Origin of the sequence: Bradyrhizobium genosp. SA-4 str. CB756 (genome assembly GCF_000473125.1) — a bacterium.
Lineage (GTDB): Bacteria > Pseudomonadota > Alphaproteobacteria > Rhizobiales > Xanthobacteraceae > Bradyrhizobium > Bradyrhizobium arachidis.
The window spans coordinates 8,656,014-8,882,957 of record NZ_KI421499.1 but is presented as its reverse complement, the minus strand read 5'-3'; the positions used below and the strand labels follow the sequence as shown (position 1 = coordinate 8,882,957).

Here is a 226,944-nt window from a genome sequence, read left to right as displayed (position 1 = left end):
CTGGCGCCGCGGCTCGCACATCCGGATTCGGCCACGGCAACCTTGTTGCCGTCAAACCATCCTCATGCACGCCTGCTCGCCAGCCATTACGCGGCGCTTGCACTCCCGCCCGATCCCGAGGCCGGCAGCGCCGAGGCCACGATCGAGGCGATCGCCGACATCGTTGCCGCGGCCGCCGGCGGTGCGGCCGACATCGCGGCAGGCGTCGAACGGGCCGAGCGGCATCTTTATCTTTCGGTGATCAAGCGCCGCATCGCGGACAATCTCGAGACCGACGTGCTGACCGCGGGCGAGCTTTGCCGCCACTTCCAGATCTCACGCGCGACCCTCTACCGGCTGTTCGAGGCCGATGGCGGGCTTGCGCATTACGTGAGGGAGCAGCGGCTCAATCTCGCTTTCCGCCAGCTGATATCGCCGTCCGCGGAGGACACCCGGCTGATCGACCTAGCCGTCGGCATGCGCTTCAGCAGCGACTCCACCTTCATCCGCGCATTCCGCCGCAAATTCGGCCTGACGCCGGGTGAACTGAGGGAGCAGGCCGATACATGGCTGCGCGAGACCGGAGCGATCCCGGCCATCGACACGGTGCTGCACCAACTGGCCCGGCGCAGCAGCTCGGAGCCGTAGAGACGGCCCGGATTTGTCCCCTGTGCGTAGTCGGGATATGACAGCGATCACGGCCGGATGCTCGGCCAACCCGAGAGTGTTGCCGTGGCTGACGTTATCAAGCTTGTCCTGTTCGACATGGACAATGTCCTCTGCGACTACGACAGGACAAAGCGCGTCGCATGTCTTGCGGCGCTTGCGGGGACCAGCAGCGAATCGGTTCACGAGGCGATCTGGGACAGCGGCTTCGAGGCGCTCGGCGACTCCGGCGCGCTCGATGCGACGGATTATCTGCGAGGCTTCGGCGAACGCATGGGCTATCCGCTGTCGCTCGAGGAGTGGGTGGAGGCGCGGCGCCGTTCGATGCAGGCCGACCACGCGATGCTGGAGATTGTCCGCCGTCTGCGCGACACCGCCGACATTGCCGTCCTGACCAACAACACCACGCTGGTCGCCGACCATATCGACACGCTGCTGCCGGAATTGCGCCCGCTGTTCGGCTCCCGGATCTACACCTCGGCCCAATTCGGCGCAGCGAAGCCGGACCCGCGCTGCTATCGCCTCTGCCTGTCGGAGCTCAAACTGGAGCCGGAGGCAGTCTTGTTCGTCGACGATCTCCCGGCCAATGTCGCCGGCGCGCGCGAGGCAGGCCTGTTCGCGCATCATCACACGTCGGTGGAGGCGTTCAGGCAGCTCCTTTCGGAATATGGCCTGCTTCATGGATGAATCTGCGTAGGGTGAGCAAGGGCGCGTACGCGTTGGCGCCACCCTACGGGTTCATCGCACTACGCAAGATGACACGCCACGAAATGCCCGCCCGCCCCTTCCTTCAGCTCGGGCGCGCTTTCGGCGCAGCGCGGCTGGGCGATCGGGCAGCGGGTGTGGAAGTGACAGCCTGACGGCGGCTTCATCGGGCTCGGCACGTCGCCCTTGAGGCGGATGCGCTCGCGCTTGAGCTTTGGATCGGGCACCGGCACCGCCGACAACAGCGCCCTGGTGTAGGGATGCTGCGGATGGCGGTAGAGGTCGCTGGCTTTCGCCAGCTCGACGATGCGGCCGAGATACATCACCGCGACCCGGTCGGAGATGTGCTCGACCACTGACAAGTCGTGCGCGACGAAGAGATAGGTCAGGTTCAGCTCGGCCTGGAGGTCCTCCAAGAGGTTGATGACCTGGGCCTGGATCGAGACGTCGAGCGCGGAGACCGGCTCGTCGCAGACGATCAGCTTCGGCTCGACCGCGAGCGCGCGCGCAATCACGATGCGCTGGCGCTGGCCGCCGGAGAATTCGTGCGGATAGCGGCGCATGTGCTCGGCCTTGAGGCCGACCTTCACGAGCAGGGCCGCGACGCGCTCCTCGCGCTCCTTGGCGGAGGATGCGAGATTGTGGATGGTGAAGGCCTCGCCGAGGATGGCGCCGACCGTCATGCGCGGATTGAGCGAGGCGAACGGGTCCTGGAACACCAGCTGCATATTCCGCCGCATCGCGCGCAGATCGCTGCCGCCGAGCTGGCGCACGTCCTGGCCGTCGAAAGTGACCTCGCCGTCGGTCGGCTCGATCAGGCGCAGCACGCAGCGTCCCGTCGTCGACTTGCCGCAGCCGGATTCGCCGACGAGCCCCAGCGTCTCGCCGCGATTGACCGAGAACGACACGCCGTCGACCGCGTAGACGGTGCCGACCTGGCGCGACAGCAGGCCGCCGAGCACGGGGAAGTGTTTCTTCAGGCCGCTGACGCGCAGCAAGGGCTCGCTCATGCCGCGCCTCCCAACTGTGTATCCCCAAGATGACAGGCCATGCGGTGGCCGGGCGCGACCTCGCGGAGCAGCGGCTCTCTCTCGATGCAGACGTTCATGGCAAACTTGCAGCGCGGCGCAAAGCGGCAGCCGACCGGCGGATTGATCAGGATCGGCACCGAGCCGCCGATCGCCTCGAGCCGCGTCTTGTGCTCGCTGTCGAGATCGATGCGCGGGATCGAGCGGATCAGGCCTTGCGTATAGGGATGGCGGGGATCGGCGAAGAGATCATCGACGGGAGCCTCCTCCACCACCTTGCCGGCATACATCACGACAACGCGCTGCGCGGTCTCGGCGACGACGCCCATGGCATGGGTGATCAGCATCACCGCCATGCCGAAACGCTCCTTCATGTCCTGAAGCAGATCGAGGATCTGCGCCTGGATGGTGACGTCGAGCGCGGTGGTGGGCTCGTCGGCGATGATCAGCTTCGGCTTGCAGGCGAGCGCCATCGCGATCATCACGCGCTGACGCATGCCGCCGGAGAACTGGTGCGGATAGTTGTGCACGCGGCCTTCGGCGTTCGGGATCTGCACCAGCTTCAGCATCTCGATGGTGCGCTCGAGCGCCTGCTTCTTGGTCACCGCCTCATGGCGGCGCAGGCTCTCGGCGATCTGCTCGCCGATGGTGAGCACCGGGTTGAGCGAGGTCATCGGCTCCTGGAAGATGAAGCCGATCTCCTTGGCGCGGATCTCGTCGAGCTGGCTGCTCGTCAGCGGCACCAGGTCGCGGCCCTCGAAGATGATCTGGCCCGCCGCGATACGGCCCGGCGGCATCGCGATCAGCTTCAGGATCGACATCGCGGTCACGGTCTTGCCGCAGCCGGACTCGCCGACGACGCAGAGGGTCTCGCCGCGGTTGATCGAGATGTCGACGCCGTCGACGGCCTGGAGGATGCCGTCGTCGGTGGAGAAATGAGTTTTGAGCCCTTTGATTTCGAGCAGCGGCGCCATCAGATCACCCGTCGCGCATCGAGCGCGTCACGCAGACCGTCGCCGATGAAGTTGATGGCGACCACGGCGATGAAGATCGCGCCGCCCGGAAACAGCGCCCAGTGCGGGCCGATGTCGAGAAAATCCTTGGCGTCGAACAATAGCCGGCCCCAGGTCGGGGTGTCCGGCGGGAAGCCGAGGCCAAGGAAGGACAGCGTCGATTCGGCGATGATGGCGGCCGCAACGTCGATCGTGCCGGCGATGATCACGGGCCCGACCGCATTGGGCAGGATGTGTCGCACCACCTGCCGCACCGGGCTCGCGCCGAGCGCGCGCGCCGCCTCCACGAACTCCTTCTCGCGGATCGACAGGAACTGCGCGCGCACGAGGCGGGCGACCGGCATCCAGCGCAGGCCGCCGATGACGAGCACGATCAGGATGAAGATACCGCCCTCGGGACCGAACATCGACTTCAGCCCGTCGCGGAAGAGATAGATGAGCAGCAGCAGCAAGGGCAGCTGCGGCAGCGACAGGAACAGGTCGGTGAGCCACATCAACCCGTGCCCGAGCGCACCGCGGGACATGCCGGCGAGCGCGCCGATCAGCGTGCCGATGACCACCGAGACCAGCATCGCGGCGAGCCCGACCGCGAGCGAGATCCGCCCGCCATAGATCATGCGGGCGAGGATGTCCTGGCCGAGATCGTCGGTGCCGAAGGGATGCGCGAGCGAGGGCCCCTGCAAACCCGCCACGATGTCGATCTCGTTGATCTTGATACGCCAGATGAAGGGGCCGACGACGACAGCCAGGATCAGGATGAGGAGCAGGAAGGCGCTGACCACGGCGAGCTTGTGGCGGCTGTAGCGCCGCCACGTCTCGCGCCAGGGCGAGTAGACGCCCCGCTCAGCGGAGGGAGATGCGAGGGTCAAGCCAGCCATACAGGACGTCCGCGATGAGGTTGAACAGCACCACGAGGCACGCGAAGACGAAGGTGACGGCCATCACCACCGGCGTGTCGTTGGAAAGGATGGAGGAGATCAGCAGCGAGCCAATGCCGGGAATCCGGAAGATCTGCTCGGTGACGATGGCGCCGCCGAACACCGCCGGCATCTGCAACGCGATCAGCGTCACGACCGGGATCATGGCGTTGCGCATCACGTGCTTGACGATGACCTTGGTCTGGCCGAGGCCCTTGGCGCGCGCCGTGGTGACGTAGTCGAGGCGGATGACGTCGAGCATCGCCGAGCGCACGAAGCGCGTCATCGATGCCGCCTGGAACAGGCCGAGCACCGCCACCGGCATGATCGCCTGGCGGATCATCTCCAGCACCCAGTGGATGCCGGTCGCCTTGATGTCGGTGGTGTAGACGAAAGGCAGCCAGTCCAGCGTGACCGAGAAGATCAGGATGAACAGGATGCCGGTGAAGAAGGTCGGCAGCGAGAAGCCGACGAAGGCGAGCGTGTTGGCGATCTGGTCGAACAGCGAATAGGGCTTGGTCGCGGCGTAGACGCCGACGGGGATCGCGATCAGCAGCGCCAAGATCTGCGCCGAGCCGATCACGTAGAGCGTCGCCGGCAGGCGCTGGAGGATGAGCTGATCGACGTTCATCCGGCTGACGAAGGAGAAACCCCAGTCGCCATGCAGCATGGCGGAGAGCCAGCTCAGGTAACGAAGGTAGATCGGATCGTCGAGGCCGAACTTGGCCCGAAGCGCGGCCTGCACTTCGGGCGGCACGTTCGGGTTCGTCGCCAGCTCCGAGAAGGGATCTCCCGGCGCCAGCGCCAGCACCACGAACAGGACGACCGAGATTCCGAGCAGGCTCGGAATCGCGATCAGGAGGCGACGCAGGACATACTGACTCATGAAAGAAGGACCCCGCCTAGCTGCGCGTGATCATTCCTCGCGGTACCAGTCGTGCAGATTGTCGGTTTCGTTGGCCCATCCGCTGATGATCGGACGCAGATTGTTCGCCGCCGCCTCCACCTTCAGCCGATGCTGCACCGGGATGAACACGGTGTCCTGGTACATGAGATCGTTGGCCTTGATGTAGAGCGCCGCGCGCTTGACCGGATCCATCTCGCTTTCGGCGGCATCGATGGTCGCGTCGTAGTCCTTGTTGACCCACCGCGGGAAGTTCGTGCCCTGCCACTTGTTTTCCTTGGTAGCGACAAGGGTCGACAGATAGCGGCGCATGTGCTGCGCCGGATCCGGCTGGCTCAGCGGGATCTGGAACATCTCGAGGTCGGCGTAGAAATGCGCATAGGTATCGGGATTGGCGACGTCGGAGGAGAAGAACACGGACGCGACAACCGATTTCAGCTCGACGTCGATGCCGGCCTTCTGGCAGGCCTGCTTGACGATCGCCTGGGTCTTCTGGCGCGGGCCGTTGATCGAGGTCTGGTACAAAAGCTTCAGCTTCTTGCCGTCCTTCTCGCGGATGCCATCCGCGCCGGGCTTCCAGCCGGCATCGTCGAGCAGCTTCGAGGCCTTCTCGATGCTGAACTCCCAGGTGGTGTTCTTGGAAACGAACTTCTCGGGACCGTTGAGGAAGTTGGCGGTGGTGCGGCCGGCGCGGCCGTAGATCGCCTTTTTGACGGACTCGCGATCGACCAGCAGCGACAGCGCCTTGCGCACCGCAGGGTCGGACAGCAGCGGATGCTTGGTCTTCATCGACGAGCGCTCGCCGTCGACCTCGGTGTTCGGATCGGTGAAGTTGAGCGCGATGAACTCGGTATCGCCGCCCACGGCGTAGATGGTCTTGCCCTTGCCGCCCTTCTCCAACCGCAGCAGCACGTCGTCCTCGACCTGGATGTTCCATCCGAAGTCATATTCGCCGGTCTGGATCACCGCGCGCGCCGCCGAGACGGCGTCGCCGCCGCCCTTCATCTCGACCGTGTCGAAATAAGGCCGGGTCGGCATGTGGTAATCGGGATTGAGCTGGCCGCGGACGAGATCGCCCGGCTTGAACTCGACGAACTTGTAGGGGCCGGTGCCGACCGGCGAGAGGTTGGTCGGCGCCTCGCGCGACTTGGCTCCCTTGTAGTCGGCGAAAAGATGCTTCGGGATGATGGTGTTGGGAGCACCGACGAAGGCGTCGGCCCAGAACGGCGTCGGCTTGTTGAAGAGGATCCGGACCGTGAGATCGTCCACCTTCTCGACGGTGATGTCGCGATAGGTTCCGATCGTCAGCGCGGAGGTCGCCGGGTCCTTGGCATATTCCCAGTTGAACACGACGTCGTCGGCGGTGAACGGCTTTCCGTCGTGCCACTTGACGCCGGGCTTGAGCTTCCAGGTTACCGATTTGCCGTCAGCGGCCAGCCCGCCGTTCTGGATCGACGGGATCTCGGCTGCGAGAACCAGCTTCATGTTGCCGTCCGGATCCCAGCAGGCGAGCGGCTCATAGAACAGGCGCGAGCCATCCTGGTCCTTGGTGCCGGTGGCAAAATGCGGATTGAGCAAGGTCGGGCCCTGCCACCACAGCAGCTTCAGCGCTCCGCCGCCGCCGCGCTTGGTCGGCTTGTAGACCTGCGGGCCTTCCGCCATGGCGACACCGCCGAGCGCGAGGATCTGGTTGGCGAGGGGCGCGGTGAGGCCGACCGCAGCCATGCGCTTGATGAAGGCGCGGCGATCCATCCGCCCGTCCTTCACATCGCCGATCATCGAACGCAGTTCTTTATCCAGCATGGTTGTCCCCCGTCTGGTTCCCGGTATGGATGCAGGCGACCGCGAGCGGCCGCCGGGTTTGGCTGGCGGTAGATGGCACACCGAATAGGCTGCGCGTCAACTCCGACTGTGTGTATGCGAACGGTGTTCTGGCTGTCTGTTGGGCAAAACTGCGTTCCACAGCCCAGGCGTTCGGCAAACCGGCGTCAAAATACGCCGGATTCCACGTTGCACTGCGAAAAATTTGTTCGCCGGATCAGACGAAGTATCGAGACGAAATTTTCTACACCACGGACATATCGAGCGGCGGCGCGACGTGGTCCGGCAGCGGGCAGACATAGGGCGTCTTGGTGGTCCGCTTGGTGAGGTCCGCTTTCGCGGCCTTGATCAGCTCCGGCTCCGTCAACGCCTTGATGCCGAGGCCCGCCATCGCCTTGGCCGCCTGCACCATGGCCTTGTGCGCGTGCGGGCTCTTGCCCTGCGCCACGACTTGCCAGGTGTGGAACGGGGTGCCGATTGCAACCGTCGGTGCGTGAACCTGCACGGTCGGCACCACCCAGCTCACATCGCCGACGTCAGTCGAGCCGACAAGCGGGTTGCGCTTGGCATCGAGCGGCACCAGGAAATCGGCCAGCGGCCGATCTGTCGGGTCCATGCCGATCGCGTAATAGACCGAAGCGATGTCCTTGTCGCTCAGCGTCGCGCGGATCTGGCTGGCAAAGCCCTTGTCCGTATCGTCGAAATGCGGAGGCCCGAGCTCCTCCATCACCCGATGCAGCGCCTGCTCCAGCGGTGCGTTCGGCAGGATGTTGGAGACCGCCGAGATGATCTTCATCTCGACCTTGGTCTCGGTCATCAGCGCTGCGCCCTGGGCAATCTTGTTCACGCGCCCGACCAGCTCGTTCATGCCGGGCAGATCGCGGGCGCGAATCGAATAGCGCACGCGTGCGTGGGCCTGCACCACGTTGGGCGCGATGCCGCCGGTGTCGAGCAGCGCGTAATGCACGCGCGCATCGCTCGGCATGTGTTCGCGCATGTAGTTCACACCGACATTCATCAATTCCACCGCATCGAGCGCGGAGCGGCCGAGATGGGGCGAAGCCGCAGCATGCGAGGTGCGGCCGGTGAAGATGAAGTCGGCGCGGGTGTTTGCGAGCGACGGCGTCACCGCGACTTCCCAGAAGCTGTGCGGATGCCAGGTGATGGCGATGTCGGCATCCTCGAACGCGCCGGAGCGCACCATGAAGGCCTTGGCCGCGCCGCCCTCTTCCGCCGGGCAGCCGTAATAGCGCACGCGGCCCGGCACCTTGTTCTCGGCGAGCCAGTCCTTGACCGCGGTCGCGGCGAGCAGCGCGGCGGAGCCGAGCAGATTATGTCCGCAACCGTGACCATGGCCGCCGGTTTCGATCGGACGGTGTTCCGCAACGCCCGCCTCCTGGCTGAGGCCGGGCAGCGCGTCATATTCGCCCATGAAGGCGATGACGGGACCGCCCTCGCCCCATTCGCCCATCAGCGCGGTCGGAATGCCCGCAACGTTCTCGGTGATGCGGAAACCCTGGTGACGCAGCTCGGCGAGATGCTCGGCGGCGGACCGCGCCTCGGTGTAGCAGACTTCGGGCATGCCCCAGACCTTGTCGCTGAGGTCGATGAAACGCCCCTTGATCGTGTCGATGCCACGCCAGATGTCGCTGCGGTTGTCCATTGCTTCGGTCCGTGATCCCTTGGTCAAACGAAGCGGCAATGGTTATCAGCTTCATTGCAGGCCGCCTAGCACCTCGTCGGACAGCAGCCATGCGGCCGGTGCCGGAGCGCACCACCGGTCGCGTGCAAGCCGTGTTTCCGTGCCTTTCGAAGAATTCACGCCGCGTTTTCCGGAATAGTTGAGGTCAAGTCTTTTAAGATGACCATCGTCGGCCTAGATTACCGGTACTTCGCGCGCCCTCGCTTGGCGGCGACGGGACCGCGCTCGCAGATCAGGAGACCTCCATGGCCGTTCTAACCGAATGGAGAGTGCCGCCGGCCAACCAGCCGCGTGCGAGCGATTACGGTTTCGATCTCGACCGCACGCTCGGCTCCGTCGTCGGCCTGCACGCCATCATCCCGCCGGACGCTTTCAGCGCCGAAACATTGGGCACCGAACGCGCCGGCAACGGCGTCGTGATCGACGACGGGTTGGTGCTGACCATCGGCTATCTCATCACCGAGGCGGAATCGGTGTGGCTGCATCTTGCCGACGGGCGCGTCGTCGAAGGGCATGTACTCGGCTTCGATACCGTCACCGGCTTCGGCCTCGTGCAGGCGCTCGGCAAGCTCGATATCGAGCCCCTGCCGCTCGGCAGCTCGGCCGACACCCGCATCGGCGACCGCGTCGTGGTCGGCGGCGCCGGCGGGCGCACGCGCTCGGTCGCCAGTCAGATCGTCGCCAAGCAGGAATTCGCCGGCTATTGGGAATATCTGCTGGACGAGGCCGTCTTCACCTATCCCGCGCACCCGAACTGGGGCGGCACGGCGCTGCTCAACGAGCGCGGCGAATTGATCGGCATCGGCTCGCTCCAGCTCGAACGCGAGCGCGAGGGCAAGGCCGAGCACGTCAATATGATCGTTCCGATCGATCTCTTGAAACCGATCCTCGAGGACTTACGCAAGTTCGGCCGTGTCAACAAACCGGCACGGCCGTGGCTCGGGCTCTACTCGACCGAGATCGACAACCGCGTGGTGGTGATCGGGATCTCCGCCAACGGCCCGGCCGCGCGCGCCGAGCTCAAGACCGGTGACGTCATCCTCGCCGTCGACGGCGAGAAGGTCAGGAGCCAGACCGGCTTCTACAAGAAGATGTGGGCGCTCGGCGCCGCCGGCGTCGATGTACCGCTCACCGTGCATCATGAAGGCGTCACCTTCGACGTCACCGTGACCTCGACCGACCGCTTCAAGCTCCTGAAGGCGCCGAAGCTGCATTGATCCCACGCTTGAGGGCGCTTTGATGAGCGAGGCCGTGATCGACGACATCGTGGCCGCGCTGCCGCCGCTGCTCAATGCGCTTGAAGCACTCGGCTTCTTCCAGCGGCATTTGCATCCGCCGGCCTTCGCGTCGGTGATGAATGCGATCGGCACGCCGGACGAGGCGCTGCAAACGGCACACGGTGCGATCGGAGAATGGCCCGAGCAGTTCGCCGGGCTGCGCGAGCGGCTCGATCGCGCCTGCAACGAGACGCTCGCCGCCTTTGCCGGAATCCGCGATGTCGAGCGTGGCAATGGCGATCTCGTCGCGGTCTTCCGCGCGCTGCGCCACGTCCCGCGCGCGCTGGAGGCGCTGTATCCGCTGGCGGCGCAGTTTCCGCCGGTGAGCAGCTTCTTCCTCAACACCGCCAATCGCGAGAATGGCGATCTGCTGTCGCGGCTCGAAGGCGGCGCGGGCGACGACATCGGCATCTTCCACGATCATAACGAGCCCGGCAGCCGCGGCGGCTTCTCGGTCTATGTGCCCGAATACTGCACGCCTGATCGGGCCATACCGCTGGTGATGGCGCTGCATGGCGGCAGCGGCAACGGCCGCGGTTTTCTCTGGAGCTGGCTGCGCGACGCGCGCAGCCTCGGCGCGATCCTGGTGGCACCGACCGCGACCGGCCCGACCTGGGCGCTGATGGGCGACGATTCCGACACGCCGAACCTGATGCGCATCCTCGAGACCGTACGCAGCCGCTGGAGCATCGATGCCTCGCGCCTGCTGCTGACCGGCATGAGCGACGGCGGCACCTTCTGCTACGTCACCGGCCTCGATGGCGCTTCGCCCTTCACGCATCTCGCGCCGGTGTCAGCGACGTTCCATCCGCTGATGGCGGAGATGGCGGATGCCGCGCGCCTGCAAGGCTTGCCATCTTCATCACCCACGGCAAGCTCGACTGGATGTTTCCGGTGCAGACGGCCCGCCAGACGCAAGCTGCGCTCTCGGCGGCGGGCGCCCATGTCAGCTATCGCGAGATCGATGATCTCAGCCACACCTATCCGCGCGAGATCAATGCGGAGCTGGTGGAGTGGCTGAATGGAGGATGAACGATCTCTCCTTACATGCGCCGCATCGCCGCGGAACCATCACTCCGGGCCGACGTTATCGCCCGTCACCGGAGGTTCGCAAAATGCAGACTTTTTTTGGAATGATCCTGGGCGCGCTGCTGCTCGCGTGCGGCGTCTATGCCTATGACTCCATGCAGACGTCCTCGGTCGCCAACGGCGAGGTCGCGGCCACCAACCGCACCATCGTGAACTGGGACGTCGCGAAGGCCGATTGGGACGCGCTGCGTGATCGCGCGCACAAGGACTGGGTCCGAATCTCGTCGAAGTAGTTTCGGCGAAGTCATCTCGACCTTCCAAATATGAACAAGGCGCCGTCGCGGGTCCGCGGCGGCGCCTTTGCGTTGGCTGCGATCGATACGCCGGCTCAGTTCATCTTGGCCTTGCGGGCGTCGGCAATGACCTGCTCGAACTCGTTCATGCTAAGCACGCCGGGCACGCGGTACTTGCCGACGATGAACGACGGCGTGCCGCGGAAACCGAAAGCTTCCGCCTGCTCGTTGTTGCGCTTGAGGATGGCGTCGATGTCCTTGGCGTGGTCGGTGAGATCGCGCTTGAGGCGGTCCATGTCGACGCCGGCGGCGGCCAGCAGCTCGTTGATGCGCGGCTCGGTCAGGCGGGAGCTGACGCCCATCATGGCGTCATGCGCCTTGTGATACTTGTCCTGGAATTTCGCCGCGAGCGCGATACGCGCCGCGGTGACCGAGACCGGCCCGAGGATCGGCCAGTCCTTCATCACCAGTCGCACCTTGCCGTCGTCCTGGACCACCTGGCGCAGCTCGGGCTCGAGCTTGCGGCAATAGGGACAATTGTAGTCGGACCATTCGACGATGGTGATGTTGCCGTCGGGATTGCCGGCGACCGGCGTCTCGGGATCGCGCAGCACCTTGGTTTCGGTCAGGACCTCGTCATCGTCGGCAGCCGCCAGCGCCGAGGTGATCCCGCCCGCTGCAAGGGCGCCCGCCCCGATCAGCGTCAACGCGGTGCGCCGCGTCGCCACGAGGCCCTTCTTGCCAAATCCAGTCATATCTCGTCCCGTTTCGGTCCCATCCCGCAACAATACGCCCCGGGACCGGGAATTGTTACGGGTCATATAGAACGCCGCGGGCGCGATGTCATCGCCGCGCCATGCGCAAATCGTGTCCGGCACTAGAGCATGATCCGGAAAAGTGCGCAGCGGTTTTACGTAAAGATCATGCTCAAACAATTACCTAAAGCGCGATGACGATTCATCCTGATCTCATCGCTCTTTAGGCCGCCACGCGCGGCAGCATCGCCATCAAGGTCCCGGTCATGGTGGCGATCAGCGTGGTCTTGCCCTCGTGCTCGGCAAAGGCTTTGGCCTCGCAGAAGGTCAGCGTGCGGCCGGGCTTGACCACCTCGGCCTTGAAGACGAAGCGCGCACCGCGGGCGGGCGCGAGCAGCGTGGTCTTGAACTCGACGGTCAGGATATCCGCCTCGGACGGCATCAGGGTGAAGGCGGCAACGCCGCAGGCATTGTCGAGGCCCGCGGTGAGGATGCCGGCATGGATAAAACCGTTCTGCTGCGTCAAAGCCGGCGCGTGCAGCATTGCCAGCTCGACCTCGCCCGGCGCGAGACGTACGATCGCGATGCCGAGCGTGTGCATCGCCGGCTGGCCCTCGAACATGGCAATGGTCGCTGCGCGATAGCCCGGATTTCTCGGCTCGAATGCGGTCATGGCTCAGACCTCGGCCGGCTCGGCGAGATGCCGCAATGCGACCTCGCGGATCACATCCTCGAACGGCGCTGATTTGCGCTGGCGGCGGTCCATGTGCACACCCGTGATCTCGCAAGTTGCGGCGATCTCGCCGGTCTCGGCATTCGTCATGTCATGCCGGAAGCGGATCGACTTGTCGCGGACCTCGAGCAAGTGGCTGCGGATCTCGACGATGTCGCCGGCGAGCAGCTCGCGCTTGTAGGTGATGTTCTGCTGCACGGCGGCCATGCCGCGGCCGGAGGAGCGCAGGTAGCTCGGCGTCAGCCCGAGACGGGCGAACAGATTCCAGTTGGCCTCGTCGAACTTGCCGACATACCACATGATGTTCATGTGGCCGACGTGGTCGCATTGCCACGGATACACCGTGCCGCGATAGGTCGCCTCCTGCTCCATCGCAATGTCTCCCTGCCCGTTTTCTTTCCGCCTTTTTGGCTGATTGATACGGTAGCGTATCAGGGCTCCGTCGCGTTAGCAATACGGCACCGTATCAAGAACCGGTGAGGCTGATTTCATGAGCGATGGCAAGGGCGACGTCTGGGCCGAGGCAGGGTTTGCCGAGCTCGCCCGCTCGGGGGTCGAGGGTGTCAGGGTCGAGGTGCTCGCCAAGAATCTCGGCGTCACCAAGGGCGGCTTCTACCGCCGCTTCGCCGATCGCGCCGCGCTGCTCGATCTCATGCTGGAACGCTGGCGCGAGGGACGCGCAGCCTCGATCGCGCAGCAGACCAGCCTCGACGGCGAGGCGCCGCGCGAGCGGCTGAAGGCGGTGATCCAGCTCTATTCGGAGCGGGTCAATCCGGAGGGCATGGCGATCGAGCTCGCGATCCGGCAATGGGCCCGCTCGGACGAGAATGCGGCGGCGGCGGTGGCGAGCGTCGATGCGGTGCGGCTGAAGCACGTCGCCGAGCTCTATCGCGCGACCGGCCTTGCGACTGAAGAGGCCGAGGCGCAGGCCTTCCTGTTCTACTGCTTCATCTTCGGCCAGAGCCTCTTGTTCGTCGAGCGCGGCCCGCGCAAGCGGTCGCAGCTGGTGGCGAAATCGGCGGAGAAGCTGCTCGATTAGGCGCGGCAGAAGGCCCAAGCAAAATGGCCGGAGCGTTGCTCCGGCCATCGCATCAATTCGAAGCTCAGGCGGCGCCCTTCAGCTTCTTGTTGCATTCGCTGTAATAGCCGCCGCCCTTCTCGATCCACTTCATGCCGCCATTGCCGTTGGTGGCCTTGTTGGCATTGTACTGGTCGACGCAGGTGTGCAGGCGCGCCTTGCCGGCGGTCTCCTTGGAGTATTTCGGATCGACCGCATTCGGATAGATCGCAGGTCCCGCCGGCAGGGTCGGCGCGGCGGGAGCGGCTTCCTTCTTCGCCTGCTTCGGCTCGGCGGGAGCGGCGGGCGCTGCCGGAGCGGCTGCGGTCGGCGCGGCGGCGGGGGTCGCGTCCGCGCCGCACTGGGCCTTGCGGAAGTCATTCCACTTCATGGTGCCGAGCGAGCCGTCCTTCTTGGCGGCCTGATATTTCGCGCTGCACTCCTGCGAGGTCAGCGCCTGCGCCGGCGCGCCCGCCGCCAGAACGGCAAAGCCCGACACCGCAATCGCACACAGAAATTTCGATTGATTGGTCATCCCTGGATCTCCTCCTTGGTCTTCCCTTGGTCGTTCCCTGGGGAAGCGAAACGAACATTGCTATCCTAGCGTGCCGCCCGCTTGCGACAAGGAAGCGATGGCGCCGGCCGCCAAAATATAGTGATGACGCCGTTCAAATTATTCATGTCGCGTTCAGCAACACGAGCCGACGTTCGCAGCCCTTCGCCATTCTCGCAAGAAGAGTGCAACACCATGACCTTCACGACCCGCCTCGCCGTCGTCGCTCTCGCCTCCCTGCTCGCTTCCGGCACCGCGTTCGCACAGACCGCCGCGCCGGCCGCCAAAGCCGAAGCCACCACCACCGACAAGAAGGCGCCGAAGGAGCACTCGGCCGAGTCGCTGGAATGCTCCAAGCAGGCCGACGCCAAGGGCCTGCACGGCAAGGAGCGCAAGAAATTCCGCTCCGAATGCATCAAGACCGCGAAGGCCGGCACCGCCGCCCCCGCCGCCGACAAGAAGTAAATCCGTCACAATACGGCTCGCGAACACCGGTGGGAGACGCGCGCATTGCGGCATGACGAGCCTGCAATTGTGCGCCTCCCGCTGATTTGCGATAAGGTGGCGTGAAGCAAATCACCACCTCCCTGCCGTTCGAATGGCCGAGCCGTGCCAAGCTCTTGAGCACGGTGGAGACGCTCGTCATCGGCACCGCCGGCGGCCTCGTGTTTCTGCTCGCCGGCCTTCCCGGCGGGCTGATCTCGGGCTCGATGATCGCGGTCGGCATCGCGGCGATCGCCGGCCGCCAGCTGTCCCTGCCGCCGATCCTGACCCAAACGGTCCTCGTGCTGCTCGGCATCTCGCTCGGCTCCGTGGTCTCGCGCCATCTGATCCAGCAGGTCAGTGCCTATCCCTTCACCATCGGTCTGCTCGCGCTCGCCACCTTCTGCTCGACCTTCGGCTCGAGTTATTACCTCCAGCGCATCCATGGCTGGGACCGCACCTCGGCCTTCCTCGCCGGCAGCCCCGGCGCGCTGTCGCAGATCACGATTTTGGCGGTCGAGCGCGGCGCCGACCTGCCGGGCATCGCCGTGGTGCAGACCATGCGCGTCATCATCCTCACCGCGGCACTGCCGATGGTGCTGGCGATCGCGGGCGTCGCGCCCTCCGCCGCACCGACACTGACGACGACGATCGCCTCGCCGCTCGACCTCGTTGAGCTGGTCGCAGCCTCGCTGGCCGCCGCGCTTTTGTTGCGGCTGATCAAGTTTCCGGCGAGCTGGATGTTCGGCGCGATGATCGCCTCCAGCGTGCTGCATGGCGCGGGCTGGGTCGAGGGCGGCCTGCCGAACTGGGTGCGCGGGGTGGCGCTGATCGGCATCGGCGCGCTGATCGGCAGCCGCTTCGCGCGGATGCGGATCAAGACGCTGGCCGGCCACATCAACGCGGCGCTCGGCTCGTTTGCCGTCGCGATCGCCGTCTCCGCGATCTTCGTCGGCATCGTCGCGCTCACCACGCAGGTGAAGTTCTCGGACGTCGTCGTCGCCTTCGCGCCGGGCGCGATGGACGCGATGCTGGCGCTGGCGCTCACCCTGCACATCGACCCGATCTTCGTCGGCGCCCATCACCTCTCGCGCTTCGTGTTCGTCACGATCGCGACCCCGGGCATCGTGCACCTGTTCGGCCGCACGCAGGACGATGTGGATGATTGACGGGGCACAGCTCACGTAGCGGAGCACAGCTCTCGTAGGGTGGGCAAAGGCGCGTTAGCGCCGTGCCCACCATTTTACTCCGTATCGCTGGGAGATCGTGGGCACGCTTCGCTTTGCCCACCCTACGGCAGCTATGACTACGGCGGCTACGCGCGCGTCGCCGTCCGCACAAATCCCCATGCGGCGATCGCAGCCATCAAGAGCGAGATCAGCACGTTGTAGCCGGCGAGCGAAAGGCCGAGGAAACGCCACTGCACTTCGTCGCAGCGCACCACCTTCACGGTGTCGAGCTTCGACAGCAGATCGGCGGCGCTGCCGAGATTGACCACCGGACCGGAGCAGTCGGTCGGTCCCTGCCAAAATCCCCATTCGACGCCGGAGTGGTAGGTGGCGAGCCCGGCATTGGCGAGCGTCGCCAGCGCGAGAATGGCGAGCCCCGCGAGCAGCAGCGGCCGCGGCGCACCGCTCCGCGCCGCAAGCGCCGTCAGCGCGCCGAGCGGGATCGCGAGGTAGTAGGCGTAGCGCTGCTCCAGGCACAGCGGACAGGGCAGGATTTCCAGCACGAGCTGGAAGAACCAGGCGCCTGCGATGGTCGCCGTCGCGATCAAGGTGACCAGCACCGAGGCGGTCAGCGCGGGACCGGCGCTGTTCTGCCTGAACGCAGCTATTGCGGCACTCTGGGTCGTCACGGCAGCCTCTTCTCGATGGGTCGCGTTTGAAGGCTGTAACCCCGGCCCATGCGGCTGTCGAGAACGGCCGGGATCACTTTGGCGCGGGTTGACCTCGCTTTGTCCATGGCTATAGTCCGCCGGCTTCGCGACGCCCTCCCTGGAGGGGCCGACCGAGGGCCCCTGTGGCGGAACTGGTAGACGCGCTCGACTCAAAATCGAGTTCCGCAAGGAGTGCTGGTTCGATTCCGGCCAGGGGCACCACGGAAAGAAATATTAATGATAACAATAACTTAAGCCGCTGGTTCGATTCCGCACTTCCTCGAAAAACGGTCGCGATGAGTTGAAAATCCAAGCAAAAGCCAACTGCAGCGGTCCACTCTGCTGGTATTTTTGCTGGTATCGCCAAGCCAACGCGCCGCGGCGAATTTTGATATCCGAACAACGGAATCGAGCAGGTGACCCACGAATGATGGCGCCGTCGGTGCCAACCCACAGCAGATCTTACTAATCTCGACTGCAGCCGCGCGACGTTCGACATGAGCGACAGACCGCCCGCATCGATGAAGAGGCGAACCTTCGGCGATAGATGCCGGATTGGCGGATAGACCGCGGATCGGCGGACCGTCGACATCAAAGCGCTTGAGCTGACCTGCCGCCATTTGAAAGATGTCGCCTGCAGTCGACGTTCACCATCAATGTTGTCTAATGATTTCTCATGGTATGTCAGCGGCAATCTACATCCGTTCGAAAATCGCGGCGATGTCTTGCCCACCGCCAATGCACAGTGGGCCGTGTCCCCCTGGTCAGAAGTCCCTCAGCTGCGTTCCTGCGCCACTAGTCGCCGGCGCCAATCTTGCGAATGGCCCAATCGAAGGTGCGAATTTTCCGACACGCGATATTCATTCGGTCCTCCGCATTTCCAATTCGGGACATTACTCGTCCAACATTAGGCCTGGGCGCCGCCAGCATGGCCATGCCGGCGCGCGGCAGCGCTATGAACCTCAAACCGTTCCGCGAAGGCAGCAGCCGCTGCTATAATGGAACGTCGGCTTGAGAATGGCTGTCCGTCAGCAGGGCGATCAGCGGCGGTCACCTTCCGCCCCGCCCGCCCTGCAGCCGAGGGCCGGGGGCTAAGCTCAAGGGGCTCCGCGCGCGAGATACCAAACCGGCTAGGAGATCCGATGTTGACACCGAGCGCGGCGAAGCACGGCGGATCACTCGCAGGAAAGGATTCCAGAAGCGCTGGCTCGATCACATCGTGGGGCGCTGCTTGGGCCATGGTCACTCTCACTTCAGGTAAGGTTCGAGGGACCGGCCGAGGCGCAGCAGGACGATAGGAACCCCTTCCAGATTCGTCTCAGCCGGACCCAACAAAGACATGGGTGCGACACCGCAATTTTCGCAAGTGCCTGGAAGGCCTTGAAACGATACGACACCCTTCTAATTTCATGGGTAGCCGCGCAGCAATTGCACGGCACGATCGGGCGCCTGGTACAGGGCCCGGTCAGCGGGCACCCGGCAGGTGTCCGAGGTGCTCTTATCCATGTTGCTCAAAGGAGGATATGGCTATGACCACGCTTGATCTTGCCCCCCTGTGGCGATCGACGATCGGGTTCGATCGTCTGTTTGACCTTCTCGAGGACGACTCCGGCCGATGGACCGGCGGGGACAATTACCCGCCCTACGACATCGAACGTGTCTGTGAGGACCACTACCAAATCTCGCTGGCTCTTGCCGGCTTCACGCCTGACGAGGTCTCCATCACCGCCGAGCAGAACACGCTGACCGTCGAGGGTCGCAAGGCCGAAAAGGGCAGCCATCAATATCTCTATCAAGGCATCTCTTCGCGCCCGTTCCGACGGACCTTCAATCTGGCCGAGTACGTGCAAGTGAAGGGCGCCTCGTTCGAGAATGGCATGCTTAAGATCGATCTGGTTCAGGAGGTTCCCGAGGCGATGAAGCCGCGCCAGATTGCGATCGGCACACGTGATGATCACCACCAAGGTGAGAACAAGCAAGCGGCATGACACCGCCTGCGTGGAATCGATTTTTGCGGCGTGGCTTCGCGGCGTCGCGAAGCTTTGGACCAAAAGAAAAGGAGAAGCTCTATGGCTATCACTGATCTGATCCCCTGGGGCCGCGGTGGTGATCTGACCACCCGTCGCTCCGACAACTACAATCCGGTTCTAACCCTGCACCGGGAGATGAACCGGCTATTCGACGATGTCTTCCGCGGCTTCGATGTCGCGCCATTTGGCAGCCGCTTTCTCGAGCAGTCGATGAATTGGCCGAGCATCGAGGTCGACGAGAGTGACAAGGACGTGAAAGTCACGGCGGAGTTGCCAGGTCTCGACGAGAAAGACGTCCAGATCGAACTCGCCAACGGGGTTCTCTCGATCAAGGGAGAGAAGAAGACTGAGACGGAAGACAAGGATCGCCGGTTCAGCGAGCGGTACTACGGCAGATTTGAGCGGCGCATCCCGATCGAGGACGTGGACCAGGACAAGATCTCTGCTGCGTTCAAGAACGGCGTGCTGACTGTCACTATGCCAAAGCTGCCGCAAGCAGAATCCAAGGTAAAGCGCATCGCGATCAACTCGAAATGACAAAATCGACGGGAGCGGCCTCCGCTCCCGTCGTGCTTCTACTAGAGCAACCGTCCCGGGGGATGTGCCCGACCATGGACACAAAGCGGAAATCCAGTTTTGCAGGCGCTTCGGATGTCGTTGCACATGCGGAGATCGCGGCTCAGCACATCAAGGAATTGAAAGTGGCCTGTGCGAATGGGGATAAGGACGGAGCCCGTCGATCGCTGCGCCAAGCGATCAGCGAACTTGAGTTGGCTCGCGCGATGGTGCGGACCGGTCTCGACTGAGAGCGAGCGGAGCTAAGTTGCGTTCGCATGCGCCCGGCTTGAGCAGACTATTGGCTGGCTTTTGTGTGTAGCATCGCTTCGATCTTAGCTGAGAGTTCCCGCGAGGAAAAGGGCTTGCTGAGGAGCATACTGCCGTTCATACGTTTGCCGGTTTCTTCGATGAGATCTGGATAGCCGCTGCAGTACACGACCGGCAGGCCGGGCTGCTGCCGTTGAAGTTCAAGCCCGACGTCCAGCCCTGAGACGCCAGGCATCGCGAGGTCGATAATCGCCAAATCGATGGCTTGATGCGAAAGGGTTGCCAGCGCAGCATCCAGATTGTCAGCCGCGATCGCCTGGTACCCGAGATCGTCAAGCATGCTCCGGGTCGTTTCGAGCACGCTGGCGTCATCGTCCACAACAAGGATGTGCTCCCTTGCGCCTACAGGTGGAGTACTCAATTGCCGATCTTCGCGTCCCACAAGTACATCGGTCGATCGAGGCAAGAGGATCCGCACAACCGTTCCCCGCCCAACCTGACTGTCAATTTTCGCGGTCCCGCCGGACTGGCGGGCAAATCCGTAGACCTGCGACAATCCGAGTCCCGTTCCTTTACCGGGCTCCTTGGTCGTGAAGAATGGATCGAAGGCTCGGGCCAGGACTTCCGGAGGCATTCCGGTGCCGGTGTGTTTCACTGCGATCGAGACATACTCACCTGGCTTGAGCTCAGTCTGCAGATCCTCCGGGACGCCGTGGAGAACGTCTGTCTCTATCGTAAGAAGGCCACCCTCGGGCATCGCGTCCCGCGCGTTGATCGCGAGGTTGAGCAACATCAGCTCCAGTTGCGTCGCGTCGACCAATGCAGGCCAAAGGTCCTTGTGCGTGAGTACGTCAACCCGAATAGAGGCGCCCAAGGTTCTGGACAACATTTCTGCAACGGTGCCCACGAGCTGATTGACGTCCACCGGCTCCGGCGCGAGACGCTGCTTACGGGAGAATGTCAGCAGCTGTCCGACGAGCTTGGCCCCGCGCTGCGCTCCATGCATCGCGTTCCGGACATACCGCTGAATGCGTTCGTCCTCCACTCGGCGGGCAATCAGCTCAAGATTGCCGATGATCGCCATCAAGAGATTGTTGAAGTCGTGTGCAATCCCGCCTGTCAATTGCCCGACTGCCTCCATTTTCTGTGCCTGACGCAGCGCGACTTCAGTGCGCTCTCGTTCCACCATTTCGTCTCTCAGCCGCCTGTTCGCTTCCGAGAGCTGCTGTGTCCGCTCTTCAACACGCCGCTCGAGCGTGTCGGCCAGCTGCTTCAATTGCCTCAGATACTGTTCAGCCTGTCGCTGCCGCCTGCGACCGCGCACTGCTGCGAGCACCGCACTCGTGAGAGAGGTGGCGGCCAATGGTCGCTCGAGGACCGTGACGTGTCCAAGCAGATCGATGAGTTCGGTAAGAGCCGGGCCATTGTTGCCGGTTCTCAGCGTTAGCAGCACGAAAGGAAAATCCGACCCTGGCGGCTGATTGGCGCTCCAATCGGCCAAGGCGCCACGATGCTCGTGAACGAGCGCTTCCTCTGCAATGACGGCGGCGGCAGCATCACTCAAGCTGCACACCAGTTCGGAAAGACTCGACTGCTCTAACGCCTGAATGCCGACGTCGCGCAGAGCCGAACAAACCACCCTGGCGTCACGGCCAAACGGCGCCAGGACGAGTACCGGGCCGCTTTGGCCCTTCTCACGACCGTCCATTGGTAGCTGCCGTAAGTAGCGCGCCGTGCTGGCCGGTGTAGATCGGGGACCCCGACAAGACGCCCTGGAATTCCGCCAGCGGCGGCCCGACGCGAATACCACGGTTATCTAGCCGGTACTCTCTAATCTCGTCTTCGTGGCGTCCGGTGCGTTTCTTCAGGACCGAGATCGCGCGGCGGATTTTTCCAGCAGCTTCGAAGAAGCGCAACAGCAAGACCGCGTCGCTCAGATAGGTGAGGTCGACGCTTGATTGCATCGACCCGACAAGGCCGTGCTGCGCAAGGGTCAGGATGGTCACGACACCGCGGTGGTTCAGATAGGTCAGCATTTCGTGCATGAGGAGCAGCATGAACTGCTCGGCAGGCATGGCGTTCTGATATCCGCTTAAGCTGTCCAGCACCACGACCCGGACATTGTCCGTCTCGACCCGCCGGCGAACCATCCCAGTGAGTTCTCCGGGGGAAAGCTCTGCGGGATCGACTTGCTCGAGCACCAACTGCCCCGATGCGATCGGCTGATCCAAGTACCAGCCCATGCCGGCTGCACGTTTCATCAGGATTGCTTTGGTCTCATCAAAGGTCACAAAGAGAGCGCGCTCACCACGAGCGAGCGCCGCCATGACGAACTGCATGGCGATGGATGATTTGCCGGAGCCGGACGGCCCCATGAGCAGGGTACTCGTGCCGCGGTCCAGACCACTACCCAGCAGTTGATCCAGCTCGCTGATCCCGCTCAGAAGCGGTTCTGCGGGTGGCATGCCGTCGACGTGCTCGGACGCAATCAGACGCGGGAACAGAACTATTCCGCCCTTACGGATGACGAAATCATGGAAGCCACCACGGAAGCTGCGCCCCCTCATCTTGAAGATACGCAGCCTGCGGCGCTCCGCACCATATTGCAGCGCATTGTGCTCAAGCCTGACGACGGCATGGACGAGACTGTGCAGATTGAGATCGTCGGCCTGATCGGTAAGGTCGTCCAGAAACAACCCGGTGCAGCCCTCCTGGGCCAGGAAATGCTTCAGAGCAATGACCTGCCGGCGGTATCGCAGCGGATTTTGCGCGAGGAGCCTAATTTCGGAGAGGCTATCGAAAACGACCCGCTTAGGTGCAACCCGCCTCACCTCGTCGAAGGTCATTTTCGTCGTTTCGCCAAGCTCAAGGTCAGAGGCATAGACGACGGTCTGTTGCTGCTTGGGGTCGAGGCTGAGTTCTGCCGGGACGAGCTCAAAGATCTCAATCCCATCGAGATCCCAGCCGTGGGTTTCGGCTACTTGCCGCAGCTCGTCCTTACTTTCGGAGAGCGTGATGTACAGACAGCGCTCCCCCTTGGACGCGCCGTCGAGAAGAAACTGCAGGGCCAGGGTGGTCTTGCCGGTTCCCGGCTGGCCCTCGATCAAGTGCACGCGGTGCGATGCCTATCCGCCATTGAGAATGCCATCGAAGCCGGCGATGCCCGTAGAGATTGCCTGCGTTTTGGTGCTGCCTTCAGAAATGTTCATTTGTCTTCCGGATGTCCAAGCGCGCGCCGACCAGCAGGCGACGCTCCGCCCGGCTGGCATGGCTGGATGTGATTGGCGTGGTTTTCGCGAAGACAGGGCCAAGCCCTTGAGCAGGCACCATGGCTGCAAACATCTTCCTGAAGCGTATTTTCGTACGAATTTCCGGCGCTCTGTCAAGCCGCTGAAACTGGCGCGGCCGGAACCCGAAGTAGAGGTTGGAGTTACCCGGTTCCCACGGAAAATCTCTGAGCACGACAGCTGCTCGGCGGGCCAAAGGGACTCGGAAGACTGTGGCTTGGAATCAATTTGTCGGCACCATCATGCTTCTTTATGCCCTGACGAACCCGGTCGGAGCCATCCCGGTTTTCCTGGCAATGACCGGGCGCGCCGGCGCGGTGAAGACCCACCGGATCATCGTTTTGGCCTGCGGGGCGGTAGCCGTTTTCTTTGTTGGGTCTGCGATGTTCGGGAAGGAGATCTTGGCCTTCTTCAATGTGGGGCTCGATGACTTCCGGATCGCGGGTGGGCTGCTCGTTCTGGTGATCGCGTTCGAGATGTTTCAGGCACAATATGGAAAGTTCATTCCTCGCGCCGACGAGGCGAACTATAGCGAGGTCGACATACATGGTCTGGCCATCACGCCATTTGCGTTTCCCTTGCTGGTGGGGCCGGCCGAGTTGAGCATCATGATCACCCTCTCGAACGATAACCCGGGATGGCTTGGCAAGGCCTTCTTGGCGGCTGCAGCCGTTCTCGCGACCTCCTTAATCGGTTTGACATTGTGGATGGCTGCTGCGATCGAACGCTTCTTGGGCCGAACCGGCATCAACATTATGACCCGTGTGATGGCTCTCATCATCGCGGCAATCGCCGTGAATTTCATCATGACGGGGATCAAGGGCCAACTGCCTGGCTTGGTGAGCCGGTAGAACCATCCTAATTTTATTGTTATTAGGGCAAGTCTTGGCCAAGAACGCTGGCGATCGAAATCAATCCCTCATCTCGAGAAGACGCGCTCGGGACTACGCCACCGAGTTGAAGTCGCTCCTCTTGGCCCGCTCAGCCGCTGCACGGCTCGCCGCAATCGCCATCCAATCTCGCAACAAACCTCTGTCCTCCCTGGAAAAGGAGGCTCGCCGTTTGAGATCGTCAAGAGTCTCGCCGGGATGGCATTGCTCGAAATCCTGGCGAATCAGCGATTCGGCACCGCCCAAGTCGGAATCCGGCTCGATCGGCATAGATCGCCCCTCCCTTCCGCGGTTCTCAAAGCTTATCGGGGCTATCAACCGCGTCCAGTTCGGCATCTATTTTTTCGAGAAGACGTTCGATCTCCTCGCGCTCTCTTGGACCTGGCTCTTCTTCCAGGCGGCTGATCAGGTGCTGCTTTCGCGTCAGGAGCATTGCCACGCTCGTCATCAAAGGTGTGAGTTCGGGATGCTGGTACATTGATCGACACCTTATCTTCATTGTCGCAATGCAGCGAACACTCCGAGGCGCTCGGCCGGGAGCGTGCCAGAGTCCGCTCTGGACACGCGCAAAACTCACGACCGGAAGGTCAGTTCCTCCGACGCTAAGAGGGATCGCTATGGAGCAATCCTTCCAGCGCAGGGACGATCGCCGTGGCACAGGCGCTCCTTGGAACAGGCGATGTTCAGCATAGTTGCCAACCGAATAGCACCGAGTTCGCGTCGGCCGGCGGATAACAGCGCGGCCGTTCTCAGCTCTCGGCAGCGCTCTTAGGAAACCCGGTAGCGAATGCGATGCCAACTCTCCCTATGACCGCGGCCGGTTATGCGGCTCTTCAGAACGAATTAGCCAACCGCACACGAATTACGCGGCCCCATCTTGCCGAGCGTATTCAGCACGCGATCGCGGACGAACCTAATCTTGTTGAGAATTCGGAGTATCAGGCCGCGTTGACCGAGCAAGGCCTCAACGAGGCTCGCATAGCCGAGTTGGAAACCAAACTTGCACGCGCAGAGGTCATCGATGTCTCGAAGCTCTCCGGCGAAATCGTCAAATTCGGCGCGACGGTCACGCTGACGGATCAGGATACGGGCGAGGAGCGAATTTGCCGTATCGTCGGCGAGCCGGAGGCTGATGCGGCCAGAGGCAAAATTTCAGTCAGCTCACCTCTCGCACGGGCGTTGATAAGCAGGTCCCAAGGCGCAGTCGTAGCCGTCGAGACTCCAGGAGGCGAGAAGAGTTACAAGATTGAGCAAGTTAGATGGCTTCCCTAAGGGCAGAAGAATAGTCTTAATAGCAAATGGTCTTGCATGACCGGCAGATACCCGTCGGTGCGAAGCCGTTGTCTTGAACCCGTTTGCATCAACGCAACAGACGAGTGGATGTGCTGCTTGCCTGGACGGGCGGAGCTACTTTCACGACTGCGGAACTGGTTTGGCCGCCCCGCACGATGGTAAGCTTCACATCCTGACCGATGCGTGCAAGGCCAATTTTGTTCCGAAGTTGTGACGCGGTGCGGATCGGACGGTCATCTGCCATGACCACGATATCGTCCTTGCGCAAGCCCGCCTTTTCAGCCGGAGAGTCTGGCGCGACCTCCGCGATCACTGCCCCTTCGTTGCGGCGAGGATTCGTCGACGGTTGGATCTCGCGCAGTGAAACGCCAATGCGGCCACGCTCAACGTATCCTCTATCTACGATCTGCTCCATAACGAGCCGGGCCATATTCGCGGGAATTGCAAAGCCGATCCCGACATTCCCTGCGCCGGGCGAAATGATCGCAGAGTTAATGCCGACCAACTCGCCACGAAGATTCACCAATGCGCCGCCGGAATTTCCCGGATTGATCGCAGCGTCGGTCTGGATGAAGTCCTCGTAGCCTTCCTTGCTCAAGCCAGTCCGACCCAGCGCACTGACGAGCCCGGACGTAACGGTCTGGCCGAGTCCGAAGGGATTTCCGATCGCAAGCACGAAATCCCCGACTTCAAGCGCATCACTGTCGGCGAAAGGAAGCCCCTGAAGGCCGGCAGGGTTTGGGATCTGCAGCACTGCGACGTCAGTCGGCGCGTCGCGCCCGATTACCTTCGCAGATAGCTGCCGGCCATCCTTGGTCGTTATCTGAACGACTGAAGCGCCTTCGACAACGTGATTATTGGTCAACACATAGCCGCGCTTGGCATCGACGATGACTCCCGAACCGGTCGAATTAATTTCCTTTTCGACCTGCTTGGGAATGTCGAAAAACTCACGAAAGAACGGGTCCCGATAGAGCGGATTGTCCTCACGGACACGGCCTTGCACGGAAATATTCACAACAGCGGGCGTCACCTGTCGAACCACCGGCGCCAATGTTGGCACAGAACCACCCGTCTTCAGGTCCGGCACTTGAGCTACTGCCGGATGAGACGCGGAGAGCACAACAAACAGAAGCCACGCCAATATTGTTCGTTGTCCTGACATTTCAATCACCCTTGCATGGGATCACCAGGCAGCGGCAAAATCGCCCATTGCAATGCTACGCAATGCTACGATCGGAATTGCCCAGAACGCCGCGGCATGGCCGAGCAGCACGATGCCCAGGACAGCGTCTGTGATCATCGCAGGGACCTCCGCTGTGCGGCGGCCCAGGGCCGCCGCAGCCGCATGGGGACGCCACCGCCACGGGGCGGATCATCATCGCCGTCTCCGTCGAGCTGCCGCAACGCTGCCAGTATGTCGGCCAACTTCACAGTGTGGTCCGTTCCGGGGACCTCCCGCAGGACGGGACAGGATTCCACGGCGTACATGTCCGACGCCCACGAGGACAGGATGATCCGCTTCTCAGGCGTCGAGAGCTCCTTGTCGTTCAGGACTTCCGCCGGAGAAACGTAGTGAGCGGCGGGGTGGAAGAATGGGTGAAGCCCACCGCCGTCGATGTTTACGTTAGTCATGGCTCGCCTCCCTATTCACTCCTTTCCAAGGGATGGTGCTCGCGATTTGGGTGGCGGCGCAGTCGGTGTCGCCACCCATGTTGAGATGAGATAGGACAGAGAGACCTCCGTTGAGAATCGCCCGTCCATGGATCGAGGCTACTAAGCGGCCTTTTTGTGATCAATCTGCGATGAAGTAGCAGCTCCACTTCCGATCTGGATCTTGCGCGGCTTCATCGCTTCTGGAATCTCTCGAACGAGATCAATGACCAAGAGGCCGTCCTGGAAGGATGCCTGCTTCACCTGAACGTAGTCGGCCAGACTGAAGACTCTCCGGAACGGTCGCGCCGAAATACCTTGATACAGATACTCGCGCGCAGCACCATCGGACTTCCTGCCCTCGATCGTGAGAGCATTCTGTTCGGCCGTCACGGAGATATCGTTGGCGCCGAAGCCTGCCACCGCCAGCGTGATTCGATAGTGGTCCTCGCCGGACCGCTCGATATTGTACGGCGGGTAGTTGTCCTCCGTCGGCTGGCGCGACATGCCGTCGACGAGGTCAGCCAGATGATCGAAGCCGACCGTGGTGCGCCAAAGTGGTGCGAAATCAAGTGTCCTCATAGCCAAGTCCTCCAAAGAGCAATATGGATACGAAGCAAGGCAGGATCGGAGTTTCGATTATCGTCGAACACCCCGGTCCAGCGCCTCGTGCCGAGCCCGGCCTGGCGCTCGACACACCGCAGTTGCGGTCGAGAAACGAACTAGAATTGACGCTCGTGAATTCAAGAGGGTCATGCGCATTTTTCTGCACGAGGCTCGCCTGGTGGCTCAGCGACTACGCGGCCAAGCGATCCGGGTGAGCGGCCTGGCGTAGGACATCCATCACTCGCTCCTCTCGCTCAATCCGGGCTTGATAGAGCTGGTGCTCTTGCTCGCTCCTTGCAGTTGAGAGCAGGCGCTCGTAGTGACCGATCACCTTCTGACAGCCTCGGATGAGGAAGTCGCGGACGCCAAGCTCGACTGCTGTGCTTGAGGCTGCATCGGAGCTCCCGCGCACGGAATACCTACGCCGAATTCGCGTCAAGCATGATTGTCGCTCGCTCTCGATGACCTTGCATAAGGTAGTGAGCGGCCTTCGCGGGCCGCTCACTGACATTCAGCTTGCTGCCGCCAGTCCGGCGGGATAGGGCGTCGGCTGCGGCCAAATACCCGTCGGCGCGGAGGTCGGCGGCAGCAAGATGTCGATCTTCATCGTTGCCGCCGCAGGCTGCCACTTCAGCCACGGCATCGTGTCGAGATACGGGATTGGCGGCAGTGGCAGTCCAGCGAACGCACCCTGTGTGGCCTCGGCTCCCCGCGGGCTTTCCACGCCGTAAGCACCGTAGGCGGTCAGGGACATTGCGCTGCCCAATACTAGAGCGAGCAGCCGTCGCCGCAGATTGCGGTTGGTCTCCGTCCGGGCGGAGAACGTATGGTGATGGCTCAGCATCTATACTCCTCCCATCGTTCGAAAACAGATCCAGGCAATGGTGACAAAGCTCAGGTAGAACATGAACCAGTGGATCGCGTCCTGCCTCATCCTGAGCCGACGACGATTAGACTTGTTCATGGGACACTCCATCTTTGGAAGCGGTCTTCTCTCCTCTCATCGGTGGAGCCCGGCCTTGATCGGCCGGGCTCTCTCGTTCAGAAGTCCATGGCGGGAGCGGCCGGAGTTGGTTCAGCCTTCTTCGGCTTCTCGGCCACGAGTGCCTCAGTCGTGATCAGCAGCGATGCGACCGACGCGGCGTCCTGCAAGGCGGTGCGGACGACCTTGGCGGGATCGATCACACCGGCTTTCACCAAGTCCTCGTACTCGCCAGTCGCCGCGTTGAAGCCCCAATTGTAGCTCTGGTGCTCCAGGAGCTTGCCGACGACCAATGAACCATCCTCGCCGGCGTTCTGCACGATCTGCCGAGCCGGCACCTGGATGGCGCGGCGAACAATGTCAATGCCTGCCTTCTGGTCCGCGTCGGCGGTCTTGATGCCGTCAAGCGCTTTGAGGGCACGCAAAAGGGCTACCCCGCCTCCGGGGAGAATGCCTTCCTCCACCGCCGCGCGCGTAGCATGCATCGCATCGTCAACACGGTCTTTGCGTTCCTTGACTTCGACCTCCGTCGCACCTCCGACACGGATCACCGCGACGCCTCCGGCAAGCTTGGCGAGGCGCTCTTGCAGCTTTTCGCGATCGTAGTCGGATGTCGTTTCCTCGATTTGGAGCCTGATTTGCTGGGCGCGCGCCTCGATATCCTTCTTGGCGCCCGCGCCTCCGACGATGGTGGTATTGTCCTTATCGATGACCACCTTCTTGGCGCGCCCGAGCATCTTCACTGTGACCTTTTCCAGCTTGATGCCGAGGTCCTCGCTGATGACATTGCCGCCGGTCAGGATCGCGATGTCCTCCAGCATGGCCTTGCGACGGTCGCCGAAGCCCGGCGCCTTGACGGCCGCGACCTTCAGTCCGCCGCGCAGTCTGTTGACGACCAATGTCGCAAGCGCTTCACCTTCGATGTCCTCCGCGATGATCAGGAGCGGCTTACCGGACTGGACGACCTGCTCCAACAGCGGCAGCATGGTCTGCAAGCCGGACAGCTTCTTCTCGTGAATCAGAACGTAGGGATCCTCGAGTTCGACGCGCATCTTCTCGGGGTTCGTGACGAAGTAGGGCGAGATGTAGCCGCGGTCGAACTGCATGCCCTCGACCACTTCGAGCTCGGTGTGCAGGCTCTTGGCCTCCTCGACGGTGATCACGCCTTCATTACCGACCTTGTTCATGGCGTCGGCCAGGAAGCGGCCGATCTCGGTATCACCATTGGCGGAGATTGTGCCGACCTGGGCGATCTCGTCATTGGCGGTGATTTTCTTGGCGTGGGATTTCAGATCGGTGACGATGGCCTCGACAGCCAGATCAATGCCCCGCTTCAGGTCCATCGGGTTCATGCCGGCGGCGACGGACTTGCTGCCTTCCTTGAAGATGGCCTGGGCAAGCACGGTCGCCGTTGTGGTGCCGTCACCGGCGGCATCGCTCGTCTTCGAGGCGACCTCGCGCACCATCTGCGCACCCATGTTCTCGAACTTGTCCTCCAGTTCGATCTCTTTGGCGACGGTCACGCCATCTTTGGTGATGCGCGGCGCACCGAACGATTTCTCGATCACGACGTTGCGCCCCTTCGGACCGAGTGTGACCTTCACCGCGTTTGCCAGTGTGTCGACGCCCCGCAGCATGCGCTCTCGGGCCTCGGTTGCGAACTTCACGTCCTTAGCAGCCATTTTGATCTCTCCTTTCCTCTATGACTGTAAGCGCGCTATGCTGCCTTCTTGACGGTGCCTGCCTTGTCGATGACACCCAGAAGGTCGCTTTCCTTCATGATCAGGAATTCCTCGCCGTCGATCTTGACCTCTGTACCGGACCACTTGCCGAACAGGACACGGTCACCGGGCTTGACGTCGAGTTGAACGAGCTGGCCCTGTTCATTGCGTGTGCCTGGGCCAGTGGCGACAATCTCGCCCTGCTGCGGCTTCTCCTTTGCTGTGTCTGGAATGATGATACCGCCGGCGGTCTTCTCTTCGGCGTCGAGACGTCGCACGAGCACGCGATCGTGCAAGGGGGCGGAAATGCATGCACATCCTCCTTGGGTAGGTTCAGCGATGTCCAAAATCCGGGTCCGTAACGGCCCCCGGGCGAAAAAGCACGTAGGAGCGAGGGATCTACTTTCAAGGGGAAGGAGGGAAATTTTTGCGACGCAGGCGGGCTCGTCACTATCGCTCGCGGCATGCACCCGGAGAGCCTTTCCAAGCGTCCAGAATCGCTCGCCGCAGTTGAAAACTGAGATCATCAAACCGAGATGTCTTCTCGGCTGCGGAGCAAGCTCTGCGCAGCAAATTGGAGCATCTTCGAAAGGAGGATAACCAGAGATGCGGACTTTATTGGTACTTGCTGTTCTACTCGGGATGGTGGTTTCGCTGCAGGCGAAAGAAGCGGATTCGTCGCGAGCAGTGCGAAGCTCCGACGCCGCGGTTAAGCAGTTTGTCAGCAATCAAAGCGGCCAGCCGCGCGGCAAGCCCGCAAGAACAAGGTCCGAGGGCGGCAAGGGCCGTGAATTCTCGGCGGAAGCCATCGTGCCTGATATCTGCACCGGCTGCTGATCCATCGATCAGCAGCCGGCCAGCGGTCTTTAGTGTTCTGCTTCTAGTATGCGCTTGCTGAAGCAGCCTCAAGATCCGGAAGGCGTCCGCACATCATCGTCTTGATGCGCCTCAACGCACGCTGCTCGATCTGGCGGATACGCTCACGAGAAATCCCGAAGGTATTGGCAAGATCGTCAAGCGTACTTTGCTCTTCCGCCATGTAACGGGCTTCGACGATGGTGCGTTCTCGAGGAGAGAGCGCACTCAGCGCCTCCGAGAGTGCAGCCTTCTGCCGTTCACGGTCTCCGGTCTCCACAAGCTGGGTTTCAGGATCAGGAGCTGAATCGGCGAGCCTGTCTTGCCATTGCTCGCTTTCTTCGTCACTGAGCTGAACGTTCAGCGTCATATCGCCACGGATCCGCCCGTTCATCTCGACGACGTCGGTTTCCCTAACCTGAAGATGTTCAGAGATCTGCTTCACCTGCTCCGGCGAAAGCTCGCCATCGTCCGGCGCACCAAGGCGTCTCTTCAACTTTCGAAGGTTGAAGAACAGCTTTTTTTGCGCTGCAGTTGTGCCGAGCTTGACGAGCGACCACGATCTCAGGACGAACTCCTGCACGGACGCCTTGATCCACCAAGCGGCATAGGTCGCAAGGCGAAATCCCTTCTCAGGGTCGAACCGCTTGACGGCCAGCATCAATCCGACGTTGGCTTCCGAGATGAGGTCGGCGATGGGCAATCCATAGCGCCGATATTTCAGCGCGATCTTGGCGGCCAATCGCAGATGGCTCGTCACCAGACGGTAGGCAGCTTCGCGATCCCCAGAATCCCGAAGACGCCTTGCATACATCACTTCTTCGGATGCATCGAGCAGCGGGAAGCTACGGATCTCTTGCAGATACCGGGACAACCCGGCTTCCGAATGGATGGCAGGCAGCGCTGACTTGATTGACATGACTTGCCCTCCCTCAGAAGCCATCGCCGCTCTTGAGCTCTAACGGGCGGCCAGAGGGAAGACGCAGCCACGGGGACCCACCGAGGTGAGTGGGACTGATCGACTGCCAAGCGATGACACAGGTAGCTTTCATATCCATATCCTCCATGGAGCAAAATGGTACGAGCCGCCGTGTCGCCTGGCTTAGCTGGACCCTGAGGCGCCCAACGGCACTCAGGCCGGCGGCGCCAAAAGAACTGCGAACCCAATGGGTTGTTCCCGTATCAGCTAGCCAATTCGTCGGAAGCCAAGCTGCCGCGGCCCGAGGCGAGGGACGAGCCCGACGCTTGGGGCCTACTCTCCTGCTCGCTATGACCTCCGCGATCGAGGTGAAGTGCGAATCCGCTTGTGCCGGGAGCCTCTAGCCCGGCGCGGAGATGCATGCTCGGGATCAGGTAATCGCCACCATTCTGTCGCCGGTACGGAATGGGCGTGGTGGTCGCGAGCGCGCGCATCCGCTCACGCAATTCTTCGGCAATAGGCGCAAAACCGGCGTCGTCCAGCCGGTCCACGCGATAGACCACGAAGGGCGGAAGGACTTCATAGCCGGGATAGTAGAGAATGCCGTGATTGATGGGGAACAGCAGGTCGTCGATCGCCCCGTTGACGCCGCGATCTGAATAGTGCTCCTCCCATCCACCGGCAGTCACGACCAGCATCGCGCGCTTGCCCTTCAAAGTCCCGTCGCCATAGCGATCGCCCCACCGCTTGTCGCTGTGTTCGCCGACCCCATACGCGAACCCGTAGGCGAACACCCGGTCGACCCAGCCCTTGAGGATCGCCGGCATCGAAAACCACCACAGCGGAAACTGCAGAATCAGGACATCCGCCCATAACAGCTTTTCGATCTCGGCTTTCACGTCGCTGGTCAACGTGCCCGCCTCGAAAGCCTGCTTGGAGGCCGCGGCCGGCTTGAGCCGTTCACCTTGCCCCAGCGACGGAAAGTCCCCTCTGCCGACCTCCGACTTCCAGCCCTGGGCACAGAGATTCGACACCTGCACGTCGTGCCCGAGCCGCTTGAGTTCCCTGACAGCGACGTCTAGCAGCGCGCCGTTCAGCGAGCGCGGCTCCGGATGGGCGAAGACAATCAATACTTTCATGACAGTACCTCCTGATAAGTGACGGCGATCAGGTGGCGCGCAAGGCGGCGATCTAGTAGATGTCAGTAATGCATATGATTATGCCGAAAAATGGATAAATCAGAAGTGACGCTTGAGCGCATGCGCAGCTTCGTCCGGGTCGCCGAGCGGGGCAATCTGTCCGCGGTCGCGCGCGAGCTGGAAGTCGGGCAGTCAACGGTGACGCGCCATTTGCGGGAGCTGGAGGACGCGGTCGGCGTGCCGCTGCTCAGCAGAACCACACGCCGGGTGACGATGACTGAAGAGGGGGCGCGCTATTATCGCCACTGCGTCCAGATCCTCCGCCAGGTTGATTTGGCCGGCGAGGAAGCGCGAAGCACACGCGGCGCGGCAGCGGGTACGGTACGCATCTCGTGCACCGCGGCCTTCGGAGTACTGCACGTCAGCCGTTTCATCTTCGCTTTTCAGGACCGCCATCCGGACATCCTGGTTGATCTCAGCCTCACGGATGAGCGCATCGACCTCGTGCAGGAAGGCGTCGATATTGCCCTCCGGCTTGGGCCACTTGGTGACAGCTCGATGAAGCTGAAGGCGCTGGGCCAATCCCGCCGAATGCTCGTCGCCGCACCGAGCTATCTAGCCGAACGCGGCAAGCCGGCGCGGCCGCAAGACTTGGCAGATCACGAAGGCGTCAGGATGTCTAATATCGCAGGCAGCGATCTACTCGTACTGCATGGTCAGCGCGGCGGGCGCCATGTGGTGCCATTCGGGGGTCGCTTGCGCGTTGATCATGGACTTGCAGCAAGAGAGGCCCTCGTAGCCGGACGTGGGATAGCGCCTGCACATCTCTGGCTGGTCGAGGATCTCCTCGCCGCTAACAAGCTCGAAGTGGTGCTTCCCGAATTTTCGCCACCCTCCGTTCCGCTGAACATGCTGATCGTACCGGAACGTTTGGGCATCGCCCGAGTGCGCTTGCTTACCGATTTTCTCTCGGCACAGATCGCGCAAACGCCTGGGATCAAAAAGCAGGCTCCTGGAGGCTAGAGAGCGGGCGGTGCAAAGGGCCAAATCGGAGGACTGCGCTGCCGCAGCTCTTCACGAGAGCCTCCGGACCAGACCACATCGGCCCCAGCCTGGAGGTTTTTCCGGATCGAAAAACGAGCTGGGACCGAGCGGTCTGCCGCTGTTTCGTCGGCAAACGCCGCCTTCATCCCAAAAAATCATCGCGTTGGGATTCAAATTTGTGAATCCCCGGTCGGCGGGTGGCGTATATCGCGCCTGCAATGTTGCGCGGGCACCTTATGCTGCCAGCTCCTTCGCGTAACCGACTGTCTGGGCAGGAACACCCTCCAAGGTCTCTTTGCGCTGGGCCTGGATCGTCGCGCGCCCCGGAAGAAGGCCCGGCGAGAACCGGGCCTTCTTTTCATCACCAGTACCAGTACGGATAAACCGGCGGATAGTAGCGGACTACCCGATACGGGCGGCCGTAGTAGTAGGGCGGGCCATAGACCGGTCCATAATAGACCGGTGGTGCGGTCGCGGCCGCTAGTGTTCCAGCGAACAGTCCGAGCGCAAGCCCGGGACCGATACCCGGGCCGCCCCAGCCATGATGACGCCAATGGGCCGAAGCCGGCGCAACCGATCCGATGAGGAGCGTTGCCGCCGCGACGACTGCAAGAGCAAGCTTTCTCATGTCGTTTCCCTCAAGTTACTACGCGCTCTGCGCACTTGTCTCCTTGTCATGGTCCACTTCGCCGAACCTCGGTTCGGCTATACAGTGAATTAGAACTGTCCGAGGCGAGTTCAAGTAACCCGTTGATGAGACCTGTCGATCTTGCCAGCGATTTGGCGGAGCCAAAAACCAGCATCAGGAGTTCTTCACCTGCTCCGGCATTCTCAACGCGGTGGTGGACCAGCTCCAGCTGGGGCGCGAAAATGAGCGCGCCGTTAGACCGCCCGGAGGCCTTCCTTCGGCATCTCCCGGATCAGCAGGTCAATATCGCTCTGCTCCAGCGTCTCCTTCTCAAGGAGCTTCTTTGCCGCGCGGTCCAGGATCGGACGCCGCGTGTTCAGTATGCCTTGGGTGCGCTGAAAGACCTGATCTACAGTATCCTTTACCTCGCGGTCGATGGCTGCGGCGGTCTCCTCCGCGTAGCCACGCTCGCGAACTGGATAGGGCTGGTCAGGGCTTGCGAGGAAATTGCCGGGCTCGCGGTCATAGGCAACGCTGCCGAGCTTCTCCGACATCCCATAGCGTGTCACCATGCTCCGTGCGATGTCGGTCACCCGGCGCAGATCGTCGGCTGCTCCCGTCGATAGATGACCGAACACGATGAGCTCAGCTGCACGGCCGCCGAGCAGAACGGCCATTTTGTTTTCCAGCTCCTCCCTGGTCATCAAAAATCGGTCCTCGATCGGCCGCTGAATGGTGTAGCCGAGTGCACCGACCCCCCGGGGTATAATCGAGACCTTGTGCACGGGATCGACACCAGGCAAGGAAAGCGCGACCAACGCGTGGCCCATCTCATGAAAAGCGACGATCTCACGTTCCTTGGGATTGAGCAGCCGGTTACGTTTCTCCAGGCCGGCGACCATGCGCTCCACCGCGTTATTGAAGTCGCTCATGCTTACCGCCTCGGCGCCGCGGCGGGTTGCCAGGAGTGCGGCCTCATTGACGAGGTTAGCCAGATCGGCGCCGGTAAATCCCGGCGTCAAAGCTGCAACCGACTCCGGCTCGACGTCGCCGGCGAGTTGCACCTTTTTCATATGGACCTGGAGTATCTCGATACGCCCCTTCTTGTCCGGACGATCGACCAAGACCTGACGATCGAAGCGGCCGGCGCGCAACAGCGCAGGGTCAAGGATTTCAGGCCGGTTGGTTGCCGCAAGGATGACCAGCCCCGATCGAGAGTCGAAGCCGTCGAGTTCGACCAATAGTTGGTTGAGCGTCTGCTCCTTCTCGTCGTGCCCTCCAGCAAACGGGCCGATGCCACGCGCTCGGCCAAGCGCATCGAGCTCGTCAATAAAGATAATTGCTGGTGCCTTTTCGTGTGCCTGCTGGAACAGATCGCGCACCCGTGCTGCGCCGACACCAACAAACATCTCTACGAATTCTGAACCCGATATCGAGAAGAACGGAACTCGGGCTTCGCCTGCAACCGCCTTCGCCAGCAAGGTTTTGCCCGTGCCGGGCGGACCAACCAGCAGCACACCTTTCGGCATGCGACCGCCAAGCCGACCGTAATCAGTGGGATTCTTCAGGAAATCGACGACCTCGCGAAGCTCATCCTTGGCTTCGTCGACACCGGCGACATCGGCAAAGGTGATGCCCGTGTTGGACTCGACATAGATTTTGGCCTTGCTCTTGCCGATCGCCATCAGTCCGCCGCCAAGGCCGCCACCTTCGGCCACGCGACGGCCGATGTACCACCACAGCCCGAAGAAAAGCAGCACGGGCATCACCCACGAGAGCAGGTCGCGCAGAAAGGTGCTCTCGATTTGTCCGGTGAAGCGGACGTTGTATTTCTCGAGTTCCTGCGCCACGTCCTGGTCGACACGCGTGGTCACAAATCTCTTCTGGCCGCCCTGCAGCGGCTCCTTGAGCGTGCCCTGCAGGGTGCGATCGGAAATGCCGACCGCATCGATCTTCCCCTGATGCAGTAATTGCAGATATTCGCTGTAGGGAATGACGGCGATTTGTGTAGCCGTTGCGATAAGATATTGGATGAAGAAGATCGCGAAAATCGCGGCGATGGTATATCCGACATTGAAGCGAGTTTTGTTGGTCATGCAGAAACTCGATGTAAAGGGCCCGGGAGCAGCTTCCTCGAACCGACCGGATAATCGGCGGTTGGCGCGGCACTGCACCAAACACTCTGGCATGGCATTGGTTTCAACGAGGTCCTGACGGAGCCGGACGTAGCCCCGTCGGGCGATCTCGACTGCGGCAGTCCGCCTGGGCAGAGGCTGCGCCCCTGGTAAGCCGTCGACCGCCAATTTGACTTCTGCGCGTTCGGCCCGCTCGTAGATCTCAACGTCCAAGGGCGAGTATGCGGGAGGGAATGGCTGCCGCACTCGCACGGGCGTGGACGTATCTCCCCTGCGGCCGCCAAAAGCGAAATTGAGCAGGCTTTGCACCAGCGGCGGCGGACCTCTTGAAACCTGACCAGTGGGTTCTAATTCGAAGAGTACGGTGCGGGTCGCGCTGCACCGGACGCGCCCGATGCGGTGTCCGGCGCTCATAAACCATGTTGCTCAAGTGGAGGATGTGGCTATGACCACCTTTGATTTTGCCCCCCTGTGGCGTTCGACCGTTGGTTTCGACCGCGTGTTTGATCTGCTCGAGGATTCTGTCCAATGGACGGGCCACAATTACCCACCTTACAACATTGAGCGGGCCGACCAGGATCACTATCAGATCTCCCTCGCGCTAGCCGGCTTTGCGCCGCATGAAATAACCATTACTGCGGAGCAAAACGTACTCACGGTTGAAGGCCGAAAGGCCGATAAGGGAGACTACCAATACTTGTACCAGGGTATCTCCGTGCGTCCATTCCGGCATCAGTTTAATCTCGCCGAGTACGTGCAAGTGAAGCGCGCTTCGTTTGAAGACGGAATGCTCAAGATCGAGCTGGTACGTGAACTCCCCGAAGCTATGAAGCCGCGGCAGATACCGATCCAAGCCGGCAACGACAACCAGAAGCTCGTGAACCAGCAAACGGCCTGAGTTCACTCGCCTGCGAGTCAGCAGAGCTCTCCTCGCTCAGCTACCAGCGTGCACCGAACTGCGGGTGGACGCCTGATGGTAGAGCGAGCTCGCGTGGCCAGATTCAGGGAGAAATACATGAAGAACGTAATCTTAAACGATCCGCAGCAGCTCGAGCGCAGGCTGCTCAAGCTCCTCGAACGTCACGGTGGCGACGGTCGCGCGATCACCCTTGAGAGCCTTGCTGCCAATATTGGAATGCAGCAGCAAGCGAAGGATCTTCTCCTTGCCCTGGCAAACCTCGTCACACGGGGGCTTGTTAAGCGTGCCGGCGACGATCCTATACCTGGCTCTCCTGTTGCATTCCGTCTGGTATGCGCGGCATCGCCGCATGATTTATCGGCTGCCACGAGCGCGGCAGCCGCGATAATGACCCGTCCGTTAAAGGCCACGACCAAGGCAGTTCGTCAAAGCAGTTCACGAAGAGCACACAGCTGCCCAACGGCATTGAGACCTGTATTCGACAGTTTGGCAAGGTTGGTAGATCAGCGATGGACGATTATCGCGACCTCATGACGGTTGCTCTGGTGCTGTTCTTCGCGGGCCTCATGTTGGTGGTCGGCCAACTCTATCTCGAAGACAGCACCAGACAGGATCTCGGCACGGAGATCGAGCTACCGCATGTGCCGACCTCATAACCAATCCTGAACTCGCGTGTGCCCGCGAGCACCGGGCGACCGGGCTACGCGTGGACCCAAGAAAGGAGTGATCGAGCTAGCGTTGCTGGCTGCGTGACGATCTGATAGATGGAAGTTTCAGCCGCTTTGCCACCGCACTCCGTACCTGTCCGGGCGCTTGTCGTCGTCGGGCTTGGTGCCGGGAGAGCCCACAAGTCGCGCCGGGGGCGGTATCTTCAAGCGTGCCGCGCGCAACGCGCTACTGTCCTTCGTGGATCTCGTTCCCATCGTTAAACGACAGATTGAAGTGAACCTGTCGGGTCTCAGCCGGGCCAACCTGGCGCATCTTCCGGATTAGGAGCACGCCAAGCCGTTAAAAGGCAGCTCGTGGGCCGAGCACGTGACCTCAAGGCATCGTGCGAGTCAGCACGATCTCTGCTTAGCCCGCAGTCATTTCTCGCGTTTTGGGTCCTTTCCTGATCCCGGATCGCAGCACCCGCTGTGGTGTTGACGACTTCCGTCCCTTATCGGCGAGTGCGCCAAATGACTGGGAACGACGGATCGAAACGCCCCTTAGGGGACGCTTCGCTGAACTTGGCGGTGTTGGAATGGAAAGGATGCCATGGCGCCGCACGCGAAACCCAGGTTTCCAGAGTTGGCTCGAACTTTGCGGGATCATCGAGGCTACTGACAGTGATGATCAGCGATTGCGGTCTAGTAGGCCAGTGAGCCGAAATAGGACTGCCACACTTGTTGCAAAAGCCCCTTCGGATTACACGGCCGCTTTCAGCGACGGTCTCATAGAAGGCCGGCTCACCTTTCAGATAGCGAACCCTGCGTCGTGGAAGAGACGTTCATAGCTGCCCGACCGGGAAGGCCGCACCGGCATCACCTCCATTTCACCGTCCCAGTCCGACGCGGCGGCGACCGTGCCCGTGTGGGTGCCGAATCCAATTAAGGATGCTGCTTCGGCGAACTTCTCGCGGCAAAGCTGACCGATGTTGAGTTCGTCACGGACGGCGCCCATCTCGGTATAGCGGGCGTCTCCGATATGGGAGTTGTGGGCCCAGACCACGGCCTTGGATCGGGGGCCTTGCGCGTCCAGAATATGGCCCAAGGTCTCGAACATGTGCGTGTCGCGCAGATTCCAGGATTCGGCGCCGCCATAGTACATTATGCGATAGTAGCGCTCGGCCGCGGCGATCAGCCGGGCGTTCTGGGCGGCGTCCAGGAAGCTGTCGGGATCGTCCGCGGCGTAGTCCAGTTCCTTCTTCAGGATATCTTGGCACTGTCGCAGAATCTTCGCCTCGCATTTCCGATAGCCTTCGGTCAAGACGGCGCGGCCGTAGGTCGAAGGCTCTCGCTGCCAAGGAGTGAGGCATCCGTAGCGTTCGCGGGCTACCGCCGCAGCGTCGGGATCCACCTCATTGAGGTAGGCGAGAACGGCTGCGATCGAACTCCGCATGTTGTAGATGTCGAGGCCGTAGAATCCGGCCCGCTCGCTTGCCGGCTTCGCGTCATTGTGTTTGCGCATCCATTCGACGAAGGCGGCGACATCTTTATTGCGCCACATCCAGGTCGGGAAGCGCTCGAAGGGCCTCTCGCGCGTGCCGCGGGACGTTCGGTGATGAACATACCGGTCGACGGCCGCGGCGTCGGGCCAATCCGCTTCGACCGCAACGATCTTGAAGCCATGCTTCTCGATCAGGTGCCGGGTGATCGCTGCGCGAGCCTGGTAGAACTCCGAGGTGCCGTGACTGGCTTCGCCCAGCAGAACGACGCGGGACTGCTCGAAGCGATCCAGAAAGCCCCCGAAGGTGGGATCGTCGAAGTCCGGCAAGGCCTCGATGGCGGCGCCGATCATTTCCGGCAGCGAGCGGAAGCGCGTGCGCCCGGGGACGTGATTGCTGGCGGAGCGCGTGCCGTCCTCGGCCCATCCGTGCTCTCCGATCAGGGGCACGAAGCGGACGGCGCCGAAGGTTTCCTCGGCATATTCCGTCTCGCTCTGTCGCGTGACCCGCAGCAGCGACTGTTCGCCTTCGAGATCGCCGACCGGGATGACGAGGCGCCCGCCGACGGCCAGTTGTGCCTTGAGTACATCCGGTACGGTCGGGCCCCCGGCAGCGACCAGAATGGCGTCGAATGGGACTTCTTGCGGCAGGCCGCGGGTGCCGTCACCAGTATGAACGATGCAGTTATCGTATCCTAGCGCCGCGAGACGCTGTGCGGCGATCCTCGCCAGCCCCCCATGTCGCTCGACGGGTATGAACCGTTCCAGCGAGCTGCGAGGCGACCGCCGCGGCATAACCCGAACCGGTGCCGACCTCGAGCACCTTGTCTGCCGGCTTCAGCTCCGCCGCCTCGCTCATCAACGCGACGATATAAGGCTGCGAGATGGTCTGTGCGTTCGCGATCGGCAACGCACAATCTTCATACGCGAATTCCTCGAAGCCGGATTCGACGAATCGTTCCCGTGGGACCTCTGCCATGGCATTCAGAACGCGTCGATCGCGAATGCCGCCGCCGGCAAGTTGTACCTCGACCATGCGATTGCGAAGTTGGGCGGATCCGGCCATGGCAGCACCTCCTTCGAAGTTCTGGTCGAGAAGCCAATAAGGAGAGGCCAGCTCGGTTCCTCTCGATGCGCCGTCAGGCACCTCGCCGGAACGGGCGTCGCCGAGATCACAGAGGTGCTGGACGGGATCGGCGACACTTGTCCGGAGTGCCAGGAGAATTAGGCTGCGCAGTCGTCGCCTTCTTCTCCCGCGTTGCAAACGTCTGTGGCCCCATTTTTACAGCGGCAAAGCAACCTTTGTTAATGGTGCAGCCTACGCACCGGCTCTAAGGTTAGGTCGGTCGCCGGACGTCAGCCGCCGACCTGTGCAGAGATCGTCCATGAAAAAATTCGACAACCGAACAAAGGCCAATCTCGACGTCGTGCTGGAAGAGGTTTGCCGGGGGCTCCCCCACGGCGGCGATCATGAACTGAGAAGGCGGATCGCCGACAGAATGCTGGAGAGCGCGGTCGCGGGAAATACGACGCTCGCCGGTCTGGCCGAAGTGGCGAAAGCGGCGCTGGCGGAAGCGACGAAGAGATCGGCCTAGACGGCAGCACGCCGCCTGACGCGCATCCCTTCGGTCCCGCGGCTCTATTCCCAAGCAGCGATCTCTGCGACCGCCTCGGGATCGACCGTCTTTCCGGAAAGGTCCTTGATTGGGACCTCGCCACCGGAGTCGGCGAGTGCGCAGCCCTTGGCAAGAGCCTCCTTAGCGGAGCCCACAGACACCGACCGCCCCGCCGCCACCGCTCTTCGAACACAACTGGTACGCGTCGCCCATCAGCCCCTCGCCGGGCAACGTGCCGTCCGGGCTCGGGGTCGGCTAGTGCAATCGAGCCACAGAACGCAGGTGGCGCCGTTTGACGCGCCGGCTACGCGGCGAGACGCTCCTGACGGCCCGAGTTTGTCAAACAGCCGCTGCTCTCGGGCTCGACGTCGGAGTTAAGCTGCATCATGCACAGCTCTTGATTGCTCCACGACCAGAACACGAACAGCATCACTCACTTTCAAGTCTCCTCGGCGACGGAGCCGGGCCGTCTTGCGTGCGGTCCGTCGGAAGAGCGACCTCCGCCGTCAGCCAGGCAGGCACCGGACTGCGCCGTATCAGGCCACTGGCACACCGTAATAGGCGTTCACCGAGCGCGTCGTCGCTGGATCGTTCCAATTCCAACTGCCCTCGTCGGCGTATTTGGGGGCGCCGCGGAGCTGGTCCTGGGTGATACCGGTGACGTAGCCGCCGAGGTTGGTGTCATATTTCAACGCCTGCCAAGGCAGCGGATAGTGATCGTCGCCGATACCGAGCAGGCCGCCAAAACTGACCACCGCATAGGCCACCTTGCCACTGATCTTGTCGATCATGACGCGCTCGATGTCCCACCTTTTCCCCGCCGGCCCCGTACACGTTCGTACCCTCAACCTTGTCGCTTCCGATCAGGCTGAACGTCTCGCGATCTTCCATCGTCATGTTGACCTCCATGATATTGTCTTCTGGAATCAACGGTACGACGATGGCTCCGTTCCTGGCTGAGCCCTGAGGGCCTTGTTCTGGAAGAGCGGAGGACGAGATGGAGCTGACCGATCTGGAACGCGATTTTCTGAGGAGGCTCCTCGGCGAATCCTGGATCAGCCCACCGCTGTTCGACCATGAGACGGTAGCGCGGCTGGTCGAGCTGGGTCTCGTGGAAACCGACCGCGTCCATCCGGAGATATCGAATACCGCATCACCGACGCGGGGCGGGCGGCGGCTTCCGCGTGACACCGATGGGCGGTTAGCAGGGTCATGAAGCGCGCTGTGGGCGACGATCCTCGATGGGCCCTGACCGAGGCGGCCCGATGGGACCGATATGAGCGCCGAGAGCCCTTCGCGGTCTACCGGCGAGATAGAGCGCCAAGCCGGTTGAGCCGAAACTGCTTGGGCCAAGTCCGCCGAGGGGAAGGTGCGGCGAAGACCTTTGACTGCCTCTCGAAAACCGCAGGCGCGCCGGTGACGAACGAACAATCGCCGAGAGTGGGCGTTTATCCATATCATGTCAGCCGCATTCGATTATTTTCGAGCCTACGCGTTCCGAGCTCTTTGCAAGGCTCGGTCGATGCCGCGCGGCAGGATGAAGCATCTGCAGCTAGTGGCCGGCCGCATCTACAATCTCCTCAAGAAGGAGGCTCCGCCTTGCGGGGCGGCAATCCTTACCGGGCGAAAGCCTACTCTCGGGCTGCCGACAGCCTAGGGGCTCTTGCAGTTCCTCTGCACGTGCTCATCGCCGAAGATCGCCTTACTGAGATCCCGGGCGTCGGCGATGCTATCGCCGACATCATCACCAAGCTTCACAAGACGGGCAGTCATCCCAGCCTCGAAAAGCTGCGGAAGGAGATTCCCGAGGGCGTGCTCGAGATGCTCGCTGTGCCCGGCCTTCGTCCAGAGAAGGTGCTGCGCCTGTATAAGAATCTCGGCATCGCCTCCCTCGCCGAACTGGAGACCGCTGCCAAGGACGACCGCATCAAGAGGGCGAAAGGACTCGGCGCCGCGCTGCAGGCAAAGATCCTGCAGAACCTGGCGATCGCCAGAAGTGGAGAAGGCCGCCTTCACCTGCACCATGCTGCCGCTCTGCTCGCGCACGCGAAGGACTCAATCCGCAAGTCTCGCCCGGAACTCAAGCGCGTGGTGATCGCCGGTGACTTCCGCCGTGGCTGCGAACTCGTCGGCGATCTCGCGATCGTTGCGGAGGCTGCCAAGACCGACAAGACGCCGAAGTCATCAGCCGATGGCCTTCAAATCTCAGTCTCGGACCGCAAGCACTTCGGCGCCGCTCTTCTCTTCGCCACTGGCTCCGCCGCTCACATCGAGCAGCTCCAAGCCTTGGCCGCCGAGAAGGGCATGCGGTTGGACGCTGACGGCCTGCACAAGGGCCGCACACTGGTCGCCGGCGAGGAGGCCGTCATCTACCAGGTTCTCGGGCTACCCTTCATCGATCCGGAGCTGCGAGAGGGGCGCGGCGAGGTCGAGCTGGCCCTGAAGGGCAAGCTGCCGAAGCTCGTCACCGACAAGGACCTGCGCGGAATCCTTCACTGTCACACCGATGCTTCCGACGGCACGGAGACTCTGGAGACCATGGCGAAGGCGACGCGCCAGCGCGGATTCGAGTATTTCGGGGTTGCCGACCATTCCAAGTCTGCGCACTACGCCGGCGGTCTCACCGTGGAGGAGATCGTGCAGCAGCACCGGCATGCCGACCGGTTAAACAAGCGCTTCGGCAAGGATTTCCGGATCCTCAAAGGCATCGAGTCGGACATTTTAGCCGACGGCTCTCTGGACTACGCCGACGACGTGCTGGAGCGCTTCGACTTCGTCGTCGCCAGCATCCACGGCCGTTTCAAGCTGGACCGCAAGGCGCAGACGCAGCGCCTGCTGCGGGCCATTGCCGATCCTCACACGACCATCATCGGCCACATGACCGGGCGGCAGCTTCAGCGGCGGCCGGGCTACGAAATTGACGTCGAGAAGGTGCTGCGGGCCTGCGCCAAGCATGATGTTGTCGTGGAGATCAACGCCCACCCATGGCGGCTCGACCTGGACTGGCGTTGGCACCAGGCCGCCCTCGAATTTGGCTGCATGCTGAGCATCAATCCGGACGCGCATTCCATTCCCGAGCTCGACCACATGCACTGGGGCGTCGAGATGGCCCGCAAGGGCGGCGTCCCTGCCGACCGGATCCTAAACGCGATGACATTGCCGGAAATCACGCGCTACCTCCGCCAGAAGCGGCGCTCGCTCGCCCGCGCCGCCTGATGCTGCATCCGCCCAGCGGGTTCGGTTCCCGTCCTCCTCGTTCCGGGCTTTACCGGCTTTGTAGTAGCCGATGCACAACTCGGCTGGTGGATGACCGAATCAAAGGCGGTCGTTGGATCGGGCCGGCTTGGTGCAAGTAGACCCTGCGAAGCAAGAGCGGCTTCTCATCGGAACATCGAGCCTCGAGGGCACGTTGCTCCGGGATGGAAGCCTTTCTGCAACGCCTCTTGACGGCGAGGTCGGACTTTCCGATCTGGGTGCGCTACACCTTGACGCTCGGTCTGGTGGGCATCGCTTTCATCGCCCGGATGATGCTGGACGATCAGCTGCGCTCCTACCCTGTTCTGCTGTTCATACCGGCTATCTTCCTGTCCGCCGTCCTCTTCAATCGCGGCAGCGGTATCGTGGCCACCGCGGCAAGTGCCGCGCTCGCCGCCGCCTACTTGATCCCGGGGCCATCATCCTCCGCTGCGATCCCGCTTATCCTGTTCATTCTGACGGGCATCTGCATCGCCGCCGTCACCGAGCTCCTCAGGAGCACGCTGCACAAGCTCTCCGAGGCGAAACGCTATACTGAGGTACTCCTCCAGGAGCTCGCGCACAGAACGCGGAACGACCTCGCCACGATCGTCTCGGTCCTCCGGCTCCAGGCCCGCTCGGCAACCGACCCGGCCGTTCAAATGGCGATCGCATCCGCGGTGAGCCGGGTGGACGTGGTGGCCAAGGTCCACGATCGCTTGCGCGACACTGCCGACAGCAGTCGCATCGCGCTCGCGCCATACATCGAGGCCTTATGCGGGAGCCTGGCCGATTTCCATCGCGGCGTGCGCACGATCTCGATCGGCGTACGCTGCGAGAACATCGAGGTGCGGAGCTCGCAGGCGGCGTCGATCGGGCTGATCGTGAACGAACTGGTGACGAACTGCTTCAAGTATGCGTTTCCGGAGGGGCGCCGCGGCACCGTGGAGGTCGACGTGCGCGCCGAGGACGAGCGCGTCCTGGTGACGGTGCGGGACGACGGCGTCGGCTGTCCGATCGAAGTCAGCAGCGGACTCGGCACGCGGTTGATCAGTCTGCTGGCGTCGCAGATGAAGCGGACCGTGATGAGAAGGCCGCTTCCAGAGGGATGCGAGGTGCAGGTTTCGCTTGCGCTCGACGCCTGAGCGGCGATTGCGCTGAATTTCCTCGAAGCTGGCTGCAACCGACGAAGGGTTCTGGCGTAGACAGGTCGGAGCCTATCACCATGACCGCGCCATCGCCGAAGATCCTCGAAGAACTGCAGCGATACCGGAGGCTGCACGCGGAGGCGACCGACCCGCTTGCGGTGCGGCTGCTCCAGGACATCATCGCCGAGCTCGAGGCGAGCCTGCCCATCGAGGAACAGGACACAGGCAAGAAGCCTGACGGCGGCTAGGCCCTGGGCAGGGATCGGTCCCGCCATAGGCTACGAACGTCTTTCCGTTTAGCAATTATCCGAATTGAAAAGGCTTCGCGCCGGCGTGCTTGAGGCGGAGCGGAGCATCGGAGGGTCCTTTTCCGGTGGAAGGAACAACTCTCCTAGACCTTGGTCGCCCTCCAGACTCCGCTGCACCTGGCAGCACCGGAATAGCCACTCCAAGAGCCGTTCCACTTGTCGGTGCCAATCTGCCGGCGCCCGCGGCATGCTTGTCCTGAACCGTTACAGAAGCGCGCACTGCGCCGGTTCTCGATACGCGCCCCCGAAATCTGACAAGGTTTGGATGAGAAATGTTGCCATTCGAGATGTTCACGTCGAAATTGTAGCTTGGATCGCAAGATCGGGACCGCATCTCAAAGGTGCCACGCGCCATCGAAGGCGCGTACCGGGTAGGAGCGCGCCTCGGCGCAGCCGGCATAGGCGAGGGTTAGACAACCCGCCGTCAACTTGGCAACTAATCGCATCATCGTCATTCCCTCAAACCCTGGGTGAGTCTCGCTATTTGCCGCTCGTCAGAGCAGTTCCCTGTGGCTCCAGTGGCTTGGCAGCGGTTTCAATCTTCGCGAGCAGCGCCTGAATTCAGCTCAGGCCAGGATGGGCTTCGAGTCGCGCCAGCAATTGCTCCTTCTGTACTATCGGGTTCAAGAGCGGACATTGGTTCACCCCCGATTGCCGGCGAAAGGGCCGCTCTTCGAGAGGCCCTCTGTCGGTTCACCAGCTTCGGGTGCCGAAGCTGAAGCCGATGCTCGGCCCGCCGCCGTAGTAGCCGTAGCCGCGGTCGTAGTAGCCGGGGCCGCCGTAGTATCCGTAGCTGCGGCGAACCACGTACCCGTCGTCGCCGCCATAGTAGCGCTGAACGTAGCGCGGGCCGCGGGTCCGGAAACAACGGCCGTACTCGTTGCAGACAAGCCGGACCTGCTCCGTGTTGGAAGAGATCTCGGTCGAGCCGAGGGCGGTCGGGTTGAGCGGGGCGGCGATCGCCGCCGATCCCAGAAGGGAGGCGGCGAACAGTCCCAGTGCGATGGTCTTCATGGATTCTCCTTCCTTGGCGAGATCAGTCGATCTCTTCAATGATGCGACGCTCACGGGGCTCGACGATGTAGGTGCGGCTGTCGCGGTTGATGTAACGGTACTCGCGAAGGGTCGGAGCATCCCGATAGACCTCTTCCGGAAACGCCTCGATCTCCACGCCCTCGGGCACGCGCTCGCCGGTTCGGATTTCGGTCCGGACCGAATTGCCGGTGGTCACGCGCTTCTCGCGCCCGACTGGGCGCGCCGTGGCGTGCTTGCGGACGACTTCGCGGTCGCGGTCGGTGAACGTCGCTGAGCGCTGCTCCGTCCGCTCTGGCGCGGCGGCCGTCGAACGACCGGAGTACGGCAGGACCGTCACGATCTTGTAGGTCGACGGCTCGACGATCACGATCTCGTCCTTCACCAGCAAGAAGTTGTAGCCGCGGTACTGCGGCACGATCTCGACGACCTCGGCCGGCAGCGGCTGCAGGCGGACGTCGCGAGGGACGACCGTGCCCACCGACAACGAGAAGTTCACGTTGGTGAGTGGCTGCACATTCAGGTGCGAAATCGACGCGCTGATGCGGGTCCGCTGTTGGTCGTTGATGTTCACCGACGCGTTCACGTTGGTGTTCGACGAACGATCCGCGGTGTTCTGCTGATTGTTCGGCTGCTGGGCCGTGTTGGTCGAACCGCTACCCGACGGCGACTGCGCCTGGTTGGTGCTTGAGGCCGGCGGGTTGGCGCTCTGCGTCTGGTTGGTCGTGTTCGATGGAGTATTGGTCCGCGCTTGGTTGGAAGGCGTCGTCGTCTGGTTGGACGGCTGATTGGTCTGGGCCTGGTTGGTCGAATTGTTCGAGGTCGTGGTGGTGCCAGTACCGGAATTGGACGACTGGCCTGCAGCAGACTGTCCCGTCGAAGACAGAGGCTGTGTCTGCGCGGAGTTCGAAGGACTGGTCTGCGAGGATCCGGACGACGTGTTGCTCGTCGGGGTGGACGCGGACGGCGATGGCGTCGAGGTCGATGACGAATCCTGACGCTGGGTAGCCGTGGAATTGGAGCTCGACGAGCTCGGCGAAGATTGAGCGAAGGCCGAAGTCGCGATCGCAACAGCAGCGGTCGTAGCCAAGAATAAACGCTTGTTCATCTCTAAAACCTCCTAAAAGCGGACGTCGATTAACCCGAAGGGACTGTCTCGGTTCCGTTTCGGGAAAACTTGGCAATCGGGGTCAATTTCTTCCGGACGCCGGATGATTGCTGTTGTAGCGAAATGGCACGACGGTTTAGGGGGCGGGAATAACCGGAACTTCGTCGACGAATTACCGTTGGCAGTGACTACTTGCGAACACTGAGGAGGACATCATGAAGAAGTTGATCGTGTGCGGTGCGCTCGCCGCTTTCGCGCTCGGCGCCCAGGCCGCCAGCGCCGCCGAGTTCTACATCGTGCGCGATGCGACCACCAAAAAGTGCACCGTGGTCGACAGCAAGCCGACGACAACCACCACGACCGCGGTGGGCAACGGCGTCTACAAGACCAAGGTCGAGGCCGAATCCGCAGTCAAGACCACCAAGGTCTGCACCGAGCAGTAAGCGATCATTCGCGGGCCGACAGAGGCCCGCGACCTATTGACAGTGGAGGAGAAAATGCCGGTACTGATTCTTTGGGCCGTTCCTGCCGTCCTCGTTGTTGGCGGCGTCGGCTATTTCCTGGTTCATATGCACTGAGTTACTGGCTTTCGCACCAACGGCCCGTCCGCGCCCCGGAGGGGCCGTTTTTCTTCGGCCAAATTCATTGTAGCCCAAAGAAAAAGGGCCTCCGATGGAGGCCCTCGATCCGACGCTTGGTCCCGTCAGTTGTAGTCCGAATACTTGAACTGCGGGAGCGCTTTCAGCTGCTCCTTGTTGCCGCTCATGACGGCGTGGTCGGGTACCCAATCGTTCGTGTTGCGGTTCGTCGTGGTCGTCGAAGCCGCACCGGTAGTGGTCTCGCGCGTGGTGGTCGTGTTGCTCGTTGAGCTTGTCCGGACCGGCTCTTCGACGAACTTCAGCTTGTCCATCGAGACCGCGATGTCGTGCTCGCCCATCCCGAGGAAGCCTCCGATACCGATCACCACGGCGTTGATCTTGCCGCTCTTGTCGACCAGCAGTTCGTTGATGTCGCCGAGCTTTTCGTTGGCCTCGTTGTAGACGTTCAGGCCCATGAGCTTCGAAGCGCGCCAATTGCCTTTCAGCATCATCTTGTCGGCCGGCTGTGCGGTGGCCGCCGGCGCGGCGTGGTCCGCCGGCTGAGCGGATTGCGCGAACGCAGCGCCCCCGCCGACGGCAGTGCTCAGCAGAGCGATGGCAAGAATGCTTTTCATGGATTTTCTCCTCTAACGTGAGTGCAGCACCCGTTCGGATGCCCGCCCCAACGCTCGTGATTGCCGGTCGTTCCCGGATCGGAACGGGCCGTCGTCACGACGAGCTCGTTCGAATCCTTGGTGCGATCAACTCGCTACTCGCCCGTGGCGCGGTCGGCGCCCGATCAGTTCCCGATAGCTTTCTTCGTATTGCCTGGCCATCCGGCCGGCCGCGAAACGCTCCTCGAAGCGGGCGCGGATTCTGCTTCGGTCCAGCCGGGCGGCTTCCTTGACCGCTTGGATCGCCTGCCCCTCGCCATCGACGATGAAGCCGGTGACACCGTCTTCGAGAACTTCCGGTACCGATCCGGAGCGGTAGGCAATGACGGGCGTCCCGCACGCCATCGCTTCGATCATGACGAGTCCGAACGGCTCCGGCCAATCGATCGGAAACAGCAAGGCGGCGGCCCCGGCGAGGAAATGTTGCTTCCGGACGTCATCCACCTCGCCGACGAGCTGGATCGTCTCGCCGTCGATCTCGGGCTCGAGCTTCCTCTTGAAGTAGGCCGTCTCGGCTCGGGGTATCTTGGCCGCGATCCGGAGCGGCATCCGGACGGTGCGGGCGATGCGTATCGCGGCTTCCGGCCCCTTCTCCGCCGTCAGCCGCCCGAGAAAGGCCAGGTACGACCCGGCTTCGTAGGTGGGACGAAACAGGTCCTTGGGCAATCCGTGCTGAATCGTCGCGATCCAGTTGGCACCCGGAAGCGGACGGCGCTGGTTGTCGGAGATGGAGACGAAAGGGGCGTCGGCGAACCTCCCGATCACGTCGGACAAGCCAGGAAGGTCGAGCCGGCCGTGCGTCGTCGTCAGAAACGGCACGCCGGTCCGGCTCAGCACCGGCAAGGGCAGCCAGTCGACGTGGGAATGAATGACGTCGAATTCGTGCGCACGTTCGGCGACGGCCTCGATCAGCAGCGAGCAGGCGGCGTTCGGGTCGACCCCCCGTCGCCCCAGGCGCAACGCGCGCGGCCACACCGCGTGGAGCTTGGCCTTCGTGCGGGAGTCGCCGCTCGCGAACAGGGTGACGTCGTGCCCTAAGTCGACGAGCTCGTCCACCAGCCAGGCGATCACGCGCTCGGTGCCACCGTACAGCTTCGGAGGAACGCTCTCGGCCAACGGGGCAAGCTGGGCGATCCTCATCGAGCTAGGCCCCAAACGCGATGCGCAAGCCGACCACGAGAACCGCGGAGATGAGAAATGAAATTGCGAGCAGCGTCCAAGAGGGCCTTGTGCTTCCGCGGGCTACCCGCGCGACGAGCATTTTAATGGTCCTCAACATTCGTCCCGGAAGAATCGCTGCAGGTGGGCAATCCCGAAGCCGGCGAGTTCTTCGGTATCGCTCTCACGCTCTTCTCCTCTCCTTTGAGATGGCGCTCGAGCAGACAGCGCCTGCTGTCCCGCGGGTCGACCTCGGGGTGGTGCGCCCGGTAGACAGACCAGGCTGTTTCGGTGGCGTTCTTCAGAACGACTTCGTCGACCAACTTCACGCTCCCGCGGCCAATCCAGTCGCTGGCAACTCGAAGCCTTGGGCAAAGTTTCCGGATTTTCCCGGTCATCCGTAATCATCCGCGCGTTCAGCACGCTTTGGCACGGGCCCGCTCGCCTGCCGCGCGGCGGCGCTGCAGACGTTGGCTTCGGCCTGAGCGCCTGGCGGCCAGAGGCGGGGATGCCGACGCTGTATCGAAGGGCTCCACTGCGGCCGCAGCGCTCTCCGTTCGCATCTCGCCAGGCTTCGCTTCCATGAATTCGAGCACGGCACGGCCCTTCTCGGTGATGCGCCATCCGCCTTTCAGACGCTCGATCAAGCCTTGCGAGAAGATGTCGAGAACGGCCACGCGAGCGGCGAGGCGCTTCGTCCGCTCGGCCCAGTCGCGCCCGCTCGTCGCCAATATTGCCATGTCGCGTTTGAGGTCCGCCATGACGGCGAATCCGTCGGGATAGCTCACCAGGATCTTGAGCACCGTGACCTGGAAGTTCACCCCCGCCTTCCTCCGGCTATCGCCACATCGTCGACGCGTCGTGGAGAGCCTCGCGTCACACCTGCTTCAGCCTCTCGGGCGAGGTATCGCCGTTGGTAGCGACTTCCACTTCGCAGACCTCGTCGAATACGGCGCGCAGAAGCGCGGTCGTGGCCGGATCGAACATGGGAACCCCAACGCGAGAAGAGATGTAGCTTACTGCGGAAACGCTTTGCGGCGAATTCAACATTGTTAAGGCGAAGCATGCGGGTATGCACCGTCGAGCGCTTCGGCGGCGCACCAAGAACTGAACCCAACCTACCTCTTCGTGTTGTGGTCCAAGCTCGATGCATTCGAGCGAAGCTGCCCCGGCGCCGAGCATCCATTGCCCGCTCGCCGCTGGGGCCAGTCGAAACTATTGCCATTTTTGTCTGAGGGGCACTCGAACACGTGAAAGGATGCTCGATGAAGAAGATTGCAATGTCGGCGCTGATGGTCGGCGCCCTCGGCTTGGCCTCTGTGGCAACGACGGCTCCGGCCGAAGCTCACTGGCGAGGCGGATGGGGCCAGGCATCGCCGGTGGTTTGGTTGCGGGTGCCGTGATCGGCGGGCTCGCCTCTTCGGCGTACGGCTGGGGACCGGGTTACGGTTACTACGGTGGCCCGGGCTACTACAGTGCCGGCTATTATGGCGGCCCCTACGCCTACGACTACGATGAGCCGTATAGCTGGGGTGGGGGCTACACCACCACCTACTACACGGCGCCTGTCTCCTACGGGTATCGCTATCGCCGCGTCGTCCGCCCGGCCTACGCTTATTACCACGACTCCTATCCGATCGTTCGGCACCACTGGCACCGGCATTATCGGTACTGGTGAGAGCGGCCCATCGCAGCCAACGAAGGCCGCAACCCAAAAGGGGTGGCCTTCAGCTTTTTGCGCTCCCCGCACCGATCACCACCATCCGCCTGCAAATGGATCGGCCCGCTCGAAGGCGAGGCGCCTGTCGGGTATCCTTCTCTGTAGCTTTGCCGAGCGCTTCGGGTGCGGCCGGGCCGCTGCGGAGACGCGAGCCGGCGCTTCTTTCCTGACCTCCACGGAAGGTGCTGCGGGCATTGCGGCCATGGCTTCGCGCACTTGGTGCTGCGGTCCTTCAGAGATTGGACCGGCCTGCGCGATCATCGGCACATCGGCGCGAGGCCGCGTGTCGAAGACGATCTTCTCCGGAAGAGCCCTCGCCGAGGCGATCCGGATGATGGTCCTGTCCGGATCGGACGGCCCCGCGCGCTCTACAGGAGCCGGCAGGTAGCGGTCCGCCGCAAACAGCAGCGCCAGTAGCAGTGCGCCGACGAAGACGAAGTATCTGATGATCGGCATGAACGGCCGCTCGCGAGGAAGGAATGAGGATTTCGGCGGGGCCGGATTGGGTGGCGGGCCGCTGCGATCAACGGCCCGCCGGGACGACTCAGTCGATCTCCTGGACGACCGTGCGCGTCGAGGGATCGACTAGCATCACGCGTTCGCCCGAGTAGACATAGCGGTACTTGGTGAGCGAAGGACCCCAATCGGCGGGCACCGCCTCGAGCTCGACTTCGCGCGGCACCGGTTGGCCGACCACGATCTTCTCGCGGGTCTGCACCGGGCGCACCTTGTGCTCGGTCACGTAGGTGCGGATTTTCGTGCGGTATTCCGGCTCGATCCGCACGGCGGCAGCATGAGCCGTGCCGGTGGTGGTGACGACCGTAGACTGCGCCATTGCGCCGGTCGAAAGCAGAGCCGCCATCGCGGCCGTCAGCAGAAGCTTGTTCATCTTGTTCTCCTCGCCGTCATATGCGGCATGCGAGAACCCGCGAATGATGGCAAGGTTCCGGAACGCGGCAGGATAATTGCTTGATTTTCCCGAACCTCGGACGCGAGAGCGCCGACGTGGGTATCGCGGGAGAAGTTGTCTCGGGTCAACTCAGTGGCTCGAGTCTAAGCGCAGTCCGCCAAGCACTCGGTGCGCGTTCATGGCTTCTGCAACACGGTCGAGAGGGCCGAGCCGTCGTTCAAGATCGAAAAGACCTCCCGCGAAGACAAATGCGCGGCGGCCTCCTCGAAAGTCTCGCTCACATCCGCCCTGGCACGGCCGACTGCCAGATTGACATCGACCGTATTGGGCCGGGCGGCGCGAGGAGGCGGCAGCTGAACGACGTGAAAGGCCAGCAGCTCGGGGTCTTCGCGAAGCTCCACCAGAGCGGGTTTGATGCCGACCTCAGCCGCCGCGCTCAATTCGTTGGCCCGGAGCAGGACGGGAGGCGGCTCTCGATCTTCAGGGGTGGCAAACGATTTGCCGGGCGCGGGCCTGGCCGTCGGCGCCCCGATACGGACAGCGAACAGCAGGCCAACGATGACCGGCGACATCCAAAGCAGAAGGGGCAGCGAAACGGCGTAGGCGCTTGCGGCCATCGCGACGCCGCACAAGGTCGGGATGCCATACTTCCGATAGAGCTCGCGACGCTCGACCGTGCCGTCGTCGCGCCTTTGCGCCTGCCAGCCGGCATCGCGGCCGGCCAGAATTTCGACCACGGCGATTGATTGAAAGATCATCATCACCGGCGCCATCAGCGCGGATACGATGATCTCTGCGAGAAATCCGGCCGAGGCTTGCAATGCACCGCCGAATTGGCGTCGCTCCGAGCCCTGCATCCAAAGCAGGATCAAGCTCAGCAGCTTCGGCAACAGCAGTAGACCCATGGTGGCGACGAACACCCAGATGGCGAGCACGGGATCCTGGGCCGGCCAGGTCGGAAACAACGAGAAACCCTTCGGAAAATACTCTGGACGCACGAAGCGGGCTTGCAGCGAGATCAGCATCCCCAGCACCAGGAACAGCAGCCACAGCGGTGCCGTGAGATAGGCTCCGATCCCTACCAAAAATGCAGGCGTGAAACCCAATGGAGACCTCGTGCGGGCACGACCGCGAGAATTGCCCTGACACCAGCGTCGGTCGCGCGCCGCGAAGTCGAGCAGCGACGGCGGCACCTCCTCGTAGCTTCCCCCGAGCGTCGGAAGCATGTGGATGCCCCATCCGGCCCGCCGCATCAGTGCTGCCTCGACGATATCGTGGCTGAGGATGTGCCCGTCGAAGGGCTTCCGTCCGCGAAGCTGCGGCAGCGCGGCCGCTTCGGCGAACGCTTTGACCCGGATGATCGCATTGTGGCCCCAGTAGTTGCCTTCGGAGCCATGCCACCAGGCGACGCCGGCGGCGATCAGGGGACCGTACAGACGGCCAGCGAATTGCTGGACGCGGCTGAACAGACTTCTCGCGTTGACGACCATGGGAAGCGTCTGGACGAGGCCGGCTGTGGGATTGGTCTCGATGGCATGGACCAATCGGACGATGGTCTGTCCGCTCATGAGACTGTCGGCATCGAGCACGATCATGAAGTCGTAGACGGCGCCGAACCGCGTGATCCATTCCGAGATGTTCCCGCTTTGCGGGCCGTGTTATCGGCGCGGTGACGATAGTACAGCCTCGGCGTCCGGACTGCCTGACGCAATGCGAGCATCGCCCTTTCTTCGGCTACCCAGATGTCCGGATCGGTGCTGTCGCTCAGAACGTACCAGTCGAACAGCTCCCCGTCCGAGGTAGTCTCCAAGGACTCGATGATGGCACGAAGCCGCGCCGTCAATCGGTGCGGGTCTTCGTTGTAGGTGGGAATCCCAGCCCCCGGACCGCACGCTGCATAGCCTGGATGCCCGCCCAATAGATATTGATCGCGTCGATCTCCTCGACTTCGACGAACGCCACACACCAGCTTACTGCCTTTTCCTTGATCTCCTTGGCGAGTTCTTCGCGAGCCGCGGCATCGAGCTTTTTTGAGTCGTCGATGCCGACAATCCGCGTGCCAGGTTTCAGGATCACGGCACCAGCGGAGACTGGCCCGGCGAGAGGGCTCATTCCGGCCTCGTCCACGCCTGCGACGGCATGATGGCCGCTTTCCCAGAGAGAGGTCTCAAAGCGGAGCATCTTGCGGAGGCGCTGTCCTTCCGATCTATTTTCGAAGCGACGTTTATCGATAGAAGCCAGGATGGCGCGGGCTCCGGCGCGGGTGTCGGCCCGCAAGATCTGCTCGATGTTGGCATCGAGCGGTCTTTTCTCGATGACATAGCGCTGACGCAATGCATCGAGGGAATATTGGGACATAGCGACCTTCGCAAAGACTGGTTGGGGAGAGCGTGTCGGAGAACTTTGTGGCGATTGTCTGAAGTTGAGCCATCCCGTCTCCACCGACCGCGCAGCGCTTCGCCGGAGGAACCGGCCGCCTCTCATTTAAGGCCCGATATCCTGCGCTGCCAGCGAATCGTATCCACGGAGCTCAGAACGGAACCAACCGGTATCTTGATCCCTTGAAAAAGAGCGGAGCCTCGATCCCAGGGTGCTTCCGAGGGTCAGGCCAATGCTCCGACAAACCACCACCGAAGAACAGGTTCTGGACCGCACCGCGGAAGTGGCTGCCACCATCGCAGAGGAAGGGCTTCGGTACGTCAGCGACTCCGCACCCGGCTACTCGCGCAAGCGAACCGGAACCATCTTCAGCTACTACGACAAGGACGGAAAGCGCATCACCGACGCCGCCATCATCCGACGCATCAAGTCCATCGGCATCCCGCCGGCCTACGAATCGGTGTGGATCTGCCCCTCGGCCAACGGCCATATTCAGGCGACCGGTCTCGATGCGCGGGGCCGCAAGCAGTACCGTTACCACGCGAAATGGCGCGAGCTCCGCGACCAGAACAAGTATGAGCACATCATCCAGTTCGCAGCCGCGCTGCCAGCGCTCCGCGAGCGGGTCGCCGCCGATATGAAGCGGGAGGGATTGCCCCGCGAGAAGGTGCTGGCTACGATCGTCAGTCTTCTGGAGAAGACTTTGATCCGGGTCGGCAATGCCGAGTATGCCGAGAAAAACAAATCCTACGGGCTCACCACCATGCGCCGCAAGCACGTCGAGGTCGGCCGCGGCGTCCTTCGGTTCGACTTCACGGGCAAGTCGGGCAAGCAGTGGAAGCTTCGCGTCGAGGACAAGCGAATAGCCGCGATCGTGAAGCGCTGTGTGGAGATCCCCGGACACGAGCTCTTCAAGTACCTGGACGACGACGGACAACCCCGCACCGTCGATTCCGGCGACGTCAACGCCTACATCAAGGACATCACCGGTGAGGACTTCAGCGCGAAGGATTTCCGGACCTGGGCTGGGACGGTTTTGGCGGCGTTGGCCCTGGCCGAATTGAAAAAGTACGATAGCCAGGCCGAGGCGAAGCGCAACGTCGTCGCTGCGATTGAGAGCGTCTCGAAGCAACTCGGCAACACGCCGGCCATCTGCCGCAAGTGCTACGTGCACCCCGAAATCCTGAACGCCTACATGTCCGGTGATCTCGTGAGGATGATCGAAGCCAAGATCGCTCGGAAGTTCAAGCGCCAGTACGCCAAGCTCACGCCGGACGAGATCATGGTGCTGGCATTTCTCCGCAAGCGCCTCGATGCTCTGAAGGTCCCCGCTTGATCTCGAGTGCCTGTCTCCGGAAACTTCGTCCTCGTCGATGCGCCCGGTCATGCGCTCAAACAACGGTGCTCTCGTCGGTGGAAAGGGGCACTTCGTTCAAATCTGCCGTGTTGCCACGCACGGCGTCGGACTGATCAAGCCGGCGTGCTAGGCGCGGTCCACTCGGCTCCTAGCCTTTCGCGCATCACGTAGTCGTGCTTGTAGGTCATCGTCGGCGCCCAAAGTCCCTCAGTAGCAGCCGTTGGAAGCAACCCGCAGCTTGCCACCAAGCGAAATAGCCAGTGAAGGTAGGTCAAAAAAACGGCCCCAGCACAACCCGCCGGAGCCGCTGTTGGAGGCCTCGACAGTAATGGGGCGCCGCCGAGGCATGCCAAGGTCTAGGCTGATTCGGCAGTCTGGTCTGTATCCCTTTGGATATAAGCAGCGCTCTTGATCGCGCCTCTGCGTGACCGACACACTTTGCTTTCTACTTGTGAAACACGTCGATGATCGCTCCTACGCCGACCCGGAAACCGCCGCGCGCAAGCTGGTGGAGATCGCCGCCGCCACGCCGGCCGTCTAACACGGCCGGATCTACATTGAGCGGGTCAATGCGCTATTCGTGGCCCTCTTGAAAGGCAGCCGCGGCCATCCAGAGTTTGGCGCGGGCATCGACTTTGCCATCGAACGGGGCTGGCTTTGGATGCACGAAAGCGGCACCTATGTGAAGCTGATGCCGCCGGGCCAAGATTTATTGGGAGAGTAGGAACCGAGAGTTCCCGCCGCCGTTCGTTCGGCTGGCTTCCATCTGAGCTGGCGGAGCGGCCCCGGCCATACCCCCCAAAGCCTGGAGAACCGGGGCCGTCTCTCCTTTCACCTTGCATGCGGCTGATGAAGCGGGACCTATGTGCGGCTGAGGTTGAGCGCCGCCAATTCAGTGACTACGGACTCCCGGCGCGAGTGCGGTCGACCTCTCCTAAGCTAGCTTGCGCCTATGACCCATTCTCTGTCTTCAAATTCGATCCAAGATCTCGCGTACCTTCAACGCCAGCCTCGCCTGAGTGATCGGCTTTTCCAGAAGATCCACGCCCTCATCGAGCCGCCCTTGGTGGACCACTGCGTTGCGCGAATAACCCGTCATGTAAAGTATTCTCAGATGAGGCCTAATCTGCTGCGCGCGCCTTCCCAGCTCGCGACCATTGATTCCAGGCATGACGACATCGGTTAGAAGAAGATCGACATGCTGATCTTCCTGCAACAGGATGGTCAAGGCAGTCTGCGCGCTGCCAGCAGACAACACTCGATAATTGAGTTCTCGTAGCACGTCCGAAACATAGACTCTTAGATCGGGATCATCTTCAACGAGGAGAATGGTCTCTACAGAGGCGCCTTCCGAGATTAGCTCGTCCGCATCATCCGAAGCGGGCTGCTCATTGCCCGCGTAGCGGGGGAAATACATCTTGATGCTCGTACCTTCTCCCACCTCGCTGTAGATCTTCACATGACCGCCGGACTGTTTGACGAAGCCATAGACCTGGCTCAATCCGAGTCCGGTTCCATGCCCAGGCTCTTTGGTCGTGAAGAAGGGTTCGAAGGCACGATTTAGGACCTCTTCCGTCATGCCCGAGCCTGTATCACTCACGCAGATGACGACATATTGGCCGGCCGCGAGCTCCGGATTGGCACGCGAATAGTCTTCGTCAGCGGAGACATTGGCCGCCTCGATAGTCAGCTTTCCACCAATCGGCATCGCGTCGCGTGCATTGATCGACAAATTGACAATCGTCGATTCCAAATGGTTCACGTCTGCTTCGATCAGCCAAAGGCCGGCGCCGCCGACCGTCTGTACTTCGATGCGTTCGCCCAATGTGCGCTGGAGAAACTCCTGAAGGCCATTCAGGAAACTGTTGAGGTTGATCGGCTTGGGATCGAGCGCCTGGCGGCGCGAGAACGCAAGCAACCGACTTGTCAGCGCTGCGGCCCGTTGAGCGCCTCGCTTCGCGTTCGCAAGGGCGCGGTGGAGGTTCGGCCCTCCGATGTTGCGGCTGCTTCGCTCCGCATTCTCGAGATTGCCAAGCACGATCATGAGAAGATTATTGAAATCGTGAGCGATGCCCCCGCTCAGTTGTCCAATCGCTTCGAGCTTCTGCGAGGCAACCAACTGTTCTTGGACGCGTTGAAGTTCGTCTTGTGCCTGCTTGCGTTCGGTAAGATCACGCGTGACCTTCGCAAAGCCGATAATCGCCCCGCGCTCGTCGGTGATTCGGTCGATGACGACCGAGGCCCAGAATCGCGTGCCGTCCTTACGCAAGCGCCAGCCCTCGGCTTCGAACCGTCCCTTCTCGGCGGCCTCAGCCAGCGCCCGTTTCGGCACGCCTTTTTCAAGATCGTCAGGCGTGTAGAACGCGCTGAAATGTCGTCCGATGATCTCTTCCGACCGATAACCCTTGATGCGCTCGGCCCCGGGATTCCAGGTCGCGATGTTGCCAGAGGGATCGAGCTGAAAAATGGCGTAGTCAACGACGGCTTCGACGAGTCGGCGATAGCGTCTTTCGCTTTCCAGCAGGTCGTTATGGGCCTGTTGCCGCTCGGTGATGTCTCGCGTGACCTTCGCAAAACCGATGAGCCGGCCATTTTCGTCGCGAATTGCGTCGAGCACAACGAGTGCCCAGAAACGACTGCCATCCTTTCTGACACGCCAGCCCTCGGACGCGAAGCGCCCGGTCTCCGCGGCTGTAGTCAGCGCTCTATTTGGCAGACCTTTCTCTCGATCTTCGGGCGTGTAAAAGATTGAAAACGGCCTTCCTATAATCTCGTCAGAAGCATAGCCCTTGAGGCGTTCAGCGCCCTTGTTCCAGGTCCTCACCGCACCGTTGGTATCGAGCATGAAGATGGCGTAATCGACGATCGCGTTGATGAGTAGTTCGAGGTTATGGGCGTCCCCGAAGGTCGTTTTTTTCATTCTTGGAGCTCGAAGGGCGGAGTGGAGCTAACTCAAAAGTTTGTGGCAGGTTCCGACTAAGCGGCTGACTTTCATCTTAGGCCCCCTGAACGTCGACCTTCCGTTCGCAAGCGGGCTATAGCCTAGCCGGCTCGGTAGGTCTGCAAATGACCTACAGCGGACTACTTGACATGGCTATTGTCGGATAGAAGCTCTGGCATGCGGAGTGCGCGGAGCAACGTAAAAGCGCGCGAGACAGGCGACGCATGTCAGGTGCTCCGCGATGTCAATTCGCAATCCAGTAGACATCCCTCCCGAGCGGCAATCCGAGCATTCCCTCTTGTTTAGGGAAGTAAGAGAGTCGCCTCGTTCATTTCGAGCGCCTGAACGCGTTCTGGTCACACACCGAACGATTGCCTGATTTGTCTCGCCAGCACGAAGGCAGCTTCGGTATTGCGGCCACCCGACCAGTATCGATCACAGAGCGCCAGAAACAGCAGCGCTACAAGTGCAATAAGAACGCCCCTCAACATAGCAGACTTCTCCAAAGAAGAAACTGCCAACCGAGCAGCTATGAGCTGAGTGCACGCGTATCTTTTCGAGTCGCGGCTGCGACATCTGCAATGGTCCAAGGCTGGCAAGAAGGCGTAACTTTTCAGTTAAGCAAGCGTCTCCCTCCCTCATGACCCGCAAAAATTGGAGGTGTGCGCCAATCATTTCGTGCCGAATATCTCGACGCTGCGCCGCCGAGCGCTTTGGTTTTGGCGGGCTCCGCAATCTCGAGCTCTGACGCGATCCGAAGCTCGAGGACAGGCTGAAGTCTTTGCTCCGAGATTTGCGTGCCGCGCGACATATGTTAAACGACGACCTCAACACCGATGGAGTCGCCGAGTGGCAAAGAAAACCAAGAAAACTGTTCGCCGCGAGTGGACGAAGGAAGACATTAAAGAATTGAAGGCGCACTCGAAGGCTCGGACGCCGGTTGCGAAGATATCCAAGATGACAAAGCGAACCGAAGGCGCGCTCCGTCAGAAAGCCATCGTGTTGGGTATCGGCTTGGGCCATCAGCGGTGATCACCCCTTCCGCCAAAATTTGATATCGTTCCGACACGAAACTGACGCGATGACGCAGACTGCCGTGGTACGAGGTAGGCTCGCGCGTGTGGAGGTTGAGGGCTCGCTGTACCCAGCCCCGGCGGGCTCTCCCTCTTCTCCATCCGTCAATAGCCCTGACGTATAGCAACATTTTCCAAGGTGTGACATCGACAACATTGCGCCTCGGCATCGTCGGGATAGGCTACTTATGCCGGGGCTGGATCCCATATTTCACTTACACATTTTAACCCGGCAGGCCGCAGCGGTTCGCCGCTGCGGCCTCTTTCATTGATGTTGCTAACAGTCGATCCCACAGCCGGACTGCAACATCGGCCGGCTCTGTCGCAGCCGATCAGGGAACGCGGATTGCTATCACGTGGGCCTGCGGCGAACTCGGCGACCTAACGCTGAGGCCAACTCGATTCTCAGGCCGCGCAACTCGACCCTCGAGCATGGCGCTGCAGCTCGGATGGAAAGCACGATCGGAGTTCGCCTTCACCTACAGCCGCGACGGGATCTGACGCGACGGTATGCCGATGGCCCCGCACCAAGTCCCGTCACTACCGTCGCCCATCCGGGTAGATTCATCGCCAGAGCGAACTCAGGACTGGATAGAACTCGGGGGATCGCCTCCACAATGTATCCCACGTCAACGATGATAAACGGGGATCGGCAGATTATGGCCCTGTAGAAACTCCCGCTCCGCGCTCAGCCAGAATTCTAGGTCCCTACCCCCGGGCCGCCCAGCGCTCAGCCACAGCTCGTAGGCGCGCTTTCTGATCGCTTCTTCGCGGGCGGCCGCTTGCAGTGTGCGCAACCTGTCCCCGATATCCTGTGCAAACGCCTCAAGACGCTCCACTGTCTCTTTATCGGCAATGAGCCGAACAGCCCGCTGCGCCAAGTCAAGCTGATGCTCAAGGCGATGAAGTTCGGGCAGATATTCCATCATGCACTCTGTACGCAGGACGCGGTTCTTAGGCCCTTCGCGGTCAGAACGACTTCGAGCGGGGTCGTTTCTATTGCGAACAAACACGAATGACCCCGGGCGGTTCCAGGCCCGACAAACACGCAGACGAGACGCAATGGACTGGAGCTTTTAAGCATTGAGCGGCTCGGACCCACCAATGAACCACAGAGGTAGCGCAACTCCCCCGTTTGTAGCTATTCGCCATAGCTTTTTTCGCAGTGTCTCCTTGAGCCGCCAAGAAATGACGCCTTTACAGCAGCTTGCATCTCAAGGTGCGGAGTAGTGGATATCCTCGAGCTTGCGAGAATTGCGATCACCGGAGTCCCACGTGAACCCCTGACCCATACTCATCGTGCCCAGATCCGAGAGGACTCCACCTCTAAGCATCGAAGCCAGCTCGCCCGCTTGTGGCCTAGTTCTGGCTCGACCTGGTGGCAGCGCTGATCAAGCTAGCGAGGCAAGTTGGCGTATGCATCGACCACAGCAAACGGAGAAGGTTTGGATCATCGGAGCCATACGCCGAGTCATGTTCGGCGGCGCCGAAAGGCTCGGCGGACGATTGAACTGGAGATCACTTCCCGCTACCTTAGTATTTTCGAGCTTACTCACGGCCCGTGATTGTAGTGACATCGCTTGGCCTCGGCAACCGGGCAGCGGGATTGCGCCATCCCGACCCGTCGAAGTGACCGTCCTGTTCGGCACGGGCAAGCACCGCGCCAAGGAGGGTCAGGGATTTGTTGATGGTCGTTGCAGAACGTGGCTCATAGGCGCTCAGATTGCGTTGCAGCAGGTCGGCCAGGGTAAGCTGCTTCATGTCTGCCGAAAGACCTTTGGTTATCCGCCTGATTGCGTCCCGATACTCGCGGCCATGCCCCTTGTTAATGCGGTCTACGGGCAAGTCTCCGAACAACTCAATGAACCGACGGCGGGCTGCATCAGCTTCGGTGATCGTGTTAGGGGCAGGCGTCCTTGCCCCTTCACCCCGCCCCCGCTCGACCACAACTGAAACGCCTTGGTTATCGTCAGGACCTTTGAAAGCCCGGCATCGAGTCCATCGACGGACACAGGGCCTTCGGGGCATTGGCCGACTTCGGAAGCGCCAGACAACAGCATTTTGTACAATCCGATTGCCAATTGTTGCAGGTAGCTGGTCGTCACCTGCCAACGTGACAGTTTGTTCCGGCCGATAGTTGCCCGTCAGGAACGCTCTCGCCGCGTCGAACAATGTTGTGCGATCTGAATGCCGACACGCTGCTTGGCTTCACGCTCGACGGTCGTTCTCAACGAAGCCAGACTGCCGTCTTGAGGCGACCGGCCCTTATGGGGCTTTCAAGTTGCTTGATGGCCTGGGGAATCGAAGGTGGCAGAGACTGTCCCGCACGGTCGTCGGGCAGGTCGATCTTGAACCAGTAGATTCCATTGCGCCTGAGCAGGTGAGAGACACGCGGCTTCATCGCTTCCCGTAGCACGAAGACGTAGCAGACGAGAAAGCCGAGCCGAGTAGTCGTAGCGACCGCAGCAGTTAGGAAAGAATGGCGCTCCCTAGGGGAATCGAACCCCTGTTTCAGCCTTGAGAGAACGAAGGCAGCCGCTTCTAGGCATTGATATCATTTCCGACTCACCTGGTTCTGAGTTTTGCCGTCGAAGGCCTCGACTGCCTTCCGGTCTGTCCGAATTGTACGCTACAACGCGCTGGAGTTTGCCGCGGCAGCAGAGATCTTTTGCTTGGTGCCGAGGGCGGTATAGGTCGAGCAGTGGCTAGACAATATCGAAACAAGCAGCAGAAAATTTGTCGCTTTCCCAAGAGCAGCGCCATCCTGCTATGCGCGTCGACACCAAGGTCGCGCTACAGAGACGGCCATCCGCTAACTTGGCTTGATCCATCGTGGCGAAGATCACCGAAGTACATTTAGAAACCATGATTGACAATGATGACAGGAAGCGGCGTCGACTGGTCGAATTCAAGGATGGTTGCCGCTATGGCAGGTTCGGGAAGACGAAGGCTTATGAACTAATCGCCCACGAGAGAATTAGAGCGTACAAGATGGGCGGCAAGACCCTCATCGACCTGGACAGTGTGGATGAATATCACGCTTCGTTGCCCAGGCTTGAAGCGAGGGCAAGTCCCGGCGCCGCCTAAGCTGTCGAGCGATCCAGCATGCTATAGATCCAGCATGGGATACTGCACTCGGCTCAATATATCTCATCGCACCATCCTGCGAAGAACGATAGAGGCGCGTAATGGAAAATCAAAGTGTTGATGCGGCCGGTTTACAACAACTCCGTGACGCTATGCCGGATTTAGTCGCCACGATGAACCGACCGGGCATCGTCACTCTTGTCCTCGCGGACGCGATGTCCATGTCGACGCCGTTGGTACGCATGAATTCGGTGGTGGCAGACCTATGCAGCGGGACACCATCTTCCGAATCGCCTCCACGACCAAGCCCATGGTCGCCGCGACCACGCTTGCCCTTGTCGATGAAGGAAAGCTGCGCCTGGACGAACCGGTGGACCGCTGGCTTCCCGAACTGGCAAATCGTCGCGTGGTGAAAACCTTGGGTGGTCCGATCAACGAGACGGTGACAGCACGGCGTCCGATTCTCGTCAGCGATCTGCTGACCATGCGGATGGGGGCTGGGTGGATCATGGCGGCCGGCGATTACCCGATCCAAACGGCCTTAATGGAGGCCGATTTCCTTGTTCCATACCGAATGCCCATGCTCTCACTCGACGAGTGGTTGGCGCGTTTGTCGCGCCTGCCTCTCATGGATCACCCCGGCGACGTCTGGCGATATGATCTCTCCATGACGGTGCTCGGCGCGCTGATCATGCGAGTGACGGACCAGTCGTTGGGGGACGTGATGGCCACGCGAATTTTCGATCCGCTCGGGATGAAGGATACGGGATTTACCCGTTCCTGCCGACAAGTTGGGCCGGTTTCCGCCATGTTATCGCCCGAACCGCGCGGCCGGAGCCGCCGATGTGTGGAATCCTGCTGGGCCCAGCAGCTTCTGGGCCAGTGAACCGGAGTTTCCCGGTGGTCATGGAGGACTCGTTTCTACCGCTGACGACTATCTCAGCTTCGTGCGAATGATGATGAACTCGGGCAAGGGGCCGAGTGGCAGGCAGGTTCTGTCCGAGGCGTCCATCCACGCCATGATGAGCGACAAGGTGCCGGTAGCGGTGAAGGCACGGTCACCGTTCAGCCCTGGTTTTGGGATAATCGTGGTTGGGGCTATGGCGGGTCGACAGTGCAAAAGCCCGTACGAGGGCAGCCGCGCCGCGGCTTCGGTTGGGAAGGCGGTTACGGGGTTTGCGCCTATTGGGACGCCGAGGCGGAGTTTTTCGGCATCGTTCTGTCGCAATGTCTCATCGACTCGCCGGAGCACCCTCCGCTCTATCGCAGATTTTGGGATGGGGTTGATATGGCTACAAGCTAAGATTGGGCACGGTGGTCCAGACGATGGTGATCACTGATGACTAGGCTCCATGAGAGCTCGAAAAGACAAAGGCTTATGAACTGACCGCCTGCGACAGGATCAACGCATACAAAAACCGCCGTGCATCCACTTTCGCATCAGCTCAATTGTTCGCTCATCACTTCAATTGAGACCTCGGCCTTAACCAGCTGCGGCGTCGAAGCCGCGGCGCACAATTATTTCGGTCGGATGCAAATAGAGATGCCCCCGCGCGGGATCGGAGCCCCATAGGTATTCGCCCTCGATGAGCGGCGGGCGCGGTAAGGGCTGTCCTGAAAAATTGGTCACGATCTGCAACAAATCGTTGTTAGCGCTTCGCCAAATCACGTTGAGCCCCCCGGGATTGCGCTTTGCACCCAGCAGTTCGGCGCGTGCCGCCTTGAAGCCGGCCTTGAGGAGCGGCACAACCTTTTCGCGCCGGATGGCGAGCAGTTCCTTTGTCAAGGCACGAAACTCGGCGCTGATTGGCGCGTGCATGATGTTATTCCAGTCGAGCCGCGAGGCTTCAAAGGTCTGGACCTGGCAAGGATCTGGAATTTGGTTCCGCATCTGAGGAGTGGAGAAGGCCTGAAAGTGCGCAAACTCCTTACGGCGTCCTTCCCGTGTCAAATTGGCGGCCTCGCCTGTCCAGTCCGCAAAGAAAAGGAAAGGCGTGGCGGCGGCAGCTTCCTCGCCCATGAACAGCAGAGGAATGTGCGGATTGAGCGTCAGAAGCACCATGGCTTGGCGGAGCTTTTCCTTGCCGACAAGCTGCGTAAACCGTTCACCCAAAGCGCGGTTGCCGATTTGGTCATGGTTCTGCGCGAAGAAGATGGTGGCGTCCGGTGGCAAATGAGCACTGGGTTCGCCGCGCGGTTCGTCATGCAGTGGAAAAATTTCGCCTTGATAGGCAAAGCCCTCAGTGAGCGCACGCGCAAGGTGCTGAAGAGGCTTGTCGGCAAATGCCTTGTAGTAGCCTTCATCTTCGCCGGTCAGGAGCACATGGAGCGCATTGTGAAAATCATCGCCCCATTGCGCGTTGTAGAGCCTTGTGCATCCCCGTGGCCTCTCAAGAAGGTGTGCCTGGTTGGCTTCGTTTTCGAGCATGAGATGAACGTGCCGCCCGACCAAACGGCTGCGCACAGTCTCAGCAAGTTCGACGAGAAAGTGCTTTGCTGAATCGTCTTTCAGGGCATGAACTGCATCTAAGCGAAGCCCGTCGAAGCCATAATCACGCAGCCACATCAGTGCGTTATCGATCAAAAACTGACGAACGAACACGCCATCGTTGCCTTCCAAATTGACAGCCGGCCCCCAGCCGGTCGAATGGCGTTTTGTAAAGAAGTTCTCTGCGTAGCTGTGCAAATAGTTGAGCTGAGGACCAAAGTGGTTATAGACGACATCAAGATAGACCATCATGTCACGCTCGTGCGCGGCATGCAGAAAGCGCTTCAAATCTTCAGGCCGCCCATAGCGCGCATTCGGCGCGTTGAGCAGAACGCCGTCATAGCCCCAATTGTATCGGCCAGGCACATCATTGAGTGGCATGAGTTCGATCGCCGTGATGCCGAGATCGCGCAGATAATCGAGCTTTCTCTCAACACCGGCATAAGTGCCCTCCGGCGAAAATGTGCCGACATGAAGCTCGTAAATGACGGCTTCGGCCCAGGGGCGGCCGGTATAAAGTATGTGATCACGTAGGGCAGTGATGTCGACGACTTCGCTCGGCTCGCCCACGTCGTCCGGCTGGAATCGTGAGGCCGGATCAGGCACGACAAGGGCGCCGTTAATGCGAAACTGGTAGCGCGAGCCAACTCGCGCTGTCGGACTGAACAATTGATACCAACCATCCGTATCCTTTGGCATCTTGCGCGGCGGTTGACCGACCTCGAGAAGCTCAATCGATAGCGCGCTAGGCGCCCAAAGGTTGAACACCACACCTTGTGCGGTGATCAGCGGGCCATGACACCGCGGTTGATTGGCTGCCCCAAGCTTGTCGGTCAACGCTTTCTCGCCTTGTTTACGTGCTTGTCCGAGGTTTTCTCTTGCCCGTTTTCCCGCGTGCGGCCCGCATGTTGTCGACCAGATTCGGATGGGGCCGGCCTGCTTTCTTGGCCGACCGCTTTGCAGGGTCTTCGCTGTGGGACAATTTTTTTGATTTCCTGCTCGCCCTCTTTCGGATTGCTCTCGTTCCAGGGCGCTTGTCGACCCATGCCTTCGCCTCTCATCGATCATCGGGGAAGCCCCCCATTGCGGTCGGCAATGAGGATGCCGTGAGAATTGCTGAGACCGACGAGCACATCAGGGATGAAAGAAGAAGGTCCAGATGGCGACGATGGTCACGGCGGCCAGCGCCAAGCTGAAGATGAGCAGGGCGAGAACGCTTCCGTCGGCTCGGCCTGACGGGCTTCGGAAGAGGGCGCGACTATTCGTCGTTCACGCAGGCTGTACATGATTTCCTCCGTCCCGATGAGAAAGCGGCGGCAGCAGGATTGTTCCTCGCGAGGGAACGCGCAGGGGTGTCCTGCGTTCGGCGTCTTGAAGGGAGCTAAACATGACTAAGAAATTTAGCCCGGCGCTACCGGACAAACATGCCGAAGACCCCAAGCAGAGCGTGAAAGAGGACAGGAAGGAGGATGATGAGCTTGAGAAAGGTCTCAAGGGAACGTTTCCTGCTTCCGATCCGGTCAGCGGCACTCAGGCGTCGAAAGCAACACGCGACGGTTAGTGGAGAGAGCTATGGGATTGGCAGCCTATGACATCATAGGGCGCGACGGCGCTTGGCATGTCGAGCATGACGGCGTGAGCCGCAATACGTACCAGACGAAGGAAGCTGCATTCGAAGCGGCGGTGGCGGCCGCTTCGCTTGCGATGCGGCAGGGCCATGCCGTACGGTTGACGGTGCCGGAAAGTGGAAACGCTGTCGGGGCTGCCCACGACGGCTGATTCAAGGCGCCGGTGCGGCAGATCACGCGCTCGCCCCCGGAGCTGCTGATACCCCGGGGGCCTGGAAAGGTGACAGGGGAGGAGGACAGCCCTGTCAAAGGCCTAAACCCGCGTATTGACGGACGTTCCTCGCACGAAACAATCAACTCGCTCTGTGCACTTTGGTACTTTGAGCCATCCAGCCAACGCACCGCACTCCTGGCGCAGCGAGGAACCCCGCTCCACGTGCTTTGTTGAAGGAGGCCTTTTCAACACACCAGGAGACCAACCATGTCTGAGAAAGACCTCAGCAGCCTGTTCGTCGACACTCTCAAGGACATTTATTATGCGGAAAAGCAGATCTACAAATCGCTGCCGAAAATGGCCAAGGCCGCTTCGTCGGAGGAATTGCGCGCCGCCTTCGAAAAGCATCATGACGAGACCGAAGGTCAGATTGAACGGCTTGAACAGATTTTTGAGCTGATCGGCAAGCCGGCCCGCGGCAAGAAGTGCGATGCCATCGAAGGCATTCTCGACGAAGGCAAGGAAGTCATGGAGGAATATGAGGACACGCCTGCGCTCGATGCCGGCCTATTGGCGGCGGCGCAAGCTGTCGAGCATTACGAGATTTCGCGTTACGGTACGCTAAGAACCTGGGCCGACAAGCTGGGGCACAAGGATGCCGTCAAGCTGCTCGATGCGACGCTGGCGGAAGAGAAGAAAACCGATGATGCGCTGTCAAAGCTGGCAATCTCCGCTGTCAATGCGGATGCGGCGTGAGGCGGGAGCATCAGACAGATTACTCTCGCAATAGTGCTCGCCACGGCCGTCAATGGACCGGCCGGGGCGCAGTCGGTTGGCGAAAAGACGGGCCGGGCGTAAACCAGCGCTCGGCATCGCGCTCATGACAGAGGACTTCGTCAAAGAGGCGGCCATGAGCGATATGCTCGAGATCGGCCGCCAAGATCGCGTAACAAAAAGGCGATCCAGACGAAAAAGAGTTCGCGACCAGATGATCGCCGATCACGCCAAAATCATCAGCGAATTTATTCCGATGCCTAGACGGTGATTCCGGAAAAGCCCGACGAGAACTCACAGAAGAAGCTCAAAAAACTCCGAGATGCGAAGCCGGAAGACAACCAACACGTTGCAGTGCAGGTTAGCGCTCACAAGGACTCCTCTCCCTTTTCCAGCGCTCTGCGGAGGGTGGCGCTGATGCCAAGTCTGAAGGATTGGGCGGGATCCCTCGCTTCAGCTTCATCTCGGCCATGGCGTAAATCGGAACCGCAGATCGTGCGCGTCCGCAAGGTCGCTTTGAAAGGAGCAGCATCAGTCTGCCCCCGACCATTTCCGGCCAGGCAGATCCCCAGACAGCGCCGCCACACACAACGTTCCTTCTGAATCCACTGGGCACAACAACGATGCGCCAGACGTCGCGCATCGAAAAAACAACGCGGCTAATGCCGCCACGCGCCCGATGATTTGCTGGATCATCAAGCCGCAGCACCGGTCTGCGTGATCGAAAACATCGCTGCGGATGATCCGACCTGAAACGAGGCGAACTATGGTTTCTTGGACATGAGGACCACAGGAACGAAACATCCGGAGACGGCTTGGTCGCAAAAGGAGTGACCAACATGAAGCTCTCCCGATTTGCTCTCATCGCCGCTGTTCTCGTTCCAGTCGCCGCATTCGCCCAAGGAGGCGGCGGTGGAGGTGGAGGGGGTGGCGGATCCGCTGGTGGTGGTACCGGCGGCGCCACTTCAGGTGGCGCAGGAAAAGGTTCGACATCTGCGGGCACGGGGTCGGCAGGTAACGCGGCCGCCGGTACGAGCGGAAATAGGTCGTCCGCGACAGGAACGACCGGAAGCCCAGGACCGAGCGGCAATGCCGCAACCGGGAATTCGAACAACCGGCCCAACACAAATAGCCAGGCTACCGGCAAAATCCCCAATCAGCAGACGGGCAATGGCAATGGGCTTAGCACGGGATCCACGCCGGGGACGAATACGGCCGGAACGGCGGCGCCATCGGGCTCTCCTGGCGCCAACGCACAAAACACTGCTCCTGCCGGCGGCATCGGCAAGCCGACTACCACGAACGAACAGGACAGCGACGCCAAGATCGATCACGAGAACAATAGGGCGGACAAGACTGTGGGGAAGATTTGCAAAAATTGTTGAAGGGACCCGCCTTGATATCCGTTATCGTCGCAGCAGCGCTCGTCACAGGTCATGCTGCAGAGGCTAAAGGCAAGCGACACGGCCATCACTCGGTGACGCCAGCGGCCGAGCAACGGAGCACGGGCCAATCAACCCACGCGCAGCCGCGCGATCCAGCAGACATCGCTTTGGAAAAGAAGATCAAGAGCATCTGCCGAGGCTGTTAGCTCAGAGCGGTGACGCGTCAAGGACGAAACGCTGCAGCCTCAGGAACGGCGTTCATGCTCGCCAGTTGGGCTCGTCCGGCACGGGAGATGTTGATGGCCGACCATGTACGACGCGGATTCATGAAGGGGGCCGCCGCAGTGACCGCGTTTGCGGTCGCTGCCTCCGCTGCGGCTCAAAAACGGATAGATGATGGCCCGAGAGAGCTTGAAGGACAGCCGATGCCGGAACCGCCCACAGAGCGCACTGCCGGCCCTATCAGAGCTGGGCGAGGCTCCATGCTGCAGGAAAAGGTCGCCGTCGTCACCGGAGCCGCAAGAGGCATCGGACGCGCGATTGCGGTGGAGATGGCGGCCAACGGTGCGGACGTGATCACTTTGGACATCGTGGGGCCGGTTTCTCCCGCCTCGAACGCCGCGCCTGCGAGGCCGGAAGAACTCGACGCGACCGCGCGGATGATCAAGCAATACGGAAGGCGCAGCGAAGGGATCAAGGCTGATATTCGCGACATCGGCGCTTTGCGGAAGGTCGCGGACCGTGTCGAGCGGACTACGGCAAGGTCGACATCGTCGTTGCCAACGCGGCGATCCAGCGCTGGCTGCCGCTGCTCGAGATGCAGGATTCGGACTGGCGCGATGTCATCGACAACAATCTGAACGGCACCGCCAATACCGTACGCGTTTTCGCACCGTAAATGGTGGCGCGGAAGAAGGGACGTTTCATCCTGCTCTCGTTGATGCAAGGCAAGCACGGCACTAAAGACGCCTGCAGCTACTCGGCCTCCAAATGGGGGATCCTTGGCTTGATGAAGTCCGCAGCCATGGAACTCGGCGAGCACAACATTACTGTCAACGCGCTCATTCCCGGTCTCGTCGACACGTCGCTGACCCGATACGAGAAGCGCCTCAGATGAGCGAGCAGGGACAGAAAGTCGAGCACCCCCACGCCACAGCAGGCCTGGGACAACCGCGCACCGACCGTGCCGCTCAAGGTCGGCTGGCTGCAGCCCGACGACATCTCGCCAGCCGCCGTATTCCTCGCGTCCGACGCCGCCAATATGGTCACTGGTGCCGAGTACGAAGTGACTAGCGGCGACAGCGCAAAGGACATTTAGGAAGGGTCGCGCGCTCGATGCCCGGTGCAGGTCTTTCGCCCAATTTCCATTAGCTAGGTCAGTCCATCATGCCCAATCGCGCACAGCAGATCTTTGAGCCTCGCTTTCGCCTCGGACTCGGCGGGGTTTCGCTGGGGAACGAGTTCAACAAGCACACCGACAAAGACGCGGACAGCACGCTCGAAGCGGCCTGGGAGATCGGGGTGCGCTACTTCGACATGGTACGGGTTTGGGCTGGCCGAGCGGCGGTTTGGACGGCTTCTCCACACCAAGAAGCGAGATGAATATCTGCTCTCGTCGAAAGTCGGCAAGCTGTTCAAGCCTCGAAGACCAACAGGCATGCCGACATCTATCCTCTGTCGGATTCGCCGAACGACGTCGTATTCGACTACACCGCCGACGGCGTGCGTCGCTCGATTGAGGACAGCCTCCAACGGCTCGGCGTCGATAGCCTCGACATCGCCTTCGTGCACGACATCTCTCCCGACTTCGCCTTCTTCCCAAACGGCTGGGAGGAGCAATATGAGACCGCCCGTAAAGGCGCGTTCCCCGCGCTCTCGAAGATGCGCGACGAAGGAATCATTCGCGCCTTGGGCATCGGCGTGAATACGCCCCTTCCGATCCTCAAGGTGATGGAAGATGCCGACCCCGACGTATGCCTGTGCGCTCGACAGTACTCGCTAATGGATCACGCCAGCGCCGTAAACGAGCTCCTCCCGGCTGTTCGGAAGAGAAACATCTCGCTCGTGATCGGGTCCTCGCTCAACGCCGGGTTCATCTCCGGAAGCCCGCGCTATAACTATGGCAAGGAAAACTTCAAGATTCCCGCCGAGGCGATTGAAAAGCGCGGCAGGCTCAGGGCGGTGGCGGCCCGCTACGGCGTAGATCTTCGGACCGCGGCCCTACAGTTTTCCGCGGCCGCAGACGTTGCTGTCGCGCTAGTGGTGGGCGCAGGGAGTGCTCACCAGATTGAAGAGGACTGGAACTCGTTGCAAGCCAAGATCCCGAATTCGTTCTGGGACGACCTGAAGAGCGAAGGCCTGATCGAGGCGAGCGCCTCCCTCCCGACGTTGTAGAACGGCTCACAAAAGTCGAGCTATTCGGTCACTTGGTCGGCGTCCGCAGGGAGAGAGGCCCTGTGGATGTCTTCAAAGTGACAACCGATTCTTGCTAAGCTGGCAGGTCGGCGCGCCTTAAGATACGGCCAATGCAGGCTTGTCCATCTGGCGCGGCCGCCACTTCGCCTTCACAGCCACGCCATTGGCGCCTTGCTCCGTTCGCGCATGCAATGCGCCTACGCGCCTCGAAATACGAACGACCTGGATCTTGCCTATCGTTGATGCCGCTCTTCGCAGCCGTTTGCTGCGCCAGGCGGCCACCTCTTGATCGAGATTGAATTCTTCGCCCCCGCCCATTGTCTCGGTTCTGTTAGCTTCGCTCATTTGTTTCCCTCAAATTTGCGCTTAGAACGGTATAAGGCGCTAAATGTTCCGCGATGGGAAACCGGCGGGCGGGCAACCTTCGTTTCCGCCCGGTAGCCTTCTTGAGATATGGGCCAATCAAAACGTCTTGGAAGATCAATCGTCGCTGCTCCGTTCACAGGACATAAAGCATGTGCATGAACAATGCCGGCGCAATGTTCACGAGTGGACCCAAGACAGGAGAGACCCAACCTATAACTGACCGGCGTCGGTTGGATTCGCCTCCGTTCCGGAGCCAAAGCGGCCTCAGCTCCCAAGACCCTTGCAGAGCTGAGGCCGTTTCTGTCTGTAGATGCGGGCGAAATGGATAACGAACCTTCGGCAAGCTTGTCAGCATGACGGACGAGTTCGCTCGATGCGATCGCCGAATCTCGAAGCAAAGCCGCCAATCTAACGATGCCCATCGGCACCCCTCATCGACACCGGCGGCTGACCCTATAGTACTTTGGGATCGACATCGCCTCATGCGGATCGCCTTAGCCGGCGATCTGAAGACCCGGACGTGCCGCAGCCTTAGGAACCATTGCTGCGTCGCGGGATTTTGGGGACAGCGCTTTGCTGAGGAAGCGCTCCCGGAATGCAAAAGATGGTTGGCAAAGGCCACAATTTTTCCCGCGGCTGGTGGGCATAGCGATGCGGATCCTGTTCGCGACGCCCGAAGTATCAGACTTCATACAAGTAGGCGGTCTGGCCGCCGTCTCTGCGGCTTTGCCGCGTGCCTTACGCGATTTTGCTGACGTACGCGTCATCATCCCAGGCTATCCGGCGGTCTTGCGCGGCATGAGTGACCTCAAGGCCGTGGGTAGATGCCAGTCCTACGCCGCCCTGCCCGCCTTCGAGGTCGATCTCGGCCATACCACGGAAGGCGTGACATATTACGTCGTGCGCTGTCCGGAGCTTAACGAGCGGGACGGCACGCCCTATGCCGACGGCCGCGGGGCGGATTGGGCCGACAATAATGTACGGTTCGCCACATTCTCCTATGCCGCCGCCCAGCTCGCCAGGGGATTGGTCGACAAGGAATGGTCGGCCGACCTGGTTCACGCCAACGACTGGCAATGTGCGCTGATCCCCGGCTATCTCGAATGGCACTACGCGCACATTCCGACCGTCTTCACGATCCACAATCTGGCCTATCAGAGGGTCTTCGACAGCAGCTCGTTGGCTCCGCTCGGAATTCCCGAGACCAGCTTCAACATCGACGGTGTCGAATTCTACAATCGCCTGTCCTTCATTAAGGCGGGCCTCGTCTATGCCTCGCACCTGACAACGGTCAGCCAGACCTATGCGCGGGAGATCACGACCGCGGAATTCGGGTGCGGCCTCGAAGGGCTCCTTAAGCAAAGGGCTGACCGCAACCAGCTGTCCGGCATCCTGAACGGCATCGACGAAAGTTGGGGCCCGCGGACCTGCTCGTCGTTGCTGCAGCCGTTCGGAGCCGGCGACTGGGCCGAGCGCTCTCTAAACGCCGACGATGTCAGGGACCAATTCGGCCTCGCGGTCTCCCGCGGCCCGCTGTTCGCTCTGGTCGCGCGCCTTGTCCATCAGAAGGGTGTCGACCTCGTGATCGACAGCGCACAAGCCATAGTCGACGCGGGCGGCCAGATCGTCGTCACGGGCAAGGGCGAGCCCCGCTTCGAGGAAGCCCTGCTCCAGGCGCAGGCGCGAGCCCCGCAGTCGATTGCCGTCAAGATTGGCTTTGACGATGCCGAGGCGCGCAAGATTTTCGCCGGCAGCGATTTCACGCTGATGGCGTCGCGCTTCGAGCCTTGCGGCCTGAGCCAGATGTATGCCCAGCGCTTCGGCTCTTTGCCGATCGGCCATCGCACCGGCGGTCTTGCAGAGACGATCGTCGACGGCGAGACCGGCTTCCTGTTCGATCGGGCGTCGGCTTCGGGCTTTCTCCGCAGTCTTTGCCGCGCCTTTTCGACCTTTGGCATGAAGGACAGGCTCGACCAGATGCGCAGAGCCGCGATGGCGCAGGCTTTCAGCTGGAGGCAGTCGGCCAAATCATACGCAGATCTTTACCGATCATCGATCTAGAAAGATATCGAGCACGGACCATGAAAATCGCGCAAATCGCTCCGCTTGCGGAGAGCTGCCCGCCACGGCTCTACGGAGGCACCGAGCGCATCGTCTCGTATTTGACCGAAGAGCTGGTCCGCCAGGGGCATGACGTCACCCTGTTCGCGAGCGGCGACTCGGTCACATCTGCGGAGCTGGTGCCGTGCTCCAAAATGGCGCTGAGGCTCGATCCCTCGGTGAAGGATATGACGCCGTACCACGTCATGATGCTGGACCAAGTTGCAAGGCGAGCCAACGAATTCGATGTCCTGCACTTCCACATCGATCATCTGCACTATCCTTTGATGCGGCACTATGCGGATCGGATCGTCACGACATTGCATGGACGTCTCGATCTGCCCGATCTGAAGCCGTTTTACTCCGCCTTCCCCGAACCTCCGCTGGTCTCGATTTCGGACGCACAACGCCGCCCAATGCCCCCGGTCAACTGGCTGGGGACCGTGCTTCATGGACTGCCCGAGAACATCCTGCCGTATCGGCAAGCGCCGTCCGGGGACTATTTTGCGTTCCTTGGGCGCATTTCCCCCGAAAAGGGACCGGATAAGGCCATCGAGATCGCTGCCAGGACCGGCGTTCGCCTGAAAATGGCGGCCAAGATCGATGCTGCAGATCAACGCTATTGGGATCAAGTGATCGCGCCGATGGTGGCGGCGCATCCAAATGTCGAATTCATCGGTGAGATCAACGAACTCCAGAAAGCGGACTTCCTCGGCAATGCGCGCGCGCTGCTCTTTCCAATCTGCTGGCCGGAGCCCTTCGGTCTCGTCATGATCGAGGCCATGGCTTGCGGCACGCCCGTGGTTGCGCTTTCCCACGGATCGGTGCCGGAGATCATCGACCACGGCCTGAGCGGGTTCGTCGTGAACTCTGTCAAGGAGGCGGTGGCGGCGGCCAACGCAGTCGGCACATTGGATAGAGCGGCGATCCGCAAGCGGTTCGAACAACGCTTCACGGCCGAGCGGATGGCGAGCGACTATTTGGCCGCCTATCGTCGGCTACCGGCCCTTCGACAAGCACCGCAATTGGACGTTCGCGCGACGCTGGAAAGCAAGAACGGAATTCGGATGCCGATACCTTCTGCCGGCTTGGAAATAGCTGCCGCCGCCGCTGGCTGAGATCCTTGGTCCGTGTCGGAACGGAATCAGCGAGCGGCGGTTACGACAAGACACAGGAGTAGCCGCCATGCGCCGCCCTAACCCGAAGCCCATCCGCAACAAGCTCGACCTGACCAATCGAATTCAGATGCGGCTCGTCAGAAAGCGTCTTGGCCTTTCCGATGCCGAGCTGACCGCCATCGTTGGTCGGATCGGAAATTCGATCGCCGCGATCAGCAAGGAAGTCGCCAAACAGCGGGCCAACGCGCTGGCCAAGCCGGCTCACGTGCCTCCCGCGGCAGTGATCGCCTCAGCTGTGGCCATCGAGCAGGCCGCGGCCGAGATACCCGCATCAGCGCCGACATCCTAACCGGATTTTTATCGGGGGCATACATGGACCAAGAAGCGCGATCAGACGACGCCCTGACGCGGGCGGCGGCGAGTCTGCGCCGCTCGCGGATCACCGAAGGCAAGCCGTTTCCGCTTGGCGCTACCTGGGACGGCCTTGGCGTCAACTTCGCGCTATTCTCGGCCCACGCCACCAAGGTCGAGCTCTGCCTGTTCGACGACGCGGGTGAAACCGAACTCGAGCGCATCGAGCTGCCGGAATTTACCGACGAGGTCTGGCACGGCTATCTGCCCTCGGCCCGTCCCGGCACCGTCTACGGCTATCGCGTCCACGGTCCTTACGAGCCTGACGCCGGACACCGCTTCAATCCCAACAAGCTCCTGCTCGATCCCTATGCCAAGCAGCTGGTCGGGCAACTGCGCTGGGGACCCGAACTGTTCGGCTACCAGCTCGATCACGCCGACAAGGACCTCTCCTATGACGAGCGCGATAGCGCGCCGCTGATGCAGAAGTGTCGCGTCATCGATCCCGCCTTCACCTGGGGCGCGCCGCGCAAGCCCGAAGTGCCGTGGGAACGGACGATCGTCTACGAGATGCACGTGAAGGGCTTTACCCAGCTGCACCCGCTAGTGCCGGAGGCAGACCGCGGCACCTTCTCGGGGCTCGCTCATTCGGAAATCCCCGGCTATTTGCGCTCGCTCGGCATCACCAGCGCGGAGCTATTGCCGATCCATGCCTTCATCGATGACAGCTACCTCGTCGACAAAGGCCTGCGCAACTACTGGGGCTACAACTCCATCGCCTTCTTCGCCCCGGAGCCGCGTTACCTGAAGACGCCGTTCGCGAACGAATTCAAGGAAATGGTCAACCAGTTCCACGCCCACGGCATCGAGGTCATCTTGGACGTCGTCTACAATCACACCGCGGAAGGCAATGAACTCGGACCCACGCTCTCGTTCAAGGGCATCGACAACGCCAGTTATTACCGCCTGCTACCGGACCAGGAGCGCTACTACATCAACGATACCGGCACCGGAAATACCGTGAACCTGTCCCATCCGCGTGTGCTGCAGCTGGTCGCGGATTCCTTGCGCTATTGGGCAACCGAGATGCGAGTCGACGGCTTTCGCTTCGACCTCGCCACCATCCTGGCGCGGGAGCCCTATGGCTTCGACGAGGGCGGCGGCTTCCTCGACGCTTGCCGCCAGGATCCGGTGCTGTCCGGCGTCAAGCTGATCGCAGAGCCGTGGGACATCGGCCCGGGCGGTTATCAAGTCGGACAGTTCCCGCCGGGATGGGCCGAATGGAATGACAAATTCAGGGACACGGTCCGCGCCTTCTGGAAGGGCGACGAAGGATCGATCGCGGACTTCGCCAAGCGCGTGTCGGGCTCTGGCGACCTCTTCAACAAACGCGGACGCCGCCCCTGGGCCAGCGTCAACTTCGTCACCGCCCATGACGGCTTCAACCTCAACGATCTCGTGTCATACAACGACAAGCACAACGAGGCGAACGGCGAGGACAATCGCGACGGTCAGAGCAATAATCATTCCTGGAATTGCGGGACCGAGGGTCCGACCGACGATCCCGAGATCACTGCGCTGCGCGAACGCCAGAAGCGGAACCTGCTCGCAACAATGCTGCTGTCCCACGGCACGCCGATGCTGCTCGCCGGTGACGAATTTGGACACACTCAGAACGGCAACAACAATGCCTATGCACAGGACAATGAGACCACGTGGCTCGATTGGATGGGTATCACGGCAAACGGCCGCAGCCTTCGTGAATTCGCACGCAAGCTGATCGCTACGCGCAAGGCCTTCCCGATCCTCTATCGCAGCCGCTTCCTGGTGGGCTCCCACAATGAAGAGCTCGACGTCAAGGACGTCACATGGCTCTCGCCATCCGGCGAGGAGATGACCACAGATCAATGGCAGGACGCCAACGCCAGATGCTTTGGCATGCTACTCGACGGACGTGCACAGGAGACCGGGATCAAGCGCCGCGGCTCGGACGCGACCATGCTGCTGGTCTACAATGCGCATTATGATGTCGTGAACTTCACCTTGCCGGCCGTCGCGGATGGAAGAACTTGGTTAGGGCTGGTCGATACCAATCAGCCGGAAACGCAGATGCCTGCATTCGAATTCGGACAGACTTACGCGGTGACCGGACGTACTCTCGTGGTTTTTGGTCTGTCGACCGAGAACGTCGCCACGCGCCGCTTGCGGCAAGGCCTCGGTGCACTGCTGGACGTCGCCGAGGCGCCTCTCGGGCAGGCTTGACCATGCCATGCGAGCGACTGCGATGGCCCGAGGAAGCTGACTTGCCAACGGAACTTGGCGGAGGGGCCCGATCGATACCTCTATGCCCGACGAGCCAGGGCCGTATTCTGGGTGCGGAACGAGGGAGGGCGCGCCAAGTTTTCCCGATAGCCTGAGTTCGTGATCCCAGGTCACAAGGTGACTTGTGCCCCAGCTCGCTAGTCCTTGAAGCTGGGGTCTTTCTCTTCCGCCGAAGCAGCTTCGAGAACCGAATAGCCTGGGTCCGTTAGCATGTCCGCGGCTGCTGCACGCACGAGCGGCTCGTCATCGACGAGAAGTACTGTTCCAAGAGAACCACCGTTCGGCACCGATGCAGGTTGCTGGCTCCCCGCCTGCACGGGCTCGTCGGTGGAAGGAAGCCAAATCTCTATATTTGTACCCAGCCCTGGGCGGCTCTGAATGGTCAGAGCGCTGCCCAACGGCAATGCAAGGCCGTGAGCCATCGATAAACCGGGACCCGTTCCCTTTCCGATTCCCCTTGGTCGAGAAGAATGGCTCGATGGCCCGAGCCTTCACCGAATCTCCATGCCGACTCCGTTGTCCGCAACAGATAGCCTGACGTAGCGTCCGGGCTTCAAATTGGTGCGGTGCCCTGCCTCAACGTGTTGGGCGTCGATGGTGATGCGTAACGTACCACCTTCAGGCATCGCATCACGTGCATTAACTGCAAGATTGAGGAGAGCCATCTCAAGCTGGCTTTCATCGACCTTGCGGAAGGCAAAGCCTTCTCGATCTCGACCGACACCTTGACCTGCGGACCGGATGTACTCGCAATCAGGTTGGCCATTCCATTAATCAGGTCACCACCTGTGTTGGTTTGGCTTGAAGTGGTTGTCGCCGTGCGAATGCAAGCAACCGCTGAACAAGCGCCTTTGCTCTCTCGGCAGACTACATCGCTCCGGCGATCAACCGTTGCTCGCGCTCCCCACCCACACCTCTCCGTTGCAACGCATCGAGGGCCCGACGCTTGGCGTCAACAGGTTATTGAAGTCGTGGGCGGCGCCGCCGGTCAACCGGCCCATCGCTTCCATTTCTGCCCCTGGCGGAGCTGCTCTTCCGCCCGGGAAGGGCGCTCCTGTTCTCGGATACGCTTTGTCACATCGTAGACGAACTGGTACGCCCCGATCCGGTCACCTTTGCTGTTTTAGCAAGGTATTGTACTTCATTTCGTAGCGGCGGCGTTCGCGAGCGCGATCGCCGAATGCTGCCACTCCGCTAATTCCTCTTTTCCGCATTTTCATTTCGAGACTCGTTGAAAACACTGGTAAATAAATTAGGCTCAGCCATCTAGTTTGTTGGTATTTTTGTTGGCATCAGGATATTAACGAGCGGCGAATTTCGTTAGTTCGAACGATGGAACGAGCAAAGGCCCCGCAAGAACGATGGCGCGGGCACCAACCCAAAACAGATCTGACCGACGTCGACTGCCGCGCCGCGCGACTGAAATTCGAAAGGGGCGACGGACCGCTCGCGCTTTTCGTCTCGCGCACAAAGCTTATGCAGCATTGGGCTGATCGGATCGACGATTGGCTCGATCTCAAGAAGGCGATGCCGACAGGCTTGGGTCTCCTATCATCAGGCTGGTTGATGTTGTCCAATTCGACGCGCGAAGCTCATGTGATAGTTGTCGACGCTTGTGCATGACGTTCCGGAAAGCGGATCGATTTCGCAGCGCCTTTGCGACGCGTTGCGCTTGGCCGCCAGAGATAAAACGCCGCGTAGATGCCCCGTGACCCAGAGATCGTCTGCGCTGCTCACCCCTGCCTTCCGAAAACAATGTTCGAGGATTCGGCTCCGATGGGGACCAAGCTGCCCACTTATACGCAGATGTATCCGAAAACCGCCTCGACGTCCTCTCGCACTTCCAAGTCCACGGAAGCTCTGTTTTGACTGTCCCCAGCGGAGGCACGGTGTTGAAAATCAAGAGAATCGAAAATTTAAGACTTCCAACCAAAGCGGAAGCAGTCAATCAGGCGAAGCCTTCCGAGCACGCAATCCTTCGCCTCGCCCGCCTTATCGGACGACAAATGGCCCGTGACGATATCAAGGATCGTCGATCACCTTGTGCCTCGCCCGAGAAAGAAACCACCCCAATCTAGCCGCGTCATGGCACATCGCCATTGTGTAGTTGGATCTCTCGAGTACGCAGCAGAGATATGAGCAAAGACGCACACGGCGCAGCGTCTTCTAGTTCACTCCAGAGCGCCGCGACATGCCTTTCCTTGCATCAAACCCATCCGGGTGTGCACGGCATATAAATGCCGCGTTCATTCGATATTTTTTGCTTCACGGCCATGTGCCGGCGCAAGTGGAATGCAAGGACAAGTCAATGACGCGAGCTGCGCTCTATGCCCGATACTCGTCTGACAATCAACGTGACACCTCGATCGAAGACCAATTTCGTATTTGCAAAGAGCGCGCGATGCGCGAAAAATGGACGATCACCAATTCTTACAAGGATGCCGGAATTTCCGGTGCGAGCATGATCCTTCGTCCGGGCATCCAAGCCCTGTTGCAGGATGCTCAGAGCCATGCGTTCGATATCGTGCTCGCTGAGGCGCTCGATCGGATCAGCCGCGACCAAGCGGACGTGGCGACCCTGTTCAAGCAACTGCGCTTTGTCGGTGTTTCGATCGTCACCTTGGCCGAAGGGGAAATCACTGAGCTTCACGTCGGTCTGAAAGGGACTATGAATGCTCTATTTCTGAAGGACCTCGCTGCGAAGACGCACCGTGGCTTGCGAGGTCGGGTAGAGGGTGGAAAGTCAGGTGGCGGGCTTTGCTACGGATACCGCGTTATCAAACGGCTGGATGAGCGCGGAGATCGTATCCGAGGAGACCGAGAGATCGATCCGGCCCAGGCCGCCGTAATCCGGCGCATCTTTCGGGACTTCGCGGCTGGCATCAGCCCGCGAGCGATCGCCGTGAAGCTCAACGCCGAAGGCATAGCCGGCCCTGAGACCAAGCTGTGGAATGACACGACGATCCGAGGCCATGTCAAGCGCGGCACCGGGATCATCAATAACGAGCTTTACGTGGGACGCCTCGTTTGGAATCGGCTGCATTACCTTAAGAATCCTTCGACGGGGAAACGCATCTCGCGTCTCAATCCGGAGGCCGAATGGATCGTCACCAAAGTTCCAGAGCTTCGCATAATCGAGGACGAACTCTGGGATTTGGTGAAAGCCAAGCAAAGTGAGATCGCCGAAAGATTCATCAATGTGACAGTAGCTGTCCGCGAGCACCATTCGAACAAACGACTTAACAGTGCTCGCCGCCCAAAGTCGTTGTTCTCGGGACTTGTGCTCTGCGGCTTATGCGATGGCCCATGTTCGCTGCGCGGAGCCGATCGCTTCGTCTGCTCGGCACATGTCAGCAACGGGTCCTGTTCGAACGGCCGTACTTTGGCGCGGAGCGAACTCGAACAACGCGTGTTAAGCGGGCTGAAGGACCGGTTGCTGGCGCCAGACGTCATCGCAGAAGCAATGCGCGCCTATGCCGAGGAGATGAACCGGCTGAACCGCGAGCGGCGGGCCCACGACAATGCCTGGCGCGCTGAACTGGCCAAGGTAGAAAAACAAATCCACGGAATGGTCGAAGCGATCAAGGAGGGCATGTTCCAGCATTCGATGATCGCAGCGATGGACGCGCTGGAGGCTCGCAAAGCCGAGCTTTCTGCCCTGCTCGCCGAAGCCCCTGCGGATACCCCGGACGTTCTCCCGAGCGCGTCGCAACTCTACGCTAAGAAGGTCGCCCACCTCACCGAGGCTTTGAACCGTCCGGAAGACCGGGCCGAGGCCGCCCAGGCTCTTCGTGGCCTGATCCAACGCATCGTTCTCCGCCCGGGTGCCAAGCGCGGCCAAATCGACGCCACCCTCCACGGTGATTTGGGCACAATACTGAACTGGACTGCTGCGCGTAACGCGGAAAAGGTAGCACAAACCAAAACTCCCGCAGCGTCGGCTACGGGAGTGTCGGTATCAGTGGTTGCGGGGATAGGATTTGAACCTATGACCTTCAGGTTATGAGCCTGACGAGCTACCGGGCTGCTCCACCCCGCGTTAAACCGTTGCGCGCCTTCAGCAAATCCCGGGGACGGTGAGGTTAAGGCCGACGCTGTTCGCGTGGCTTGCTCGTCCGTCCCAAAGGCTTCCTTGGAAGGCAACCCCGGGCAAAGCCCGTCGGGTGCGGGGCGTATGTATCAAGGCGGGGTGGCTTTGGAAAGGGCCGGCGGGACGTTTTTTTCGACTTTATGACAACGCGGTGGGCCGGTTTTCGGCCGGTTTGGCGCGCTCTTGCCAGAAGTTCCACAACGGGCCAGCTTGCGGCAACAAGATAACGGGGGAACGCCATGGACCACCCGCTGACCTGCCCCGCCTGATGGCGGCGGGATCGCGCGGCTGGAGAAGCTGCCGTCATTCCGGGGCGCGTGCTGCGCGAGCCCGGAATCCATCGATCCGCATCACCAGCGGGCCAATGGATTCCGGGTTCGCGACTTCGTCGCGCCCTGGATTGACGCCTACAAAAAGGCGCGCAGGGGGAAACATCGGTGACTGACATATTCGATTTCGTCGTCGTGGGCGCGGGCTCCGGCGGCTGCGCCGTGGCGGGGCGGCTGTCGGAGGATGCGGCGACATCCGTGGCGTTGCTCGATGCCGGCGGGCGCAACGACACTTGGCGGATCACCACGCCGTTCGGGCTCGCCTTGCCCTACCCCGCGGCCAACTGGGCCTTCGATACCGTGCCGCAGAAGGGATTGAACGGCCGCATCGGCTATCAGCCGCGCGGCAAGGGTCTCGGCGGATCCTCGGCGATCAATGCCATGGTCTACATCCGCGGCCACAAATGGGACTACGACCACTGGGCCGAGCTCGGCAACGCAGGCTGGTCGTACGCGGACGTGCTGCCCTACTTCAAGCGCGCGGAGAACAACCGCGATTTCGACGGCGAGTATCACGGCAAGGGTGGCCCGCTGCATGTCAACAGGCTCCGCTCGGACAATCCGATCCATGAGGTCTTCCATCAGGCCGCGCGCGAGGCGCAGTTCCGCATCCGCGACGACTTCAATGAAGCGGATCATGAAGGGCTCGGCAGCTATCAGGTGACGCAGCACAATGGCGAGCGCTGGAGCGCGGCGCGCGCCTATCTGCAGCCCCACATGGACAAGCGCGCGAATCTGCGCGTCGAGACGGGGGCGCAGGCCACGCGCATTTTGTTCGAGGGCAAGCGCGCGGTCGGAATCGAATATGTGCAGGGCAAGCAAAAGAAGCAGCTGCGCGCCCGGCGCGAGGTGATCCTCGCCGCCGGCGCCTTCCAGTCGCCGCAGCTGCTGATGCTGTCGGGCGTCGGCGATGGCGAGGCGCTTCGCGCGCACGGCATCGGCGTCACCCATCACCTGCCGGGGGTCGGGCGCAATCTGCAGGACCATCCGGATTTCGTCTTCGTCTACGCCTCCGATTATCCGCACTTCGTTCACTCCTCGCTTGGCCGGCTGCCATCCTTGCTCCGCGCCATCCAGCGGTACCGTAGGGAGCGGCGCGGCCTGATGACCACCAATTTCGCCGAGTGCGGCGGCTTCTTGAAGACGCAGGCCCATCTCGACGTGCCGGACATCCAGCTGCACTTCGTCGTCGCGATGCTCGACGATCACGGCCGCAAGAAGCACAAGGAGGCAGGCTTCTCATGCCATGTCTGCCTGCTCAGACCGAAGAGCCGCGGCAGCGTCTGGCTGAGAAGCGCCGATCCGCTCGCAGCTCCAATGATCGATCCGAACTTTCTCGGCGAGGACTGGGATCTCGAGGCGATGGTCGCCGGCTTCAAGACCACGCGACGGCTGATGGAGACACCGGCGCTGCGCGCGTTGCAGAAGAAGGACATATTCACATCCGACGTGCGAACCGACGACGACATCCGCGCGATCCTGCGCAATCGCGTCGACACCGTCTATCACCCGGTGGGCACCTGCAAGATGGGCACGGATGCGATGGCCGTGGTCGATCCGAAGCTGAAGGTGCACGGTGTGCAAGGTTTGCGCGTCGTCGATGCCTCGATCATGCCGACGCTGATCGGCGGCAACACCAATGCGCCGACCATCATGATCGGGGAGAAGGCGGCGGATATGATCCGGGGAGACGTGCGGTAGCTCTTCTCCCTCTCCCGCTTGCGGGGAGAGGGTTGGGGTGTCTCCACGAGGACGGTGATAGCTCGACTCGCGGAAACTCCCCTTACCCGGAATTTGCTTTCGCAAATTCCGGCCTCTCCCCGCACGCGGGGAGAGGCGAAGACACGCTCAATTCAGCAAGAACCCGCCGTCCACCGTTACCACACTCCCCGTCATGTACCGCGACGCCTTCGAGGCCAGCAGCAAAATCGCGCCGTCGAGATCGGACTCGGCGCCGACGCGGCGCTGGGGGATGCGTTTGGCGAGGCGCTCGCCGGCGGGCGTCGACCAGAAGGCGTGGTTCATCTCGGTATCGATATAGCCGGGCGCGAGCGCGTTGATGCGGATGTTTTGCCCCGCGAGCTCCAGCGCCATCGCTTTGGTCGCCTGGATGATGCCGGCCTTGGAGATGGCATAGGGCGAGACCGCCTTGAGCACGCCGGTGCCGAGCACGGAAGCGATGTTGACGATGTTGCCTTCCTGCTTGCGCGCAATCATGCGGCGGGCGATTTCGGTCGCGAGGAAATAAGCGCCCTTCAGATTGGCGCCGATCACCGCGTCCCAGTCGGCCTCGGTCTGCTCGGTCGCGAGCTTCTCGATGGCGATGCCGGCATTGTTGATCAGCACCGTGACCGGGCCGAGCGCTGATTCCGCGTCATCCACGGCTTTCGCGATCGATGCGGTGTCGGTGACGTCGAGCGCGATCGCAGCTGCGCGGCCGCCCTTGCCGCGGATCTCCTCCTCGAGACTCCTCAGCTTGTCGGTCTGTCGCGCCGCGAGCGCGACCGCCGCGCCATGTGCCGCCAGCACCCGGGCAAACTGCCGCCCCAGCCCCTGGCTCGCGCCTGTTACGAGGATGGTTTCTTTACTGACGTCGAATAGGTCTGACATGACGTTGTCCTTGCGCGATTTCCCTGGGCTTTGGAGCCATCAATACCGACGATTTTAACGATCTGAAACCGGAATGATCGGTTCGGCGTTCATTCGTTCCACCTGAGGCAGGGGCTCGCAGTGATGAACAGTTTCGATCTCGCGGTCTATGCGGCGCTTGCCATGGCCGTCGGCCTCGGCTTTCGGACCGGCCTGCTGCGCAGCGCCATGACCATCCTGGCCTATCTCCTCGCCGCGCCCATGGCGGTGGCGCTGATGCCGATGATCGCGCCGCAGATCGCCGGCAATCCCAACGCGCCGCTGCTCCAGAACTGGATCTGGTTCTTCGCCATCTTCGTGGTGGTCGGCATGCTGCTCGGCCATATCGGCCGCGTCGCGCTGAACGACACCCTTGGCGAGGCCGGCATCGGCGACCGCCTCGGCGGCGCCGCGCTCGGCGCCGTCAGGGTCGGCCTCGTCGCCACCACGCTGGTTCTCGTGTTCGACCAGATCGTGCCGGCCAACCGCCAGCCGCCCTTCCTCGCCGGCTCGCATCTGCGGCCGCTGTTCTCGGCGGCCGGGCAGATGGGATTCAAATCGCTGCCGCCCGAGGCCGCCGACGCGATCGACCGCCTCAAGCAGGAGCGTCGCATCTAGAGCGCGATAAGATCGCGCTCCAGCTTATTGTCTGGGCATGATCTTTTCGGAAAACCGCTACGCACTTTTCCGAATCATGCCCGTTTGCATCGCCGCGGCCCGCGCCATGCATTTTGACGCGGGCCTCTCCCTTATCAGCGGCGCCGCAGTTGGCTAGAGTAGCGGCCATCCAAAACCTGCGTGCTATTTTCGGGAGTGAAACAGTGGATCTTGGGATCAAAGGTCGCCGCGCCATCGTCTGCGCATCCAGCAAGGGCCTCGGCCGCGCTTGCGCCATCTCGCTGGCGGACGCCGGCGTTCACGTCACGCTGACCGCGCGCGGCGCCGAAGCGCTGAAGAAGACGGCCGACGAGATCCGCAAGGCCTATCCCGATGTGACCGTCACCGAGATCGTCGGCGACATCACGACGCCGGCGGGCCGCGAGGCCGTGCTGAAGGCCTGCCCCGAGCCCGATATCCTGATCAACAATGCCGGCGGCCCGCCGCCCGGCGATTTCCGCAACTGGACCCGCGACGACTGGATCAAGGCGATCGACGCCAACATGCTGACCCCGATCGAGCTGATCAAGGCGACCGTCGACGGCATGATGGCGCGCAAGTTCGGCCGCATCGTCAACATCACCTCGGCCGCGGTGAAGGCGCCGATCGACATTCTCGGCCTCTCCAACGGCGCGCGCGCCGGTCTCACCGGCTTCATCGCCGGCCTGTCGCGCAAGACCGTGATCAACAACGTCACCATCAACGGCCTGTTGCCGGGCCCGTTCGAGACCGATCGCCTGACCGGCACCGCCAAGGCCGAAGCCGACAAGCGCGGCGTCTCCGCCGAGCAGATCCTGGCCGAGCGCGCCAAGCTCAATCCCGCGGGGCGCTTCGGCCAGCCCGACGAGTTCGGCTATGCCTGCGCCTTCCTGTGCGGCGCCAAGGCCGGCTTCATCACCGGGCAGAACATTTTGCTCGATGGCGGTGCGTTCCCGGGCACGCTGTGATCTGCCCTCTCCCTCTCCCCGTTCTTACGGGGAGGGGTGAGGGGCTGCTTCGGCAAAGACGATAGCGATTGGACTCGCGGAGACTCCCCCTCACCCGGATTGCATCTCCGATGCAATCCCGGCCTCTCCCCGCAAGCGGGGAGAGGCGAAGACGGATCACCGCTGCTTCGTCGGCTCGTCTTCGTCGCGCTCGCTGGGATCGGAGGAATCGGCGGTGAGACGCTCGTCGGTCCAGTCGATGCCGAACTCGTCGAGCCCGTCCGCGAGCAGATCGCCCAGCATGGGATCGCCGAGCAGATATTGCACGGTCTCGTGCCGGGGCCTGCGATATTCGCCCCGCGCCTCCACGGCGCGGGCGCGCAAATCGTCCCACTCGTCGATCGTGCCCTCGCCGCGACCGAGCCACGTCAGTGCGACGAGATCGACCTGCTCGTCCTCGTTCAGGGCAGCGATGAAACTCCCGAGCTCGCTGCCGACGGGATCGGAGCCGTCATCCCCGAGGACATCAACCGAATCGTCATCGCTCGGATTCGAGCCCGAATCCGGATCGGTATCCCCTTCCTTGACGTCGAATTCGCGCGCCTTCTCGATGATGAAGGCGACCTTCTCGGCGGAAATCGCAAGCTCTGGCATGGGCTCCCCTCGGGCGCATCGTTGGGCTGGTTCCAGGTTCCCCTCGATAACGCAACATCACGACAGATGATCCATTGCGCTCCGTGACGGAAAATGCGCATCTTTCGGCACCAAAGCAAGAAAATGGGGGCATACCGCATGCACTGGAGGGTCGGCAGCGTCAGAATCACTGAGGTCGTGGAGTTGGAGACGGTCGGCTCGACCCGCTTCATCCTGCCGCTGGCGAGCAATGATGAAATCCGGAAGCTGCCCTGGCTGATCCCGCATTTCGCCACCGAAGAGGGCCGGCTGAAGATGTCGATCCATTCGCTGGTGGTCGAGACGCCGACGCGCCGCATCGTGGTCGACACCGGTCTTGGCAACGACAAGCAGGGCCGCGGCGTCCCGACCTGGAATAACCGCAGCACGCCGTTCCTTCAGACGATGACGGCAGCGGGCTTTGCGCCTGAGACCATCGACACCGTGCTGTGCACGCATCTTCACGTCGATCATGTCGGCTGGAATACGAAGCTGGTCGGCGGCAAATGGGTGCCGACCTTCCCGAACGCGCGTTACGTCTTCGGCCGCACCGAATACGAGCACTGGCGCGATCATTCCACCGAGCCGGACAAGGCGGCGGTGTTTGGCGATTCCGTGCAGCCGATCGTCGATGCCGGCAAAGCCGATCTCATTCCGAGCGATCATCGCCTGTCGGAGGAGATCAGCGTGATCCCGACTCCGGGCCACAGCCCCGGGCATATGAGCATTTTGATCCAGTCGGGCGGCGAACAGGGACTGCTGACCGGCGACGTCGCCCACCATCCCTGCCAGATGGCGCATCTCGATTGGTCCTCGACGGCGGATTCCGACCAGGCGCAATCGGCCGCAACGCGGCGCGAATTGTTCGGGCGGTTTGCCGATACGCCGACGCTGGTGATCGGCGGGCATTTTTCCGCGGGGCATATCAAGCGCGAGGGAGATGCGTTCAGGTTCGAGGCGCTGCAATCGTAGGGTGGGCAGAGCCACCGGGTCGCGCGAACGCGCGCCCGATGACAGGCTTCGCGTGCCCACCTGTCCGGGCTATTGGAAACAGCTCGTGGGCACGGCGCTTCGCGCCTTTGCCCACCCTGCAAGGAGGGGCTGCAATGCACCGCTGTTTGAGCGGTTGAATTTCCCGCCGCCCTGTTCCATGAAGCTATTTAACCGATCGGTCCATCTCCAGGGAGAAACGAGAATGAAGCTTGTTCGTTATGGCGAAAAGGGTGCGGAAAAGCCCGGCCTGATCGACAAATCCGGCCAGCTGCGCGACCTGTCCGCGCATCTGAAGGACCTCACGGGCGATGCCTATTCGCCGGAGAGCCTGAAGAAGCTGGCAGGCCTCGATCCCGCCTCGCTGCCCGCCGTCTCCGGCAAGCCGCGCTTCGGCTCGCCGGTGACCGGCATCTCGAAATTCGTCGCCATCGGGCTCAACTACAGCGACCACGCCAAGGAGACCGGCGCGGCGATCCCGACCGAGCCGATCATCTTCATGAAGGCCAACACCTCGCTGTCCGGCCCGAACGATGCGGTCGAGAAGCCGCGCGGCTCGACCAAGCTCGACTGGGAGGTCGAGATCGCCGCCATCATCGGCACCCGCGCCAAATACGTCTCGGAAGCCGATGCGCTGAACTACGTCGCCGGCTATTGCGTCTGCAACGACGTCTCCGAGCGCAACTTCCAGACCGAGCGCCTGGGACAGTGGACCAAGGGCAAGTCGCACGACACGTTCGGCCCGCTCGGGCCGTGGCTCGCCACCAAGGACGAGATCAAGGACGTGCAGAACCTGTCGATGTGGCTCGACGTCAACGGCCAGCGCCGCCAGACCGGCTCGACCGCGACCATGATCTTCTCGATGGCCAAGTGCGTCTCCTATGTCTCGCAGTTCATGACGCTGCTGCCCGGCGACATCATCACCACGGGCACCCCGCCCGGCGTCGGCCTCGGCATGAAGCCGCCGACCTTCCTCAATGTCGGCGACGTCGTGTCGCTCGGCATCGAAGGCCTCGGCGAGCAGCGCCAGGAGATCATCGCGGCGTAAGGGCCTCCGCCGTCATCCTGAGGAGCGCGCAACGCGCGTCTCGAAGGATGCGCCACAAGCACGGTCGCCCGGCGTTCGCGCCGGGTGACGAGAGACCCTCCCTCGTTATCCATCCTTCGAGACGCGCGCCGAGGGCGCGCTCCTCAGGATGAGGACTGTGTGCCTGGATAGAGGTTATTTTCCATGAAACTCTCCTTCTCCGCCGCCTCGCCCTTCGCCCGCAAGGTGCGCATCGCCGCGATCGAGCTTGGGCTGATCGACAAGATCGAGCTGATGCCCGCAACCGTCGCGCCGGGCACCGCGAATGAGGACTATTCGCGCATCACGCCGCTGAAGAAGCTGCCGGTGCTGATCACCAATGACGGCGACGTCATCCTGGATTCCTACGTGATCGTCGAATATCTCAACGAGATGGCCGGCGGCAGCCTGATCCCGGATTACGGCCCGCGGCGCTGGAAGGCCAAGACCAATCATTCGCTGATCAACGGCATGCTCGATTCCATGCTGCTGTGCCGCTACGAGAAGATGGTGCGGCCGCAGGGCCTGCAATGGCAGGCGTGGTCCGACGACCACTGGAATCGGGCCTGGACCGGCATGGCGCGCTTCGAGAACATGCCCGAGGTTTTGAACGGCCCATTCGACATTTCGCAGATCGGCCTCGTTTGCGTGCTCGGCTATGCCGATTTCCGCTTCGCCGATTGCGGCTGGCGCAAGGCCTATCCGAAGCTCGACGCCTTCCATCAGAAGATGCTGGAGCGGCCCTCCGTGAAGATCTCGGTGCCGCCTCCGGCGTAGTTTGAGCATGATCTTTTCGGAGAGCCGCTGCACACTTTGCGCTGACGCGGCCCTCCGGGTTCGGATCATGCCGTAACCGCGGGAGTTCTCATGAGCCTCAAATATTCGGTCGGCGATCTCACGATCCATCGCGTCATCGAGCAGGAATCCCCGTTCTTTCCAGCGCTGGAGTTCATCCCCGGGCTGACGGCGGAGGTCCTGGCCGAGAACCGCGCGTGGATGCGGCATGCCAAGGCGCTGGACGATGCGGACACGTTGATCCTGTGCTTCCAGTCCTACGTGGTGAAGACACCGCACCACACCATCCTGATCGACAGCTGCATCGGCAACGACAAGTCGCGGCCGCAGCGGCCGAAATGGCACATGAAGACCGACGACACCTATATGCGCGCGCTCGGCGCCGCGGGCGTCTCGGTGGAAGACATCGACTTCGTGATGTGCACGCATCTGCATGTCGATCATGTCGGCTGGAACACGCGGATGGAGAATGGCCGCTGGGTGCCGACCTTCCCCAAGGCGCGCTACGTCTTCGCCAAACAGGAGTTCGATTACTGGACCGAGCAGAACGCGAAGGCCGAGGTGCCGCCCTTCGCCGACAGCGTGCTGCCGGTGGTCGAGGCGGGACGCCACGAGCTCGTCGGCAACGACCATCAGATCGGCGATCACGTCCGCATCGTGCCGACGCCCGGCCACACGCCGGGCCATGTCGCATTCGCGATGGGGCGCGGCAAGGACGATGCGGTGTTCACCGGTGACCTCATCCATTCGCCGCTGCAGACGCTCTATCCGGAGCTGTCGATGAAGTTCGACGTCGATCAGGCCATCGCGGCGAAGACGCGCCGCAGCGTCCTTGAGCGCTATTGCGACACCGACACACTGTGCTGCACCGCGCATTTCCCCTCGCCGTCGGTGGGGAGGATCAAGCGCAAGGGTAATGCGTTCGTGTGTGAGTCGGTGTGATTTAGCCGAGATGCCGTAGGGTGGGCAAAGGCGCACGCCTCGCGCGCCGTGCCCACCACTCCTTATGGTGGGCACGCTTCGCTTTGCCCACCCTACGATTCCTCCCGGGTGGAGAAAGCCATGACAACACTCCCCGACATCCCTCTCCCCGCCGGAATCCGCTCGCGTCATGTCGACGGCATCAACGGCTTGCGGATGCATGTGCTGGAAGCCGGCTTCGAGACCAAGGAGCGGCCCTGCATCCTCTTGCTGCACGGCTTCCCCGAGCTTGCCTTCTCCTGGCGCAAGGTGATGCCGGCGCTGGCTGCCGAGGGTTATCACGTGCTCGCGCCGGACCAGCGCGGCTATGGCCGCACGACAGGGTGGACCGCGGATTATGATGGCGACCTCACCCCGTTCTCGCTCCTCAACCTCGTGCGCGATGTGCTCGCCCTGGTGGCGGCGTTCGGCTACAGACAGGTCGATCTTGCCGGGCATGATTTCGGCAGCCCGGTCGCAGCGTGGTGCGCGCTGATCCGGCCCGACGTGTTTCGATCGGTGACGCTGATGAGTGCGCCGTTCGGCGGCGCGCCGACATTGCCGTTCGATACGGTCGATGGTCCGGCAAAGCCTGGCGTGGAAGATCCCGTGCATCGCGGGCTCGCCGCGTTGCCACGGCCGCGCAAGCACTATCAATGGTACTATTCGACACGGCCCGCGAACGACGACATGCAGCACGCGCCGCAAGGTGTGCACGATTTCCTGCGCGCCTATTATCATCACAAGAGCGCGGACTGGACCGACAACAAGCCCTACCCGCTGCAATCGTGGTCGGCGAATGAACTGGCGAAACTGCCGACCTACTATGTGATGGATCTGAACGAGACCATGGCCGAGACGGTCGCGAAAGAGATGCCCTCGCTGGCCGCGATCGCCGCCAACCGATGGCTGCCGGACAGCGACCTTGCTTATTACAGCGCCGAATACGGCCGCACCGGATTCCAGGGCGGGCTGCAATGGTACCGCTATGGCACGTCGGGCATGCTCAACAAGGAGATGCAGCTGTTCTCAGGACGCAGCATCGACGTGCCGTCGTGCTTCATCTCCGGCAAGCAGGATTGGGGCACCTATCAGCGCCCCGGCGTGTTCGAGGCGATGCAGGGCCGGGGCTGCACCAGGATGCTCGGCTGCCATCTCGTCGACGGCGCCGGCCATTGGGTGCAGCAGGAGCGGCCGGGCGAGGTCAGCAGGTTGCTGCTCGACTTCCTCGCAAAGGCCCGCACGGCCTGATTTGACCTGGGAACCACGGCGCCCTATATAGTTTAGAACTATTCTAAACTAATGAAACGGGCCGTCGTGAAGACTTTTGCCGACCTGACCGAGCGCGAGGTGCTTGCGGTCGCGATCTCCTCCGAGGAGGAGGACAGCCGCATCTACATGACGTTCGCCGAGGATTTGCGCGAGCGTTATCCAGACACGGCAAAAATCTTCGAGGAGATGGCCGAGGAAGAGCGTGGCCACCGGCACCGGCTGCTCAAGCTTTACGAGGAGCGGTTCGGCCCGCATCTGCCGCCGATCCGCCGCGAGGACGTCAAAGGCTTTCTGCGTCGGCGCCCGATCTGGCTGACCAAGAACCTTCCGCTCGACACGATCCGGAAAGAAGTCGAGACCATGGAGCTCGAGGCCGAGCGCTTCTACGCGCGCGCCGCCGAGCAGGCCGAGGATGTCGGCGTACGCCGCCTGCTCGGCGATCTCGCCGAGGAAGAGAAGCACCACGAGAACCGCGCAGTCGCACTCACCGACGAGATCCTGAAGCCCGACGTGCGCGCCGAGGAAGATCGCACGCGGCGGCGGATGTTCGTGCTGCAATATGTGCAGCCGGGCCTCGCCGGCCTGATGGACGGATCGGTCTCGACCCTGGCGCCGCTGTTTGCGGCGGCCTTCGCCACGCACCAGAACTGGCAGACGTTTCTGGTCGGCCTTGCCGCCTCGATCGGCGCCGGCATCAGCATGGGCTTTGCCGAAGCGCTGTCCGATGACGGCTCGCTGACGGGGCGCGGCTCGCCCTGGCTGCGCGGCATCACCTGCGGCGCAATGACCACGCTCGGAGGCCTCGGCCACACCGCGCCCTATCTCGTGCCCGACAGCTGGGCCAACGCATTCTGGATCGCAACCGCGATCGCCTGCGTCGTCGTGTTCTTCGAGCTGTGGGCGATCGCCTTCATCCGCTCGCGCTACATGGACACGCCGTTCCTCCAGGCCGTATTCCAGATCGTGCTCGGCGGCGCCATCGTGCTCGCGGTGGGGATCCTGATCGGGGCGGCGTAGGTCGCGTCACACTCGGTGTCATCGCCGGCCTTGTGCGCAATTGCGCACTGGGGCGGGCGATGACAGCTGCTGACATATCAATCGCCATCAAACGGCGGTTGCGGCCTTCCGCCAAACTGCGCATCATCCCGTCAGTGAAATGCAGGAGCATGCCTTGGCCAAATCGGAATGGAGCTACAAGAGCGCGGTCGAGCTGTCGGCCGCGTTGACCGCAAAGAAGGTCTCGGCAGTCGAGCTCACGCAGGACGCAATCAACCGCATCGAACGGCACGACGGCAAGGTCAACGCGATCTGCGTGCGGGACTTTGACCGCGCGATCAGCGCCGCGCGCGAGGCGGACGCCGCGCTAGCACGCGGCGAGCGCAAGCCGCTCCTCGGCCTGCCCATGACGGTGAAGGAATCCTACAACGTCGCCGGCCTGCCGACGACCTGGGGCATTCCCGCGCAGAAGGATTTCATCGCCAAGGAAGACGCCCTACCGGTCACGCGCGTAAAGGACGCCGGCACCATCGTCCTCGGAAAGACCAATGTGCCGGTCGTGCTCAGCGACTGGCAGAGCTACAACGACATCTACGGGACCACCAACAACCCCTACGATCTCGGCCGCACCCCCGGCGGCTCCTCCGGCGGTTCGTCGGCCGCGCTTGCAGCGGGCTATGGCCCGCTGTCGATCGGCTCCGACATCGGTGGCTCGCTGCGCGTGCCGGCGTTCCATTGCGGCATCTATGCGCACAAACCGACCTTCAACCTCGTTGCGGTGCGTGGGCATGTCGCACCGCCGGCGCCGCCACTGCCGTTTGAGCGCGACCTCTCGGTGATCGGCCCGATGGCGCGCAGCGCCACCGACCTGTCACTCGTGCTCGACGTGATGGCCGGCCCCGATCCGATCGAAGCGGGCATCGCCTACCGGCTCGAATTGCCGCCCGCGCGGCATACGTCTTTCAAGGATTTCCGCGTGCTGGTGATCGACACCGATCCGGTGCTGCCGACCGACACGGCCGTGCGGGGGACCATCAACACGCTTGCCGACAATCTCGCCAAATCAGGCGTGAAGATCGCGCGCAGCAGCCCGCTGCTGCCGGATTTCGCGGCGTCATCGCGACTCTATATGCGGATGCTGATGTCGTTCCTTGCCGCGAGTTTTGCGCCCGATGTCTATGCCGGCGCCAAGGCGGCCGCGGCGGCGCTGCCGGAAATCGACAACAGCCTCGCCGCCGAACGGCTGCGCGGCATCGCGCTGAGCCATCGCGACTGGGTGGCGGCAAATGCCGGCCGCACCCGGCTGCGCGCGCAATGGCGCGAGCTTTTCAAGACCTTCGACGCGGTGATCTGCCCGGTGATGCCGACGGCCGCCTATCCGCACGACCATTCGCCGGACCAGGAACAGCGCCGGATCAAGATCGACGGCAAGGAGCACGTCTATACCGACCAGCTCGCCTGGCCCGGCATCGCGACGCTCCCAGGCCTGCCCTCGACCGCAATCCCCACGGGCTTCGCGCCGGACGGCTTACCGATCGGGGTGCAGATCGTCGGCCCGTGGCTGGAGGACCGCACGCCCCTGAGACTGGCCGAACTGATCGAGCGCGAGTTCGGCGGGTTCGTGCCGCCGAAGATGTTTGATGACTAGGTCCGCCCGTCATCGCGGAGATTGCGCTTCGCTCCATCCGGGCTACGAACAATGCCCGTTGCTCAGTTATCAAACATGATCACGCTACGCAGCGTCTTGCCCGCTTTCATGTTGGCAAAGCCCTCGTTGATCTCGGAGAGCTTCAGCTTGGCGGAGATCCAGTCCTCGAGGTGCAGCCGGCCGCGCAAATAGAAATCGACCAGGCGTGGCATGTCGACGCGGAAATGGTTGGAGCCCATCGAGGAGCCCTGGATCCGGCGCTCGCGCAAGAAGTCAAAGCCGTGCAGCTCGATCTTCTGGCCGAACGGGATCATGCCGACGATGGTGGCGGTGCCGCCCGAAGCGAGCATGGCGAAGGCCTGCTCGGCGGTTTCCTTGCGGCCGAGCACCTCGAAGGAGTGTTGCACGCCGCCATTGGTGAGGTCGCGCACCTGCTTCACGACGTCGCCGTCGGCGGGATTGATGATGTCGGTGGCGCCGAGCTTGGTCGCGAGCTGGAGCTTTGCCGGATTGGTGTCGATGGCGATGATGCGGCCAGCACCGGCGATCTGCGCGCCGTTGATCGCGGCCATGCCGACGCCGCCGCAGCCGATCACGGCCACGGTCTCGCCGGCCGTCACCTTCGCCGTGTTCACCACCGCGCCGTAGCCGGTGATGACGCCGCAGCCGATCAGCGCGGCGAGATCGAGCGGCATTTCCTTCCTGATTTTGACGATCGCGTTCTCGTGCACCAGCATCTGCTCGGCGAAGGACGAGAGATTGAGGAACTGGTTCAGCTTCTCCGCCCTGTTCCACTGCATCCGGTTGGACGCGCCCGGCAGCATCTTCACCGTGGTGTCGGTGCAGAGCACGGTGCGGCCCGTGGTGCAATTGTCGCAGGTACCGCAGAACACTGACAGGCACGTGACGACGTGATCGCCCGGCTTCACATAGGTGACGTCGGAGCCGACCTGCTCGACGATGCCGGCGGACTCGTGCCCGAGCACCGCGGGCAGCGGATGCGGATAGAGGCCTTCCATGAAGTGCAGGTCGGAGTGGCAGAGGCCGGCGACCGCGGTGCGGATCAGGACCTCACGCGGACCGGGTTTCGGCAGGCTGACATCCTCGATCACCAGAGGCTTGTTGACTTCATAGAGGACGGCGGCCTTCATCGAGCACTCCCTATCGCGTTTTTTGTTTGATCGTGGCGTGCAGCCTACGCCGCCAGAACCAGTTCGCCAACCTCACTCATGCCGGCTGAGCGGTCACCGAGCAGCAGCGCCGCGATCTTCGCTTGCGTCGCATTTTCCGTCAGCCGGAACGGATCGCTTGGCGTCACGCGATGGTCGATGACGAGGCGCGACAGCAGCAGCCGGCGTGCATCGCCGCGCATTGCGTGGATGCGGTGCGCCTCCCAGGCGAGCGCGACCGCGCTTGCGACATGATAGAGCAGGCTGGTGGCGCGCCGCGCATCGGCCTCGTTCTCCGACTTGCCCGCGACCTCGCGCGCGAAGCCGACCGCACGATCAGTGAGCCCGCGCAAATTGTCGCGCCAGGCCCGCGGCACGGAGGCGCTATCATCGAGCCGCGCGTGCAGATCCGCGGCGAGCGCCGATTCGGCACCGTGACGGCCAACCGCGCGACGGAGCGCATCGATGGCGACGATGTTGCCGGTCCCCTCCCAGACCGAGCCGAGATGCGCATCGCGCAACAGGCGCGGCGTGGCGAACTCCTCGATATAGCCGATGCCGCCGCGCATCTCGAGCGCATCGCCGCAGACCTTTCGCGCATCGCGCGTCGCGCGGAATTTCAATGTCGGTGTCAGGATGCGCAGCAGCGCCGCCGCATCCTGGCTGCCGGCTTCCGCGCGGTCGAGCGCGTCAGCGGTGAGAAAGCTCATCGACAGCGCCTGCTCGACCGGCAGCATGATCTTCAGCATCTGCCGCCGTCCCAGCGGCAGGTCGATGATGCGGTTGCCGAACACCACGCGGTTCTTCGCCACCGTCATGGCGTCATGATAGGCGCGGCGCATCAACGCGGTGGACTTCACACCGTTGGAGAGCCGCGACGAGTTCACCATCTCGGCCATCTGTACGAAACCGCGGTCGAGCTTGCCGACGGCATAGGCGATCGCGCCTTCGAGCTTGATCTCCCCCGAGGCCATCGAACGGGTGCCGAGCTTGTCCTTCAGGCGCACGATCCGGTAATGGTTCTGCGAGCCGTCGTCGAGGAAGCGCGGCATCAGGAACAGGCCGACGCCGCGCGTGCCGGGGCCCGCGCCTTCCGGGCGCGCCAGCAGCATCACGACCTTGGCGTCGGCATTCGAGCAGAACCATTTCTCGCCATAGAGCCGCCAATGGTCGCCCTCCTGCACCGCACGCGTGGTCAGCGTGCCGACGTCGGAGCCGCCCTCCTTCTCGGTCATGAACTGGCCGCCCTGCGTCAGCTTGCTCATATCGGTCGAGGTCAGGCCGTCCAGATATTTCGCTTTCAGCGCATCGTCACCGAAATTGGCGAGCAACTTGGCGCAGCCGTCGGTGACGTTGATCGGGCAGCCCATGCCGAATTCGGTCTGGTTGAACAGGAAGGTGAAGGCGTGTTTTGCGACGACAGGATATTTGTCCGGCCAGCCCATGATGCCCTTAGCGATCGAGAGCGCGTGGATGCCGAACTCGCCGAACGCGGCGTTCTCCAGCTCGCGATAGGCCGGGTGATATTCGATCCACTGCACGTCGCAGCCGAACTTGTCGCGCTGGTGCAGCACCGGGGTGTGCCGGTCGGCGAGCCGCGCGCATTCGTCGAGATGGCCGCCGGCGAGCCCGCCAAGGCGATCGAGATGCGGCTCGATGTGGCGGAATAGCATGTCGGGCAGATGGATGCGCAAGAGATCCGTCAAGGCAGGATCGGCGCGGTAGAAATTCATGCCAGTTGTATCGGGCGCCAGCAGGCCCGATGGCTCGGCCGCGACATGTTTCGGCTGCGCTGTGACCGGCTTGTGCATGATCGTCCTCTTCGTTTCCGCCCGGCGGCAATTCTTATCGCTTGCCGCTTTGGATGATGTCGATCATGCTCCCATCGCAAAGGCGGATAAAGCCGCAAAATGTCAGGGAGGCATGATCGCCGTGAAGGAGCAATTCGCTCTGCGGAATTGTGATTGACCCGGCTGGTTGTCCGCGTGGACCATGCATAGATCAGCGGCACCCCGTCTCCGAGAGATCAACCCATGGAACATCCGAAATACAAGATCGCCCTCATCGTCGGTGCCGGCGAAGGCTTGAGCGCCTCTCTGGCGCGCCTGCTCTCCGCGCAAGGCATTCGCGTCGCGCTGGCCGCGCGCAAGGTCGAGAAGCTGGGCGCGCTTTGCACCGAGACCGGCGCGAAGGCCTATGCCTGCAACGCGACCGAGCCCGACGAGGTCGAGCGCCTGTTTGGCCTCGTCGAACGCGAGATCGGCACGCCCGACCTCGTCGTCTACAATGCCTCTGGCCGCTCGCGCGGTCCGTTCGTCGACCTCGTGCCGGCCGAGGTCGCGAACGCGATCGCGGTCAGCGCCTATGGCGGCTTCCTGGTGGCGCAGCAGGCGGCAAAACGCATGCTGCCGAACAAGCACGGCGCGATCCTGTTCACGGGCGCGTCCGCCAGCGTCAAGGGCTATGCGCAGTCGGCGCCGTTCGCGATGGGCAAGTTCGCGCTGCGCGGCCTCGCGCAGAGCATGGCGCGCGAATTGTCGCCGCAGGGCATCCACATCGCGCATTTCGTCATCGACGGCGGCATCAGGAGTGCAGCGCACGCCGAGCCGGCCGACAAGCCGGATTCGCTGCTCGATCCCGATGCGATCGCGGAGAGCTATTGGAGCGTGCTGCAGCAACCGCGCAGCGCCTGGAGCTGGGAGATCGAGCTGCGGCCCTGGGTGGAGAAGTTTTGAAGAAGCTGCCGTAGGGTGGGCAAAGGCGCATAGCGCCGTGCCCACGATCTCGAACTTAAGAACCAATGGTGGGCACGCTGCGCTTTGCCCACCCTACGAGAGCAGGGAGGAACAATGAGCAGCGAAACCACCATCGACACCGGCACCAATGAACTCCTCTGCGTCATCCGCGACCGCGTCGCCGTAATCACGCTGAACCGGCCGGATGCGCGCAATTCGCTGTCGGACACGCTGACGCCGGCGCTGCGCACGATGATCCGGACCTGTGGCGAAAGCCCTGACGTCGGCGCGCTGCTGCTCACCGGCGCGGGCGAGGCGTTCTGCGCCGGCGGCAACGTCAAGGGCATGGGCGCGCATCGCGATCCGAAGAAGCTCGAAATGTCGTTCGACGACAAGGTTGCCGATCTCCAGGAGCGGCAGCGGCTGCTCACCGGTGCGCTGGTGTCGGTGCGCAAGCCGACCATCGCCGCCCTGCCCGGCCCCGCGGTCGGCGCCGGGCTCGCCATCGCCATGGCCTGCGACCTCCGCATCGCCGCGGAATCGGCCTTCGTCGCCACCGGCTATGCGCGCGTTGCGCTGTCAGGCGATTACGGCATCGCCTGGCTGCTCACGCGCCTCGTCGGCACCGCGCGGGCGCGCGAATTGATGTTCACCGGCGACCGCGTCGATGCCGCGCGCGCCGAGACAATCGGCCTCGTCAACCGCGTCGTGCCCGACGACAAGCTGCAGGCCGAAGCTTTCGCGCTGGCCAAATCGCTCGCCGAAGGCCCGCGCCTCGCGCTGCGCTACATGAAGGATAATCTCGACGAAGCCCTGCTGTTCGACTTCGAGACCGCCAGGGATCACGAGGCCGAACGGCTGATCCGCCTGACCACGACCGCCGATCACAAGGAGGCGGTGCAGGCCTTCATCGAGAAGCGGAAAGCGGTGTTCACGGGGAAGTAGGCAGCACTCAACATCTTTGACCCGTCACCCTGAGGTGGCCGCTTCTTCAGCGGCCCTCGAAGGGCGACGGCCCGGCTGTGGCTGCGAGTGACGTGTCACGAGCAGCCGGGCCGTTCATCCTTCGAGGCTCTCCGCGCGCCGCGCTGCGTCGCGCGTCTCGCACCTCAGGATGACGGGATTGCAAGTCGTGACATCCGGGCTACTTCGCGGGCACCCGCGCAAAATCCACGAAAGCCCGTAGCGCGGCCGGCAATTGGCGACGGCTGGGGTAGTACAGGAAGAAGCCGGGATAGGCCGGGCACCAGTCGGCGAGCACGCGCACCAGCTTGCGCTTGGCCAGCAGCCCTTCGACCTGCTGCTCGAAGACGTAGGCGAGGCCGATGCCATCGAGCGCGGCATCGACCATCAGGTCCTGGTCGTTCATCGTGAGCGGGCCGGTCACGTCGATGGCGAGCTCGATGCCGCCGCGCTCGAACTCCCAGTGATAGAGGGCACCTGACGTGAAGCGGTAGCGGATACAGGGCAGGCCCTTCAGGTCGTGCGGCGTGCTTGGCGCCTTGCGCGATTTGAAGAAGGCGGGCGCGCCGACAACCGCAAAACGGTGCCGCGGGCCGATCGGCACCGGGATCATGTCGGCGGCAATGGTCTCACCAAAACGCACGCCGGCATCGAAGCCGGCCGCGACCATGTCGATCAGGGCATCGTTGATGACGATCTCGACGCTGACGTCGGGGAATTCATTCAGGAAGCGCGTCACGATCGGCAGCAGCACGAGCTGCGCCGACTGGCGCGCGGCGGTAAAGCGCAGCGTCCCGGCGGGCTTGCCGCGGAAATTGTTGAGGTCTTCCAGCGCGTCGTCGATATCGCGGAAGGCCGGCGTGATGCGGGCGAACAGGCGCTCGCCGGCCTCAGTGAGCGCGACGCTGCGGGTGGTGCGGTTGACCAGCCGCAGGCCGAGGCGCTCCTCGATATTGCGCAAGCCGTGCGACAGCGCCGATGGCGTGACGCCGAGCTCGGTCGCCGCCGCGCGAAAACTGCGGTGGCGGGCGATGGCGAGGAAGGTCGCGAGGTCGGACGGGTCGATCCGCATTAATGAATTTTTCTCAACAGATTACCAAATATATAGCGGATTATCTCAGCTATGGCGAGCCGCTACACCTTGCCCATCGGCTTCGGCAATCGCCGGGCCCAAATGGAAAGGGCAACACCATGCGCGTCTGGTTCATCACAGGAGCATCCCGCGGATTTGGCGCGTTGATCGCAGAAGCAGCCTTGAAGGCCGGCGATGCCGTGGTCGCGACCGCCCGCGATCCGTCGACCGTCACCGCCCGGCTCGGCAGCCACGAGCGGCTGCTCGCGACCCGGCTCGACGTCACCAGCGAGGCCGAGGCGCATGAGGCCGCCGGCCAGGCCGTGAAGAAGTTCGGCCGCATCGACATCCTCGTCAACAATGCCGGCTACGGCCTGCTCGGCGCGATCGAGGAAGCCAGCGACGCGGAAACGCAAAAGCTGTTCGGCACGAACGTGTTCGGCCTGCTCGGCGTCACCCGCGCGGTGCTGCCGCATATGCGCCGCCAGCGCTCGGGCCACGTCATCAACATCTCGTCGGTCGGCGGCTACGCCGGCTATCCCGGCTGGGGCGTCTATGGCGCGACCAAGTTCGCGGTCGAAGGCATCAGCGAAGCGCTGGCGGGCGAAGTCGCACCGCTCGGCATCAAGGTCACCGTGGTCGAGCCGGGCTTCTTCCGCACCGACTTCCTCCACGACAGCTCGCTGTCGCGCACCGCGCAGGTGATCGACGATTATCACGAGAGCGTCGGCAGGACCCGCGCGCATGCGGCCGACGTCAATGGCGGCCAGCGCGGCGACCCGCGCAAGCTGGCGCAGGCCTTCCTGAAGCTGGTCGATGCGAAGAACCCGCCGCTGCGGCTGCCGCTCGGCAGCGACACCGTGGAGCGGATCGAGGCCAAGAACACTTTCGTGGCGCGGGAGCTGGCGGGATGGCGCTCGGTCGCGACCTCGACCGATTTCACCGAATGACGGCGCTGCGTAAGGACAAAAAAATGCCCGGCGCTGGCTTGGCCAGGCCGGGCTCGGAGTGGTGTCAGGCCGAGGCTGAGGGGCTATCGGCCTGACGGGAAAGGGCGGCGAGGCGCCAGCTCGCGCAGGGAATGTCCTTCGGCGCGACGTTGATCTCCTTGTCGAAGCGCACCAGCTTCCAGTCGTCGGGATGGTTGACGAAGGCGAAGCCGGATTTGCGCGCGAGCGCGATCATGCTCTCGTTGGAGCGCAGCGTGTCGCCGAACATGCGCTCGGCCCCGAGTGCGGCAGCACGGCATTCGAGATTCTTCATCAATGCGGTGGCGATGCCGTGGCCCTGCCACCGATCGTCCACCGACAGGCCGAACTCGAGCGTCGAGGTCTCGGTATGGAAGGCGTAGCGGGCCTCGGCGACAATGGTCTCGAAACCGTCGACCATCTTGGTCGCGACCACGGTGAATCGTTCGCGCGCTCCAACGTCGAGGAATTCGCTCAGCAAGCCCTTCGGCAATTCGCTGATCGCGCCGAAGAAGCGGTTGTAGCGGGAGCGGGTCGTGAGCGAACGGAAATAGTGCTGAAGCTCCTCGGTGTCGCGCGGCTCAACGAAGCGAACGTTGACCACCTCGCCGTTGCGCGTGCGCAGCGTGTCCGAATATTGCTTCAGGTCTTCCAGGCGAAGGGTGCTCATGACACATGCCCCCAAAGGGACCAAAGGCGAAAGGGACCGCCGGCGCCCCTGATCAGGCGGCGCCGGCCCGGCGGCCAATCAGGCCCGCCAGAAGGGTTTCTCAGCCTCGTAGGCAATATCGGACCACGACAGCCCGACATCGTGAAGGTCGCGGGCGGTCCAGTTGGTAAGCTCGCGCCGGGTCCGGTAGCGCTCGTGCCAGACGTGCAGCGTCTCGCCGATCTGCTGGATCAGGCCGGGTGCATGATGATTTGTCATCGAATTGTGGGTCAACGTGGACATGTTCAGCTCCTTGAGCTAACTTGACCGCTAATATCTGCCTCCCGGTGCGCTGCGACAAACGACAATTTGTACCTTTTCGCATGAAATAACGTCATGCATCCTGCTGCCAGATGACTGCCAGATTGCCCTCGCTGAACGGATTGCGGGCCTTCGAGGCCGCCGCGCGCCATCTCAGCTTCACGCTGGCGGCGTCGGAGCTGAACGTGACCCAGACCGCGATCAGCCATCAGATCCGCAGGCTCGAGGAGGAGCTCGGCATCCGCCTGTTCATCCGGCAGAACCGCGCGCTGGCGCTGACGCCGGAGGCCCGCGACTACCTGCCGGGCGTCCGCGCCGCCTTCAACGACCTGCGCCTCGCCACCGACCGCCTGCTGCGCAAGGACGACGACAAGGTGCTGACGGTCTCGACGCTGGCCTCGCTCGCCGCCAAATGGTTGCTGCCGCGGCTGACCGATTTCCAGGAGCAGCACCCTGGCATCGACGTCCGGATCACGACATCGACGAGCCTCGTCGACTTCCAGCGCGACAATGTCGATGCCGCGATCCGCTATGGCCGCGGCCAATGGCCGGGCCTGCGCGCGGACTGGCTGATGGCGGACGAGCTGTTTCCGGTGTGCAGCCCATCACTGCTGCGCGGCGACCGGGCGCTGCACGTGGTTGAGGATCTCAAGGACCATGTGCTGCTCCACACCACCAACAACACCGACGACTGGCGGCTATGGCTGACGGCGGCAGGCCTGCCGACCAACATTTCGCAGCAGCCCGGCCTCACCTTCGACATGACCTTCATGACCGTGCAGGCGGCGATCGACGGCATGGGCGTGGCGATGGGGCGAACCAGCTACGTCCAGGATGACATTGCCAAGGGTCGGCTCGTGGTGCCGTTCAGGATTGCGCTGCCGGCCGATGCCGGCTTCTACCTGGTCTCGCCGCTGGGCCGGCGCGAGGCACCGAAGCTCGCCGCCTTTCGCCAATGGCTGGTCGCTGCAACGCAAAATAAGGCCTGAAAAATCATCGGCTTCCGCGGCAAATTCAATTGACTCGCAGCGCCCCGCGCGGGAAGGGGTAAGACAGATTGTCGCAGCATCAATCTGTCGCCTTGCCGTGAAATGAGTTCCGGTCCGGCCACCGTCTTGAAGGGGAGCAACGCCATGGCTGGACCAGCAACCAACCCGCCCGCAATCAAGTCGCGCATCGGCGCGATCCTGCGCGCCACTAGCGGCAATTTCCTCGAGCAGTTCGACTTCTTCCTGTTCGGCTTCTATGCCGCTGCGATCGGCAAGGCGTTCTTCCCCTCGACCAACGAGACCGCCTCGCTGCTCAACACATTTGGCGTGTTCTGGCTCGGCGCCTTGATGCGGCCCGTCGGCGCCATCGTGCTGGGGGCCTACATCGACCGCATCGGCCGCCGTCAGGGCCTGATCGTCACGCTCGGCATCATGGCCATCGGCACCGTCGTGATCGCGTTCTGCCCGAGCTATGCGACCATCGGCATCGCGGCACCTGTCATCGTGCTGATCGGTCGCCTATTGCAGGGCTTTTCCGCCGGCGTCGAGCTCGGCGGCGTGTCGGTGTATCTCGCGGAGATCTCGACCCCAGGCAATCGCGGCTTCTACACTTCGTTCCAGTCGTCGAGCCAGCAGGTCGCGATCTTCGTCGCCTCGATCCTCGGCTACATCCTCTCCGAGCTGATGCCGGCCGATACCGTCGCGTCCTGGGGCTGGCGCATTCCCTTCTTCGTCGGCTGCCTGATCATTCCCTTGATCTTCTTCCTGCGGCGGACGCTGGAAGAGACGCCGGCGTTCCTCGCGATGAAGAAGCACCCGACCGCGAGCGAGGTGTTCGCCTCCGCGCTCGCCAATTGGCGCATCGTCATCCTCGGCATGATGATCGCGATCCTGACCACGACGACGTTCTATTTCGTCACCGTCTACACGCCGACCTTCGGCAAGACCGTGCTGAAGCTGTCGACGCAGGATGCGCTGCTGGTGACGCTGCTCGTCGCCGTCACCAACTTCATCTGGAATCCGGTCGGCGGCGCATTGTCCGACCGCATCGGCCGCAAGCCAGTGCTGCTCGCCATCGCGAGCCTCTCGCTCCTCACCGCCTATCCGGCGCTGAGCTGGCTGGTGGCCGCGCCGACCTTCGGCAAGTTGCTCGCGGTCGAGATGATGTTCTCGTTCTATTTCGGCATGTACAGCGGCACCATGCTCGGCGCGCTGGTCGAGATCGTGCCGGCGCATGTGCGCACCACCTGCTTCTCGCTGGCCTTCGCGCTCGCCGCCGCGCTGTTTGGCACCTTCACACCGTTCGCCTCGACCTGGCTGATCGAGCAGACCGGCAACAAGGCCGCGCCGGGCGCCTGGCTGATGTTCGCGGCTGTGCTCGGCATCATCGCCGCGCTGATCGTCTATCGCGGCGGCGGCAAGACGGTGCCGACATATGATCCGGTGGTGGAGCCGGTTGCGGGGCATTGATGGTCTGTCTTCACCTCTCCCCGCTTGCGGGGAGAGGTCGGATCGCTCTTGCGATCCGGGTGAGGGGGTACAGGTCTCTCGACGACCGCACGTGTGGAGGGAAGCCCCTCCCCCCAACCCTCTCCCCGTAGAACGGGGCGAGGGGGCGCACCGTCGGTGCCGCTTACAGCTCCACCACCACGTAGTCGCTCTCGACCTTCACCGGAATCGTCTCGGCGACATACGGCCCCTTCACCACGCTCGCGCCGGGCTCGACATGGGTCGGATACGCTTTCACGCGGAAGCGGCGGGGGTCGCAATAGGACTGGCCGGTGCGGATATCGAACTCCCAGCCGTGCCAGGGGCAGCGGATGATCTCGCCGAGCTTGGTATATTCGATCTCGCCGGGATTGCTCGACTGCGCGAGGCCGATCAGCGGACCCTCGCACAGCGCCGCGCCCTGATGCGGGCACCGGTTCATCAGGCCGAAATATTCGCCCTTGATGTTGAAGACCGCGATCGGCCGGCCGTCGATCTCCAGAAATTTTCGTGTGCCGGGCGGAAGCTCATCGACCGCGGCGATCACATGCCGCGCCATCAATTAATCCCGTACAACTTCTTGGCATTGCCGAGATAGAACGCCTCGCGGTTGGCTTCGCTCACGCCCGCCGGCAAGACGCGCGACGGCTCGTCATAATCCCAATGCGGATAGTCAGTCGCGAACAAGAGCCGGTCCCAACCGATCCATTTGATGACATCGAACAGATCCTCGCGCCGCTCCGGATCCTCCATCGGCTGCGTCGTCCACCACACCTGCTCGCGGATATATTCGGACGGCGGCCGCTTCACATGCGGCACCTCACTGCGCAGCCGCTGCCAGGCCTTGTCGAGCCGCCACGCCAGCGACGGCGCCCAGCCGAAGCCGGCCTCGATCATCACCATCTTCAGCTTGGGGAAGCGTTCGAACACGCCTTCCAGCACGAGGCTCGCCAGCGCCGATTGCTGGCACTGCGAGTGCCCCACCATCTCCTCGATGTAATAGGACGGCCAGCCCGACGGCGTGATCGGGTTGCCGCCGAAGCCGAAGGCGTGCACGCCGACAGGAAGGCCGGCCTCTTCCGCGGCCTGGTAGATCGGCCAATAGCGGCGCTGGCCGAGCGGCTCGACGTTGCGACTGAGTAAGAGAACCTGCACGAAATTCTTGTCGCCGGCACGCTCGCGGATTTCCGCGGCGGCCGACAGGCCGTCCTCATTGCCGACGACGATCGACGCCTTCAGTCGCTTGTCCTTGCTGGTCCATTTGTCGATCTGCCAGTCGTTGATCGCCGAGCACAGCGCGGCCGAAAGCTCGTGATTGCGGATGCCCTGCCCGGTGTTGAGCGGATTGAGCACGCCCAGCTGCACATTGTTGGGATCGAGCAATTGCTCCTGCATGAAGGAGAGCGAGGAGCCCTGCGGCCCGCCTTCCGGCGGATAGGCATCGCGGCGCGAGGCGTTGGGCTGGGCTTTCGGATAGGGCGGGCCTTCCATCATGCCCTGATAGGCATGGACGCCATAGATTTCGAGATGATGCTGCCAGCGTTTGGCGAGATACGGGTAAAGCTCGGTGCGGGTGGCGCGGGCCGGATGGATGTCGCAATCCGCGATCGCGGCTTTCGTCGTCAGGGGGGAAGCGGCTTCTTGGTTCTCGCGGAACTGGATATTCATCGCCTTGCCTCCTTTGGCAGCGGGCTCACGTCAGGCGGGGATAGGTTGCATGTGGATTGTCGATCATGATCTTGCGCACGAGATCGGGGGACAGACCCTCGGGCAGCGCGTCCTGGCCGTCGAACTGCCAGTGCGGATAGTCCGTGGAGAATAGGACCAATTCGCCGGACTGCATATGATCAAACAGGCGAATTAATGTCTCAGGCTCCGGCGGCGCATCAAAAGGCTGTAAAGAGAAGCGGATGTTGCTGCGCACAATCTCCAGCGGCGCGCGATCGACCCAGGGCGTCTCCATCCGCACCCCGCGCCAGAACTTGTGCAGGCGCCAGAGATAAGGCGCGATCCAGGAGACGCCGGATTCCAGCATCACCATTTTCAGCCGCGGATACTTTGCGAACACGCCCTCGACGATCAGGCTGGTGAGCTGGGTCTGGAACGCCTGGGCCTGACCGACATAATCCTCGATGTGATAGGAACCCCAGCCGACCGAAGTCGGCGGATTGTGATAGGCGGAACCGGCATGGATGCCGACGGCAAGCTCCAGCCGTTCCGCGGCCTCGTAGATCGGCCACAGCGCGCGCTTGCCGAGCGGGGTGTCGCCCATCACGAGCATCAGCACCTGTACGAAGCGCTTATCGGGCGCGCAGCGCTCGATCTCGGCGACTGATTTCTCGACGCTCTGCGTCGGGATCACGATCGAGCCGCGCAGCCGCGAATCGCGATCGAGCCACTCCTTGACGAGCCAGTCGTTCAGCGCGCGGCAGAAGGCGGCCTGCATGTCCTCGGAAAACACCATCTGCACGCCGTAAAGCGGATTGCAGATGGCAAGCTTGAGCTGGAAGGGATCGAGCACATGGCGCTGCATGTCCTCGAGGCTTTCGCCCGGCTTGCCAGTCTCGGGACGCCAGTCAGGGCGCGCCACGATCGGCGAGTTCTTTGGGTAGGATTGCGAGACGAGATCGACCATGCCGCGCGTCGTCACCTGATCGCGCCAATAGTCGCTCAGGTACGGCAGTAGGCTGGTCAGATGCGGCACGGCTGGATGCACATCACAATCCACCCCGCCGGCGATCAGGGACGTCATGACGTCTCCTTCGCGTTTCCTCGTCTTGTCTTGCTCTGTCCACCATTCAAGCAGGCCTGCCCGTCGCCCGCAACTCGGCCAAGGCTTCTGTCATATGCTAGGAAGGCTGGGCTCAATTGCGAAGGCATAAGGGGTCAAAGGGATGAAAGAGCTCGTCGGCATTGCGGAACAGGTCGCGGCCAAACTGATCGCGCGCAAACAGACCATTGCTGTCGCCGAATCCTCCGCCGGCGGCCTGATCGCGGCCAGCCTGCTCGCGGTGCCCGGCGCCTCCGCCTATTTCCTCGGTGGCGCCGTGGTCTATACCCGCGATGCCAGGCGCGTGCTGATGGATATTTCGGACGAAGGAATGAAGGGCTTTCGTTCCTCATCGGAGCCTTACGCGAAACTGCTCGCCGAACGGATGCGCAGCCGCTTCAATTCCGACTGGGGCCTCTCCGAGACCGGCGCAGCCGGCCCCACCGGCAACCGCTACGGCGATGCCGCCGGCCACAGCTGCATGGCGGTCGCAGGGCCCACGGCTGAGGTGATGACGCTGGAGACAGGTGGCAACGACCGGTTCGCCAACATGCAGGTGTTCGCGGCGACGGCGCTGAGGTTGTTGTTGAGGAAGCTGGAGGAGTGAGGCTGCTGTGCTGGCAGCAAATCACGCTCCACGTACCGTCATCCTGAGGTGCTCCCCTTGCATCGCAAGGAGAGCCTCGAAGGACGACGGCCCCGCTGCATCTCGGCCGTTCATCCTTCGAGGCTCTCCACGCGGCGCGTTGCGCCACGTGTCTCGCACCTCAGGATGACGGAGAGGCATTTTTGCTCGCGGTGACATCACCTCCCCAAATGCCGCATGAAAATCCGCACCACATAGCCCTGCACCCGCGGCGCCTCGTCATAAATGTCCGAGGCGATGCGCTCGATGGTCTCGCGCAGCGACAGGAACTGCGCCTGGCGCGCGCTGCTTTCGGTGCCTTGCATGCCCGCGAGCTCGTCCATTGCGGCATCAGAGATCTGGCACTGCACGACCTCGTCATCACGCATCATCGTGAAGCGAAAGGCCAGCCGTTCGAGATCATGGCCGATGATTTTGTCGCGCATCAGTGGCATCAAGTCGTCCCGGTCGCGCCCCGCGCCGGACAATGCTGAAATTTTGACGACTTGTCACCATGCCTGGAGCGGGTTGCGCTTCGCAGCCAACCCACTCCGCGCGTTCAGTACACGAGTGCCGTGCCGGTCGGCTTCTCCAGCGCCGCAGCCAGGGATTTGTACTCCTCGCAAACCGTCCCGCAAATGGCGGCAATCCGGCTCAGATGATACATCGCCTGCTCGCGATTGCCCTGCTCGAGCTGCCAGAGTCCATAATACTGCCAGGTCAGCACGTGGTTCGGATCAGCCTTGAGCGCGCGCTGGTACCAGACCTGCGACTGCTCGTAATCGCCGAGCTTGCGATAGGAGTAGCCGATGAGGTTGGCGACGTTCGGATGGTCGTCATGGCCGAGCGACTTCAATTGCGCGATCGCGGCGGCATAGTCGTTGCGCTCGTAGATCGTGTCATAGGCGACGCGATAGCCGGCCGCGAATGCGGGATCGCCGATGCTGGACTGGTTGTTCGGCTTCTTGCCCTTCTGCGTCGCCCTGCTGCCCGGGCGCTTCGGATAGGTCGGTTGCGGTTTCTGAGCCGAATAGGCGCCGGCATAGGGATCGGTGCCACCGCCGCCTCCACCACCCCCGCCCCCGCCGGCGGCCAGCGCCGGCGCGTTCAACACGGCTGCCGCAAACGTACCCAGCGCGACGAGCCTGATCATGGTCGTGAGCATCTCGGTCTCCTCTCCTGTCCTGTTTCGAGCGGCCCCGGACGAAGTGATAACCCTGTCGTGGCGGCGATATTCCAGGACGCTGTGCTCACGGAGACGTCAGCGTTCGTACGGCAGGTCTGTTGTCCTTTACTGGAACGCGACTTCGGCGAAGCTGCGGAGTTTTCGCGAGTGCAGCCGCTCGGATTCCTGCTGCTTCAGCCGCTCCAGCGCCTTCAGGCCGATCTCGAGATGCTGGCCGACGCGACGGCGGTAGAATTCGCTGGCCATGCCGGCGAGCTTGATCTCGCCATGCAGCGGCTTGTCGGAGACGCAGAGCAGCGTGCCGTAGGGAACGCGGAAGCGATAGCCGTTGGCAGCGATCGCGGCCGATTCCATGTCGAGCGCCACCGCGCGCGATTGCGACATACGGCGGATCACGGCGGGCCCGGAGATCTCCCAATTGCGGTTATCGACACTCGCTACTGTGCCGGTGCGCATCAAGCGCTTGAGCTCGAACCCCTCAAGCCCGGTGACATCCTCGACGGCTTGTTCGAGTGCGACCTGCATCTCGGCCAGCGCCGGGATCGGCACCCAGAGCGGCAGCTCGCGGTCGAGCACATGGTCCTCACGCACATAACCATGCGCGAGCACGTAGTCACCGAGACGCTGCGTGTTGCGCAGGCCCGCGCAATGGCCGAGCATCAGCCAGGCGTGCGGCCGCAGCACCGCGACATGGTCGGTGACGTTGCGCGCGTTGGACGGGCCGGTGCCGATGTTGATCAGACTGATGCCGCGATAGCCCGGCGTGACAAGATGGAAGGCAGGCATCTGCGGCGCGCGCACGGGCGCCGTCCCGCTGGTCGCGCCGCCATTCTGCATGATCACATTGCCGGGCGCGACGAAGGAGTCGAGGCCAGCCTCACCCGACTGAAGCCGCTGCTGGCAGAGCTGCGCGAAGGCATCGACATAGAACTGGTAGTTGGTGAAAATGACAAAGTTCTGGAAATGCTCGGGATCGGTGCCGGTGTAGTGATAGAGCCGGCGCAGCGAGTAATCGACGCGCGCCGCGCGGAACAGCGACAGCGGCTCGGGCGCACCAGGCTGGAGCTCGAAGGTGCCGTCAGCGATGGAATCGTCCATAGTGGCGAGATCGGGCACGTCGAACGCATCGCGCAGCGATCGCGTGACGGTGGAATTCTCGCTGGTGGTAATGGCGGCTTCAATATTGATGTCGCGGCGATAGGCGAAATGGATCGGGATCGGCTCGGCGGATTCGCCGATCTCGACGGGCACGCCGTGGTTTTGGATCAGAAGGCCGATCTGCTCGATCAGGTACGCGCGAAACAGGTCCGGCCGCGTCACGCTGGTCTCGTGCACGCCGGGTCCGGCGACGAAGCCGTAAGCGAGACGCGAATCCAGCCGCGCATGCGTCGCGGTGGTGACGCGGACGAAGGGATAATAGGCCCGCACCCGTGTCGTGACGGCTTCGCCATTGACGTAAGCCTCGAACCGGTCGCGCAGGAATTTTGTGTTGCGCTCGTAGATCTCCTCGAGCCGGGCGACGGCGAGGCTGGCGTCGGTGAAGGATTTTGCGGCGATGGAGGGGGGAGATTGCATTGGTCGACCGCCGGGCTATTTGCGCTTGAGTCGAACTATAGCAAAGAAGGCGGTGCCGTAGGGTGGGCAAAGCGAAGCGTGCCCACGTCTTTCTATCGAAACGTGAAAGGTGGTGGGCACGGCGCGTTGCGCCTTTGCCCACGGGACCGTGGGTGCCGCCCGAGATCCCGGATGCGCGCCAAGCGCGCTCCGGGATGACGCGCTGTCGCGCGTCACTTCTCGCGGAAGGCCCGCATCAGCTGGTCGTGCAGCGGCTTCATCAGGTAGGACAGCATGGTGCGGTCGCCGGTCTGGACGAAGGCTTCGACGGGCATGCCGGGGATCAGCTTGACGTCGCCGAGGCGGGCGACCTCTTCGGCCGGCATCGAGACTCGGATGGTGTAGTAGCTCTGGCCGGTGCGCTGGTCGGTGGTGACGTCGGGCGAGACGCGGCTGACGACGCCGTTGAGCTCGGGCGTGGTGCGCTGGTTGAAGGCGGACAGGCGCAGCAGCGTCTTTTGGCCGATCTGGAGCTTGTCGATGTCGACCGGATTGACCTTGGCCTCGACCTGGAGATCGTCGGCCTGCGGCACGATCAGCATCAGGGTGTCGCCTGCGGTGACGACGCCGCCGACGGTATGCACTGTCGATTGCAGCACCATGCCGTCCTGCGGCGCGCGGATGTCGACGCGGCGGAGCTGGTCCTCGGCGGCGACCTTACGCTCGATCAATTCGCCGATCTTGTCGTTGGTCTCGCGCAAATCCTTGGAGACCTCACTCACCATGTCCTTGTCGACCTGGATGATCTGAAGCTCGGTCTCGGTGATCTTGCCCTTGGCCTGCGCCCGCGAAGCGATGTATTGCGCGCGCTCGCCGTTGAGGCGGGCGCTGTCGCGCTCGAGCGTGGTCAGGCGCGAGATCTGCACCAGGCGCTTCTCGTAGAGATCGCGCACGCCGGTGAGCTCCTGCTGCACCAGGACGATTTCCTTGTCCTTGGCTTTCTCCTGCGCCTGGAGGCCCTCGATCTCCTCGTTGAGCTGCAGGACGCGCTCGCGGAGCTGCGCCTTCTGGCCGGCGCGACCGTTGACGCGGACGTCGAACAGCTTGGTCTCGGCGGAGAGCAGCGCCTTGACGTCGGGATCGTCGGCGCGATCGAGCAACGATTGCGGGAACTCGATCTTGTCGATGCCGCGCTGCTCGGCCTGCAGTCGCGCCGTGCGTGCCTGTGCGGCGTCGAGATTCTTGGTGACGATGGCAAGGTTCGCCTTGGTCACGGTGTCATCGAGCCGCACCACGATGTCGCCGGCCTTGACCACGTCGCCGTCGCGGGCGCGCAACTCGCCGACCACGCCGCCGGTCGGGTGCTGCACCTTCTTGACGTTGGATTCGACCACGATCTGACCGGGCGCGATCAGCGCGCCCGAGATCAGCACGGTGGATGCCCAGCCGCCGAGGCCGAGGACGAGCACCAGCACGATGCTGAGCCCGAGGATCAGGTGGAATCTGATCGACTGCCGCACGGTCTTCGTCGCAGCGGGCTTTGGCCCGCCAATGGCCATCGTGCTCATGCCTTGGCTCCGCCTTCGCTGACGACCTTGATCGGTGCCGTCGGCACCGCCCGCGGCTGGAGCACCTGCGCAAGCACCTGCTCCTTCGGGCCGAAGGCCTGCATGCGGCCGTCGCGCAGCACCAGAATCTGGTCGACCGCCTCGACGCCGATCGGGCGGTGCGCCACCACGATGACGATGGCGCCGCGCTCACGCGCGGAGCGGATGGCGCGGGTCAGTGCCTCGTCGCCTTCGGTGTCGAGGTTGGAGTTGGGCTCATCGAGCACGACCAGGAACGGATTGCCGTAGAGCGCGCGCGCCAGCGCCACGCGCTGCGCCTGGCCAGCAGAGAGCGCAGTGCCCTGCTCGCCGACCTGGGTGTTGTAGCCCTCGCGCATCTTGATGATCATCTCGTGCACGCCGGCCTCCTTGGCCGCGGCGATGATGGCGTCGGACGTCGCCTCGGGATCGAAGCGGCAGATGTTCTGCGCGATGGTGCCGCCGAACAGCTCGACGTCCTGCGGCAGATAGCCGATGTGGCGGCCGAGCGCGTCGGACGACCATTGGTCAAGCGCTGCGCCGTCGAGCCGCACCTTGCCGCGCACCGGCTGCCAGACGCCGACCAGCGCGCGGATCAGCGAGGATTTGCCGGAGCCGCTCGGCCCGATCACGCCGAGGCCGTTGCCGGCCTGGAGTGCGAAGGTGACGTCCTGCACGATCAGGCGCTGGTCGCCTGGCGGCACCATGGCGACGCCTTCGACGGACAGGCGGCTGGTGGGCGCCTGCAGCTGGGTCGGCATCGCCTGCGCCGGCATCTGCTCCAGGAGGCGCGTGAGGCGCTGCCAGCTCTGGCGCGCCGCGACGAAGGATTTCCAGTGCGCAATGGCAAGATCGACCGGCGCCAACGCGCGGGCGGACAGGATCGAGCCGGCGATGATGATGCCGGCGGTCGCCTCCTGGTGGATGACGAGATAGGCGCCGACCGCGAGCACGGCCGATTGCAGCATCATGCGCAGCACCTTGGCGACCGCGCCGAGGCCGCCGGCGACGTCGCTCGCGCGCTGATTGCCGGCGAGATATTTTTCGTTGGCCTCGCTCCAGCGCGCGTTCATGCGGCCAGCCATGCCCATCGACACCATGACTTCGGCGTTGCGGCGGCTGGCGGCGGCGAGATCATTGCGCTGCGCGGCAAGGCCCATCGCCTCCTTCGCCGGCTGGCGGGACAGGAATTCGGTGACCAGCGTCAACCCGACCAGGATGATGGCACCTACCAGGGCGGTGACGCCGATCATGACATGGAAGGCGAAGCAGATGGCGAGGTAGAGCGGCAGCCAGGGCAGATCGAAGAATGCGCTCGGGCCCATGCTGCCGAGGAAGGAGCGGACATTGTCTAGGTCGCGCAGCGGCTGCAGGCCCTCGTTGCGGCTGCCGACCAGCAGCGGCAGGCGCACGATGGTGTCGAACACGCGCTTGTTGAGGGCGTCGTCCAGCGCGGTGCCGACCCGCCCGAGGATGCGGTTGCGGATCATGTCGAGCACGCCCTGCGCCATGTAGAGGAAGCTGGCGAGGATGATCAGGCCGACCAGGGTCGGGATGCTGCGGCTCGGCAGCACCCGGTCATAGACCTCCAGCATGAAGATCGACCCGGTCAGATAGAGCAGGTTGATCATGCAGCTCATCAAGCCGACGCCGACGAACGCCGTGCGACACGCGCGCAAGGCGTCACCGAGCTCTGAACGGCGGACGCCAGGTACGGCTGCCATCAATCTGATCTCTTTCGGGTAAGGGGCAAAGCCCCTGATTTCACAGGTTCAGGCGTACTCGACCGGGATTAACATCGTCTTCTCCCTGTTGAGCGCAGTCGAATAAATCCAGGACCCCGATGGGCCACATCTACCCCTGATGGGCCCGCGCGCAAGTCCGGTATTTCACAGGCTTTGCGGCTTTTTATAGCAGACGTTTCCGCCTCTCCCCAGTGCGGAGAGAGGCGGAAGGTTCCGAACAGGGGGCGGCTAGAACCTACCGCCGCCGCGCACCAGACGGACCACCAGCAGCAGGATCACCGCGCCGATGGCGGAATAGACGATCTCTGACACGAGGCCCGTCCCGAGACGAATGCCGAGCTTGGGAAACAGGAAGCTCGCCACCAGCGCGCCGGCGATGCCGACCACGATGTCGCCGATGATGCCGAACCCGGTTCCGCGCACCACCTTGCCGGCGAGCCAGCCGGCCACCAGGCCGACCAACAGGATGACAAGCAGGCCTTCGTTGGAAATGTGCATCAGTTAAGTCCCTCTCCGTGAACGGCCCGCATGGAACGGGAACCGGGATGAATGGGGTGTGAATGCTGTTCCCCACGCCCGGTTGCGGCTGCGAAAACAAAAAGTGTCGAAAACAACCCCATGCACAGTAGGAGCTGCGCTGGCGGTCGGTGCCGGGTGGAGTGTGACAACTGCGTGTTGTCGTGGAGGAATTTAGAGGAAGCGCGCGGTTCGACAGTGAGGGGCGCGGTGCACTCACTTTCCCGTCCCGTTTTCCCGCACATTTGCGAAGTGAGGGACGCACTTGTCTCTCATTCCCTCCCCCCTTGCGGTGGAGGGGCAGGGAGAGGGGTGGCCACACGGGGACTCTCTCCGTGGCGCCGCTCCGCTCACCGCCGACAACGAATGCCTTTTGCTGGGCTACCCCTCTCCCCCGCCCTCCCCCGCAAGGGGGGGAGGGAGCGCAGCGTGGGGCGGGGATGGACTTCGGCTGGACAACAAACGAATTACGTCGCGACCGCCTCCGCCAGCACGCACCGCGCCGCCCGGCCCGGGCCGACCTCGACATTCGCAGGCAGCCGCTCCAGGCAGCGCGGCTCGGCGAGCTTGCAGCGGGGGGCGAAGGAGCAGTTGTGGGGTTTTTCCGCCAGTGACGGCGGGGTGCCGGGGATGGTTTCGAGCCGCTGCCCTCGCCTGGCGCCGTGGATGGTGGAGGCGAGCAGGCCCTTGGCATAGGGGTGCACCGGGCTGCGGACGATGTCGCGCAGAGTCCCCTGCTCCACGATCTGGCCGGCATACATCACCGCGACGCGGTCGCAGATCTCGATGGCGACGCCGATATCGTGGGTGACGAAGATCACGGACATGCCGAACTCGCGCTGCAGTTCGCGCAAGAGCAACAATATCTGGATCTGCACGGTGGCATCGAGCGCCGTGGTCGGCTCGTCCGCGAGCAAGATCTTGGGCCGGCAGGCGAGCGCGAGCGCGATCATGGCGCGCTGGCGCATGCCGCCGGACATCTCGTGCGGATAGGCGTCGAGCCGGCGTTTTGCCGAGGGAATGCGGACGACCTCGAGCATTTCGAGCGCACGCGCGCGCCCCTCTGCAAAGCTCTTGCCTTCATGGCGCACGACGCTTTCGGCGATCTGAGCGCCGATGGTGTAGACCGGATCGAGCGCCAGTGCCGGCTCCTGGAAGATCATCGAGACGGTCTGGCCACGGAACGACGACAGCTGCTCGTCATTCATGGCAAGCACGTCGCGCCCCATGACGTTCACCGTGCCAGTGATCTGCGTGCGCTTCTTCGGCAATAGCCGCATCAAGGCGCGCAGGGTCACGCTCTTGCCCGAACCGGATTCGCCGAGCAGGCCCAGCACCTCACTGTTGCCAAGCGAGAGATTGAGATCGTTCACGGCATAGACCGTGCGCTCGCCGGTGAAGCGGATGTTGAGGCCCGAGATCTCGACGAGGTTTGTCATGACGGCAGTTTCGGCAATCGATCGTGATAGTCGGTGACGCGCTGGAACGCGGCGCCGATGGTGAGCAGGGTCGCTTCATCGAAGGAGCGGCCGATCAGCTGCATGCCGATCGGAAGACCGCTTTTGGCGAAGCCCGAAGGCACGGTGAGCGACGGCAGGCCCAGGAAGTTCACCGGACGGGTGAACAGCGTCAGGCGCTGCAACAGCGCCGGCGCATTGGGGCCGCCGCCGACATCGCTCTCCTCGATCGTCGGCGCCGGGATCGGGGAAGCCGGTGCGATGATCGCATCGACGCCCGATGTCGCCGCGTTGTGCGCGGCCAGCGCCGGACCGCGCCAGCGCATCGCTTCGAGATAGGTGATGGCGGGAACGGCGAGCCCGTTCTGAAGCCGCATCAGGACCTGCGTGCCGTAGTCCTGCGGGCGCTCGATCATCCATCGCTTGTGGAAAGCCGCCGCTTCCGCCGCGAGCACGAGCTGGCTCGCCGCCGACAATTGCCGCTGATCCGGCAGCTCGACCTTGACGATGTCGGCGCCCTCGCGCTTGAGCACCGCAATGGTCTCGTCCAGCACACGCGCGACCTCGCTGTCGAGATCGTCGACATAGAACGATGCGGGCACACCGATCTTGAGGCCCTTCAGCGAGCCCTTGGTTGCGCCGACATAGTCCGACTGCGGCTCGTGGCTGCAGGTGGAATCCGCGGGGTCCGCGCCGGCCATCAGCGCCAGCAGCAGCGCGCAATCTTCCGCAGTGCGGGCAAGCGGGCCGACGGTGTCGAGCGATTGCGACAGCGGCATCGCGCCGGCGCGGCTGACGCGGCCGACGGTGGTCTTGAGGCCGGTAACGCCGCAGAAATGCGCGGGCATGCGGATCGAGCCGCCGGTGTCGGAGCCGAGCGCCGCATAGGTCAGGCGTGCCGCGACCGCCGAGCCTGAGCCGGAGGAGGAGCCGCCGGTGATATGCGCGACGTTCCAGGGATTGCGCACCGGGCCGTAATGGGCGTTGTGGCCGGTCGGGCCATAGGCGAACTCGGCAAGGTGCAGCGTGCCGAGGCGGACCTGCCCCGCATCCTTCAGCCGCTGCAAGGCGGTGGAGGTGACAGTCGGAACGAAGTCGCGGCGGATCAGTGAGCCGCAGGTCGCGACATGGCCGGCGTCGTAATACATGTCCTTGTGCGCGAGCGGCACGCCGTGCAGCGAACCGCGGACATTGCCCTTGGCAAGCTCTGCGTCGGCGGCCTCGGCCGCCTTCAATGCGGATTCCGCTTCAACCGACATGAAGGCGTTGAGATGCGGCTGCCACTGCGCGATGCGATGCAACAGCGCGCGCGTCACCTCATGCGAGGACACCTGCTTCATCGCGATCGCTCGCGCGACCTCGGTGAGCGTCATCAAGGCAGGCTCGGTGCTCATTTCGACACCTTCTGCGTCTGCGCGATCGGATAGAGCGCGGGCTCGAGGTCGAACGGCAACGTGCCGGCGATGGTCTCAAAGCCCTCGAAGGCAGGCCCGATGGAATTGGAGATCCGCGTTGCGATCTCGTCATCTACGGGGATGCCCGCAATCTGCGCGATCGGCTTGATCTCTTTCGGTGTCGGTCTTGTCATGCTGTTTCCTCTGCGGGCGCGCGGCTATGGCCTGAACCCGGTATCGCCATGTAGCACGCGGCCTCGTGGCCCATTCTATCCAGCGCGGTGAGCTTTGGTGTCGCATTTGCGCAGAGCGGCTCCGCAAACGGACAACGGGTGTGAAAGCGGCAGCCCGAAGGCGGATCGATCGGATTGGGCGGATCGCCCGTGATCGGTGGCTTTTCGGTGCGACGGTCCGGGTCTGAAGAGGGCATCGCGGCAAGCAGCGCGCGCGTGTAGGGATGCGCGGGACTATCCCAGACCTGATCGACCGGGCCGAGCTCGACGACCTCGCCGAGATACATCACCAGCACGCGGTCGGAGATGTAGCGGACGACGTTGAGGTCGTGGCTGATGAAGAGATAGGTCAGGCCGAACTCGCGCTTGAGATCGGCGAGCAGATTGAGCACCTGCGCCTCGACGGACTTGTCGAGAGCGGAGACGGCCTCATCCAGGATCACCAGCCGCGGCGACAGCGCCAGCGCACGGGCGATGTTGACCCGCTGGCGCTGGCCGCCCGAGATCTCGTGGGGATAGCGGTTGGCGAAGTTTTCGGGGCGCAAGCCGACCTTGCCAAGCAGCTCGCGCGCCAGGGTTCGCGCCGCGCCGTCGGCCATGCCGTGCACCTTGGGGCCGAACGCGATGGATTCCTCGATGGTGAGACGCGGATTGAGCGAGGCATAGGAATCCTGGAACACCATCTGCATACCGCGGCGCAGTTCGCGCAGGCTCAGCGATTGGCCGACGGTCATGCCGTCATAGATGATGTCGCCGGTATCGCGCGGCATCAGATGCATCAACAGCCGCGCGGTGGTTGACTTGCCGCAACCGGACTCGCCGACGATGCCGACGGTCTCGCCCTTGGCGACGGCGAACGAGACGTTGTCGACGGCGCGCACGGTGCGCTTTGCTGCAAACAGCCCGCCGCGCACGGGGAAATGCTTGGTCAGGCCGTTGACCTGAAGCAGCGGCTGCGCGACGCCGCCACGGTCTTCGACCGGCTCGAGCATTTCGACGGATGTGTTGCTCTCGCTCATGGCTAGTTCCTGATGTCCATGGCGCTGCGCAGGCCGTCCGAGAGCAGGTTGAAGCAGATCGAGACCGCGAAGATCATCGCGCCCGGCAATGCCGCAACCCACGGGTTGACGTAGATCGCGGTGCGCAGCGTGTTCAGCATCAGGCCCCATTCCGGCTCCGGCGGCTTGGTGCCGAGGCCGAGGAAGGAGAGACCGGCCGCTAGGATCATCGAAACAGAGATGAGACTGGTCGCATAGACGAAGATCGCGCCGAGCACGTTGCCGAGGATGTGCACGCGCATGATGGTGAAGGCGCCGGCGCCGGAGGCGCGTGCGGCCTCGACGAAATCCATGTTGCGCACGCCTGTCGTGACGCTTTCGGCGACGCGGGTGATCTGCGGCACGAACACGATGGTGAGCGCGACGATGGAGTTGAGGATGCCGGCGCCCAGCGCGCCGGAGATCGCGATGGCCAGCAGCACCGAGGGGAAAGCGTAGAACACGTCGACCGTGCGCATGATCGCGGTGTTGAGCTTGCCGCCGACATAGCCGGCAATGATGCCGAGCGAGGTGCCGAAGCAGAACGCGAGGATCACCGGCAGGATGCCGATCACCAGCGACAGCCGCCCGCCATAGATCAGCCGCGCCAGCATGTCGCGTCCGAGCTCGTCGGTGCCGAGCGGATAGCCAACGGTGCCGATGTGGCGGAGGCGGCGGATCATCGAGCCCTTGTAGGGGTCTTCGAGGCCGAGCCATGGCGCGAGAATCGCGGAGAGGAAGATCAGCAGCAGCACCAGCGCGCAGGCCATGCTGACCTTGTCGCGCATGATGCGGCGGCCGACGGTCGCCCAATAACCGCGCGCCTTGGTCGCGGGCGCGGCCTGCAGCGCGGCATCGGCGGTGGCGGACAACGGAACCTCGCTCATCTCGCTAGCCCCGCTTGATGCGCGGGTCGATCGCGGCTTGCGCGATGTCGACCAGGAGATTGAGGACGACGAAGAACAGCGCCAGGATCAGGATCGTGCCCTGGAGCAACGGCAGGTCGCGCTGGAAGATCGCGGAGTTGAGCAGGAAGCCCGAGCCCGGCCAGGAGAATACGGTCTCGATCAGGATCGAGCCGCCGAGCATGTAACCGAGCTGAAGCCCCATCACCGCGAGCGCGGTGGGCGCGGCGTTCTTGATGACGTGGCGGAACACGCCGCGCTCATGCAGGCCTTTGGCGCGAAGCGCCTCGACGAAATCCTGCGAAAGGATGTCACCTGTGAGCGCACGCACGGTGCGGGTGACGATGCCCATCGGGATCACCGAGGTCGTGATCGCCGGGAGCACGAGATATTGCAGATGCGCCCAGTCCCAGGCCCAGGAGTTGGAGCCGTTGGGTCCGGCGCCGACCGCGGGCAGCCAGTTGAGCTGCACCGAGAAGATGATGACGAGCAGCATGCCGAGCCAGTAATGCGGCACCGAGACGCCGGCGATGGCAAAGGAGGTGGCAACCTTGTCGATCCAGGTCTCGCGGAAATAGCCGGCGATCAGGCCGAGCAGGATGCCCATGGTGAAGCCGATGATGGCGGCGGCAATCGCCAGCGTCACGGTGTTGCCGACCGCGCGCATGACCTCGGCGAGCACGGGACGGCCGGTGGCGATGGAATTGCCGAGATCGCCGTGAAGGGCGCGCATCAACCACAGGCCGAACTGCACCGGCAGCGGCCGGTCGAAGCCATAGGCGGCGCGGAGCTGCGCCGCGAGCTCCTGCGAGGCGTCCGCAGGGAGCACCGCGACGAGCGGATCGCCCGGGGTGATGTGCACGAGCAGAAAGCACACCAGCGCAACGCTGATGACGATCGGAATGACATAGACGATGCGTCTGGCGGTATAGGCGAGCACGTTTGGTTCTTTCTTCCTTCTCCCCTTGCGGGAGAAGGTGGCGCGCAAGCGCCGGATGAGGGGTTCTGTCCGCGGAGATTATTGCATCGATGGAGAGGTCCGCATCCGCGGAGAGAGACCCCTCACCCGGCTTCGCTAAAGCGAAGCCACCCTCTCCCGCAAGGGGAGAGGGTGCACCGAATACGTTGCTAGCACCTCACTACTTCATCGACACCAGCGAGAAGTCGATGAACCAGCTCTTCGGCTGCACGACGCCGGTCACTTTCGGGCTCATCGCGCGCGGGCCGACGTCGTGGGCGACGTAGAGGAAGGCGGCATCGTCGACGGAGGCCGCGTGCAGCTCGGCGAGCGCGGCATCGCGCGCGGCGGGATCGAAGGTCTGGCGGGCCTTCTTCACCAGCTCGTCGAACTTGGGCTCGTTGATGAAGCCCCAATTGTTCGAGACCGGCGGCGCCATGCCCGATTGCAGGAAGCGGACAAGCGCGAAGAACGGATCCATCGCCGCATAGGTGACGTTGGTCGCGTTCGAGCCGTTGGCGCTGGGATCCTTGGCACCGCGGCGCCAGTTGGTGAACAGCGTGTTCCACTCGATGACGTCCAGCTTCACGTCAAAATAGCATTCGGCCAGCGCCTGCTGGAGATATTCGTTCATCGGCAGCGGCTGCATCTGGCCCGAGCCTGATGCCGAGGTCTGGATCTTCACCGTCAGCTTCTTGCTGGGGCCGAAGCCGGCCTCCTGCATCAGCTTTTGCGCAGCCGCCTTGTCGTACTTGATCTCGAAGGTCGGTTTTCCCCGCCAGGGATGGCCGGGCTCGAAGGTGCCGGTGGCCGGCACCATCAGGCCGGCGAGCAGGCCGTCCTTGAGACCTTCGCGGTCGACGCAGAGATTGGCGGCCTTGCGCACGCGGATGTCGTTCCAGGGCGAGCCCTCGATGCGCGAGAACTGCCAGGGCCAGACATGCGGCTGCTCGTTGGCGTAGAGCTTGAAGCCGCGCTGTTTGAGCTCAGGCAACGCATCCGGCGCCGGCGCCTCGACCCAATCGACCTGTCCGGACAGCAGCGCCGCGGTGCGCGCGTTCGCTTCAGGCATCGGCAAGAGCACCATCTTGTCGACCTTGGGGACGCGGGCCTTGTCCCAATAATTCGCGTTCTTCACCAGCTCGAGCCGTTCGCGCGGGGTGAAGCTCGCCATCTTCCACGGGCCGGTGCCTGCGGCGTCCTTGGCGAAGGCGGTCCAGGCGGCCTGCGATTTGGCCTTGGCGTCTGCGCCTTCGGCCTTGTCATAGAAATGCTGCCACTTCGCCGGGCTCGCCATGAAGAGATTGGTGAGGTTGATCGGCAGGAAGCTGTCGGGCTCCTTGGTGGTGAGCTCGACGGTCATGTCGTCGATCTTCTTCGCCGAGGCCAGCGTCGGCATGCGCGAGGCGGTGACGCCGACCTGGCTGGCGTCGAATTGCGGCGCATCCTGCTTCAGCACCTTCTCGACGTTCCACACCACCGCATCGGCATTGAACGGCGTGCCATCATGGAAGGTGACGCCGGGACGCAGCTTGAAGACCCATTTGGTCTTGTCGGCATCGTCGACCTTCCACTCGGTGGCAAGGCCGGGGATCACCGTGCTCGGCTTGTCGGCGGAGGACAGGTCCCAGCCGGTCAGCGCGTCGTACATGGTGAGGCCGGTGAAGCGGTTGCCTTCAAAACCCTGGTCGGGCTGACCCAGCGTGCGCGGAATATCGGCAGCCGTCATGCCGATGCGCAGCACAGTTTCCGCTGCCGCCACGCGCGGCCATGCGGCCGCGCTGCCAAGCGCCAAGAGCGCGATCAGCGCCGCCCGTGTCTTGTTGTTCTTGATAAGCATCGCCTCGATCCTTCTTCGGCTTTCGATGATTAATTTTGATGCAATCGTATGCAATGGCTATGCCAAGGAGAAACTTATTCTGCAAATTGCCCCTGCGACGACAAGTCCTTGTGATCGATTGAAGACAAAGCAGCCCAGCTGCCTATTCTGGCATCAAGATTGCAAGTTTGGCCCCGGAATCTCCTGGGAGTTTTGGGCCATGCGTATTCGTCTATCGACCTGTCTCGCCATGCTTGCGCTGGCGTTATCCGCAATCCCGGTGCGCGCCGAGACCGTGGTGCGCTACGGTATCTCGATGGCGGATATTCCGCTGACGACCGGCCAGCCCGATCGCGGCGCCGGCGCCTATCAGTTCACGGCCTATACGATCTACGATCCGCTGGTGGCGTGGGAGATGGACGTCGCCGACAGGCCGGGCAAGCTGGTGCCGGGCCTCGCCACCGAGTGGAAGGTGGACGATGCCGACAAGACGAAGTGGCGCTTCAGCTTGCGCAAGGGCGTGAAGTTTCACGACGGCAGCGACTTCAATGCCGACGCGGTGATCTGGAATCTGGACAAGGTGCTCAACGACAAGGCGCCGCAATTCGACAAGCGGCAGAGCGCGCAGGTGAAAACCCGCCTCCCCTCGGTCGCCAGCTACGCCAAGATCGACGATTTCACGGTGGAGATCACGACCAAGACGGTCGATTCCTTCTTTCCCTATCAGATGCTCTGGTTCCTGGTGTCGAGCCCGGCGCAGTATGAAAAGCTCGGCAAGGACTGGGACAAGTTCGCGAGCCAGCCTTCCGGCACCGGCCCCTTCAAATTGACGAAACTGGTGCCGCGCGAGCTCGCCGAGCTCACCAAGAACCCCGATTACTGGAACAAGAAGCGCATTCCGAAGGCCGACAAGATCGTGCTGGTGCCGATGCCGGAAGCGCTGACGCGCACCAATGCCCTGCTTGCCGGCCAGGTCGATCTGATCGAGACGCCGGCGCCGGATGCCGTGCCGCAGCTGAAAGCTGCCGGCATGAAGATCGTCGACAACGTCACGCCGCATGTCTGGAATTATCATCTCAGCGTGCTGCCGGGCTCGCCCTGGACCGACATCCGCCTGCGCAAGGCGCTCAACCTTGCGATCAACCGCGACGAAGTCGTCGGCCTGATGAATGGCCTCGCAAAGCCCGCCAAGGGCCAGGTCGATCCGTCGAGCCCGTGGTTCGGCAAGCCGACCTTCGAGCTGAAATATGATCTCGCTGCCGCAAAGAAGCTGGTGGAGGAAGCCGGCTATTCAAAAGCAAAGCCGCTGAAGACCACCTTCATCATCGCGCAGGGCGGCACCGGCCAGATGCTGTCGCTGCCGATGAACGAATTCCTGCAGCAGAGCTTCAAGGAGATCGGCATCGACATCGACTTCAAGGTGGTCGAGCTCGAGACATTATATACGCACTGGCGCAAGGGCGCGGCGGACGAGATGAACGCCGGCATCACCGCCAACAACATCGCCTATGTCACCTCGGACCCGCTCTACGCCATCGTCCGCTTCTTCGCCTCCGACCAGATCGCGCCTGTCGGCGTCAACTGGGGCGGCTACAAGAACCCGAAGGTCGACGCCTTGATCAACGAGGCCAAGCAGACCTTCGACACCGCCAAGCAGGACGATTTGATCGCGCAGGCGCATGCCCTGATCGTGGACGATGCCGTGCTGGTCTGGGTCGTCCACGACACCAACCCGCACGCGCTGTCGCCGAAGATCAAGCAGTTCGTGCAAGCGCAGCACTGGTTTCAGGATCTGACGACGATCGGGACGGAGTGAAGCGGGGGACACCGGTGTCGTAGGGTCGGCAAAGCGCAAGCGTGCCCACCAATGATGCGGTGAGAAAGACGTGGGCACGGCGCGTTGCGCCTTTGCCCACCCTACGGGAGCCGTGGGCGCCGCAAGTGCTCGAGCCAAACTGCCGCGCCAAACACCGCTGTCGTCCCGGGCAAGCGTAAGCGCAGACCCGGGACCCACAACCACAGGGAGTGGTTTGGCGAGGACTCTGAGTTACCAGCTCGCGCCACAACTACTCCCTGTGGTTATGGGTCCCTGCGTTCGCAAGGACGACACTTGTGGTGTGGTGCCAGCGGCGCCGACACCCGCCCTACTTCGTCAGCAGCGCATACGCCCCGGTCCAGCCTTCCGCCGGCGGATTGACCTGGAAATCCTTGACGCGCGCCTCGTAGAGCTTGAACAGCTTCTCCAGCGTGTCGGCGTCCTCGCTCTTGCGGCCGCGCGCAATCGCGTCCAGCGCACCCTGCCAGTTCCGGCTGCGGTAGCAGCCGAGCATCTCGATGGTGATGTTGCGCAGGCGCTGGAAGGCAGCCGAATGCATCACGTCCTCGCGGCCGGCGATGGCGTAGATCACCTCCGGCTCGGTCTTGCCCTTGACCATGATGAAATCGAGCTCGAGGATCGCGAACTTGTCCTTGGCGGCGAGCGCGGTTCGGGATCCCACGATGATCGGAAAACCGTATTCCTTGGACTGGCCTTCCAGCCGCGAGGCCAGGTTCACGCTGTCGCCCAGCACCGAATAGTTGAACTTGCGGTCCGATCCCATGTTGCCGACAACGCCGATGCCGGTGTTGAGGCCGATGCCGACATTGAGCGGGATGTAGACGTGGCCGCCGTCGGCCGCTTCTTCCTCGCGCTCCTTGTTGACCACGTCGATCTTCTCGAGCATCTGGATCGCAGCCTCGCAGGCATTGATCTCGTGCTGGGGATCATCGAGCGGCGCATTCCAGAACGCCATGATGGCGTCGCCCATGTATTTGTCGATATAGCCCTTCTGCTCAATGATCACGTTGGTCAGCGGCGTCAGGAAGCGGTTCATCAGCGCCGTCAGGCCCTGCGGATCGTGCTTGTAGCTCTCCGAGATCGAGGTGAAGCCGCGCACGTCGGAGAACATGATCGTCATCTCGCGCTCCTCGCCGCCGAGCTTCAGCTTCTCCGGCGACTGCGCGAGCTGCTCGACCAGCACGGGCGACATGTACTGAGCGAATTGCCCGCGGATCTGCACGCGCTGGCGCTGCTCGCGCACGAAGCTGGAGAAGATGAACGTGATGTAGATCGCGGTCGTCGAGAGCAGCGGATAGGTGAAGTCGATGAGGTAGCGGTACTTCGCGTAGAAGAACCAGGACGTGCCGACCAGGATCGCGGCGAACATCGCGCCGGCAAGCACGAGGCGCACCGGTCCGAGATTCGGCGTGAAGATGATGACGAGCAAGCCTATGATCATCGCGACGAGCAATTCGACGCCGAGCGCGTAGTTCGGGCGGGAGATCGCAGCGCCGGTCAGTACGCTTTCGAGCACCTGGGCGTGTATCTCGACACCCGGCATGGCCCGCGACACCGGCGTGGTCTTGATGTCGTTCAGGCCGACCGCGGAGGTGCCGACCAGCACCAGCTTGCCGGTGATCCTGCTCGGCGATACCGTGTTGTCGAGGACGTCGGCCGCCGAGACGTAGATCGAGGGATCGTGGCGGGCATAGTGCACCCAGAGCTGGCCGTTCTCGTCGGTCGGGATCTCGACACCCTTGAGGCGGACGGCGCGGATGCCGGTCTTGTCGGTCCGCACCAGCAGCGTCGGCGTTCCCGTGACGACCCGCAGGATTTCGAGGCTGAGCGAGGGCATGATGTTGCCCTGGGCACGCATGATCATCGGCACACGCCGGATCAGGCCGTCGCGCTCGGTGCGGATGGTGAACAGGCCGCGGCCGGCGGCGACCTTCTCGATCACGGGCACGTTGCGCAAGAGGCCCGGGAATTCGAACAGGAAGCGCTCGGCCCCCGCTTCACCGACCGTTGCCACGCCGGTGAAGGGAAGCGCCTTGTCGATCTCCGACGTGATCGCCGACTGCCCCGTTTCGCCCAGCACCACGCGCGAGCGCTTGATCGCCTCCGAGAGGATCTGGTCGTTGCTCGGCAGCTCGCGCAGCCTGGCTCGGGTGGCGTCGTCGAGATAGCGCATCTGGCTCGCGACCAGATCCGGATTGAGCCGGTCGGCTTCGGAGAACACCACGTCGAAGCCGATTGCGACCGCCCCGTTGCTGGTGAGGCTCTGGATCATGTCCGCGATCCGCGTCCGCGGCCACGGCCACTGTCCGAGCCTGGCGAGGCTCTTGTCGTCGATGTCGACGATGACGACCGGACGCGCCGCCTTGTGGCGCGGATCGAGCAGCTGGAACATATCGAAGGTGCGCAGCCGCAATTCCTGGACCGGCGGCGGATCCCACAAGCGCAGTCCCGCAAACACGGCCAGCAGCACGAGGCACATCACCCGCGCAAGGCCGAGCTTGCGTGCAAACCACCGCCGCAGGATCTTGAGACGCTTCATTCAGTCGGACTTCCTGCCGTACTGGCCGATCATGGCGCGCCGGCGCGCGATTGGCTATTCCCCGAATGGGAAGGATCGTGGATTTTTTTGCCGGGGGGCGAGCTGCGTGTTCGTCGCGGGCAGGCCAGCCGCACGCCGGCCCCGGCGCGCATCAGGTGATGTGGAAGATGAAATCGCTGGCCTTGAGGTTTGCGGCGATCACGTTCTTGAGCAGCAGCGTCTCAGTCTCCGTCACCGGCGCGCCCTCAGGCTGCATGACCTGCTGATGCCAAGTGACCAACGTATCGCTGGTGCCGTCCTGCTGGGCAATGGTGAGATTGCCGATGGAGCTGACGCCCGAGAACTGCCGCAGGTCGATCTTGTCGAGGCCTTCCGTGAAATCGGTGATGGTGTGCGTGAACTCGGTGACCGGCTGCCCGTTGTCGTCGTACAGGAGCCCCGGCGCGAACACGAACTGGTCCTTGGCGCCGCCGCCGGTCAGCGTATCGTTGGTATCGGTCGCGAAGATCACGTCCTTGCCGTCGGTGCCTTGCAAGGTGATGCCCTGGCTGGTGTTGCCGGCCTCGTTGAAGATGAAATTGACGGTGTCCGACAGACCGGTGGTCTTGTCCGTCACCGTCACCCTGATCTGGTCCGTGTCCGGCGCTGAGGCTTCCGGATCGGTGGTGCCCCCGGTCGGATTGTAGGTCGGGCCGGTCTCGAAGCCCAGGTTGATGTCGTCGAGCGAGCCGGACGCCGGATAGAAATCGACGCTGCTGAGACCGGGATGCGCGGTCGAGACGGTGACGGTGAAGTCGTGGGTCGCGGCGCCGGCATCGGTGTCGGTGACCACGAGATCGGTGATGATGTCGCTGTTGTTCTCGCGGACATGCTCGACGTGGAAGTTCTCGGTGTTGATGACCGGGCCGCTGCCGACCGGCGCCGTCACGCTGGTGCCGATGCTGGTCAGCCCGTCCGAGACCGGCGTGGTGCCGCCGGTGCCTGTGGCGGTGAGGTCGATCGTCTCCGTCGCGCAGCCGGTCGTGATCGCGCCGGTATAGGTGTCGTCGAGGGCATGGACGCCGAGAGCGCCCGGCGTGCCGCTGAAACCTTCCGCCGGCACGAAGCGGATCAGCGTGTCGGTGCTCAGCACCAGCGCGCTGGTGTCGCTGACGCCGGAAATATCGACCCAGTGGTCGGTGCCAGCAATCTCGTACTGCCAGACGCCCTCACCCGAGGAGGCGCCGTCGGCGCTCACCGCGATGGCCTTGAAGCTCGCGCCGGTATCGGCGTCACCGAACTTGCTCGCGAACAGATCGCTGATGGTGCATCCGCTCGGATCGCTGTCGTTGCCGGCGACGGACGCCAGCGTGGCGTCGTCCAGCGTCGGCGCATCATTGCTGCCGGCGATGTTGATGGTGATGGTCTGGCTTGCGCCGGTCGTGTGACCATCATTGGGCACGATGGTGTATTGCAGCGACAGCGTCTGGCCGGCGGTGAGGAAATCGAAGGCCTGGCTGCCCGAGTTGAATTCCCAGGTGAACTGGGCGTGCGTGGCGGTGCCGTTCAGGATGTCGCCGGATGGCAAGACGAGATAGCTGATCAGATCCGAGGCCGACAATCCCTCGAACCCGTCCGCCTGCAGATGGCCGTCGAGATAGATGCCGACGCCGGTGGCGGAGACCGCCACGTGATCGGCCGTGTCGACATCGGACAGGGTCAGCGTGCGGTGAAGGTCGAGGCCCGCATTGGTCTCGTCCGTGGTCGCGCTGGCGCTGTCACCGCTCTCGACCGTGATCACCGGCGCATCGTTGGCGCCGGTCACGTTCACCGTGAACGAGGCCGTGCCGGTGGCGCCATGCGCGTCCTTGGTCTGGACGGTGAAAGTATCGGTATAGTTGCCTTCCGACAGCGCATTGATCGCCGCTGCATCGGGAACGTAGGTGTAGCAGCCGTCGGCGTTGACCGTCAGCGAGCCATAATGACCTGCGAGCGTCGTCACGGCGTGGCTGGTCGCATCCAGCACGGCATAGGTCAGCCCGGCCGTCTCGCCATGATCGGCATCGGTCCCGACCAGCGTCCCCGTGATGTCCGAGAAGCTGTCGGTCGTGGCGGTATCCACGAGCGGGCCCGTGGTCACCGCTGCGACTGTTGGCGCGTCGTTCTCGCCGGTGATCGTGACGGTGACGTCGGCCGCAACCTTCTGGCTGGCTCCGTCATCCAGCGTAATGGTGGAGACGACCTTGACCTTCTGGTCCGGCCCGAGGAAATCGAGCTTGTTGTCGGCGATCGAATAGTTCCAGGTGACGGTGCCGTTGTTCTTGCTGGTCTGCTGGTAGCTCAGCGCGCTCTTCAGCGCGGCGATCTCGTCGGCCGTGAGCGAGGCGGTGAGATCGGTGATGCCATCCGCGGCGAGCAGGGTCACGGTCTGCTCGGTGACGCTCGCCGTCGGCCGGTCGGTCAGGTCGATGTCGGTGAAGTGGATCGAACCGGTCGCGGCCGGCGCCGGGTCGGGCGTGGGGTCGCCGGTCGTGCTCTCGCGCTCGGAGAAATCCGCGCTCAGCGTCGCCGTGGCCGTGTCGAGCGCCGGCGCATCGTCGTCCGCATGGATCGTGATCAGCGTGTGGCCGGTGCCGTCATCGCTGCCGGCGAAGTGCGCGTGGCTGTAGTCGGCGCCGGTCAGGTTCAGGCTGATGCTCTTGCCGTCCGCGTCGGTGACGGTCAGCACGCCGCCGGTCGAAGGATCGGCATTGGCGACGTAGACCGCGCTGGTGCCGAGCCCGTACTTGATCGTCGACAGGTCGATCGTGTCGGTCGCGGACAGTTCCGAGATCGATCCGCCGAAGCTCGCCGTGTCGATCTGAAGCTCGGCGCCGTCGCCGGCGAGCGTGATCGTCTGCGAGACCGTGCCATCCAGCTTCAGTAGCGCGCCGGCGTCGACGGTGACCGAGCCCGTGCCGGACAGCGAGCCGAACAGGGTCAGGACGCCATCATGAACCTCGATGATGCCGGTATTGGCGATGGTGCCCGAGATCGATGCGGTGCCCCAGCTGTCGATCTCATGGGCGTTGGTGATGTTCAGGCCGGTCCCGGAAATCGAGGCGCCGTTGAGCAGATCGATGACGCCGTCGTTGACGATCGAGGACAGATTGCCGAACACGCTGGTGCCGGACACGGTCCAGGTGCCAGCCGCCTCGTTGTTGAAGGTCGCATGCGCGACCGAGATGTTGCCGTTGATCTCGTGGGAGTTGTTGATCGTGATGGCGCCGCCGGTCTCGACGATCGCATAGGTCGTCGAGGTCACGGTCGAGGCGACGGCGGCTCCGATCGTGCCGGAATTGTCGATCGTCGCCGAGCCCGTGGTATTTTCCTGGATCAAGATCGCCGCATGGCCGGTCGGGGCCACGATCGAGCCGGAATTGGTGATGTGGGTGGAGCCGGTCGCACCAGTTTCGTTCTGCGTGACGCTGATGCCGGCGAGGCTGGTGCTGGTGATGTCGCCGTGATTGACGATGGTGACGTCGCCCGCGCCGTTGGCGATCGCGGCAAGTCCGACCGCGCCCGTGGCGGAGCCGTCATTGGTGACGCTGACGTCGCCGCCGCCGTGATCGAACGCGCCGATCGCCGTACCTGCGGCGGTGATCTCCGAATTCTGGCCGGTCGTGACCGTGATGTCGCCGACGCCCCAGGTGAACGCCTCGATGCCGTAGCCAGCATCTGCAGTGATCTTCGCATCGCTGTCGACGGTGACGTCGCCGTTGACCAAATTCGAGAAGGAGCCGGTCCCGCCAGGCTTGTAGCCGGCGATGATGCCGCCCGGGGTGGTACCGTCGGTATTCAGCGTCGCGCCGGAATGAATGGTGCCATGCGCCTCGACGGAGATCGTGCTGTCCAAGCCACCCGCGATCGCGGTCGCATAGTTGACGGCGACGATGCCGGAGCTGCCTGACGTGATGCTGTCACCCTTCGCCAGGGTGACGCTGATGTCGCCCTGGTCGACGCTGAAGGCCCTGATGCCGTAGCTCGTCGCGCCCGAGATCGTGACGTTCTCGCCGAGGGTGACCGTCACGTCGCCGGCGCCGCCGCTCAAGGCCGCGGCATTGATGCCGATGCTCTGGGTGCCGGCGACGGAGATCGTGGTGCCGGCGAAGCTGTTCACCGTGACGTCGCCATTGCCGTAATTGTAGGCGTTGATGCCGTAACCGGCCGCGGCGGTGATGTTGGCGTGGTTGTTGACGACGACCGTGCCGTTGACGTCGGTGTTGTCGTTGGTGCCGCTCGTGGCGCCGGTGTAGCCGACCTCGATGCCACCGGGCGAATTGCCGGCGAGATTCGGACTGCTGCCGGAGTTGATCGTGCCGTAGGCGTTGACGGTGATCGCGCTGTCGTCAGACCCGTCGAGCGAGACCGCGCGATTGACCACGACGATGCCGGAGCTGCCCGATGTAATGACGCTGCCGGCCTCGGTCGTCACGGTCTGGCTGCCGCTGCCGTAGCTGCGCGACCGGATGCCGTAGATCGAGCTGCCCGTGATCGCGCCGCCGGCGTCGATGGTGATGTCGCCGCCACCCTGCGTGACCGCGTCGATGCCGTAGGCGCCGCCTGCGGCGCCACCGAGCTGGGTGATCGAGATGTCGCCGCCATTGGCGCTGTTCAAATTCTCGACGAGAACGCCGACCGAATTCGCGCCGGTGCCGGTCGCCTTGCCGGAGACGTTGTCGATGGTGATGTCGCCGACGCCGGTGGCGCTGTCGCGCAGCGTGATGCCGTTGCCGGCGAGGCCCTTGATGTCCCCGGCCGCGGTCAGCGAGATGGCACCGGTGCCGTTCTGCGTCACGACCACGCCACCGGCGGCGCCGGTCAGCGTTCCCGTGGGCGTGAGGACGATGTCGGCGGGGTTGGCCAGCGCGCCGCCCGACGCCGCGAAGGCGAGCGCATTGCCGCTCGATGTCGTGATGTCGGCCGTGCCGGTGATGGTGAAGGTGCCGCCCGTCGACGACTGGCCCGTGATGGTGCCGGTAAAGCTCTGGCCCGCGACCTTGTCGAGCTGGAGCGTGCCGGTGCCGCCGGCGAAGGTGATGGTCTGCGCGGTCGCCCCCGCGAGCTCCAGCGTCGCGCCGTCGTCGATGATCACCTCGCCGACGCCGCTGAGACCGCCGGACAGGTAGAGCGTGCCGGCCTGCACCTCGATGTTGCCGGTGTTGTCGACGGCGGCCGAGATCGTGCTGGAACCGGAGACGCCGTAGAGATTGCCGGCATTGCCGAGGCTGCCGCCATTGATCGAGACGTCGGTGAGATAGAGCTTCGAGAGGTTGTCGACGGTGATCGTTCCGGTGCTGCTGTTGCTGACAGTGAGATTTGTCAGCTTCAGCGCGCCATAGTTAATCGCCGCGAGAGACGCGGTGTTGGAGATATCTTCGCCGGAGATATCGAGCACACCGCCGTTCGCCTGAACGAGACCGTGATTGGTGATGAGGTGGATCGTGGCGGGATCGATCGTCAGCGTGCCACTGGTGACAGTGATCGTACCCGTATTGGTGATGTCGGCATTGTCGATGGTGCTCGTGCCGGTTGATTCCAGCGTGCCCGCGATCGTGACCGTGCCGCCATTGATGCTCGCGCCGCTGATCGTCAGCTTGCCGTTCGCATCGACCGTGACATGGCCGGTGTTGGTGACGCTGGTGCCCTGGTCGATGGTCAACCAGCCATTCGCCAGCACCTTGATCGTGCCGGTGGCGGTGTTCGAGACCGTCTCGTGGGCGAACTCAGCCGTGCCCTTGACGTTGACGTTGCCGGAATTGTTCAGCGTGCCGTCCTCGATCAGGCTGGTGCCGTCGAGCTCCAGCGTGCCGAGAATGGCGACGGTGCCGCCATCGACGGTCGTGCCGTCGACGACCAGCGTCGTGCCGCCATCGGCCTTCAGCGTGCCGCCCGCATTGTGGATCGCAGCCAATGTCTTCAGCGTGCCGCCGGACAGCTCGATCGTGCCGGAATTGGTGATCGTGGCACCGGCAGCGAAATCGCCGCCGCCCGCGAGCGTCAGATGGCCGGCATTGGTGAGCACGCTGGTGTCGAGGATCTCGGCCTTGCCGCCGACCGACATCGTGCCGGTCGCGGCGTTGGTGAGGATCGAGTCGGCGCTCATGTTGAGCGCGCCTGCGATCGTCAGCGAGCTCTGGTTGATCAGCTTCGGCGGCGGGCCGCCAAAGTCGTTCATCGTGATCGACTTGGCGAAGGCGGCCGTGTCGATCGTCACCGGATAGGACGGCGTCAGGCCGTGCAACTGGTCGGTGATGACGATGACGTCGTCATTGATGGTCGGAACCGTGCCGGTTTCCCAGTTGGCTGCGTCCTTCCAGAACCCGCCCGAGGGAGCGCCCGCCTTGTCGGTCGCGATCCACACCACTGCGGGCGCGTCGGTGCCCGTGATGGTGACGGTGATGGTCTGCTGCGAGGTCGCGCCCTGCGAATCCGTGAGCGTCACGGTGTAGACCAGCGTCAGCACCTCGCCCTTCGGGATGAAGTCGGCGAGGTAGACCGGCAGATCGGCCAGCGACCAGTTGATGGTGCCGGTACCGTCGCCGGTGCTGTCGGCGCCCGACGCGATCGAGACCGACATCGCCTTCGCAAACGCCGCGAGCGGGCCCGGCGGCACAGTGCCGTCGGGCAGGGTCGCGCTAGTGAGCTTCACCGACACGGTGTGCGTGTCGGTGAGGTCGACATCGTCGAAGCTCAGCGTGCCCGAGGTCGGAACGTCGCTGGCGAGCGGACCGCCCGGCACGCTGGTGCCGCCCTCGAAGGTGATGGTCGGAACGCTGGTTGTGATCACCGGCTTGTCGTTGGTGCCGGCGATGGTGATGGTGATCGGGATGAGGATGGATTCAGGATTGACGGCGAAATTGTTGTTGACGCGGACCATGTAGGTCAGCGTCAGCGTTTCGCCGGCCGCGAGGAAATCGAAGACGTGGTCGGGGATCGTGTAGGTCCAGACCGCCGAGCCGTTGTTGTTGTTGGCCGCGTCGGGGACGACCTGGATAGCGACCTGCGTCGCCGCGATGTCCTGCTTCTGGAGCGCGGAGAGCGTACCGGTGACGTCCTGCTGGCCGGCGTTCTTGTAGACGTAGTTCGGCGCATCGCCGAGGCTGATCGACACCGTCGGCTGGTCGCCGAGATTTTGGTCGACGAAGGTGATCCGGCCTGAGATCGTGTCGGAACCCACGGCGTCGCCGGTCCCGTCCGCGCGGCCGCCGGTCGCGTTCGCGTGCTCGGTCAGCGTGAATGCCGTCTTCACATTGCCGTTGGCATCGAGGCTGCGCGCATCCGGCGGGCCAGGAATGCGGGTGCTGGTCACCGGTGAGTTGCCCGGCCCCGTCGAGGGCAGCGGATTGAGATTCGTGAAGGTCAGGATCGCGGTGGCGCCTGATGGCGTCTTGATCAGGATACCGTCGCTGGTCTGCGTGATCGTGTCGGTGAAATTCGTGGTGAGCTTGGTGTTGGTGTTGTTGTCGGTGAACTTCAGCGTGAACACGTCCGTGATCAGCTTCTGCACGTCCGGCGACAGCAGCCCGTTGGTGATCGAGACGTTGCCGCCGCTGATCTGGATCATCTGGCCGGCCTGGTTGACCGTCGCGATCGGCAGCAGCGTGACCTTGTCGAACAGGATGTAGGAACCCGTTGTGCCGTTCGGCTCGACCAGCACCTGGAAGCTCGCCTGCGGCTGCGGATCGCCGCCGCCGGCGGGAACGACGAAGTTGATCTGGGTCAGAACCGCCGTGCCGCGGATGCCCATGGTGGCGACCGGCGTGTCGATCTTCATGTCGCCGTGCTTAGCGGTCTCGCCGGCGACGAAGGTGATGGTGCCGGCGACGAGGCTGAGCAGCGAGGAGTTGCTCGACCCGTTGGGGTCGTAGACCATCTCGTTCAGCACCATCCGCGCATTCGAGGACAGGCCGAACACGGTGCCGTCGATGAAGGTGATGCCGATCGTCGAATCGGCGCCGGTCGAGACCACGTCGCCCTTCTCGACGTTGTCGCCGTTGTTGAGGATGACCGAGACGCCGTTGCGGATCGCGGTCGCGCTGCCGGACAGCTTGGTGACGTGGCCGATGACCTGGGCCGCGGCGACGCCCGACGCGGCCTGCGCATATTGCACATGGCCCGTGAGCGCGTTGACGACGTCGCCGGTGAGATGGGCGCCGTCGGGCGAGGCGACCGCCGCGCGCTTGTCGCCCCTGAAATAATCGTGAACGACGAACTCGTGCCCGTCATGGGACAGCACGAGATCGAGGCCGGCGCGCTTGAACTCGCCGCTGAAGATCAGATTGGCATCGGGAACAACCACCGCGCCGTCGGGCACGTGACCATGCGCCTTGGCGATGAACGGCGTGCCGGTAAACGAATCGATATGGAGGTCAGCGGGCGAGCGGGAACCCTGACCGTCCATAGAGAGCGCGGCGTCAAATTTGCCAGCGTAGTTCAACCAGGCACCGTAAAAAGGGTTAATATTTATGTAAGTATCGACCGACTAAGCTTGCTTAGCATTACCAAGTCGTTAGCGAAACCATCTATTGCTTGTGTGATTTCGCGTCACTTGGCCATATGAGCCCACGCCGAGCGGTGCCGTCACAGAGTAGCCGAAGTAGTTTTTGAAGCATCCCAAAGTCGAAATAGGCTTATCTGCGTGCATTTCCAGTCATCCGAAGTAATCTATCGTATAGGTGAAACGGCAGATACTTGCGTCATCTTTTCTTCGTGATGCCCCGCAGCATCCTGCGGCAAATACGGGTCTGAATCTGTGACCTAATTAACAGAACCCGTGAAATAGCGGACTGTTAGCCATAGGACCCAGAATCGCTGCCTCACAACTTGCGCCTGCAATTGGTTCCATTTCGCGGCAGCAACCGCTCTCCTAGCCGGCGAATCGTAAAATTTTAAGCAATTTGGGCAGGCCCGTTTCAGCCTGTCCTCCGGTTTTGGGACCCTGGCGGTACCCGTTAAGCAGAACAAAACGGCCCGCCTCGCACTATCTCCGCGAAAGCAACAAAGCCGGCGCGTCGAGGTCGAGGGGACCCGGCGAAGCCGGAAGGGGATGTCAAATGGAGACCGCTGCTCGCTCGCGCACCTGGCGCGCAATCCTTGTCATGTGCGGCTTGATCCTGCTCGGATCGGCTGCCGAGCTTCGCGCCGGCTCGCTGCTGTCGCCCGGAGCGGGCGTCCTCGTGCGCAAATCCGCCGAGCCGTTCGGTGTGTTCGCCTTCGCGATCTCCGGCGGGAGCCTGCGGGAGAAATGGTCTGCGCTGAAGGCCAGGCTCGACGACGACATGGTGCAGCTCGCGCTGTGCGACGGCGACCGCGACAATTGTGCTTCGCCCGCGGCCTTGAGGCTGCTCGCCATCGTCGACCAGGCCCGCGCCCGCGACGGCCGCGCCCGGCTGGGCGAGACCAACCGCGCCATCAACCTTGCCATCCGCCCCGCCGATGACGGCGCCGACGACGTCTGGAGCTCGCCGCTTGCCACCTTCGCGCGCGGCTCCGGCGATTGCGAGGACTATGCCATCGCCAAGCTCGCCGCGCTTCGCCTTGCCGGCGTTGCCGCCGACGATCTCCGCATCGTCGTGGTGCGCGACGTCAGGGCCGGCGAAGAGCATGCGATGGTCGCCGCAAAGCTCGATGGCCACTGGCTGATGCTCGACAACCGCCGCATGGCGATGGTCGAGGATGACGCTGCGCGGAGCTACCGGCCGCTGTTCGTGCTCTATCAGACGGCCGTGATGAAATATGTCGACGAGCCGGTGCGGTTCTCGATGGTCGCCACCGAGGGGCGCTGATCTAGGAGCGTGTACTCATAAAGGCGCAGATGTCGTCTTTTGGGGTCTAAGCAGAAATGTTCTGCTTAACCAGAGTATTGCTGTTTTTGACCCAAAGCGGGAGCCGCCAATGCGCAATGGCGGACATTCGCTCGCATGCCCCATGGAATGGGATCAGGAGCGCGAACAATTGAGCCGCGCGAGTGGCCCAGACTTGTAGATGAGGAATAAATCGCCAGTATAGTGAAAATATTCTCCAGCAAACTCCTTAGTCGCAAACTTAAGTTGGATCTTGTTATTGCTGGTAATGCGGGGAGCAAGGATTTTCCCGTCGCCGGTCGTTATGGACAGCTTGTTCTTGTCGCCCAACGTCACGTTCAGATCGATTGGTCTTGGTTGAACGGCTGGATTGGTCATTTCTTGAACGACCTGTCCTTTGCAAGCGAACTGTTGCTCCGCTGCACCGCCGGACCTAACCATCGTTGTCAGCAAGATTAGGCTACCCACAGTCAATCGAGTTGCTTGGACCATGACATTGCTCCAATCCGGTACCCACGTCTTCGGTACTCTCACTCGTAGCCACAGATTTGGTCAAGGCGCGCTTCGGTTGGCGATGTCCGCGTATGGCCCTTAGCGGACCAATCGAGGCAGTGTGCCCGAAGGCAGCTTTTGACCCGAAGGCGACATCCGAGGAGGTCGCCAGACAATAGCCTTGCTGAGATCACTCTCCTTGACATTTCAGCTTGTCGACGCTGACGCTGCATTGCTCAGCGATTGTCTCAGCCTTCGCAGCGTTGGAAAGGTATCACCATGAGGAAGACGTTGTTGGCCCTCGCTGCCGTCGCGACTTTGGTCGTTTCAGCAGCCTCGTCCGCTTATGCTGGTCCGCGCTACGATTACGGCCCCGGCGGCAATCCGTATCCGCGCACTTATCCCGGACCCGGCGGCTATCCGTACTGGTCGGGCTATGTCGATGCCCCGGTTGGAGAGCCGATCCCGCCTTGCCGCTGGATAACCCAGCGCTTCTGGGACGGGCATGGCTGGCGCGAGCGCCGCGTGCGCATCTGCGGCTGATCAGGTCGCGGCTGTTTCGATTGTCTGTTTTTGGCCCTTAGCCGATCTCTTGCGGCGCTCAGGACAACGTCCGCAAGTGACCCACAGCTGACAACCTCGATGACATGTAAATTGGCCTTCTAGGAATTGGCGAGGCAACTGCGCGATGAACACATCCAAGGTTTTATCTGAACGCGAACAGAAGCTATTGATCGCGCTCGTCAAGATGGTCGATCAGTATTTGGTCGAGCACGGCGACGAGGTAGATAGCCTCGCCATGTCTGCGGGCGAGCATGCAATTGAAGCCCTTGCGACTTTTGGTTTGATGGAAAACATCAATACTCGCTTCGGACGATGGACAGAAGCGGGCAACAGGTTTCGCGAAGAGTTCAACAGGATTAAAGGATATCGGTCGGTTGAAAATCCCGGTGGCATTAAGCTGGTCGGCCGGCCAAAGCCTGAAGGCTGACCAATCGTCCGCTTGTGGCCCTTCAATGTCTGCTTCTGGGCCGCTGTTGGGGAATAAGCGGACATCGCGGATTTATGAGTACACGCCCTCGTGGCCTTGTGGCCAGGACCTCATCCCGCCACAAACCCGTTTCGCCCGCGGTTCCGGGGCGCTAGCATAGCGCCGTCTATGCGGGGGCGAGTGGAATGCGGTTCATCGTGCTGTCTGTGCTTGCGCTGCTGGCGTTGCCGGCGGCACCAGGCTTGGCGCAATCCGGCCCATCCGACCGCTCCGTCACCGATCGGCTGCCGCTATTTGCCCGAAACAACTGCCAGTCGATTCGCGATCCCGGCAACCAATTGTTCTGCGGCGATCCCGAGCTCGCCGCGGCCGCCGAGAAGCTGAGCACTGCGATCGAAGCGCGGCTCGCCCGCCTGCCCGATCGCCTGCCCGCGATCGAGGAGAATGCGATCTGGATCCGCCAGCGCAATCTCGGCTGCGGCATCGTCGGCCAGACCGCGATCCGCTCCGACGAGTTCGACCGGGTCAAGGCGTGCCTGCTCAAGGTGACCGAGGAGCGCGCCGCGATCGTGCGCGACCCGGACTTCGACTGCCTTGCCGCCAACACCGCGGCGGGCGCACTGATCTGCGCGGACCCGGCGCTCGCGCTCACCGAGACCGAGCTCAACAGCCAGGTGCTCGGCCTGATCGGCAAGCTCGACCCGACCGCGGCGCGCTTTGCCTACGCCGAATACGGCCGCTGGACGCGCGAGCGCGACCGCAAATGCAATCTGGTCGGCAAGGAGAACGTGCCGCTCGCCGAGCTCGAATCCGCGGAAGACTGTCTCGACGAATATCTCAAGCACAAGAGCGAGGAGATTCGCGCGGCAAAAGGCGATCCGAAGAAGGTGTTCGGCCGGCAGGTCGCGGCGCGCTCGCCCGACACCGACGCGGTCGATTTCTGCGCCGCGCGGATTCACGCCGCCAATTCCTGCGGCAACTTCCTTCGCATCAACCGCGTCTATGCGATCGACAGCCAGGTGACCGACCAGGAGGCGCAGGTCACCGGCGAGATCGAGATGGCCGTGCTGGCGCCCTTCACCACGTGCAGCAAGGTTGCCTCGACCTGCACCGGCACGTGCTGGAATCCCAGGACGGGCCAGCCGCAGCCGGGCGCCGGCAACAAGGAGCGCTCCGCAGAGGCCTTCAACGTCACGCGCCGGCTGAGGATCCAGCGGACCTTTGCGTTCGTCAGAGCCGCCGATGGCTGGCGCTGCCGGGAAGACGAGCTGGCCCCGGTGAATTCGGGCACGGCGGGGGGCGGGTCGTAGGGGCTCTTCCCGCGTAGCGCGCTTCCTCCCTTCTCCCCTTGCGGGAGAAGGTGGCGCGCATAAGCGCGCCGGATGAGGGGTTCTCTCCGGCTCGCGAGACTATTCGTAGGGATAGAGACCCCTCACCCGGCTTCGCTTTCGCGAAGCCACCCTCTCCCGCAAGGGGAGAGGGTGCACCGTCATCGCCGCAAGAGATCAAAACATCAGATTGTCCTTCACCAGCACCCAGCGGCCGCCCTTGACCTGCTGCACCTGGGTGATGGTGTTGGCGAGGTGGTCGGTCTTGGAGAACTTGGTCGGCGGCGAGTTGAAGATGTCGAGGAATTTCTCGCCTGACTCCAGTGAATCAAGCATCTTCTGCCCGGTGATATCCTTGCCCGCCTTGCCCGCGTAGAAGGCGAAGGTCATCACCGCGTTGTAGCCGATCATGGCCTGCGTGTTGGCGTCGGTGCCGAACGACTTCTTGTAGCTGACAATCCAGTCCTTCACCTTGTCCTTGGCCGTGTCCTCGTAGGGGATCTCGAACAGGCTCGCCGCATAGAGGCCTTCGACGGCGTCCTTGCCCAACATCGGCACTTCCAGCACGTTGGTCGGCGAGGCTCCCAGGAAGGTCACGTCCCAACCGAGCTTCTTGGCTTCCGTCATCGCGCCGATGGTCTCGCGGAGGATGGTGCCGAGCACGACGAGATCGCAGCCGTCCGACTTCATCTTGGCGATCTGCGCGCTGAAATCCGAGGCGCCGCGCTTGTAGCTCGTCACCGAGGCCGGCTGGATCTTCATCGCAGTGAGCTGCTGGTTGAAACCGTCGAGCACGTTTTTACCGTATTCGTCGTCCTGATGCATGATGCAGGGCTTCTTGAAGCTCTTCCACTCCACCATGTATTTCAGCGCCGCCCGCGTGCTCTCGACATAGGGCAAGAGGTTGTTGAACTTCAGCCGCTCCTGCGGCTTGGCCGGATCGAACTTGAAGGTGAACTCGGCCGCCGTCAGCGGGAAGAGCTGGAGCACGCCGGCGTCGAACAGGATGTCCTGCGCCGCGAGCACGGTCGGCGATCCCATCGCTCCTACCATCGCGAAGATCTTGTCGCGCTCGATCAGCTTTTGCGATGCCAGCACGGCCTTCTTCGGATCGTAGCCGCTGTCCTCGACGACTAATCTGATCTTGCGGCCATTGACGCCGCCTGCCGCATTGACCTCCTCGGTCGCCATCTTCATCCCGTTTGCTACCGGCACGCCCCAGCCCTTGATCGGACCCGACAGGTCCTGATGGGTGCCGATGACGATCTCGGAGGCCGAGATGCCGTCATTGGTGACCTTGGTTTGCGCCGCGGCCGGCAGACAGGTGAGCGCCATTGCACTCACAGCAAGGCCGAACGCGCTGAACGATTTCGACATTGACGTCTCCTCTCCTTTGGGCCCGTGTTACGCGAAGGGCGGGGGCCATCGCTCCTTCGCTTCTTGTCGGCACATGCCCGCGATCTCAAGGCGCGGAACAGATGTCTCAGGCGACCGCGCGCTCGCGATACATCGCGTCGATCTCGGCGGCATAGCGCTTGTTCACGAAGCCGCGCTTCAGCTTCATGGTCGGCGTCAGCTCCTCGTCCTCCGGGGTGAGCTGGCGCTCGATCAAATAGAACCGCTTGATGGTCTCGACGCGGGCGAAGTTGGCATTGACCCGTTCGATCTCGCGCCAGATCAGGTCCTGGATCTCCATCGCCCGGCACAGGCTGGCATAATTGGTGAAGGGGATGTCGTGGTCCTGGGCGAATTTCTCGACATTCTCCTGGTCGATCATCACGAGGCAGGTCAGATACGGCCGCTTGTCGCCGATCACCACGGCGTCCGAGATGTAGGGCGAGAATTTGAGCTGGTTCTCGATCTCGGACGGGGTGATGTTCTTGCCGCCGGACGTGATGATGATGTCCTTCATCCGGTCGGTGATGCGGACGAAGCCTTCGTTGTCGATGGTGCCGACGTCGCCGGTGTGCAGCCAGCCGCGCGCATCGATGGTTTCCGCGGTCTTCTCCGGCTGGTTCAGATAGCCCATGAACAGGAAGTCGCCCTTGATCAGTATCTCGCCGTCAGGAGACAGCGCGACCTCGCCCCAGGACACCGCCTTGCCGACCGAGCCAAGCTTGATGCGCTTCGCCGGCATCATGGTGGCAACCCCGCAATTCTCGGTCTGGCCATAGACCTCGTGCATGTCGATGCCGAGCGCGAGATACCAGCGGATCAATTCCGGCGCGATCGGCGCTGCGCCGGTGAAAGCGATGCGGCAGCGGTCGAGCCCGATCATGCGGCGGATGTTGCGGAACGCGACCTGGTAGGCGAGGCGGTTGGCGATGCGCAGCGACAGCGGCAGCGCCCTGCCCTCGAGCCGGCAATCGACCATGCGGTAGCCGACGTCGATCGCGCGGCGATAGACCCATTGCTGCAACGGCGTCGCATCCTTCAGCGCGATGGTGATGGCCGAGTAGAATTTCTCCCAGATGCGCGGCACGGCAAGGAAGACGGTCGGCTGCACCTCGCGCAGATTGTCCGGCACGGTCTCCGGGCTCTCGGCAAAATTCATCACCGAGCCGAGCGCGACCGAGATGTAATAGCCGCCGATGCGCTCGGCGACATGGCAGAGCGGCAGGAAGATCAGCCGGTCCTCGTCCTCCCGCGCCGGGATGAAATCGTTGGCGTGCCGCATCTGATGCGTGACGCTGCGGTTGGCGTGCATCGCGCCCTTGGGCGGACCCGTGGTGCCGGAGGTGTAGACGAGCACGGCGAGATCGCCGGCGCTGCGGCTGTCGATCATCTCCTGCCACAGCGCCTCGCGGCCGGCCATGTGGTTACGCCCGAGCGCGCGAAACTCGTCGAGCGACATCACCATGTCGTCGGAGAAGCCGCTGAGGCCCTCCATGTCGAACACAATGATCTTCTGCAAGGACAGACAGCGCGCGCGGCAGGCGAGGATCTTGTCGAGCTGCTCCTCGTCCTCGGCGAAGATCACCTTGGTGCCGGAATCGTTGACGAGATATTCGACCTGCGCGGATGAATCGGTGGGATAGATTCCGGAGGACACGCCGCCGGCGCACAAGATGCCCATGTCGGCATGGACCCATTCCGGCACGGCGTTGGCGATGATGGAGGCGACATCGCCGGGCATGAAGCCGGTGGCGCGGAGCGCGTAGGCGATCTCCTTGGAGATCGCGAGCCATTCGCGCCAGCTCGTCGGCTGCCAGATGCCGAACTTCTTCTCGCGGATCGCCGGCCGCTCGCCGCGCGTCTCGGCGGCGAGCAAGAAGCTCTTCGCGATCGTATCAGCGACCGTCAGCACCGCCGGTCGGGCCATGCGCGTCTCCTCCTTGTCGCCTTGCCCTCCGCAGCCTGCCTTGCCGGCGGTCTATGTTGGCGGATGGGCCATTCCATTTAACGCCAAATCTTGCTCTAGCGCCAAGTTTTCTTCTTTTTCCAGCGCCGCTCGCCTCGCGCGCCCTGTTCCTTGGCGCCGAGGTAAAATTCCTGGATGTCCTGTGAATGCATCAAGCGGTCGCATGTGTCGTTCATGACGATGCGGCCGATCTCGAGCACATAGCCGTAATGCGCGGTCTCCAACGCCACCTTGGCATTCTGCTCGACCAGCAGGATCGACATGCCCTGCTCCTCGTTGACGCGGCGGATGATCGTGAAGATCTCCCTCACCAGCAGCGGCGACAGGCCGAGCGATGGCTCGTCGAGCAGCAGCAGCGTTGGCCGGTTCATCAGCGCGCGCCCGATCGCGAGCATCTGCTGCTCGCCGCCGGAAAGCTGGCCGGCCGGCTGGCTGATGCGCTCCTTCAGACGCGGGAAGTAGCCGTAGACCCGCTCCAGATCCTCCGCGACGCCGTCGCGGTCGCGGCGTGGATAAGCGCCCATCATCAGGTTCTCGCGCACCGACAGGAACGGAAACACCTCGCGCCCCTCCGGCACATGGCTCAGACCCAGCCGCACGATGCGGTCGGCCTCCATGCGCTGGATCGGCTTGCCCATGAACTCGATCGCGCCCTTCTGCGGATCGAGAATGCCGGAGATGGTCTTCAGCACCGTGGTCTTGCCGGCGCCGTTGGCGCCGAGCAGCGTGACGATGCGGCCGCGCGGCACCTCCAGCGAGATGCCGCGGATCGCCATGATCGGCCCGTAATAGCTCTCGATGTTGGAGAGTTTTAAGATGATATCGGGTGTCGCGGCGGTATCCATGCGTCAGGCTCCGAGATACGCGGCGACGACATCGGGATGCTGCTGCACCTCGGCCGGCGAGCCCATCGCGAGCACGCGGCCGTAGTTCAGCGCGATGACGCGGTCGGAGACGCGGTTGACCAGCGACATGTCGTGCTCGACCATCAGCACGGTGATGCCGAGCTCGCTCTTCATGTCGCGGATCCAGAATGACATGTCGTCGGTCTCCTCGACATTGAGGCCGGAGGACGGCTCGTCGAGCAGGATCAGCTTTGGCTCCGAGCACAGCGCGCGGGCGAGCTCGATCACCTTGCGCACGCCATAAGGCAGGCCGGAGATCAGCTTGTCGCGGTACGGCTCGAGATCGAGGAACTCGATCACCTGCTCGACCCGGCGGCGGTGCACCTTCTCGTTGGCGCGCACGCTCGGCAGGAACAGCAGCTCCTGCCAGAGCTGCGTGGTCGAATGGCGGTGACGGCCGACCAGCAGATTCGACAGCACGGTGGCGTTCTCGAACAGCTCGATATTCTGGAAAGTGCGGGCGATGCCGAGCCTTGCGATGTCGTAGGGCGGCTGCTCGGTGATGTCCTGGTCCTCGAAGAAGATGCGGCCCGAGGTCGGCCGGTAGATCCGCGAGATCAGGTTGAAGATCGAGCTCTTGCCGGCGCCGTTTGGACCGATGATCGAGAGGATCTCGCCCTTCTCCACTGCGAACGACACCGCATCGACCGCCTTGAGGCCTCCGAAATGCAGCGACAGGTTCTCGGCGCGGAAATAGCTCATCGGTTCCGCTCCGACTTCACATAGATCTTCTGCCGCTTGAAGGTCGCGCGCTTGTAGAGCGGGAAGAGCTGGAAGAAGAGCTTGATCTTCAGCCAGCGGCCGTAGAGCCCGAGCGGCTCGAACAGCACGAACAGCACGATGATGATGCCGTAGATCGCACCCTTGAGACCGTTGAGCGATGCGAAGGCCGCGATCTTCGACTGGATATTGCCCGCCGTCGCCGGACCCGCGCCGAACGTTGCGGCGATGCCGGCGATGATGCCGGGCATGTCATCCTTGAGGTATGTCAGGAACGGATCGATCATCACGATGAAGATCGCGCCCAGCACCGCGCCGTGCAGGCTGAAGCTGCCGCCGATCAGGATCACGATGATGAACTCGATCGAGAGCTGCAGCGTGAACATTTCCGGCGAGATGAAGGAGAGCTTGTGCGCGAACAGCACGCCGGCAAGGCCGGTGATCGCCGCCGAGATCGCAAAGGACTTGACCTTGTAGAGCGCGACATTGATGCCCATGCTGCGCGCGGCCGTCTCGGAGTCCCGGATGGCGACGAAGGCGCGGCCCGTCGGCGAGCGCAACAGATTGAGCGTGCCGACGATGGTCAGCACCAGCACGGCAAGGCAGAGGAAATAGAAGGTCGGGCTGTCGCGCGGCACGGTGACGCCGAGCAGCGACAGCGTCTTGACCCGCATGCCCTCGTTGCCGTTGGTGACGCTCTCCCAGCGCGCCAGGATCTCCTCGACGATGAAGGCGAAGGAGATGGTGGCGATGACGAGATAGATGCCCTGGAGTCGCAGCGCGGGAAAGCCGACCAGCGCGCCAATGCAGCCGGTGAGCACGCCTGCGGCGAGGAAATAGACCGGGAACGGCACATTGTATTTCTGCAAATAGGCCGCCGTGTAGGCGCCGATCGCGAGGAACGCTGCGTGCCCGAGCGAGGCTTGACCGGTGAAGCCAGTCAAAATCATCAGCGCCACGCCGACGGTCGCATAGATGCAGACGAAGACGAGCTGGCTCATCAAATAGCTGGAGAGCACATAGGGCGCGATCAGCAGCAGCGCGAGCAGGATACCGTAGGAGACGACATAGCCCGAATGCGGAAACAGCCTGATGTCGTCCTCGTAGTCGGTCTTGAACAGGAAGCGCATGGCGTTCAGACCTTCTTGCGGACGTGAAGGCCGAACAGGCCTTCGGGCTTGAGCAAGAGCACCGCGAGCAGCACGATGTAAGGCGCGACGTCCTTCCAGCCCTCGGCCAGATAGAACCCGGCCATGCTCTCGATCACGCCGATCAGGACGCCGCCGACGACCGCGCCGGGAATCGAGCCGAAGCCGCCGAGCACGGCGGCCGGAAACGCCTTGAGGCCGAGCACGAGGCCGACATTGGAGTGGATGAAGGTGATCGGCGCCAGCAGCACGCCGGCGCAGGTCGCGACCGCCGCGCTGATCGCCCAGACCACCGACACCACCCGCTTGACCGGAATGCCCATGTAGTAGGCCGCCAGCATGTTCTCGGAGCTGGCGCGCATCGCGGTGCCGAGCGTGGTCTTGTTGAAGAACAAATAGAGCAGCGTGCAGAGGATGATCGTCGCCGCGATCACCGACAGCTTGTCATAGGCGAGCACCAGCGAGCCGATGCGCAGGACGCCCTGGCTGAACGGCGTGTCGATCTTGAAATCGTCGGTGCCCCAGACCATGCCGGCGACCGAGCGCAGGAAATAGCCGAGGCCGATCGTGGCCATGATGATGGAGAATTGCGGATAGCCGAGGATCGGCCGCACCACCACGCGCTCGGCCAGCATGCCGAACAGCGCCATGGCGGCGACCGCACCGGCAAAGCCGATCCAGTAGTTCAGGCCCATCATGCCGATGAAGGTGAAGGCGAAGAAGCCGCCCAGCATCATCAGATCGCCCTGGGCGAAATTGACGACCTCGGTGGCCTTGTAGACGAGCACGAAGCCGAGCGCGATCAGGCCGTAGACGCAGCCGAGCGCAACACCGCTGACCAGCTGCTGAACGAAATCCAGCATCGCCGCGCTTCCTCCCGATGCAACCGGCGGTTCTTTGGCCGCCTCGCCGCATCTTGTGTCCAGTCGCTACGCAGTCGTTTCGCCGCGTTCGCGCATTCGTCCCGGCGCCAATTCAGCCCGAACCGCCAAGCGCTGTCAACAAACGGTGACTTGCCTTTGGTCGAAACCGGATGGTGGAATTTGTGGGCCGTAGATTCACGGTGCCGAAACATCTTCGGGTCATGGTCGCGGGCGATGCAAAACCGGATAATGTGGCCGTCATGAAGCCGGACAAGTCGGCGCTCGAAGTCCGAGGGTTAACGAAGCGTTTTGACCGTTTGGCGGTCGACAGCCTCGATCTCACCATCCATGCCGGCGAATTCTACGCGCTGGTCGGCCCCAACGGCGCCGGCAAGACCACCACTTTGCGCATGGTTGCGGGCCTGCTGCGGCCCGATGCCGGCGCGGTCTCGATCTTCGGCATCGATGCGCTCCAGAACCCCGTCGCCGCCAAGCAGGTGATGGCCTGGGTGTCCGACGAACCCATGATTTATGACAAGCTGACGCCGCTCGAATATCTCGAATTCGTCGCCGGCCTCTGGGGCATCGCGCCGTCCGTCTCCGAACCGGTCGCGCAGGAGCTTCTGAGTTCGCTCGGTCTTGAGCCACACCGGCACGAACGCTGCGAGGGCTTTTCCAAGGGCATGCGCCAGAAGGTGGCGCTGGCCGGCGCGCTGGTGCACGATCCCCGCCTCATCATCCTCGACGAGCCGCTGACCGGGCTCGACGCCGTCTCAGCCCGTCACGTCAAGGGATTGCTGGGCGAGCGCGTCCGTGCCGGCTGCACCGTCATCATGACGACACACATTCTCGAAGTCGCCGAGCGCATGGCCGACCGCATCGGCGTGATCGCCTCGGGCCGCCTCGTCGCCGAAGGCACGCTGACCGAGCTGCGCCAGCAGAACGGCCATGCCGACACCAGCCTGGAAGATCTCTTCATCGCGCTGGTGACGCTCCAGGAAGCCGCATGAGCTCGGCGACCGCGCTGTCCTGGTTTGCGCGCCACGAGCTCCGCCTCGCCTGGCGCGAATGGTTCGCCATGATGACCGGCGGCCGGCGCAAGCGGGCGCGCGCGGCAATGATCGGCCTTCTCTTCTTCGCAGCGCTCCTGCACGTGCCGGCCTGGGCAGTGATCGGCCGCTTCGCCGATCTGCAATTGCCGCTCGACAAATCCTCCCTGATCGTGATCACGGCGACGATGTTTCTCGCCTGGACCTTGATGCTGTCGCAGGCGATCGAATCGGTGACGCGGGTGTTTTACGCCCGCGCCGATCTCGACCTGATCATGTCCTCGCCAGCGACGCTCGCCAATCTGTTCTCGGTACGTATCGCTGCCATCGCGCTCACCGTCACGGTGATGGCGCTGCTGTTCTCGACGCCGTTCATCGACGTGTTGGTGATCGGCGGGGGTGCGCGCTGGCTCGCAGCATTCGGCGTCGTCATCGCCATGGGCCTGTCGGCCGCGGCGATCGCGATCGCCGTCACCATCCTCTTGTTCCGCCTGATCGGTCCGGCGCGGACGCGCTTCGCCGCCCAGATCCTGGCCGCGATCATCGGCGCCGGCTTCGTGATCGCGCTCCAGGTCGCCGCGATCATGTCCTACGGCACGCTGTCGCGCTTCACCATCCTGACCTCGGGGAGCCTTGCCGCCTATGCCCCCGACGTCGACAGCATCTGGTGGTGGCCGGCGCGGGCGACGATGGGCGACAGCGAGGCGCTGCTGCTGCTTCTGGCGCTCGGGCTCGTGCTGCTCGGCGGCGTGATGGCGATGTTCTCTGGCCGCTTCGCCGACACCGCGATCGATGCCGCGGCTTACGGCAGCTCCGGCCGCAAGCGCGCGAAGGAGCGCCCGTTCCGCGGCGGATCGCGGCAGCAGGCGCTGCGGCGCAAGGAATTCAAGTTGCTCTGGCGCGATCCCTGGCTGATCTCGCAGACCCTGATGCAGCTGCTCTATCTGGTGCCGCCGGCGCTCTTGCTCTGGCGCAGCTTTGCCGACAGCTCCGCGGCGGTGACGCTGATCACGCCCGTCATCGTCATGGCGGCCGGTCAGCTCGCGGGCGGGCTTGCCTGGCTGACGATCTCGGGCGAGGACGCGCCTGATCTCGTTGCGACCGCGCCGCTGACGCCGTCCAGCGTCATCCGCGCCAAGATCGAGGTTGTGCTGATCGCGATCGCCGCCATCTTCGGTCCGCTGGTCGCCGCGCTCGCCCTTGCCTCGCCATACCAGGCCGCGGTCAGCGCCGGCGCCATCATCATCAGCGCGGCCTCCGCGACCGCAATCCAGCTCTGGTTCCGGGTGCAGGCAAGGCGCAGCCAATTCCGCCGCCGCCAGACGTCGTCTCGGCTTGCGACCTTCGCCGAAGCCTTCTCCTCGATCGGCTGGGCCGCCAGCGCCGCGCTGCTGCTTGCCTTGCCGATCGCCGGGCTGATCAGCGGATTGATCACAGCCGGCCTCGTCGCCATCACCTGGAAGTTCAGCCCGCGGCGGGAATAGACCGCGCGAATAAAGCCGGGACTGAAGGTGCGACACTGACGCGCTGTTGATCGCCAGCTGTTGGCCGCAGGCCGCATTGCACGCTAGACTTTCCCCTGAAGTCATCGGGGACGGATTCATGTGGCGACTTGTTTCGGCGGCTCTGGCGCTGTTCGGCGCAGCCCTCTCGCCTGCCCTCGCCCAGCAATCGCCACAGCGCAGCGAGTGCCTGGCGATGGCCAATGCCGCGCCGCGGGTCATGTCGGTCGCCTTCAGGCAGGCGGCGGCCGCCGCGGAGGTCGAGATCACCTATGCCGGCCACTCGACCTATTTCATCGACACGCCGGGCGGCTTGCGCATCGCGACCGACTATAGCGGCGCCTATCAGGTGGGACGGCTGCCCGACGTCGTCACCATGAACCGGGCCCACAGCACCCACTACAGTCTCTTTCCCGACAAGCGCATTCCCCATGTGCTGCATGGCTGGGGCGACGACGGCAAGCCGGCCATCATCGCGGAACGCATCGGCGACACCTTCATCCGCAACGTCACCACGGACATCCGCCGCTATTTCGGCGACGACGCCGGCGTCGACATGATCCGCGACGGCAATTCGATCTTCATCTTCGAGGTCGCGGGCCTCTGCATCGGTCATCTCGGCCATCTCCACCACAAGCTCGATGACAGCCACTTTGCCCAGATCGGACGGCTGGACATCGTGATGGTGCCGATCGACGGCACCTACACCATGTCGCTGGGCGGCATCTCCGACATCACCAAACGCCTGCGCGCGTCCGTGGTGCTGCCGATGCATCGCTTCGCCACCCCGCTCGACGAGTTCATGGACCGCATCGGCCAGCAGTTCGAGATCGACCGGCGCAACGCGCGCTCGTTCCGGATGTCGCGCGACGCGCTGCCGTCGAAGCCGACGGTGATCATCCTCGACGGAGTCTGACCCGCGAAGGCGGGAACGCATGAACCGCCTCCGACTTGGTTGCTTCGAGATCGTCTTCGATCGGAGCAATCATGAGCAGACGGTTCCTCGTCATCGGCGCCTTCGCCGCCATCTATTTGCTATGGGGTTCCACCTATTTCGCCATCACGTTGGGCCTGAAGTCGATCCCGCCATTTCTGCTGATGGCGCTTCGCTCGTTGTGCGGCGGCATTGTGCTGCTCGCGATGAGCGGCGGACAGGTCGCAGGCGTATCGTGGCAGGCCTGGGCCATGGCGAGCCTGTGCGGGCTGCTGTTCTTCGTCGGCTGCCACGGCGTGCTCGCCTTCGCACAGCAATCGGTTCCTTCGGGCGTGGCAGCGATCGTGCTCGCCACGATCCCGTTCTGGATCCTGCTGATCGATCTCGTGTTCCCTGGCGATCAGCGACCGAGGCCCGTTGCCCTGCTGGCACTCGTGCCCGGCTTCCTCGGCGTCGGACTCGTGGCATGGCAGAACGTCAAGCAGGCCGGCATCAGCATTCTTCCCGTCGTTCTCCTGCTGGCTGCGGCCTTGTCGTGGTCCGCCGGGACCGTGCTGTCCCGGCGCATGTCGAACCAGACATCCGCCATCCTGCTGTCAAGCATGCAGCTGTCGATCGGCGGCACCGTGCTGTTCGCGATCAGCTGGCTGACGGGCGAGATCGAAAGCTTCAGGCCGGGCAACGTCTTGCCGATGTCGCTTGCAGCGGCGCTATGGCTGATCATCGCGGGCAGCGTGATCGGATTCGTCGCCTACAACTGGCTGCTTGAGAACGTCTCGACCTCGCTGGTGTCGACCTACACTTTCGTCAACCCGGTGATCGCGGTGCTGCTCGGCACCGTCGTGCTGGGCGAGCCGTTCTCGCCCATGATGCTGCTCGGCGCGGGCCTCGTCATCGTCTCTGTCATCGTGATTTGGCGCGCTGAAAGCTCAGGGAGTTCGCGGACCAACGACGAGACCGTTCGGAGCACCAAGAATCTCGTCCTGCGCAAGACCTGACGGCCGCGGACGGCAATTTTCTCCAAGTCATCTGCAATCCGGTCGTGCTGATCTCCCGACGATAGGAGATCGACATGACCGACTTTGTGAGATTGTTGCACGCGGAAGGGCCAAATCCGGAGCACGCCGCAGCGCTCCAGCTCTATGGCCGCTTCGTCGGCGACTGGCGTGCCGAAGTCACCGCCCATGGCGCCGATGGAACGAAACACATCGCGCCCGGCGAGATCCATTTCGGCTGGGTGCTGGAGGGGCGCGCCGTGCAGGACGTCTGGATCATCCCGCGGCCCGCGGGCAGCCCGGCGTTTCCGGTCGCGGGCAATTGGTACGGCACGACGCTGCGGGTCTACGATCCCTCCATTTCCGCGTGGCGGATTTCCTGGTTCGATCCCGGCCGCTGCGTCTTCCGCCAGCAGATCGGCCGCGCGCGCGGCGCCGATATCGTACAGGAAGGCACGACCGAAACGGGCGAGCTGACACGCTGGAGCTTTACCGAGATCAGCGGGGATTCCTTTCAATGGCTCGGCGAGGTCAAGCCCACCACGGCAGCCGCGTGGCGGCTGGTGGTCGATGTGAAGGCGACACGGCGCAAGGGCTGAGCGCTGTGCTCGCGATGACGGGCGCGGTTGCGCAGCGCGCGCTGCTGCGTGAGGCGATGAGGTGCTAAGCTCCTCCCACAAAGAATATAAAGGGAGCGAATGCCGATGGCCGCAACTGGCTTGCCCGCCAACACGAGCGGGCTGTTCGTCGAGCCGCGCGAGGACTGGCTCGCGCAACATCAGGAGGAGATCATCGACCCCTTGCGGCCGATCGTCGATCCCCATCACCATCTCTGGAATCGCGGACATCGTTATCTGATCGAGGAGATGGCTGACGACATCGCCTCCGGGCACAACATCATCGCCACCGTCTATGTCGATTGCCGCTCGATGTATCGCGCGCATGGGCCCGAGGCATTCCGGCCCGTCGGCGAGGTCGAGTTCGCCAACGGCGTCGCCGCCATGAGCGCGAGCGGCGGCTACGGCAAGGCCGCGATCTGCGCCGGCATCGTCAGTCATGCCAATCTACTGCTGGGCGATGCCGCAAAGCCGGTGCTGGAAGCGGAGAACGCGGCGGGCAATGGCCGCTTCCGCGGTATCCGGCATTCCTCGGCCTGGGACGAAGATCCCGCCGTCGCCGGCATGTATGCGAACCGGCCGAAGGAGTTGTTGCGGGACCCGGCCTTCCGCAAGGGCTTTGCCTGCCTCGCGCCACTGGGCCTCAGCTTCGATGCCTGGCTGTTCCATCCGCAGATCGGCGAACTGACCGAGCTCGCGCGCGCCTTCCCCGACACCAAAATCGTGCTCGACCATTGCGGCGGCCCGGCCGGAATCGGCCGTTTTGCCGGGCGGCGCGAAGAAGTGTTTCCGCAGTGGCGCGCCTCGATCCAGGAGATCGCCAAATGCGAGAACGTGGTGGTGAAGCTCGGCGGGCTCGCGATGTGCCTGCTCGGCTATGACTTCCATCTGCGCGAGAAGCCGCCGTCATCCGAGGAGCTTGCCGCGGCCTGGCGGCCCTATGTCGAAACCTGCATCGAGGCGTTCGGCGTGAGGCGCGCGATGTTCGAGAGCAACTTTCCGCCGGACAAGGGCCAGTGCAGCTACCAGGTGATCTTCAACGCTTTCAAGCGTATCGCCGCGCCCTTGAGCGAGGCCGAGAAGACGGCGCTGTTCTCGCAGACCGCGACGGATTTCTACCGGCTCGATCTGCCGTCATGACGAGAAGAGGGGCCGGGATGTGATCCCGACCCCTCTTCGTCGTGGCCGCTGGGAAGCGTCCTTGAAACGATATTGTCTGCTCTAGCCGGCGCCCACCAGCGAGGCCGGGCGGCGCTCGCCCGTGGAGACGAACATCTTCTTGAGCTTGTTGACGACGCGGATCAGGAACCCGATCATCACCGGATTGGTCTTGCGGCAGAACGCGATCTTCTTGACGTAGCCCTCGACGTGCCATTTGGCATGGGCGCCGTCGCGGAAGAAGATGACGTCGCCGGGGCCGTAGCGCTTCGGCGGCATGCCGTCGCTTTCGAGCACGATCGATCCTTCCATGATCATGATCGTCTCGTCGATGTCGTAGTACCAGTTGAAGCGGCCTTCGGTGCAGTGCCAGATGATGGTCGAGGCGGTGCCGTCGGCGCTGGTGGACAGGATATGCGAGCGCGACACCGGGTTGCCCTCGATGATCCAGGACGGCTCGATCGGCCGCAGCTCGAGGTCCACATTGCAACTACCAACTTCAATCAATGCGCGCGACATCTGCTTCCCCAGGGAATATAATATGGGTGACCGGGCTCTCGGCCCGGACTGTTTCCAAAGATGTTGGAACGCTAGTAGCCGGTTTTTAATTCTTTCTTACGCAGGCCCCGCAAATCAGCCGCAAGTTGCATGTGCGAAGCAGCAAACGCGCCGATTTCCCTGCAAATCCGCGCACATGAACCCATCTTTTCCAGGGTGCGACAAAATGCGCGAAGCAGCCAAAGGAGCCCATGCCGATGCCCCTGACGCCCGAGGTCCTCACAGCCAACGACGAGGTCGTCGCCTGGCTCGGCAGCCTCGATGTCTCCTTCGCGCCGGACGACGAGACCTGGTTCACCATCGACGGCATCGAGAGCCCCCGGCAGATCGGCAGTGACGGCGCCGGCGGCGCCTTTGTCCTGCTACCGTCGCAGAATGTGCTCTACGTCTCATCGGAAGGCCGCGCCGGGATCATCGCGGAGAATTTCGAGGCGTTCGTCCAGCTCGCGATCGCCCGCCCCTACTGGCTCGACATCCTGAAATTTTCCGCCGGCGGCGACCTCGCCGAGATGCGGCGCGCAGCCGATGCGCTCGAGGCGACACTCGACGACGAGGACGACGTCAACGAGGCGCGCGAGGAAATCCGCGCTGCGCTTGACCTGCCGGACGCGAATGATCCGGTCAGCGCGCTTTACGACGCGGTGGCTGCTTCCGACGTCATCGTGCGGGCCACCGACGGCAGCCCGTTCACCACGCTGTTCAACCGCTTCAGCATCGACAGCAACCCGATGCTGCGCGACGCGGCGGCGTGAAGGGCGCTCCGACGCTAGTAGATAAACATCAGGTGTTCACGACCGTCATGGCCGGGCATAGCCGTCCGAAGGACGGCGTCGCTTCCGCTCGCCACGTCCCGGCCATCCACGCCTTGCGGCACACAGAACGTGGATGCCCGGGACAAGCCCGGGCATGACGAGCAGCGGCGTTACTTCGCCCACTCGCCCTTGCGGAACACCGGCACTTTGCTGCCGTCAGCAAGAATGCCGTCGATGTCGGTTTCGGCGGAGCCGATCATCCAGTCGATATGGATCAGGCTCTGGTTGCCGCCTTGCGCGGCAATCTGCTGCGGCGTCAGCTGCGCACCGTTGACGAAGCACTTCGAGTAGCACTGGCCGAGCGCGATGTGCGAGGCCGCGTTCTCGTCGAACAGCGTGTTGTAGAACAACAGCCCGCTCTGCGAGATCGGCGAGGAATGCGGCACGAGTGCCACCTCGCCAAGACGCCGCGCGCCCTCGTCGGTGTCGAGCACCTTGTTCAGCACCTCCGCGCCGCGCGAGGCTTTTGCGTCGACGATCTTGCCGTCCTCGAAGCGCACCGCGATGTTGTCGATCAGCGTGCCCTGATAGGACAGCGGCTTCGAGCTCACGACATGGCCGTAGACCCGCCGACAGTGCGGCGTGGTGAAAACCTCTTCGGTCGGGATGTTGGCGTTGCAGCTGATGCCGTTCTTGGAGAGCGATGCGCCGCCTTCCCATTCATGACCGTCGGCCAGCCCGATCGTGAGATCGGTGCCCGGTCCCGAATATTGCAACGCGCGGAAACGCTGGCCGTTGAGCCAGTTGGTGCGCTCGCGCAGCACCGCATTGTGGCTCGCCCAGTTGCCCATCGCGTCCTCGCGGTCGACGCGCGACGCCGCGAAGATCGCATCCGCAAGCTTGCCGATCGCAACGTCTTCCGGATCGTTCGGAAACACCTGCTTGGCCCAGGACGGGCTCGGATAGGCGATGATGTTCCAGTTGGTGTCGAAATTGACGATCTTCTCCAGCGCCGGCTGATAGGCCATCGAATTCGCCTTGCTGGCGCGCGCGACCTTGGACGGATCCTCGCCCGACAGCAGCATCGGATTGTCGCCGACGATGGCGAGCCGCGCGGTGTTGTCGGAGAATGCCTTGGCCATGCCCTCGTAGAGCCAGCCGGCGGCGCGATCGAAACTGTCGTCGTGACCGTGGCGGTAGCGCGCCAGCGTCATCTCCTCGTCCGACAGGATCGGCGTCACGATGCCGGCGCCGGCCTTGTAGGCGTGCACGGCGATCCGCCGCACCAGCGGCAGCGCGATCGCGGGCGCCGTCAAGAGCAGATCCTGTCCCGGCCGCAAGCCCAGGCCCACCTTCACCGCCACCTCGGCCAGCCGGTCGAGTTTCGCGGGATCGATGGGAGCGGCGGAATTGCGGTGATCGGTCATGCGGGGTCCTCTGCCGAAAGTCTGTTGTTCAATCTAAGCCTAGCATCGCGAGACACAAGTGCGCGAGCACCTTGCGGCACATGAAAGATACGCAATTTCACCCATCTTGGTTTTCAACGCGTTGCGGATTTCAGCACCCGATCGACCATGGCGGGCGCAAGACCGAGGTAATTTTTCGGTGAGGTGAGCGCCTCGATCGTGGCGCGGTCGATGCGGCTTGCGACGCGGGAATCGGACGAGAGCGCGTCCGCCAGGCTCACACCCTTCTCGTTGGCGAGCCGGCAGGCATCGTAGACAACGTCATGCGCCTCCTGCCGGCCGATCTGCGGCGCGAGCCCCATCATGACGGCTTCGGCCACGATCAGGCCGCGGCTGATGGCGAGATTGTCGTTCATCTTCGCTTCGTCCACGATCAGGCCGGTGAGCGCGAATTTTGCCTGGTGCAGCGCGCCCGCGGTGAGCACGAAGCTTTCGGGGATCGCCATCCACTCGGCGTGCCAGGGACCGGTGGCGCGTTCGAAATCCTGCACCATGGCGTCCAGCATCAGGCCGGCATGCTGGCGCACCGCCTTGCTTGCCGCGAGCATCAGCTCCGAGGAGATCGGGTTGCGCTTCTGCGGCATGGTCGAGGAGGCGCCGCGGCCCTTGACGAACGGCTCATAGAGCTCGGCGAACTCGGTCGAGGCCATGATCATGATGTCGAGCGCGATCTTGCCGAGCGAGCCGGTGACGAGCGCGAGGAAATTCACGCCTTCCGCAAAGCCGTCGCGCGCGACATGCCAGGTCGAGGCGGGAACGCCGAGCTTCAGCTCGGCGCAGAGCGCCTCCTGCACCTCAAAACCCTTGTCGCCGAGCGAAGCGAGCGTGCCGGCGGCGCCGGCGAACTGGCCGACCAGGACGCGCGGCTTCAATTGGTTGAGACGCTCGGCGTGGCGGTCGAACATCGCGAGCCAGATCGCGGTCTTGTAGCCGAACGTCACCGGCAACGCCTGCTGGAGATGGGTGCGGCCCGCCATCGGCGTGTCGCGATAGCGCTTCGAGAGGTCCGCAAGGATCTTGCGCAGCGCGGCGATGTCGCGCTCGACAATCTCAAGGCCGGCGCGCAGTTGCAGCACCACGGCGGTGTCCATGATGTCCTGTGTGGTCGCACCCCAATGCACGTAGCGGCCGGCATCGCCGCACTGCTTCACCATCTGATGCACCAAAGGGAGGATCGGATAGCCGACGATGTCGGTCTCCCGCCGCAGCAGATCGAAATCGAACGCGGTGACGTCGGTCCGCGCCGCGATCTGGTCGGCCGCCTCCTGCGGGATCACGCCGCATCGCGCCTCCGCTTTCGCCAGCGCCACCTCGACCTCGGCATAGCGACCGACCAACGCGACGTCGGAAAACACCTCGCGCATCTCAGGCGTGCCGAAGGCATCGCGGAACAACATGGAGTCGAGCACGGTGGTGGAGGCGGAAAAAGCGGGCATGGGCGTTTCTTTATGGTTGGTGTTGTGCGGAGGGCAGCTTACGCGGGGCACGCGGTTCGGCAATGACATTCACGGTTCGGTGCACATGCCGTGATTGCGAGGAGCTCTTGCGACGAAGCAATCCACCCTCCGCGGAAAGACTCTGGATTGCTTCGCAGAGCCTGTCATCGGGCCGCGCTTCGCGCGGACCCATTGGCTCGCAATGACGAAGGAGAGGACGGAGGCCGCATGAGCGCAGCGATATCCGGAAAATGGTCACAATTCTAATTCCGGTTGTATTCCCCCTTGGAATCCGCATGGCAGCCATCACACAATCGTGCTGAACCCTGTCGACCCTTCGGCGGACTCACAGACTTCAAGTCGAAATCCATTTTGATTTTATCAATGCCGATGTTGCCGTGAGGATTGAGTTTTCGACGTGCAGTTTCTATTCCGGGACCACCTTCTCGACACCGACCGGCGCGAGCTGAGCCGCGAGCAGGTTCCCGTGGCCGTGGAGCCGCAGGTTTTCGATCTCGTCGTCCACCTCATGGAAAATCGCGATCGCGTCGTCAGCAAGGACGAGCTGATCGACAAGATATGGCACGGGCGCAGCGTCTCCGAATCCACCTTGACCAGCCGGATCAACGCGGCGCGGAAGGCGATCGGCGACAGCGGCGCGAACCAGGCGCTGATCCGCACCATCGCGCGCAAAGGCTTCCGCTTCGTCGGCGACGTCCAGACCCAGTTCGGTGCGGCCGAGCCCGGCCGTGTCGCCGCAGTGCCGCAAATCATGCTCGCGCTGCCCGACCGGCCCGCAATCGCGGTGCTGCCCTTCACCAACATGAGCGGCGATCGCGAGCAGGATTATTTCTCGGACGGCATCAGCGAGGACATCATCACCGCGCTGTCGAAGCTGCGCTGCTTCTTCGTGGTCGCGCGCAACTCCTCCTTCGTCTACAAGGGCCGTGCCGTGCACATCCACGAGGTCGCGCGCGAGCTCGGCGTACGCTACGTGCTTGAAGGCAGCGTGCGGCGGAGCGGCGAGCGCCTGCGCATCTCGGCGCAGCTCAACGACGTCTCGACCGGAAGCCATCTCTGGGCCGAGCGCTACGACCGCGAGCTCGCCGACATTTTCGCCGTGCAGGACGAGATCACCGAGGCGATCGTCGCCGCGATCGAGCCGCAGCTCTATGCCGCCGAGAGCTTTCGCGCCCAGCAGAAGCCGCCGGGCAGTCTCGATGCCTGGGACCTCGTGATGCGCGCCCTGTCGCATTACTGGCGGATCACGCGCGAGGACAATGCCGTCGCGCAAGGCCTGCTGGAAAAGGCTGTTGCGATCGATCCCGCCTATGGCAAGGCGCTCGGCCTGTTCGCAACCAGCCACATCTTCGGCGCGCATATGGGCTGGGCCGACATGGCCATGACCGTGCCGGTCGCCGAGCGCGCCGCGGTCGCGGCGGTGGCGGCCGATCGCGAGGACGCCTGGGCCCATCATGGCCTCGCTTACACCTATTTATTCCGCCGCCGCTTCGACGATGCGCTGGCGGCGTTCGAGATGGCCTTGCGGCTCAATCCGAATTTCGCGATGGCGCACGCCTTCCACGGCGTGACGCTGTGCTACGCGGGACGATGGCAGGACGGCGATGCCGCCGCGCGCCGCGCGCTGCGGCTCAGTCCGCGCGATCCGCTGGCGGCGATCTATTGCGGCGTTGTCGCCTATGCCCAATTCATCGGCCGCAACTATGAGGCAGCCATGCAGATGGCGCGGGAATCGATGCGGCAGCGCGCCGATTTCGTCGGCGCCCATCGCGTGCTGACGGCGGCGGCCGGCATGTCGGGCGATCCCGAGCTCGCGGCCTCCGCGCTGCAAGGCCTGAACCGCGCCCAACCCGGCATCTCGCTCGCCTGGATCACGCGCGAGCTGCCGATGCTGCGGGCCGAGGATCGCGAGCATTATCTGGAAGGCTTGCGGCGGGCGGGAATGCGGTAGGCGCTACACTGACGGTGCACCCTCTCCCCTTGTAGGAGAGGGTGGATTCGATGCGACGCATCGAAGCCGGGTGAGGGGTTTCTATCCTCGCGAGCGGTCTTGCATGTGGAGAGAGACCCCTCATCCGGCGCTTCGCGCCACCTTCTCCCACAAGGGGAAAAGGAAGGACGGAGCCCCTACTCCTGCATCATCTCGCCGCTGCCACCGAACTCGGCGGGAAAGTCCTTCAGCTTGGGCAGCCCGTCGCGCATCGGCAGCACCGTCTCGGCATAGTTGACGTGGACGCCGGGCGTGAACGCCAGCGTCGGGATGGTCGCAGTGAAGACGTCGATCAGGTCGAGCGGCGGATGGTTGGTCATGAGATGGCCGCCGCACTTCCTGCAATATTTGCGCTGGCTGAGCGGCGTCTTCACAAAAGTCTCGACGTGCTGGGCGCCTTCGGTGATGCGCACCGCTTCGGGCTTCCACAGGCTGAACGCGTTCACCGGTCCACCCGACCACGAGCGGCAGGAGCGGCAATGGCAATAGCCCATCGCCGCCGGCTCCCCCGTGACCTCGATCGTGACCGCGCCACAGAAGCAGTTTCCGACATGTTTCATTGGGTCGTCTCCATTGAGAATGAGATTTTGTGAGGCGAGCAGGCGGCCTGTTGCCACTCTCCTCGTTCGTTGAAGAAGGGGCGAAGAGAAGCCGCCGCGCATCCTCCTTTCGGAGGACGCGCGCGGATGGACGCGAAGCCTATACTGACCGGCGCCAGGGAATAAGCATCGACACCCGTTGTTTGTACTGCCGGTATTCGTCGCCGAAGAGGCCGATGAGATCGTGCTCCTCCAGCGCGATGCCGACGAAGATGTAGATCGTGGTCACGGCCGCGAACAGCAGGTGGCCGACGGTCATGACCGGCGCCGCCCAGAACGCGATGATGAAGCCGAGATAGATCGGATGACGGACGAACTTGTAGAGCATCGGCGTCTTGAAGCGCATTGGTGCCTCCTCCGTGCCGACGAGATGGTTGGTCACCTGGCGGAGGCCGAACAATTCGAAATGATTGATCATGCAGGTGCTCATGAACACCAGCACCCAGCCGGCAAACGACAGCGTGACCAGCGTCACGGCAAGGTCCGGATTGTCGACATCCCATACGACCGTCGGGAGCGGACGCCACTGCCAGAACAGGAGCAGCAATGACAGGCTCGCGAACAGGACGTAGGTCGAGCGCTCGACCGGCTTGGGGACGAATTGCGTCCACCATGCCTTGAAGCGCTGGCGCGCCATCACGCTGTGCTGAACGGCAAACAGGGACATCAGCAGCAGGTTGATGATGACGGCCTCGGCCGTCGGCGTGTCGGTTCCGGTGTCGATCGTCTTCGGCACCACCAGCCCCATCACGAAGCCGATAGCGTAGAGAATGGTGACGAAAAACACGAGATATGCCGCAATTCCGTACAGAAAGGCGATGAACTTGAAAATGCGTGAGCCCGCAATGTCCGGGCCGATCGAATGAACCTGGTGATCAATTTGGGTCATAGAACGCTCCGTTGTGCCGAGGAATCGGCACTATTTGGTCTTCGCACCATGCCGGATCGGCCCGCCAGAGACTTTCGCGGAGGGTTGATTTTCGCCTGAGACGACTTTGATTTTTGCTTGAGACGACAGAAACGTGCGATTCCTCTTTGAAAACAACGTGCTCGACGGCGACCTGCGGGAACTGACCTGTGACGGCGCAGCCGTGCCGCTGCAGCCGCAGGTGTTCGATCTGCTGCTTTATCTGGTCGCGCAGCGCGCCCGCGTCGTCACCAAGGATGACCTGATCAGCGCGATCTGGAGCGACCGAATCGTCTCGGATTCCGCACTGAACAGCCGGATCAACGCCGCGCGCAAGGCGATTGGCGACGACGGTGCGGCGCAGCGGCTGATCAAGACCATCCCGCGCAAGGGCTTCCGTTTCGTCGGCGAGGTCCGGGAGGAATCGGCGGCGCCATCGGCGCCGGCCGAGCCCGCCCCCGCCCGGCCGCGCACTGCTGCGGACCGGCCGGCGATCGCGGTGCTGGCCTTCGAGAACATGAGCGGCGATCCCGCGCAGGACTATTTCGGCGACGGCATCAGCGAGGACATCCTCACCGCGCTGTCGAAACAGCGCTGGTTCATGGTGATCGCCCGCAACTCGTCCTTCACCTACAAGGGACGCGCGGTCCATATCAGGCAGATTGCCGAGGAACTCGGCGTCCGCTACGTCGTCGAAGGCAGCGTGCGCAAGGCCGACACTCGCGTGCGCATCACCGCGCAGCTCAACGATGCCGCGTCGGGCAGCCATCTCTGGGCCGAGCGCTACGATCGCGAGCTGGTCGACGTCTTCGCCGTGCAGGACGAGATCACCAACGCGATCGCCGCGGCGATCGAGCCGCAGATCCACGCGGCCGAGAATTTCCGCAACCGGCGCAAGCCGCCCGCGAGCCTGGACGCCTGGGACCTCCTGATGCGGGCGCTGTCGCATTACTGGCGGGTGACGCGGCAGGATCACGAGGCCGCGCAGGCGCTGCTCGAGCGCGCGGTCGGGATCGATCCGAACTACGGCCAGGCATTGTCGGTGCTGGCGGCCAACCACATGTTCGGCGTGCATCTCGGCTGGGCCGAACTTGCCAGTGTGGCGCCGGCCGCGGAGGCCGCCGCGCTCAGTGCGGTGCGCTGCGACCACGAGGATGCCTGGGCGCATGCCGCGCTCGGCAGCGTGTTCTTCTCGACCCGCAGGCTTTCGAACGCGCTGTCCGAGTTCGAGCAGGCGCTCGCGCTCAATCCGAACTTCTCGCTGGCGCAGGGCTATTACGCGCTGGCGCTGTCCTATGCCGGACGCTCACGGGACTCGTTCGACGCGGCGCAGCGGGCGATCCGGCTTTCGCCGCGCGATCCATCGCTGGCGATCTATCACGGCATCGCCGGCTATGCCCGCTTCACCGAGCGGCACTATGACGAGGCCATCGCGCTCGCGCGCGAGGCGATCCGCTACCGCGGCGACCTCACCGGCGCCTACCGCGTGCTCGCGGTATCCGCCGGCATGATCGGCGACAGCGCGCTGGCGGAGAGCGCGTTGGGCGAGCTGCGCCGCACCCAGCCGGGCATCTCGCTGCACTGGATCGCGACGCAGCTGCCCTGGGCCACCGAGGCCGACCGCGAGCATTATCTGGAAGGGTTCCGGCGAGCGGGGTTGCGGTGAGGCACCCTCCCTTACCCTCCTCCTCCGGGGGAGGGTAAGGTCGCACTCACACCTCCGACGCAAACGCGTCGAGCAGCGCGTTGAAGGCGTCGGCCTTCTCCCATTGGGTGGAATGGCCGGCGCCGGCGACGATCTGGACTGCGCTGCGCCACAGCGTCGGCGCGGTCAGGCGCTGGAGATAGCCGAGACCGACGATCTGCTCCTCGCTGCCCTGCACGATCGCCAGCGGAACCTTCAGGTTGCGGACAATCTCGATCTCGTCGGCGAGGCCGCCTCCTTGTGCGACGGCGCCAAGGCAGGCGCGGGCATTGCCGTCGGTCCTGCGAAAATCCTCAACAACGAAATCGGGCACCGGCGCATAGCCGGGCGCAAAGGCCGTATGCACCCATTCCGCGATCTGGGCCTCGGTCGGCGCAGCCGTGAAGGCGGTGGGCGAGAGGTTCTTAAATCCGGCAAAACCCTGCGGTCCGCTGCCGACCGGCGGCGTGCCGAAGATCATCAGGCCCGCGGCCATGGGCAGCAAGGCTGCCGCGTTGAGCACGGCGTGACCACCAAGGCTCCAGCCGACGACCACCGCATTCCTGAGATTGAGCTCGTGCGCCACGGCCGCGATCGCCGTAGCATAGCCACGGCCGGAATAATCGTTCGCGGGGTTTGGCGGCGGCGAGGACTGACCATGTCCGGGCAGATCGATCGCGATGATGCGGTACTTGGTCCCGAGCGGGCCCTGCAACTGCTTCTGCCAGATGTGCGACGAGGAGGAATTGCCGTGGATGAGGAGGATCGGACGCCCCTCACCTGCGCTTTCAAAACCCGCGATGGTCTGCGCGCCGATCTTCAAGTGCAAGGGGCGCAATTCTGGGTTCGGAAACGGCTGGTCGCTCATATTGCCCCCCGGCATGGTTCTCGATGTTGATTGCGAACCAATCTGGCATGCCGGACCCAACAGCGCCACCGCAGGTCCGCTACTTCGCCTTTACCTGGATCGGCTTCGGCGCCGGCACAGCGGCCCATTCCTTGTCCGCGCGGGGGCCGTTGAGATCACCGGTCAGGCCGACGAGCTGGCCGGGCAGCACGTCGAGCGTCTGCTGCCAGGTCTGGGTCTGGCACAGGAACTTTATGAGACAGCCCTTGAGCTTGAGGCGGTCGGAAGACTCGCGCCAGAGCGAGACCGAATAGAACTTGCCGTCTTCGGCATTATAGATTTCGCCGGCAAACCGTCCCTCGGCCGTCGCCTGCAGGCCCATGATGAGCTGATGACCGAGCAGCGCGCGGGCACGCTGGTCGGGATCCGGATTCTGGCTGTCGCGATAGGGCTGGCCGCGCTTGTCGGCCGGCTCCTTCATCCAGACGATGAAGCCGCAGATGCGATCGCGCGAGGGACCGCAGCGCTCGAGCCGGATGCGGGCGCGGCCGTCCTCGACCAGCCAGGTGCCGCTCGGATCAGGCGGCGCGGCGGCGCCGGCGCGGCCGCCAAAAGCCATCAGGACGATCGTGATCACGATGCGCAGCACGAAACGAAGCAAGAAATTCATCAATGGCACCTTTCGTTGGATGGGTCGCAGCGTCAGTTCAGTTGCGTCATCAGCGCGTCGGCGCCCTTGTCGAGGCCGGCGGTAGCGGCCGCGAGCGCACCTGCGGTGGCCTTGATGTCGTAGGCGCCGGGATATTGCTTGGTGACGTAGGCGCTGATCAGCCTGGAGGTCGTGGCGTCGAAGATCTCGACGCCGTAGATGACCGAGCCGGTCAGCATGCCCTCGCCGTCGCGCGCGGCCTGCACGCCGTTATAAACCGCGCCGGCCATGTCGAAGCGGGAGAGTGTACCCAGCACCGGCGTGTTGGTGACGGCGCCGGTGAGCGTCAGCCTGATCCGCAGCGTGTTCGGCCCGCGCTCGCGCACCAGCGCGAAGCGGCCGCGCAGCCGGTCGGCGAAGCAATTCTGCATGTAGGCGGCGAGCGTCGCCTTGTCCTTGTTGGACATGTCGCCGAACTGGTGATCCTTGCCGCGATAGATCAGGACCGGATCGAGGATCACTTTATTATAGGCGCGCCAGTCGACCGGCGTGGAATAGCGATAGGGCACACGCCCGTCCGACTTGTCCGGCGCCATGTAGGCCGACGACGCCATTTCAGAATAGGGCACCGGCGCGACCGTGGCGCAGCCGGCTGCGGCCGCGCAAAGCACCAGCGTTCCCAGACCGCGCAACGCGATCGAGCGATCCATTCCAGACTCCTCTAGCGGCTTTTGTGAAAGGCCGATTTTGAACAAGGCCTTAGGAAAGACTCGGTGACCGCAGCCGCGTATGGGACCAGACGCGGCTGCGGCGCTCACCATCGCCGGCCCGGGGCTTCGTCCGGGGCCAATTCGGAAGCCCCGGGTCGTCTCAGTGTTTCGATTTATAAAACCGACCAGTTGGTTTGTAAAGCCGCGAAATGACAGCCTGACGCATTTGGCCGCAGGCGCGGCTTTGTGCAGGTCATGGCAAGGTTTCGTTAACGATGAATCAGGCGCGCTTGCGCCGGGTTGCGGCCTTTGCCGCCGATGGCGCGGCGGATTTGGTGCTGCGCGTAGTGGCCGGCTGCTCGAGGCCGGTCCATTGCGCGTCATCGAGCAGACGCGCGAACAGCCGCTGGTGCTCGTCCTTGCCGAGCGGCGACATGCCGAACAGCGAGCTCAGCAGCAGCCCCATCGCGCCGGCCCAGCGCAGCATCGCTAAATCGGGATCGGCGGCCTCGTCCCTGATCGCCGCCATCCGCTCCATCTCGCGCTCGCGCGGCAGCGCCATCAGGCGGGGATTCTCGACCATGGCCGCAACCAGCGCCAGCGCGGCGGAATTCGGCGAGGTCGCGGCTTCGCGCACGGTGGCAAGCTGGGTCGCCAGATTGGGATTGGCGGAGGTCTTGCTTACCTTCGCCATGTAGGCTGTCGAGAATTCCTCGAAATGCGCCATCTGCCGCTCGAGCAACGCCTTCAGCACCGCCTCCTTGGTGCGGAACTGATGCATCACGCCGCCCTTGCTGAGGCCGCTCTCGCGCGCGATCGCGTCGAGCGTCAGCCGGCCGGGGCCGTCGCGCGCAATGATCGCGATGGCCGCTTCGAGCGCGGCATTGCGGGATCGTTCGGAGCGGGTGGCGTTGTCCATGGCCGACTTGTCTCCGTGACAAGACAATGAATCAAGTGAAAACGGGACGCGCTGTACATTTTTTGTGCGAACGCTGTCGAGACTTTCATCTTGCGGCGCCGAACGGGACTGTGTGAGCCTCGATATTGGATGGGGACTGGGATGGGCCGGCCGCGGCTTCGCGCGCGAGGACGTTGCGAAGCATCTGCGGCTGGTCTCGCTTGAGAAAGATACGACATGCCAAAACGAGTGTTGCTTGGTCTCCTCCTGGCTTGCGGCCTCATGGCCCCGGCCCTGGCGCAAGAGCCGAAGACAGGAGGCGTGATCAACGCCGTGATCCAGCCCGAGCCGCCCGGCCTGATGCTAGCGATGATCCAGAACGGTCCGACCCAGATGGTGTCGGGCAACATCTTCGAGGGCCTTTTGCGCTACAGCCCCAAGCTCGAGCCGCAGCCGGAGCTCGCCGAAAGCTGGAGCGTCAGCGAGGACGCCAAGACCTACACCTTCAAGCTCAGGAAGGGCGTGACATGGCATGACGGCAAGCCCTTCACCGCCGCCGACGTTCTGTTCTCGATCGAGATGCTGAAGCAGACGCATGCGCGTGCCCGCACCAATCTGGCGCAGGTCGACAAAGTCGAGGCGCCGGACGACTACACGGTGGTGTTCACGCTGAAGCAGCCGTTCGGCCCGTTCCTCGGAATCTTCGAGGTCGGCTCGATGCCGATGGTGCCGAAGCATCTCTATGAAGGCACCGACTTCAAGACCAATCCCTACAACAACGCGCCTGTCGGCACCGGTCCCTTCATGTTCAAGGAATGGCAGAAGGGCTCGTTCATCCGGCTGGTCAAGAACCCGAACTATTACGAGAAGGGCAAACCCTACATCGACGAGATCTACTGGCAGATCATTCCCGACGCGGCCGCGCGCTCCGTGGCCTATGAGACCGGCAAGGTCGACGTGCTGCCCGGCGGCTCGGTCGAGAATTTCGACGTGCCGCGGCTGTCCAAGCTGAAGGACACCTGCGTCACCGGCGCCGGCTGGGAGTTCTTCTCGCCGCTGGCCTGGCTGTGGCTCAACAATCGCCAGGGTCCGCTCGCCGACAAGCGGGTGCGGCAGGCGATCATGTTTGCGATCGACCGTGATTTCGCCAAGGATGTGATCTGGAACGGGCTCGGCAAGGTCGCGACGGGCCCTTCGTCTTCGGCCATCAAATATTACACCGACGACGTGAAGAAGTACCCGTACGATCCGGCCAAGGCCAAGGCGCTGCTGAAGGAAGCCGGCTACAAGGGCGAGAAGATCCGCCTCTTGCCGCTCGCCTATGGCGAGACCTGGCAGCGCTGGGGTGAAGCGGTGAAGCAGAACCTCCAGGACGTCGGCATGAACATCGAAACCATCGCCACCGACGTTGCCGGCGGCAACCAGAAGATCGGCGACTGGGATTACGACATCGCCTTCACGTATCTCTACCAGTATGGCGATCCCGCGCTCGGCGTCGGCCGCAACTATATCTCCAGCAACATCGCGAAGGGACAGATCTTCAACAACGTCGAGGGCTACGTGAACCCGGAGATCGACAAGCTGTTCGCCGACGGCGCGATCGCAACGCCGGACTCGAAGCGCAAGGAGATCTATGAGAAGGCGCAAAAAATCCTGGTCGAGGACGTGCCGGTGGCCTGGATGCTCGAGCTGCAATTCCCGACCATCACGCGCTGCAAGGTCAAGAACCTGATCACCACGGGGATCGGGGTCAATGACGGCTTCAAGGACGCATGGCTCGACAAGTGATGAGCCTCTTACCTCTCCCCGCCTGCGGGGAGAGGTCAACACGCCCCGAGCGATGCGAAGCATCGTCTCGCGCGTGGCGGATGAGGGGGGTACAGGTCCATGAGCATACTCATGCGTGGAGAGAAGCCCCTCACCCCAACCCTCTCCCCGCAAGCGCGGGGCGAGGGAGCACACTGCCCCAGTCGCTCCTGGACACCTCACCAAGATGACTTTCTAAGATGCTCTCCTTCGTTGCCCAGCGTGTCCTCAAGGGCGTGATCGTCCTGCTCGCGATCGTCGTCCTCAATTTCTTCCTGATCCGCCTTGCGCCCGGCGATCCCGCGGTCGTGATGGCGGGCGAAGCCGGAGCCAGCGACCAGGTCTTCGTCAAGCAGCTCCGCGAAAAGTTCGGCCTCGACAAGCCGCTGCCCGAGCAGCTCTTCATCTACGTCAAGGGCGTCGTCTCCCTCGACCTCGGCTTCTCCTTCCGCCAGCAGGCGCCGGTCGCAAAGCTGATCGGCGAGCGGCTACCGGCGACGCTGCTGCTGACGCTGACGGCGTTCGCAATCTCACTCGCGCTCGGCGTTCTCTTCGGCACCTTCGCCGCGCGCTTTGCCGGGACCTTCCTCGATACGGCGATCACCGTGTTCGCGCTGATCTTCTATGCCATGCCGATCTTCTGGGTGGCGCTGATGGGCATCCTCTTGTTCTCGGTCACCATGGATTGGCTGCCGAGCTTCGGTTACGAGACGGTCGGCGCCAACTACACCGGGCTTGCCCATGCGGTCGACGTCGCAAAGCACCTGATCATGCCGGCGATGACGCTCGGCCTGTTCTTCATGGCGACCTACACCCGCATGACGCGCGCCTCGATGCTAGAGGTCAAGCGGCTCGACTTCGTCAAGACGGCGCGTGCGAAAGGCCTCTCCGATGCCGTGATCCAGCGCCGTCATGTGCTGCGCAACGCGCTGCTGCCGGTCGTGACGCTGGCCGGCGTGCATTCCGGCACGTTGATCGGCGGCGCCGTCATCACCGAGACCGTGTTCGCCTGGCCCGGCATCGGGCGCCTGATGTACGACGCGCTGCTGCAGCGCGACTACAACCTCCTGCTCGGCGTCTTCGTGATCTGCTCCGCCATGGTGCTGATCTTCAACCTCATCACCGACCTGGTCTATCGCCTGGTCGACCCGCGCATCGAATTCGCCTCATGAAACAGTTCTGGAAATCGATGCTGAGAAGCCCGAGCGGCGTCATCGGGCTCGTCATCCTCCTCTTCGCGATCTCGGTCGCGGTGTTCGGACCGATGCTGTTCCCGAACTCGCCCTGGCGCATGGTGCAGCGGCCGTTTCTGCCGCCGTTCACGCTCTCGACCGTGCCGCTCGGGACCGACGCGCTCGGCCGCGACGTGTTCGCCGGCATGATCTTTGGCGCCCGCGTCTCGCTGCTGGTGGGGCTCGTCTCCACGCTGGTCGCACTCGTCGTCGGCGTGCCCATCGGCGCCATGGCCGGCTATTTCGGCGGCAAGGTCGACGACGCCCTGATGCGCTTCACCGAATTCTTCCAGACCATCCCGAGCTTCGCGCTCGCGATCGTGCTGGTCGCGATCCTGCAGCCCTCGATCTATTCGATCGTGGCCTCGATCGCGGTGGTGAGCTGGCCGCCGGTCGCCCGCCTCGTGCGCGGCGAAGTGCTGTCGTTGCGCACGCGCGAATATGTCCAGGCCGCAATCGTTACAGGCCAGAGCAACAGCTGGATCATCCTGCGCGAGATTCTGCCGAATGCGCTGTCGCCGGTGATCGTGCTGGCTTCGCTCATGGTGGCGACCGCGATCCTGCTGGAATCCTCGCTGGCGTTCCTCGGCCTTGGCGATCCCAACCTGATCTCCTGGGGCTACATGGTCGGCGCCGGCCGCACCGTGATCCGCCAGGCCTGGTGGATCACGGTGTTTCCCGGCGTCGCGATCCTGATCTCGGTGCTCGGCCTCAATCTGATCGGCGAAGGCCTTAATGACGCGCTCAATCCGCGCCTGTCGCGGGAGGGACGCTGATGATGACCGCCCCGCCCGCCGTCTCCATCAAGAACTTGCGCATCGCGCTGCCCAAGGGCGCCGAGCGTCCCTTCGCCGTCGACGGCGTTTCGCTGGACTTGCGGCCTGGCAAGATCGTCTGCGTCGTCGGCGAATCCGGCTCCGGCAAGTCGATGTGCGCGCATGCGCTGATGGGCCTGTTGCCGGACACTGTCTCGGTCACATCAGGTGAGATCCAGTTCGAAGGCCGCGACCTGCTCAAGCTCGATGACGACGACTGGCGCGATCTGCGCGGCCGCCGGCTCGCGATGATCTTTCAGGAGCCGATGACCGCGCTCAATCCGTTGATGCGGATTGGCGACCAGATGGCGGAGATGTTCGAGGCCCACGGCCTACTGACGCCAAAGGAGCGGCGCGCGAAGGCATTGTCGCTGGCGCGGGAGGTCGGCCTGCCGGACCCTGAAAGAATCGTGCGCGCCTATCCGCACCAGCTCTCCGGCGGCCAACGCCAGCGCGCCATGATCGCGATGGCGCTGGCGCTCGAGCCGGCCGTGCTGGTCGCGGACGAGCCGACCACCGCGCTCGACGTCACCACGCAGGCGCAAATCCTGAAGCTGATCCGCAACCTCCAGCGTAACCGCAACATGGCGGTGATGTTCATCACCCATGACTTTGGCGTCGTCGCCGACATCGCCGATCAAGTGGTGGTTCTCAGGCACGGCAAGGTCGTCGAGGAAGGCCCCGCCGCGACCGTCTTCAACGAGCCGCAACACGACTACACCAAGGCGCTGCTTGCCGCCGTGCCGTCGATGGACCCGCCGGCGCGCGCGCCCCTCGACGACCAGGCACGGGCCGTCGAGGTGATTGGGCTGGACAAGACCTACGTCACCTCGGGCGGCTGGTTTCGCGAGGATCGCCGCGTCGATGCCGCGCGCGCCGTCAATTTCAACATCCTCAAGGGCGAGACGCTCGGCCTCGTTGGCGAATCCGGGTCCGGCAAATCGTCGGTCGCGCGGCTGGTGATGCGGCTGATCGAGGCCGACCGCGGCACGGTGCGGATCGGCGAGACCGACCTCACACAGCTCTCGGGCAAGGCGCTGCGCACCGAGCGCCATCGCATCCAGATGATCTTCCAGGATCCGTTCGCCTCGCTCAATCCGCGCCGCAAGATCGGCCACATCATCGCCGACGGGCCGATCGCGGCCGGCACCGATTCCAACATCGCGTTCGACCGCGCCCGCGATCTCCTCAAGATGGTCGGCTTGGACGCCGGCGCGCTCGAACGCTATCCGCACGAATTCTCCGGCGGCCAGCGCCAGCGCATCGGAATTGCGCGCGCGCTCGCGCTCGAGCCCGAGATCATCGTCGCGGACGAAGCCGTCTCCGCCCTCGACGTCTCCGTGCAGGCGCAAGTCTTGAAGCTGCTCGAAGATCTCAAGGCGCGCCTCGGCCTCTCGATGCTGTTCATCACCCACGACTTACGCGTCGCGGCTCAAATCTGCGACCGCATCGCGGTGATGCAACGCGGCGCCATCGTCGAGCTGAAGCCGACCGCGCAGCTCTTCGCCGCGCCGGAGCATCCCTATACGCGCGAGCTGCTCGCGGCGGTGCCTGGACGGAAGGAGCGTGCGCCGGCAGCGTAACGCCGCAAATCGCGGCTATCGTTTGGCCGGAGGGTTCGTATTGTTCCAGTTGGGGACCGAGTTGGTCACACCGACGGACGGCTGGTTAGACGTTCCGACCGATGGCGCGGTGACCGTTCCGGTAGTTTGTCCCGAACTTCCGTATGTGCCCTGTTGTGCCGGCACGCCCGGGCTGAGCCGCGTGTTGCTTTGTGAGCCCGCCGACGTCTGGGCGCTTGCGGCGAGCGGCACCGCCGCCAATCCAAGTGTGAGAAGTGTGGCGATAGCGCGTCTTGTTCTTGTCATGACTGATCCTTTCGAACGCGTTCCCTTGATCGTTCAGGTCGAACCGCTCGTGCATTGAACGACTGTACAACTACACGCCCGCGAAAATGTGCCGCGGCACGCCATCACGATGCCGGAAGCGGCTAATGCGGCGTGAGGCGGGACGTCGCTGAGGTATTACGTTCCGCTTAGGAACGGATCGGTCACGGGCTTTTTATCCCTTGTGACCGCCTGCACCGCTGCAAAGACGAACCTGCATCCCATATCCCGATGGAATGATTTCCATCATCTGATGATGGATCGAGGATCATATTGGAGGCCGACATGGGCCAGGTTATTCAGTTTGTGTCAAAGTCGGAGCGCGAACGTCTTCGCCTCATCCAGGAAGCGCGCGCGATTTACGACAGCATTTTCCCGCCGGCTGATCCGGCCGGCGATCAGTCGAGCGGAGCCAATGCGCGCCAGAGCGACAGGGGCAACCTCGCATGATCAAGATCATCGCCGTGCTTTGCAGCCTCGCCTCTCCGACCAATTGTCACGAGCAGCTCGTGACCAGCTCGGACTTTGCGCAGGTCTCGGTGCAATCCTGCCTGATGGGCGCGCCGCAGCTCGCCGAATGGATGAACCAGCATCCGGCCGAACGGCTCGCCGCATGGCGCTGCGTGATCGGTCAACAGAACGGCCGGGGCATTTAAGCGCGCGGCCGCTTTCCCGAACGGTCCGGCCCGGCGGGCCGTCAGGGCTGATATAACCGACGATCTTTCGAGCCAGGAACGGCTCGAACACGGTGACGACAATCCATTGCCGGAGTAACCTCTCCTGCGCCATTGGCAGCAGGGGGAAATCGGATGGAGGTCGCCAGCCTCGTTCTTCCCGTATTCGCGATCATCGTCACCGGGTGGCTCGCCGGCGAGCTCGGCTATCTCTCGCGCTCGCTCGCCGATGCGCTGGTGCATTTCGCCTACAACGTGGCGATGCCGGCACTGCTGATCGTCACCATCGCCCAGGAGCCGGCGCGCAACCTGCTGGAATGGCGCTTCCTGCTCGCCTTCGGCGGCGGCTCCCTCGTCTGTTTCGCGCTGGTCTTCGTCGCTGTTCGCGGAAAGCATGATCTCGCCAGCAGCACGATCCATGGCATGGCGGCGGCGATGACCAATACCGGCTTCGTCGCGCTGCCGATCCTGCATGCGATCTACGGCCAGCCCGCCGTGCTGCCTGCCGCGGTGGCGACAGTGTTCGTGGCCGCCGTGATGTTTCCGATCACCGTCATCCTGCTGGAGCGGGACGCGCGCGGGCCTGCGCATTCCGCCGGCCTCGCAAGGCAGATCCTGCTCAATCCGATGGTGCTGTCGACCCTCATCGGGCTCGTCTGGTCGATCACGGGCTTGCCGATTCCAGCAGCCGTTGCGGCCTATCTGAACATGATCGCGGCCGCGCTCACACCGTGCGCGCTGTTTGCCATCGGCCTCGGCCTGTCGGTCGAAGGCCTTCGCTCGAACCTGAAGGCATCGTTCGCACTCGCCGCCGTCAAGCTGGTGATCATGCCGCTGCTCGTCTACGGGCTTTGCGTGATGCTGGGCCTCAACCCGCTCTACACGGTCGCCGCCGTCATCTGCGCGGCCGTGCCCACGGCCAAGACCGTGTATGTGCTGGCGCACGAGCACAAGGTCGAGGAGAGGCTGGTTGCGGCCACGGTCTCGGTCACGACGATGCTGTCGGTCGGAACGTTGCTGGTCGCGCTCTACCTGCTCTCGGGCCTCGCGACGGGACCGCGCTGATCCAGATCGGCCCTATCGGGTGGTGTTGCTCCAGGTCGGCACCGAATTGGTCACGCCGACCGACGGCCAGTTGTACGTTCCGATCGACGGCGCAGTGACCGTACCGACCGTCTGTCCGGACGAGCCGTAAGACGTCCCGGGCTGCGCGACCGGCGCGCCGACGCCACGATAGGTCGGGGCCACCACGCTGGTGCTGTAGTGCCGGCTGGACCGGTGCTTCTTCGCTTCAGCCGCATAGGGCGCGGCAAGCAGTCCGGTCGTGATGAGTGCGGCAATGGCGAATTTCATGCTGGTCATGGCTGATCCCTCGGTCGGTGGGAGCCCCTTGTGCCATGTGTTCATTCGCCGGCGGATGTCCATAGGCACGCGTTCATAACTCCGTGCGCGGGCGAATGCGCCGGACCGCGGCTGGCGCCAAGGTCGATGCCGAATGTCTTGGTTAGGCCGATCTGCCCGGCCGGCGTGATGCGCACGATCCGGCTGTCGCGGTCCCGCCTCAGCCAGCCGCGCTCGAGGCAGCAACGGTGGATCTCCGCACCGATGTGACCGGCAATGTGATAGCGACGCTCGCTCCAGTCGAGACAAGGCCGGCAGAAGATGCGCCGGCTCCCGGATTTCAGGGCCGGCGCCGCGCCGAACGCGGCGAGGAAGTCCGTCCCTGAAGCCGTCACCTCGCCGCCGTCATCGGTCAGGACAACGTGCCCTTTGGCGATGAGCGCGTCGGCGATGGCGACCCCGAGATAACCGGCCAGATGGTCATAGCAGGTGCGCGCGAAGCGAAGCCTGTCGTCGGTGAGCGAGCGTGGCTGGTGGCGCTGCGGAAGCTCGATGGCCGCGACCGCCTTGATACCCTCCAGCATTCTGGCAACGAGCGGCGAGGCGATGCGGTAGTAGCGGTTGCGGCGCTTCTGCGTCACGGCGAGCAGCCGAGCGCCGACCAGCTTGCCGAGATGTCCGCTGGCCGTCGATCGCGATATCCGCGCGCGCGAGGCGAGCTCGCTTGCGGTCAGCGCCTGCCCGCCCATCAGCGCCGCGAGCATCGTGGCCCGCGCGGTGTCGCCGACCAGCGCTGCCACCTCGACCATGTTTGCCGCTGCGACCATGGCGAGACGGTATCGCGGCGGCCTTCGCGCGACAACGGCAATGGTTTGGCGGCGGCCGAACCATTTGGCACTGCGCACACACTACGGTGGCCGTCCGCAATCCGGGAGAAGTCATATGAAGAGTCTCCGCGTGGAGCCGATATCGAGCTATCTGGAGCGCCGCCGCAAAGGCCCGATCTACCCGGTCGTCGTCGCCGGAGGCCTGGTCTATCTGTCCGGCCTGCCGCCGTTCGACCCTGACACGGGCGAGGTCAGGCTGCTGCCGTTCGCGCGGCAGGCCGAGATCGTGCTCGACCAGATGCAGCGCTGCCTGGAAGCGGCGGGGTCATCGCTGGCCGAGGTGATCAAGTGCAATGTCTACTGCACGCCCGATCCGGCTCATTTCGCCGCGTTCAACGAGGTCTACGCCCGTTACTTCCAGGACCATTCGCCTGCACGCATCTTCGTTCACGTGCCGTCGTGGCCAGGGCCGTTCGACGTCGAGGTCGATTGCATCGCCCTGGCAGGGCGCGATGGATGAGTTTGTCGCGGACAGCCGCCTTCGGATGGACCCGAATCAGCGCTAGTGCATTGCCTTCAGTGATGTCCCTGGACGAAAAGCAGCATGACCGGCGCCGAACTGAAGCAGCTCCGCAACGACCTCTCCGATGCCCTCGGACGGAAGCTCACCGCGGCCGATATGGCAAAGCTTTGCGGATTGCCGGAGAAGGGCGGCGCCGACACCATCCGGCGCTGGGAGGTGAGCGGGCCGTCGCCGTCTGCGACCAAGGTGCTCCGCGTGCTCGCGATGGCGAGCGAGCGCTATCCGATCATGGAGAAGTTCGACATCTTCGATCGTCACGACGTGCGCGAGGAAGACCGGCCGGCCAGGCGCGCCGCGTTCCGCGAGCAGATGCGTGACGAAGCGCGGCGGCGTCTTGGTTAACGAAAGCCGCGCGAAGGTTGCTCGATCGGCTGTGAATTAAGCCTTCCTTCAGCATTTCTTAAGCCGCCATTAAGCACGAAAATCATTTGCAACCCAATACGTTAGGTTGGGTGCCGCTGTGCCACGGATGTGACAGCATTTTCGACAAAAGCGAGCTATCTGCAAAACCAACGCGGCGCGGACAGCGCGCCTGCCGGGGACCTTTAGTGTTGGAGTTTGGACTATGAAGAAGATTCTGATTGCGACCGTCGCGCTGCTCGTGGCGGGCGCTGCCGCGCCGGCGCTCGGCGCCGATCTCGGTAACCGCAACTACTACAAGGCGCCTGCCCCGGCCTATGCCGCACCGATCTACAACTGGACCGGCTTCTATATCGGCGGCCATGTCGGCGGCGCGTTCTCCAGCGACAACAATTTCAACGGCCTCTCCACCGGCAACAACGGCAACGGCCGTTTCCTCGGCGGCGTGCAGGTCGGCGCGGACTGGCAGTTCAACCCGAACTTCGTGGTCGGCGTCGAGGGCCAGTATTCCTGGCTCTCCGGCAGCGTCGGCGCGGTGTTCCCGGGCGGTATCGCCTACACCAACGACCAGCGCGGCCTCGGCTCGCTCACCGGCCGCGTCGGCTACACCTGGGGTCCGGGTCTCGTCTACGTGAAGGGCGGCTACGCCTATTCCAACAACAACGAGAAGGTGACCGTCGGCGGCGTGCCGACCGCCTTCGTCATCGATGGCGATCACAAGAACGGCTACACCGTTGGCGCGGGCATCGAGTACATGTTCGCCCCGAACTGGTCGGCCAAGGCCGAGTACCAGTACTACAATTTCGGCGATGCGCACTTCACCGGGGGCCCGCTGGCGGGCACCGGCAACTTCACCACCGACGACCACACCGTCAAGGCGGGCGTCAACTACCGCTTCAATTGGGCGAGCCCGGCCGTCGCGCGCTATTGATCGGTTAGCAAAGTCTTATCCCGACCAAGGGGCCGGCGTTCGCGCCGGCCCTTCTTTTTTCGCTCTGCGGAACCAATGCAAGCAATTGCACCAATTGCGATTTTTTAACCGGCCCTGCGGATACTGCCCGCCACAAAACAGAAGCAAGAGCGTGGGGGAATTTTCGATGGCGATCCGTCTGGGCGTTGGCCGTTTGCTCGGTCGATTCAAGCCTCGCGTCAAAATGCCGAAATGGGGCGTGCGCGGCAGCCTGTTCGCGGCCTTCGGCGTGATCGCAGGCATGGGCCTCGTGATCGCAGCCGGCGCCGGCCTTGCGCTGCAGAATCTCGGCGGACGCATGACCGAGCTGAGCGGGCGGGACATTCCGCGCCTTGCCGCCAGCCTGCAATTGTCGGCCCTGAGCGCGAGCCTTGCGGCACAGGGACCGGCCCTGCTTGCAGCTCAAAGCGAGGAAGCGCTCAACGAACGCACCAAGAAGCTCAAGGAATTGCAGGAGCAGACGCAGCAGAAGCTCAACGAGATCATCGAGCTCGGCGGCGACAAGTCCGTCGTCACCGGACTCAGCGAGACGATGAAGAGCATCAACGAGGCGGCCCAGAGCCTGGCCAAGGCCGCCCGCGAACGGCTGGACATCGCGGCGCTCCATGACAAGCAATACGACGCGCTGCGCAACGCGCAGGGCGCGTTCGTCGGCGCGGCCAGTCCGGCGATGCTGGAGGCGCAGACCCGCGTCAACGCCATTCTCGGCTCGGCAAACCTGTCGGCCGAAGATGCCACCGAAGCGGCGCAGACGGTCGGCCAGCTCGGCAACATCGTCGCCAGCGGCAATCTCGCGGCCGCCGACATGAGCGCCGCACTGTCGGCGAGCACGAGCGACAAGCTCGACGACATCCAGAAGGAGTTCAAGACGGCCCAAGGACGCCTGCGGTCGAACCTCGATCTGCTGCCGGACAATGAGGGCAACAAGATGCTGCGCGCGACAGCGGAAAAGCTGCTCGCGCTCGGCACCGGCAAGACCGGCGTGTTCAATCTGCGTGAGAAGGAGCTCGACTCCATCGACTACGGCCAGACCATCCTGGACGAGACGCGCAAGCTCAATGTGGGCCTCGGCATCAGCGTGCAGCAGCTCGTCGACGGCGTGCAGAAGGAGACCAACGCCTCGACCTTCCAGGCGCGGCAGGAGACCTCGCTCGCGACCTCGGTCATGCTGGCTCTAGGCGCGCTGATGCTGGTCGGCTCCGCGCTGTTCGTGTGGCTCTATGTCGGCCGCAACATTCTCCGCCGCATCCGCGAGCTTCAGCGCGCCATGCAACTGCTCTCGGCCGGCGACCTCGACACCGAGATCGTCCGCTCCCGGCAGAATGACGAGATCGGCGCGATGAAGGAAACGCTGACGGTGTTCCGCGCCAGCATGATCGAAGCCCGCGCGTTGGCGAGCGAGCAAGACAAGGATCGCGTCGCCAAGGCCGAACGCGCCGCCCATGTGGAAGCCAGGATCGCGGAATTCGAGGGCACGGTGCGAACCGCGCTCGACAATCTGGCGCAATCGGCCAATTCGATGCAGTCGACCGCACAGAGCATGTCGAATACCGCCGATCAGTCCAACGCGCTGGTGAACGCGGTCGCTTCCGCCGCGGAAGAGACCTCGGTCAACGTGCAGACCGTGTCATCGGGCACCGAGCAGCTGTCGTCCTCGATCGAGGAGATCAGCAAGCAGGTCGTCACCTCCGCCGCGATCGCCAAGAAGGCCGTCGATGAGGCCGGTGCCACCGACACCACGGTGCAGAGCCTTGCCGACAGCGCAAGCCGCATCAGCGTCGTCGTCGACCTGATCCAGACCATCGCCTCGCAGACCAATCTGCTCGCACTCAATGCCACCATCGAAGCGGCGCGCGCCGGCGAGGCCGGCCGCGGCTTCGCGGTGGTCGCCTCCGAGGTGAAGAGCCTCGCGAGCCAGACCGCCAAGGCAACGGAAGAAATCCGCACCCAGATCGCCAGCATGCAGCAGGTCACGACCTCCGCGGTCGGTGCGATCCAGGGCATCGGCCGGATCATCGGCGAGATCAACGACGTCACCACCACGATCGCGGCCGCAGTCGAGGAACAGGGCGCGGCCACCCGCGAGATCGCGCGCAACATCCAGCATGCTGCGGGGGGCACCAGCGAGGTCTCCAGCAACATCGTCGGCGTCTCCACCGCCTCGGCCGAGGCTGGCGCGGCAGCAGGCGAGGTGTTGAGTGCGTCGGACGCGCTCCGCCGCGAGGCCGACATGCTGCGCGGAGAGATCGACGCGTTCCTCAACAATATGCGGGCGGCCTGATTGTCATTCCGGGACGGCGCGTCGCGCCGAACCCGGAAGCTCGCGCGACAACCTCCAGATTTGCGGGTTCGCGCTCACGCGCGCCCCGGAATGACTGCGTTTTTGGCAGGCTTCAACCGGCACACGGAAATACACCGTCCGGTATGACCGCCATGCGGAGACCACGGCCCAGCCTTTTTCGGCTGGCGCCTCGCCCGCGCTGGGTTTAAGCCGGTAGCATGAACGCGAAAATCGACACTGTGCAGTCCTCGGCCGAGGCCTTGCGCTATCCCTGGGACCAGCATCCCGGCCACGAAGAGGTCGTCGAAGTGCGCCCCGGCGTGCTGTGGGCGCGGCTGAAGCTGCCGTTCCGCCTCAACCACGTGAACATCTATCTGCTCGCCGATGGCGACGGCTATGCGATGGTCGATGCCGGCTTCGGCAATGAGGAGACGATCGAGGCCTGGACCAAACTGTTCGACGGGCCGCTGAAGGGCGTCAACATCACACGCCTGATCGTCACCCATTCGCATCCCGATCATGTCGGGCTCGCGGGCTGGATCGTGGAGCGCTTCGGCTGCCCGCTGATGATGTCGCAGGTCGAATATCTGCAATCGGTCTATCATCAGAACCGCGGCACCGAGGAGCGGCGCAACGCGCAGCGCCTGTTCTTCCGTCGTCACGGCATGGACGAATCGCTCACCGAAAAGCTGCTCGGCCGCGGCCAGGATTATCTCAAGCAGGTGTCGGTGCTGCCGCCGTCCTACCGCCGCATCTCGCATGGCGACGAGATCGTGATCGGCACGCGCCGCTTCAAGGTGATCACCGGCGGCGGCCACGCGCTCGATCAGGTGATGCTGTATTGCGCCGACGACAAGCTGTTCCTCTCCGCCGACCAGGTGCTGAGCAAGATCTCGCCCAATGTCAGCGTGTGGGCGGTCGAGCCCGACCAGAACTCGCTCGGCGAATATCTGGCTTCGCTCGCGAGCCTCACCACCACCCTGCCCTATGACTTGCTGGTGCTGCCCGGCCATGGCGTGCCGTTCTACGGCCTCAAGACGCGCATCAAGCAGCTCGCCGACCATCACGAGGAACGCTGCCGCCTGATCGCGGAGGCCTGCCGCGAGGTGCCGCAGACCTCGCGCGCCCTGGTGCCCGTCGTGTTCAACAAGCACGTGCTCGACGAGCATCAGATGGGCTTTGCCGCCGGCGAGCTCGTCGCCCACGTCAACTACATGATCGTCGAGGGCCGGCTGACGGCGGAGACGAAGGACGGCGTGCTCCAGTTCAGGACGACGTGAGGGGCTTCTTCACCTCTCCCAGCTTGCGGGGCGAGAAAGCACACCGTCAGCACCGCAGCGGATTGTGCGGAGCAGCATTGTACCTCGCGCGAGCTTGATCGGGATCAAGTTTCAAATCGCACGATAGGGCATTTTGCCCAAATGCCCCGCACGCCTAAATGTGGGATAGCGCATAGACATTGGAGCTGGAAAAGCTCTAAGAAGATGCGCCCTTTTTGGTCAGTTCCGTCTCAGGTTTTGCCGATGGATTACAGCCAGTTCTTCAATTCCGCCCTCGATCGTCTCCACACCGAGCGGCGCTACCGCGTGTTCGCCGATCTGGAGCGCACCGCCGGCCGGTTCCCGCACGCGGTCTGGCACTCGCCCAAGGGCAAGCGCGACGTCGTGATCTGGTGCTCCAACGATTATCTCGGCATGGGCCAGCACCCGAAGGTGGTCGGCGCCATGGTCGAGACCGCGACCCGCGTCGGCACCGGCGCTGGCGGCACCCGCAACATCGCCGGCACGCATCATCCGCTGGTACAGCTCGAGGCCGAGCTCGCCGACCTCCACGGCAAGGAAGCCGCGCTGCTGTTCACCTCGGGCTACGTCTCGAACCAGACCGGCATCGCCACCATCGCCAAGCTCATTCCGAACTGCCTGATCCTTTCGGACGAGCTCAACCATAATTCGATGATCGAGGGCATCCGCCAGTCCGGCTGCGAGCGCGTCGTGTTCCGCCACAACGATCTGGCTGATCTCGAAGAGAAGCTGAAGGCTGCGGGTCCGACCCGGCCGAAGCTGATCGCCTGCGAAAGCCTTTATTCGATGGACGGCGACGTCGCGCCGCTCGCAAAGATCTGCGATCTCGCCGAGAAGTACGGCGCGATGACCTATGTCGACGAGGTCCACGCCGTCGGCATGTACGGCCCGCGCGGCGGCGGTGTTGCCGAGCGTGACGGCGTCATGCACCGTATCGACATCCTCGAAGGCACGCTCGCCAAGGCGTTCGGCTGCCTCGGCGGCTACATCGCCGCCAACGGCCAGATCATCGACGCCGTGCGCTCCTACGCGCCGGGCTTCATCTTCACCACCGCGCTGCCGCCGGCGATCTGCTCGGCCGCGACCGCCGCGATCAAGCATCTGAAGACCTCGAGCTGGGAGCGCGAGCGCCATCAGGACCGCGCCGCCCGCACCAAGGCGATCCTGAATGCCGCCGGCCTGCCGGTGATGTCGAACGACACCCACATCGTGCCGCTGTTCGTCGGCGATCCCGAGAAGTGCAAGCAGGCGTCCGACCTGCTGCTCGAGGAGCACGGCATCTACATCCAGCCGATCAACTATCCGACCGTCGCCAAGGGCACGGAGCGGCTGCGCATCACGCCCTCGCCCTATCATGACGACGGCCTGATCGATCAGCTCGCCGAAGCCCTGCTGCAGGTGTGGGACCGCCTGGGCCTGCCGCTGCGCGAGAAGTCGCTGGCGGCGGAGTAGGCGTTTTCTCCTCTCCCTAACCCAACCCGCACCGCCTCTGGAGCTACCCCTCTCCCCAACCCTCCCCCACAAGGGGGGAGGGAGCGAGGCAGGCGTGCCTACCTCACGTTGATCTGTCGCCCCAACTCCGGCTCGCCGCCGACGCGACAATCGGCACTCTTTCCGTTCCCTCCCCACCTTGCGGGGGAGGGTCAGGGAGAGGGGTGCCACACGGGGACTCTCTCGGTGGGCCAAGAACGCCCCGGGCGGCGCACCTTAACGACACCGCCAGTTCCCACTCCCGCCCGCCATTTCGCTGTCGCCTCCACCGGCCCAACGCGCTAGATTTGCAGGGAAAATGAGATCGGGCGCCTCGCGCGCCTTCGGAAGATCGGGCGCTACCGCGCCATGGGAGAAGCACGCTCGCCATGCTGCACGACTGGGGCGTGATCGCCGCCGCCTTCGGCTATATCGGCTTTCTGTTCCTGGTGGCGAGCCATGGTGACCGCCGCTCGCCGGCGGGGCCCGGCCGCGCGTCCGGACTGATCTATCCGCTGTCGCTGGCGATCTACTGCACCTCCTGGACCTTCTTCGGCTCGGTCGGCTTCGCCACCCGCACCTCGACCGACTTCCTCGCGATCTATGTCGGCCCGATCCTGATGATCGGGCTCGGGGCCGGCGTGCTCCGCCGCGTGATCCAGCTCGCCAAGACCCACAACATCACCTCGATCGCGGACTTCATCGGCGCGCGCTACGGCAAGAGCCAGGCGGTGGCGGCGACCGTGGCGCTGATCGCGATCATCGGCTCGGTGCCCTACATCGCACTCCAGCTCAAGGCGGTCGCCTCCTCGCTCGAAACCATCCTCAGCGAGGACCAGGCGTTCTCCCACATCCCGATCCTCGGCGACATGGCGCTGATGGTGACGCTGGCGATGGCGGCCTTCGCCGTGCTGTTCGGCACGCGCCAGACCGATGCCACCGAGCACCAGCACGGATTGATGCTGGCGGTCGCGACCGAATCCATCGTCAAGCTGGTCGCCTTTCTCGCCGCCGGCATCTTCGTCACCTTCTGGATGTTCTCGCCGCATGAATTGATCGAGCGCGCGATGAAGACGCCGGAGGCGGTGCGCGCCATCAACTATTCGCCGTCGATCGGCAACTTCCTGACCATGACGCTGCTGTCGCTCTGCGCAGTGATGCTGCTGCCGCGCCAGTTCCACGTCAGCGTGGTGGAGAATTCATCCGATGCCGAGGTCGGCCGCGCGCGCTGGCTGTTCCCGCTCTATCTCGTCGCCATCAACGTGTTCGTGATTCCGATCGCGCTCGCCGGCCTCGTCACCTTCCCGTTCGGCACGGCCGAGCCGGACATGTACGTGCTGGCGCTGCCGATGGAGGGGGGCGCGGACCTGCTCAGCGTCGCCATCTTCGTCGGCGGCCTGTCGGCGGCAACCGCGATGGTGATCGTCGAATGCGTCGCGCTGTCGATCATGGTCTCGAACGACCTCGTGGTGCCCTTGGTGCTGCAACGGCGGCCGGAGGGACGCACCGGCGGGGCCGATTTCAGCGACTTCCTGCTGCGCTCGCGGCGCCTTGCGATCTTCGCCATCATGGTGATGGCGTATTTCTACTACCGCGCGCTCGGCAACACCCAGCTCGCGGCAATCGGCCTGCTCTCCTTTGCCGCCATCGCCCAGCTTGCACCGAGCTTCTTCGGCGGTCTGTTGTGGCGGCGGGGGACCGCGCGCGGCGCAATCGGCGGCATGATGGTCGGCTTCGCGGTGTGGCTCTACACGCTGTTCATGCCGAGCTTCATGGATTCCTCGACCACAGGCATCCTGCTGCTCCAGCACGGCCCGTTCGGAATCGAGGCGCTGCGGCCGCAGGCCTTGTTCGGCGCCGACCTGCCGCCGCTGATGCATGGCGTGATCTGGTCGCTGTCGCTCAACATCCTCACCTATGTGCTGCTGTCGCTGGCGCGCCAGCCGTCCTCGATCGAGCTGGTGCAGGCCGACCTGTTTGTGCCCAACACGCTGGCGCCGATCTCGCCGAGCTTCCGCCGCTGGCGCACCACCGTCACGGTGCAGGACATCCAGACCACGGTCGCGCAATATCTCGGGCCGGACCGCGCGCGGCATTCGTTCGAGGCCTTCTCCGCCAGACGCAACGTGCGGCTGGAGCCTGCGGCGCCCGCCGATTTCGAGCTGCTGCAGCACGCCGAGCACCTGATCGCTTCCTCGATCGGTGCGGCCTCCTCGCGCCTCGTGATGTCGCTGCTGCTGCGCAAGCGCACGGTGTCGGCGAAAGCCGCGCTGAAACTGCTCGACGATTCGCACGCCGCGCTGCATTTCAACCGCGAGATCCTCCAGACCGCGCTCAACCATGTGCGCCAGGGCATCGCGGTGTTCGACGCCGATCTGCAGCTGATCTGTTCCAACCGGCAGTTCGGCGAGCTCCTCAACGTTCCCCCGCATTTCATCCAGTTCGGCACGCCCTTGCGCGAGATCCTGGAATTCATGGGCGTGAGCGATTCGGCCGGCGACACCGAGCGCGAGGCGATGATCGAGCAGCGGCTCGTCGCCTACACCACCGACAGCGAGCCCTATCTGGAGCGCCTGCCGGAACGACACATGGTGATCGAGGTACTCACCAACCGGATGCCCGGCGGCGGCTTCGTCATCACCTTCACCGACGTCACGCCGACCTTCGAGGCCGCTGAAGCGCTGGAGCGCGCCAATGCGTCGCTGGAAAAGCGCGTGCGCGACCGCACCGAGGAATTGACGCGGCTGAACTCCGAGCTGGCGCTGGCCAAGAGTGCGGCGGAGGATGCCAGCAGCTCCAAGACACGCTTTCTTGCAGCGGCCAGCCACGACATTCTCCAGCCGCTGAACGCGGCGCGGCTCTACATCACGAGCCTCGTCGAGCGCCAGCACAGCGGCGAGGAGACGCGGCTGGTCGAGAACATCGACGAATCGCTGCAAGCCATCGAGGAGATCCTCGGCGCGCTGCTCGACATCTCCAGGCTCGATGCCGGCGCGATGACGACCTCGATCTCGAGCTTCAGGATGGCGGATCTGATGCGCTCGCTGGAGATCGAGTTCGCGCCGATCGCGCGCGCCAAGGGCCTCGCGCTCGCCTTCGTGCCCTGCTCGCTTCCCGTCGAATCCGACCGCCTGCTGCTGCGGCGCCTGCTCCAGAACCTGATCTCCAACGCCATCAAGTACACCCCGCGCGGGCGCGTGCTGGTCGGCTGCCGCCGCCGCGGCCCCTCGCTCAAGATCTGCGTCTACGACACCGGCGTCGGCATTCCCTCAGCCAAGCGCGCCGAGATCTTCAAGGAATTCCACCGCCTCGAGCAGGGCGCGCGGATCGCGCGCGGCCTCGGGCTCGGCCTCTCGATCGTCGAACGGCTGGCGCGCGTGCTCAAGCACGGCATCGCCATCGACGGCAACAAGAGCGGCGGCTCGGTGTTCTCGGTGACGGTGCCGACGGCGAAGGCGGTCACGCATACGGCCGCCGTGACCAGCGCGACGCCGCTGGCGCGCACGCCGATCTCGGGCGCCCTGATCGTCTGCATCGAGAACGACGCGGCGATCCTCGACGGCATGCGTACACTGCTGAAAGCCTGGGACGCCGAGGTGATCGCGGTCGCCGATCCCGAAGGCGCGATCGCGGCGATCGAAAAAGCCGGCCGCCGCGTCACCGGCCTGCTCGTCGACTATCATCTCGACCGCGGCAACGGCATCGCAGCCATCCGCGACATCCGCCGCCGCTTCGGCGACACCATCCCCGCGATCCTGATCACCGCCGACCGCAGCCCCGCGGTGCAGGTCGCCGCGCGCGATGAAAAGATCGCAGTGCTCAACAAGCCGGTGAAGCCGGCCTCGCTCCGCGCCCTGCTCGGCCAGTGGCGGACGCAGCAGATGGTGGCGGCGGAATGAGACGCGGTCAGTAGTCGGTCGAGACGCTCAGCGCGCGCCACCTCTCGAGCTCTTCGAGGCGCTGGCGATCGGTCGCTGCGATGGCGTTGACGGCATCACTCCCGAGCGCAATCCGCAGAGGCGGGCGATCCATGTTGGCAAGCTTCAGCACGACAGCCGCGGCCTTGGCCGGGTCGCCCGGCTGGCGGCCATCGTAATCACGCTGCATCCGGACGGCGGCGCCGACCACCGCGTCGTACTCCGGACGCCCCTCGTCGGTGTCATGCGCGGCCTGAGCAAAGCCCGTCCGGAAACCGCCGGGCTCGACGATCGTCACATGCACACCGATCAGCGCCATCTCGCGCGCCAACGATTCCGAAAAGCCTTCGATCCCCCATTTCGCCGCCGAATAAGGTGCGCGGGCCGGCGCGCCGATCCGGCCACCGACGGACGAGACCTGCATGATGTGCCCGCGACGCTGCCGGCGCAGGACGGGAATCGCCGCCTTGGTGACGATGATTGTGCCGATGAGATTCGCCTCGATCTGCTGCCGAAAGGACTCCAGGCTGGTATCCTCGACCGATCCGAGGTCGCCGAAGCCTGCGTTGTTGACGACCACGTCGAGGCCGCCGAATGCCGTCACGGCAAGATCGATCGCCGCCTGAGCGGCGGCCTCGTCGGTGACATCAAGCCTTGCGAGCCGCAGTCTTTCTCCGAAACGTTCCCGCAAGGGCTCGAGCGGGCCGAGGCTCCGAGCCGTGGCAACCACCTGGTCGCCCGCCGCGAGCACGGCTTCGGTGATGGCACGGCCAAGCCCGCGCGAGCTGCCGCTGATAAACCAGGTCTTCATGCCAGCCTCCGCAAGATCTCAAGGCGCGAGCCGCGTGAAGACGTAGTCCCGGCTCTTGGCGCGGGCCTCGTGGCAGCCCCAGCAGGTGCGGTGCTGGGCCTCATCCACCGGCTTGCCATTGGCGAAGCGGCCAAAGCCCCAGCCACCGGTCGAGGCATACTTCTTGGAATCCTTGACCATCACCTGCACTGTGGTAGCGGCGCCGGGGATCGTCGCGGATGCGAACTCGGGCGACTGTTTCCGCTTCCAGGCGCGCTTGACCAGAATGGTGCCGTCGGGGAACGGAAGTTTTCCGGCCTGATAGGCCTCGATTGCGATCTGGTTGCCGACCACGGCGCGAAGCTCGTCGAGCGGCGCGGCTTCTTCGGCCGGCGCGATCAGTTCCCACTGCTTGTAGCCGGGCGGAATCGTGACACCGAAGATCGGCGAGGCGTCGGCCGCCGCGCCGCCTTCCGCGAGCGCGATCGAGACCAGATATGGCACACTCGTCAGGAGAACGACGAGAAGCAGCACGGCGAGCACGATCACCGTGGAGAATGAGAATCTCTTGTTTTCAGATTCGGTTGGCATCATGACGTTTCTTCAAGCGGGATCACGGCACGTCCCCGGTCCAGACGTGCTGGACCGGAGCATTGGATGAATGCTCAGGCGCCGTCGGCGTCGATGACGGCCTTGGCAAAGGCTTGCGGCGCTTCCTGAGGCAGATTGTGACCGATACCGCCGGTGATCAGGCGGAAGTCGTATCGGCCCTCGAACTTCTTGGCATAGGCGCTGGGATCGGGGTGCGGCGCGCCGTTGGCGTCGCCCTCCATCGTGATCGCCGGCACGCGGATCACCGGCGCTGCGGCGAGCTTCTTTTCGATCTCTTCGTACTTCGCTTCGCCCTGGGCGACCCCGAGCCGCCAGCGGTAATTGTGGATCGTGATCGCGACGTGATCCTTGTTGTCGAGCGCCGCCGCGCTCCGGTCGAACGTCGCGTCGTCGAACTTCCATTGCGGCGAGGCGAGCTTCCAGATCAGTTTTGCGAAATCATGCGTGTACTTCTCGTATCCGGCGCGGCCGCGCTCGGTCGCGAAATAGAACTGGTACCACCATTGCAGTTCGGCCGACGGCGGCAGCGGCGCATTTCCCGCGGCCTGGCTCGAGATCAGATAGCCGCTGACCGACACCAGTGCACGGCAGCGGTCCGGCCACAGCGCAGCGATGATGTCGGCGGTGCGCGCGCCCCAGTCGAAGCCGGCGACAACCGCCGTCTTGATATCGAGCTTGTCCATCAGCGCGATGATGTCGACGGCCATCGCGACGGGCTCGCCGTTACGCGGCGTCTCGCTGGAGAGAAACTGCGTCGAGCCGTAGCCACGCAAATATGGGATGATGACACGATAGCCGGCCTTGGCCAGGATCGGCGCGACATCGACGAAGGCGTGAATGTCGTAGGGCCAGCCGTGCAGCAGGATCGCGACGGGACCGTTCGACGGGCCAGCCTCGGCATAGCCGACGTTGAGAACGCCGGCATCGATCTGCTTGATCGGACCGAAGGACGCGTTCGATGCCTGGGATCGCTGCGCCTCCGTCTGGGCAATGGCGAGGTCGATCACGCCGAGGCCGACGGCGACGGTCCCTGCGGCGACGCCAAAAAACTTGCGACGATGCTGGTCGATGAGTTGCTTCATGATGGTGCTACCCGGTTCGTGGTGATGGTCAGATCAGTGCGACTGTGACGTCGATGTTGCCGCGCACGGCCCTGGAATAAGGACAGGTCTGGTGCGCCTCATCGACGATGCCGCGCGCGACCTCGTGATCGAGGCCCGGCAGGCTGACATTGAGGCGCGCCCGCAGGGCGAAAGTGCCATCGTCGTGCAGAAGGTCGATTTCCGCATCGATCGCACTTTTCCTGGGAAGCACGATTTTCCGCTTCCGCGCGGCGATCTCCATGGCGCCTTCGAAACATGCCGACCAGCCCGCCGCGAACAACTGCTCGGGGTTGGTGCCGACGCCTGCTCCGCCCGGCGGCGACAATTTGACATCCAGGCGGCCGTCGGAGCTGCGGGACATGCCATCCCCTCGTCCGCCGCTGGTGTGGGTCCTCGCCGTATAGATCAGCTTTGTCGCTTGTGTCATGAAAGTCTCCTTGCCGTCGCGCATCTGACTAGCAGCCACCTCCGCGGCGCGCCCGTTGGGAGTTGTGAGAAATTGTGAGACCGGCAGGGAACCCGGTCAGGGAGGCCCTGCAGACGAGGTCTGATGCCGATGCAAAGCCGGTCTTGCCGGATCGACGTCCGCTCGTTATGCGGTCCTGCAAATGAGCAAGATTTCGTGATGACTGAGCCGGCCGCGCCCGCGGCATCGACATTGTCGTTCGGGCCATTCACCGTGACGCCGCATGAGCGGCTCGTCATGCGCGGCGGCGTCGCGCTGCCGATGGGCGCCAAGAGCTTCGATACGCTGATCGCGCTGATGTCGCGGCCGAACGAGGTCATCAGCAAATGGGAGCTGATGGCGCAGGTCTGGCCCGGCATGGCCGTCGAGGAAGCCAATCTGCGCTTCCACATTGCAGCGCTTCGCAAAGCCCTCGGCGACGGGAAAGACGGCGCGCGCTACATCACCACGCTCTCCGGCCACGGCTATTGCTTCGTGGCGGCGATCTCGCAAGTGGAGATTCCCGCAGAACGCCGCCCAGCACCGCGGCGCGAACTGCCGCCGGTGAAACTTCCCAACCGGCTGCAGCGGATGGTCGGGCGTGATGATGCCATCGCAGCCATCTCGGACAGGCTCACGACTTCACGATTCGTCACGATCGCCGGTCCCGGCGGTGTCGGCAAGACCGCTGTCGCGGTGGCGATCGCTCACGACCTGCTCGAGACATTCTCGGACGCCGCGCACTTCGTTGACCTTGCTGCGCTCAGCGATCCCGATCTCGTGATCACCTCGATCTTGCTGATGCTGGGTCTGCCGGCGCAGGCCGACGACCCGCTGCCCGCGTTGCTTGCCCATCTGCAGGACAAGCGGATGCTGCTGATCCTGGACAATTGCGAGCATGTCATCGCCGCTGCGGCGTCTCTCGCAGCGGAGATTTTCCACGCCGCGCCGCATGTCCATATCCTCGCCACGAGCCGCGAAGCCCTGCGCGTCGAGGGCGAGCAAGTCTATCGGCTGGCGCCGCTTGCCGTTCCGCCCGACGGCACCGAGCTGACGGCAGCGACAGCACAGACCTATCCAGCGCTCCAGCTTTTCCTCGAGCGGGCGTCAGCCGGCGGCGCGCAGATCGCGCTCGACGATGCCAATGCCGCGATCGTCGCGAACATCTGCCGCAGGCTCGACGGCATGGCGCTGGCGATCGAGCTCGCCGCGGGCCGGGTCGATGCCTACGGCCTGGAGCAGACGGCCACGCTGCTCGACGAGCGCCTCAATCTGCTCTGGCAGGGCCAGCGCACCGCGCCGCCTCGCCAGAAGACGTTGCAAGCGACGCTGGACTGGAGCTACGGCCTCTTGTCCGACACCGAGCGTCTCGTGTTGCGCCGCCTCGCGGTCTTCGCAGGCCACTTCACCATCGACGCCGCGCTGGAAGTCGTGCCGGACGAGCGCGTCGACCGCTCCCGCCTATTCGACGCCATCGACAGCCTCGTCGCCAAGTCGATGGTCGCGCCGCGCCCCATCGGCGCCATGATGCGCTATCGCCTGCTCGACACGACGCGGGCCTATCTGCTCGAGATCGAACCTGATGAGGCGGCACTCGCGGCCCGCCACGCAACCTATTATCGGCGATGGTTGGAACAGGCTGGCGCGATATGGGCCACCATACCGAGCGCCGACGAGCGCGCGATCCATTTCTCCGCGCTTCACAATGTGCGCGCCGCGCTCGACTGGTGCTTTGGCGCGAGCGGCGATGCGGGCATCGGCATTGCGCTCGCGGCATCGGCATCCCCGATGTTCCTGGCGATGTCGCTGCTCATCGAATGCCGGCGCTGGTCGGAACGGGCACTGCTTGCGATTGATCCGTCAACGCGCGGCAGCGCCGAGGAAATGCACGTCCAGGCCGCGCTCGGCCTGACCTTGATGTTCACGCGCGGCGGCAGCGAGGCGGCGCGTGGGGCACTGGAGAGAAGTCTCGCGATCGCCGAGGCTCGCGGCGATGCGCCGAACCAGCTCCAGCTGCTTGGCCGCATGCATATCTTCCACGAACGGATGGGACGGTTCGACGCCGCGCTCGGCTACGCCCAGCAGAGCCTCAAGGTCGCCGAAGCCCTCGGCGATGCTGCTTCAATTGCCCTCGCAAGGTCGCTCCTGGGTGTCTCCTTGCATCTGGCCGGCGAGCATCGCGACGCGCTGACCATGCTGGAGGCGGCTTGGCAAGGCCCGGGCACGGAGCGGATCAGCACGATCCACGGCTTCGATCACCGCAACCGGGCCGGCATCTCGCTCGCGCGCGAGCTTTGGTTGCAGGGCCGGTCCGAGGATGCACAGCGACTGGCGCGACAGACGGTCGATGATGCCGCGCAGATGGACCATCCGATCACGCTCTGCATCGCGTTGATATGGCTGGTCTCGATCGATCTCTGGAGCGGAAACCTCGACAGCGCGGAAGAGAACATCGACCGCTTCATTGCCCATGCCAATTCGCGCTCGATGGGCCCCTATCTCGCGGTTGGCCGCGGCGTCAAAGGCGAAATCGCGATCCGGCGCGGCGATGCCGCGGTCGGTGTCGAGACGATCACAGCCTGCCTGCGCGAGCTTCACGACGCCGGTTACGAGCTGCTCACCACGACGTTCAACATCGCTCAGGTCCACGGCCTGCTGGCGCTCGGCCAGATCGAACGGGCCGCGAGCCTGATCGACGATGCCATCGGCCTCGTCGAACAGAGCGGCGACCATCTCTACATGCCCGAGCTGCTGCGCATGAAGGCCAAGATATTGCTGTCGCTACCGGAGCCGAACACCGGCGACGCTGAGGCCTGCCTCATGCGATCGCTGAAGCTCAGCCGCGACAAGGGCGCGAAAGCCTGGGAGCTGCGAGTGGCGATTGATCTTGCGCAGCTTCTCGCTGAATGGCGCAGCCGCAAGGACGCAAGGCAATTGCTCCAGACGGCGCTCGAAGGTTTTGCCGATGGCTCCGAGACGGCTGATATCAGGGCGGCCGGCGTGCTGCTGGCGACGCTGTAGCGGACTAAAGCGCGACGAGATCAGGACGAATCGTCATTGCGCTTTAGGTTATTGTTTGAGCATGATCTTTTCGGAAAACCGCTGCGCACTTTTCCGGATCATGCTCTACCCCGTCGGGGTGCCCTGCTTCCATTGGCCGCCGGCGATCTTGGCGGCGGCGATCACGGCCTGCGTCCGGCTCTCGACGCCGAGCTTTTGCAGGATCGCCGAGACATGCGCCTTGATGGTGGCCTCGGACACGCCGAGCTCATAGGCGATCTGCTTGTTGAGGAGGCCTTCCGACAGCATCATCAGCACCCGCACCTGCTGCGGCGTCAGCGTCACCAGGCGGTCGCGCAGGCGCGTCATGTCGGGATCGGCAGCGGCGGACAGGTCGGTGTCGGCGGGAACCCAGACGTCGCCCTCCATCACCTTGAGGATGGCGTCGCGCAAGGTCTCGACGCCGAACCGCTTCGGAATGAAGCCGGAGGCGCCGAAATCGAGCGAGCGGCGGATCGTGGCATTGTCGTCGGAGGCCGAGACGATCACCACCGGGATCGCCGGATATTGCGCGCGCAGATAGATCAGGCCGGAAAAGCCGGAGATCCCGGGCATCGACAGGTCGAGCAGGATCAGATCGACGTCGGAGGCCTGTTCCAGAAGCCTGGTCAGATCCTCGAACGATCCGGCCTCGTCGATCCTGGCAGAGGTCAGGACGCCCGCCACCGCCTGCCGCAGCGCATCGCGGAACAGGGGATGGTCATCGGCAATGACGAGATGGGTCGAGGGAGCGTTCATCGTTCTCTTGCTGGCAATCACCGGCCAGTAAGCCGGTCCGGGGCCTCGGTCAATTCTTTCCCGACCCGCCGTGGCATGCAAGCAGACAATATCCCTTTGCGGGAACGGGGTTAATCCAAAGTCGAGCACTATCGTGCCACCTGGAGGCTGCGCGCCGTCAGGTGCGCGTCAGTGCGCAAGGCCGAAAGTCGTATTGGGGCGGGTTTCACGCCGATGTTACCTTGCGCCCCAAGACCTGGGTTGATCCGGCATGCCCGGACATCCGGGGCGCGAGGAAACGCATTTCGGGGAGCGACTCAACATGTCGACAATGGCTGTGTCTCAGACAGGCGCAGGAGGGATGACGAAGGACGAACGTTTCGTCATTCTCGCCTCCTCGCTCGGTACCGTCTTCGAGTGGTACGACTTCTATCTCTACGGTTCGCTCGCCTCGATCATCGGCGTGCAATTCTTCTCGGACTATCCGCCGGCCACACGCGACATCTTCGCGCTGCTGGCATTCGCCGCGGGCTTCTTGGTCCGGCCGTTCGGCGCCATCGTGTTCGGCCGTGTCGGCGACATCGTCGGCCGCAAATACACCTTCCTCGTCACCATCCTGATCATGGGTCTGTCGACCTTCATCGTCGGTCTCTTGCCCAACGCGGCGACGATCGGCATCGCGGCGCCGATCATCCTGATCGCGCTGCGCCTCGCCCAGGGCCTGGCCCTCGGCGGCGAATATGGCGGTGCGGCGACCTATGTCGCGGAGCATGCTCCGAACGGCAAGCGCGGCTACTACACCTCCTTCATCCAGACCACCGCGACGCTCGGCCTGTTCCTGTCGCTGCTGGTCATCCTGTTCACCCGCACCGCGACCGGCGAAGCCGAGTTCGCGAAGTGGGGCTGGCGCATCCCGTTCCTGGTCTCCGTGCTGCTGCTCGGCATCTCGGTCTGGATCCGGCTTCGCCTCAATGAATCCCCGATCTTCCAGAAGATGAAGGATGAAGGGAAGAGCTCGAAGGCGCCGCTGACGGAAGCCTTCGGCAACTGGCAGAACGGCAAGCTCGTGCTGCTCGCGCTGCTCGGTGGCGTGATGGGCCAGGGCGTGGTCTGGTACACCGGCCAGTTCTACGCGCTGTTCTTCCTGCAATCGATCCTGAAGGTCGACGGCTACACCGCCAACCTCCTGATCGCCTGGTCGCTGCTGCTCGGCACCGGCTTCTTCATCGTGTTCGGCATGCTCTCCGACAGGATCGGCCGCAAGCCGATCATCCTCGGCGGCTGTCTGATCGCGGCGCTGACCTTCTTCCCGATCTTCAAGATGATCACCACCAACGCCAACCCGGCGCTGGAAAAGGCGATCGAGTCGGTCAAGGTCGACGTGTTGGCGGATCCCGCAGGCTGCGGCGACCTGTTCAACCCGGTCGGTACCCGCGTCTTCACCGCGCCCTGCGACACCGCGCGCGCCTACCTGTCGCAGTCGTCGGTCAAGTACTCGACCACGTCGGGCCCGGCCGGCTCCGGCGTCAAGGTGGTGGTCAACGGCAAGGAAGTTCCGTACACCAGCGCCAAGGACAGCAACCCGGCCGTTCTCGCCGCGGTGCAGGCGGCCGGTTATCCCAAGACCGGCGATGCGGGCATCGTGAAGATGGCGCATCCGTTCGACATCTTCCGTCCGCAGGTGGCCGCGACCATCGGGCTGCTGTTCATCCTGGTGATCTTCGTCACCATGGTGTACGGCCCGATCGCCGCGATGCTGGTTGAACTGTTCCCGACCCGCATCCGCTACACCTCGATGTCGCTGCCCTACCACATCGGCAACGGCTGGTTCGGCGGCCTCTTGCCGGCAACCGCCTTCGCGATCGTGGCCTCGACCGGCGATATCTATGCAGGTCTCTGGTACCCGGTCATCTTCGCGGCCATCACCGTCGTGATCGGTTTCCTGTTCCTGCCCGAGACCAAGGACGTCGACATCAAGGCGACCTGATCGACACAGCGATCGACACCACAAGCCGGCCGCGGAGCGATCCGCGGCCGGTTTCATTTTGTGGATTCCTGGTTTGACGCGTTCTCTTCACGCGAACCGGTACCCACTTCGCTCGAAAACGCTCTACTGATTGCTGCCGATGAATTGCAGCACGACCTCGCGCCGGTGCGGGCGCGCGCGATGCTCGATCAGATAAATCGCCTGCCAGGTGCCGAGCGCGAGCCTGCCGTTCAGGACCGGCACCTGGAGCGAAGTCTGCGTCAGCATCGTCTTGACATGCCCGGGCATGTCATCCGGTCCTTCCGTGTCGTGTGTCCAGCCGGCATTCTCGGGCGCTAGCCGCGACAGTGCCGTGGTGAGATCGACCAGCACGGACGGATCGGCATTCTCCTGGATCGTGAGCGAGGCAGAGGTGTGCCGGATGAACAGCGTCAACGCGCCCTCACGCGCGCGGGCCTCGTCGATGAATTTCGTGGCTTCGCTGGTGAGATCGGTGAAGCCGCGGCCCGGCGTCTGCACGGTCAGCAGCGACGATGCGATCGTCGTGGCTTGCACTGACGACGGCGCCGAGCGGGTGACGGATTTGGTGGATGTCATCGAAATCTCTCAACTCGGGAAGCTGCCGTAGGGTGGGCAAAGCGGAGCGTGCCCACCAATGTGCGCGACGACATCAAGGTGGTGGGCACGGCGCTTTGCGCCTCTGCCCAACCTACGGCAGCTCGTCGCGCATCAAATCTTCCCCGACACGTCCTTCTGCACGCGATTGGCCATGTCGATCAGCCGGCGCCAGGCCTTTTCCAGGAACGACATCACGCGGTCCATGTCCTGGTCGCTCGGCAGCGGAATCTCGATCTTGCGGTCGCCCTCGGCGACCTTCGGCTCCGCCTTCTTGAGCGGATCGGATTTCGGCAGCGCCTCGTCGATCTTGCCCGAGACGGTCGGCCCGGCCGCGAGCTGCCCCTTCAGCTTCTCGACTTCGGCCTGGAGCCGGCCGATCTCGGCGTCGAGCGCAGTCCGTTCGTCGGGCACAGCGTAACAGGCCCAGCCGGCGCCGTTCTTGGTGCAGGTCGACACCGTGCCGGTGCGGGTGTCGAGCCGCAGCACGCCCTCGGGAATCGGCGTCATGCTGTAACGGCCGTTTTCACTGTCGGGCGCGGATTGGGCGGCAACGATGCCGCCGCCGGCGGTCATCGCCGCGGCGAACGCCATCGCCGCAAGCCAAGATGCCGTGCAAGTTGTTGTGGATGGTTTCGCAGGTCTCATCGCGCTCTCCGCCACGACGCGCCGGTGGCGCTCTCGCAATTCTACACCCCGGCCGGGCGATCCGCCGCCCAAAACGCGCGCACGGCATCAACGATCACGGCGGCCCCTTTGATCCCGGCAGCACGGCGAAATGGGGACCGCTTCCCCCGATCATGCCGAGAGCTGCTGCGGTGCGGCGTCACGCTGTGTGCAGCACTGCCGCGCGCGGCGATACCATAAACAAAATCAGCTAGATAGCAGAAAGCGACGCAATCGTGACTTGGCTTGACTTGATTATGGGCCATCAGTATGGTCCGCGCGGCTTTTGAGGGTGGCGGGCGTAGTTTCCATTCAACCGCGGCGTTTCTGGTCTTCGTGGCATGGCTCAAGACACGGGACACGACGAGAATGGAAATCGCGATAGATCGCCCGAGGAAGCTGCGCTTTCCGAACGGCTCGGAAGTCTTGATAAGCGGTTGTCCGAAATTCGCGGCCGCCACATCAAGACCGAGCAACCCACAGGTGACAGTGGAGACGGAGCGGCCAGAGCCTCGGCGATGGCGCTTGGTTTTCGGTTATCCTCGGAGTTGGTCGCCGGTGTCGCTGTCGGAGCGGGGATTGGCTGGGGGTTCGACCGCTTGCTGTCGACGTCGCCTTTCGGGTTTATCGTGTTCCTGCTGCTGGGCTTCGTCGCCGGCGTGGTGAATGTGGTGAGATCGGCGGGCGCGGGTCAAAACAGGCGCGGTGGTTCGTAAGCCGATCCCACAGGAGAGGAATGATCGCGCCGGCTTCGCCGGTGCGGGCCGGCCCGGCCGGCAGACCGAGACCCGCCGGCATTGCCCGGCAGACCAAGAGATGCCGCGCTGATGAAAATCGACCCGATCCACCAGTTCAACATCGAGCCTCTCTTCACCCTGGGCCATATCGGCAATCACACGATCGCCTTCACCAATTCATCGCTCTACATGCTGGTGGCGGTCGCCATCATCTCGATCCTGATGCTTGCCAGCGGCACGCAACTGGTTCCCGGGCGTCTGCAGTCGGTCGCCGAGATCTCCTACGAATTCGTCGCCTCGACCATCCGCTCGACGGCCGGCGCGGAAGGCATGAAGTTCTTCCCGCTGATCTTCTCGCTGTTCATGTTCATCTGCGTCTCGAACCTGGTCGGCATCATTCCCTACACCTTCACGATCTCGAGCCATCTGATCGTCACCGCCGGGCTGGCGCTGCTGGTCTTCTTCACCGTGCTGATCTACGGCGTCGCCAAGAACGGCCTGAAATTCTTCTCGATTTTCGTTCCCCACGGCGTCCCCGGCTACGTCCTGCCGCTGGTCATGTTCATCGAGATCCTGTCGTTTTTCCTGCGGCCGGTCTCGCACAGCATTCGTCTGTTCGCCAACATGCTGGCCGGCCACATCGCGCTGAAGGTGTTCGCGGGCTTCGTCGCCATGCTTGGCTTCTCGCTCGGCGCCATCGGCTGGGTCGGCGGCGTGCTGCCGCTCGCGCTCACGATCGCGCTCTACGCCCTCGAGATCCTGGTCGCGTTCCTGCAAGCCTATGTGTTTGCGATCCTGACCTGCATCTACCTCAACGACGCCATTCATCCGGGACACTGAGCGGTCCGGGGAATTTCCACCCACAACCCAATCTTTCTTCCAAGGAGTCTAAAATGGATCCGGCAGCAGCAAAACTTATCGGCGCGGGCATCGCGTGCATCGGCATGGGCGGTGCGGGCGTCGGCGTGGGCGTGATCTTCGGCAACTACCTCGCCGCAGCCGTCCGCAATCCGTCCGCCGCTCAGGGCCAGTTCGGCAACCTGATCTTCGGCTTCGCCGTGACCGAAGCGCTCGGCATCTTCTCGCTGCTGATCGCTCTGCTTCTGCTGTTCGTTTTCTAAAGAACGACCTCTTCCGCGCCGCTTCATCCGAAGCGGCGCGTGACAGCAACAGGAGTACTCCATGGCCGAGAGTCATGGCGGGGCGAAAGGTCCGGCGACTGACGCCCACACCGAAGCCGACGGCGGTCATCACGGCGGCGGCTTTCCGCCGTTCGAGACCAGCACCTTTGCTTCGCAGCTGGTGTCGCTCGCGATCTTCTTCGTCCTGCTTTACGTGATCGTGTCCAAGCTCGCTCTGCCCAAGGTCGGCGGTGCGATCGAAGCGCGTCAGAACAAGATCGAGGGTGACCTCACTGAGGCGCAGGCGCTGAAGGACCAGTCCGAGGCGGCGCTGAAGGCCTATGAAAGCGAGCTCGCTTCGGCGCGTTCGCGGGCGCAGGCGATCGGCAACGAATCCCGCGACAAGGCGAATGCGCAGGCGGATGCCGAGCGCAAGGCGCTGGAAGAGCAGCTGGCGGCCAAGCTCGCCGAGGCGGAGAAGACCATCGCCTCGACCCGCACGACCGCCATGAGCAACGTCCGCGGCATCGCGGCCGATGCGGCAGGCCAGATCGTGCAGCAGCTCACCGGCGTCGTTCCGGATGCGGCGTCGGTCAATGCCGCCGTTGATGCGTCCTTGAAGGGTTAGTCGAGATGTTCTTCGATCCTGAAACCTGGGTCGCCGTCGCCTTCGTGATCCTGATGGTCGTGTTCGGCTATCTCGGGGTGTTCAAGTCGGCGCTGACCGCGCTCGATCATCGCGCCGAGCGCATCAAAGCCGAGCTCGACGACGCCACGCGCCTCAAGCAGGAAGCGGCCAAGGTGCTCGCCGACTACAAGGCGCGCAGCGCCACCGCCGAGCGCGAGGCTGCCGACATCATCGCCAATGCCAAGTCCGAAGCCGAGCGCATCGCGACCGAGGCCAAGGCGAAGATGGAGGATTTTGTCGCCCGCCGCACCAAGACCGCAGAGAGCAAGATCGCGCTCGCCGAAGCCCAGGCGCTCGCCGATGTCCGCGCCGCAGCCGCGGAAGCCGCCGTCCAGGCCGCCTCGACGATCCTGTCGCAGTCGGTCAAGGGCCAGGTGGCCGACGATCTGCTCGCCAAGGGCATCAACGAGGTTCGGCAGAAGCTGAACTGAGAACAGAAGCCCTCACCAATCAAAAAGCCGGCGCGATGAGCGCCGGCTTTTTTGTTGGCCTAGGTCGATCGTAGACGGATCGGCCGTTTGGCTGTCTAATCGAGCGATCCGGGCCATGATCTTTTGAGATCGCATGAAAACTGTCCAATGCAGTACGCACGGTCGGCAGCCGATGACGTTCGTGTGCCAGCACGTCGTCCATGGCCTCACGAGGCGCGAACGCGTTGGCTTCTTCTGGGCATCTGATTCAGGGAATCCAAGATCCGATGCATGGTGCGGTGAGTGCAATAACCGGGTTGCCGAAACCGGCGGTGAGTGGATCGGTGATGCATTGGAGCATCTCGATCCAAAGGTGCTTTGCGGAGCCTGTTACGACCTCGCAAAGCTCTTCCATATGGGCGGAAACCCCTGGTCCTAGCGTCACCCGAGGGTGACGCTGCCCAGAGATACAGCCTACTTCTTCTTCCCTCGCCCCTTCGGCTCGGGCGAGAGCGCCTGCGGGTCGAAGCCAACATAGAAGATGTAGGAATCGGCGACCGCGGCCGACGGCACCGGGTAGGACAGGTCCTCGGCAACGAAGGTGAACGGCACGCTGCCGCCCTCCGCCATCTCGACCGTGGTCCGGTAGGCCTTCGAGGCGATCACTTTCTCGCCGACGCCGCCCTGCACCACGGCGACGCGCAGGGGCACTTCGACCGTCGATGGCGCGCCGGCAGGACCGGCGATGACGCGGCCCTGGATGCCGATCCGGGCCGTGATCTCGCCGCCGTTCCGGACACATTCGCGCGCCATCTTGGTGATCGAGGCCTGGAAGCGGACGTCGTTGCCGACGGCCGGCTTGCCGGTAGAGCCGACCCCGTAGGTCGAGGCGCCAGCGCGCACCGTGACCTGCGGGCAATCGACGTCGTCATCGGCGGCCGGCTGGCCCGGCGCGGGCGCCGGCTTGGGCTGGGCCGGCTCGTCGGACTTGCCGCCAAAGAGGTTCTTGAAGCGGTCGGTGAGCGACTGGGCCGCCACCGGAGAGACCGAGGCGAGCGCAACCGACAACGCCAGCGCGATCCCCGTCCCCCGTCGCAACGCATTCCGCGATGACCGAAGCTCCTGCACCATCGACACCCATACTCCATGACAAATACCGGCCGATCACCGCCGGCCATGCGCGTTATATCGTCAAAATCGGCGAACCCAAGGCAGCAAAAGGCCGTCGCAATGCGACTTTGGCCACAGGAAGGGCTGGGTTCAGCCGCGGAAATCCTCGTGCAGCAGGCCGAACAGCAGATGGTCCTGCCAGACCCCGTTGATGCAGAGATAGCGCCGCGCGAGCCCCTCGCGGGAGAAGCCGCACTTCTCCAGGACACGGATCGACGGCGCATTGGTGGGGATGCAGGCGGCCTCGACCCGGTGCAGATTGAGCTCGCCGAACAGCGTCGGCAGCAGCACCCGCAGCGCCGCCGTCATGTAGCCGCGATGGGCATGGGGCTGGCCGACCCAATAGCCGATGGTGCCGGCCTGCACGATGCCGCGGCGGACATTGGCGAGCGTGATGCCGCCCACCATGGCCCCATCGAGCTCGCGGAAGATCAGGAAGGGGTAGGAGCGGTCCGCAGCAATGTCCTCGGAATAGCGGCGCAGACGGCGGCGGAAGCCAGACCGGGTGAGATCGTCCGACGGCCAGATCGGCTCCCAGGGCGTCAGGTAATCGCGGCTGCTCTCGCGCAGATGCGCCCATTGCAGGAAGTCCGACATCTGCGGCGCACGCAGCAGCAGCCCGTTGCCGCGCGGAGCGAGGGCGGCGGGTCCACTGGAAGGCAGGCGAAAGAGAGCCATGGTGATGCTTCCCGAAGGCGGAGGCTCCGTGGCGCGGCTCCTAATGCAGCCGCGCCTTGGCGCGCGCCCGCGTCAATCCTTCCGCAAAAGACACCGCCGTGTCCAGACCCCTGCCGCTGCCCAATGCGACAACTGCAGGGCGGCTACGCGAAAGCAGCGCACGCGCGGCATCCCGGGTCGATTCGACACTGACCGCGTCGATCCGGGCCACCAGTTCCTGCACCGTCTGCGGCCTTCCATAAGCCAGCACGTGCCGGGCGAGTTGCTCGGCGCGGGACGAGCAGCTCTCCAGCGCCATCAGCAGGCCTGCCTTCATCTGCGCCTTGGCCCGCGCGATCTCGGCCTCGGCCAGGGTCTCGACCGAATCATTCATGATGTCGACCACGACCTCCATCATCTCCGGCGCGTCGGCCGGATCGGTTCCGGTGTAGAGGCCGAAGAAGCCGGTGTCGGTATAGGGGGCGTGGAACGAGTAGATCGAGTAGCAGAGGCCGCGCTTCTCGCGGACCTCCTGGAACAGCCGCGACGACATCCCGCCGCCCAGGATGTTGGTGAAGACCTGGAGCGAGAACAGCGACGGGTCGGTCTGGGGCACGCCTTCCAGCGCCAGCGTCAGATGCGCCTGCTCGAGCTCGCGATGCACCACCTTGGCGCCGCCCTTGCCGAACTGCGCCGACTGCGGCTTCGGACCCGGCGTCGCCTCGAAGCTTGCAAAGCGCTGCTCGACCTCAGCAACCACTTGTTGGTGATCGACCGCGCCAGCGGCCGCCACCACCATGTCGGGGCCGCGATAATGCGTCGACAGATAGCCGCGCAGCATGTCGCGGTTGAAGCTGCGCAGCGTCTTCGCGGTGCCGAGCAGCGAGCGGCCCATCGGCTGGTCGGGATAGCAGAGCTCGTTGAGATGCTCGAACACGACGTCGTCGGGCGTGTCCTGCGCAGCGCCGATCTCCTGCACGATGACGTTCTTCTCGCGCTCGAGCTCGTCGGGCTCGAAGGCGGGATTGGCGAGGATATCGGCGAGCACATCGAGCGCCAGCGGCACGTCGGCCTTCAGCACCCGCGCGTAATAGGATGTCGTCTCGGTCGAGGTGCCGGCATTGAGGTCGCCGCCGACCGCCTCGATCTCCTCGACGATCTCGCGCGAGGAGCGCCTGGTCGTGCCCTTGAACGCCATGTGCTCAAGGAGATGCGAGATGCCATGCTCGTTCGGCTTCTCGTCGCGGCCGCCGACGCCCGCCCAGACGCCGAGCGCCGCGGTCTCGAGATGGGGCATCTTGTCGGTGACGACGGTTAGGCCGGAGGCAAGCTTGGAGATCTCGACGCTCATCCGGCAACTCCCTGTTTTGCGGCGCGGCTGACCGACAGCACGAACCGCTCGACCTCGGCCTGATCGTTTTTCATCACCTTCATGTGTTCGGATTTGGTCATGAGACCGTCGAGCCAGGCCGGCAGTTGCGGCCGCTGGCCGCAGGCCGCCTCGACCGCGTCCGGGAATTTGGCCGGATGGGCCGTAGAGAGCACGATGCTGGGCACCGTGGTGTCGGTGGTATCGCGGTCGGCGACGGCGAGCGCCACCGCGGTGTGCGGGTCGACCAGCTCGCCCGCCTCGCGCCAGGCGGCGCGGATCGCAGCCGCGGTCTCGGTCTCGTCGGCGCGGCCTGCGTCGAACTCCTCCCGGATCGCCGCCAGCGTCGCATCGGGCAGCACGAAGCGCCCCGACTGCTTCAGCGAGTCCATCAGGCGGCGCACGCCGGCCGCATCGCGCTTGCCGGCTTCGAACAGCAGCCGCTCGAAATTCGAGGAGATCTGGATGTCCATCGACGGCGAGGCGGTCGCATGCACCTCGCGCACCTCGTAGATGCCGGTCTTCAGCGTGCGCGCCAGGATGTCGTTGACGTTGGCGGCGATGCAGAGGGTACGCACGGGCAGGCCCATGCGCTTGGCAACATAGCCGGCAAAGATGTCGCCGAAATTGCCGGTCGGAACGATGAAGTCTACCGCGCGCGCCGGCGCGCCGACGGCAACGGCCGAGGTGAAGTAGTAGACCACCTGGGCGACGATGCGCGCCCAGTTGATGGAATTGACACCGGAGAGCGAAGTCGCATCGCGGAAGCGATGGTTGTTGAACATCCCCTTCACGAGCGCCTGGCAGTCGTCGAAGGTACCTTCGATGGCGAGCGCATGGACGTTGGCCGCGCCCGTCGTCGTCATCATCCGCTGCTGCACCTCGGAGATGCGGCCGTGCGGAAACAACACGATGAGATCGACATTCTCGAGGCCTGCGAAGGCTTCGACCGCGGCGCCGCCGGTGTCGCCCGACGTCGCGACCACGATGGTGGTGCGCTGGCCGCGCTTGGCGAGCACATGGTCCATCAGCCGCGAGATCAGCTGCATCGCCACGTCCTTGAAGGCGAGCGTCGGACCGTGGAACAGCTCCAGCACGAACTGGTGCGGCGCCATCTGGCGCAGCGGCACCACCGCGGGATGGCGGAAGGTGGCGTAGGCCTCATTCGCCATGCGGCCAAGCTCGGCGTCCGATATCTCGCCGCCGGCGAAGGGGCGGATCACGTCGACTGCGACCTCCCAATAGGGGCGACCGAAAAAGCCGGCGATGGCTTCGGTCGAGAGCTGCGGCCAAATGGCCGGAACATACAGGCCGCCGTCACGGGCAAGCCCAGTCAGCATCACGTCGCAGAAGCCGAGTTCGGGGGCCTCGCCCCGGGTCGAGATATAACGAGTCAAACTGCCCTCCAAAGGCCGGCCGGGCCAAAGCTCGATCCGTAAGCCTTTGATTTTACGAAAATACTTGTTAACAGCCAGAGGCTTTGGGCCACCATAAAGTGTTTTGCGGCGTCGGGAAACCGCTTCCCGTCGAGGCCTCTGCAACGAAAAGGGCTGCGGCGATGCCGCAGCCCTCTCTTGGAAGGTCTGTCGTTGAGTGTGCAGACCGGTTTGCCTCGTGCGGGTCGCGGGCCCGCTAAACTATCGGCACCAGCTTTCGTTGCCTGTCATCAGATCGTCAAGAGCGAAAACTGTGTACGCCGAAAGATGTTCCCTGTTTTTCCCGGGATGCTTCGGCCCGCTCTTTGGCATTCGCATGCAGGTTCATTCCTGACTTTGCCACGTTTTCCCGAATTTATCACCCGCCTCGGGAACGAATGACCCGGCGGCCGATTGTGTCGGCGGATGGCACCCGCCGTCATCCACGCATTGCCCGGCCGACGGCGGCGCCGATCCGTCGACCGAACCGCTGCATCCTGGAGCAGCCGGTTCGGTCGCCGACGGATCTCAGCTCATCCCGATTTCCACCGCGATCCTGATCAGGTCGGAATGGTTCTTGGCCCCTAACTTCTGCTTGAGCAGGGACGTGGTGTTCGCGACGGTCTTGTAGGAGATGCCGAGCGCCTCGGCGACCTCGACGATCTTGTCGCCGCGCCCGAGCAGGCGAAGAATCTCGAGCTCCCGCGGCGTCATCTGCGAAGCCGGATTGGCCTTGATCGCGGCGCCGGAGAACGTCACGGCCTCGGCGAGTTGCGGCGAGATGAAATTGTCACCTGCGACGACCTTGCGCACGGCTTTCAGCAGGATCCTGGGATCGTCGCCCTTGGAAACATAGCCCTGCGCGCCGAGCTCAACGGCCCGCACCACGAAGGCCGGATCGTCGTTCATGCTGAACATGATGATCTTGGCGTCCGGATCGTCCTTGCGGATGCGTCGCATTAGCTCGAAACCGGAGACGTCGGGCAGGCTGATATCGATCACGGTGACGTCAGGCCGCTTGCTGACATAGGCGCGATGTCCGGATTTAGCATCCGTCGCCTCGTCGATGCGGATCGAATGGTCGGACGCGAAAAGCGTCCGGCATCCGGACAGCACCACAGGATGGTCGTCGACGATCAGAACCTTGGTCGCCGGCTTGGCGGTATCTTGCATCGCGCGCTCTCTTGTTTTTCGACTCATAGACCGGCGGGAACAAATGGAAAGAGCAAATCGCCCCGATGCGCGTTAGAATTGACCTAATGTGGCAACGGCTCTCGTTCAGAACCCAACTGTTTCTTCCGCTCGGCTTGAGCTTTCTAGCCGCGCTGGCCATGGGCGGCGTGCTGCTCCAGACATTCGCGACCGGCCAGCTGGCCGACGAGAACGAGCCAGGTCGGCGCTCGACCCGGACCGTCGCCGTCGCACTCAACAACGCCCTCGGCGCCTCGGATAACCCGCGGAAGATCCTCGATGCGTTCGTCCATTCGCTGGATCCCTCCTCTGATATCCAATTCCGCCCCATGGAAGCAGGTCCCGCGCCCCCTGTGAAGGACCGTCTGCACGATCTGCATGGCGTGCCGCAATGGTTCGCAGACCTGATCGTCATTCCGGACATGGACGCGGCCTCACCTGTCATCATCGACGGCAGGCGTGTCGGTGACATCGTCTTCATGCCTGACCTGTCGGCCGACCTGTTCGAGAAATGGATCGGCTTTCTGGCGCTGACAAGTCTGATCGCCGTATTGACGGTTCTGACCGGCACGATCGCTTATCTGTTCACAGAATCAGCGCTGCGCCCTCTGCAAAAGCTCGGCGCAGGCCTCACCCGAATACGGCGCGGCGATTACGCGATGCCGATTCCGGTGGCAGGGCCGCCGGAGATCCGGCAGAGCTGCGAGGAGGCCAACGCGCTGGCAACGACGCTGGCGGAATTGAGCCAGGACAATCGCGACCTGCTGCATCGCCTGGTGTCGCTCCAGGACGACGAGCGGCGCGACCTCGCCCGCGAGCTGCATGACGAGCTCGGACCGCTGCTGTTCGGCATCCGCGCCAGCACCATCGCCCTGGCCGAGGCCTCGCCACGGGCAGGAAATCTCGGCAATTCGGCGCAGGAGGTGATGCGGTCGGTCGAGGCGCTCCAGCAGGCCAATCGCCGCATCCTGGACCGGCTGCGGCCGCTCTACATCGAGCAATTGGGGCTCCAGACCAGCTTGCAGACGCTGCTCCAGAACTTTCGCAGACAGGCGCCGCATGTCAGCCTGACGGCCACGATCGATGCCGCTCTGAACGAGATCGACGGACCGCTGGCCCAGACCGTCTATCGCGTGATCCAGGAGGCGCTAACCAACGTGCTGCGCCATGCCAATGCCCGCAACGCCCATGTGCAGGCCACCATGGCGGGCGAGGCGCTCGCCATCGAGATCTCCGACGACGGCGGCGGCTTTCCAGAGAGCAACGTCTTTGGCCGGGGTCTGACCGGCATGCACGAGCGCGTGCGCGCTCTCAGCGGATCATTGTCATTGCTGCGCGCGGACGATCGAACCTATGTGCGCTGCCAGCTGCCGGTGGATGCGACGCGAGAAGAGCAGCGGCCGCGGAGCTAAAGCGCGATGAGATTGGGATGAATCGTCATCGCGCTTTAGGTTGTTGTTTGAGCATGATCTTTTCGGAAAACCGCTTCGCACTTTTCCGGATCATGCTTTAGCACGCGCAGCCATCGTGGGAGTTCTGCGGCGACGGCGTGCACAGCGTACTGTAAATCTTGCCTTCCGCGCTGAAGCGGAACGAGGCGTGGATGCGCAGTGAGCCCGCGATGGAATATTCGAGATCGATGCCGTGCGGCACAGGATTGATTTCTTCGAGGCCGAATCCGACCGACGAGAAAGTGCTGAGCCGGGGTCCCCAATAGGTTTCGAGCTCGTTTCGCCCACGATAATGTTGCGTGCCGTTGCAGGTGCATTCGACCCGGGCGTCGTCCGCATAGAGGTCGAGCAGGCCCGCAAGGTCGCCTGTGCGGCAGGCGTCGACCCAGTCGACGACGATTCCCATCTGATCAATATCGCTCACGCCAACATCCTGTTTGCCGCGAAAATTTTCGCGCGGCTTAGGGCCACAGTCGTGAATATGCGCTGAATAATAAAGCCCGGATGATTGCGGGTTCCCTCTGGGAACCTGCGGTCATGTCAGGCCGGGCGTCGTCCTTTCATCCAGACGCCGAACGCGATCAACACCGCGCCTGCGAGGGCGAACCAGGTGATGGCGTATTGCAGATGATCATCCTTCAGATGCACGTCGAGCGGACCCGGGCGCGGGATGCCGTTCTCGGGCGCAGGCCGCTCCAGGTCGATATAGAACGGCGCAACCGTGCCCCAGCCCAGCGCGCTTGCGATTGCCCGATGATCGCGCACGAACCAGAGTCGCTTGTCGCGGTTCTCCGCCGGCGTCAGCCAGCCCGACGCCTCGGGAAAGCGCAGATAGCCGGTGAGCACGACGGGCTGCCCGGTGACGAGCTTCTTCACCGCACGATCCTCGACGCCGCGGTCCTGCATCGTGTTCTCGACGAAGCCGGCGTCGATCACGATCGTCTCACCGCTCGGAAGGCGCGCCGGCAGGAAGGCCCAGGTGCCGGGGCCGGAGGCGTCCTTGCGCACGGCCGAGCCGGAGGAATAGATCATCGCATCAGGAAGCGGCGCATAGGTCGCGGTAAAGCTGACGCGGCGGAATTCGTCGTGCGCGGGATCGAGCGCGGTCCACTGCGACGGCGGCGGCAGCGCGACGGGCGCTTCGGCCAACCGCTCGGTGAGCGCCGCGATCAGCTCGTGCTTGGCGGTCCGGCGCTGCAATTGCCAGACTCCGAGCGAGATCAAGACCACCGTCAGGAACAGCGTGAACAGCGCGAAGCCGGCCACGCGAGGCTTGCGCGCCGGCTCGTTCATTTCGCGCGGTCGACCAGCCGGCCCGGCGCCGCCTTGTGGTGGAATTGCAGCGCGATCAACAGCGACTTCATCGCACGCAGCGGCAGCAGCGTGGTGGCGAGGATCAACGGCAGCCAGAGCGCTGCATGCAGCCAGAACGGCGGCTGGTACTTGACCTCGACGACGAGCGCGCAGCCGACCACGATCGCACCGGCCAGCATGATGATGAAGATCGCCGGACCATCGCCGCTGTCGATGAAAGCGTAATCGAGGCCGCAGCGGTCGCAGGACGGCGCGAGCGTCAGGAAGCCCGCGTAGAGCTTGCCCTGGCCGCAGCGCGGACACTTGCAGGCAAGCCCGCGCATCGCGCTTTGCAGGACGGTTGTCTCGGGCTCGGATGTGCCGGTGGCGTCGTTCATGATCGCGGGACTCTATCACAGTTTCCGCCGAAACTTGCGGCGGCAGAAAATGCGAAAGGGCGGCCCTGCGGCCGCCCTTTCTGATCAATTCACGACGACTTAGTGCGCGCCGTGGGCCATGGTCTCAGCACCGTGTCCCCACACATAGATGCAGAGGAACAGGAACAGCCAGACCACGTCGACGAAGTGCCAGTACCAGGCGGCGAACTCGAAGCCGAGATGCTGCTTCGGCGTGAAGTGGCCGGCATAGGCGCGGAACAGGCAGACCAGCAGGAAGATGGTGCCGACCAGCACGTGGAAGCCGTGGAAGCCGGTGGCCATGAAGAAGGTCGCGCCATAGACGTTGCCGGCGAAGGAGAACGCCGCGTGGCTGTACTCATAGGCCTGCACGCAAGTGAAGAGCGCGCCGAGCACGACGGTGAGGATCAGGCCGTACTTCAGGCCCTGACGATCGTTCTCGAGCAGCGCATGGTGAGCCCAGGTCACCGTGGTGCCTGAGGTCAGCAGGATCAGCGTGTTCAGCAGCGGCAGGTGCCAGGGATCGAAGGTCTCGATGCCATGGGGCGGCCAGGTGCCGGGGACCGCGCAGGCACCGGCCTGGGTGCCGAGGCCGCAGCCGAACACCGCATCGCGGGTGGCGTGGACGGCGTCGGCCGGGAACAGCGCCGCATTGAAATAGGCCCAGAACCAGGCCACGAAGAACATCACCTCGGAGGCGATGAACAGGATCATGCCGTAGCGGTGATGCAGCTGCACGACGCGGGTGTGGTCGCCCTTGTACTGGGCTTCCTTGATCACGTCGCCCCACCAGCTCGCCATGGTGTAGAGCACGCCGACGGTGCCGACACCGAACACGATCGGCGCGGCCGAGAACATGTGGTGCATCCAGGCGATCGCGCCGACCGCCATGATGAAGGCCGAGAGCGAACCGACCGCCGGCCAGGGAGAGGGATCGACCAGGTGATAGTCGTGATGCTTGCCTTGCGCGGTAGCCATTTGCGGTCTCTCTCCTCAATCCCGTGCCTGTCCGGCACTTATCCCCTTGTTTCCAACCCCTGGGCGAGCCCGGCGATCAGAGATTTCCCTTGCGTTTGTCGTTCTCGCCGGAGGCGAGCGGCTTCACCACCGGATCCTTCACCGGATAGAACGTGTAGGACAGCGTGATCGTGTTCAGCCCGTCGTTCTCGTGATCGTCGGCGATCGACGGATCGACATAGAACACGACCGGCATCTCGCGCTTCTCGCCCGGCGCCATGGTCTGTTCGGTGAAGCAGAAGCAGTTGATCTTCTGGAAGTAGGACCCGACCGTCAGCGGCGCGACATTGTAGGCGGCCTGGCCGGCGGTGGTGCGCGCGGCCTGGTTGGTCACAGTGTAGAACACAGTCACGACCTGGCCGATATTGACCTCGATCTCGTTCTGCTCCGGCTCGAACTTCCAGGGCAGGCCGGGCGCGACGTTGGAATCGAAGCGCACCGAAATCTTCCGCGCGATCGGGCCGCTGGCGGGCGCGGAGGTCGCGACTTGCGTCGTGCCGTTGAAGCCGGTGGCGCGGCAGAACCAATTGTAGAACGGCACCGCCGCATAGGAGGCGCCTACCATCAGCGCGACCACGCCGCCGCAGATGGAAGCAACCACCACATCGCGGCCCAGCCCGCCACCCTTGGCCGGCTTACGATTGGCCGGCTTGGCGCTGACGTCCTCCAATATGGTCGGCTCGTGATCCATGATTCCTACATCGGCCGGACTAGCACTGCCGGTCCCTTGACCATGGTGACGGCGAAGAACAGCACGACGAGCACGCCGAGCGCCAAAGCAATGGCAATGGAGCGCTGACGACGACTCTTCTTCTGCGCCTCGGTGAGGACGATTCCATCTGGCTCGGGTTTGTCGGCCATTCCTGCCTCATGCGCCCCCAACCATCGGAGCAAGCGCCCTGAACACGACCTCGGCCAGCAGGGTCGCGAACAGCGCGAACAGATACAGGATCGAGAAGGCGAACAGCTTTCGCGTCGCGCGCAAGGACTGGCTGCGCTCGCGACGGACGTAGACGTTGATCGCGAGCACCAGCATGCCGGCGCCGAGGATCAGCGAGACGACGCCGTAGACGGCGTCGAAATAGCCGAGCGCCCACGGCGCGGCGGCGACCGCGATCAGCACGATGGTGTAGAGCAGGATCTGGAGCCGCGTCGCGTCGGGGCCGGCGACGTTGGGCAGCATCGGAATGCCGGCGCGCGCGTAATCGTCGGAGCGGAACAGCGCCAGCGCCCAGAAATGCGGCGGTGTCCAGAAGAAGATGATCGCGAACAGCAGCAGCGGCTCGACGTCGACCGTGCCCGTCACCGCGGCCCAGGCCACCACCGGCGGCAGCGCACCGGCGGCGCCGCCGATCACGATGTTCTGCGCGGTCCAGCGCTTCAGCCACATCGTGTAGATCACGACGTAGAAGAAGATAGTGAAGGCGAGCAGCGCGCCCGCGATCCAGTTGACGAGGATGCCGAGCGTCATCACCGAGAAGAAGGCGAGCGTCGTACCGAACGCCATGGCCTCAGGGCGGGTGATGCGGCCGCGCGGGATCGGCCGGTTCGCCGTGCGCGACATTTTCGCGTCGATGTCGCCTTCGAGCGCCATGTTGAGCGCGCCGGAGGCGCCGGCGCCGACGGCGATGCACAGCAGCGAGGTGATCGCGAGCACCCAGTGGAAATGCCCGGGCGCCATCGCCATGCCGACCAGCGCGGTGAAGATCACCAGCGACATCACCCGCGGCTTGAGCAGCGCGATGTAGTCGCCAACCTCCGCTTCGGAGATGCGGGGATTGATGTCGATGGCGTTGTGGTCGAGAACGGACACTAATCTAACTCGCTTCGTTATAGAGCCGCGGCGCCCATGACGGGCGCCGCGGAAGATGGCTTACTGCACGCGGGGCAGCACTTCGAACTGGTGGAAGGGCGGCGGCGAAGGCAGCGTCCACTCCAGCGTGGTCGCACCTGCACCCCACGGATTGTCGCCCGCCGGCACCTTGCGGGCGAAAGCGTCGATCACGCAGTAGAGGAAGATCAGGACGCCGAAGCCCGAGATGTAGGAGCCGACCGACGAGACCAGGTTCCAGCCGGCGAATGCATCGGGATAGTCGACGTAGCGGCGCGGCATGCCCGACAGGCCGAGGAAGTGCTGCGGGAAGAACACCAGATTCACGCCGATGAAGGTGACCCAGAAGTGCGCCTTCGCCAGCGTCTCGTTGTACATGTAGCCCGTCATCTTCGGGAACCAGTAGTACCAGCCGGCGAAGATCGCGAACACCGCGCCGAGCGACAGCACGTAGTGGAAGTGCGCGACGACGTAATAGGTTTCCTGGAGCACGCGATCGACGCCCGCGTTCGCCAGCACGACGCCGGTGACGCCGCCGACGGTGAACAGGAAGATGAAGCCCACCGCCCAGATCATCGGGGCGCGGAATTCGATCGAGCCGCCCCACATCGTGGCGATCCAGGAGAAGATCTTCACGCCGGTCGGCACCGCGATCACCATGGTCGCGGCGACGAAATAGGCCTGTGTCGCCGAGGACATGCCGACCGTGTACATGTGGTGCGCCCACACTACGAAGCCGATGCCGCCGATCGCAACCATGGCGTAGGCCATGCCGAGATAGCCGAACACGGGCTTGCGCGAGAAGGTCGACACGATCTGGCTGACCATGCCGAAGCCCGGCAGGATCAGGATGTACACTTCGGGGTGGCCGAAGAACCAGAACAGGTGCTGGAACAGCACGGGGTCGCCGCCGCCGTCGGGCGCGAAGAACGTCGTGCCGAAATTGCGGTCGGTGAGCAGCATGGTGATCGCGCCGGCGAGCACCGGCAGCGACAGCAGCAGTAGGAACACCGTCACCAGGATCGACCACACGAACAGCGGCATCTTGTGCAGGGTCATGCCCGGCGCGCGCATGTTGAAGATCGTGGTGATGAAGTTGATTGCGCCGAGGATCGACGAGGCACCGGCGAGATGCAGCGACAGGATCGCGAAGTCGACGGCCGGGCCCGGATGGCCGGAGCTCGACAGCGGCACGTACATGGTCCAGCCGGCGCCGACGCCGTTGGCGCCCGGCTCGCCCTCGACGAAGGTCGACATCAGCAGCAGCGCGAACGAGGCCGGCAGCAGCCAGAACGAGATGTTGTTCATGCGCGGGAACGCCATGTCGGGCGCACCGATCATCAGCGGCACGAACCAGTTGCCGAAGCCGCCGATCATCGCGGGCATGACCATGAAGAAGATCATGATCAGGCCGTGGCTGGTCACGAAGACGTTGTAGGTGTGCGTCTCGTGGAAGATCTGCACGCCCGGATACATCAGCTCGGCACGGATCGCGATCGACATCGCGGCACCGATGATGCCGGCGACGACCGCGAAGATCAGGTACATCGTGCCGATGTCCTTGTGATTGGTCGAATAGACGTAGCGCCGCCATCCCGTCGGATGGGCGTGCTCGTGGTCATGCGCGTGATCGCCGTGTGCCGCTGCGCTCGTTGCCATTTTCAAATCCTGCCTTGCGTCCCGTTCGGACCTTTTTGGAGGTCCCGCCCTTTATCTCGCTTACAGTCCCCTCGAGCCGTCACCCGACGCTTACTGCGTCGGGCCGGCCGCGGAGGCGTAGGTGCTGGTGCCGCCGCTTGCAAATTTCTTCTTCGCCGTCTCGACCCAGGAGGCGAATTCCTGGTCCTCCACCACGCGGATCGCGATCGGCATGAACGCATGGTCCTTGCCGCAGAGCTCCGAGCACTGGCCGTAGAACATGCCGGTCTTGGTGGCCTTGAACCAGGTCTCGTTCAGCCGCCCCGGAATGGCGTCGATCTTGACGCCGAAAGCCGGCAGCGCGAAGGCGTGGATGACGTCGGCGCCGGTGACCTGGACGCGAATCACCTTGTTCACCGGCACCACCATCTCATTGTCGACGCCGAGCAGGCGGGGCTGCTTGTCCTGGGCCATCAGCGAATCGAACTCGAACTTGCCGTTATCCGGGTAGGCATAGGACCAGTACCACTGCTTGCCGGTCGCCTTGACGGTGATATCCGCCTTCGGCACGTCGAGCTCCAGGAACAGAAGCCGGAACGACGGCACCGCGATGCCGACCAGGATCAGCACCGGAACCAGCGTCCACACCACCTCGATCAGCGTGTTGTGGGTGGTCCGCGACGGCACCGGATTGGCCTTCGCATTGAACTTCAGCACCACGATCACCAGCAGCGCCAGAACGAACAGCGTGATCAGGGTGATCAGTACGAACAGGAAGTTGTGGAACCAGACGATGTTGTCCATCACCGGCGAGGCGGATTGCTGAAGCGTCCATTCCCACGGCGCCGGTTGCCCGAGCTCTGCGGCGAATGCCTTCCCGCCCGTCGCCAGCGTCATGCCAGCCGCCACCAAGGCGATGGTGGCCATTCCCAGCAAATGCCGGCCCACCCGACCCATCGACATCCTCATGCCGTTCGCGCTCCCCTTACGAAATCACCCCAAGTGCGCTCCCCTATTTTTGGGAAACGCTTATTCGATCCGCCCGTCTGACAAACCGCCGCGCAAGAATACCTCTAAGAGGAATTGGGGCCAGATCGCTAGAACGCCGAAATCAAGCCTCTCAAACCATAATTCTTGATCTATCGCAATGCAGTCTTGAGCCCGGTCTGTCAGCGATCACCCGCAAGATATTTCCTAGTAACATCAGACAAAAATACCGTTTCCCGGGATGCTGCGGCTTGACAGCGGCATTGCCCGCGGTAGGCACTGGCGAACAGCCGCGCAGGAACCTGATTCGTGCTGATGCTGGCGGTGTGAGCGGCGCGGAATTTGCTAGGGAATCGCCTTCAAGCCGCCGTCATTCCCGTATCAGTCCGCCAGGTGCGAGCGACCCAGGCGAGCAGAGGGACCGACCCGATGGGGTTTTCGAGATGCATGGCGAGGCTGGCTAAAAGGCAGGCTGACGGCCTCACGGCGCTGGCGGCCCTGCTGGCTGCGGTCGTCCTGCTGGCGCTGCCCGGCCTTGCCCATGCGCAGGGCGCGGTGCGCTCCGTCCATGGCGACTGGCAGATCCGCTGCGACACCCCGCCGGGCGCCCAGACCGAGCAATGCGCCCTGATCCAGAGCGTGGTCGCCGAGGACCGCTCCAATGCCGGCCTGACCGTGATCGTGCTCAAGACCGCCGACCAGAAGAGCCGCCTGATGCGCGTGGTCGCCCCGCTCGGCGTGCTGCTGCCCTCCGGCCTCGGGCTGAAGCTCGACAATCAGGACGTCGGCCGCGCCGGCTTCGTCCGCTGCCTGCCCAATGGCTGCGTCGCCGAGGTCGTCATGGACGACAAGCTGCTCGGCCAGCTGCGCAGCGCCAAGACCGCGACCTTCATCATCTTCGAGACCCCGGAAGAAGGCATCGGCTTCCCGCTCAGCCTGAACGGGCTCGGCGAGGGCTACGACAAGCTGCCGTAGCACCGCTCACGCCGCGTCGACGCAATAGAGCTCCGTGTCGCACCAGCCGCAACGATAGATGCGGCCTCTTCCGGCCACCGGCCCGACCAGCGCCTTGCGCCGGCATGTCGCGCAGACGACGCCGTCCACCGTGTCGCAGCCCGGGTGAGCTGCGACATAGGCCTCACGGGTGGGATAGGAGGTCCAGTAGCGGCGGTAGACGAACTGGTTGAACAGCAGGACCAGCCCCAGCGCGCCAAAGCCGATGATCAGGCCGTGATACTGATCCCAGAACACAAGCAGGGAATTCCACATGCTTTTGCCGGCAGATCTCTCACCAAGGGTCGCCCTCGATAGCCCGAAATCCTGAAAGCCGGTTTAAGGGGAAGCCGTACCTATCGTTTCCGTAATGTGACGGCCCGGCCCTCGCGGAACGCGCGGGAAACCATTATCTTGCCCAACATCCCCCGATAATGGACGGACGCATGACCAATCCTGCCACAACCTCCCTGCTCGACCGCGCCAATCTCGATCGCGACCAGGTTCGCAACGAGGTCGCGCGCGGGCTTGCCGGCGCCGACGACGGCGAATTGTTCCTGGAATACAGCCAGACCGAAGCGCTGATGTTCGACAATGGGCGGCTGAAGCAGGCGACCTACGACACCTCGCAAGGTTTTGGCCTGCGCGCCGTCAAGGACGACGCGGTCGGCTACGCGCATTCCTCCGACGTGTCGCTGCCGGCGCTGATTCGCGCCGCGGACGCGGTCGCGGCGGTGCGCGGCGGCTATTCCGGCAGCTTCGCCGCCCCGCCGGCGCATACCAACGTGCGGCTCTATAGTGACGACAATCCGCTGGATGCGCCGGGCTTCGAGACCAAGGTCAAGCTGCTCGCCGAGATCGACGCATATCTGCGCGACAAGGATCCGCGCGTGCGGCAGGTCAGCGTCAGCCTGGGCGCGACCTGGCAGGTTGTCGAGATCCTGCGGCCCGACGGCGAGAGCTATCGCGACATCCGCCCGCTGGTGCGCGTCAACATCTCCGTCGTCGCCGGCCAGGGCGACCGCCAGGAGAGCGGCAGCAAGGGTTACGGCGGCCGCGCCGGCTATGCCGAATTCATCGAGAGCAGGAATTGGCGCGAGGCCGCCGACGGCGCGCTGCGCGAGGCCCTGGTCAATCTGGAATCGATCCCCGCCCCTGCCGGCGAGATGGACGTCGTGCTTGGCGCCGGCTGGCCCGGCGTGATGCTGCATGAAGCGGTCGGCCACGGCCTCGAAGGCGACTTCAACCGCAAGAAGACCTCGGCGTTTGCCGGCCTGATGGGCCAGCAGGTCGCCGCCAAGGGCGTCACCGTCGTCGACGACGGCACCATCGCCTCGCGGCGCGGCTCGCTGTCGATCGACGACGAGGGCACGCCGACCAACCGCACCGTGCTGATCGAGGACGGCATCCTGGTCGGCTACATGCAGGACCGCCAGAACGCGCGGCTGATGAACATGAAGCCGACCGGCAACGGCCGCCGTCAGGGCTATGCCCATGTGCCGATGCCGCGCATGACCAACACCTACATGCTCGCGGGCGACCGCGACCCGGCCGAAATCCTCGCCTCCGTGAAGAACGGCGTATTCGCCGCGAATTTCGGCGGCGGACAGGTCGACATCACCTCGGGCAAATACGTGTTCCAGTGCACCGAGGCCTACAAGATCGAAAACGGCAAGATCGGCGCGCCGCTGAAGGGCGCCATGCTGATCGGAAACGGGCCGACGGACCTGCATCGCATCCGCATGATCGGTAACGATCTCGCGCTCGATACCGGCATCGGCACCTGCGGCAAGAACGGTCAGGGCGTGCCTGTCGGCGTCGGCCAGCCGTCACTTCTGATGGAACGCATTACGGTAGGTGGAACAGGCGCATGAGTGTCGAGAAGGTAACCGTCCCCGCCAAGCGGCGGACCAGCGGCTGGGGCGGCCAGCTGATGCAGCTCGCCGGCATCGTTGCCGCCGTGTTCATCGCCAAGGGCGCGCTCGCCGAGCCGTTCTATGTGCCGTCGGGCTCGATGGAGCCGACGCTGCTGATCGGCGACGCCCTGCTCGCCTCGAAATTCCCCTACGGCTACGGCACCTCCTCGCTGCCGATCCAGATCAACCTGCCCGAGAGCGGCCGCGTGTTCGCGGAGACGCCGAAGCAGGGCGACGTCGTCGTGTTCCGCTGGCCCGGCGATCGCTCGCAGGCCTGGGTCAAGCGCGTCGTCGGTCTGCCCGGCGATCGCATCCAGATGCGGCAGGGCCAGCTCTTCATCAACGATCGGCCCGCCGAGCTGAAGCCGGATGGCATCGGCCAGGCCGAGGACGACAATGGCGGCAGCGAGCCCGCCTACCGCTACGTCGAGACGCTGCCGAACGGCGTCTCGCATCTGATCTTCAAGATGCGCGACAACGGTCCGCTCGACAACACGCCCGAGGTGACGGTGCCGCCCGGCCATCTGTTCGTGCTCGGCGACAACCGCGACAATTCCGCCGACAGCCGCGTGCCGCTGCGTTCCGGCGGCGTCGGCATGCTTCCGATCGACAACCTGGTCGGACGCGCGGATGCCGTGCTCGGCTCCTGGGATCTCGGCATGCGCGGCCAGCCGGTGTGGACCTGGCTCTCCGGCTTCCGGCTCGCGCGGTTCTTCACCGCCGTGCACTGAGCTGATCCTCATGACCTTCGACGACGTCAGAAAATTCGCGCTGACGTGGCCGGAGGTCGAGGACGGCACCTCCTACGGCACGCCGGCGCTGAAAGTACGCAAGAAGCTGCTGGCGCGCCTGAAAGAAGACGGCGACAGCCTGGTGATGCCGGATGTGCCGATCGACGAGCGCGCCATGCTGGTCGAGAGCCAGCCAAAAATCTTCTATTTCACCGATCACTACGCCGACTATCCGATCGTGCTGATCCGCCTGTCGAAGGCGAAGCGCGCGATCGTCGAACCGTTCCTGCGGCGGCGCTGGCGCGCGCTGGCCTCGAAGACGGCGCGCGCCCAATATGACGCGCGCGAGGACGTATGAGCCACGCGATGGACGAGGCGCGCTTTCTCGCGCTGGCGCTGAAAAATCCGGTCAATGCCGCGATCGTCGATGAACTCCATCGCCTCGCGCTGCCGGATGCGTGGCTGGTTGCGGGGTGCCTCGCGCAGACCGTGTGGAACGTGCTGACAAAGCGCGCGATCGATCACGGCATCTCCGATTATGACGTCTTCTATTTCGACCCAGACACCTCGTGGGACACTGAGGATGCCGTGATCCGAAAGCTGCATGCGCGGCTCGGGCACCTCGGCGCCAAGATCGAGATCCGCAACCAGGCGCGCGTGCACTTGTGGTATCCCGCCAAGCACGGCCTGCCTTATCCGCCGTTGACGTGTTCCACTGACGGCATCGACCGCTTCCTGACGCAGAACACGCAAGTCGGTGTCAGGCGCGCGGGCGATGGCCATGAGGTCTACGCGCCGCATGGCTTCGACGACATCGCAGGGCTGATCGCGCGACCCAATCGTGCGCTGAATTTTTCCGCCGCGAACTACGCCGCGAAGGCGGAGCGATGGAAGAGGCTGTGGCCGGAGATGACGGTGATTGCCGCGGAGTGAGATCTCGTAGGGTGGGCAAAGCGAAGCGTGCCCACGACTTCTTCGCGATTACAGAGAGATGATGGGCACGGCGCTTCGCGCCTTTGCCCACCCTACGGCACTAACCCACCCTGCGGGACTACGGCACCTTCCCTACCGCACCACGCCCGAGGTGAACCCGGCCTTCCTGCGCGGCGGCTTGATTTCCTTTTTCAGGAAGCAGCGCGCCTCGCGCCCGGTGTAGCCAGGGCGGGCATAGGTGAAGGCGCGACATTTGTTGTCGGCGATGCAGGCCGCCTTGCAGGCCTCCTCGCCCTCGCCCTCCTTGAGCTCGAAATTGCGCAGATCGCCGCCGGGGCGGTCGATCGACGTCTCCACGCCTTCGACCCGCGGTTCGATCACGCCGGCACCGCGCACACCGGAGATGCAGCAATTGCCCGGCACGCGCGGCGGCACGACGTTCTTGAGCCAGCACACGGCCGAGCCGCCTTCGACGTCGGGATAGCTGAAGCTCCAGGACCGACAGCGGCGGTCGCGTTCGCAGAGCAGCGCGCAATCCTCGGGATCGCCCGAGGTGACCGGCGTGCTGAAATAGTCGCCGCCGGGCCGATCGAACGCCGTCTGGGCGCGCGCGGGCCAGCTCGCAAATGCGAACGAAAGCAACGCGACGCAGGCCGCGACGCTTGCCAAGACCTTCGCCATGACGGCCCTGGTCGGGCGGCCCTTCCCCATCAGAACAGCTTTCGAGTTATTGACGACGCTCAGGTTTTTTCAGCCGGTCATTTGATCGCCGCAAACCTGTATGGGCGATGAACGGCTCAACTCCTGGGCGTTGGCCTATGTGTCTAGAAAGCGTATTCCGCGTAGGCCGGTTCCACCGAGCCGTTCCAGGGACCGTTGAACTTCTCGAGCATCTCCTCGGCCGGGGTGCGGCCGGAATCGATGATGCGATCGAGCGGCTCCAGATGCCGCGTCTCGTCGCGGCCGAGCTGGTCGATCCGGCCGCGCCGGCGCAGGCCGGCATGTGCCAGAACGAGGCATTCCTTGGCGATCTCGAACAGATAACGGTCCTTGATCCGCGCCTTGAAGCCGAAGCGCGGCACGTCGTCGCGCAAGGCCTGACGCTCGTGTGCGCTCCAGTGCTTGACGATCTCCCAGGCCGCATCGAGCGAGACGTCGTCATAGAGCAGCCCGACCCAGAACGCCGGCAACGCCGGCAGGCGGCCCCACGGACCACCGTCGGAGCCGCGCATCTCGAGATAGCGCTTCAGCCTCACTTCCGGGAAGATCGTCGAGAGATGGTTGGCCCAGTCCGACAGGGTCGGACGCTCGCCGGGAAGATTGTTGTTGCGGCCGTCGAAGAAGGCGCGGAACGAGGAGCCCGAGACGTCGATATACTCCTCGCCGCGCTTGACGAAATACATGGGCACGTCGAGCGCGTAATCGACATAGCGCTCGAAACCCATGCCGTCCTCGAACGCCCACGGCATCATCCCTGAGCGCGCATTGTCGGTATCGCGCCAGATCTCGGAGCGGAACGAGAGGAAGCCGTTCGGCTTGCCCTCCGTGAACGGCGAATTGGCGAACAGAGCGGTCGCGACCGGCTGGAGCGCGAGCGAGACGCGCAGCTTCTTGACCATGTCGGCTTCGGAGGAGAAGTCGAGATTGGTCTGCACGGTGCAGGTCCGGTACATCATGTCGAGGCCGTACTGGCCGACCTTCGGCATGTAGTTGGTCATGATCTTGTAGCGTCCCTTCGGCATCACCGGGATATCGGCGCGCGACCAGGACGGCGTCATGCCGAGGCCGAGGAAACCGATGCCAAGCGGAGCCGCGATCTCGCGCACCTGCGCCAGATGCGCCATCAGCTCGCTCTGGGTCTGATGCACGTTCTCGACCGGCGCGCCGGAGAGCTCGAACTGTCCGCCGGGCTCGAGCGAGATCGCGCCGCCGCCGGTGACGTCGTAGAGGCCGATGATGTTGCCCTTCTCCATGATCGGCTCCCAGCCAAGCAGGAGCTTCATGCCTTCGAGCAGCGCGCCGATGCCGCGCGGGCCTTCGTAAGGCACCGGACGGTGGCCTTCGAGCGTGAACGGCGTCTTCTCGTGCTCGGTACCCATGCGGAATTCGGACGGGTCCTTGCAGCCGGCCTCGAACCACGCGACGAGCTCGTCGCGCGATTGCAGCGGCGTCATATCGATCTGGTCTCGCGCCATATCAAACTCTAATCAAAAGCGCTTCGACCGAATGCGCGCGGGTGACGGGATGGTCCGCGAACCCACCGGGCGCGCGGACGTGCTGGTTTGCCGCGCGATCATCGCGTCGGCGAAGTTTCGTTGACGTTGGCGACGGGCGGCAGCTTCATCTCGCCGCACGAGCAGCCCAGGCGGTCGAGCAGACCGCTGAGCTTGACGGCGTCGGCATCTGACAGTTTCGAGCCGACATACTTCTCGATCGCGGCCGAATAGGCGCCCCACATCCGCTTCTGCAGTTCGCGGCCGGCTTCCGTGATCTCGACGAACTGGCCGCGCTTGTCGATCTTGCATTCGCGCCGGGAGGCAAGGCCCTCATCGACCAGGCGGTCGATCAGGCGCGAGGTGGAGTATTGCGGGATCAGCATCTGCCGCTCGAGTTCCACCGGCCGCAGCTCTCCGCTCGGCGCGCGCGACAATTCGAGCAGCGCGTCGTACCATGCCAGCGGCGGGAACCCCGCCTTCTTCAGGTCCTGCTCGACGCAATCGAGCACGCGGCTCTGCACCCGCATCAGGCGGATCCAGGCGGAAGTTGCCTCGGTCGATGGTTTGCGTTTCATGGTCCCGCTCAAGCTCGTCGTCCGTGTCTTACTCTATTCTATGCAGCTGCATCAATCTTGACTATTTCATGCAGGCGCATGTAGTCGTTCTTTCGCCCTAGCCAAGCAGCAAGAGGAGGAAATTCCATGAAACTGTACTATTCGCCCGGCGCCTGCTCCCTGTCCCCCCACATCGCGCTCCTGGAAGCCGGCCTGCCTTACGAGCTGGTCAAGGTCGATATCCGGGCCAAGAAGCTCGAAAACGGTGAGGATTATCTGAAGCTGAACCCCAAGGGCCAGGTCCCCGCACTGGGCCTCGACAGCGGTGAGATCGTGACCGAAGGCCCGGTGATTGTCCAGATGATCGCCGATCGGGCCTCAGCGAAGACGCTGGCGCCGGCCCATGGCAGTTCCGAGCGCTACAAGCTGCTCGAGTGGCTGAACTTCCTCACCTCGGAGGTCCACAAGAGCTTCGGTCCGCTGTTCGCGCCGGCGCTGAACGACGAGGCCAAGGCCTTCTTCAAGGATCGCGTCATGGGCAAGCTGAAATACATCGACAGCCAGCTCGCCGGCCGCGACTACCTCATGGGCCAGCAGTTCACGGTCGCCGACGGCTATCTCTTCACGATGCTGACCTGGGGCGACCGGATGAAGTTCGATCTCTCGGCGATGCCGAACCTTGCGGCCTACAAGGCCCGCGTCGCGGCGCGGCCGAAAGTGCAGGAAGCGCTGACGAAGGAAGGGCTGGCGCAGGCGAAGTAAGGACGGATCACCACTGCAACGACGAAGAGCCGGACGATGATCCGGCTCTTCGCTTGCGGAACCCGGCGGTTCGTGACGCCGCACCATCAATTTTTATGAGGATTGTCGGGGTTAACAATAACTCCGCCTTGTTTGCTCCACGAACGTCACCATCCTTGTGAGAGCAATACAGTTGGCTCAACCTCAGCTAGGGACGCGATGCGGACCGCTGAACTGGGAAGCTGTCGTGACGATCGTATTTTGTCTATTGCTCGCGAGCGGAATCACCGGACTGGCGACCGGGCTGTTCTTCCGGGTCTGGGCGTTGGTGCTCGTCTCGCCGGCCATCGCACTTCTTGCAGCGATCGTTCTGCAGAGCTCGAACTTTGGATTTTGGACGGGCATCCCGGTCGTCGTCGGCTGCCTGATGGTCGGCCAGCTCGCCTATCTGGCGGGGGCGTTCCACCTGCAAACAGGGGAACTCTCAATGCAGGACGACGCTGACGGCGAACCAGGCAAGCACAGCCAACGCCGTATCGGCGACCAGAACGAGTAGGGCCAGGCCCAGCCACGAGGGAACTTTCCTGCGCCGCCGGAGCATCTTGCGGCGCGACCACGGCCGACCCAGCAGCAACAGCGGAGCGTATCTGACCGCAACGCCGGCTGCGCTATCTTGAAACACCATGGGGCTCATTGCGGGACACCTTCAATGCTAATCGTCGCAGTGTGGATTCGTTAGCAAGAGCGGTGCCAGTGCGGAGCGGGCGTGACCGTTGCGGGGATTTGGAGCGGCCCTAGTGTGGCACGGAAACACACGAACCGATGTGACAGGCCCCAAGCAAAATGTGGCGGGATCGGTGATCCGGTCTTTTTCATTGTGAACCATTTGGCGGGCAACGTCGTCGAAGGAGCATCTCCACGAGACAATGCCCCATGAACATGATCGGGTGCGTATTGGCCGCGGCGACGAAGGTCGCTGGAAAGCCAGTCTCGCCGACGATGCGGTCTCGGGCCGCGCGTTCTCGCCGTTCGGCGACGGAAAATAAAAAGGCCGGATCAACGATCCGGCCTTTGTTGTTTCTGCGTCCTCGGAAGACCGTCAGGCCGCCGTCTTCTTCGGCGCGAACCGGCCGTAGAAGGTTTCGCCCTTCGCCGCCATCTCCTCGAGCAGCTTCGGCGGGGTGAAGCGCGAGCCGTATTTCGCCTCGAGCTTGTGGCAGAGCTCGACGAACTTCTTCGTGCCCATGAAGTCGATGTAGGACAGCGTACCGCCGGTGAACGGCGCGAAGCCAAAGCCGAGGATCGAGCCGACATCCGCCTCGCGCGGATCGGTGATGACGTGGTCCTCGACCGTGCGCGCGGCTTCCACCGCCTGCACCACCAGGAAGCGCTGCTTCAGCTCCTCGACGTCGAGCGTATCAGGGTCGAGCTGCTTCGGCTGCAGCGCCGAGAGGCCCGGCCACAGGCTCTTCGAGCCCTTGCCCTTCTCTGGATAGTCGTAAAAACCCTTGCTGTTCTTGCGGCCGAGGCGGCCCTGGTTCTCGACCATCTCCACCATCAGCTTCTTCTGATCGGGGTTGATGGCGTTGGGGCCGAGATCGGCTTCGGTGGCCTTCATGATCTTGAGGCCGAGATCGAGCGCGACCTCGTCCGACAGCGAGAGCGGGCCGACCGGCATGCCGGCCATCTTGGCGCAGTTCTCGATCATCGCCGGCGGCACACCTTCGAGGAACATCTCGTTGCCTTCGGCGACGTAGCGGCCGACGCAGCGATTGGCGAAGAAGCCGCGGCTGTCGTTGACCACGATCGGCGTCTTGCCGATCTGACGGACATAGTCGAGCGCGGTCGCGAGCGCGACGTCGCCGGTGTTCTTGCCGAGGATGATCTCGACCAGCATCATCTTCTCGACAGGCGAGAAGAAGTGGATGCCGACGAACTTGCCCTGGTCCTTGAAGCTCTCGGCCAGCGAGGTGATCGGCAGGGTCGAGGTGTTCGACGCGAAGATCACGTCCGGCTTGAGATATTCCTGCGCCTTGGCGAAGGTTTCGGCCTTGACCTTGCGGTCCTCGAACACGGCCTCGATGACGAGGTCGACGTCCTTCAGCGCCGCGTAGTCAGCCGTCGGCGTGATGCGCGCGAGCAGCGCTTCGGCATCCGTCGGCTTGGCGCGGCCCTTCTTGATCTGCTCCTCGATCACCTTCTGCGCGTGCGCCTTGCCCTTGTCGGCGCTTTCCTGGTCGCGGTCGATCAGCACGACGTCGAGGCCGGCGCGGGCCGAGACGTAGCCGACGCTCGCGCCCATGAAGCCTGCGCCGATCACGGCGATCTTCTTGACCTTGGTCGCGGGCACGTCCTTCGGACGGCGCGCGCCCTTGTTCAGCTCCTGCATCGACAGGAACAGGCTGCGGATCATCGCAGCCGCCTCCTTCGAGCGCAGCACCGAGGTGAAGTACCGCGACTCGACGCGCAGTGCGGCGTCGATCGGCAGCTGGAGGCCTTCATAGACGCAGCTCATGATCGCGCGCGCGGCCGGATAATTGTCGTAGGTCTCGCGGCGATAGATCGCGTTGCCGGCCGGGAACATCATCATGCCGGCTTTGGAGAACACGGGGCCGCCGGGCAGCTTGAAGCCCTTCTCGTCCCAGGGCGCGACAGCCTTGCCGCCGCCCTTGATCCAGTCCTTCGCGGCCTTGATGAGATCGGCGGCGGGAACGATGGCGTGGATCAGGTTCAGCGCCTTCGCCTTCTCGACGGTAACAGGATCGCCCTTGAGCAGGATCGTCATCGCATCCTGCGGCGGCACCAGGCGCGGCACGCGCTGCGTGCCGCCGGCGCCGGGGAACAGGCCGACCTTGACCTCGGGCAGGCCGAGGCGCGTTTTGGGGTTCTCAGCCGCCACGCGATAGTGGCAGCACAGTGTGATCTCGAAACCGCCGCCGAGCGCGAGGCCGTTGATCGCGGCCGCCCACGGCTTGCCTGACGTCTCGATCGAGCGCAGCACCTGCGAGAAGCGGCGGCTCTGGTCGAACAGCATCTGGTTCGCGGCGGTCTCGCCCTGCTCCTTCAGAACCTTGGCATAGGCCTGGTTCATGCCTTCGAGCATGGAGAGGTCGGCGCCGGCGCAGAACGCTTCCTTGGCGGAGGTGATGACGACGCCCTTCACCGCGGCATCGGCCGTGGTTGCTTTGACGATCGCGTCGAGCTCGCTGGTCGAGGTCTCGTCGAGCACGTTCATCGAACGGCCCGGGATGTCCCAGGTGACGAGCGCGATGCCGTCGGAATCGGTCTCAACCTTAAAATTCTTGTAAGCCATGTTGGTTGCTCCCTATCCCTAGACGCGCTCGATGATGGTCGCGGTGCCCATGCCGCCGCCGATGCACAGCGTCACCAGCGCGGTGGACTTGTTGGTGCGCTCGAGCTCGTCGAGCACGGTGCCGAGGATCATCGCACCGGTGGCGCCGAGCGGATGGCCGAGCGCGATCGCGCCGCCATTGACGTTGATCTTGGCGTTGTCGATGTCGAAGGCCTGGATGTAGCGCAGCACCACCGAGGCGAAGGCCTCGTTGAGCTCGAACAGGTCGATGTCCGACTTCTTCATGCCGGAGCGCGCGAACAGCTTCTCGGTGACGTCGACCGGACCGGTCAGCATCATCGCCGGCTCTGAGCCGATGTTGGCGAAGGCGCGGATCTTTGCGCGCGGCTTGAGGCCATACTTGCTGGCTGCCTCCTTGCTGCCGAGCAGCACGGCGCCGGCGCCGTCGACGATGCCGGAGGAGTTGCCGGCGTGATGCACGTAATTGACGCGCTCGATCTCGGGATGCGACTGCACCGCGACGCCATCGAAGCCGCCCATCTGCGCCATCATCGTGAACGACGGCTGCAGCTGCGCCAGCGACTGCATCGTCGTCGAGGGACGCATGTGCTCGTCCTTGGCGAGGATGGTGAGGCCGTTGATATCCTTCACCGGCACCACGGACTTGTTGAAGCGGCCTTCGTCCCAGGCCTTGCCGGCGCGCTGCTGGCTCTGCACGGCGTAGGCGTCGACGTCATCGCGCGAGAAGCCATACTTGGTGGCGATCAGGTCGGCCGAGACGCCCTGCGGCATGAAATAGGCGGGCACCGCCATCGACGGGTCCATCGGCCAGGCGCCGCCGGAGGCGCCGATGCCGACGCGGCTCATCGATTCGGCACCGCCGCCGATCACCAGCTCATGCTGGCCGCTCATCACCTGAGCTGCGGCAAAATTCACGGCGTCGAGGCCAGAGGCGCAGAAGCGGCTGATCTGCACGCCCGGCACGGCTTCGCCGAGACCTGCTTTCAGCGCCGCGAAGCGCGCGATGTCGGAGCCGGCTTCGCCGACCGGATCGACCACGCCGAGCACGACGTCGTCGACGGAATCTTCCGGCAGGTTGTTGCGGTCCTTCAGCGCCTTCAGCGGCACCGTGGCGAGCGCCAGCGCGGTGACTTCGTGCAGCGCGCCGTCCGGCTTGCCGCGGCCGCGGGGAGTACGAACGTGGTCGTAGATGAATGCCTCAGGCATGACGCCCTCCTGATCTGTTGTTCGAATTTCGACGGCGCGGAAGCAGCCTCAGAACGCTTCCGCCGGCAGTTCCATGATGGTGGCGCAGCCGGACTGGATGCGCGCGAGATTGGCCGCGGTCTCCGGCAGCATCCGCTCCATGAAGAAGCGGCCGGTGACGAGTTTCGTGGAGAGATAGGGGGTGGCGCCCTGCTCGGCAATCTTGACCTGGGTGACCTTGGCCATCTTCGCCCA

Annotated in this window: 212 protein-coding genes, 2 tRNA genes and 7 pseudogenes (2 of these 221 running past the window's edge); 103 read left to right on the top strand and 118 right to left on the bottom strand. The window is 63.5% G+C overall.

Annotated elements, in window-relative coordinates:
* Together BRAGE_RS0142875 and BRAGE_RS0142870 are read left to right on the top strand one after the other, a co-directional pair.
* Positions 1-627: the 3' portion of a helix-turn-helix domain-containing protein gene (locus BRAGE_RS0142875; protein WP_027562130.1), read on the top strand. Its footprint begins 405 nt before the window's first position; the window shows 627 of its 1,032 coding nt (coding positions 406-1,032); its start codon lies beyond the left edge, outside the window; it ends in the stop codon at positions 625-627.
* A 57-nt stretch (positions 628-684) separates the two neighbouring features.
* Positions 685-1,332: an HAD family hydrolase gene (locus BRAGE_RS0142870; RefSeq protein WP_027562129.1), complete on the top strand. Its 648-nt coding sequence runs from the start codon at positions 685-687 to the stop codon at positions 1,330-1,332.
* A 59-nt stretch (positions 1,333-1,391) separates the two neighbouring features.
* Here the strand turns inward: BRAGE_RS0142870 and BRAGE_RS0142865 are convergent, their stop codons facing one another.
* The 6 genes from BRAGE_RS0142865 to BRAGE_RS0142840 form a co-directional block, all read right to left on the bottom strand.
* Positions 1,392-2,360 (bottom strand): ABC transporter ATP-binding protein, encoded by a 969-nt coding sequence (locus tag BRAGE_RS0142865; protein WP_027562128.1) that lies wholly within the window; start codon positions 2,358-2,360, stop codon positions 1,392-1,394.
* Entirely contained in the window at positions 2,357-3,352 is a 996-nt protein-coding gene (locus tag BRAGE_RS0142860; protein WP_027562127.1) for an ABC transporter ATP-binding protein, read from the bottom strand. Before BRAGE_RS0142860 ends, BRAGE_RS0142865 begins: the two co-directional genes overlap by 4 nt.
* Positions 3,352-4,269 (bottom strand): ABC transporter permease, encoded by a 918-nt coding sequence (locus tag BRAGE_RS0142855; protein ID WP_027562126.1) that lies wholly within the window; start codon positions 4,267-4,269, stop codon positions 3,352-3,354. The genes BRAGE_RS0142860 and BRAGE_RS0142855 overlap by 1 nt, the downstream gene beginning before the upstream one ends.
* On the bottom strand, positions 4,235-5,194 hold the full coding sequence (locus BRAGE_RS0142850; protein ID WP_027562125.1) for an ABC transporter permease: 960 nt from the start codon (positions 5,192-5,194) through the stop codon (positions 4,235-4,237). The genes BRAGE_RS0142855 and BRAGE_RS0142850 overlap by 35 nt, the downstream gene beginning before the upstream one ends.
* A gap of 30 nt (positions 5,195-5,224) precedes the next feature.
* Positions 5,225-7,015, bottom strand: coding sequence for a peptide ABC transporter substrate-binding protein (locus tag BRAGE_RS0142845; RefSeq protein ID WP_027562124.1), 1,791 nt, complete (start codon positions 7,013-7,015; stop codon positions 5,225-5,227).
* A gap of 262 nt (positions 7,016-7,277) precedes the next feature.
* Positions 7,278-8,696 carry a M20 family metallopeptidase gene (locus tag BRAGE_RS0142840; protein WP_027562123.1) on the bottom strand — a complete coding sequence of 473 codons (1,419 nt, stop codon included), beginning with the start codon at positions 8,694-8,696 and terminating at the stop codon, positions 7,278-7,280.
* Between the two features lie 284 nt (positions 8,697-8,980).
* Between BRAGE_RS0142840 and BRAGE_RS0142835 the strand changes: the two genes are divergently transcribed.
* The 3 genes and pseudogenes from BRAGE_RS0142835 to BRAGE_RS0142825 all read left to right on the top strand — a co-directional run bounded on the left by BRAGE_RS0142835 (position 8,981) and on the right by BRAGE_RS0142825 (position 11,334).
* On the top strand, positions 8,981-9,952 hold the full coding sequence (locus BRAGE_RS0142835) for a S1C family serine protease (RefSeq protein WP_027562122.1): 972 nt from the start codon (positions 8,981-8,983) through the stop codon (positions 9,950-9,952).
* 22 nt (positions 9,953-9,974) lie between these two features.
* Positions 9,975-11,044: pseudogene (locus BRAGE_RS51175) on the top strand (phospholipase).
* An 83-nt stretch (positions 11,045-11,127) separates the two neighbouring features.
* Positions 11,128-11,334 carry a hypothetical protein gene (locus BRAGE_RS0142825; RefSeq protein WP_027562121.1) on the top strand — a complete coding sequence of 69 codons (207 nt, stop codon included), beginning with the start codon at positions 11,128-11,130 and terminating at the stop codon, positions 11,332-11,334.
* A gap of 95 nt (positions 11,335-11,429) precedes the next feature.
* Here BRAGE_RS0142825 and BRAGE_RS0142820 read toward each other — a convergent pair whose 3' ends face one another.
* The 3 genes from BRAGE_RS0142820 to BRAGE_RS0142810 form a co-directional block, all read right to left on the bottom strand.
* Positions 11,430-12,089, bottom strand: a complete 660-nt coding sequence (locus BRAGE_RS0142820; protein WP_027562120.1) for a DsbA family protein — start codon at positions 12,087-12,089, stop codon at positions 11,430-11,432.
* Positions 12,090-12,312: 223 nt separating this feature from the next.
* The gene (locus BRAGE_RS0142815) at positions 12,313-12,762 is read right to left on the bottom strand and encodes a PaaI family thioesterase (protein ID WP_027562119.1); all 450 of its coding nucleotides are present in this window, start codon (positions 12,760-12,762) and stop codon (positions 12,313-12,315) included.
* A 3-nt stretch (positions 12,763-12,765) separates the two neighbouring features.
* Positions 12,766-13,194, bottom strand: a complete 429-nt coding sequence (locus BRAGE_RS0142810) for an acyl-CoA thioesterase (RefSeq protein ID WP_027562118.1) — start codon at positions 13,192-13,194, stop codon at positions 12,766-12,768.
* Between the two features lie 118 nt (positions 13,195-13,312).
* Between BRAGE_RS0142810 and BRAGE_RS0142805 the strand changes: the two genes are divergently transcribed.
* On the top strand, positions 13,313-13,861 hold the full coding sequence (locus tag BRAGE_RS0142805; RefSeq protein ID WP_027562117.1) for a TetR/AcrR family transcriptional regulator: 549 nt from the start codon (positions 13,313-13,315) through the stop codon (positions 13,859-13,861).
* A 64-nt stretch (positions 13,862-13,925) separates the two neighbouring features.
* Here BRAGE_RS0142805 and BRAGE_RS0142800 read toward each other — a convergent pair whose 3' ends face one another.
* The gene (locus BRAGE_RS0142800; RefSeq protein WP_027562116.1) at positions 13,926-14,414 is read right to left on the bottom strand and encodes a hypothetical protein; all 489 of its coding nucleotides are present in this window, start codon (positions 14,412-14,414) and stop codon (positions 13,926-13,928) included.
* A gap of 213 nt (positions 14,415-14,627) precedes the next feature.
* On the opposite strand from BRAGE_RS0142800, the gene BRAGE_RS0142795 reads away from it, so the two are divergent.
* Positions 14,628-14,897, top strand: a complete 270-nt coding sequence (locus BRAGE_RS0142795; RefSeq protein ID WP_027562115.1) for a PsiF family protein — start codon at positions 14,628-14,630, stop codon at positions 14,895-14,897.
* Positions 14,898-14,998: 101 nt separating this feature from the next.
* A complete protein-coding gene (locus BRAGE_RS0142790; RefSeq protein ID WP_027562114.1) occupies positions 14,999-16,084 on the top strand; it encodes an AbrB family transcriptional regulator in 1,086 nt (361 codons plus the stop codon).
* A gap of 146 nt (positions 16,085-16,230) precedes the next feature.
* Here the strand turns inward: BRAGE_RS0142790 and BRAGE_RS0142785 are convergent, their stop codons facing one another.
* On the bottom strand, positions 16,231-16,773 hold the full coding sequence (locus tag BRAGE_RS0142785; RefSeq protein ID WP_027562113.1) for a disulfide bond formation protein B: 543 nt from the start codon (positions 16,771-16,773) through the stop codon (positions 16,231-16,233).
* Positions 16,774-16,931: 158 nt separating this feature from the next.
* On the opposite strand from BRAGE_RS0142785, the gene BRAGE_RS0142780 reads away from it, so the two are divergent.
* From BRAGE_RS0142780 to BRAGE_RS0142765, 4 genes are all read left to right on the top strand, one after another.
* A tRNA-Leu gene (locus BRAGE_RS0142780) sits at positions 16,932-17,016 on the top strand.
* Between the two features lie 1,307 nt (positions 17,017-18,323).
* Positions 18,324-18,782: an Hsp20 family protein gene (locus tag BRAGE_RS0142775; RefSeq protein WP_027562112.1), complete on the top strand. Its 459-nt coding sequence runs from the start codon at positions 18,324-18,326 to the stop codon at positions 18,780-18,782.
* A gap of 81 nt (positions 18,783-18,863) precedes the next feature.
* The gene (locus BRAGE_RS0142770) at positions 18,864-19,361 is read left to right on the top strand and encodes an Hsp20/alpha crystallin family protein (protein WP_027562111.1); all 498 of its coding nucleotides are present in this window, start codon (positions 18,864-18,866) and stop codon (positions 19,359-19,361) included.
* Positions 19,362-19,435: 74 nt separating this feature from the next.
* Positions 19,436-19,630 carry a hypothetical protein gene (locus tag BRAGE_RS0142765; RefSeq protein WP_027562110.1) on the top strand — a complete coding sequence of 65 codons (195 nt, stop codon included), beginning with the start codon at positions 19,436-19,438 and terminating at the stop codon, positions 19,628-19,630.
* Positions 19,631-19,677: 47 nt separating this feature from the next.
* Here the strand turns inward: BRAGE_RS0142765 and BRAGE_RS0142760 are convergent, their stop codons facing one another.
* From BRAGE_RS0142760 to BRAGE_RS55490, 3 genes are all read right to left on the bottom strand, one after another.
* On the bottom strand, positions 19,678-21,357 hold the full coding sequence (locus tag BRAGE_RS0142760; protein ID WP_027562109.1) for a response regulator: 1,680 nt from the start codon (positions 21,355-21,357) through the stop codon (positions 19,678-19,680).
* Complete coding sequence (locus BRAGE_RS51170) at positions 21,344-22,762, bottom strand: ATPase domain-containing protein (protein WP_231164154.1); 1,419 nt, start codon at positions 22,760-22,762, stop codon at positions 21,344-21,346. The genes BRAGE_RS0142760 and BRAGE_RS51170 overlap by 14 nt, the downstream gene beginning before the upstream one ends.
* Positions 22,763-22,844: 82 nt before the next feature.
* A complete protein-coding gene (locus BRAGE_RS55490; protein ID WP_141263367.1) occupies positions 22,845-23,111 on the bottom strand; it encodes a hypothetical protein in 267 nt (88 codons plus the stop codon).
* A gap of 37 nt (positions 23,112-23,148) precedes the next feature.
* Here BRAGE_RS55490 and BRAGE_RS0142750 point away from each other — a divergent pair, with 37 nt between their 5' ends.
* Positions 23,149-23,787, top strand: coding sequence for a MarC family protein (locus tag BRAGE_RS0142750; RefSeq protein WP_283808076.1), 639 nt, complete (start codon positions 23,149-23,151; stop codon positions 23,785-23,787).
* 93 nt (positions 23,788-23,880) lie between these two features.
* Here the strand turns inward: BRAGE_RS0142750 and BRAGE_RS51165 are convergent, their stop codons facing one another.
* The gene (locus BRAGE_RS51165; protein WP_051378328.1) at positions 23,881-24,096 is read right to left on the bottom strand and encodes a hypothetical protein; all 216 of its coding nucleotides are present in this window, start codon (positions 24,094-24,096) and stop codon (positions 23,881-23,883) included.
* A 25-nt stretch (positions 24,097-24,121) separates the two neighbouring features.
* The gene (locus BRAGE_RS51160) at positions 24,122-24,304 is read right to left on the bottom strand and encodes a hypothetical protein (RefSeq protein WP_035730668.1); all 183 of its coding nucleotides are present in this window, start codon (positions 24,302-24,304) and stop codon (positions 24,122-24,124) included.
* A 314-nt stretch (positions 24,305-24,618) separates the two neighbouring features.
* Here BRAGE_RS51160 and greA point away from each other — a divergent pair, with 314 nt between their 5' ends.
* Positions 24,619-25,098, top strand: coding sequence for a transcription elongation factor GreA (gene greA / locus BRAGE_RS0142735; RefSeq protein WP_027562106.1), 480 nt, complete (start codon positions 24,619-24,621; stop codon positions 25,096-25,098).
* 88 nt (positions 25,099-25,186) lie between these two features.
* Here greA and BRAGE_RS0142730 read toward each other — a convergent pair whose 3' ends face one another.
* The 6 genes from BRAGE_RS0142730 to groES form a co-directional block, all read right to left on the bottom strand.
* Positions 25,187-26,284, bottom strand: a complete 1,098-nt coding sequence (locus tag BRAGE_RS0142730; RefSeq protein ID WP_027562105.1) for a trypsin-like peptidase domain-containing protein — start codon at positions 26,282-26,284, stop codon at positions 25,187-25,189.
* A gap of 134 nt (positions 26,285-26,418) precedes the next feature.
* A complete protein-coding gene (locus tag BRAGE_RS0142720) occupies positions 26,419-26,754 on the bottom strand; it encodes a hypothetical protein (protein ID WP_027562104.1) in 336 nt (111 codons plus the stop codon).
* 141 nt (positions 26,755-26,895) lie between these two features.
* Positions 26,896-27,354: an Hsp20 family protein gene (locus tag BRAGE_RS0142715; RefSeq protein WP_027562103.1), complete on the bottom strand. Its 459-nt coding sequence runs from the start codon at positions 27,352-27,354 to the stop codon at positions 26,896-26,898.
* Between the two features lie 535 nt (positions 27,355-27,889).
* Positions 27,890-28,222, bottom strand: a complete 333-nt coding sequence (locus BRAGE_RS51150; RefSeq protein WP_051378326.1) for a hypothetical protein — start codon at positions 28,220-28,222, stop codon at positions 27,890-27,892.
* A gap of 197 nt (positions 28,223-28,419) precedes the next feature.
* Positions 28,420-30,042, bottom strand: a complete 1,623-nt coding sequence (gene groL / locus BRAGE_RS0142695; protein WP_027562102.1) for a chaperonin GroEL — start codon at positions 30,040-30,042, stop codon at positions 28,420-28,422.
* A 35-nt stretch (positions 30,043-30,077) separates the two neighbouring features.
* Complete coding sequence (gene groES, locus BRAGE_RS0142690; RefSeq protein WP_283808075.1) at positions 30,078-30,428, bottom strand: co-chaperone GroES; 351 nt, start codon at positions 30,426-30,428, stop codon at positions 30,078-30,080.
* Between the two features lie 259 nt (positions 30,429-30,687).
* Here groES and BRAGE_RS0142685 point away from each other — a divergent pair, with 259 nt between their 5' ends.
* Positions 30,688-30,918: a hypothetical protein gene (locus tag BRAGE_RS0142685; protein ID WP_141263365.1), complete on the top strand. Its 231-nt coding sequence runs from the start codon at positions 30,688-30,690 to the stop codon at positions 30,916-30,918.
* 43 nt (positions 30,919-30,961) lie between these two features.
* Here BRAGE_RS0142685 and rpoH read toward each other — a convergent pair whose 3' ends face one another.
* Positions 30,962-31,855, bottom strand: coding sequence for an RNA polymerase sigma factor RpoH (gene rpoH / locus BRAGE_RS0142680; RefSeq protein WP_035730662.1), 894 nt, complete (start codon positions 31,853-31,855; stop codon positions 30,962-30,964).
* A 263-nt stretch (positions 31,856-32,118) separates the two neighbouring features.
* On the bottom strand, positions 32,119-32,994 hold the full coding sequence (locus tag BRAGE_RS0142675) for an NAD(P)H-dependent oxidoreductase (protein WP_027562098.1): 876 nt from the start codon (positions 32,992-32,994) through the stop codon (positions 32,119-32,121).
* Between the two features lie 90 nt (positions 32,995-33,084).
* Between BRAGE_RS0142675 and BRAGE_RS0142670 the strand changes: the two genes are divergently transcribed.
* A complete protein-coding gene (locus tag BRAGE_RS0142670; protein ID WP_027562097.1) occupies positions 33,085-34,017 on the top strand; it encodes a LysR family transcriptional regulator in 933 nt (310 codons plus the stop codon).
* A 382-nt stretch (positions 34,018-34,399) separates the two neighbouring features.
* On the opposite strand, the gene BRAGE_RS53935 is transcribed toward BRAGE_RS0142670, so the two are convergent.
* Both BRAGE_RS53935 and ftsH read right to left on the bottom strand, forming a co-directional pair.
* Positions 34,400-34,666, bottom strand: a complete 267-nt coding sequence (locus BRAGE_RS53935; RefSeq protein ID WP_084334648.1) for a hypothetical protein — start codon at positions 34,664-34,666, stop codon at positions 34,400-34,402.
* Positions 34,667-34,920: 254 nt separating this feature from the next.
* Complete coding sequence (ftsH, locus tag BRAGE_RS0142665) at positions 34,921-36,762, bottom strand: ATP-dependent zinc metalloprotease FtsH (protein ID WP_027562096.1); 1,842 nt, start codon at positions 36,760-36,762, stop codon at positions 34,921-34,923.
* Positions 36,763-37,246: 484 nt separating this feature from the next.
* On the opposite strand from ftsH, the gene BRAGE_RS0142660 reads away from it, so the two are divergent.
* From BRAGE_RS0142660 to BRAGE_RS55480, 3 genes are all read left to right on the top strand, one after another.
* Entirely contained in the window at positions 37,247-37,699 is a 453-nt protein-coding gene (locus tag BRAGE_RS0142660; RefSeq protein WP_027562095.1) for an Hsp20 family protein, read from the top strand.
* 117 nt (positions 37,700-37,816) lie between these two features.
* Positions 37,817-38,254: a hypothetical protein gene (locus BRAGE_RS55485; protein WP_141263363.1), complete on the top strand. Its 438-nt coding sequence runs from the start codon at positions 37,817-37,819 to the stop codon at positions 38,252-38,254.
* On the top strand, positions 38,230-38,376 hold the full coding sequence (locus BRAGE_RS55480) for a hypothetical protein (protein ID WP_156950908.1): 147 nt from the start codon (positions 38,230-38,232) through the stop codon (positions 38,374-38,376). The genes BRAGE_RS55485 and BRAGE_RS55480 overlap by 25 nt, the downstream gene beginning before the upstream one ends.
* 503 nt (positions 38,377-38,879) lie before the next feature.
* On the opposite strand, the gene BRAGE_RS58130 is transcribed toward BRAGE_RS55480, so the two are convergent.
* On the bottom strand, positions 38,880-39,179 hold the full coding sequence (locus BRAGE_RS58130) for a GFA family protein (protein ID WP_084334654.1): 300 nt from the start codon (positions 39,177-39,179) through the stop codon (positions 38,880-38,882).
* 8 nt (positions 39,180-39,187) lie between these two features.
* Positions 39,188-40,931 (bottom strand): annotated as a pseudogene (locus BRAGE_RS51145) (protein-L-isoaspartate(D-aspartate) O-methyltransferase); the annotation flags it as partial.
* Between the two features lie 319 nt (positions 40,932-41,250).
* On the opposite strand from BRAGE_RS51145, the gene BRAGE_RS0142640 reads away from it, so the two are divergent.
* Positions 41,251-41,460: a hypothetical protein gene (locus tag BRAGE_RS0142640; RefSeq protein WP_051378324.1), complete on the top strand. Its 210-nt coding sequence runs from the start codon at positions 41,251-41,253 to the stop codon at positions 41,458-41,460.
* Positions 41,461-42,017: 557 nt separating this feature from the next.
* Here the strand turns inward: BRAGE_RS0142640 and BRAGE_RS51140 are convergent.
* Positions 42,018-42,378, bottom strand: a pseudogene (locus BRAGE_RS51140) (PRC-barrel domain-containing protein).
* A gap of 100 nt (positions 42,379-42,478) precedes the next feature.
* Here BRAGE_RS51140 and BRAGE_RS51135 point away from each other — a divergent pair.
* The 4 genes from BRAGE_RS51135 to BRAGE_RS56270 all read left to right on the top strand — a co-directional run bounded on the left by BRAGE_RS51135 (position 42,479) and on the right by BRAGE_RS56270 (position 46,111).
* Positions 42,479-42,697: a hypothetical protein gene (locus BRAGE_RS51135; protein WP_231164155.1), complete on the top strand. Its 219-nt coding sequence runs from the start codon at positions 42,479-42,481 to the stop codon at positions 42,695-42,697.
* 383 nt (positions 42,698-43,080) lie between these two features.
* Positions 43,081-44,697, top strand: coding sequence for a DNA polymerase/3'-5' exonuclease PolX (locus tag BRAGE_RS0142615; protein ID WP_084334646.1), 1,617 nt, complete (start codon positions 43,081-43,083; stop codon positions 44,695-44,697).
* Positions 44,698-44,900: 203 nt separating this feature from the next.
* Positions 44,901-45,860 carry a sensor histidine kinase gene (locus BRAGE_RS0142610; RefSeq protein ID WP_027562092.1) on the top strand — a complete coding sequence of 320 codons (960 nt, stop codon included), beginning with the start codon at positions 44,901-44,903 and terminating at the stop codon, positions 45,858-45,860.
* 80 nt (positions 45,861-45,940) lie between these two features.
* Entirely contained in the window at positions 45,941-46,111 is a 171-nt protein-coding gene (locus tag BRAGE_RS56270) for a hypothetical protein (RefSeq protein WP_167336547.1), read from the top strand.
* Positions 46,112-46,864: 753 nt separating this feature from the next.
* On the opposite strand, the gene BRAGE_RS0142600 is transcribed toward BRAGE_RS56270, so the two are convergent.
* Positions 46,865-47,185 carry a hypothetical protein gene (locus tag BRAGE_RS0142600; RefSeq protein ID WP_027562091.1) on the bottom strand — a complete coding sequence of 107 codons (321 nt, stop codon included), beginning with the start codon at positions 47,183-47,185 and terminating at the stop codon, positions 46,865-46,867.
* 22 nt (positions 47,186-47,207) lie between these two features.
* A complete protein-coding gene (locus BRAGE_RS57830) occupies positions 47,208-47,777 on the bottom strand; it encodes a DUF1236 domain-containing protein (protein ID WP_322596946.1) in 570 nt (189 codons plus the stop codon).
* A gap of 214 nt (positions 47,778-47,991) precedes the next feature.
* Between BRAGE_RS57830 and BRAGE_RS57825 the strand changes: the two genes are divergently transcribed.
* Positions 47,992-48,201, top strand: a complete 210-nt coding sequence (locus BRAGE_RS57825) for a hypothetical protein (protein WP_322596947.1) — start codon at positions 47,992-47,994, stop codon at positions 48,199-48,201.
* A gap of 325 nt (positions 48,202-48,526) precedes the next feature.
* A complete protein-coding gene (locus BRAGE_RS0142590) occupies positions 48,527-48,754 on the top strand; it encodes a hypothetical protein (RefSeq protein ID WP_027562089.1) in 228 nt (75 codons plus the stop codon).
* A 260-nt stretch (positions 48,755-49,014) separates the two neighbouring features.
* On the opposite strand, the gene BRAGE_RS0142585 is transcribed toward BRAGE_RS0142590, so the two are convergent.
* The 3 genes from BRAGE_RS0142585 to BRAGE_RS0142570 form a co-directional block, all read right to left on the bottom strand.
* Positions 49,015-49,524 (bottom strand): PRC-barrel domain-containing protein, encoded by a 510-nt coding sequence (locus tag BRAGE_RS0142585; protein WP_027562088.1) that lies wholly within the window; start codon positions 49,522-49,524, stop codon positions 49,015-49,017.
* 126 nt (positions 49,525-49,650) lie between these two features.
* A complete protein-coding gene (locus BRAGE_RS0142580) occupies positions 49,651-50,703 on the bottom strand; it encodes a glycosyltransferase family 4 protein (protein ID WP_027562087.1) in 1,053 nt (350 codons plus the stop codon).
* Positions 50,704-51,137: 434 nt separating this feature from the next.
* Positions 51,138-51,542 carry a hypothetical protein gene (locus tag BRAGE_RS0142570; protein WP_027562086.1) on the bottom strand — a complete coding sequence of 135 codons (405 nt, stop codon included), beginning with the start codon at positions 51,540-51,542 and terminating at the stop codon, positions 51,138-51,140.
* Positions 51,543-51,979: 437 nt separating this feature from the next.
* On the opposite strand from BRAGE_RS0142570, the gene BRAGE_RS51130 reads away from it, so the two are divergent.
* Positions 51,980-52,399, top strand: a complete 420-nt coding sequence (locus BRAGE_RS51130; RefSeq protein WP_231164156.1) for a hypothetical protein — start codon at positions 51,980-51,982, stop codon at positions 52,397-52,399.
* Positions 52,400-52,474: 75 nt separating this feature from the next.
* Here the strand turns inward: BRAGE_RS51130 and BRAGE_RS51125 are convergent, their stop codons facing one another.
* From BRAGE_RS51125 to BRAGE_RS56265, 4 genes and pseudogenes are all read right to left on the bottom strand, one after another.
* On the bottom strand, positions 52,475-52,897 hold the full coding sequence (locus BRAGE_RS51125) for a hypothetical protein (RefSeq protein WP_035730658.1): 423 nt from the start codon (positions 52,895-52,897) through the stop codon (positions 52,475-52,477).
* A gap of 88 nt (positions 52,898-52,985) precedes the next feature.
* Positions 52,986-53,330: a DUF1236 domain-containing protein gene (locus BRAGE_RS0142550; protein ID WP_027562085.1), complete on the bottom strand. Its 345-nt coding sequence runs from the start codon at positions 53,328-53,330 to the stop codon at positions 52,986-52,988.
* A gap of 197 nt (positions 53,331-53,527) precedes the next feature.
* A complete protein-coding gene (gene mdoH / locus BRAGE_RS51120) occupies positions 53,528-54,946 on the bottom strand; it encodes a glucans biosynthesis glucosyltransferase MdoH (protein WP_231164157.1) in 1,419 nt (472 codons plus the stop codon).
* A gap of 268 nt (positions 54,947-55,214) precedes the next feature.
* Positions 55,215-55,709, bottom strand: a pseudogene (locus tag BRAGE_RS56265) (ribonuclease HII); the annotation flags it as partial.
* A gap of 253 nt (positions 55,710-55,962) precedes the next feature.
* Here BRAGE_RS56265 and BRAGE_RS0142535 point away from each other — a divergent pair.
* Positions 55,963-57,066: a DNA topoisomerase IB gene (locus BRAGE_RS0142535; protein ID WP_027562084.1), complete on the top strand. Its 1,104-nt coding sequence runs from the start codon at positions 55,963-55,965 to the stop codon at positions 57,064-57,066.
* 601 nt (positions 57,067-57,667) lie between these two features.
* Positions 57,668-57,811, top strand: coding sequence for a hypothetical protein (locus BRAGE_RS57820; protein ID WP_322596948.1), 144 nt, complete (start codon positions 57,668-57,670; stop codon positions 57,809-57,811).
* Between the two features lie 246 nt (positions 57,812-58,057).
* Here BRAGE_RS57820 and BRAGE_RS0142525 read toward each other — a convergent pair whose 3' ends face one another.
* Positions 58,058-60,007 carry a hybrid sensor histidine kinase/response regulator gene (locus BRAGE_RS0142525; protein ID WP_027562083.1) on the bottom strand — a complete coding sequence of 650 codons (1,950 nt, stop codon included), beginning with the start codon at positions 60,005-60,007 and terminating at the stop codon, positions 58,058-58,060.
* Positions 60,008-60,877: 870 nt separating this feature from the next.
* On the opposite strand from BRAGE_RS0142525, the gene BRAGE_RS53910 reads away from it, so the two are divergent.
* Complete coding sequence (locus BRAGE_RS53910) at positions 60,878-61,060, top strand: hypothetical protein (RefSeq protein ID WP_028146503.1); 183 nt, start codon at positions 60,878-60,880, stop codon at positions 61,058-61,060.
* Between the two features lie 670 nt (positions 61,061-61,730).
* Here the strand turns inward: BRAGE_RS53910 and BRAGE_RS51105 are convergent.
* Complete coding sequence (locus BRAGE_RS51105) at positions 61,731-62,027, bottom strand: DUF2934 domain-containing protein (RefSeq protein WP_063617204.1); 297 nt, start codon at positions 62,025-62,027, stop codon at positions 61,731-61,733.
* A gap of 622 nt (positions 62,028-62,649) precedes the next feature.
* Positions 62,650-62,862, bottom strand: a complete 213-nt coding sequence (locus BRAGE_RS51100; protein WP_141263361.1) for a hypothetical protein — start codon at positions 62,860-62,862, stop codon at positions 62,650-62,652.
* A gap of 1,071 nt (positions 62,863-63,933) precedes the next feature.
* Between BRAGE_RS51100 and BRAGE_RS0142505 the strand changes: the two genes are divergently transcribed.
* Both BRAGE_RS0142505 and BRAGE_RS53905 read left to right on the top strand, forming a co-directional pair.
* Positions 63,934-64,188, top strand: a complete 255-nt coding sequence (locus BRAGE_RS0142505; protein ID WP_231164158.1) for a hypothetical protein — start codon at positions 63,934-63,936, stop codon at positions 64,186-64,188.
* 217 nt (positions 64,189-64,405) lie between these two features.
* Positions 64,406-65,074: pseudogene (locus BRAGE_RS53905) on the top strand (serine hydrolase domain-containing protein); the annotation flags it as partial.
* 597 nt (positions 65,075-65,671) lie between these two features.
* On the opposite strand, the gene treZ reads toward BRAGE_RS53905, so the two are convergent.
* Positions 65,672-67,513, bottom strand: coding sequence for a malto-oligosyltrehalose trehalohydrolase (gene treZ, locus BRAGE_RS0142495; protein WP_051378313.1), 1,842 nt, complete (start codon positions 67,511-67,513; stop codon positions 65,672-65,674).
* A gap of 550 nt (positions 67,514-68,063) precedes the next feature.
* On the opposite strand from treZ, the gene BRAGE_RS56260 reads away from it, so the two are divergent.
* The 7 genes and pseudogenes from BRAGE_RS56260 (at position 68,064) to BRAGE_RS51085 (ending at position 73,011) form a co-directional block, all read left to right on the top strand.
* Positions 68,064-68,237 carry a hypothetical protein gene (locus tag BRAGE_RS56260; protein WP_167336546.1) on the top strand — a complete coding sequence of 58 codons (174 nt, stop codon included), beginning with the start codon at positions 68,064-68,066 and terminating at the stop codon, positions 68,235-68,237.
* A gap of 11 nt (positions 68,238-68,248) precedes the next feature.
* Positions 68,249-68,455, top strand: coding sequence for a DUF2188 domain-containing protein (locus BRAGE_RS0142485; RefSeq protein WP_027562079.1), 207 nt, complete (start codon positions 68,249-68,251; stop codon positions 68,453-68,455).
* Positions 68,456-68,725: 270 nt separating this feature from the next.
* Positions 68,726-69,214, top strand: a complete 489-nt coding sequence (locus BRAGE_RS0142480) for a ferritin-like domain-containing protein (RefSeq protein ID WP_027562078.1) — start codon at positions 68,726-68,728, stop codon at positions 69,212-69,214.
* A 124-nt stretch (positions 69,215-69,338) separates the two neighbouring features.
* The gene (locus tag BRAGE_RS55470) at positions 69,339-69,503 is read left to right on the top strand and encodes a hypothetical protein (protein ID WP_156950907.1); all 165 of its coding nucleotides are present in this window, start codon (positions 69,339-69,341) and stop codon (positions 69,501-69,503) included.
* Positions 69,504-70,877: 1,374 nt separating this feature from the next.
* Positions 70,878-71,734 (top strand): annotated as a pseudogene (locus BRAGE_RS58125) (SDR family NAD(P)-dependent oxidoreductase).
* A 66-nt stretch (positions 71,735-71,800) separates the two neighbouring features.
* A complete protein-coding gene (locus BRAGE_RS57690; protein WP_265441436.1) occupies positions 71,801-71,935 on the top strand; it encodes a hypothetical protein in 135 nt (44 codons plus the stop codon).
* A 284-nt stretch (positions 71,936-72,219) separates the two neighbouring features.
* Entirely contained in the window at positions 72,220-73,011 is a 792-nt protein-coding gene (locus BRAGE_RS51085; protein ID WP_347336536.1) for an aldo/keto reductase, read from the top strand.
* Positions 73,012-73,128: 117 nt separating this feature from the next.
* Here BRAGE_RS51085 and BRAGE_RS0142460 read toward each other — a convergent pair whose 3' ends face one another.
* Positions 73,129-73,377, bottom strand: a complete 249-nt coding sequence (locus BRAGE_RS0142460; RefSeq protein ID WP_027562076.1) for a hypothetical protein — start codon at positions 73,375-73,377, stop codon at positions 73,129-73,131.
* Between the two features lie 672 nt (positions 73,378-74,049).
* On the opposite strand from BRAGE_RS0142460, the gene glgA reads away from it, so the two are divergent.
* The 4 genes from glgA (at position 74,050) to glgX (ending at position 79,229) form a co-directional block, all read left to right on the top strand.
* On the top strand, positions 74,050-75,459 hold the full coding sequence (gene glgA / locus BRAGE_RS0142455; RefSeq protein WP_027562075.1) for a glycogen synthase GlgA: 1,410 nt from the start codon (positions 74,050-74,052) through the stop codon (positions 75,457-75,459).
* A 20-nt stretch (positions 75,460-75,479) separates the two neighbouring features.
* Positions 75,480-76,616, top strand: a complete 1,137-nt coding sequence (locus BRAGE_RS51080) for a glycosyltransferase family 4 protein (RefSeq protein WP_084334640.1) — start codon at positions 75,480-75,482, stop codon at positions 76,614-76,616.
* A 67-nt stretch (positions 76,617-76,683) separates the two neighbouring features.
* Entirely contained in the window at positions 76,684-76,965 is a 282-nt protein-coding gene (locus BRAGE_RS0142445) for a DUF3606 domain-containing protein (RefSeq protein WP_027562074.1), read from the top strand.
* 23 nt (positions 76,966-76,988) lie between these two features.
* Positions 76,989-79,229: a glycogen debranching protein GlgX gene (glgX, locus tag BRAGE_RS0142440; protein ID WP_027562073.1), complete on the top strand. Its 2,241-nt coding sequence runs from the start codon at positions 76,989-76,991 to the stop codon at positions 79,227-79,229.
* A gap of 551 nt (positions 79,230-79,780) precedes the next feature.
* Here glgX and BRAGE_RS57415 read toward each other — a convergent pair.
* A complete protein-coding gene (locus BRAGE_RS57415) occupies positions 79,781-79,915 on the bottom strand; it encodes a hypothetical protein (protein WP_231164425.1) in 135 nt (44 codons plus the stop codon).
* A gap of 1,565 nt (positions 79,916-81,480) precedes the next feature.
* Here BRAGE_RS57415 and BRAGE_RS57410 point away from each other — a divergent pair.
* A pseudogene (locus BRAGE_RS57410) lies at positions 81,481-82,653 on the top strand (recombinase family protein); the annotation flags it as partial.
* 48 nt (positions 82,654-82,701) lie between these two features.
* Here BRAGE_RS57410 and BRAGE_RS57405 read toward each other — a convergent pair.
* A complete protein-coding gene (locus BRAGE_RS57405; RefSeq protein WP_231164159.1) occupies positions 82,702-83,130 on the bottom strand; it encodes a hypothetical protein in 429 nt (142 codons plus the stop codon).
* A gap of 121 nt (positions 83,131-83,251) precedes the next feature.
* A tRNA-Met gene (locus BRAGE_RS0142410) sits at positions 83,252-83,328 on the bottom strand.
* 488 nt (positions 83,329-83,816) lie between these two features.
* On the opposite strand from BRAGE_RS0142410, the gene BRAGE_RS0142405 reads away from it, so the two are divergent.
* Entirely contained in the window at positions 83,817-85,409 is a 1,593-nt protein-coding gene (locus tag BRAGE_RS0142405; protein WP_027562068.1) for a GMC family oxidoreductase, read from the top strand.
* A 147-nt stretch (positions 85,410-85,556) separates the two neighbouring features.
* Here BRAGE_RS0142405 and BRAGE_RS0142400 read toward each other — a convergent pair whose 3' ends face one another.
* Positions 85,557-86,318 (bottom strand): SDR family oxidoreductase, encoded by a 762-nt coding sequence (locus tag BRAGE_RS0142400; RefSeq protein ID WP_027562067.1) that lies wholly within the window; start codon positions 86,316-86,318, stop codon positions 85,557-85,559.
* Between the two features lie 123 nt (positions 86,319-86,441).
* On the opposite strand from BRAGE_RS0142400, the gene BRAGE_RS0142395 reads away from it, so the two are divergent.
* Together BRAGE_RS0142395 and BRAGE_RS0142385 are read left to right on the top strand one after the other, a co-directional pair.
* Positions 86,442-86,954: a CvpA family protein gene (locus BRAGE_RS0142395; RefSeq protein ID WP_027562066.1), complete on the top strand. Its 513-nt coding sequence runs from the start codon at positions 86,442-86,444 to the stop codon at positions 86,952-86,954.
* A 203-nt stretch (positions 86,955-87,157) separates the two neighbouring features.
* Entirely contained in the window at positions 87,158-87,940 is a 783-nt protein-coding gene (locus BRAGE_RS0142385) for an SDR family oxidoreductase (RefSeq protein ID WP_027562065.1), read from the top strand.
* Between the two features lie 156 nt (positions 87,941-88,096).
* Here BRAGE_RS0142385 and BRAGE_RS0142380 read toward each other — a convergent pair whose 3' ends face one another.
* On the bottom strand, positions 88,097-88,573 hold the full coding sequence (locus BRAGE_RS0142380) for a DUF3775 domain-containing protein (RefSeq protein ID WP_027562064.1): 477 nt from the start codon (positions 88,571-88,573) through the stop codon (positions 88,097-88,099).
* A gap of 138 nt (positions 88,574-88,711) precedes the next feature.
* Between BRAGE_RS0142380 and BRAGE_RS0142375 the strand changes: the two genes are divergently transcribed.
* From BRAGE_RS0142375 to BRAGE_RS0142345, 7 genes are all read left to right on the top strand, one after another.
* Positions 88,712-89,563, top strand: coding sequence for an MBL fold metallo-hydrolase (locus BRAGE_RS0142375; RefSeq protein ID WP_027562063.1), 852 nt, complete (start codon positions 88,712-88,714; stop codon positions 89,561-89,563).
* A gap of 223 nt (positions 89,564-89,786) precedes the next feature.
* A complete protein-coding gene (locus tag BRAGE_RS0142370) occupies positions 89,787-90,629 on the top strand; it encodes a fumarylacetoacetate hydrolase family protein (protein ID WP_027562062.1) in 843 nt (280 codons plus the stop codon).
* Between the two features lie 183 nt (positions 90,630-90,812).
* Positions 90,813-91,424, top strand: coding sequence for a glutathione S-transferase family protein (locus tag BRAGE_RS0142365; protein WP_027562061.1), 612 nt, complete (start codon positions 90,813-90,815; stop codon positions 91,422-91,424).
* 90 nt (positions 91,425-91,514) lie between these two features.
* On the top strand, positions 91,515-92,384 hold the full coding sequence (locus tag BRAGE_RS0142360) for an MBL fold metallo-hydrolase (protein ID WP_027562060.1): 870 nt from the start codon (positions 91,515-91,517) through the stop codon (positions 92,382-92,384).
* 120 nt (positions 92,385-92,504) lie between these two features.
* Positions 92,505-93,653 (top strand): alpha/beta hydrolase, encoded by a 1,149-nt coding sequence (locus BRAGE_RS0142355; protein ID WP_027562059.1) that lies wholly within the window; start codon positions 92,505-92,507, stop codon positions 93,651-93,653.
* 66 nt (positions 93,654-93,719) lie between these two features.
* Positions 93,720-94,691: an iron exporter MbfA gene (gene mbfA, locus BRAGE_RS0142350; protein ID WP_027562058.1), complete on the top strand. Its 972-nt coding sequence runs from the start codon at positions 93,720-93,722 to the stop codon at positions 94,689-94,691.
* A 154-nt stretch (positions 94,692-94,845) separates the two neighbouring features.
* Positions 94,846-96,318: an amidase gene (locus BRAGE_RS0142345; RefSeq protein ID WP_027562057.1), complete on the top strand. Its 1,473-nt coding sequence runs from the start codon at positions 94,846-94,848 to the stop codon at positions 96,316-96,318.
* A 62-nt stretch (positions 96,319-96,380) separates the two neighbouring features.
* Here the strand turns inward: BRAGE_RS0142345 and BRAGE_RS0142340 are convergent, their stop codons facing one another.
* Positions 96,381-97,469: a Zn-dependent alcohol dehydrogenase gene (locus BRAGE_RS0142340; protein ID WP_027562056.1), complete on the bottom strand. Its 1,089-nt coding sequence runs from the start codon at positions 97,467-97,469 to the stop codon at positions 96,381-96,383.
* Positions 97,470-97,513: 44 nt separating this feature from the next.
* A complete protein-coding gene (locus tag BRAGE_RS0142335; RefSeq protein WP_027562055.1) occupies positions 97,514-99,298 on the bottom strand; it encodes an acyl-CoA dehydrogenase family protein in 1,785 nt (594 codons plus the stop codon).
* Positions 99,299-99,520: 222 nt separating this feature from the next.
* Between BRAGE_RS0142335 and BRAGE_RS0142325 the strand changes: the two genes are divergently transcribed.
* Both BRAGE_RS0142325 and BRAGE_RS0142320 read left to right on the top strand, forming a co-directional pair.
* The gene (locus tag BRAGE_RS0142325; RefSeq protein ID WP_027562054.1) at positions 99,521-100,222 is read left to right on the top strand and encodes an SDR family NAD(P)-dependent oxidoreductase; all 702 of its coding nucleotides are present in this window, start codon (positions 99,521-99,523) and stop codon (positions 100,220-100,222) included.
* A 114-nt stretch (positions 100,223-100,336) separates the two neighbouring features.
* Positions 100,337-101,167, top strand: coding sequence for an enoyl-CoA hydratase (locus BRAGE_RS0142320; RefSeq protein WP_027562053.1), 831 nt, complete (start codon positions 100,337-100,339; stop codon positions 101,165-101,167).
* Between the two features lie 199 nt (positions 101,168-101,366).
* On the opposite strand, the gene BRAGE_RS0142315 is transcribed toward BRAGE_RS0142320, so the two are convergent.
* A complete protein-coding gene (locus BRAGE_RS0142315; protein WP_027562052.1) occupies positions 101,367-102,257 on the bottom strand; it encodes a LysR family transcriptional regulator in 891 nt (296 codons plus the stop codon).
* 119 nt (positions 102,258-102,376) lie between these two features.
* Between BRAGE_RS0142315 and BRAGE_RS0142310 the strand changes: the two genes are divergently transcribed.
* Positions 102,377-103,207, top strand: coding sequence for an oxidoreductase (locus tag BRAGE_RS0142310; protein ID WP_027562051.1), 831 nt, complete (start codon positions 102,377-102,379; stop codon positions 103,205-103,207).
* A gap of 64 nt (positions 103,208-103,271) precedes the next feature.
* On the opposite strand, the gene BRAGE_RS0142305 is transcribed toward BRAGE_RS0142310, so the two are convergent.
* Together BRAGE_RS0142305 and BRAGE_RS0142300 are read right to left on the bottom strand one after the other, a co-directional pair.
* Positions 103,272-103,895, bottom strand: coding sequence for a GNAT family N-acetyltransferase (locus tag BRAGE_RS0142305; RefSeq protein WP_027562050.1), 624 nt, complete (start codon positions 103,893-103,895; stop codon positions 103,272-103,274).
* Positions 103,896-103,973: 78 nt separating this feature from the next.
* A complete protein-coding gene (locus tag BRAGE_RS0142300; RefSeq protein ID WP_027562049.1) occupies positions 103,974-104,177 on the bottom strand; it encodes a DUF1127 domain-containing protein in 204 nt (67 codons plus the stop codon).
* Positions 104,178-104,287: 110 nt separating this feature from the next.
* Here BRAGE_RS0142300 and BRAGE_RS0142295 point away from each other — a divergent pair, with 110 nt between their 5' ends.
* Positions 104,288-105,184 carry a transcriptional regulator GcvA gene (locus BRAGE_RS0142295; RefSeq protein ID WP_027562048.1) on the top strand — a complete coding sequence of 299 codons (897 nt, stop codon included), beginning with the start codon at positions 104,288-104,290 and terminating at the stop codon, positions 105,182-105,184.
* 144 nt (positions 105,185-105,328) lie between these two features.
* A complete protein-coding gene (locus BRAGE_RS0142290; protein WP_027562047.1) occupies positions 105,329-106,654 on the top strand; it encodes an MFS transporter in 1,326 nt (441 codons plus the stop codon).
* Between the two features lie 163 nt (positions 106,655-106,817).
* Here BRAGE_RS0142290 and BRAGE_RS0142285 read toward each other — a convergent pair whose 3' ends face one another.
* Genes BRAGE_RS0142285 through BRAGE_RS0142275 form a run of 3 tightly spaced genes read right to left on the bottom strand, consistent with a single transcriptional unit; the run spans position 106,818 to position 109,424 of the window.
* Entirely contained in the window at positions 106,818-107,231 is a 414-nt protein-coding gene (locus BRAGE_RS0142285; protein ID WP_027562046.1) for a Rieske (2Fe-2S) protein, read from the bottom strand.
* Positions 107,231-108,340 (bottom strand): amidohydrolase family protein, encoded by a 1,110-nt coding sequence (locus tag BRAGE_RS0142280; RefSeq protein ID WP_027562045.1) that lies wholly within the window; start codon positions 108,338-108,340, stop codon positions 107,231-107,233. The genes BRAGE_RS0142285 and BRAGE_RS0142280 overlap by 1 nt, the downstream gene beginning before the upstream one ends.
* A gap of 25 nt (positions 108,341-108,365) precedes the next feature.
* Positions 108,366-109,424: an amidohydrolase family protein gene (locus BRAGE_RS0142275; RefSeq protein WP_027562044.1), complete on the bottom strand. Its 1,059-nt coding sequence runs from the start codon at positions 109,422-109,424 to the stop codon at positions 108,366-108,368.
* Positions 109,425-109,566: 142 nt separating this feature from the next.
* Between BRAGE_RS0142275 and BRAGE_RS0142270 the strand changes: the two genes are divergently transcribed.
* Positions 109,567-110,049 carry a CinA family protein gene (locus BRAGE_RS0142270; protein WP_027562043.1) on the top strand — a complete coding sequence of 161 codons (483 nt, stop codon included), beginning with the start codon at positions 109,567-109,569 and terminating at the stop codon, positions 110,047-110,049.
* Between the two features lie 197 nt (positions 110,050-110,246).
* On the opposite strand, the gene BRAGE_RS0142265 is transcribed toward BRAGE_RS0142270, so the two are convergent.
* The 13 genes from BRAGE_RS0142265 to BRAGE_RS0142205 form a co-directional block, all read right to left on the bottom strand.
* Positions 110,247-110,522 (bottom strand): DUF1488 family protein, encoded by a 276-nt coding sequence (locus BRAGE_RS0142265; RefSeq protein ID WP_027562042.1) that lies wholly within the window; start codon positions 110,520-110,522, stop codon positions 110,247-110,249.
* Positions 110,523-110,626: 104 nt separating this feature from the next.
* Positions 110,627-111,232: a tetratricopeptide repeat protein gene (locus BRAGE_RS0142260; protein ID WP_027562041.1), complete on the bottom strand. Its 606-nt coding sequence runs from the start codon at positions 111,230-111,232 to the stop codon at positions 110,627-110,629.
* 126 nt (positions 111,233-111,358) lie between these two features.
* Positions 111,359-112,828, bottom strand: a complete 1,470-nt coding sequence (locus tag BRAGE_RS0142255) for an AMP nucleosidase (RefSeq protein ID WP_027562040.1) — start codon at positions 112,826-112,828, stop codon at positions 111,359-111,361.
* A 212-nt stretch (positions 112,829-113,040) separates the two neighbouring features.
* Positions 113,041-114,375 (bottom strand): HlyD family type I secretion periplasmic adaptor subunit, encoded by a 1,335-nt coding sequence (locus BRAGE_RS0142250; RefSeq protein ID WP_027562039.1) that lies wholly within the window; start codon positions 114,373-114,375, stop codon positions 113,041-113,043.
* On the bottom strand, positions 114,372-116,117 hold the full coding sequence (locus BRAGE_RS0142245; protein ID WP_027562038.1) for a type I secretion system permease/ATPase: 1,746 nt from the start codon (positions 116,115-116,117) through the stop codon (positions 114,372-114,374). The genes BRAGE_RS0142250 and BRAGE_RS0142245 overlap by 4 nt, the downstream gene beginning before the upstream one ends.
* A gap of 249 nt (positions 116,118-116,366) precedes the next feature.
* Positions 116,367-116,636, bottom strand: coding sequence for a GlsB/YeaQ/YmgE family stress response membrane protein (locus BRAGE_RS0142240; protein WP_027562037.1), 270 nt, complete (start codon positions 116,634-116,636; stop codon positions 116,367-116,369).
* Between the two features lie 485 nt (positions 116,637-117,121).
* Positions 117,122-118,093, bottom strand: coding sequence for an ABC transporter ATP-binding protein (locus BRAGE_RS0142235; protein ID WP_027562036.1), 972 nt, complete (start codon positions 118,091-118,093; stop codon positions 117,122-117,124).
* On the bottom strand, positions 118,090-119,505 hold the full coding sequence (locus BRAGE_RS0142230; protein WP_027562035.1) for an Asp-tRNA(Asn)/Glu-tRNA(Gln) amidotransferase GatCAB subunit A: 1,416 nt from the start codon (positions 119,503-119,505) through the stop codon (positions 118,090-118,092). Before BRAGE_RS0142230 ends, BRAGE_RS0142235 begins: the two co-directional genes overlap by 4 nt.
* Entirely contained in the window at positions 119,502-119,699 is a 198-nt protein-coding gene (locus BRAGE_RS0142225) for a hypothetical protein (protein WP_027562034.1), read from the bottom strand. Before BRAGE_RS0142225 ends, BRAGE_RS0142230 begins: the two co-directional genes overlap by 4 nt.
* Complete coding sequence (locus tag BRAGE_RS0142220; RefSeq protein WP_027562033.1) at positions 119,696-120,757, bottom strand: ABC transporter ATP-binding protein; 1,062 nt, start codon at positions 120,755-120,757, stop codon at positions 119,696-119,698. Before BRAGE_RS0142220 ends, BRAGE_RS0142225 begins: the two co-directional genes overlap by 4 nt.
* 2 nt (positions 120,758-120,759) lie before the next feature.
* Positions 120,760-121,662, bottom strand: coding sequence for an ABC transporter permease (locus BRAGE_RS0142215; RefSeq protein ID WP_027562032.1), 903 nt, complete (start codon positions 121,660-121,662; stop codon positions 120,760-120,762).
* 4 nt (positions 121,663-121,666) lie between these two features.
* The gene (locus BRAGE_RS0142210) at positions 121,667-122,620 is read right to left on the bottom strand and encodes an ABC transporter permease (RefSeq protein WP_027562031.1); all 954 of its coding nucleotides are present in this window, start codon (positions 122,618-122,620) and stop codon (positions 121,667-121,669) included.
* Between the two features lie 199 nt (positions 122,621-122,819).
* Positions 122,820-124,478 (bottom strand): ABC transporter substrate-binding protein, encoded by a 1,659-nt coding sequence (locus tag BRAGE_RS0142205; RefSeq protein WP_027562030.1) that lies wholly within the window; start codon positions 124,476-124,478, stop codon positions 122,820-122,822.
* A 199-nt stretch (positions 124,479-124,677) separates the two neighbouring features.
* On the opposite strand from BRAGE_RS0142205, the gene BRAGE_RS0142200 reads away from it, so the two are divergent.
* Positions 124,678-126,273, top strand: a complete 1,596-nt coding sequence (locus BRAGE_RS0142200; RefSeq protein ID WP_027562029.1) for an ABC transporter substrate-binding protein — start codon at positions 124,678-124,680, stop codon at positions 126,271-126,273.
* Between the two features lie 328 nt (positions 126,274-126,601).
* Here BRAGE_RS0142200 and BRAGE_RS0142195 read toward each other — a convergent pair whose 3' ends face one another.
* Together BRAGE_RS0142195 and BRAGE_RS51065 are read right to left on the bottom strand one after the other, a co-directional pair.
* Positions 126,602-128,833: a CHASE2 domain-containing protein gene (locus BRAGE_RS0142195; RefSeq protein WP_027562028.1), complete on the bottom strand. Its 2,232-nt coding sequence runs from the start codon at positions 128,831-128,833 to the stop codon at positions 126,602-126,604.
* A 151-nt stretch (positions 128,834-128,984) separates the two neighbouring features.
* Entirely contained in the window at positions 128,985-137,168 is an 8,184-nt protein-coding gene (locus BRAGE_RS51065; protein WP_108914559.1) for a VCBS domain-containing protein, read from the bottom strand.
* Between the two features lie 739 nt (positions 137,169-137,907).
* Between BRAGE_RS51065 and BRAGE_RS0142185 the strand changes: the two genes are divergently transcribed.
* A complete protein-coding gene (locus tag BRAGE_RS0142185) occupies positions 137,908-138,639 on the top strand; it encodes a transglutaminase-like cysteine peptidase (RefSeq protein ID WP_027562027.1) in 732 nt (243 codons plus the stop codon).
* A 153-nt stretch (positions 138,640-138,792) separates the two neighbouring features.
* Here BRAGE_RS0142185 and BRAGE_RS0142180 read toward each other — a convergent pair whose 3' ends face one another.
* Complete coding sequence (locus BRAGE_RS0142180; RefSeq protein WP_027562026.1) at positions 138,793-139,149, bottom strand: hypothetical protein; 357 nt, start codon at positions 139,147-139,149, stop codon at positions 138,793-138,795.
* A 279-nt stretch (positions 139,150-139,428) separates the two neighbouring features.
* Here BRAGE_RS0142180 and BRAGE_RS0142175 point away from each other — a divergent pair, with 279 nt between their 5' ends.
* The 3 genes from BRAGE_RS0142175 (at position 139,429) to BRAGE_RS0142165 (ending at position 141,450) form a co-directional block, all read left to right on the top strand.
* On the top strand, positions 139,429-139,692 hold the full coding sequence (locus tag BRAGE_RS0142175) for a hypothetical protein (protein WP_027562025.1): 264 nt from the start codon (positions 139,429-139,431) through the stop codon (positions 139,690-139,692).
* Positions 139,693-139,837: 145 nt separating this feature from the next.
* Positions 139,838-140,140: a hypothetical protein gene (locus tag BRAGE_RS51060; protein WP_051378303.1), complete on the top strand. Its 303-nt coding sequence runs from the start codon at positions 139,838-139,840 to the stop codon at positions 140,138-140,140.
* 185 nt (positions 140,141-140,325) lie between these two features.
* Positions 140,326-141,450 carry a DUF1311 domain-containing protein gene (locus tag BRAGE_RS0142165; protein ID WP_027562024.1) on the top strand — a complete coding sequence of 375 codons (1,125 nt, stop codon included), beginning with the start codon at positions 140,326-140,328 and terminating at the stop codon, positions 141,448-141,450.
* A 195-nt stretch (positions 141,451-141,645) separates the two neighbouring features.
* Here BRAGE_RS0142165 and BRAGE_RS0142160 read toward each other — a convergent pair whose 3' ends face one another.
* From BRAGE_RS0142160 to BRAGE_RS0142135, 6 genes are all read right to left on the bottom strand, one after another.
* Positions 141,646-142,845, bottom strand: coding sequence for an ABC transporter substrate-binding protein (locus BRAGE_RS0142160; RefSeq protein WP_027562023.1), 1,200 nt, complete (start codon positions 142,843-142,845; stop codon positions 141,646-141,648).
* A gap of 106 nt (positions 142,846-142,951) precedes the next feature.
* The gene (locus BRAGE_RS0142155; protein WP_027562022.1) at positions 142,952-144,790 is read right to left on the bottom strand and encodes an AMP-dependent synthetase/ligase; all 1,839 of its coding nucleotides are present in this window, start codon (positions 144,788-144,790) and stop codon (positions 142,952-142,954) included.
* Positions 144,791-144,885: 95 nt separating this feature from the next.
* A complete protein-coding gene (locus tag BRAGE_RS0142150) occupies positions 144,886-145,674 on the bottom strand; it encodes an ABC transporter ATP-binding protein (RefSeq protein ID WP_027562021.1) in 789 nt (262 codons plus the stop codon).
* Positions 145,675-145,677: 3 nt separating this feature from the next.
* Positions 145,678-146,436, bottom strand: a complete 759-nt coding sequence (locus BRAGE_RS0142145; RefSeq protein WP_027562020.1) for an ABC transporter ATP-binding protein — start codon at positions 146,434-146,436, stop codon at positions 145,678-145,680.
* Positions 146,433-147,584, bottom strand: coding sequence for a branched-chain amino acid ABC transporter permease (locus BRAGE_RS0142140; RefSeq protein WP_027562019.1), 1,152 nt, complete (start codon positions 147,582-147,584; stop codon positions 146,433-146,435). The genes BRAGE_RS0142145 and BRAGE_RS0142140 overlap by 4 nt, the downstream gene beginning before the upstream one ends.
* Before the next feature lie 5 nt (positions 147,585-147,589).
* Positions 147,590-148,465, bottom strand: coding sequence for a branched-chain amino acid ABC transporter permease (locus BRAGE_RS0142135; RefSeq protein ID WP_027562018.1), 876 nt, complete (start codon positions 148,463-148,465; stop codon positions 147,590-147,592).
* 260 nt (positions 148,466-148,725) lie between these two features.
* Here BRAGE_RS0142135 and BRAGE_RS0142130 point away from each other — a divergent pair, with 260 nt between their 5' ends.
* From BRAGE_RS0142130 to BRAGE_RS0142105, 6 genes are all read left to right on the top strand, one after another.
* Positions 148,726-149,475 carry an ABC transporter ATP-binding protein gene (locus BRAGE_RS0142130; RefSeq protein WP_027562017.1) on the top strand — a complete coding sequence of 250 codons (750 nt, stop codon included), beginning with the start codon at positions 148,726-148,728 and terminating at the stop codon, positions 149,473-149,475.
* Entirely contained in the window at positions 149,472-150,998 is a 1,527-nt protein-coding gene (locus tag BRAGE_RS0142125) for a hypothetical protein (protein ID WP_027562016.1), read from the top strand. The genes BRAGE_RS0142130 and BRAGE_RS0142125 overlap by 4 nt, the downstream gene beginning before the upstream one ends.
* A gap of 118 nt (positions 150,999-151,116) precedes the next feature.
* Complete coding sequence (locus tag BRAGE_RS0142120; RefSeq protein WP_027562015.1) at positions 151,117-151,932, top strand: MBL fold metallo-hydrolase; 816 nt, start codon at positions 151,117-151,119, stop codon at positions 151,930-151,932.
* A gap of 71 nt (positions 151,933-152,003) precedes the next feature.
* Positions 152,004-152,948, top strand: coding sequence for an EamA family transporter (locus BRAGE_RS0142115; protein WP_027562014.1), 945 nt, complete (start codon positions 152,004-152,006; stop codon positions 152,946-152,948).
* 74 nt (positions 152,949-153,022) lie between these two features.
* Positions 153,023-153,544 (top strand): hypothetical protein, encoded by a 522-nt coding sequence (locus tag BRAGE_RS0142110; protein ID WP_027562013.1) that lies wholly within the window; start codon positions 153,023-153,025, stop codon positions 153,542-153,544.
* Between the two features lie 105 nt (positions 153,545-153,649).
* Positions 153,650-154,702, top strand: coding sequence for an amidohydrolase family protein (locus BRAGE_RS0142105; protein WP_027562012.1), 1,053 nt, complete (start codon positions 153,650-153,652; stop codon positions 154,700-154,702).
* 81 nt (positions 154,703-154,783) lie between these two features.
* Here BRAGE_RS0142105 and BRAGE_RS0142100 read toward each other — a convergent pair whose 3' ends face one another.
* The gene (locus BRAGE_RS0142100; RefSeq protein WP_027562011.1) at positions 154,784-155,239 is read right to left on the bottom strand and encodes a cupin domain-containing protein; all 456 of its coding nucleotides are present in this window, start codon (positions 155,237-155,239) and stop codon (positions 154,784-154,786) included.
* 236 nt (positions 155,240-155,475) lie between these two features.
* Between BRAGE_RS0142100 and BRAGE_RS0142095 the strand changes: the two genes are divergently transcribed.
* Positions 155,476-156,030 (top strand): hypothetical protein, encoded by a 555-nt coding sequence (locus BRAGE_RS0142095; protein ID WP_027562010.1) that lies wholly within the window; start codon positions 155,476-155,478, stop codon positions 156,028-156,030.
* 170 nt (positions 156,031-156,200) lie between these two features.
* Here the strand turns inward: BRAGE_RS0142095 and BRAGE_RS0142090 are convergent, their stop codons facing one another.
* Both BRAGE_RS0142090 and pcaB read right to left on the bottom strand, forming a co-directional pair.
* Positions 156,201-157,457 (bottom strand): aminopeptidase, encoded by a 1,257-nt coding sequence (locus tag BRAGE_RS0142090; protein WP_027562009.1) that lies wholly within the window; start codon positions 157,455-157,457, stop codon positions 156,201-156,203.
* A 113-nt stretch (positions 157,458-157,570) separates the two neighbouring features.
* Positions 157,571-158,932 carry a 3-carboxy-cis,cis-muconate cycloisomerase gene (gene pcaB / locus BRAGE_RS0142085; protein WP_027562008.1) on the bottom strand — a complete coding sequence of 454 codons (1,362 nt, stop codon included), beginning with the start codon at positions 158,930-158,932 and terminating at the stop codon, positions 157,571-157,573.
* 418 nt (positions 158,933-159,350) lie between these two features.
* Here pcaB and BRAGE_RS0142080 point away from each other — a divergent pair, with 418 nt between their 5' ends.
* Positions 159,351-160,904, top strand: a complete 1,554-nt coding sequence (locus BRAGE_RS0142080; protein WP_027562007.1) for a winged helix-turn-helix domain-containing protein — start codon at positions 159,351-159,353, stop codon at positions 160,902-160,904.
* A 176-nt stretch (positions 160,905-161,080) separates the two neighbouring features.
* Here the strand turns inward: BRAGE_RS0142080 and BRAGE_RS0142075 are convergent, their stop codons facing one another.
* On the bottom strand, positions 161,081-161,503 hold the full coding sequence (locus BRAGE_RS0142075; RefSeq protein WP_027562006.1) for a GFA family protein: 423 nt from the start codon (positions 161,501-161,503) through the stop codon (positions 161,081-161,083).
* A 139-nt stretch (positions 161,504-161,642) separates the two neighbouring features.
* Positions 161,643-162,431, bottom strand: a complete 789-nt coding sequence (mddA, locus tag BRAGE_RS0142070) for a methanethiol S-methyltransferase (RefSeq protein WP_027562005.1) — start codon at positions 162,429-162,431, stop codon at positions 161,643-161,645.
* A 133-nt stretch (positions 162,432-162,564) separates the two neighbouring features.
* On the opposite strand from mddA, the gene BRAGE_RS0142065 reads away from it, so the two are divergent.
* The gene (locus BRAGE_RS0142065) at positions 162,565-164,115 is read left to right on the top strand and encodes a winged helix-turn-helix domain-containing protein (RefSeq protein ID WP_027562004.1); all 1,551 of its coding nucleotides are present in this window, start codon (positions 162,565-162,567) and stop codon (positions 164,113-164,115) included.
* Between the two features lie 46 nt (positions 164,116-164,161).
* On the opposite strand, the gene BRAGE_RS0142060 is transcribed toward BRAGE_RS0142065, so the two are convergent.
* From BRAGE_RS0142060 to BRAGE_RS0142045, 4 genes are all read right to left on the bottom strand, one after another.
* On the bottom strand, positions 164,162-165,001 hold the full coding sequence (locus tag BRAGE_RS0142060; protein WP_159073947.1) for an alpha/beta fold hydrolase: 840 nt from the start codon (positions 164,999-165,001) through the stop codon (positions 164,162-164,164).
* 79 nt (positions 165,002-165,080) lie between these two features.
* Positions 165,081-165,650, bottom strand: a complete 570-nt coding sequence (locus BRAGE_RS0142055; RefSeq protein WP_027562002.1) for a DUF2147 domain-containing protein — start codon at positions 165,648-165,650, stop codon at positions 165,081-165,083.
* Between the two features lie 32 nt (positions 165,651-165,682).
* Positions 165,683-166,339, bottom strand: a complete 657-nt coding sequence (locus BRAGE_RS0142050) for a DUF3313 domain-containing protein (RefSeq protein WP_027562001.1) — start codon at positions 166,337-166,339, stop codon at positions 165,683-165,685.
* 280 nt (positions 166,340-166,619) lie between these two features.
* Positions 166,620-167,258, bottom strand: coding sequence for a TetR/AcrR family transcriptional regulator (locus tag BRAGE_RS0142045; protein WP_027562000.1), 639 nt, complete (start codon positions 167,256-167,258; stop codon positions 166,620-166,622).
* A 216-nt stretch (positions 167,259-167,474) separates the two neighbouring features.
* Here BRAGE_RS0142045 and BRAGE_RS0142040 point away from each other — a divergent pair, with 216 nt between their 5' ends.
* The 4 genes from BRAGE_RS0142040 to BRAGE_RS0142025 all read left to right on the top strand — a co-directional run bounded on the left by BRAGE_RS0142040 (position 167,475) and on the right by BRAGE_RS0142025 (position 172,673).
* Positions 167,475-169,025 carry an ABC transporter substrate-binding protein gene (locus BRAGE_RS0142040; protein ID WP_027561999.1) on the top strand — a complete coding sequence of 517 codons (1,551 nt, stop codon included), beginning with the start codon at positions 167,475-167,477 and terminating at the stop codon, positions 169,023-169,025.
* 218 nt (positions 169,026-169,243) lie between these two features.
* The gene (locus BRAGE_RS0142035; protein WP_027561998.1) at positions 169,244-170,215 is read left to right on the top strand and encodes an ABC transporter permease; all 972 of its coding nucleotides are present in this window, start codon (positions 169,244-169,246) and stop codon (positions 170,213-170,215) included.
* Positions 170,212-171,051, top strand: a complete 840-nt coding sequence (locus tag BRAGE_RS0142030; RefSeq protein WP_027561997.1) for an ABC transporter permease — start codon at positions 170,212-170,214, stop codon at positions 171,049-171,051. Before BRAGE_RS0142035 ends, BRAGE_RS0142030 begins: the two co-directional genes overlap by 4 nt.
* A 2-nt stretch (positions 171,052-171,053) precedes the next feature.
* Positions 171,054-172,673 (top strand): ABC transporter ATP-binding protein, encoded by a 1,620-nt coding sequence (locus BRAGE_RS0142025; protein WP_027561996.1) that lies wholly within the window; start codon positions 171,054-171,056, stop codon positions 172,671-172,673.
* 15 nt (positions 172,674-172,688) lie between these two features.
* Here the strand turns inward: BRAGE_RS0142025 and BRAGE_RS58120 are convergent, their stop codons facing one another.
* Complete coding sequence (locus tag BRAGE_RS58120) at positions 172,689-172,958, bottom strand: hypothetical protein (protein ID WP_084334632.1); 270 nt, start codon at positions 172,956-172,958, stop codon at positions 172,689-172,691.
* Positions 172,959-173,249: 291 nt separating this feature from the next.
* On the opposite strand from BRAGE_RS58120, the gene BRAGE_RS55460 reads away from it, so the two are divergent.
* From BRAGE_RS55460 to BRAGE_RS0142010, 3 genes are all read left to right on the top strand, one after another.
* Complete coding sequence (locus tag BRAGE_RS55460; protein ID WP_156950906.1) at positions 173,250-173,426, top strand: hypothetical protein; 177 nt, start codon at positions 173,250-173,252, stop codon at positions 173,424-173,426.
* Positions 173,423-173,632: a hypothetical protein gene (locus tag BRAGE_RS0142015; RefSeq protein ID WP_027561994.1), complete on the top strand. Its 210-nt coding sequence runs from the start codon at positions 173,423-173,425 to the stop codon at positions 173,630-173,632. The genes BRAGE_RS55460 and BRAGE_RS0142015 overlap by 4 nt, the downstream gene beginning before the upstream one ends.
* Positions 173,633-173,785: 153 nt before the next feature.
* Complete coding sequence (locus tag BRAGE_RS0142010) at positions 173,786-174,715, top strand: AEC family transporter (RefSeq protein WP_027561993.1); 930 nt, start codon at positions 173,786-173,788, stop codon at positions 174,713-174,715.
* A gap of 12 nt (positions 174,716-174,727) precedes the next feature.
* Here BRAGE_RS0142010 and BRAGE_RS0142005 read toward each other — a convergent pair whose 3' ends face one another.
* Both BRAGE_RS0142005 and BRAGE_RS51050 read right to left on the bottom strand, forming a co-directional pair.
* A complete protein-coding gene (locus BRAGE_RS0142005; protein ID WP_027561992.1) occupies positions 174,728-175,012 on the bottom strand; it encodes a hypothetical protein in 285 nt (94 codons plus the stop codon).
* A gap of 41 nt (positions 175,013-175,053) precedes the next feature.
* On the bottom strand, positions 175,054-175,818 hold the full coding sequence (locus BRAGE_RS51050) for an ArsR/SmtB family transcription factor (protein WP_051378605.1): 765 nt from the start codon (positions 175,816-175,818) through the stop codon (positions 175,054-175,056).
* 115 nt (positions 175,819-175,933) lie between these two features.
* Here BRAGE_RS51050 and BRAGE_RS0141995 point away from each other — a divergent pair, with 115 nt between their 5' ends.
* From BRAGE_RS0141995 to BRAGE_RS0141965, 7 genes are all read left to right on the top strand, one after another.
* Positions 175,934-176,338 carry a RidA family protein gene (locus tag BRAGE_RS0141995; RefSeq protein ID WP_027561991.1) on the top strand — a complete coding sequence of 135 codons (405 nt, stop codon included), beginning with the start codon at positions 175,934-175,936 and terminating at the stop codon, positions 176,336-176,338.
* A gap of 84 nt (positions 176,339-176,422) precedes the next feature.
* Positions 176,423-176,743, top strand: a complete 321-nt coding sequence (locus tag BRAGE_RS0141990; RefSeq protein ID WP_027561990.1) for a hypothetical protein — start codon at positions 176,423-176,425, stop codon at positions 176,741-176,743.
* Positions 176,744-176,966: 223 nt separating this feature from the next.
* On the top strand, positions 176,967-177,692 hold the full coding sequence (locus BRAGE_RS0141985) for an outer membrane protein (protein WP_027561989.1): 726 nt from the start codon (positions 176,967-176,969) through the stop codon (positions 177,690-177,692).
* 166 nt (positions 177,693-177,858) lie between these two features.
* Entirely contained in the window at positions 177,859-180,012 is a 2,154-nt protein-coding gene (locus tag BRAGE_RS0141980) for a methyl-accepting chemotaxis protein (RefSeq protein WP_027561988.1), read from the top strand.
* A 218-nt stretch (positions 180,013-180,230) separates the two neighbouring features.
* Positions 180,231-181,292: an MBL fold metallo-hydrolase gene (locus BRAGE_RS0141975; RefSeq protein ID WP_027561987.1), complete on the top strand. Its 1,062-nt coding sequence runs from the start codon at positions 180,231-180,233 to the stop codon at positions 181,290-181,292.
* Positions 181,293-181,535: 243 nt separating this feature from the next.
* Complete coding sequence (hemA, locus tag BRAGE_RS0141970) at positions 181,536-182,765, top strand: 5-aminolevulinate synthase (RefSeq protein ID WP_027561986.1); 1,230 nt, start codon at positions 181,536-181,538, stop codon at positions 182,763-182,765.
* A 407-nt stretch (positions 182,766-183,172) separates the two neighbouring features.
* Positions 183,173-186,682 carry a PAS domain-containing hybrid sensor histidine kinase/response regulator gene (locus BRAGE_RS0141965; RefSeq protein WP_027561985.1) on the top strand — a complete coding sequence of 1,170 codons (3,510 nt, stop codon included), beginning with the start codon at positions 183,173-183,175 and terminating at the stop codon, positions 186,680-186,682.
* A gap of 7 nt (positions 186,683-186,689) precedes the next feature.
* Here BRAGE_RS0141965 and BRAGE_RS0141960 read toward each other — a convergent pair whose 3' ends face one another.
* The 4 genes from BRAGE_RS0141960 to BRAGE_RS0141945 form a co-directional block, all read right to left on the bottom strand.
* Positions 186,690-187,511 (bottom strand): SDR family NAD(P)-dependent oxidoreductase, encoded by an 822-nt coding sequence (locus BRAGE_RS0141960; protein WP_027561984.1) that lies wholly within the window; start codon positions 187,509-187,511, stop codon positions 186,690-186,692.
* A gap of 18 nt (positions 187,512-187,529) precedes the next feature.
* Positions 187,530-188,084 carry a cytochrome P460 family protein gene (locus tag BRAGE_RS0141955; protein WP_027561983.1) on the bottom strand — a complete coding sequence of 185 codons (555 nt, stop codon included), beginning with the start codon at positions 188,082-188,084 and terminating at the stop codon, positions 187,530-187,532.
* 71 nt (positions 188,085-188,155) lie between these two features.
* Entirely contained in the window at positions 188,156-189,184 is a 1,029-nt protein-coding gene (locus tag BRAGE_RS0141950; protein ID WP_027561982.1) for an alpha/beta fold hydrolase, read from the bottom strand.
* Between the two features lie 28 nt (positions 189,185-189,212).
* Positions 189,213-189,632 carry an organic hydroperoxide resistance protein gene (locus tag BRAGE_RS0141945; protein ID WP_027561981.1) on the bottom strand — a complete coding sequence of 140 codons (420 nt, stop codon included), beginning with the start codon at positions 189,630-189,632 and terminating at the stop codon, positions 189,213-189,215.
* Between the two features lie 198 nt (positions 189,633-189,830).
* Between BRAGE_RS0141945 and BRAGE_RS0141940 the strand changes: the two genes are divergently transcribed.
* On the top strand, positions 189,831-192,671 hold the full coding sequence (locus BRAGE_RS0141940; RefSeq protein ID WP_027561980.1) for an ATP-binding protein: 2,841 nt from the start codon (positions 189,831-189,833) through the stop codon (positions 192,669-192,671).
* A gap of 105 nt (positions 192,672-192,776) precedes the next feature.
* On the opposite strand, the gene BRAGE_RS0141935 is transcribed toward BRAGE_RS0141940, so the two are convergent.
* Entirely contained in the window at positions 192,777-193,448 is a 672-nt protein-coding gene (locus BRAGE_RS0141935) for a response regulator (protein WP_027561979.1), read from the bottom strand.
* A gap of 340 nt (positions 193,449-193,788) precedes the next feature.
* Here BRAGE_RS0141935 and BRAGE_RS0141930 point away from each other — a divergent pair, with 340 nt between their 5' ends.
* Positions 193,789-195,414, top strand: coding sequence for an MFS transporter (locus BRAGE_RS0141930; protein ID WP_181411734.1), 1,626 nt, complete (start codon positions 193,789-193,791; stop codon positions 195,412-195,414).
* A gap of 123 nt (positions 195,415-195,537) precedes the next feature.
* Here BRAGE_RS0141930 and BRAGE_RS0141925 read toward each other — a convergent pair whose 3' ends face one another.
* Together BRAGE_RS0141925 and BRAGE_RS0141920 are read right to left on the bottom strand one after the other, a co-directional pair.
* Positions 195,538-196,011, bottom strand: a complete 474-nt coding sequence (locus tag BRAGE_RS0141925) for a secondary thiamine-phosphate synthase enzyme YjbQ (protein ID WP_027561977.1) — start codon at positions 196,009-196,011, stop codon at positions 195,538-195,540.
* 132 nt (positions 196,012-196,143) lie between these two features.
* On the bottom strand, positions 196,144-196,677 hold the full coding sequence (locus BRAGE_RS0141920) for a hypothetical protein (protein ID WP_027561976.1): 534 nt from the start codon (positions 196,675-196,677) through the stop codon (positions 196,144-196,146).
* 359 nt (positions 196,678-197,036) lie between these two features.
* Between BRAGE_RS0141920 and BRAGE_RS0141915 the strand changes: the two genes are divergently transcribed.
* From BRAGE_RS0141915 to BRAGE_RS0141895, 5 genes are all read left to right on the top strand, one after another.
* Positions 197,037-197,411 (top strand): AtpZ/AtpI family protein, encoded by a 375-nt coding sequence (locus BRAGE_RS0141915; protein ID WP_027561975.1) that lies wholly within the window; start codon positions 197,037-197,039, stop codon positions 197,409-197,411.
* Positions 197,412-197,522: 111 nt separating this feature from the next.
* Positions 197,523-198,272 carry a F0F1 ATP synthase subunit A gene (locus tag BRAGE_RS0141910; protein WP_027561974.1) on the top strand — a complete coding sequence of 250 codons (750 nt, stop codon included), beginning with the start codon at positions 197,523-197,525 and terminating at the stop codon, positions 198,270-198,272.
* Positions 198,273-198,325: 53 nt separating this feature from the next.
* A complete protein-coding gene (locus tag BRAGE_RS0141905; protein WP_018643436.1) occupies positions 198,326-198,553 on the top strand; it encodes a F0F1 ATP synthase subunit C in 228 nt (75 codons plus the stop codon).
* A gap of 61 nt (positions 198,554-198,614) precedes the next feature.
* On the top strand, positions 198,615-199,181 hold the full coding sequence (locus BRAGE_RS0141900) for an ATP synthase subunit B (protein ID WP_027561973.1): 567 nt from the start codon (positions 198,615-198,617) through the stop codon (positions 199,179-199,181).
* Positions 199,182-199,186: 5 nt separating this feature from the next.
* Positions 199,187-199,672, top strand: a complete 486-nt coding sequence (locus BRAGE_RS0141895) for an ATP F0F1 synthase subunit B (protein WP_027561972.1) — start codon at positions 199,187-199,189, stop codon at positions 199,670-199,672.
* A gap of 453 nt (positions 199,673-200,125) precedes the next feature.
* Here BRAGE_RS0141895 and BRAGE_RS56250 read toward each other — a convergent pair whose 3' ends face one another.
* The 5 genes from BRAGE_RS56250 to BRAGE_RS0141870 all read right to left on the bottom strand — a co-directional run bounded on the left by BRAGE_RS56250 (position 200,126) and on the right by BRAGE_RS0141870 (position 205,435).
* Entirely contained in the window at positions 200,126-200,782 is a 657-nt protein-coding gene (locus BRAGE_RS56250) for a hypothetical protein (RefSeq protein WP_027561971.1), read from the bottom strand.
* A 129-nt stretch (positions 200,783-200,911) separates the two neighbouring features.
* The gene (locus BRAGE_RS0141885; RefSeq protein WP_011084002.1) at positions 200,912-201,499 is read right to left on the bottom strand and encodes a GNAT family N-acetyltransferase; all 588 of its coding nucleotides are present in this window, start codon (positions 201,497-201,499) and stop codon (positions 200,912-200,914) included.
* 40 nt (positions 201,500-201,539) lie between these two features.
* Complete coding sequence (locus tag BRAGE_RS0141880) at positions 201,540-202,829, bottom strand: M16 family metallopeptidase (RefSeq protein WP_027561970.1); 1,290 nt, start codon at positions 202,827-202,829, stop codon at positions 201,540-201,542.
* A complete protein-coding gene (thrC, locus tag BRAGE_RS0141875; protein WP_027561969.1) occupies positions 202,826-204,244 on the bottom strand; it encodes a threonine synthase in 1,419 nt (472 codons plus the stop codon). The genes BRAGE_RS0141880 and thrC overlap by 4 nt, the downstream gene beginning before the upstream one ends.
* 546 nt (positions 204,245-204,790) lie before the next feature.
* Positions 204,791-205,435, bottom strand: a complete 645-nt coding sequence (locus BRAGE_RS0141870; RefSeq protein ID WP_027561968.1) for a response regulator transcription factor — start codon at positions 205,433-205,435, stop codon at positions 204,791-204,793.
* Between the two features lie 86 nt (positions 205,436-205,521).
* Here BRAGE_RS0141870 and BRAGE_RS0141865 point away from each other — a divergent pair, with 86 nt between their 5' ends.
* Complete coding sequence (locus tag BRAGE_RS0141865) at positions 205,522-206,865, top strand: histidine kinase (protein ID WP_027561967.1); 1,344 nt, start codon at positions 205,522-205,524, stop codon at positions 206,863-206,865.
* Positions 206,866-206,962: 97 nt separating this feature from the next.
* On the opposite strand, the gene BRAGE_RS0141860 is transcribed toward BRAGE_RS0141865, so the two are convergent.
* From BRAGE_RS0141860 to coxB, 9 genes are all read right to left on the bottom strand, one after another.
* Positions 206,963-207,328 carry a nuclear transport factor 2 family protein gene (locus BRAGE_RS0141860; RefSeq protein WP_027561966.1) on the bottom strand — a complete coding sequence of 122 codons (366 nt, stop codon included), beginning with the start codon at positions 207,326-207,328 and terminating at the stop codon, positions 206,963-206,965.
* A gap of 116 nt (positions 207,329-207,444) precedes the next feature.
* Positions 207,445-208,197: an SURF1 family protein gene (locus BRAGE_RS0141855; protein ID WP_027561965.1), complete on the bottom strand. Its 753-nt coding sequence runs from the start codon at positions 208,195-208,197 to the stop codon at positions 207,445-207,447.
* Positions 208,194-208,595, bottom strand: a complete 402-nt coding sequence (locus BRAGE_RS0141850; RefSeq protein ID WP_027561964.1) for a DUF983 domain-containing protein — start codon at positions 208,593-208,595, stop codon at positions 208,194-208,196. The genes BRAGE_RS0141855 and BRAGE_RS0141850 overlap by 4 nt, the downstream gene beginning before the upstream one ends.
* A 99-nt stretch (positions 208,596-208,694) precedes the next feature.
* Positions 208,695-209,591 carry a cytochrome c oxidase subunit 3 gene (locus tag BRAGE_RS0141845; RefSeq protein WP_027561963.1) on the bottom strand — a complete coding sequence of 299 codons (897 nt, stop codon included), beginning with the start codon at positions 209,589-209,591 and terminating at the stop codon, positions 208,695-208,697.
* Positions 209,592-209,667: 76 nt separating this feature from the next.
* Complete coding sequence (locus tag BRAGE_RS0141840) at positions 209,668-210,321, bottom strand: cytochrome c oxidase assembly protein (RefSeq protein WP_027561962.1); 654 nt, start codon at positions 210,319-210,321, stop codon at positions 209,668-209,670.
* Between the two features lie 5 nt (positions 210,322-210,326).
* Positions 210,327-210,491, bottom strand: a complete 165-nt coding sequence (locus tag BRAGE_RS0141835) for a hypothetical protein (RefSeq protein WP_018644977.1) — start codon at positions 210,489-210,491, stop codon at positions 210,327-210,329.
* A 7-nt stretch (positions 210,492-210,498) separates the two neighbouring features.
* Positions 210,499-211,443, bottom strand: a complete 945-nt coding sequence (locus tag BRAGE_RS0141830; RefSeq protein WP_027561961.1) for a heme o synthase — start codon at positions 211,441-211,443, stop codon at positions 210,499-210,501.
* Positions 211,444-211,503: 60 nt separating this feature from the next.
* Complete coding sequence (gene ctaD / locus BRAGE_RS0141825) at positions 211,504-213,120, bottom strand: cytochrome c oxidase subunit I (RefSeq protein ID WP_027561960.1); 1,617 nt, start codon at positions 213,118-213,120, stop codon at positions 211,504-211,506.
* A 90-nt stretch (positions 213,121-213,210) separates the two neighbouring features.
* Positions 213,211-214,068: a cytochrome c oxidase subunit II gene (gene coxB, locus BRAGE_RS0141820; RefSeq protein WP_027561959.1), complete on the bottom strand. Its 858-nt coding sequence runs from the start codon at positions 214,066-214,068 to the stop codon at positions 213,211-213,213.
* 447 nt (positions 214,069-214,515) lie between these two features.
* Between coxB and BRAGE_RS0141815 the strand changes: the two genes are divergently transcribed.
* Positions 214,516-215,061, top strand: a complete 546-nt coding sequence (locus BRAGE_RS0141815) for an invasion associated locus B family protein (protein WP_027561958.1) — start codon at positions 214,516-214,518, stop codon at positions 215,059-215,061.
* Positions 215,062-215,067: 6 nt separating this feature from the next.
* On the opposite strand, the gene BRAGE_RS0141810 is transcribed toward BRAGE_RS0141815, so the two are convergent.
* Positions 215,068-215,355, bottom strand: a complete 288-nt coding sequence (locus BRAGE_RS0141810; RefSeq protein WP_035730640.1) for a hypothetical protein — start codon at positions 215,353-215,355, stop codon at positions 215,068-215,070.
* A gap of 170 nt (positions 215,356-215,525) precedes the next feature.
* Here BRAGE_RS0141810 and tldD point away from each other — a divergent pair, with 170 nt between their 5' ends.
* From tldD to BRAGE_RS0141790, 4 genes are read left to right on the top strand one after another with little or no spacing between them, the layout of a single operon-like run.
* Positions 215,526-216,953, top strand: a complete 1,428-nt coding sequence (gene tldD / locus BRAGE_RS0141805; RefSeq protein WP_027561956.1) for a metalloprotease TldD — start codon at positions 215,526-215,528, stop codon at positions 216,951-216,953.
* Positions 216,950-217,726 carry a signal peptidase I gene (gene lepB / locus BRAGE_RS0141800; protein WP_027561955.1) on the top strand — a complete coding sequence of 259 codons (777 nt, stop codon included), beginning with the start codon at positions 216,950-216,952 and terminating at the stop codon, positions 217,724-217,726. Before tldD ends, lepB begins: the two co-directional genes overlap by 4 nt.
* A gap of 10 nt (positions 217,727-217,736) precedes the next feature.
* The gene (locus BRAGE_RS0141795) at positions 217,737-218,084 is read left to right on the top strand and encodes an MmcQ/YjbR family DNA-binding protein (RefSeq protein ID WP_027561954.1); all 348 of its coding nucleotides are present in this window, start codon (positions 217,737-217,739) and stop codon (positions 218,082-218,084) included.
* An 8-nt stretch (positions 218,085-218,092) separates the two neighbouring features.
* Positions 218,093-218,659: a nucleotidyltransferase family protein gene (locus BRAGE_RS0141790; RefSeq protein WP_027561953.1), complete on the top strand. Its 567-nt coding sequence runs from the start codon at positions 218,093-218,095 to the stop codon at positions 218,657-218,659.
* 132 nt (positions 218,660-218,791) lie between these two features.
* Here BRAGE_RS0141790 and BRAGE_RS0141785 read toward each other — a convergent pair whose 3' ends face one another.
* The 3 genes from BRAGE_RS0141785 to BRAGE_RS0141775 all read right to left on the bottom strand — a co-directional run bounded on the left by BRAGE_RS0141785 (position 218,792) and on the right by BRAGE_RS0141775 (position 221,450).
* Entirely contained in the window at positions 218,792-219,370 is a 579-nt protein-coding gene (locus tag BRAGE_RS0141785; RefSeq protein WP_027561952.1) for a PAN domain-containing protein, read from the bottom strand.
* A 113-nt stretch (positions 219,371-219,483) separates the two neighbouring features.
* Positions 219,484-220,854: a glutamate--cysteine ligase gene (locus BRAGE_RS0141780; RefSeq protein ID WP_027561951.1), complete on the bottom strand. Its 1,371-nt coding sequence runs from the start codon at positions 220,852-220,854 to the stop codon at positions 219,484-219,486.
* 98 nt (positions 220,855-220,952) lie between these two features.
* Positions 220,953-221,450: a MarR family winged helix-turn-helix transcriptional regulator gene (locus BRAGE_RS0141775; RefSeq protein WP_027561950.1), complete on the bottom strand. Its 498-nt coding sequence runs from the start codon at positions 221,448-221,450 to the stop codon at positions 220,953-220,955.
* A 126-nt stretch (positions 221,451-221,576) separates the two neighbouring features.
* Here BRAGE_RS0141775 and gstA point away from each other — a divergent pair, with 126 nt between their 5' ends.
* Together gstA and BRAGE_RS0141765 are read left to right on the top strand one after the other, a co-directional pair.
* A complete protein-coding gene (gene gstA, locus BRAGE_RS0141770) occupies positions 221,577-222,191 on the top strand; it encodes a glutathione transferase GstA (RefSeq protein WP_027561949.1) in 615 nt (204 codons plus the stop codon).
* A 226-nt stretch (positions 222,192-222,417) separates the two neighbouring features.
* Positions 222,418-222,726: a hypothetical protein gene (locus tag BRAGE_RS0141765; protein WP_231164161.1), complete on the top strand. Its 309-nt coding sequence runs from the start codon at positions 222,418-222,420 to the stop codon at positions 222,724-222,726.
* Positions 222,727-223,269: 543 nt separating this feature from the next.
* On the opposite strand, the gene BRAGE_RS0141755 is transcribed toward BRAGE_RS0141765, so the two are convergent.
* The 3 genes in view from BRAGE_RS0141755 to BRAGE_RS0141745 are tightly spaced (at most 48 nt apart) and all read right to left on the bottom strand, a layout consistent with a single transcriptional unit that may run on beyond the window.
* On the bottom strand, positions 223,270-225,483 hold the full coding sequence (locus BRAGE_RS0141755) for an FAD-dependent oxidoreductase (RefSeq protein WP_027561947.1): 2,214 nt from the start codon (positions 225,481-225,483) through the stop codon (positions 223,270-223,272).
* An 18-nt stretch (positions 225,484-225,501) separates the two neighbouring features.
* Entirely contained in the window at positions 225,502-226,710 is a 1,209-nt protein-coding gene (locus tag BRAGE_RS0141750; RefSeq protein WP_027561946.1) for an acetyl-CoA C-acetyltransferase, read from the bottom strand.
* Positions 226,711-226,758: 48 nt separating this feature from the next.
* Positions 226,759-226,944 carry the final stretch of an acyl-CoA dehydrogenase C-terminal domain-containing protein gene (locus BRAGE_RS0141745; protein WP_027561945.1) on the bottom strand. The gene runs 1,605 nt beyond the window's last position, so the window shows 186 of its 1,791 coding nt (coding positions 1,606-1,791); its start codon lies off the right edge, out of view; its stop codon occupies positions 226,759-226,761.

Coding starts and splice junctions, on each gene's coding strand:
- BRAGE_RS58120 (WP_084334632.1), bottom strand. CDS start 172,958: ATGACAAGAACAAGACGCGCTATCGCCACACTTCTCACACTTGGATTG.
- rpoH (WP_035730662.1), bottom strand. CDS start 31,855: ATGTCAATCAAGTCAGCGCTGCCTGCCATCCATTCGGAAGCCGGGTTG.
- BRAGE_RS0142765 (WP_027562110.1), top strand. CDS start 19,436: ATGGACACAAAGCGGAAATCCAGTTTTGCAGGCGCTTCGGATGTCGTT.
- BRAGE_RS57415 (WP_231164425.1), bottom strand. CDS start 79,915: ATGCCTGAAGGTGGTACGTTACGCATCACCATCGACGCCCAACACGTT.
- BRAGE_RS0142040 (WP_027561999.1), top strand. CDS start 167,475: ATGCCAAAACGAGTGTTGCTTGGTCTCCTCCTGGCTTGCGGCCTCATG.
- BRAGE_RS51060 (WP_051378303.1), top strand. CDS start 139,838: ATGAACACATCCAAGGTTTTATCTGAACGCGAACAGAAGCTATTGATC.
- BRAGE_RS0141980 (WP_027561988.1), top strand. CDS start 177,859: ATGGCGATCCGTCTGGGCGTTGGCCGTTTGCTCGGTCGATTCAAGCCT.
- BRAGE_RS0141845 (WP_027561963.1), bottom strand. CDS start 209,591: ATGGCTACCGCGCAAGGCAAGCATCACGACTATCACCTGGTCGATCCC.
- BRAGE_RS0141865 (WP_027561967.1), top strand. CDS start 205,522: ATGTGGCAACGGCTCTCGTTCAGAACCCAACTGTTTCTTCCGCTCGGC.
- BRAGE_RS0142130 (WP_027562017.1), top strand. CDS start 148,726: ATGAAGCCGGACAAGTCGGCGCTCGAAGTCCGAGGGTTAACGAAGCGT.
- BRAGE_RS0141915 (WP_027561975.1), top strand. CDS start 197,037: ATGGCTCAAGACACGGGACACGACGAGAATGGAAATCGCGATAGATCG.
- BRAGE_RS0142090 (WP_027562009.1), bottom strand. CDS start 157,457: ATGACCGATCACCGCAATTCCGCCGCTCCCATCGATCCCGCGAAACTC.
- BRAGE_RS0142860 (WP_027562127.1), bottom strand. CDS start 3,352: ATGGCGCCGCTGCTCGAAATCAAAGGGCTCAAAACTCATTTCTCCACC.
- greA (WP_027562106.1), top strand. CDS start 24,619: ATGCCAACTCTCCCTATGACCGCGGCCGGTTATGCGGCTCTTCAGAAC.
- BRAGE_RS56250 (WP_027561971.1), bottom strand. CDS start 200,782: ATGGTGCAGGAGCTTCGGTCATCGCGGAATGCGTTGCGACGGGGGACG.
- BRAGE_RS0142060 (WP_159073947.1), bottom strand. CDS start 165,001: ATGAGCGACCAGCCGTTTCCGAACCCAGAATTGCGCCCCTTGCACTTG.
- BRAGE_RS0142300 (WP_027562049.1), bottom strand. CDS start 104,177: ATGTCCACGTTGACCCACAATTCGATGACAAATCATCATGCACCCGGC.
- BRAGE_RS0141900 (WP_027561973.1), top strand. CDS start 198,615: ATGGCCGAGAGTCATGGCGGGGCGAAAGGTCCGGCGACTGACGCCCAC.
- BRAGE_RS0142100 (WP_027562011.1), bottom strand. CDS start 155,239: ATGTCGCGCGCATTGATTGAAGTTGGTAGTTGCAATGTGGACCTCGAG.
- groL (WP_027562102.1), bottom strand. CDS start 30,042: ATGGCTGCTAAGGACGTGAAGTTCGCAACCGAGGCCCGAGAGCGCATG.
- BRAGE_RS0141775 (WP_027561950.1), bottom strand. CDS start 221,450: ATGAAACGCAAACCATCGACCGAGGCAACTTCCGCCTGGATCCGCCTG.
- BRAGE_RS0142375 (WP_027562063.1), top strand. CDS start 88,712: ATGCACTGGAGGGTCGGCAGCGTCAGAATCACTGAGGTCGTGGAGTTG.
- BRAGE_RS0142715 (WP_027562103.1), bottom strand. CDS start 27,354: ATGAGGACACTTGATTTCGCACCACTTTGGCGCACCACGGTCGGCTTC.
- BRAGE_RS0141850 (WP_027561964.1), bottom strand. CDS start 208,595: ATGAACGACGCCACCGGCACATCCGAGCCCGAGACAACCGTCCTGCAA.
- BRAGE_RS0142145 (WP_027562020.1), bottom strand. CDS start 146,436: ATGAGCTATTTCCGCGCCGAGAACCTGTCGCTGCATTTCGGAGGCCTC.
- BRAGE_RS0142400 (WP_027562067.1), bottom strand. CDS start 86,318: ATGTCAGACCTATTCGACGTCAGTAAAGAAACCATCCTCGTAACAGGC.
- gstA (WP_027561949.1), top strand. CDS start 221,577: ATGAAACTGTACTATTCGCCCGGCGCCTGCTCCCTGTCCCCCCACATC.
- BRAGE_RS0141780 (WP_027561951.1), bottom strand. CDS start 220,854: ATGGCGCGAGACCAGATCGATATGACGCCGCTGCAATCGCGCGACGAG.
- BRAGE_RS0142115 (WP_027562014.1), top strand. CDS start 152,004: ATGAGCAGACGGTTCCTCGTCATCGGCGCCTTCGCCGCCATCTATTTG.
- BRAGE_RS0141905 (WP_018643436.1), top strand. CDS start 198,326: ATGGATCCGGCAGCAGCAAAACTTATCGGCGCGGGCATCGCGTGCATC.
- BRAGE_RS0141930 (WP_181411734.1), top strand. CDS start 193,789: ATGACGAAGGACGAACGTTTCGTCATTCTCGCCTCCTCGCTCGGTACC.
- BRAGE_RS0142380 (WP_027562064.1), bottom strand. CDS start 88,573: ATGCCAGAGCTTGCGATTTCCGCCGAGAAGGTCGCCTTCATCATCGAG.
- BRAGE_RS0142035 (WP_027561998.1), top strand. CDS start 169,244: ATGCTCTCCTTCGTTGCCCAGCGTGTCCTCAAGGGCGTGATCGTCCTG.
- BRAGE_RS0142360 (WP_027562060.1), top strand. CDS start 91,515: ATGAGCCTCAAATATTCGGTCGGCGATCTCACGATCCATCGCGTCATC.
- BRAGE_RS0142050 (WP_027562001.1), bottom strand. CDS start 166,339: ATGGATCGCTCGATCGCGTTGCGCGGTCTGGGAACGCTGGTGCTTTGC.
- BRAGE_RS0142260 (WP_027562041.1), bottom strand. CDS start 111,232: ATGCTCACGACCATGATCAGGCTCGTCGCGCTGGGTACGTTTGCGGCA.
- BRAGE_RS56270 (WP_167336547.1), top strand. CDS start 45,941: ATGACCGCGCCATCGCCGAAGATCCTCGAAGAACTGCAGCGATACCGG.
- BRAGE_RS55485 (WP_141263363.1), top strand. CDS start 37,817: ATGAAGAACGTAATCTTAAACGATCCGCAGCAGCTCGAGCGCAGGCTG.
- BRAGE_RS0142820 (WP_027562120.1), bottom strand. CDS start 12,089: ATGACTGGATTTGGCAAGAAGGGCCTCGTGGCGACGCGGCGCACCGCG.
- mdoH (WP_231164157.1), bottom strand. CDS start 54,946: ATGATCGTGCTCGATGCCGACAGTCTCATGAGCGGACAGACCATCGTC.
- BRAGE_RS0142720 (WP_027562104.1), bottom strand. CDS start 26,754: ATGACTAACGTAAACATCGACGGCGGTGGGCTTCACCCATTCTTCCAC.
- BRAGE_RS0142295 (WP_027562048.1), top strand. CDS start 104,288: ATGACTGCCAGATTGCCCTCGCTGAACGGATTGCGGGCCTTCGAGGCC.
- mddA (WP_027562005.1), bottom strand. CDS start 162,431: ATGACCCAAATTGATCACCAGGTTCATTCGATCGGCCCGGACATTGCG.
- BRAGE_RS51105 (WP_063617204.1), bottom strand. CDS start 62,027: ATGGAATATCTGCCCGAACTTCATCGCCTTGAGCATCAGCTTGACTTG.
- BRAGE_RS0142055 (WP_027562002.1), bottom strand. CDS start 165,650: ATGAATTTCTTGCTTCGTTTCGTGCTGCGCATCGTGATCACGATCGTC.
- BRAGE_RS0141965 (WP_027561985.1), top strand. CDS start 183,173: ATGCTGCACGACTGGGGCGTGATCGCCGCCGCCTTCGGCTATATCGGC.
- BRAGE_RS55480 (WP_156950908.1), top strand. CDS start 38,230: ATGGACGATTATCGCGACCTCATGACGGTTGCTCTGGTGCTGTTCTTC.
- BRAGE_RS0142160 (WP_027562023.1), bottom strand. CDS start 142,845: ATGTCGAAATCGTTCAGCGCGTTCGGCCTTGCTGTGAGTGCAATGGCG.
- BRAGE_RS0142280 (WP_027562045.1), bottom strand. CDS start 108,340: ATGAATATCCAGTTCCGCGAGAACCAAGAAGCCGCTTCCCCCCTGACG.
- BRAGE_RS0142730 (WP_027562105.1), bottom strand. CDS start 26,284: ATGTCAGGACAACGAACAATATTGGCGTGGCTTCTGTTTGTTGTGCTC.
- BRAGE_RS0142675 (WP_027562098.1), bottom strand. CDS start 32,994: ATGAAAGTATTGATTGTCTTCGCCCATCCGGAGCCGCGCTCGCTGAAC.
- BRAGE_RS0142525 (WP_027562083.1), bottom strand. CDS start 60,007: ATGAAAAAAACGACCTTCGGGGACGCCCATAACCTCGAACTACTCATC.
- lepB (WP_027561955.1), top strand. CDS start 216,950: ATGAGTGTCGAGAAGGTAACCGTCCCCGCCAAGCGGCGGACCAGCGGC.
- BRAGE_RS0142325 (WP_027562054.1), top strand. CDS start 99,521: ATGGAACATCCGAAATACAAGATCGCCCTCATCGTCGGTGCCGGCGAA.
- BRAGE_RS0141785 (WP_027561952.1), bottom strand. CDS start 219,370: ATGGGGAAGGGCCGCCCGACCAGGGCCGTCATGGCGAAGGTCTTGGCA.
- BRAGE_RS0142220 (WP_027562033.1), bottom strand. CDS start 120,757: ATGAGCGAGAGCAACACATCCGTCGAAATGCTCGAGCCGGTCGAAGAC.
- BRAGE_RS0142855 (WP_027562126.1), bottom strand. CDS start 4,269: ATGGCTGGCTTGACCCTCGCATCTCCCTCCGCTGAGCGGGGCGTCTAC.
- BRAGE_RS0141750 (WP_027561946.1), bottom strand. CDS start 226,710: ATGCCTGAGGCATTCATCTACGACCACGTTCGTACTCCCCGCGGCCGC.
- BRAGE_RS0142585 (WP_027562088.1), bottom strand. CDS start 49,524: ATGAAAAGCATTCTTGCCATCGCTCTGCTGAGCACTGCCGTCGGCGGG.
- BRAGE_RS0142590 (WP_027562089.1), top strand. CDS start 48,527: ATGAAGAAGTTGATCGTGTGCGGTGCGCTCGCCGCTTTCGCGCTCGGC.
- BRAGE_RS0141755 (WP_027561947.1), bottom strand. CDS start 225,483: ATGGCTTACAAGAATTTTAAGGTTGAGACCGATTCCGACGGCATCGCG.
- BRAGE_RS56260 (WP_167336546.1), top strand. CDS start 68,064: ATGACTAAGAAATTTAGCCCGGCGCTACCGGACAAACATGCCGAAGAC.
- BRAGE_RS0141975 (WP_027561987.1), top strand. CDS start 180,231: ATGAACGCGAAAATCGACACTGTGCAGTCCTCGGCCGAGGCCTTGCGC.
- BRAGE_RS0142275 (WP_027562044.1), bottom strand. CDS start 109,424: ATGACGTCCCTGATCGCCGGCGGGGTGGATTGTGATGTGCATCCAGCC.
- BRAGE_RS0141950 (WP_027561982.1), bottom strand. CDS start 189,184: ATGAAGCAACTCATCGACCAGCATCGTCGCAAGTTTTTTGGCGTCGCC.
- BRAGE_RS0142335 (WP_027562055.1), bottom strand. CDS start 99,298: ATGCACAAGCCGGTCACAGCGCAGCCGAAACATGTCGCGGCCGAGCCA.
- ctaD (WP_027561960.1), bottom strand. CDS start 213,120: ATGGCAACGAGCGCAGCGGCACACGGCGATCACGCGCATGACCACGAG.
- BRAGE_RS0142175 (WP_027562025.1), top strand. CDS start 139,429: ATGAGGAAGACGTTGTTGGCCCTCGCTGCCGTCGCGACTTTGGTCGTT.
- BRAGE_RS0141995 (WP_027561991.1), top strand. CDS start 175,934: ATGAAGAGTCTCCGCGTGGAGCCGATATCGAGCTATCTGGAGCGCCGC.
- BRAGE_RS0142105 (WP_027562012.1), top strand. CDS start 153,650: ATGGCCGCAACTGGCTTGCCCGCCAACACGAGCGGGCTGTTCGTCGAG.
- BRAGE_RS0141940 (WP_027561980.1), top strand. CDS start 189,831: ATGACTGAGCCGGCCGCGCCCGCGGCATCGACATTGTCGTTCGGGCCA.
- BRAGE_RS0141910 (WP_027561974.1), top strand. CDS start 197,523: ATGAAAATCGACCCGATCCACCAGTTCAACATCGAGCCTCTCTTCACC.
- BRAGE_RS0142110 (WP_027562013.1), top strand. CDS start 153,023: ATGACCGACTTTGTGAGATTGTTGCACGCGGAAGGGCCAAATCCGGAG.
- coxB (WP_027561959.1), bottom strand. CDS start 214,068: ATGAGGATGTCGATGGGTCGGGTGGGCCGGCATTTGCTGGGAATGGCC.
- BRAGE_RS0142670 (WP_027562097.1), top strand. CDS start 33,085: ATGGATAAATCAGAAGTGACGCTTGAGCGCATGCGCAGCTTCGTCCGG.
- BRAGE_RS0142155 (WP_027562022.1), bottom strand. CDS start 144,790: ATGGCCCGACCGGCGGTGCTGACGGTCGCTGATACGATCGCGAAGAGC.
- BRAGE_RS0142775 (WP_027562112.1), top strand. CDS start 18,324: ATGACCACGCTTGATCTTGCCCCCCTGTGGCGATCGACGATCGGGTTC.
- BRAGE_RS51050 (WP_051378605.1), bottom strand. CDS start 175,818: ATGGTCGCAGCGGCAAACATGGTCGAGGTGGCAGCGCTGGTCGGCGAC.
- BRAGE_RS0142445 (WP_027562074.1), top strand. CDS start 76,684: ATGCGCCGCCCTAACCCGAAGCCCATCCGCAACAAGCTCGACCTGACC.
- BRAGE_RS55470 (WP_156950907.1), top strand. CDS start 69,339: ATGACAGAGGACTTCGTCAAAGAGGCGGCCATGAGCGATATGCTCGAG.
- BRAGE_RS0142310 (WP_027562051.1), top strand. CDS start 102,377: ATGCGCGTCTGGTTCATCACAGGAGCATCCCGCGGATTTGGCGCGTTG.
- BRAGE_RS0142825 (WP_027562121.1), top strand. CDS start 11,128: ATGCAGACTTTTTTTGGAATGATCCTGGGCGCGCTGCTGCTCGCGTGC.
- BRAGE_RS0141990 (WP_027561990.1), top strand. CDS start 176,423: ATGACCGGCGCCGAACTGAAGCAGCTCCGCAACGACCTCTCCGATGCC.
- BRAGE_RS0142805 (WP_027562117.1), top strand. CDS start 13,313: ATGAGCGATGGCAAGGGCGACGTCTGGGCCGAGGCAGGGTTTGCCGAG.
- BRAGE_RS0142395 (WP_027562066.1), top strand. CDS start 86,442: ATGAACAGTTTCGATCTCGCGGTCTATGCGGCGCTTGCCATGGCCGTC.
- BRAGE_RS0142265 (WP_027562042.1), bottom strand. CDS start 110,522: ATGCCACTGATGCGCGACAAAATCATCGGCCATGATCTCGAACGGCTG.
- BRAGE_RS0142240 (WP_027562037.1), bottom strand. CDS start 116,636: ATGCACATTTCCAACGAAGGCCTGCTTGTCATCCTGTTGGTCGGCCTG.
- BRAGE_RS0142800 (WP_027562116.1), bottom strand. CDS start 14,414: ATGACCAATCAATCGAAATTTCTGTGTGCGATTGCGGTGTCGGGCTTT.
- BRAGE_RS0142600 (WP_027562091.1), bottom strand. CDS start 47,185: ATGAAGACCATCGCACTGGGACTGTTCGCCGCCTCCCTTCTGGGATCG.
- BRAGE_RS0142840 (WP_027562123.1), bottom strand. CDS start 8,696: ATGGACAACCGCAGCGACATCTGGCGTGGCATCGACACGATCAAGGGG.
- BRAGE_RS0142485 (WP_027562079.1), top strand. CDS start 68,249: ATGGGATTGGCAGCCTATGACATCATAGGGCGCGACGGCGCTTGGCAT.
- BRAGE_RS0142025 (WP_027561996.1), top strand. CDS start 171,054: ATGACCGCCCCGCCCGCCGTCTCCATCAAGAACTTGCGCATCGCGCTG.
- BRAGE_RS53935 (WP_084334648.1), bottom strand. CDS start 34,666: ATGAGAAAGCTTGCTCTTGCAGTCGTCGCGGCGGCAACGCTCCTCATC.
- BRAGE_RS0142865 (WP_027562128.1), bottom strand. CDS start 2,360: ATGAGCGAGCCCTTGCTGCGCGTCAGCGGCCTGAAGAAACACTTCCCC.
- BRAGE_RS0142305 (WP_027562050.1), bottom strand. CDS start 103,895: ATGAGCACCCTTCGCCTGGAAGACCTGAAGCAATATTCGGACACGCTG.
- hemA (WP_027561986.1), top strand. CDS start 181,536: ATGGATTACAGCCAGTTCTTCAATTCCGCCCTCGATCGTCTCCACACC.
- glgA (WP_027562075.1), top strand. CDS start 74,050: ATGCGGATCCTGTTCGCGACGCCCGAAGTATCAGACTTCATACAAGTA.
- BRAGE_RS0142225 (WP_027562034.1), bottom strand. CDS start 119,699: ATGACAAGACCGACACCGAAAGAGATCAAGCCGATCGCGCAGATTGCG.
- BRAGE_RS0141885 (WP_011084002.1), bottom strand. CDS start 201,499: ATGGCTCTCTTTCGCCTGCCTTCCAGTGGACCCGCCGCCCTCGCTCCG.
- BRAGE_RS0141870 (WP_027561968.1), bottom strand. CDS start 205,435: ATGCAAGATACCGCCAAGCCGGCGACCAAGGTTCTGATCGTCGACGAC.
- BRAGE_RS0142185 (WP_027562027.1), top strand. CDS start 137,908: ATGGAGACCGCTGCTCGCTCGCGCACCTGGCGCGCAATCCTTGTCATG.
- BRAGE_RS51135 (WP_231164155.1), top strand. CDS start 42,479: ATGGAGCTGACCGATCTGGAACGCGATTTTCTGAGGAGGCTCCTCGGC.
- BRAGE_RS0142355 (WP_027562059.1), top strand. CDS start 92,505: ATGACAACACTCCCCGACATCCCTCTCCCCGCCGGAATCCGCTCGCGT.
- BRAGE_RS0142180 (WP_027562026.1), bottom strand. CDS start 139,149: ATGGTCCAAGCAACTCGATTGACTGTGGGTAGCCTAATCTTGCTGACA.
- BRAGE_RS0142270 (WP_027562043.1), top strand. CDS start 109,567: ATGAAAGAGCTCGTCGGCATTGCGGAACAGGTCGCGGCCAAACTGATC.
- BRAGE_RS0142230 (WP_027562035.1), bottom strand. CDS start 119,505: ATGAGCACCGAGCCTGCCTTGATGACGCTCACCGAGGTCGCGCGAGCG.
- BRAGE_RS0142460 (WP_027562076.1), bottom strand. CDS start 73,377: ATGAGCGAAGCTAACAGAACCGAGACAATGGGCGGGGGCGAAGAATTC.
- BRAGE_RS0141960 (WP_027561984.1), bottom strand. CDS start 187,511: ATGAAGACCTGGTTTATCAGCGGCAGCTCGCGCGGGCTTGGCCGTGCC.
- BRAGE_RS51100 (WP_141263361.1), bottom strand. CDS start 62,862: ATGAAGCAGCTTACCCTGGCCGACCTGCTGCAACGCAATCTGAGCGCC.
- BRAGE_RS0142205 (WP_027562030.1), bottom strand. CDS start 124,478: ATGCTTATCAAGAACAACAAGACACGGGCGGCGCTGATCGCGCTCTTG.
- BRAGE_RS0142320 (WP_027562053.1), top strand. CDS start 100,337: ATGAGCAGCGAAACCACCATCGACACCGGCACCAATGAACTCCTCTGC.
- BRAGE_RS0142235 (WP_027562036.1), bottom strand. CDS start 118,093: ATGACAAACCTCGTCGAGATCTCGGGCCTCAACATCCGCTTCACCGGC.
- BRAGE_RS0142770 (WP_027562111.1), top strand. CDS start 18,864: ATGGCTATCACTGATCTGATCCCCTGGGGCCGCGGTGGTGATCTGACC.
- BRAGE_RS0141895 (WP_027561972.1), top strand. CDS start 199,187: ATGTTCTTCGATCCTGAAACCTGGGTCGCCGTCGCCTTCGTGATCCTG.
- BRAGE_RS0142550 (WP_027562085.1), bottom strand. CDS start 53,330: ATGAACAAGCTTCTGCTGACGGCCGCGATGGCGGCTCTGCTTTCGACC.
- BRAGE_RS0142045 (WP_027562000.1), bottom strand. CDS start 167,258: ATGGACAACGCCACCCGCTCCGAACGATCCCGCAATGCCGCGCTCGAA.
- BRAGE_RS0141810 (WP_035730640.1), bottom strand. CDS start 215,355: ATGTGGAATTCCCTGCTTGTGTTCTGGGATCAGTATCACGGCCTGATC.
- tldD (WP_027561956.1), top strand. CDS start 215,526: ATGACCAATCCTGCCACAACCTCCCTGCTCGACCGCGCCAATCTCGAT.
- BRAGE_RS0142610 (WP_027562092.1), top strand. CDS start 44,901: ATGGAAGCCTTTCTGCAACGCCTCTTGACGGCGAGGTCGGACTTTCCG.
- BRAGE_RS0141985 (WP_027561989.1), top strand. CDS start 176,967: ATGAAGAAGATTCTGATTGCGACCGTCGCGCTGCTCGTGGCGGGCGCT.
- BRAGE_RS0142845 (WP_027562124.1), bottom strand. CDS start 7,015: ATGCTGGATAAAGAACTGCGTTCGATGATCGGCGATGTGAAGGACGGG.
- BRAGE_RS0142795 (WP_027562115.1), top strand. CDS start 14,628: ATGACCTTCACGACCCGCCTCGCCGTCGTCGCTCTCGCCTCCCTGCTC.
- BRAGE_RS0142120 (WP_027562015.1), top strand. CDS start 151,117: ATGTGGCGACTTGTTTCGGCGGCTCTGGCGCTGTTCGGCGCAGCCCTC.
- BRAGE_RS0142140 (WP_027562019.1), bottom strand. CDS start 147,584: ATGCGCTTCCTGTTCAAGACCGACTACGAGGACGACATCAGGCTGTTT.
- BRAGE_RS0142195 (WP_027562028.1), bottom strand. CDS start 128,833: ATGAAGCGTCTCAAGATCCTGCGGCGGTGGTTTGCACGCAAGCTCGGC.
- BRAGE_RS0142015 (WP_027561994.1), top strand. CDS start 173,423: ATGATCAAGATCATCGCCGTGCTTTGCAGCCTCGCCTCTCCGACCAAT.
- BRAGE_RS0141795 (WP_027561954.1), top strand. CDS start 217,737: ATGACCTTCGACGACGTCAGAAAATTCGCGCTGACGTGGCCGGAGGTC.
- BRAGE_RS51160 (WP_035730668.1), bottom strand. CDS start 24,304: ATGTACCAGCATCCCGAACTCACACCTTTGATGACGAGCGTGGCAATG.
- BRAGE_RS0141790 (WP_027561953.1), top strand. CDS start 218,093: ATGGACGAGGCGCGCTTTCTCGCGCTGGCGCTGAAAAATCCGGTCAAT.
- BRAGE_RS0142125 (WP_027562016.1), top strand. CDS start 149,472: ATGAGCTCGGCGACCGCGCTGTCCTGGTTTGCGCGCCACGAGCTCCGC.
- BRAGE_RS0141815 (WP_027561958.1), top strand. CDS start 214,516: ATGGGGTTTTCGAGATGCATGGCGAGGCTGGCTAAAAGGCAGGCTGAC.
- BRAGE_RS0142365 (WP_027562061.1), top strand. CDS start 90,813: ATGAAACTCTCCTTCTCCGCCGCCTCGCCCTTCGCCCGCAAGGTGCGC.
- BRAGE_RS0142165 (WP_027562024.1), top strand. CDS start 140,326: ATGCGGTTCATCGTGCTGTCTGTGCTTGCGCTGCTGGCGTTGCCGGCG.
- BRAGE_RS0142660 (WP_027562095.1), top strand. CDS start 37,247: ATGACCACCTTTGATTTTGCCCCCCTGTGGCGTTCGACCGTTGGTTTC.
- BRAGE_RS0141925 (WP_027561977.1), bottom strand. CDS start 196,011: ATGACATCCACCAAATCCGTCACCCGCTCGGCGCCGTCGTCAGTGCAA.
- BRAGE_RS0142095 (WP_027562010.1), top strand. CDS start 155,476: ATGCCCCTGACGCCCGAGGTCCTCACAGCCAACGACGAGGTCGTCGCC.
- BRAGE_RS0142850 (WP_027562125.1), bottom strand. CDS start 5,194: ATGAGTCAGTATGTCCTGCGTCGCCTCCTGATCGCGATTCCGAGCCTG.
- BRAGE_RS0142215 (WP_027562032.1), bottom strand. CDS start 121,662: ATGAGCGAGGTTCCGTTGTCCGCCACCGCCGATGCCGCGCTGCAGGCC.
- BRAGE_RS0142290 (WP_027562047.1), top strand. CDS start 105,329: ATGGCTGGACCAGCAACCAACCCGCCCGCAATCAAGTCGCGCATCGGC.
- ftsH (WP_027562096.1), bottom strand. CDS start 36,762: ATGACCAACAAAACTCGCTTCAATGTCGGATATACCATCGCCGCGATT.
- BRAGE_RS0141880 (WP_027561970.1), bottom strand. CDS start 202,829: ATGAGCGTCGAGATCTCCAAGCTTGCCTCCGGCCTAACCGTCGTCACC.
- BRAGE_RS0142315 (WP_027562052.1), bottom strand. CDS start 102,257: ATGCGGATCGACCCGTCCGACCTCGCGACCTTCCTCGCCATCGCCCGC.
- BRAGE_RS0142340 (WP_027562056.1), bottom strand. CDS start 97,469: ATGAAGGCCGCCGTCCTCTATGAAGTCAACAAGCCTCTGGTGATCGAG.
- BRAGE_RS0141840 (WP_027561962.1), bottom strand. CDS start 210,321: ATGGATCACGAGCCGACCATATTGGAGGACGTCAGCGCCAAGCCGGCC.
- BRAGE_RS0142835 (WP_027562122.1), top strand. CDS start 8,981: ATGGCCGTTCTAACCGAATGGAGAGTGCCGCCGGCCAACCAGCCGCGT.
- BRAGE_RS51150 (WP_051378326.1), bottom strand. CDS start 28,222: ATGCTGAGCCATCACCATACGTTCTCCGCCCGGACGGAGACCAACCGC.
- BRAGE_RS0142150 (WP_027562021.1), bottom strand. CDS start 145,674: ATGGATACCGCCGCGACACCCGATATCATCTTAAAACTCTCCAACATC.
- BRAGE_RS0142685 (WP_141263365.1), top strand. CDS start 30,688: ATGCGGACTTTATTGGTACTTGCTGTTCTACTCGGGATGGTGGTTTCG.
- BRAGE_RS0141955 (WP_027561983.1), bottom strand. CDS start 188,084: ATGATGCCAACCGAATCTGAAAACAAGAGATTCTCATTCTCCACGGTG.
- glgX (WP_027562073.1), top strand. CDS start 76,989: ATGGACCAAGAAGCGCGATCAGACGACGCCCTGACGCGGGCGGCGGCG.
- BRAGE_RS0142005 (WP_027561992.1), bottom strand. CDS start 175,012: ATGACCAGCATGAAATTCGCCATTGCCGCACTCATCACGACCGGACTG.
- BRAGE_RS0142760 (WP_027562109.1), bottom strand. CDS start 21,357: ATGGACGGTCGTGAGAAGGGCCAAAGCGGCCCGGTACTCGTCCTGGCG.
- BRAGE_RS0141855 (WP_027561965.1), bottom strand. CDS start 208,197: ATGAACGAGCCGGCGCGCAAGCCTCGCGTGGCCGGCTTCGCGCTGTTC.
- BRAGE_RS0141945 (WP_027561981.1), bottom strand. CDS start 189,632: ATGACACAAGCGACAAAGCTGATCTATACGGCGAGGACCCACACCAGC.
- BRAGE_RS51125 (WP_035730658.1), bottom strand. CDS start 52,897: ATGCCGATCATCAGATACTTCGTCTTCGTCGGCGCACTGCTACTGGCG.
- BRAGE_RS0142200 (WP_027562029.1), top strand. CDS start 124,678: ATGCGTATTCGTCTATCGACCTGTCTCGCCATGCTTGCGCTGGCGTTA.
- BRAGE_RS51080 (WP_084334640.1), top strand. CDS start 75,480: ATGAAAATCGCGCAAATCGCTCCGCTTGCGGAGAGCTGCCCGCCACGG.
- BRAGE_RS0142810 (WP_027562118.1), bottom strand. CDS start 13,194: ATGGAGCAGGAGGCGACCTATCGCGGCACGGTGTATCCGTGGCAATGC.
- BRAGE_RS0142030 (WP_027561997.1), top strand. CDS start 170,212: ATGAAACAGTTCTGGAAATCGATGCTGAGAAGCCCGAGCGGCGTCATC.
- BRAGE_RS51165 (WP_051378328.1), bottom strand. CDS start 24,096: ATGCCGATCGAGCCGGATTCCGACTTGGGCGGTGCCGAATCGCTGATT.
- BRAGE_RS0142815 (WP_027562119.1), bottom strand. CDS start 12,762: ATGACCGCATTCGAGCCGAGAAATCCGGGCTATCGCGCAGCGACCATT.
- BRAGE_RS0142580 (WP_027562087.1), bottom strand. CDS start 50,703: ATGAGGATCGCCCAGCTTGCCCCGTTGGCCGAGAGCGTTCCTCCGAAG.
- BRAGE_RS0142640 (WP_051378324.1), top strand. CDS start 41,251: ATGAAAAAATTCGACAACCGAACAAAGGCCAATCTCGACGTCGTGCTG.
- BRAGE_RS0141835 (WP_018644977.1), bottom strand. CDS start 210,491: ATGGCCGACAAACCCGAGCCAGATGGAATCGTCCTCACCGAGGCGCAG.
- BRAGE_RS0141920 (WP_027561976.1), bottom strand. CDS start 196,677: ATGAGACCTGCGAAACCATCCACAACAACTTGCACGGCATCTTGGCTT.
- pcaB (WP_027562008.1), bottom strand. CDS start 158,932: ATGCCCGCTTTTTCCGCCTCCACCACCGTGCTCGACTCCATGTTGTTC.
- BRAGE_RS0142870 (WP_027562129.1), top strand. CDS start 685: ATGCTCGGCCAACCCGAGAGTGTTGCCGTGGCTGACGTTATCAAGCTT.
- BRAGE_RS0142250 (WP_027562039.1), bottom strand. CDS start 114,375: ATGAGCACGATGGCCATTGGCGGGCCAAAGCCCGCTGCGACGAAGACC.
- BRAGE_RS0142010 (WP_027561993.1), top strand. CDS start 173,786: ATGGAGGTCGCCAGCCTCGTTCTTCCCGTATTCGCGATCATCGTCACC.
- BRAGE_RS0142285 (WP_027562046.1), bottom strand. CDS start 107,231: ATGGCGCGGCATGTGATCGCCGCGGTCGATGAGCTTCCGCCCGGCACA.
- BRAGE_RS0142255 (WP_027562040.1), bottom strand. CDS start 112,828: ATGCAATCTCCCCCCTCCATCGCCGCAAAATCCTTCACCGACGCCAGC.
- BRAGE_RS0142075 (WP_027562006.1), bottom strand. CDS start 161,503: ATGAAACATGTCGGAAACTGCTTCTGTGGCGCGGTCACGATCGAGGTC.
- BRAGE_RS51130 (WP_231164156.1), top strand. CDS start 51,980: ATGCTCGATGAAGAAGATTGCAATGTCGGCGCTGATGGTCGGCGCCCT.
- BRAGE_RS0142370 (WP_027562062.1), top strand. CDS start 89,787: ATGAAGCTTGTTCGTTATGGCGAAAAGGGTGCGGAAAAGCCCGGCCTG.
- BRAGE_RS0142480 (WP_027562078.1), top strand. CDS start 68,726: ATGTCTGAGAAAGACCTCAGCAGCCTGTTCGTCGACACTCTCAAGGAC.
- BRAGE_RS0141935 (WP_027561979.1), bottom strand. CDS start 193,448: ATGAACGCTCCCTCGACCCATCTCGTCATTGCCGATGACCATCCCCTG.
- BRAGE_RS0142245 (WP_027562038.1), bottom strand. CDS start 116,117: ATGGCAGCCGTACCTGGCGTCCGCCGTTCAGAGCTCGGTGACGCCTTG.
- BRAGE_RS0142135 (WP_027562018.1), bottom strand. CDS start 148,465: ATGCTGGATTTCGTTCAGCAGCTGGTCAGCGGTGTTGCGCTCGGCTGC.
- BRAGE_RS0142535 (WP_027562084.1), top strand. CDS start 55,963: ATGCTCCGACAAACCACCACCGAAGAACAGGTTCTGGACCGCACCGCG.